The sequence below is a fragment of the Roseococcus sp. YIM B11640 genome (assembly GCF_049727625.1).
Classification (GTDB): Bacteria; Pseudomonadota; Alphaproteobacteria; order Acetobacterales; family Acetobacteraceae; genus Roseococcus.
This window is the reverse complement of the sequence record NZ_JBBJOZ010000004.1, coordinates 55,613-280,179: the sequence shown is the minus strand read 5'-3', so window position 1 is coordinate 280,179 and position 224,567 is coordinate 55,613. Positions and strand designations below refer to the sequence as shown.

The 224,567-nt window shown below is 67.2% G+C and carries 221 protein-coding genes and 3 tRNA genes (2 of these 224 running past the window's edge); 82 read left to right on the top strand and 142 right to left on the bottom strand.

Features of this window, described 5'->3' with window-relative positions; genetic code table 11:
* The 4 genes in view from WJM96_RS17795 to WJM96_RS17780 are tightly spaced (each overlapping or abutting the next) and all read right to left on the bottom strand, a layout consistent with a single transcriptional unit that may run on beyond the window.
* Positions 1-811 carry the 5' portion of a DMT family transporter gene (locus WJM96_RS17795; RefSeq protein ID WP_424813878.1) on the bottom strand. Its footprint begins 92 nt before the window's first position, so only the first 811 of its 903 coding nucleotides appear in the window; the start codon lies at positions 809-811; its stop codon lies off the left edge, out of view.
* Positions 795-1,733: a DMT family transporter gene (locus tag WJM96_RS17790; RefSeq protein ID WP_424813877.1), complete on the bottom strand. Its 939-nt coding sequence runs from the start codon at positions 1,731-1,733 to the stop codon at positions 795-797. The genes WJM96_RS17795 and WJM96_RS17790 overlap by 17 nt, the downstream gene beginning before the upstream one ends.
* On the bottom strand, positions 1,726-2,550 hold the full coding sequence (locus tag WJM96_RS17785; protein ID WP_424813876.1) for an FAS1-like dehydratase domain-containing protein: 825 nt from the start codon (positions 2,548-2,550) through the stop codon (positions 1,726-1,728). Before WJM96_RS17785 ends, WJM96_RS17790 begins: the two co-directional genes overlap by 8 nt.
* Positions 2,547-4,082, bottom strand: coding sequence for a hypothetical protein (locus WJM96_RS17780; RefSeq protein WP_424813875.1), 1,536 nt, complete (start codon positions 4,080-4,082; stop codon positions 2,547-2,549). Before WJM96_RS17780 ends, WJM96_RS17785 begins: the two co-directional genes overlap by 4 nt.
* A 143-nt stretch (positions 4,083-4,225) precedes the next feature.
* Here WJM96_RS17780 and WJM96_RS17775 point away from each other — a divergent pair, with 143 nt between their 5' ends.
* From WJM96_RS17775 to WJM96_RS17765, 3 genes are read left to right on the top strand one after another with little or no spacing between them, the layout of a single operon-like run.
* Positions 4,226-4,969, top strand: a complete 744-nt coding sequence (locus WJM96_RS17775; RefSeq protein ID WP_424813874.1) for a class I SAM-dependent methyltransferase — start codon at positions 4,226-4,228, stop codon at positions 4,967-4,969.
* Positions 4,966-5,925, top strand: a complete 960-nt coding sequence (locus WJM96_RS17770) for a glycosyltransferase family 2 protein (RefSeq protein ID WP_424813873.1) — start codon at positions 4,966-4,968, stop codon at positions 5,923-5,925. The genes WJM96_RS17775 and WJM96_RS17770 overlap by 4 nt, the downstream gene beginning before the upstream one ends.
* Positions 5,922-6,263: a DMT family transporter gene (locus WJM96_RS17765; RefSeq protein WP_424813872.1), complete on the top strand. Its 342-nt coding sequence runs from the start codon at positions 5,922-5,924 to the stop codon at positions 6,261-6,263. Before WJM96_RS17770 ends, WJM96_RS17765 begins: the two co-directional genes overlap by 4 nt.
* 12 nt (positions 6,264-6,275) lie before the next feature.
* Here WJM96_RS17765 and WJM96_RS17760 read toward each other — a convergent pair whose 3' ends face one another.
* Positions 6,276-7,151, bottom strand: a complete 876-nt coding sequence (locus WJM96_RS17760; protein WP_424813871.1) for a tetratricopeptide repeat protein — start codon at positions 7,149-7,151, stop codon at positions 6,276-6,278.
* 260 nt (positions 7,152-7,411) lie between these two features.
* Here WJM96_RS17760 and trpD point away from each other — a divergent pair, with 260 nt between their 5' ends.
* The 4 genes from trpD to glp are packed head-to-tail and all read left to right on the top strand — an operon-like array spanning position 7,412 to position 10,935.
* Positions 7,412-8,425: an anthranilate phosphoribosyltransferase gene (gene trpD / locus WJM96_RS17755; protein WP_424813870.1), complete on the top strand. Its 1,014-nt coding sequence runs from the start codon at positions 7,412-7,414 to the stop codon at positions 8,423-8,425.
* Between the two features lie 19 nt (positions 8,426-8,444).
* Positions 8,445-9,266 carry an indole-3-glycerol phosphate synthase TrpC gene (trpC, locus tag WJM96_RS17750; RefSeq protein ID WP_424813869.1) on the top strand — a complete coding sequence of 274 codons (822 nt, stop codon included), beginning with the start codon at positions 8,445-8,447 and terminating at the stop codon, positions 9,264-9,266.
* Entirely contained in the window at positions 9,263-9,736 is a 474-nt protein-coding gene (moaC, locus tag WJM96_RS17745) for a cyclic pyranopterin monophosphate synthase MoaC (RefSeq protein ID WP_424813868.1), read from the top strand. The genes trpC and moaC overlap by 4 nt, the downstream gene beginning before the upstream one ends.
* The gene (glp, locus tag WJM96_RS17740; protein ID WP_424813867.1) at positions 9,733-10,935 is read left to right on the top strand and encodes a gephyrin-like molybdotransferase Glp; all 1,203 of its coding nucleotides are present in this window, start codon (positions 9,733-9,735) and stop codon (positions 10,933-10,935) included. The genes moaC and glp overlap by 4 nt, the downstream gene beginning before the upstream one ends.
* Before the next feature lie 50 nt (positions 10,936-10,985).
* On the opposite strand, the gene WJM96_RS17735 is transcribed toward glp, so the two are convergent.
* From WJM96_RS17735 to WJM96_RS17675, 13 genes are all read right to left on the bottom strand, one after another.
* A complete protein-coding gene (locus WJM96_RS17735) occupies positions 10,986-12,128 on the bottom strand; it encodes an MFS transporter (protein ID WP_424813866.1) in 1,143 nt (380 codons plus the stop codon).
* Positions 12,125-13,450, bottom strand: coding sequence for an HdeD family acid-resistance protein (locus tag WJM96_RS17730; RefSeq protein WP_424813865.1), 1,326 nt, complete (start codon positions 13,448-13,450; stop codon positions 12,125-12,127). The genes WJM96_RS17735 and WJM96_RS17730 overlap by 4 nt, the downstream gene beginning before the upstream one ends.
* A gap of 93 nt (positions 13,451-13,543) precedes the next feature.
* A complete protein-coding gene (gene alaS / locus WJM96_RS17725; protein ID WP_424813864.1) occupies positions 13,544-16,198 on the bottom strand; it encodes an alanine--tRNA ligase in 2,655 nt (884 codons plus the stop codon).
* Positions 16,199-16,245: 47 nt separating this feature from the next.
* Positions 16,246-16,644 carry an AtzH-like domain-containing protein gene (locus WJM96_RS17720; protein WP_424813863.1) on the bottom strand — a complete coding sequence of 133 codons (399 nt, stop codon included), beginning with the start codon at positions 16,642-16,644 and terminating at the stop codon, positions 16,246-16,248.
* Positions 16,641-17,810, bottom strand: a complete 1,170-nt coding sequence (locus WJM96_RS17715) for an amidase (RefSeq protein WP_424813862.1) — start codon at positions 17,808-17,810, stop codon at positions 16,641-16,643. The genes WJM96_RS17720 and WJM96_RS17715 overlap by 4 nt, the downstream gene beginning before the upstream one ends.
* A 65-nt stretch (positions 17,811-17,875) precedes the next feature.
* Positions 17,876-18,913, bottom strand: a complete 1,038-nt coding sequence (recA, locus tag WJM96_RS17710) for a recombinase RecA (RefSeq protein WP_424813861.1) — start codon at positions 18,911-18,913, stop codon at positions 17,876-17,878.
* A gap of 148 nt (positions 18,914-19,061) precedes the next feature.
* Positions 19,062-20,432 carry an ATP-binding protein gene (locus WJM96_RS17705; protein WP_424813860.1) on the bottom strand — a complete coding sequence of 457 codons (1,371 nt, stop codon included), beginning with the start codon at positions 20,430-20,432 and terminating at the stop codon, positions 19,062-19,064.
* On the bottom strand, positions 20,432-21,487 hold the full coding sequence (locus WJM96_RS17700) for an EscU/YscU/HrcU family type III secretion system export apparatus switch protein (protein WP_424813859.1): 1,056 nt from the start codon (positions 21,485-21,487) through the stop codon (positions 20,432-20,434). The genes WJM96_RS17705 and WJM96_RS17700 overlap by 1 nt, the downstream gene beginning before the upstream one ends.
* 3 nt (positions 21,488-21,490) lie before the next feature.
* Positions 21,491-22,270, bottom strand: a complete 780-nt coding sequence (locus tag WJM96_RS17695) for a flagellar biosynthetic protein FliR (protein ID WP_424813858.1) — start codon at positions 22,268-22,270, stop codon at positions 21,491-21,493.
* Positions 22,270-22,545, bottom strand: coding sequence for a flagellar biosynthetic protein FliQ (locus WJM96_RS17690; RefSeq protein WP_424813857.1), 276 nt, complete (start codon positions 22,543-22,545; stop codon positions 22,270-22,272). Before WJM96_RS17690 ends, WJM96_RS17695 begins: the two co-directional genes overlap by 1 nt.
* A 34-nt stretch (positions 22,546-22,579) precedes the next feature.
* Positions 22,580-22,882, bottom strand: a complete 303-nt coding sequence (locus WJM96_RS17685) for a flagellar hook-basal body complex protein FliE (protein ID WP_424813856.1) — start codon at positions 22,880-22,882, stop codon at positions 22,580-22,582.
* Complete coding sequence (gene flgC, locus WJM96_RS17680) at positions 22,882-23,289, bottom strand: flagellar basal body rod protein FlgC (protein WP_424813855.1); 408 nt, start codon at positions 23,287-23,289, stop codon at positions 22,882-22,884. Before flgC ends, WJM96_RS17685 begins: the two co-directional genes overlap by 1 nt.
* A 15-nt stretch (positions 23,290-23,304) precedes the next feature.
* A complete protein-coding gene (locus WJM96_RS17675) occupies positions 23,305-23,691 on the bottom strand; it encodes a flagellar basal body rod protein FlgB (protein ID WP_424813854.1) in 387 nt (128 codons plus the stop codon).
* A 97-nt stretch (positions 23,692-23,788) separates the two neighbouring features.
* On the opposite strand from WJM96_RS17675, the gene WJM96_RS17670 reads away from it, so the two are divergent.
* From WJM96_RS17670 to fliP, 3 genes are read left to right on the top strand one after another with little or no spacing between them, the layout of a single operon-like run.
* Positions 23,789-24,058: a hypothetical protein gene (locus WJM96_RS17670; RefSeq protein WP_424813853.1), complete on the top strand. Its 270-nt coding sequence runs from the start codon at positions 23,789-23,791 to the stop codon at positions 24,056-24,058.
* A 43-nt stretch (positions 24,059-24,101) separates the two neighbouring features.
* Positions 24,102-24,350, top strand: coding sequence for a hypothetical protein (locus WJM96_RS17665; protein ID WP_424813852.1), 249 nt, complete (start codon positions 24,102-24,104; stop codon positions 24,348-24,350).
* On the top strand, positions 24,347-25,075 hold the full coding sequence (fliP, locus tag WJM96_RS17660) for a flagellar type III secretion system pore protein FliP (RefSeq protein WP_424813851.1): 729 nt from the start codon (positions 24,347-24,349) through the stop codon (positions 25,073-25,075). Before WJM96_RS17665 ends, fliP begins: the two co-directional genes overlap by 4 nt.
* Here the strand turns inward: fliP and WJM96_RS17655 are convergent, their stop codons facing one another.
* Positions 25,076-27,208 carry a ComEC/Rec2 family competence protein gene (locus WJM96_RS17655; protein WP_424813850.1) on the bottom strand — a complete coding sequence of 711 codons (2,133 nt, stop codon included), beginning with the start codon at positions 27,206-27,208 and terminating at the stop codon, positions 25,076-25,078.
* A gap of 60 nt (positions 27,209-27,268) precedes the next feature.
* On the opposite strand from WJM96_RS17655, the gene gltX reads away from it, so the two are divergent.
* From gltX to WJM96_RS17635, 4 genes are all read left to right on the top strand, one after another.
* Positions 27,269-28,684: a glutamate--tRNA ligase gene (gene gltX / locus WJM96_RS17650; RefSeq protein WP_424813849.1), complete on the top strand. Its 1,416-nt coding sequence runs from the start codon at positions 27,269-27,271 to the stop codon at positions 28,682-28,684.
* A gap of 65 nt (positions 28,685-28,749) precedes the next feature.
* Positions 28,750-29,004, top strand: coding sequence for a hypothetical protein (locus WJM96_RS17645; RefSeq protein ID WP_424813848.1), 255 nt, complete (start codon positions 28,750-28,752; stop codon positions 29,002-29,004).
* A 73-nt stretch (positions 29,005-29,077) separates the two neighbouring features.
* On the top strand, positions 29,078-30,430 hold the full coding sequence (locus tag WJM96_RS17640; protein WP_424813847.1) for an NAD(P)H-dependent oxidoreductase: 1,353 nt from the start codon (positions 29,078-29,080) through the stop codon (positions 30,428-30,430).
* A gap of 39 nt (positions 30,431-30,469) precedes the next feature.
* The gene (locus WJM96_RS17635) at positions 30,470-31,255 is read left to right on the top strand and encodes an SDR family NAD(P)-dependent oxidoreductase (RefSeq protein WP_424813846.1); all 786 of its coding nucleotides are present in this window, start codon (positions 30,470-30,472) and stop codon (positions 31,253-31,255) included.
* A 490-nt stretch (positions 31,256-31,745) separates the two neighbouring features.
* Here WJM96_RS17635 and speE read toward each other — a convergent pair whose 3' ends face one another.
* The 9 genes from speE to WJM96_RS17590 form a co-directional block, all read right to left on the bottom strand.
* Positions 31,746-32,612 (bottom strand): polyamine aminopropyltransferase, encoded by an 867-nt coding sequence (speE, locus tag WJM96_RS17630; RefSeq protein WP_424813845.1) that lies wholly within the window; start codon positions 32,610-32,612, stop codon positions 31,746-31,748.
* A gap of 89 nt (positions 32,613-32,701) precedes the next feature.
* A complete protein-coding gene (gene speD, locus WJM96_RS17625) occupies positions 32,702-33,169 on the bottom strand; it encodes an adenosylmethionine decarboxylase (protein WP_424813844.1) in 468 nt (155 codons plus the stop codon).
* Between the two features lie 177 nt (positions 33,170-33,346).
* A complete protein-coding gene (locus tag WJM96_RS17620; protein ID WP_424813843.1) occupies positions 33,347-36,307 on the bottom strand; it encodes a hypothetical protein in 2,961 nt (986 codons plus the stop codon).
* Positions 36,307-36,885: a protein phosphatase CheZ gene (locus WJM96_RS17615; protein WP_424813842.1), complete on the bottom strand. Its 579-nt coding sequence runs from the start codon at positions 36,883-36,885 to the stop codon at positions 36,307-36,309. Before WJM96_RS17615 ends, WJM96_RS17620 begins: the two co-directional genes overlap by 1 nt.
* Positions 36,878-37,258: a chemotaxis response regulator CheY gene (locus WJM96_RS17610; RefSeq protein WP_424813841.1), complete on the bottom strand. Its 381-nt coding sequence runs from the start codon at positions 37,256-37,258 to the stop codon at positions 36,878-36,880. The genes WJM96_RS17615 and WJM96_RS17610 overlap by 8 nt, the downstream gene beginning before the upstream one ends.
* Positions 37,259-37,294: 36 nt before the next feature.
* Positions 37,295-37,915 carry a MotE family protein gene (locus tag WJM96_RS17605; RefSeq protein ID WP_424813840.1) on the bottom strand — a complete coding sequence of 207 codons (621 nt, stop codon included), beginning with the start codon at positions 37,913-37,915 and terminating at the stop codon, positions 37,295-37,297.
* Positions 37,915-38,325: a DUF6468 domain-containing protein gene (locus WJM96_RS17600; protein WP_424813839.1), complete on the bottom strand. Its 411-nt coding sequence runs from the start codon at positions 38,323-38,325 to the stop codon at positions 37,915-37,917. Before WJM96_RS17600 ends, WJM96_RS17605 begins: the two co-directional genes overlap by 1 nt.
* Positions 38,322-39,401, bottom strand: coding sequence for a flagellar motor switch protein FliM (gene fliM, locus WJM96_RS17595; protein WP_424813838.1), 1,080 nt, complete (start codon positions 39,399-39,401; stop codon positions 38,322-38,324). The genes WJM96_RS17600 and fliM overlap by 4 nt, the downstream gene beginning before the upstream one ends.
* Entirely contained in the window at positions 39,398-39,898 is a 501-nt protein-coding gene (locus WJM96_RS17590; protein WP_424813837.1) for a flagellar basal body-associated FliL family protein, read from the bottom strand. Before WJM96_RS17590 ends, fliM begins: the two co-directional genes overlap by 4 nt.
* A 189-nt stretch (positions 39,899-40,087) precedes the next feature.
* On the opposite strand from WJM96_RS17590, the gene flgF reads away from it, so the two are divergent.
* Genes flgF through WJM96_RS17560 form a run of 6 tightly spaced genes read left to right on the top strand, consistent with a single transcriptional unit; the run spans position 40,088 to position 46,156 of the window.
* Positions 40,088-40,825 (top strand): flagellar basal-body rod protein FlgF, encoded by a 738-nt coding sequence (gene flgF, locus WJM96_RS17585; RefSeq protein WP_424813836.1) that lies wholly within the window; start codon positions 40,088-40,090, stop codon positions 40,823-40,825.
* Positions 40,826-40,835: 10 nt separating this feature from the next.
* Positions 40,836-41,621 carry a flagellar basal-body rod protein FlgG gene (gene flgG, locus WJM96_RS17580; RefSeq protein ID WP_424813835.1) on the top strand — a complete coding sequence of 262 codons (786 nt, stop codon included), beginning with the start codon at positions 40,836-40,838 and terminating at the stop codon, positions 41,619-41,621.
* Positions 41,621-42,556, top strand: a complete 936-nt coding sequence (gene flgA, locus WJM96_RS17575; protein ID WP_424813834.1) for a flagellar basal body P-ring formation chaperone FlgA — start codon at positions 41,621-41,623, stop codon at positions 42,554-42,556. Before flgG ends, flgA begins: the two co-directional genes overlap by 1 nt.
* A complete protein-coding gene (gene flgH / locus WJM96_RS17570; RefSeq protein WP_424813833.1) occupies positions 42,553-43,281 on the top strand; it encodes a flagellar basal body L-ring protein FlgH in 729 nt (242 codons plus the stop codon). Before flgA ends, flgH begins: the two co-directional genes overlap by 4 nt.
* 37 nt (positions 43,282-43,318) lie before the next feature.
* Entirely contained in the window at positions 43,319-44,950 is a 1,632-nt protein-coding gene (locus tag WJM96_RS17565; protein ID WP_424813832.1) for a GMC family oxidoreductase, read from the top strand.
* A gap of 6 nt (positions 44,951-44,956) precedes the next feature.
* Entirely contained in the window at positions 44,957-46,156 is a 1,200-nt protein-coding gene (locus WJM96_RS17560; protein ID WP_424813831.1) for an MFS transporter, read from the top strand.
* 7 nt (positions 46,157-46,163) lie between these two features.
* Here WJM96_RS17560 and WJM96_RS17555 read toward each other — a convergent pair whose 3' ends face one another.
* Genes WJM96_RS17555 through WJM96_RS17530 form a run of 6 tightly spaced genes read right to left on the bottom strand, consistent with a single transcriptional unit; the run spans position 46,164 to position 54,298 of the window.
* Positions 46,164-47,753: a Na+/H+ antiporter gene (locus WJM96_RS17555; protein WP_424813830.1), complete on the bottom strand. Its 1,590-nt coding sequence runs from the start codon at positions 47,751-47,753 to the stop codon at positions 46,164-46,166.
* Positions 47,754-47,775: 22 nt separating this feature from the next.
* On the bottom strand, positions 47,776-48,957 hold the full coding sequence (locus tag WJM96_RS17550) for a M20 aminoacylase family protein (protein WP_424813829.1): 1,182 nt from the start codon (positions 48,955-48,957) through the stop codon (positions 47,776-47,778).
* 11 nt (positions 48,958-48,968) lie between these two features.
* Positions 48,969-50,510: a M81 family metallopeptidase gene (locus WJM96_RS17545; protein ID WP_424813828.1), complete on the bottom strand. Its 1,542-nt coding sequence runs from the start codon at positions 50,508-50,510 to the stop codon at positions 48,969-48,971.
* Between the two features lies 1 nt (position 50,511).
* The gene (locus WJM96_RS17540) at positions 50,512-51,756 is read right to left on the bottom strand and encodes a M20 family metallo-hydrolase (RefSeq protein ID WP_424813827.1); all 1,245 of its coding nucleotides are present in this window, start codon (positions 51,754-51,756) and stop codon (positions 50,512-50,514) included.
* On the bottom strand, positions 51,753-53,012 hold the full coding sequence (locus WJM96_RS17535) for a Zn-dependent hydrolase (RefSeq protein WP_424813826.1): 1,260 nt from the start codon (positions 53,010-53,012) through the stop codon (positions 51,753-51,755). Before WJM96_RS17535 ends, WJM96_RS17540 begins: the two co-directional genes overlap by 4 nt.
* The gene (locus WJM96_RS17530; protein ID WP_424813825.1) at positions 53,009-54,298 is read right to left on the bottom strand and encodes an ArgE/DapE family deacylase; all 1,290 of its coding nucleotides are present in this window, start codon (positions 54,296-54,298) and stop codon (positions 53,009-53,011) included. The genes WJM96_RS17535 and WJM96_RS17530 overlap by 4 nt, the downstream gene beginning before the upstream one ends.
* A gap of 66 nt (positions 54,299-54,364) precedes the next feature.
* On the opposite strand from WJM96_RS17530, the gene WJM96_RS17525 reads away from it, so the two are divergent.
* From WJM96_RS17525 to WJM96_RS17505, 5 genes are all read left to right on the top strand, one after another.
* Complete coding sequence (locus tag WJM96_RS17525; protein WP_424813824.1) at positions 54,365-55,387, top strand: histone deacetylase family protein; 1,023 nt, start codon at positions 54,365-54,367, stop codon at positions 55,385-55,387.
* Positions 55,384-56,370, top strand: a complete 987-nt coding sequence (locus tag WJM96_RS17520; protein ID WP_424813823.1) for a dipeptidase — start codon at positions 55,384-55,386, stop codon at positions 56,368-56,370. The genes WJM96_RS17525 and WJM96_RS17520 overlap by 4 nt, the downstream gene beginning before the upstream one ends.
* A gap of 57 nt (positions 56,371-56,427) precedes the next feature.
* Positions 56,428-57,387 carry a tripartite tricarboxylate transporter substrate binding protein gene (locus tag WJM96_RS17515; RefSeq protein ID WP_424813822.1) on the top strand — a complete coding sequence of 320 codons (960 nt, stop codon included), beginning with the start codon at positions 56,428-56,430 and terminating at the stop codon, positions 57,385-57,387.
* 100 nt (positions 57,388-57,487) lie between these two features.
* A complete protein-coding gene (locus WJM96_RS17510; RefSeq protein ID WP_424813821.1) occupies positions 57,488-57,796 on the top strand; it encodes a hypothetical protein in 309 nt (102 codons plus the stop codon).
* A gap of 12 nt (positions 57,797-57,808) precedes the next feature.
* On the top strand, positions 57,809-58,111 hold the full coding sequence (locus WJM96_RS17505; protein ID WP_424813820.1) for a hypothetical protein: 303 nt from the start codon (positions 57,809-57,811) through the stop codon (positions 58,109-58,111).
* Between the two features lie 10 nt (positions 58,112-58,121).
* Here the strand turns inward: WJM96_RS17505 and ggt are convergent, their stop codons facing one another.
* From ggt to minC, 6 genes are all read right to left on the bottom strand, one after another.
* On the bottom strand, positions 58,122-59,807 hold the full coding sequence (gene ggt / locus WJM96_RS17500; RefSeq protein ID WP_424813819.1) for a gamma-glutamyltransferase: 1,686 nt from the start codon (positions 59,805-59,807) through the stop codon (positions 58,122-58,124).
* A gap of 36 nt (positions 59,808-59,843) precedes the next feature.
* A complete protein-coding gene (locus WJM96_RS17495) occupies positions 59,844-61,367 on the bottom strand; it encodes a YifB family Mg chelatase-like AAA ATPase (protein ID WP_424813818.1) in 1,524 nt (507 codons plus the stop codon).
* Between the two features lie 92 nt (positions 61,368-61,459).
* The gene (locus WJM96_RS17490; RefSeq protein WP_424813817.1) at positions 61,460-62,500 is read right to left on the bottom strand and encodes a serine hydrolase domain-containing protein; all 1,041 of its coding nucleotides are present in this window, start codon (positions 62,498-62,500) and stop codon (positions 61,460-61,462) included.
* A gap of 35 nt (positions 62,501-62,535) precedes the next feature.
* Positions 62,536-62,817, bottom strand: coding sequence for a cell division topological specificity factor MinE (gene minE, locus WJM96_RS17485; RefSeq protein WP_424813816.1), 282 nt, complete (start codon positions 62,815-62,817; stop codon positions 62,536-62,538).
* Positions 62,814-63,635, bottom strand: a complete 822-nt coding sequence (minD, locus tag WJM96_RS17480) for a septum site-determining protein MinD (RefSeq protein ID WP_424813815.1) — start codon at positions 63,633-63,635, stop codon at positions 62,814-62,816. The genes minE and minD overlap by 4 nt, the downstream gene beginning before the upstream one ends.
* 28 nt (positions 63,636-63,663) lie before the next feature.
* The gene (gene minC, locus WJM96_RS17475) at positions 63,664-64,422 is read right to left on the bottom strand and encodes a septum site-determining protein MinC (RefSeq protein WP_424813814.1); all 759 of its coding nucleotides are present in this window, start codon (positions 64,420-64,422) and stop codon (positions 63,664-63,666) included.
* A gap of 181 nt (positions 64,423-64,603) precedes the next feature.
* Between minC and WJM96_RS17470 the strand changes: the two genes are divergently transcribed.
* From WJM96_RS17470 to atzF, 9 genes are all read left to right on the top strand, one after another.
* A complete protein-coding gene (locus tag WJM96_RS17470) occupies positions 64,604-65,038 on the top strand; it encodes an acyl-CoA thioesterase (protein ID WP_424813813.1) in 435 nt (144 codons plus the stop codon).
* Positions 65,039-65,040: 2 nt separating this feature from the next.
* Positions 65,041-66,837 (top strand): heavy metal translocating P-type ATPase, encoded by a 1,797-nt coding sequence (locus WJM96_RS17465; protein ID WP_424813812.1) that lies wholly within the window; start codon positions 65,041-65,043, stop codon positions 66,835-66,837.
* A 16-nt stretch (positions 66,838-66,853) separates the two neighbouring features.
* Positions 66,854-67,810 (top strand): D-2-hydroxyacid dehydrogenase family protein, encoded by a 957-nt coding sequence (locus WJM96_RS17460; RefSeq protein ID WP_424813811.1) that lies wholly within the window; start codon positions 66,854-66,856, stop codon positions 67,808-67,810.
* Positions 67,811-67,957: 147 nt separating this feature from the next.
* Positions 67,958-68,905: an ABC transporter substrate-binding protein gene (locus WJM96_RS17455; protein WP_424813810.1), complete on the top strand. Its 948-nt coding sequence runs from the start codon at positions 67,958-67,960 to the stop codon at positions 68,903-68,905.
* A gap of 35 nt (positions 68,906-68,940) precedes the next feature.
* Positions 68,941-69,702, top strand: coding sequence for an ABC transporter permease (locus tag WJM96_RS17450; protein ID WP_424813809.1), 762 nt, complete (start codon positions 68,941-68,943; stop codon positions 69,700-69,702).
* On the top strand, positions 69,692-70,456 hold the full coding sequence (locus tag WJM96_RS17445) for an ABC transporter ATP-binding protein (RefSeq protein ID WP_424813808.1): 765 nt from the start codon (positions 69,692-69,694) through the stop codon (positions 70,454-70,456). The genes WJM96_RS17450 and WJM96_RS17445 overlap by 11 nt, the downstream gene beginning before the upstream one ends.
* Before the next feature lie 77 nt (positions 70,457-70,533).
* Complete coding sequence (locus WJM96_RS17440; RefSeq protein ID WP_424813807.1) at positions 70,534-71,319, top strand: polysaccharide deacetylase family protein; 786 nt, start codon at positions 70,534-70,536, stop codon at positions 71,317-71,319.
* The gene (locus tag WJM96_RS17435; RefSeq protein ID WP_424813806.1) at positions 71,316-72,137 is read left to right on the top strand and encodes an alpha/beta hydrolase; all 822 of its coding nucleotides are present in this window, start codon (positions 71,316-71,318) and stop codon (positions 72,135-72,137) included. The genes WJM96_RS17440 and WJM96_RS17435 overlap by 4 nt, the downstream gene beginning before the upstream one ends.
* Positions 72,134-73,885 (top strand): allophanate hydrolase, encoded by a 1,752-nt coding sequence (gene atzF, locus WJM96_RS17430; RefSeq protein ID WP_424813805.1) that lies wholly within the window; start codon positions 72,134-72,136, stop codon positions 73,883-73,885. The genes WJM96_RS17435 and atzF overlap by 4 nt, the downstream gene beginning before the upstream one ends.
* On the opposite strand, the gene WJM96_RS17425 is transcribed toward atzF, so the two are convergent.
* Both WJM96_RS17425 and WJM96_RS17420 read right to left on the bottom strand, forming a co-directional pair.
* Positions 73,875-75,074: a Zn-dependent hydrolase gene (locus WJM96_RS17425; protein ID WP_424813804.1), complete on the bottom strand. Its 1,200-nt coding sequence runs from the start codon at positions 75,072-75,074 to the stop codon at positions 73,875-73,877. The two genes, atzF and WJM96_RS17425, sit on opposite strands and share 11 nt — an antisense overlap.
* Positions 75,067-76,269, bottom strand: coding sequence for a Zn-dependent hydrolase (locus WJM96_RS17420; RefSeq protein WP_424813803.1), 1,203 nt, complete (start codon positions 76,267-76,269; stop codon positions 75,067-75,069). Before WJM96_RS17420 ends, WJM96_RS17425 begins: the two co-directional genes overlap by 8 nt.
* A gap of 61 nt (positions 76,270-76,330) precedes the next feature.
* Between WJM96_RS17420 and WJM96_RS17415 the strand changes: the two genes are divergently transcribed.
* Positions 76,331-76,720, top strand: a complete 390-nt coding sequence (locus tag WJM96_RS17415; RefSeq protein WP_424813802.1) for a RidA family protein — start codon at positions 76,331-76,333, stop codon at positions 76,718-76,720.
* Positions 76,721-76,753: 33 nt separating this feature from the next.
* On the opposite strand, the gene WJM96_RS17410 is transcribed toward WJM96_RS17415, so the two are convergent.
* The 7 genes from WJM96_RS17410 to htpX all read right to left on the bottom strand — a co-directional run bounded on the left by WJM96_RS17410 (position 76,754) and on the right by htpX (position 85,524).
* On the bottom strand, positions 76,754-77,731 hold the full coding sequence (locus WJM96_RS17410; protein ID WP_424813801.1) for a 3-hydroxyacyl-CoA dehydrogenase family protein: 978 nt from the start codon (positions 77,729-77,731) through the stop codon (positions 76,754-76,756).
* Between the two features lie 52 nt (positions 77,732-77,783).
* Complete coding sequence (locus tag WJM96_RS17405; protein WP_424813800.1) at positions 77,784-79,412, bottom strand: hydantoinase B/oxoprolinase family protein; 1,629 nt, start codon at positions 79,410-79,412, stop codon at positions 77,784-77,786.
* Positions 79,412-81,445 (bottom strand): hydantoinase/oxoprolinase family protein, encoded by a 2,034-nt coding sequence (locus WJM96_RS17400; protein ID WP_424813799.1) that lies wholly within the window; start codon positions 81,443-81,445, stop codon positions 79,412-79,414. Before WJM96_RS17400 ends, WJM96_RS17405 begins: the two co-directional genes overlap by 1 nt.
* An 18-nt stretch (positions 81,446-81,463) precedes the next feature.
* Positions 81,464-82,828: a TRAP transporter large permease gene (locus WJM96_RS17395; protein ID WP_424813798.1), complete on the bottom strand. Its 1,365-nt coding sequence runs from the start codon at positions 82,826-82,828 to the stop codon at positions 81,464-81,466.
* Positions 82,825-83,424 carry a TRAP transporter small permease subunit gene (locus WJM96_RS17390; RefSeq protein WP_424813797.1) on the bottom strand — a complete coding sequence of 200 codons (600 nt, stop codon included), beginning with the start codon at positions 83,422-83,424 and terminating at the stop codon, positions 82,825-82,827. The genes WJM96_RS17395 and WJM96_RS17390 overlap by 4 nt, the downstream gene beginning before the upstream one ends.
* Before the next feature lie 5 nt (positions 83,425-83,429).
* Complete coding sequence (locus WJM96_RS17385; RefSeq protein WP_424813796.1) at positions 83,430-84,494, bottom strand: TRAP transporter substrate-binding protein; 1,065 nt, start codon at positions 84,492-84,494, stop codon at positions 83,430-83,432.
* A gap of 127 nt (positions 84,495-84,621) precedes the next feature.
* On the bottom strand, positions 84,622-85,524 hold the full coding sequence (gene htpX, locus WJM96_RS17380) for a zinc metalloprotease HtpX (protein ID WP_424813795.1): 903 nt from the start codon (positions 85,522-85,524) through the stop codon (positions 84,622-84,624).
* A gap of 36 nt (positions 85,525-85,560) precedes the next feature.
* Here htpX and WJM96_RS17375 point away from each other — a divergent pair, with 36 nt between their 5' ends.
* Together WJM96_RS17375 and WJM96_RS17370 are read left to right on the top strand one after the other, a co-directional pair.
* Complete coding sequence (locus tag WJM96_RS17375; protein ID WP_424813794.1) at positions 85,561-85,749, top strand: DUF1674 domain-containing protein; 189 nt, start codon at positions 85,561-85,563, stop codon at positions 85,747-85,749.
* Between the two features lie 56 nt (positions 85,750-85,805).
* A complete protein-coding gene (locus WJM96_RS17370; RefSeq protein ID WP_424813793.1) occupies positions 85,806-86,702 on the top strand; it encodes an MBL fold metallo-hydrolase in 897 nt (298 codons plus the stop codon).
* A 143-nt stretch (positions 86,703-86,845) separates the two neighbouring features.
* Here the strand turns inward: WJM96_RS17370 and ychF are convergent, their stop codons facing one another.
* The 6 genes from ychF to WJM96_RS17340 all read right to left on the bottom strand — a co-directional run bounded on the left by ychF (position 86,846) and on the right by WJM96_RS17340 (position 91,840).
* The gene (gene ychF, locus WJM96_RS17365; RefSeq protein WP_424813792.1) at positions 86,846-87,940 is read right to left on the bottom strand and encodes a redox-regulated ATPase YchF; all 1,095 of its coding nucleotides are present in this window, start codon (positions 87,938-87,940) and stop codon (positions 86,846-86,848) included.
* Between the two features lie 13 nt (positions 87,941-87,953).
* Complete coding sequence (locus WJM96_RS17360; RefSeq protein ID WP_424813791.1) at positions 87,954-88,403, bottom strand: hypothetical protein; 450 nt, start codon at positions 88,401-88,403, stop codon at positions 87,954-87,956.
* Positions 88,400-88,975, bottom strand: coding sequence for an aminoacyl-tRNA hydrolase (gene pth / locus WJM96_RS17355; protein WP_424813790.1), 576 nt, complete (start codon positions 88,973-88,975; stop codon positions 88,400-88,402). Before pth ends, WJM96_RS17360 begins: the two co-directional genes overlap by 4 nt.
* A gap of 9 nt (positions 88,976-88,984) precedes the next feature.
* Positions 88,985-89,656, bottom strand: a complete 672-nt coding sequence (locus WJM96_RS17350; RefSeq protein ID WP_424813789.1) for a 50S ribosomal protein L25/general stress protein Ctc — start codon at positions 89,654-89,656, stop codon at positions 88,985-88,987.
* Positions 89,657-89,780: 124 nt separating this feature from the next.
* Positions 89,781-90,674, bottom strand: coding sequence for a hydroxymethylglutaryl-CoA lyase (locus WJM96_RS17345; protein ID WP_424813788.1), 894 nt, complete (start codon positions 90,672-90,674; stop codon positions 89,781-89,783).
* Positions 90,671-91,840 carry a CaiB/BaiF CoA transferase family protein gene (locus WJM96_RS17340; protein ID WP_424813787.1) on the bottom strand — a complete coding sequence of 390 codons (1,170 nt, stop codon included), beginning with the start codon at positions 91,838-91,840 and terminating at the stop codon, positions 90,671-90,673. Before WJM96_RS17340 ends, WJM96_RS17345 begins: the two co-directional genes overlap by 4 nt.
* Before the next feature lie 300 nt (positions 91,841-92,140).
* On the opposite strand from WJM96_RS17340, the gene WJM96_RS17335 reads away from it, so the two are divergent.
* The 3 genes from WJM96_RS17335 to WJM96_RS17325 are packed head-to-tail and all read left to right on the top strand — an operon-like array spanning position 92,141 to position 95,158.
* Positions 92,141-93,505 (top strand): amidase, encoded by a 1,365-nt coding sequence (locus tag WJM96_RS17335; RefSeq protein ID WP_424813786.1) that lies wholly within the window; start codon positions 92,141-92,143, stop codon positions 93,503-93,505.
* Positions 93,498-94,142, top strand: a complete 645-nt coding sequence (locus WJM96_RS17330) for a hypothetical protein (RefSeq protein WP_424813785.1) — start codon at positions 93,498-93,500, stop codon at positions 94,140-94,142. Before WJM96_RS17335 ends, WJM96_RS17330 begins: the two co-directional genes overlap by 8 nt.
* A 53-nt stretch (positions 94,143-94,195) precedes the next feature.
* Positions 94,196-95,158 carry a Bug family tripartite tricarboxylate transporter substrate binding protein gene (locus tag WJM96_RS17325; RefSeq protein ID WP_424813784.1) on the top strand — a complete coding sequence of 321 codons (963 nt, stop codon included), beginning with the start codon at positions 94,196-94,198 and terminating at the stop codon, positions 95,156-95,158.
* A gap of 19 nt (positions 95,159-95,177) precedes the next feature.
* Here the strand turns inward: WJM96_RS17325 and WJM96_RS17320 are convergent, their stop codons facing one another.
* The 12 genes from WJM96_RS17320 to thrS all read right to left on the bottom strand — a co-directional run bounded on the left by WJM96_RS17320 (position 95,178) and on the right by thrS (position 105,953).
* Positions 95,178-96,212: an alpha/beta fold hydrolase gene (locus tag WJM96_RS17320; protein ID WP_424813783.1), complete on the bottom strand. Its 1,035-nt coding sequence runs from the start codon at positions 96,210-96,212 to the stop codon at positions 95,178-95,180.
* Positions 96,213-96,396: 184 nt separating this feature from the next.
* Positions 96,397-96,472 (bottom strand) — tRNA-Arg (locus tag WJM96_RS17315).
* Between the two features lie 79 nt (positions 96,473-96,551).
* The gene (gene leuB, locus WJM96_RS17310; protein ID WP_424813782.1) at positions 96,552-97,664 is read right to left on the bottom strand and encodes a 3-isopropylmalate dehydrogenase; all 1,113 of its coding nucleotides are present in this window, start codon (positions 97,662-97,664) and stop codon (positions 96,552-96,554) included.
* A gap of 10 nt (positions 97,665-97,674) precedes the next feature.
* A complete protein-coding gene (leuD, locus tag WJM96_RS17305) occupies positions 97,675-98,286 on the bottom strand; it encodes a 3-isopropylmalate dehydratase small subunit (protein ID WP_424813781.1) in 612 nt (203 codons plus the stop codon).
* A 1-nt stretch (position 98,287) separates the two neighbouring features.
* Complete coding sequence (leuC, locus tag WJM96_RS17300) at positions 98,288-99,724, bottom strand: 3-isopropylmalate dehydratase large subunit (RefSeq protein WP_424813780.1); 1,437 nt, start codon at positions 99,722-99,724, stop codon at positions 98,288-98,290.
* Between the two features lie 60 nt (positions 99,725-99,784).
* Positions 99,785-100,183: a 50S ribosomal protein L19 gene (gene rplS, locus WJM96_RS17295; RefSeq protein WP_424813779.1), complete on the bottom strand. Its 399-nt coding sequence runs from the start codon at positions 100,181-100,183 to the stop codon at positions 99,785-99,787.
* Between the two features lie 25 nt (positions 100,184-100,208).
* Positions 100,209-100,922, bottom strand: coding sequence for a tRNA (guanosine(37)-N1)-methyltransferase TrmD (gene trmD / locus WJM96_RS17290; protein ID WP_424813778.1), 714 nt, complete (start codon positions 100,920-100,922; stop codon positions 100,209-100,211).
* Positions 100,919-101,428, bottom strand: a complete 510-nt coding sequence (rimM, locus tag WJM96_RS17285) for a ribosome maturation factor RimM (protein WP_424813777.1) — start codon at positions 101,426-101,428, stop codon at positions 100,919-100,921. The genes trmD and rimM overlap by 4 nt, the downstream gene beginning before the upstream one ends.
* A 27-nt stretch (positions 101,429-101,455) precedes the next feature.
* Positions 101,456-101,788: a 30S ribosomal protein S16 gene (gene rpsP / locus WJM96_RS17280; protein WP_424813776.1), complete on the bottom strand. Its 333-nt coding sequence runs from the start codon at positions 101,786-101,788 to the stop codon at positions 101,456-101,458.
* A gap of 52 nt (positions 101,789-101,840) precedes the next feature.
* Positions 101,841-103,214, bottom strand: a complete 1,374-nt coding sequence (gene ffh / locus WJM96_RS17275; RefSeq protein WP_424813775.1) for a signal recognition particle protein — start codon at positions 103,212-103,214, stop codon at positions 101,841-101,843.
* A gap of 187 nt (positions 103,215-103,401) precedes the next feature.
* Positions 103,402-103,926 (bottom strand): translation initiation factor IF-3, encoded by a 525-nt coding sequence (infC, locus tag WJM96_RS17270; RefSeq protein WP_424813774.1) that lies wholly within the window; start codon positions 103,924-103,926, stop codon positions 103,402-103,404.
* A gap of 80 nt (positions 103,927-104,006) precedes the next feature.
* Positions 104,007-105,953 carry a threonine--tRNA ligase gene (gene thrS, locus WJM96_RS17265; protein WP_424813773.1) on the bottom strand — a complete coding sequence of 649 codons (1,947 nt, stop codon included), beginning with the start codon at positions 105,951-105,953 and terminating at the stop codon, positions 104,007-104,009.
* Positions 105,954-106,066: 113 nt separating this feature from the next.
* Here thrS and WJM96_RS17260 point away from each other — a divergent pair, with 113 nt between their 5' ends.
* Positions 106,067-106,885 carry an NYN domain-containing protein gene (locus tag WJM96_RS17260; protein WP_424813772.1) on the top strand — a complete coding sequence of 273 codons (819 nt, stop codon included), beginning with the start codon at positions 106,067-106,069 and terminating at the stop codon, positions 106,883-106,885.
* Here the strand turns inward: WJM96_RS17260 and WJM96_RS17255 are convergent.
* Positions 106,867-107,781, bottom strand: a complete 915-nt coding sequence (locus WJM96_RS17255) for a glycosyltransferase family 9 protein (RefSeq protein WP_424813771.1) — start codon at positions 107,779-107,781, stop codon at positions 106,867-106,869. The two genes, WJM96_RS17260 and WJM96_RS17255, sit on opposite strands and share 19 nt — an antisense overlap.
* Positions 107,778-108,884 carry a glycosyltransferase family 4 protein gene (locus WJM96_RS17250; protein WP_424813770.1) on the bottom strand — a complete coding sequence of 369 codons (1,107 nt, stop codon included), beginning with the start codon at positions 108,882-108,884 and terminating at the stop codon, positions 107,778-107,780. Before WJM96_RS17250 ends, WJM96_RS17255 begins: the two co-directional genes overlap by 4 nt.
* Positions 108,885-108,907: 23 nt before the next feature.
* On the opposite strand from WJM96_RS17250, the gene WJM96_RS17245 reads away from it, so the two are divergent.
* Positions 108,908-109,693, top strand: coding sequence for an alpha/beta hydrolase (locus tag WJM96_RS17245; protein ID WP_424813769.1), 786 nt, complete (start codon positions 108,908-108,910; stop codon positions 109,691-109,693).
* Here WJM96_RS17245 and WJM96_RS17240 read toward each other — a convergent pair.
* Entirely contained in the window at positions 109,646-110,515 is an 870-nt protein-coding gene (locus tag WJM96_RS17240; protein ID WP_424813768.1) for an SDR family oxidoreductase, read from the bottom strand. The two genes, WJM96_RS17245 and WJM96_RS17240, sit on opposite strands and share 48 nt — an antisense overlap.
* A gap of 171 nt (positions 110,516-110,686) precedes the next feature.
* On the opposite strand from WJM96_RS17240, the gene lexA reads away from it, so the two are divergent.
* A complete protein-coding gene (lexA, locus tag WJM96_RS17235; RefSeq protein WP_424813767.1) occupies positions 110,687-111,382 on the top strand; it encodes a transcriptional repressor LexA in 696 nt (231 codons plus the stop codon).
* A 10-nt stretch (positions 111,383-111,392) separates the two neighbouring features.
* On the opposite strand, the gene WJM96_RS17230 is transcribed toward lexA, so the two are convergent.
* Both WJM96_RS17230 and WJM96_RS17225 read right to left on the bottom strand, forming a co-directional pair.
* Positions 111,393-112,259, bottom strand: coding sequence for an N-formylglutamate amidohydrolase (locus WJM96_RS17230; protein WP_424813766.1), 867 nt, complete (start codon positions 112,257-112,259; stop codon positions 111,393-111,395).
* A 35-nt stretch (positions 112,260-112,294) separates the two neighbouring features.
* A complete protein-coding gene (locus tag WJM96_RS17225; protein WP_424813765.1) occupies positions 112,295-113,260 on the bottom strand; it encodes an isocitrate lyase/PEP mutase family protein in 966 nt (321 codons plus the stop codon).
* A 75-nt stretch (positions 113,261-113,335) separates the two neighbouring features.
* On the opposite strand from WJM96_RS17225, the gene WJM96_RS17220 reads away from it, so the two are divergent.
* Positions 113,336-114,142, top strand: coding sequence for a DUF169 domain-containing protein (locus WJM96_RS17220; protein WP_424813764.1), 807 nt, complete (start codon positions 113,336-113,338; stop codon positions 114,140-114,142).
* 3 nt (positions 114,143-114,145) lie between these two features.
* Here the strand turns inward: WJM96_RS17220 and WJM96_RS17215 are convergent.
* The 3 genes from WJM96_RS17215 to WJM96_RS17205 form a co-directional block, all read right to left on the bottom strand.
* Positions 114,146-114,222: transfer RNA gene (locus WJM96_RS17215), tRNA-Arg, on the bottom strand.
* A gap of 8 nt (positions 114,223-114,230) precedes the next feature.
* Positions 114,231-114,554 (bottom strand): NADH dehydrogenase ubiquinone Fe-S protein 4, encoded by a 324-nt coding sequence (locus WJM96_RS17210; protein ID WP_424813763.1) that lies wholly within the window; start codon positions 114,552-114,554, stop codon positions 114,231-114,233.
* Positions 114,555-114,835: 281 nt separating this feature from the next.
* Entirely contained in the window at positions 114,836-115,912 is a 1,077-nt protein-coding gene (locus tag WJM96_RS17205) for an isocitrate/isopropylmalate dehydrogenase family protein (protein WP_424813762.1), read from the bottom strand.
* A 78-nt stretch (positions 115,913-115,990) separates the two neighbouring features.
* Between WJM96_RS17205 and WJM96_RS17200 the strand changes: the two genes are divergently transcribed.
* Positions 115,991-116,962, top strand: a complete 972-nt coding sequence (locus WJM96_RS17200; RefSeq protein WP_424813761.1) for a Bug family tripartite tricarboxylate transporter substrate binding protein — start codon at positions 115,991-115,993, stop codon at positions 116,960-116,962.
* 2 nt (positions 116,963-116,964) lie between these two features.
* On the opposite strand, the gene gloA is transcribed toward WJM96_RS17200, so the two are convergent.
* The 16 genes from gloA to phnN all read right to left on the bottom strand — a co-directional run bounded on the left by gloA (position 116,965) and on the right by phnN (position 131,554).
* Positions 116,965-117,360, bottom strand: coding sequence for a lactoylglutathione lyase (gloA, locus tag WJM96_RS17195; protein WP_424813760.1), 396 nt, complete (start codon positions 117,358-117,360; stop codon positions 116,965-116,967).
* Positions 117,361-117,390: 30 nt separating this feature from the next.
* The gene (locus tag WJM96_RS17190) at positions 117,391-118,218 is read right to left on the bottom strand and encodes an LpxI family protein (protein ID WP_424813759.1); all 828 of its coding nucleotides are present in this window, start codon (positions 118,216-118,218) and stop codon (positions 117,391-117,393) included.
* Complete coding sequence (gene lpxA, locus WJM96_RS17185) at positions 118,215-119,060, bottom strand: acyl-ACP--UDP-N-acetylglucosamine O-acyltransferase (protein WP_424814037.1); 846 nt, start codon at positions 119,058-119,060, stop codon at positions 118,215-118,217. The genes WJM96_RS17190 and lpxA overlap by 4 nt, the downstream gene beginning before the upstream one ends.
* A gap of 5 nt (positions 119,061-119,065) precedes the next feature.
* Entirely contained in the window at positions 119,066-119,536 is a 471-nt protein-coding gene (gene fabZ / locus WJM96_RS17180; protein WP_424813758.1) for a 3-hydroxyacyl-ACP dehydratase FabZ, read from the bottom strand.
* Positions 119,537-119,541: 5 nt separating this feature from the next.
* The gene (gene lpxD / locus WJM96_RS17175) at positions 119,542-120,585 is read right to left on the bottom strand and encodes a UDP-3-O-(3-hydroxymyristoyl)glucosamine N-acyltransferase (protein WP_424813757.1); all 1,044 of its coding nucleotides are present in this window, start codon (positions 120,583-120,585) and stop codon (positions 119,542-119,544) included.
* Between the two features lie 28 nt (positions 120,586-120,613).
* Positions 120,614-121,405 carry an OmpH family outer membrane protein gene (locus WJM96_RS17170; protein ID WP_424813756.1) on the bottom strand — a complete coding sequence of 264 codons (792 nt, stop codon included), beginning with the start codon at positions 121,403-121,405 and terminating at the stop codon, positions 120,614-120,616.
* 42 nt (positions 121,406-121,447) lie between these two features.
* A complete protein-coding gene (bamA, locus tag WJM96_RS17165; protein WP_424813755.1) occupies positions 121,448-123,646 on the bottom strand; it encodes an outer membrane protein assembly factor BamA in 2,199 nt (732 codons plus the stop codon).
* Between the two features lie 218 nt (positions 123,647-123,864).
* The gene (gene rseP / locus WJM96_RS17160) at positions 123,865-124,980 is read right to left on the bottom strand and encodes an RIP metalloprotease RseP (RefSeq protein WP_424813754.1); all 1,116 of its coding nucleotides are present in this window, start codon (positions 124,978-124,980) and stop codon (positions 123,865-123,867) included.
* A 13-nt stretch (positions 124,981-124,993) separates the two neighbouring features.
* Positions 124,994-126,169 (bottom strand): 1-deoxy-D-xylulose-5-phosphate reductoisomerase, encoded by a 1,176-nt coding sequence (gene dxr / locus WJM96_RS17155; protein ID WP_424813753.1) that lies wholly within the window; start codon positions 126,167-126,169, stop codon positions 124,994-124,996.
* A gap of 5 nt (positions 126,170-126,174) precedes the next feature.
* Complete coding sequence (locus WJM96_RS17150) at positions 126,175-126,990, bottom strand: phosphatidate cytidylyltransferase (RefSeq protein WP_424813752.1); 816 nt, start codon at positions 126,988-126,990, stop codon at positions 126,175-126,177.
* Positions 126,991-127,731: a polyprenyl diphosphate synthase gene (gene uppS, locus WJM96_RS17145; RefSeq protein WP_424813751.1), complete on the bottom strand. Its 741-nt coding sequence runs from the start codon at positions 127,729-127,731 to the stop codon at positions 126,991-126,993.
* A complete protein-coding gene (gene frr, locus WJM96_RS17140) occupies positions 127,731-128,306 on the bottom strand; it encodes a ribosome recycling factor (protein ID WP_424813750.1) in 576 nt (191 codons plus the stop codon). Before frr ends, uppS begins: the two co-directional genes overlap by 1 nt.
* Before the next feature lie 16 nt (positions 128,307-128,322).
* The gene (gene pyrH / locus WJM96_RS17135; protein WP_424813749.1) at positions 128,323-129,048 is read right to left on the bottom strand and encodes a UMP kinase; all 726 of its coding nucleotides are present in this window, start codon (positions 129,046-129,048) and stop codon (positions 128,323-128,325) included.
* Positions 129,049-129,119: 71 nt separating this feature from the next.
* On the bottom strand, positions 129,120-130,031 hold the full coding sequence (tsf, locus tag WJM96_RS17130; RefSeq protein WP_424813748.1) for a translation elongation factor Ts: 912 nt from the start codon (positions 130,029-130,031) through the stop codon (positions 129,120-129,122).
* 38 nt (positions 130,032-130,069) lie between these two features.
* A complete protein-coding gene (rpsB, locus tag WJM96_RS17125) occupies positions 130,070-130,855 on the bottom strand; it encodes a 30S ribosomal protein S2 (protein ID WP_424813747.1) in 786 nt (261 codons plus the stop codon).
* A gap of 138 nt (positions 130,856-130,993) precedes the next feature.
* On the bottom strand, positions 130,994-131,554 hold the full coding sequence (gene phnN, locus WJM96_RS17120; RefSeq protein ID WP_424813746.1) for a phosphonate metabolism protein/1,5-bisphosphokinase (PRPP-forming) PhnN: 561 nt from the start codon (positions 131,552-131,554) through the stop codon (positions 130,994-130,996).
* A 62-nt stretch (positions 131,555-131,616) separates the two neighbouring features.
* Between phnN and WJM96_RS17115 the strand changes: the two genes are divergently transcribed.
* Complete coding sequence (locus tag WJM96_RS17115) at positions 131,617-133,404, top strand: gamma-glutamyltransferase family protein (RefSeq protein WP_424813745.1); 1,788 nt, start codon at positions 131,617-131,619, stop codon at positions 133,402-133,404.
* Between the two features lie 50 nt (positions 133,405-133,454).
* Here WJM96_RS17115 and WJM96_RS17110 read toward each other — a convergent pair whose 3' ends face one another.
* A complete protein-coding gene (locus WJM96_RS17110) occupies positions 133,455-134,216 on the bottom strand; it encodes an SDR family oxidoreductase (RefSeq protein ID WP_424813744.1) in 762 nt (253 codons plus the stop codon).
* A gap of 122 nt (positions 134,217-134,338) precedes the next feature.
* Here WJM96_RS17110 and WJM96_RS17105 point away from each other — a divergent pair, with 122 nt between their 5' ends.
* Positions 134,339-135,382 (top strand): C-terminal binding protein, encoded by a 1,044-nt coding sequence (locus tag WJM96_RS17105; protein ID WP_424813743.1) that lies wholly within the window; start codon positions 134,339-134,341, stop codon positions 135,380-135,382.
* 44 nt (positions 135,383-135,426) lie between these two features.
* Here WJM96_RS17105 and WJM96_RS17100 read toward each other — a convergent pair whose 3' ends face one another.
* Positions 135,427-136,788 carry a formimidoylglutamate deiminase gene (locus WJM96_RS17100; RefSeq protein WP_424813742.1) on the bottom strand — a complete coding sequence of 454 codons (1,362 nt, stop codon included), beginning with the start codon at positions 136,786-136,788 and terminating at the stop codon, positions 135,427-135,429.
* 104 nt (positions 136,789-136,892) lie between these two features.
* Between WJM96_RS17100 and hutH the strand changes: the two genes are divergently transcribed.
* From hutH to WJM96_RS17085, 3 genes are read left to right on the top strand one after another with little or no spacing between them, the layout of a single operon-like run.
* Positions 136,893-138,398 carry a histidine ammonia-lyase gene (hutH, locus tag WJM96_RS17095; protein WP_424813741.1) on the top strand — a complete coding sequence of 502 codons (1,506 nt, stop codon included), beginning with the start codon at positions 136,893-136,895 and terminating at the stop codon, positions 138,396-138,398.
* Positions 138,395-139,594: an imidazolonepropionase gene (gene hutI, locus WJM96_RS17090; protein ID WP_424813740.1), complete on the top strand. Its 1,200-nt coding sequence runs from the start codon at positions 138,395-138,397 to the stop codon at positions 139,592-139,594. Before hutH ends, hutI begins: the two co-directional genes overlap by 4 nt.
* A complete protein-coding gene (locus WJM96_RS17085; protein WP_424813739.1) occupies positions 139,591-140,004 on the top strand; it encodes a PaaI family thioesterase in 414 nt (137 codons plus the stop codon). The genes hutI and WJM96_RS17085 overlap by 4 nt, the downstream gene beginning before the upstream one ends.
* A 103-nt stretch (positions 140,005-140,107) precedes the next feature.
* Here the strand turns inward: WJM96_RS17085 and WJM96_RS17080 are convergent, their stop codons facing one another.
* The 4 genes from WJM96_RS17080 to WJM96_RS17065 form a co-directional block, all read right to left on the bottom strand.
* Positions 140,108-140,980: a DMT family transporter gene (locus tag WJM96_RS17080; RefSeq protein WP_424813738.1), complete on the bottom strand. Its 873-nt coding sequence runs from the start codon at positions 140,978-140,980 to the stop codon at positions 140,108-140,110.
* A gap of 88 nt (positions 140,981-141,068) precedes the next feature.
* Positions 141,069-141,566, bottom strand: coding sequence for a cysteine dioxygenase (locus WJM96_RS17075; protein WP_424814036.1), 498 nt, complete (start codon positions 141,564-141,566; stop codon positions 141,069-141,071).
* Positions 141,567-141,568: 2 nt separating this feature from the next.
* Complete coding sequence (locus tag WJM96_RS17070; RefSeq protein ID WP_424813737.1) at positions 141,569-142,252, bottom strand: GntR family transcriptional regulator; 684 nt, start codon at positions 142,250-142,252, stop codon at positions 141,569-141,571.
* A gap of 102 nt (positions 142,253-142,354) precedes the next feature.
* Positions 142,355-143,335, bottom strand: a complete 981-nt coding sequence (locus WJM96_RS17065) for a Bug family tripartite tricarboxylate transporter substrate binding protein (protein ID WP_424813736.1) — start codon at positions 143,333-143,335, stop codon at positions 142,355-142,357.
* 62 nt (positions 143,336-143,397) lie between these two features.
* Between WJM96_RS17065 and WJM96_RS17060 the strand changes: the two genes are divergently transcribed.
* Entirely contained in the window at positions 143,398-144,123 is a 726-nt protein-coding gene (locus tag WJM96_RS17060) for an aspartate/glutamate racemase family protein (protein ID WP_424813735.1), read from the top strand.
* Between the two features lie 379 nt (positions 144,124-144,502).
* On the opposite strand, the gene WJM96_RS17055 is transcribed toward WJM96_RS17060, so the two are convergent.
* The 15 genes from WJM96_RS17055 to WJM96_RS16985 form a co-directional block, all read right to left on the bottom strand.
* Positions 144,503-145,246, bottom strand: coding sequence for a cold-shock protein (locus WJM96_RS17055; protein WP_424813734.1), 744 nt, complete (start codon positions 145,244-145,246; stop codon positions 144,503-144,505).
* Between the two features lie 97 nt (positions 145,247-145,343).
* Positions 145,344-146,612: an NAD(P)/FAD-dependent oxidoreductase gene (locus tag WJM96_RS17050; protein WP_424813733.1), complete on the bottom strand. Its 1,269-nt coding sequence runs from the start codon at positions 146,610-146,612 to the stop codon at positions 145,344-145,346.
* On the bottom strand, positions 146,609-147,004 hold the full coding sequence (hpxZ, locus tag WJM96_RS17045) for an oxalurate catabolism protein HpxZ (RefSeq protein ID WP_424813732.1): 396 nt from the start codon (positions 147,002-147,004) through the stop codon (positions 146,609-146,611). Before hpxZ ends, WJM96_RS17050 begins: the two co-directional genes overlap by 4 nt.
* A gap of 433 nt (positions 147,005-147,437) precedes the next feature.
* A complete protein-coding gene (locus WJM96_RS17040) occupies positions 147,438-148,232 on the bottom strand; it encodes an FAD binding domain-containing protein (protein WP_424813731.1) in 795 nt (264 codons plus the stop codon).
* A 13-nt stretch (positions 148,233-148,245) separates the two neighbouring features.
* A complete protein-coding gene (locus WJM96_RS17035; protein WP_424813730.1) occupies positions 148,246-150,615 on the bottom strand; it encodes a xanthine dehydrogenase family protein molybdopterin-binding subunit in 2,370 nt (789 codons plus the stop codon).
* 108 nt (positions 150,616-150,723) lie between these two features.
* Positions 150,724-151,227, bottom strand: a complete 504-nt coding sequence (locus WJM96_RS17030; protein ID WP_424813729.1) for a (2Fe-2S)-binding protein — start codon at positions 151,225-151,227, stop codon at positions 150,724-150,726.
* A 69-nt stretch (positions 151,228-151,296) separates the two neighbouring features.
* Positions 151,297-151,602 carry a hypothetical protein gene (locus WJM96_RS17025; protein WP_424813728.1) on the bottom strand — a complete coding sequence of 102 codons (306 nt, stop codon included), beginning with the start codon at positions 151,600-151,602 and terminating at the stop codon, positions 151,297-151,299.
* A gap of 9 nt (positions 151,603-151,611) precedes the next feature.
* The gene (locus WJM96_RS17020; protein ID WP_424813727.1) at positions 151,612-152,664 is read right to left on the bottom strand and encodes an ABC transporter ATP-binding protein; all 1,053 of its coding nucleotides are present in this window, start codon (positions 152,662-152,664) and stop codon (positions 151,612-151,614) included.
* A 31-nt stretch (positions 152,665-152,695) separates the two neighbouring features.
* A complete protein-coding gene (locus WJM96_RS17015; protein WP_424813726.1) occupies positions 152,696-153,712 on the bottom strand; it encodes an ABC transporter ATP-binding protein in 1,017 nt (338 codons plus the stop codon).
* Positions 153,712-154,638, bottom strand: coding sequence for an ABC transporter permease (locus tag WJM96_RS17010; protein WP_424813725.1), 927 nt, complete (start codon positions 154,636-154,638; stop codon positions 153,712-153,714). Before WJM96_RS17010 ends, WJM96_RS17015 begins: the two co-directional genes overlap by 1 nt.
* A complete protein-coding gene (locus WJM96_RS17005) occupies positions 154,635-155,576 on the bottom strand; it encodes an ABC transporter permease (RefSeq protein ID WP_424813724.1) in 942 nt (313 codons plus the stop codon). Before WJM96_RS17005 ends, WJM96_RS17010 begins: the two co-directional genes overlap by 4 nt.
* Before the next feature lie 23 nt (positions 155,577-155,599).
* Positions 155,600-157,192: an ABC transporter substrate-binding protein gene (locus tag WJM96_RS17000; RefSeq protein WP_424814035.1), complete on the bottom strand. Its 1,593-nt coding sequence runs from the start codon at positions 157,190-157,192 to the stop codon at positions 155,600-155,602.
* Positions 157,193-157,330: 138 nt separating this feature from the next.
* Entirely contained in the window at positions 157,331-158,914 is a 1,584-nt protein-coding gene (locus WJM96_RS16995; RefSeq protein ID WP_424813723.1) for an ABC transporter substrate-binding protein, read from the bottom strand.
* Between the two features lie 5 nt (positions 158,915-158,919).
* Complete coding sequence (locus WJM96_RS16990; RefSeq protein WP_424813722.1) at positions 158,920-160,500, bottom strand: ABC transporter substrate-binding protein; 1,581 nt, start codon at positions 160,498-160,500, stop codon at positions 158,920-158,922.
* Positions 160,501-160,513: 13 nt separating this feature from the next.
* The gene (locus WJM96_RS16985; RefSeq protein WP_424813721.1) at positions 160,514-162,094 is read right to left on the bottom strand and encodes an ABC transporter substrate-binding protein; all 1,581 of its coding nucleotides are present in this window, start codon (positions 162,092-162,094) and stop codon (positions 160,514-160,516) included.
* Between the two features lie 184 nt (positions 162,095-162,278).
* Between WJM96_RS16985 and WJM96_RS16980 the strand changes: the two genes are divergently transcribed.
* Both WJM96_RS16980 and WJM96_RS16975 read left to right on the top strand, forming a co-directional pair.
* Positions 162,279-163,226, top strand: coding sequence for a Bug family tripartite tricarboxylate transporter substrate binding protein (locus WJM96_RS16980; RefSeq protein ID WP_424813720.1), 948 nt, complete (start codon positions 162,279-162,281; stop codon positions 163,224-163,226).
* A gap of 53 nt (positions 163,227-163,279) precedes the next feature.
* Positions 163,280-163,354 (top strand) — tRNA-Val (locus tag WJM96_RS16975).
* Positions 163,355-163,408: 54 nt separating this feature from the next.
* Here WJM96_RS16975 and WJM96_RS16970 read toward each other — a convergent pair.
* The 6 genes from WJM96_RS16970 to WJM96_RS16945 form a co-directional block, all read right to left on the bottom strand.
* Positions 163,409-164,818: a TRAP transporter large permease gene (locus WJM96_RS16970; protein WP_424813719.1), complete on the bottom strand. Its 1,410-nt coding sequence runs from the start codon at positions 164,816-164,818 to the stop codon at positions 163,409-163,411.
* A 10-nt stretch (positions 164,819-164,828) separates the two neighbouring features.
* Complete coding sequence (locus WJM96_RS16965) at positions 164,829-165,380, bottom strand: TRAP transporter small permease subunit (RefSeq protein ID WP_424813718.1); 552 nt, start codon at positions 165,378-165,380, stop codon at positions 164,829-164,831.
* Positions 165,381-165,395: 15 nt separating this feature from the next.
* Complete coding sequence (locus tag WJM96_RS16960) at positions 165,396-166,499, bottom strand: TRAP transporter substrate-binding protein (RefSeq protein WP_424813717.1); 1,104 nt, start codon at positions 166,497-166,499, stop codon at positions 165,396-165,398.
* 93 nt (positions 166,500-166,592) lie between these two features.
* Positions 166,593-167,132, bottom strand: a complete 540-nt coding sequence (moaB, locus tag WJM96_RS16955) for a molybdenum cofactor biosynthesis protein B (protein ID WP_424813716.1) — start codon at positions 167,130-167,132, stop codon at positions 166,593-166,595.
* Positions 167,133-167,166: 34 nt separating this feature from the next.
* Positions 167,167-168,744, bottom strand: a complete 1,578-nt coding sequence (locus WJM96_RS16950; RefSeq protein WP_424813715.1) for a transglycosylase SLT domain-containing protein — start codon at positions 168,742-168,744, stop codon at positions 167,167-167,169.
* A 330-nt stretch (positions 168,745-169,074) separates the two neighbouring features.
* The gene (locus WJM96_RS16945; protein WP_424813714.1) at positions 169,075-169,797 is read right to left on the bottom strand and encodes a uracil-DNA glycosylase; all 723 of its coding nucleotides are present in this window, start codon (positions 169,795-169,797) and stop codon (positions 169,075-169,077) included.
* 146 nt (positions 169,798-169,943) lie between these two features.
* Between WJM96_RS16945 and WJM96_RS16940 the strand changes: the two genes are divergently transcribed.
* The 5 genes from WJM96_RS16940 to WJM96_RS16920 all read left to right on the top strand — a co-directional run bounded on the left by WJM96_RS16940 (position 169,944) and on the right by WJM96_RS16920 (position 174,723).
* A complete protein-coding gene (locus WJM96_RS16940; RefSeq protein ID WP_424813713.1) occupies positions 169,944-171,572 on the top strand; it encodes a 4Fe-4S dicluster domain-containing protein in 1,629 nt (542 codons plus the stop codon).
* 65 nt (positions 171,573-171,637) lie between these two features.
* The gene (locus WJM96_RS16935; RefSeq protein WP_424813712.1) at positions 171,638-172,021 is read left to right on the top strand and encodes a DoxX family protein; all 384 of its coding nucleotides are present in this window, start codon (positions 171,638-171,640) and stop codon (positions 172,019-172,021) included.
* Positions 172,018-172,626 carry a glutathione S-transferase family protein gene (locus tag WJM96_RS16930; protein ID WP_424813711.1) on the top strand — a complete coding sequence of 203 codons (609 nt, stop codon included), beginning with the start codon at positions 172,018-172,020 and terminating at the stop codon, positions 172,624-172,626. The genes WJM96_RS16935 and WJM96_RS16930 overlap by 4 nt, the downstream gene beginning before the upstream one ends.
* Entirely contained in the window at positions 172,623-173,243 is a 621-nt protein-coding gene (locus WJM96_RS16925; RefSeq protein ID WP_424813710.1) for a class II aldolase/adducin family protein, read from the top strand. Before WJM96_RS16930 ends, WJM96_RS16925 begins: the two co-directional genes overlap by 4 nt.
* Positions 173,244-173,337: 94 nt before the next feature.
* Complete coding sequence (locus WJM96_RS16920) at positions 173,338-174,723, top strand: amidohydrolase (protein ID WP_424813709.1); 1,386 nt, start codon at positions 173,338-173,340, stop codon at positions 174,721-174,723.
* 9 nt (positions 174,724-174,732) lie between these two features.
* Here the strand turns inward: WJM96_RS16920 and WJM96_RS16915 are convergent, their stop codons facing one another.
* Both WJM96_RS16915 and WJM96_RS16910 read right to left on the bottom strand, forming a co-directional pair.
* Positions 174,733-175,818, bottom strand: coding sequence for an alpha-hydroxy acid oxidase (locus WJM96_RS16915; protein ID WP_424813708.1), 1,086 nt, complete (start codon positions 175,816-175,818; stop codon positions 174,733-174,735).
* Between the two features lie 107 nt (positions 175,819-175,925).
* Positions 175,926-176,369, bottom strand: a complete 444-nt coding sequence (locus WJM96_RS16910) for a peptidoglycan-binding domain-containing protein (RefSeq protein WP_424813707.1) — start codon at positions 176,367-176,369, stop codon at positions 175,926-175,928.
* A gap of 88 nt (positions 176,370-176,457) precedes the next feature.
* Here WJM96_RS16910 and WJM96_RS16905 point away from each other — a divergent pair, with 88 nt between their 5' ends.
* A complete protein-coding gene (locus tag WJM96_RS16905) occupies positions 176,458-177,318 on the top strand; it encodes an isocitrate lyase/PEP mutase family protein (protein WP_424813706.1) in 861 nt (286 codons plus the stop codon).
* Position 177,319: 1 nt separating this feature from the next.
* On the opposite strand, the gene WJM96_RS16900 is transcribed toward WJM96_RS16905, so the two are convergent.
* On the bottom strand, positions 177,320-178,366 hold the full coding sequence (locus WJM96_RS16900) for a hydroxyacid dehydrogenase (protein ID WP_424813705.1): 1,047 nt from the start codon (positions 178,364-178,366) through the stop codon (positions 177,320-177,322).
* Positions 178,367-178,488: 122 nt separating this feature from the next.
* Here WJM96_RS16900 and WJM96_RS16895 point away from each other — a divergent pair, with 122 nt between their 5' ends.
* Positions 178,489-179,202 carry a PIG-L deacetylase family protein gene (locus WJM96_RS16895; RefSeq protein ID WP_424813704.1) on the top strand — a complete coding sequence of 238 codons (714 nt, stop codon included), beginning with the start codon at positions 178,489-178,491 and terminating at the stop codon, positions 179,200-179,202.
* Here WJM96_RS16895 and WJM96_RS16890 read toward each other — a convergent pair.
* Positions 179,199-180,635 (bottom strand): amidase, encoded by a 1,437-nt coding sequence (locus WJM96_RS16890; protein WP_424813703.1) that lies wholly within the window; start codon positions 180,633-180,635, stop codon positions 179,199-179,201. The two genes, WJM96_RS16895 and WJM96_RS16890, sit on opposite strands and share 4 nt — an antisense overlap.
* A 160-nt stretch (positions 180,636-180,795) precedes the next feature.
* Here WJM96_RS16890 and WJM96_RS16885 point away from each other — a divergent pair, with 160 nt between their 5' ends.
* The 4 genes from WJM96_RS16885 to WJM96_RS16870 all read left to right on the top strand — a co-directional run bounded on the left by WJM96_RS16885 (position 180,796) and on the right by WJM96_RS16870 (position 187,663).
* The gene (locus tag WJM96_RS16885) at positions 180,796-181,791 is read left to right on the top strand and encodes a Bug family tripartite tricarboxylate transporter substrate binding protein (protein WP_424813702.1); all 996 of its coding nucleotides are present in this window, start codon (positions 180,796-180,798) and stop codon (positions 181,789-181,791) included.
* A gap of 10 nt (positions 181,792-181,801) precedes the next feature.
* Positions 181,802-182,737, top strand: a complete 936-nt coding sequence (locus WJM96_RS16880; RefSeq protein WP_424813701.1) for a LysR family transcriptional regulator — start codon at positions 181,802-181,804, stop codon at positions 182,735-182,737.
* A gap of 290 nt (positions 182,738-183,027) precedes the next feature.
* Positions 183,028-185,175 (top strand): EAL domain-containing response regulator, encoded by a 2,148-nt coding sequence (locus WJM96_RS16875; RefSeq protein WP_424813700.1) that lies wholly within the window; start codon positions 183,028-183,030, stop codon positions 185,173-185,175.
* Positions 185,176-185,203: 28 nt separating this feature from the next.
* On the top strand, positions 185,204-187,663 hold the full coding sequence (locus WJM96_RS16870) for an ATP-binding protein (RefSeq protein ID WP_424813699.1): 2,460 nt from the start codon (positions 185,204-185,206) through the stop codon (positions 187,661-187,663).
* 28 nt (positions 187,664-187,691) lie between these two features.
* Here the strand turns inward: WJM96_RS16870 and WJM96_RS16865 are convergent, their stop codons facing one another.
* Complete coding sequence (locus WJM96_RS16865) at positions 187,692-188,633, bottom strand: crotonase/enoyl-CoA hydratase family protein (protein WP_424813698.1); 942 nt, start codon at positions 188,631-188,633, stop codon at positions 187,692-187,694.
* A gap of 232 nt (positions 188,634-188,865) precedes the next feature.
* Here WJM96_RS16865 and WJM96_RS16860 point away from each other — a divergent pair, with 232 nt between their 5' ends.
* The 7 genes from WJM96_RS16860 (at position 188,866) to WJM96_RS16830 (ending at position 198,587) form a co-directional block, all read left to right on the top strand.
* Positions 188,866-189,882, top strand: a complete 1,017-nt coding sequence (locus WJM96_RS16860) for an SMP-30/gluconolactonase/LRE family protein (protein ID WP_424813697.1) — start codon at positions 188,866-188,868, stop codon at positions 189,880-189,882.
* A 99-nt stretch (positions 189,883-189,981) separates the two neighbouring features.
* Positions 189,982-190,938, top strand: a complete 957-nt coding sequence (locus WJM96_RS16855) for a Bug family tripartite tricarboxylate transporter substrate binding protein (RefSeq protein ID WP_424813696.1) — start codon at positions 189,982-189,984, stop codon at positions 190,936-190,938.
* Between the two features lie 164 nt (positions 190,939-191,102).
* Entirely contained in the window at positions 191,103-191,846 is a 744-nt protein-coding gene (locus WJM96_RS16850; RefSeq protein ID WP_424813695.1) for an enoyl-CoA hydratase/isomerase family protein, read from the top strand.
* 73 nt (positions 191,847-191,919) lie between these two features.
* Entirely contained in the window at positions 191,920-192,672 is a 753-nt protein-coding gene (locus tag WJM96_RS16845; protein ID WP_424813694.1) for an SH3 domain-containing protein, read from the top strand.
* 134 nt (positions 192,673-192,806) lie between these two features.
* Complete coding sequence (locus WJM96_RS16840) at positions 192,807-195,914, top strand: response regulator (RefSeq protein ID WP_424813693.1); 3,108 nt, start codon at positions 192,807-192,809, stop codon at positions 195,912-195,914.
* A complete protein-coding gene (locus tag WJM96_RS16835) occupies positions 195,911-196,780 on the top strand; it encodes a CheR family methyltransferase (RefSeq protein WP_424813692.1) in 870 nt (289 codons plus the stop codon). Before WJM96_RS16840 ends, WJM96_RS16835 begins: the two co-directional genes overlap by 4 nt.
* A complete protein-coding gene (locus WJM96_RS16830) occupies positions 196,770-198,587 on the top strand; it encodes a response regulator (protein ID WP_424813691.1) in 1,818 nt (605 codons plus the stop codon). Before WJM96_RS16835 ends, WJM96_RS16830 begins: the two co-directional genes overlap by 11 nt.
* A 49-nt stretch (positions 198,588-198,636) precedes the next feature.
* Here the strand turns inward: WJM96_RS16830 and WJM96_RS16825 are convergent, their stop codons facing one another.
* A complete protein-coding gene (locus WJM96_RS16825) occupies positions 198,637-199,254 on the bottom strand; it encodes an SH3 domain-containing protein (RefSeq protein WP_424813690.1) in 618 nt (205 codons plus the stop codon).
* Between the two features lie 79 nt (positions 199,255-199,333).
* On the opposite strand from WJM96_RS16825, the gene WJM96_RS16820 reads away from it, so the two are divergent.
* From WJM96_RS16820 to dmeF, 3 genes are read left to right on the top strand one after another with little or no spacing between them, the layout of a single operon-like run.
* Entirely contained in the window at positions 199,334-199,882 is a 549-nt protein-coding gene (locus WJM96_RS16820; protein ID WP_424813689.1) for a hypothetical protein, read from the top strand.
* Between the two features lie 11 nt (positions 199,883-199,893).
* Complete coding sequence (locus WJM96_RS16815; protein WP_424813688.1) at positions 199,894-200,169, top strand: metal/formaldehyde-sensitive transcriptional repressor; 276 nt, start codon at positions 199,894-199,896, stop codon at positions 200,167-200,169.
* Between the two features lie 11 nt (positions 200,170-200,180).
* Positions 200,181-201,068: a CDF family Co(II)/Ni(II) efflux transporter DmeF gene (gene dmeF, locus WJM96_RS16810; RefSeq protein WP_424813687.1), complete on the top strand. Its 888-nt coding sequence runs from the start codon at positions 200,181-200,183 to the stop codon at positions 201,066-201,068.
* Between the two features lie 4 nt (positions 201,069-201,072).
* Here the strand turns inward: dmeF and WJM96_RS16805 are convergent, their stop codons facing one another.
* From WJM96_RS16805 to WJM96_RS16795, 3 genes are read right to left on the bottom strand one after another with little or no spacing between them, the layout of a single operon-like run.
* Positions 201,073-201,396, bottom strand: a complete 324-nt coding sequence (locus WJM96_RS16805; RefSeq protein ID WP_424813686.1) for a hypothetical protein — start codon at positions 201,394-201,396, stop codon at positions 201,073-201,075.
* Between the two features lie 43 nt (positions 201,397-201,439).
* Positions 201,440-202,432, bottom strand: a complete 993-nt coding sequence (locus tag WJM96_RS16800; RefSeq protein ID WP_424813685.1) for a helix-turn-helix domain-containing protein — start codon at positions 202,430-202,432, stop codon at positions 201,440-201,442.
* Positions 202,433-202,490: 58 nt separating this feature from the next.
* Positions 202,491-203,201 carry a glutathione S-transferase gene (locus tag WJM96_RS16795; protein ID WP_424813684.1) on the bottom strand — a complete coding sequence of 237 codons (711 nt, stop codon included), beginning with the start codon at positions 203,199-203,201 and terminating at the stop codon, positions 202,491-202,493.
* Positions 203,202-203,281: 80 nt separating this feature from the next.
* On the opposite strand from WJM96_RS16795, the gene WJM96_RS16790 reads away from it, so the two are divergent.
* Entirely contained in the window at positions 203,282-204,517 is a 1,236-nt protein-coding gene (locus tag WJM96_RS16790; RefSeq protein WP_424813683.1) for a polyhydroxyalkanoate depolymerase, read from the top strand.
* 1 nt (position 204,518) lies between these two features.
* Here the strand turns inward: WJM96_RS16790 and WJM96_RS16785 are convergent, their stop codons facing one another.
* The 6 genes from WJM96_RS16785 to pdxY form a co-directional block, all read right to left on the bottom strand.
* Positions 204,519-205,727 (bottom strand): multidrug effflux MFS transporter, encoded by a 1,209-nt coding sequence (locus tag WJM96_RS16785; protein WP_424813682.1) that lies wholly within the window; start codon positions 205,725-205,727, stop codon positions 204,519-204,521.
* A complete protein-coding gene (locus WJM96_RS16780; protein WP_424813681.1) occupies positions 205,724-206,602 on the bottom strand; it encodes an efflux RND transporter periplasmic adaptor subunit in 879 nt (292 codons plus the stop codon). Before WJM96_RS16780 ends, WJM96_RS16785 begins: the two co-directional genes overlap by 4 nt.
* Positions 206,602-206,808, bottom strand: coding sequence for a DUF1656 domain-containing protein (locus tag WJM96_RS16775; protein WP_424813680.1), 207 nt, complete (start codon positions 206,806-206,808; stop codon positions 206,602-206,604). The genes WJM96_RS16780 and WJM96_RS16775 overlap by 1 nt, the downstream gene beginning before the upstream one ends.
* A gap of 9 nt (positions 206,809-206,817) precedes the next feature.
* Entirely contained in the window at positions 206,818-208,839 is a 2,022-nt protein-coding gene (locus WJM96_RS16770; protein WP_424813679.1) for an FUSC family protein, read from the bottom strand.
* Positions 208,836-209,294 carry a MarR family winged helix-turn-helix transcriptional regulator gene (locus WJM96_RS16765; protein ID WP_424813678.1) on the bottom strand — a complete coding sequence of 153 codons (459 nt, stop codon included), beginning with the start codon at positions 209,292-209,294 and terminating at the stop codon, positions 208,836-208,838. The genes WJM96_RS16770 and WJM96_RS16765 overlap by 4 nt, the downstream gene beginning before the upstream one ends.
* 78 nt (positions 209,295-209,372) lie before the next feature.
* Positions 209,373-210,221, bottom strand: a complete 849-nt coding sequence (gene pdxY / locus WJM96_RS16760) for a pyridoxal kinase PdxY (RefSeq protein ID WP_424813677.1) — start codon at positions 210,219-210,221, stop codon at positions 209,373-209,375.
* A 111-nt stretch (positions 210,222-210,332) separates the two neighbouring features.
* Here pdxY and WJM96_RS16755 point away from each other — a divergent pair, with 111 nt between their 5' ends.
* From WJM96_RS16755 to WJM96_RS16745, 3 genes are all read left to right on the top strand, one after another.
* Complete coding sequence (locus tag WJM96_RS16755) at positions 210,333-211,205, top strand: GGDEF domain-containing protein (RefSeq protein ID WP_424813676.1); 873 nt, start codon at positions 210,333-210,335, stop codon at positions 211,203-211,205.
* Between the two features lie 86 nt (positions 211,206-211,291).
* Positions 211,292-212,236, top strand: a complete 945-nt coding sequence (locus WJM96_RS16750) for a Bug family tripartite tricarboxylate transporter substrate binding protein (protein WP_424813675.1) — start codon at positions 211,292-211,294, stop codon at positions 212,234-212,236.
* Positions 212,237-212,884, top strand: coding sequence for an extensin family protein (locus WJM96_RS16745; protein WP_424813674.1), 648 nt, complete (start codon positions 212,237-212,239; stop codon positions 212,882-212,884).
* Here WJM96_RS16745 and WJM96_RS16740 read toward each other — a convergent pair.
* Both WJM96_RS16740 and WJM96_RS16735 read right to left on the bottom strand, forming a co-directional pair.
* Positions 212,881-214,017, bottom strand: coding sequence for a CaiB/BaiF CoA transferase family protein (locus WJM96_RS16740; protein ID WP_424813673.1), 1,137 nt, complete (start codon positions 214,015-214,017; stop codon positions 212,881-212,883). The genes WJM96_RS16745 and WJM96_RS16740 overlap by 4 nt on opposite strands.
* Before the next feature lie 10 nt (positions 214,018-214,027).
* Positions 214,028-215,005: a Bug family tripartite tricarboxylate transporter substrate binding protein gene (locus tag WJM96_RS16735; protein WP_424813672.1), complete on the bottom strand. Its 978-nt coding sequence runs from the start codon at positions 215,003-215,005 to the stop codon at positions 214,028-214,030.
* A gap of 105 nt (positions 215,006-215,110) precedes the next feature.
* Between WJM96_RS16735 and WJM96_RS16730 the strand changes: the two genes are divergently transcribed.
* The gene (locus tag WJM96_RS16730; RefSeq protein ID WP_424813671.1) at positions 215,111-215,452 is read left to right on the top strand and encodes a Rid family hydrolase; all 342 of its coding nucleotides are present in this window, start codon (positions 215,111-215,113) and stop codon (positions 215,450-215,452) included.
* Between the two features lie 28 nt (positions 215,453-215,480).
* Here WJM96_RS16730 and WJM96_RS16725 read toward each other — a convergent pair whose 3' ends face one another.
* The 3 genes from WJM96_RS16725 to WJM96_RS16715 form a co-directional block, all read right to left on the bottom strand.
* Positions 215,481-216,317 (bottom strand): DUF305 domain-containing protein, encoded by an 837-nt coding sequence (locus tag WJM96_RS16725; protein ID WP_424813670.1) that lies wholly within the window; start codon positions 216,315-216,317, stop codon positions 215,481-215,483.
* Positions 216,318-216,401: 84 nt separating this feature from the next.
* Positions 216,402-217,568 carry an acyl-CoA dehydrogenase family protein gene (locus WJM96_RS16720; RefSeq protein ID WP_424813669.1) on the bottom strand — a complete coding sequence of 389 codons (1,167 nt, stop codon included), beginning with the start codon at positions 217,566-217,568 and terminating at the stop codon, positions 216,402-216,404.
* Positions 217,569-217,659: 91 nt separating this feature from the next.
* The gene (locus WJM96_RS16715; RefSeq protein ID WP_424813668.1) at positions 217,660-218,604 is read right to left on the bottom strand and encodes a LysR family transcriptional regulator; all 945 of its coding nucleotides are present in this window, start codon (positions 218,602-218,604) and stop codon (positions 217,660-217,662) included.
* Between the two features lie 97 nt (positions 218,605-218,701).
* Between WJM96_RS16715 and WJM96_RS16710 the strand changes: the two genes are divergently transcribed.
* The 3 genes from WJM96_RS16710 (at position 218,702) to WJM96_RS16700 (ending at position 220,670) form a co-directional block, all read left to right on the top strand.
* Positions 218,702-219,232 carry a thiamine pyrophosphate-binding protein gene (locus WJM96_RS16710; protein ID WP_424813667.1) on the top strand — a complete coding sequence of 177 codons (531 nt, stop codon included), beginning with the start codon at positions 218,702-218,704 and terminating at the stop codon, positions 219,230-219,232.
* On the top strand, positions 219,229-219,816 hold the full coding sequence (locus WJM96_RS16705) for a thiamine pyrophosphate-dependent enzyme (protein WP_424813666.1): 588 nt from the start codon (positions 219,229-219,231) through the stop codon (positions 219,814-219,816). Before WJM96_RS16710 ends, WJM96_RS16705 begins: the two co-directional genes overlap by 4 nt.
* Positions 219,817-219,878: 62 nt before the next feature.
* Entirely contained in the window at positions 219,879-220,670 is a 792-nt protein-coding gene (locus tag WJM96_RS16700; protein ID WP_424813665.1) for an alpha/beta fold hydrolase, read from the top strand.
* Positions 220,671-220,688: 18 nt separating this feature from the next.
* On the opposite strand, the gene WJM96_RS16695 is transcribed toward WJM96_RS16700, so the two are convergent.
* The 4 genes from WJM96_RS16695 to WJM96_RS16680 form a co-directional block, all read right to left on the bottom strand.
* Positions 220,689-222,506, bottom strand: coding sequence for a tetratricopeptide repeat protein (locus tag WJM96_RS16695; protein WP_424813664.1), 1,818 nt, complete (start codon positions 222,504-222,506; stop codon positions 220,689-220,691).
* A 78-nt stretch (positions 222,507-222,584) separates the two neighbouring features.
* On the bottom strand, positions 222,585-223,550 hold the full coding sequence (locus tag WJM96_RS16690) for a Bug family tripartite tricarboxylate transporter substrate binding protein (protein ID WP_424813663.1): 966 nt from the start codon (positions 223,548-223,550) through the stop codon (positions 222,585-222,587).
* A 94-nt stretch (positions 223,551-223,644) separates the two neighbouring features.
* Positions 223,645-224,091: a host attachment protein gene (locus WJM96_RS16685; protein ID WP_424813662.1), complete on the bottom strand. Its 447-nt coding sequence runs from the start codon at positions 224,089-224,091 to the stop codon at positions 223,645-223,647.
* 52 nt (positions 224,092-224,143) lie between these two features.
* Positions 224,144-224,567: the 3' portion of an ABC transporter substrate-binding protein gene (locus WJM96_RS16680; protein ID WP_424813661.1), read on the bottom strand. It continues 1,142 nt past the right edge of the window; only the last 424 of its 1,566 coding nucleotides appear in the window; the start codon falls outside the window, past its right edge — the gene reads right to left on this strand; the stop codon is at positions 224,144-224,146.

Below are 224,567 nucleotides of genomic sequence, written 5' to 3'. Positions count from 1 at the left end.
TCGCCATCCCCGGCCGCTCGCCAAAGAAGATCCAGCCCAGGATCACCGCCCAGAGGATGCCCGTGTAGGAATAGGCGCCCAGCGAGGAGACCTGCGCGCTGGCATAGGCTTCCGTCAGCATCACCTGCGCGATGCCGCCCACTGCGCCGATGGCGATGAGGATCAGGAATTCCTCCCATCCCGGCGTCACCCAGACGAAGGGCAGCGTCAGCGCCGTGAGCCCCGTCGTCAGAAGGGATTGCCAGATGACGATGGTGGTGGAGCGCTCGGTGGCCGAGAGGTTGCGCACCAGCAGCGTGCTGGTCGCGGAGAAGACGCCGTGGATGGTCGCGAAGCCCATGCCGATGGCGATCCAGGGATCGATATGCCCCCCGAAGGCCCCCTGCCCCAGCGCGATCACCAGCACGCCGAGGAAGCCCACGCCCACCGCGCTGAAGCGGTGAATGCCGACCTTCTCGCCCAGGAAAGGGATCGCCAGCAGCGTCGCGAAGATGGGCGTGGTGTAGGTGAGCGCGGTCTGCTCCGCGAAAGGCAGCACGGTCAGCGAGAAGAAGGAGCAGGCCATGGCCGTCGCGCCCGTCGCGGCGCGCAGGAGGTGCCCGCCGAAGCGCTGCGTCGCAAGCTGCGGATTACCCAAGCGGAACACGATGGCGAGCACCACCGGCATGGCCAGCAGGCTGCGGAAGAACATGATCTCGAAGAAGGGGATCCGATCGCCGACCTGCTTGATCAGCGCCCCCATGATGGTGAACAGCGCGGTGGCGGCCAGCATGAGCAGCGCGCCCCGCCGCGCATCATGCCTGAGCGGCACGGCGAGCCCTTTCCTCGGCGCGGCGCACGCGCTCCCGATGCAGGTTGTAGATGCCGGCCGCGATGACGATCGCGGCACCGCCCAGCGTGCTCCAGGCCGGAACCTCGCCGAAGACGACATAGCCGAGCACGAGGCCCCAGAGCAGCGGCGTGTACTCCAGCGGCGCCAGGGTCGCCACGCTGGCCAGCGCATAACCGCGCGAGAAGAGCATGTGCGCGATGGCGTTGGAGGCGCCGAAGAAGCAGAGCAGCAGGAACATCGAGAAGGACGGGACCAGGTCCGGCTGTCCCGAGGGCGGCCAGAGCGCGCTGACGGGCAAGGCCATGAGGCCGAAGGGGAGATGCATCAGCATCAGCCAGAAGGCGATGGCCTGGGGCGTGTCCGTATCGGCAAGGGTGCGGGTCCAGATCCGGCTCACCGCCATGCCGCAGACGGCGACCAGCAGCAGCACCGTGTCCCAGCGCCAGAGGTCGCCGCCCGGCTGCAGCATCACCATCACGCCGAGGAAGCCCACGCCGCAGGAGGTCCAGCGGCGCCAGCCCACGCGCTCGCCCAGCATGGGAATGGCCAGCAGTGTCATCAGCACGGGCGAGAAGGCCGCGATGGCATAGGAATCCGCGAGCCCGTAACCCGACATCCAGACGATGTACCAGAGCACCGCCACCGCGCAGTGCAGCGCCGAGCGCCCCAGCAGGAGCTTCGTGTTGCGCGGCCGGATGCCACGCCCGCGCGTCATGAGGACGATCGCGATACTGCCCGCCAGGCCGCGCCAGATCAGGGCACCGGACACGCCGATCACCGGCAGGGCGTACTTCACCGCGACATCGGCGAGCGTGATGATGACGAAGCCGAGAGCGGCGATCATGAGGCCGCGAACCGCCGCCTCGCCGCTCGTGGCGCGTCCTAGCTGGGCTTCAGGCAAGAACCGCGTCCACGCTCATGCAGGTGGCGCCCGTATGGTCGCGGGTCTCGGCGCTCGCCTTGCGGCCCTCCACGCGCGCCAGCACGCTCAGTGCGTTGCCTGCGAAGCAGGGGCGGCGGCCACGGAAGGCGAAGCTCTCCAGCCGCATGCCGGGAGCCGCGTCGAGGATCGTCTGCGCCAGCAGCGTCGCCTGCAGCGGCCCATGGACCACCAGGCCGGGATAGCCCTCCTCGCCGGTCGCATAGGGCTGGTCGTAGTGGATGCGGTGGCCATTGCCGGTCAGCGCCGAATAGCGGAACAGCATCACCGGGTCGGGCGTGAGGTCGAGGCGCTGGGTCTCGCCGAAGGCGGGCGCGGCCTCCCCCGCACGGACAGCGGCACCCTCCGCGCCCCGGTAGACGATGTCCTGCTCCTCCGTCACGGCGAGGCCGGCGGGACCTGCGACCTCGTGCCGCACGGTCACGAAGACCAGCCTGCCCGAGCCGCCGGACTTCTCCGAGACCGCCGTGATGGTGGAGATGCGGGACACCGTGTCCCCCACGCGCAGGGGATTCGCCGCGAAGCCGAGGCGCCCGCCCGCCCACATGCGGCGCGGCAGGTCGTCCACCGGCGGCAGGAAGCCGCCGCGCTTCGGGTGGCCGTCCACCCCGATGCCCGAGGGCATGCGCCAGTCCTGGAACAGCATCCAGTGCCAGAGGGGCGGCACGTCGCGCTCCGGCGCCGGGCGCCCCAGCGTCGCGGCCAGCCCCTCCACGAGACGCGCGTCGAGGCGATCCTGCCGGGTCTCGGTGCGGCCGACATAGTCCTCGTAGCTCATGGGTCCCCCCGTTCGAAAATGCGGTAGCTGGCGAAGTCGGAAATGAGACGATAACGCTGGAGCGTGGCGGCAAAGGCGGCATCGCGGCTGAAATAGGCGAGGTGATCCCAGTCGGCGCCGCAATATGGGATGGCGGTGTGCTGGGCCACCAGCAGGGCTTCGGGCGGGCTCTCCGTGAAGTCCCGGATGGTGCGGTCCCACATCAGGCGCTCGCCGGGTCCCATCGCCTCTGGCTCGCGATAGCGCGCGCCTCCCGGCAGGCATTCCTGGTTGGCGCCCTCGATCAGCCAGGTGTTGAGCGTCGTCAGGGTCGAAAGAGCGCCGGCATAATTGATGGCGGGAAAGACCGGATGGATGTCGGGCGACAGCACCAGCACGCGCCCATGCCGCGCCGCCCGTTCCAGCATGCGCTCAAGCGCGTGCGGCCAGGACTGGCGGTAGTTGGCCTCGCGCCAGGGCGCTTCGGGGTTCAGCATGCCGAGCAGGCCCAGCAACCCCGCGCCGATGGCCGCGAAGCCCGGCGCCGCCCGCGCCGCCCTGCCCGCCGGCAGCGCCGCGTCGAGCCAGCGCGCGGCGAGCTGCACGGCGAGCAGCCCGCCCAGCAGCCGGACCGGCATGGCATGGTAGGACCAGGCCCGCCCCTGGATGAGCGCGGCGAGAAGCGCACCCAGCCCGGCCAGCGCCAGCACGGGCGCCAGCCCACCCGGGCGGCGCAGCGCCAGTACCGCGCAGGGCACGAAGAGCAGCGCCGCCGGCGTCAGCCACTCGTTCAGCAGCAGCGCCCGGAAGCCGAGGTGGCTGTGGTAGTATTCGAGGGCCAGCGGCAGGGTGAAGCCGGGATAGTCGGGAAAACTGCCGAAGATCAGCCCGAGATAGCCGAGCCAGACCGCGGCCATGACCCAGGGCACCGGGTCGCGGAACGCCGCGAGGCCCCGCCGGCACAGCACATAGAGCTCCACCAGCGCGGGTAGGATCAGGAAATGCGGTTTCAGCGCGAAGCCCACCGCGGCCAGCAGCGCGGCCGCAAGGCTCGTCGCCCGCGAGGCCGACACGCCTTCCGCACGGCGGGCCGCGAGGACCAGGTAGGGTAGCGCCGCCGCCAGCATCAGGTGCTCGCGCTGGGCGAAGTCGTAGCCTGCGGTCAGCAGGATCAGCGGCAGGCCGAAATCCAGCGCCCGGCGCTCCATCGCGCCCTCGGCCAGGCCACGCCGGAGAGGCAGCGCCGCCACCGCCGACATGAGGCAGAGCGCCAGGACGCAGCCGATCAGCACCGGGATGGGGGGCAGCCGGAGCATGTCGGCCAGGGCGATGACGCCGCGCGTCAGCATGAAGACCAGAGGCGGGTTCATGTCGATGAGGTCGCGGTACAGCGCCTCACCGTTCCGCCACCGCATCGAGAAATCGAGCACGGCCGCGACGTCGTGGTTCAGGGGAGGCGAGACCACCGTGAGCAGGAAGACCGCCGCCGGCAGAAGGGTCAGCACCGCCAGCAGCGCCCGGGGGGCGTTGGCGCTCTGCTCGGGCGGTGTCATGGAATCAGGCCGTGCTCTCTTCGCCGGCACTTTCGCCGCACCGGCTCGATATGCAATGCCATTGCGGCACTTTCCGGGCGGTTTGCCCTGCTTCGGACGCAAGGATGGCTTGCGGTTGCCGCCATGGACGGCGACAAGGCCCCGTGGACGCCGCCGAATACGATCTGATGGATGCGGTCGAGGACCGGATGTGGTGGTACCGCGCCCTGCATGGCCATGCCCTGCGCGCGCTGGCGCCCCTGCCCGCCGACGCGCGCGTGCTCGATGCCGGCTGCGGCACCGGCGGCTTCCTCGCGCGGTTGCGGGCCGCAAGGCCGCAAGCGCGCCTGACCGGCCTCGAATATGCCTGGCCCGCCGCCCGCCGCGCCGCCGCCAAGACCGGTGCGCCCATCGCCTGCGGCAGCGTCAATCTCCTGCCCTTCGCGGCTGGCAGCTTCGACGCCGTCACCAGCCTCGACGTCCTTTCCCATGCCGGTGTCGAGCCGGCCGAGGCGCTGGCCGAGTTCCATCGTGTCCTGGCCCCTGGCGGCCTGCTGGTGCTGAACCTGCCGGGGCATGAATGGCTGAAGTCGGCTCACGATATCCGCGTCCACAACACCCGCCGCTTCGAGCGAGCTGGCGCGGCCTCCATGCTGGAAGGCGCGGGCTTCCGCCCCGCCCGGCCCCGGCATTGGAACAGCCTGCTGCTGCCCCTCATGCTGCTGCAGCGGAAGGTCCTGGCGCGCGGCGACGACGCGGCCTCGGACGTGACGGACTATCCCGCCTGGCTCGACGCCAGCCTCTTCACCATCTGCCGGCTTGAGGCGGCCTTGCTGCGGACGGGGCTGAGCTTCCCCGTCGGCGGCTCGCTGCTCGCCACCGCCATTCGCCCCGGAAACCCCCCATGAAGATCGAAGATCATCCCGTCGGCCTGTCCATCGTCGTGCCCGTCTACCGCGGCGCCGCCACGGTCGGACGCCTGGTGGAGGCCCTCTCGGCGCTCAAGCCCGCCGGCGGCATCGAGATCATCCTGGTGAACGACGGCAGCCCGGACGACAGCGGCGACGTCTGCCGCCGCCTGGCCGAGACGGCGACGGTGCCCCTCACCTATGTCGAGCACGCGCGCAACTTCGGCGAGCACAACGCGGTGATGACGGGCCTTCGCCACGCGCGCGGCGCCTATGTCATCAACATGGACGACGACCTGCAGAACCCGCCCGAGGAGGTCGTGCGCCTCTACGACCATGCGCGGCTGGGCGGCTGGGACGTGGTCTACACCCGCTACGCCAAGAAGGAGCACGAGGGCTGGCGCAACCTCGGCAGCCGCTTCGCCAACAAGGTGGCTGACAGCCTGCTCGACAAGCCGCGCGGCCTCTACCTCTCCTCCTTCCGCTGCATGAGCGCGATGGTGGTGCGCGAGGTCGCGAAGTATTCCGGCCCCTACCCTTATATCGACGGCCTCATCATGCAGGTGACGCAGCGCATCACCTCGATCGAGGTCGCGCACTACGCCCGTGCCGAGGGCCGATCCAACTACAACATGCGGCGGCTGGTGCGGCTGTGGCTGAACCTGGCCACCAATTTCTCGGTCGCGCCGCTGCGGCTCGCGATCTATGCGGGCATTGCCATGGGCTCGCTGGGCTTCCTGCTCGCTGTCTTCGTCATCCTGGAAGCGATCTTCCGCGAGACCCCCTCCGGCTGGGCCTCCAGCATGACGCTCATGCTGCTCATCGCCGGCGTGCAGTTCCTGATCCTCGGCGTGCTGGGCGAGTATGTCGGCCGCGCTTTCCTCTCGGCCAACGGCAAGCCCCAGGGCGTGGTGCGCGAGGTCATCGGCCCGGCCCAGAAGGTGACGCAGGAATGATGATCCACTGGGTCGCGCTGGCCGCCGCCATCTGTTCCTCGCTGGTAGGGCAGGTGCTGCTCAAGGCCGGCGCCGAATCGCTGAACGGCGTGGGCTTCATCGAGCAGATGCTACGCTGGCAGACGCTGCTCGGCCTCTGCTTCTACGGCACTGGCGCGATGCTCTACATCGCGGCGCTGCGGAAGATCCCGATGAGCGTCGCCCTGCCCTGCACCGCCGCGAGCTACGTGGTGATCGCCCTCATCGGCTGGTGGTTCTTCGGCGAGGCGCTGGGCACGCAGAAGGTCGCGGCCATCAGCCTGATCGCGCTCGGCGTGGTGGTGCTGGCGAGCGCCTGAGCCGCCGGGCGGCTAGCGGCGCTGCGGCCCCATCTCGCTGAGCTCCAGGTTCTGCTGGGCGAGGTCCGCGGCCATGCTGTCGGGCGCAAGCTCGATGGCCCGGCGCCAGTCCTGCCGGGCATTGGCGACATCGCCCTTGAGCTGGCGGATGATCCCGCGTTCCAGCAGCCCTTCCACATTGTCGGGCGCCAGCGTCAGGGCGCGATCCACGGCCTGCATGGCCTGGTCGGCCCGATCCAGTCGGCGCAGGGCCGCAGCGCGCAGCACCCAGGCCTCGGCTCGCTCCGGCTCGATGGCGATGGCCGCGTCCAGATCCTGCAGCGCCTCGGTGAAGCGGCGCAGCGCCGCCAGGACCACGGACCGGTCCACCAGCAGCTCGGGATCCTCGGGCGAAAGGGTCAGCGCAATGGTCGCCGCCCCATAGGCCCGGTTGGCGTCGCCCGCCATCATCCAGGCCTGAGCGGCTTGGCCAAAGACGGCGGCACGGGCCACCGCGCCAGCCCGCGTGCCATTGCCCAACCGCTCCAGCCGCTCGGCCGCGCGCTCCGGCTCGCCCAGCCCGATCGAGGCGAGCGCGATGCAGTGCCGCGCGCCATCGCCGCCGCCCGTCGCGTCCCAGGCCTGGGCGAAGCGCATCGCCTCCTCGGGATCGTTGCGGAGGAGTTGCAGGCAGCGGTCGTAATCCGGCCCATCCGCGATGCGCGGCATCTCCGGCGGCAGGGGAAGCGCATCCGCCGGAGGGGATGGCGCAGCGGGCGTCAGGGTCGGCACGCCGCCCTGCAGGGCGGTTTCGACCCGGCCGCCCGGCGGGGCCAGCAGATACCATCCGGCCGCCGCGACGAGGGCGGCGGAACCGAGAGCGAGGGAGGCGATGCTGCTTTTGCGCACGCCGCGATCCTAAATCACTTGGCCCAGGACTGGCATCTGCGATGACACGTCCAGGGCGGGGGGCGGACATGCGATCATCAAGGGTGCCTTAGAGCAAAGCCCGCCGGCGCGATATCGGGCAGCGGAGGAATTTGCACAGAAGAATGAAGGGTGTAGCCGCCAAAGCGCAGCCGCGCGGAAGGCGCCCCGGCGGCGGCCGGGCTGTACGAGGCCGCCAAAGCCGTTTACCCGCGATGGGAGAAGCTCCAGAAACCGGCATCATGAACGGCCTCAAGCCCACCCTGGCCCGCCTGGCGGCGGGAGAAACCCTCGCCGAAAGCGAGGCCGAATCGGCCTTCGGCATCATCATGGCCGGCGAGGCGACGCCCGCGCAGATCGCCGGCATGCTCATGGCCATGCGCGTGCGGGGTGAGACGGTTGCGGAAATGACCGGGGCTGTCCGCGCCATGCGCGCCCGCATGATCCCCGTCGAGGTGCCCGGCGGGGCGGTCGATATCGTGGGAACGGGCGGCGATGCCTCGGGCAGCCTCAACATCTCGACCGCCTCGGCCATGGTCGTGGCCGGCGCGGGCGTGCCGGTGGCCAAGCACGGCAACCGCGCCCTCTCCTCCCGCTCGGGCGCCGCGGATGCATTGTCGGCGCTGGGCATCAACCTCGATATCCCGCTGGAGCGCCTGCCCGAGACCCTGCGGGAGGTGGGCATGGTCTTCCTGCTCGCCACCCGGCACCACGCCGCGCTCCGCCACGCCGGCGGCGCCCGGGTGGAGCTTGGCACGCGGACGATCTTCAACCTGCTCGGCCCCTTGGCCAATCCGGGGCGCGTGAAGTTCCAGATGACGGGCGCTTTTTCGGCAGACTGGCTGCAGCCCATGGCCGAGACGCTGGGCCGCCTGGGCACCGAGCGCGCCTGGCTGGTTCATGGCCAGGGCATGGACGAACTGGCCATCTCGGGCCCCTCCGAAGTGGTCGAGCTGTCGGGTGGCCGCACCCGCCGCTTCAACGTGACGCCAGAGGATGCGGGCCTACCCGTCCATCCGATCGAAGCCATCAAGGGCGGGGAACCCGCGGAAAACGCCGTGGCGCTGGTGGAATTGCTGGAAGGCAAGCCGGGGGCCTATCGCGACATGGTGCGGCTGAATGCCGGGGCTGCCCTGCTGGTCGCCGGACGCGTGGCCACTCTCCGCGAGGGTGCCGCCCTCGCGGCCGAGAGCATTGACACCGGCCGCGCTCTGGATGTTCTAAATCGCCTGCGCCGCGTGACGAACGCGGCCTGAAACACCATATGTCCGCATCATGAACATCGAAGTCACTTCCAACACGGCCTTCTCCGACACGCTCGCGCGGATTCTGCGCGACAAGCGGGGCGAGGTGGAGGCCGGGAAGGCCGCTATCCCCCTCGCAGAGATGGAGAAGCGCGCGCTCGACCAGCCCGCGCCGCGCGACTTCATGGGCGGGCTGTGCCGCGCCATCGGCGAGGGCCGCACGGGCCTGATCGCGGAGATCAAGCGCGCCTCGCCCTCCGGCGGCCTGATCCGCGAGCCCTTTGCGCCGGCCGAGCTGGCCCGCGCCTATGAGAGCGCCGGGGCCTCCTGCCTCTCCGTGCTGACGGACGGCAAATACTTCCAGGGCAATGCCGACCACCTGCGCGCCGCGCGCGCCGCCTGCCGCCTGCCGGTGCTGCGGAAGGACTTCATGATCGACCCCTGGCAGGTCTTCGAGGCCCGCGCGATGGGCGCCGATGCCGTGCTGCTCATCATGGCCGCGCTCTCCGACGCCGATGCCCAGGCCCTGGAAGATGTCGCACGCAGCCTCGACATGGCCGTTCTGGCAGAGGTGCACGACGCCCGTGAGATGGAACGTGCCCTCGGCCTGCAGACGCGGCTGATCGGCGTGAACAACCGCAACCTGAAGACCCTCGAGACTGACCTGTCCATCAGCGAGGAGCTGGTGCCCCTGGTCCCGGCGGACCGCATCCCCGTGGCTGAAAGCGGGCTGCGCAACCCTGGCGACGTGGCGCGCATGGCCCGCGTCGGCGCGCATTGCATCCTCGTCGGCGAGCATCTGATGCGCCAGCCCGACGTCGCGGCGGCGACCCGCGCGCTCCTCGGGACGTGACGCTCACCCATTTCGACGAAGCCGGACGGGCAGCCATGGTCGACGTGGCCGCCAAGCCCGAGACCGAGCGCCGCGCGGTCGCGCGGGCGCGGGTTGTCATGGAGCCGGCGACCCTGGCCCTCATCGCGGAGGGCCGTGCGGGCAAGGGCGATGTCCTGGGCGTGGCCCGCCTCGCCGGCATCATGGCCGCGAAGCGCACCTCCGACCTCATCCCCCTCTGCCATCCGCTGATGTTGACCAAGGTCTCCGTGGACCTCCGCATCGCCGAGCCGGACGCGGTCGAGATCGAGGCAGAGGTCCGCGTCACCGGCCGCACGGGTGTCGAGATGGAGGCGCTGACGGCGGCCTCTGTCGCCGCGCTCACGGTCTACGACATGGTGAAGGCGGTGGATCGCGGCATGCGGATCGAGGATCTGCGCCTCGTCCTCAAGGAAGGCGGCAAGTCCGGCCGCTTCGAGGCGCCGGCGTGATTTCGGTCGGCGAAGCGCGCGGCCGTATCCTCGCGGGCCTGGCGCCGACCGGGCCCGAGACCGTCCCTCTCGCCGCCGGCTGGAACCGGGTGCTGGCGCGGCCCGTGATCGCGCGTCTGACGCAGCCCCCCGCCGACGTCTCCGCCATGGATGGCTACGCCGTGCGGGCGGCCGATGCGGTGGAAGGCAACATCCTGCGCCTCTCCGGCGCCTCGCCCGCCGGCAAGCCCTTCTCGGGCGAGGTCGGCCCCGGCGAGGCGGTGCGCATCTTCACCGGGGGGTTCGTGCCGCCGGGCGCCGACACCATCCTCATCCAGGAAAACGCCGAGGCGCTGGCCGAGGGCGTGCGCGTGACCGAAGGCGTGGCCGAGGGCCGCCACATCCGCCGCCGCGGCCTGGACTTCGCCGAGGGCGGCGAATTGCTGCCGGCGGGCCGCCGCCTCACGGCGCGCGACGTCGGCCTGGCGGCGGCGGGAAACCATCCCTGGCTCATCGTCCACCGCCGCCCGCGCATCGGCATCCTGGCGACAGGCGACGAGATCGCGCTACCCGGCGAGGCCCTTCCCGCCGGCGGCATCGTCAGCTCCAACGCGCACGCGCTGGCGGCCATGGTGGCCTCGGCCGGTGGCGAGGCGGGGATCCTCCCCATCGCGCCGGACGATCCGGCGGCGATCGCCTCGCTGGCGGGCAGCGGCGGCTACGACCTGCTGGTCACGACAGGCGGCGCGAGCGTGGGCGAGCACGACCTGGTGCAGAAGGCTCTCGGCCGCGACGGCTTCGTGCTGGATTTCTGGCAGATCGCCATGCGGCCGGGAAAGCCGCTCATCTGGGGCCGGCTGGGCTCGACGCCCGTCCTCGGGCTGCCGGGCAATCCGGTCTCGGCGCTGGTCTGCGCGGTGATCTTCCTGCTGCCCGCGCTCGCGCGGATGCAGGGACTGGCCGATACAGCGCCGCCCGTGGAATCCGCCATTGCCGGCGCGGAATTACCCGCCAACGACAAGCGGGCGGACCATCTGCGCGCCACCCTCGCCCGTGACGATGGGGGCCGCTGGGTGGCGACGCCGAACGCCCGGCAGGACAGCTCCATGCTGGGCGTCCTGGCCCGTGCCGATGCCCTTATCCTGCGCGCCCCTTTCGCGCCCGCCGTGCCGAAGGGCGAAGCGGTCGAGGTCATCCGGCTCCAGGCGCTGGGCGTCTAGGGCACGCCGCGTCCTCTAGGGCTCCATCAACCCATCTGACGCGATCTGCTCTAGCTCGCATCACCGCGGCGCGAGGCCAGCATGAAGACGCAGAACGCCGCGCAGGCAAGCGCGGCGAAGATGGGCAGGCCGTGGGTCGCCATCCCCATCGCGAAACCCGCCAGCGTCGGCCCCAGCAGCGCGCCCACGCCCCAGGCGAGACCCATCACGGCATAGATGCCGACCAGGTCCGTGCCCTTGAAGCGGCTGCCCACCAGCGTGAGCATGATGGTGTAGATGCCCACGAAGGCTCCGCCCCAGATAAAGAGCGTGGCATAGGCCGCGACCGGGCTGCCCAGGACGAAGGGCCAGGCCAGCGCACCCGCCGCCGAAACCACCGCGAGACCCAGCACCAGCCGCCGCCGGTCCATGCGGTCGCCCAGCCAGCCGATGGGGAGTTGCAGCAGGATCGCGCCCACCATGAGCGCGGTGATGAGCCGGGGCGACTCCGCCTCGGTCCAGCCCGCGCCCATGGCGTAGAGCGCGAGGAAGGACATACCGGCCGTCTCGATCGCGGCATTCAGCACTGTCGCCGCGATGGCGATGGGCGCGAGGCGCAGGTAATGGATCGGCCCGGCCTTGGGCTCCTCGCCGAAATGCGGCGCGGCTACGCGCGGGCTGGCCACGAGAGGCACGGCGCAGAGCACCAGCAGCGCGCCCACGATGTAGGATATCGCGCCCTCCGACCCCGTCACCGAGAGGATCAGCGGCCCCGCCGCGAAGCCCACGGAAAGCGAGGCGGTATAGGTCGCCATGGCCCGCGCCCGGCTCTCCTCGGAGGAGAGATGGTTGATCCAGGTTTCGGACAGCACGAAGAGCGTCTCGGCCGCGCAGCCCAGCAGCAGGCGCAGCGGGAACCAGAGCCAGACCAGCGGCATGGCCGGAAACAGCGCCACCACCACGGCCGAGAGCAGCAGCGCCGTCACCACCATGCGCCGGGCGCCGAAGCGTGCGACGAGGCGCGGCAGCAGCGGCGCGGTCAGCAGCACGCCCACTGCATGCATCGCGGCGTTGAGGCCGATGGCGGTCTCGCCCAGGCCCCGCTCGGCGAGGTCGAGCGCGATGAGCGGGGCGGTGAGGCTGTAGGTCAGGCCGAAGATGGCCGCGACGGCGATGACGGCCGCGCGGGCCAGCAGGGGTGCCGAGCCGCTCATGCCTCGGCCTCCCGGTTGCGGCTGGCGCGCCAGCGGCGCCAGGCTTCGCCCAGGCGCTCGACCCATCGGAGCGGCGGCGGCTCCACCACCCGGCGCAGCGCGCGGGCGTAGTCGTAGGCCAGCATGGGCGTCCAGGTCAGCGTCTCGGCCCGGCGCCGAAGCACGGCGGCCACCCAGAGGTCCGGATTCAGCAGAAGGCTCGGCAGACGGCGCCACAGCGGCCCCTTGCCGCCCATCCCCTCCAGCGCCGCGTCCAGCGCCACGGCGACGGCGACCGAGCAGTTGCGGCGGGTGAAGTTGTAGGTGTTGTCCAGCCTATAGATACCCCAATGCGTCAGCAGCCGCGCCGCGTTGAAGCGGCGGAAGCTGATATGGGCATCGGCGGGGAACCAGGTGTCCACCTCATACTGGTAGCTGTCGAGAAAGCGTCCGGGCACGTCGTTCTCCGCCGTGGCGCGTAGGGAGTTGAGGAATCCGGTCGCGGGGCGCTCCACCTCGTCGGCCGGGTAATGGCTGATGTACATGTGCGGCGCGAAGTCGAGCACGGCATGGCCGCTCGATATCTTCCCGTGCTTGTCCACAGCCGCGATGTAGCGGTCCACGACCGGCCGTCGCGTTGCGATCTCGGCGGAACCCGTGGGCGTCCAGATCCGCACCACCATGGGCTCGACAGGCCCCTCGGCGCCGATGGCCCCGGCCTTGGCCTTGTCGATATGGGTGTACCAGCCCGGCGGGCCGAAGCCCGGGATGGAGAGGATGGAACCATCAGCCGGCAGGCGCCGGAGCGCGAGCGCGATCCGCATCACGGTCGCGCCGTTCAGCGCCAGCAGCAGCGCGATGCTGAAGGGCACCGTCTGGCGGTAGCTGATGGGCCAGTTGCCGATGGCCATGGCCGCGAAACCCAGCTCCACCAGCCCGAAGAAGATGGCGAGCCGCCAGCGCGGATAGCGCAGCACCCAGGCGCCGGCCATGCGCAGCAGCCCGTCCAGCAGGAAGGCCAGGCCGAAGAGCAGGCTGTTGGCGATCTGGTTGTCCCAGGGGAAGTCGATGATGAGCAGGCCCAGAACCAGCATTCCGAAGGCCCGCGCCAGCACCATGCGGTTGAAGCGCGCCTGCCGGCTGAGCATGCCGAACATGCCCGCCGCGCCGCTCAGCACCAGGATATAGCCGAAGGTGTAGGTGGCCACGACGTTCACGCCGTCGCTCGAGTCGATGAAGATCAGGAGCGCGAGGAGGCAGGCAGCCGCCCCCAGCCCCATCAGCACGCCCCAGCGGCGGCGCAGCGCAGGCGCGCCGGTCAGCAGAAGGGCCAGCCGGATCATGTCAGCAGCGTCTCCCGTCGCGCAGCGCCACGGGGCGCCCGGCCCCCGGCGTTCACGACCACGAACACCGGAGCGGACAAGAAGCTGCCTCCTTTAGCCCGCCATGGCCAGGGCCGAGCGCACGGCTGCGAGCGCATCTTCCACCTTGTCGCCTTCGGGCCCACCGGCCTGGGCCATCTCCGGCCGGCCGCCGCCGCCCTTGCCGCCCACCGCCGCCGCTGCCGCGCGCACCAGCGCCACCGCATCGGCCCGGCCTTTCGCGACCTCTCCAACGCCTACGACGATGCTCGCCTTGCCCTCGGCCGAGGAAACGAGACCGACCACGTCGGCCGAGCCGCCCTTCAGGATGGCTTCGGCCAGGCCCTTGAGTTCCTTGCCCGGCATGTCGCCCATGTCGCGCAGTGCGACGCGCAGGCCGGAGACGGTCTCGACCTCCGAGGCGGCGCCGCCGGTCGCGAGCTTCTTGCGCGTCTCGGATAGGTCGCGCTCGAGCTTGCGGCGCTCCTCGACCATGGCGGCGATGCGAGCGGGCAGGTCGGCGGGGCTGACTTTCAGCGCCGCCGCGGCCTCGCGCAGCAGGCGGCTCTCGGCCTCCATCGCCGCATAGGCGGCCTCGCCCGTCACGGCCTCGATTCGGCGGACGCCGGCGCTCACCGCGCCCTCGCCCACGAGCCGGAACATGCCGATATCGCCCGTGCGCTTCACATGCGTGCCGCCGCAGAGCTCGATGGAGTAGTTGCCCTTGCGGTCCACGGCGGCCGCGTCATGGCCCATGGAGACCACGCGGACCTCCTCGCCGTACTTCTCGCCGAAGAGCGCCATCGCGCCCTCGCCCACAGCGGCGTCCGGCGTCATGAGGCGCGTCGTGACCTCGGCATTCTCGCGGATGCGGGCGTTCACCTCGGCCTCGACCCAGGCCAGGTCCTCGGCGGCGATCGGGGTGGGCTGGCTGACGTCGAAGCGCAGGCGCTCGGGCGCGACCAGCGAGCCCTTCTGGGCGACATGCGTGCCCAGGCGGCGCCGCAGCGCCTCGTGCAGCAGATGCGTCGCGGAGTGGTGCGCGCGGATGGCGCCGCGGCGGGCGTGGTCCACCTCGGCGATCACCGACTGGCCGACCTCGACATCGCCCTTCTCGACCGTGCCGAGATGCACGAAGAGGTCGCCCAGCTTCTTCTGCGTGTCGCGGATGCGGATCACAGCGTCGCCCACGCGGATCACGCCGGCATCGCCGACCTGGCCGCCGCTCTCGCCGTAGAAGGGCGTCTGGTTGAGGATCACGGCGACGTCGCGGCCCTGGGCCACGCTGTTCACCGAGGCGCCATTGGCCACGATGGCCGTGATGGCGCCCTCGGCCGTCTCGGTCGAGTAGCCGAGGAACTCGGTGGCGCCGAGCCTCTCCTTCAGGTCGAACCAGAGCGTCTCGGTCGCGGCCTCGCCGGAGCCGGCCCAGGCGGCGCGGGCACGCTTCTTCTGCTCGGCCATGGCGGCGTCGAAGCCGGCCACGTCCACCGCGCGGCCCTCGGCGCGCAACGCGTCCTGCGTCAGGTCCAGCGGGAACCCGTAGGTGTCGTAGAGGCGGAAGGCGACGTCGCCGGGGAGCGGCTGGCCCTCGCCGAGCTTGGCCTTCTCAGCCTCCAGCAGGCCGAGGCCGCGGTCCAGCAGCGTGCGGAACCGGTTCTCCTCCAGGCGGAAGGTTTCGGTGATGAGGTTCGCCGCACGCGACAGTTCCGGATAGGCGGCCGCCATCTGCCGCTCCAGCACCGGGAAGAGGCGATGCAGCAGCGGGTCCTGGGCGCCCATCATGTGGGCGTGGCGCATGGCGCGGCGCAGGATGCGGCGCAGCACGTAGCCGCGGCCTTCGTTGGAGGGAAGCACCCCGTCGGCGATCAGGAAGGAGCCCGCGCGCAGGTGGTCGGCCACCACGCGGTGCGAGGCGCGGAACGGCCCGTCCGGATCCTGCCCGGTGATCTGCGCCGATTCCAGGATGATCGCGCGGAAGGTGTCGGTGTCGTAGTTGTCGTGCTTGCCCTGAAGGATCGCCGCGAAGCGCTCCAGCCCCATGCCCGTGTCGATCGAGGGGCGGGGCAGCGGGTTGCGCGTCCCGGCCGGCTCCTCGAGGAACTGCATGAAGACGAGGTTCCAGATCTCGATGAAGCGGTCGCCGTCCTCATCGGGGCTGCCGGGGGGGCCGCCAGGGATCTTGTCGCCGTGGTCGTAGAAGATCTCCGAGCACGGGCCGCAGGGGCCGGTATCGCCCATCCGCCAGAAATTGTCGGAGGTTGCGATGCGGATGATCCTGCTGTCGGGCAGGCCCGCGATCTTGCGCCAAAGGGAGGCCGCCTCCTCGTCCTCTGAGAAGACGGTGACGAGCAGCTTCTCCTTGGGCAGCGCGAAATCCTTGGTGAGCAGCTCCCAGGCGTGGGTGATCGCCTGCTCCTTGAAATAGTCGCCGAAGGAGAAGTTCCCTAGCATCTCGAAGAAGGTATGGTGCCGGGCCGTGTAGCCGACATTATCCAGGTCGTTGTGCTTGCCGCCGGCGCGCACGCACTTCTGGGCGGTCGTCGCGGTGGAATAGTCGCGCCGCTCCTGCCCGGTGAAGACGTTCTTGAACTGCACCATGCCCGAATTGGCGAACATGAGCGTCGGGTCGTTGCGCGGGACGAGCGGGCTGCTCTCCACGATCCGGTGGCCGTTACGCGCGAAATAGCCCAGGAAGGTCGCGCGGATGTCGTTGCTGCTGCTGCTCATGGGCGCCACGCTTAGCCTGCCGGCCGGACGGCCTCAAGTTGGCCCGTTCAGTAGGCCGGGGCCTGCTCCGTCACCGAGACATGGGCCGAGACGACCTTCCAGCCGAGCTCCGGGAAGCGCACCCAGGTCTGGGACTGCCGGGCCAGGGCATCGCCCCTCCCCCGCATCTTGAAGATGAGGTTCACGGTGGCGTAGTCGCGGCCCAGGGTCAGGATGTCCAGGCGCACGCGCTCCAGCTTGATGCCCGGTCCGGGCGGGCGGCGGACGCGGTGGGCGTGGATCTCGTCGAAGCCGAAGCCGTTCTCGTGCAAGGCGAGCCGGATGGTGAGGGGGGAGTTCCAGAAGGTGTCGTCCAGGACCTCGACATCCTTGTCGATCAAGGCCTGTTCGTAGCGCTCGAACTTCTGCCGGACCTCCTCGACGATCTCGGGGATGTTGGGGGTCATGCGAGCTTCTCCAGAGCCAGGGCGGTACGGACCAGGAGCGTGTCGGCGCCCCGGGCCGCGAGGATCGAAAGTCCCACCGGGCGGCTGCCGACGGTGGCGCCGGGCAGGTTCACCTGCGGATGCCCAGCCAGCCCGCCATGGGCGCAGAGGCAGAGGATCTGGTCCCGCAACGGCGTGAGCACGCCAAGCGGCAGGCCCGTCTCGGGCGCGGGAAAGGGCGTGGTGGGCATGGCGAGGATGGTGCCGGGCTGCAGCAGGTGGCGCAGCCGCCCCCTCACCTCGCGGCGCATGAGCTCGGCCCAGCCGCGCTCGGCCTCGGGCGTCATGGCACCCATCACCAAGCCCTTGGCGACGCTGAAGGCAAAGCGCGGATTGTCGCGCTCAACCCAGGGGCGGAAAGTCTCCCAGGCCTCGACCGGCTGCAGGGTGCGCTGGGCGCGGCCCCAGACGGAGAGGCCAGGCGGGGCCATCACCACCTCCTCGGCGCCGGGGACCAGGCGCTTCAGCCGCTCGACCATCGGGGCCAGGGCTTCGGCCGTCGCGGGTTCTGCGAAGCCGAAGGCGTCGGTCGCGATGAGGAGGCGGGTGGGAAGGCCCTCCCCGGCCGGTTCGGAGAGCAGCACCTCGGACACGCGGGCGAAGGTGGCGGCGTCGCGCGCGAACCAGCCCGTGGTGTCGGAAGTCGGCGCCTGGGGCAGCATCCCCGTCAGGTCGAGCCGCCCATGGGTGGGGCGGATGCCGTAGAGGCCGCAGAAGCTGGAGGGCACCCGCACCGAGCCGCCGGTATCGGTGCCCAGCGCCGTGTCGCAGAGCCCCTGCGCCACCGCGCTGGCCGAGCCGGAGGAGGACCCGCCCGGCACATGGCCGGGGGCGGCAGGGTTGAAGGGCGTGCCCTCGAAGGCGTTCTCGCCGAGGATGCCGAGCGAGACCTCGTCGGTGATGGTCTTGCCGATCAAGGTCGCGCCGGCATCAAGCAGCGCCTGCACCGCCCAGGCGTGGCGTGTGGGCAGGGGATTCTGCCGGGCCCAATCCGGATTGCCGCCGCCGGTGGGATGACCGGCGACGTCGAAAAGGTCCTTCGCCGCGAAGGTCATCCCGGCGAGGGGACCGCGTTCCCGGCCCACTACATGCACCGAGGTTCCGGGAACGAAGGGCGATGAGGACAAGGCGGGGCTCCGGCGCGAATCAGGCCGACAGCTTGGCGCGGACCGGAACCCCTGGCGAGATGCGCCTAGTCCTCGTCGCCCTCGGAATCGCCCTCGGCCGTCGCGAGCATGCCGTTGGCCACGGCCGTGCCCTGACCGCGGATGCGCTTCTCGATACTGTCGGCCATGGCGGGGTTGTCGCGCAGGAACTGCTTGGCGTTCTCGCGCCCCTGGCCGATGCGCTGGCCGTCGCAGCTGAACCAGGCGCCGGACTTCTCGACCACCCCGGCCTTCACGCCGAGGTCGATGAGCTCACCGACCTTCGAGATGCCCTCACCATACATGATGTCGAACTCGACCTGCCGGAACGGCGGGGCCATCTTGTTCTTCACCACCTTCACACGGGTCTGGTTGCCGACCACGTCCTCGCGCTCCTTGATGGCGCCGATGCGGCGGATCTCCATGCGGACCGAGGAGTAGAACTTCAGCGCGTTGCCGCCCGTGGTCGTCTCCGGGTTGCCGAACATGACGCCGATCTTGAGGCGGATCTGGTTCAGGAAGATCAGCAGGCAGTTGGAGCGGCTGACGGTGCCCGTTAGCTTGCGCAGCGCCTGGGACATGAGGCGGGCATGCAGGCCGACATGGGTGTCGCCCATCTCGCCCTCCAGCTCGGCCTTGGGGACCAGCGCGGCCACGCTGTCCACCACCAGCACGTCGATCGCGCCCGAGCGCACCAGCGTGTCCGCGATCTCCAGTGCCTGCTCGCCGCCGTCCGGCTGGCTGATCAGCAGGTTCTCGACATCCACGCCGAGCTTGCGGGCATAGCCCGGGTCCAGCGCGTGCTCGGCGTCGATGAAGGCGCAGGTGCCGCCGGACTTCTGGGCCTCGGCGATCGCATGCAGCGCCAGGGTCGTCTTGCCCGAGGATTCCGGACCATAAACCTCGATGATGCGGCCCTTGGGCAGGCCACCGATGCCGAGCGCGAGATCCAGTCCCAGCGAGCCGGTGGAGATGACCTCGACCCCCTCCATGGCGCTCTTGGAGCCCATGCGCATGATCGAGCCCTTGCCGAAGGCCCGCTCGATCTGACTGAGCGCCGCGTCGAGCGCCTTACCCTTATCCATACGGGATCATCCCTCCACAACCCTGGGCAGCATCAGCCGCCCCGATGCACGCTGATATCCAGGCTGTCGCCTCCCCGGAAGCGCTAACGAGGACGGCGCAACGATGTTCTATTTATGTTCTCTTAAGCGATTCGGTGCAAGAGGTTCCTCAAGCGCCTCCCATCGCCGCGAGAACGGCCGCCCGCAACTCCGCCGGCGTATAGGGCTTCGACGCGAAAGCCAGGTTTTCCGCCGCGAGATCGGCACCCACCGTCGATGCGGCATAGCCCGAGAGCAGCAGCACCGGCAGGCCGGGCATCACGGCGCGCGCCGCGCGGGCCAGCGCGAGCCCGTCCATGCCCGGTAATGCGACATCTGTGGCGAGCAGCGCCGGCCGGAATCCGGCCTCGATTCGCTCCAGCGCCTCCTCGCCATCCGCGGCCGTCTCGACCGGGATCCCGGCCTGCTTCAGCCCCAGGCCCGCAACGCGCAACAACGCCGGCTCGTCATCCACCAGGAGCACCGTCCCGAACCCCATGGCCGGCGTGGGAGCGGGCCGCGGCGCTTCCTCCGGCCCCTCATCGCGCGGCATCAGGATGCGAAAGGTCGCGCCCTGTCCGGGAAGGCTCTCGACCTCGATATGCCCGCCGGACTGCCCCACGATCCCCTGCACGGTCGCGAGGCCCAGGCCCGTCCCGCCCTTCTCGATCCGCGAACTGACGAAAGGCTCGAAGATGCGCGGCAGGATTTCCGGCGGAATGCCGGGTCCTTCGTCGGTGACCTCCACCAGGGCGTAGCGGCCCGGGCGCGGCGTCGCGCCCTCCAGCACCAGGCGGCGGCCGGTCACGAAGCGCAGCCGTCCTTGCCCGCCCATCGCATCCCGCGCATTGACGGCGAGGTTCATCAGCACCTGGTCCCATTGGCCGGGATCGACGCGGATGCGGCGCGAGGGCTCCTCCAGCGCGAGCTCGATCCGCACGCCATTGCCCAGCAGGCGCGCCAGCAGCGGCGCCAGCGCGCGGATAGACGCGTTGAGGTCGATGGAGCGAGGCGCCATCACCTGCTGGCGCGCGAAGGCCAGCAATTGCCGGACGAGATCCCGCCCGCGCAGCGCCGCGCTCTCGATGATGTCCACCTCTTCCTCGGCCGCCGGAATGCCGCGCAGGGCAGCGGCCGCGCCCAGCACGGCGCCCAGGAGATTGTTGAAGTCATGCGCGACGCCGCCCGCGAGCCGGCCCAGCATCTCGAGCCGCGACGTCTCCTCCGGCGGCTCCAGCAGAAGCAGAACGCCCTCCGCCGCGCGCAGCGCGCGGAAGCGGCCCAGCGCGCTTGCCGCGAGAGCCTCGGCTTCGCCGCCCCTTATGGCGGCGATCGCGCCGGAAGCCTCGGGCATCAACAGCGCGGCATCGTCACCCGCGCGCAGCAGCACCGCGCCGCCGATCCGCGCCCGCAGCCCGCCATTGGCGGCGATCAGCCGCCCCTGGGCATCGAGCAGCGCGGCCGGTTGCGGCAAGGCCGCGATCAACGCCTCGGGCCCCATCAGGCGCGCCCGCGCAGGCGCATGACATGGGCGATGATCTTGGCCACCGCCTCCCAATGCATGGCGGGGATCTCGTCCTCCAGTTCCAGCTTGTAGAGGGCCCGGGCCAGCGGCGGGTCGGGCACGATGGGCACGCCGGCCTCCCGCGCCACCTCGCGAATCCGCGCCGCCATCGCATCCGCCCCCTTGGCCACCAGCTTCGGCGCAGCCGATTGCCCGGCTTCATAGGACAAGGCAACCGCGTAGTGCGTCGGGTTGGTCACGACCACGGTCGCCTTGGGCACCGCCGCCATCATGCGCCCGCGGCTCATGGCCTGGCGAAGCTGGCGCATGCGGCCCTTGATGGCCGGGTCGCCTTCGCTCTCCTTGTGCTCCTCCTTCATCTCCTCGCGCGTCATGCGCAATTGCTCGAGATGGCGGAATCGCACCAGCAGCAGGTCCGCGAGGGCCAGTACCGTATAGCCTGCAAGCGCCGCCGCGATGAGGCGGATCGCGCCACGCCCGGCAGCGCCGAGCACCTCGCCCGCCGGAAGATCGAGCATGGTGCCCAGCGCCGGCAGGTCCGAGGCCACGAAGGCGAAGGCACCGGAGACCATCGCGAGCTTGAGCAGCGTGCGCAGGAATTCAATGCCCGATTCCGCGCTGAACAGCCTCCCGAACCCCGCCATGGGCGAGATCTTTCCGAGGTCCGGGACGAGACGACTCACCGAGATCGCGCCGCGCGTCTGCGCCAGCGTCGCGGCGACGGCACCCAGCACGGCCGCGCCCGCCACCGGCAGCACGAGCCATAGCAGGAGATCGAGCCATTCCCGCGCGGCCTGCCCCGGCGACATCTCATGGCTGCGCGAGAAGGCCCCGCGCATCGCTGCGCCCATCTGCGCCACTTGCCCCGGCAGCAGCAGCGCCGCGCAGGCCAGTGTGGCGAGCAGTGTCGCAAGCGCCACGGCCTCGCGCGAGAGGGCGACATGTCCCTGTTCCCGCGCGCGGTCGATGCGCTTCTGGGAGGCTTCTAACTGGCGTTCGGCATCGTCATCCTCGCGCTCCTCCTCCGCCATGGCTCAGCTTCCCGGAAGCGAGGCGAAGCCCTGGGACATGGTGGTCCCCCAGGCCGCGAGGAGGCGCGGCAGCAACATGGTCAGCAGCAGGAGCCCGCCCACGATCTGCACCGGCGCGGCGAGCAGGAAGATCTGCGATTGGGGCGCGAGGCGGGCGGCAAGGCCAAGCGCGGCGTTCAGCATCAGGCCCGCCAGCACGAGCGGCGCCGCAAGCCGGAGGGCGATCGCGAGGCTCGCCGCCGCCACGCGCGTCATCTCCTCCGCCGCGAAGCCTGCCGGCAGGCCGCTGCCGGGGGGCAGCACCGCATAGCTCCCGGCCAGGGCGCGCAAGGGGAGCTCGTAGAGGCCAGTCGCCAGGACCAGCGTCGCCGCCGCCAGCGAGAAGAGCCGCGACAGCGCCGTGGCCGCCGCGCCCAGCACCATGTCCCCCTGCAGGGGCGAGGACAGGCCGATCATCAGCGACGCCACCTGCCCAGCCTGCGCGAGAGCCAGCGCCAGCACGCGCGCCAGCAGCCCGATCCAGAGCCCGCACAGCACCTCGGCTACCACCACCAGCAGCAGATCGGACACCTGGGCGGGCTGCGGGGGCAGGCTGGGCGAGAGCGCCGGCAGAAGCGCCAGCACCATGGCCCCGGCGAGCGCGAGCCGGATCGTCGCCGGTACCTCCGCCTCGCCCAGCCCCGGCAGCAGCATCACCGCCGCGCCCAGGCGGGAGAGCAGCAGGACGGCGTGGAAGGCCATCGCCGGCAGCGCGGCCAGGAGGGCTGCGTCAGCCTCGCCCATCAGTTCAGGCCGCCCACGGCGATGACCTGGTCGAACAGCCGCCCGGCCCAGCCGCGCAGCACGCCGGCCATGAAGGGGCCGGTCAGCACCAGCAGTCCTCCGATGGCGGCGAGCTTGGGCAGGAAGGCGAGCGTCGCCTCCTGGATCTGCGTCAGCGCCTGGAGCAGCGAGACGACAAGGCCGATGACCAGCACGAGCAGCAAGGGCGGCCCGGCCAGCTGCGCGCAGACCCAGAGCGCTTCGCGCATCGCCATGACGATGGGTTCTTCGACCATGCGTCCCGCCTCCTGCGGGCCCGCGCGCGGGTGCCTAGATCGGCATCCGCATCACGTCCTGATAGGCGGAGATCACGCGGTCCCGCACCGCCGTCGCCGTCTGCAGCGCAAGCTCCGCGCGCGAGACGGCCAGCACGACATCCGTGACGCTCCCCTGCCCGGCCAGGGCCGCGCTGGAGGCCGTGTCAGCGCTTCGCCCCATGTCGATGGCACCCTGCACGGCCCGGCTCAGCGTCTCGCCGAAGCCAGCTCCTTCGGAGACGGCCTCGGCCGCGCCCTGCACAGCGCGATAGGCGGCACTGGCGGCCTGTGCGGCACCGAGAATGGGGACGGCCATCAGCGCAGCGTCTCGATGGCGCGCAGCAGCATGCCGCGTGTCGTCTCCAGCACGGCGAGGTTGGCGGAGTAGCTTCGGTTCGCCTCGCGCATGTCCATGTTCTCGATCATACTGTCCACGTTGGGGCGGCGCACATAGCCGCGCGCATCGGCGGCGGGGTGGCCCGGCTCATAGGTCTCGGGGAAATCGCGCTGGTCGGTTCCGAGGCGCGCGACGCGCACCGTCTCCGCGCCCAGCTCGCGATCCAGGCGGCTCGCGAAGGTGACGGTCTTGCGGCGATAGGGTTCGGCGCCCGGCGACTGGCCCGTGCTGTCGCGGTTGGCGATGTTCTCCGCCACCACGCGCAGCCGCGTGGATTGCGCGGACATGCCCGCCGCCGAGATCGAGAGCGCGCGATCGAGATCCAAGACGATGACTCCTGATCAGGGGCGGCCAAGGGCCGTGCGGAACAAGCCGAGATACTTGCGGTGCAGGCCGAGCGCGAGGGCATGCGCCTGGTCGGTCTCCGCGATGCGCAGCGCCTCGTCATCGAGCGAGACGGCGTTGCCGCCGCGCGCGCGCTCGGCCAATGCGCGGTCCTGCACCGCCAGCGGACCCTGGCCAGCCTGTAGATGCAGCGGGCTCGTCGCGGCCATCGCCCTTGCCGGTGTCCGGCGCGCGAGCATTTCCGCGAAGGGCACGGCATCGGAGGGGCGATAATTCGGCGTGTCCGCGTTCGCGACATTCTGCGCGAGGATGCGCTGCCGGGCGTCGAGCCAGGAGAGGCGGCGCTCCGCGAGCGCGATCGGCGTATTGCCAGAGAGGTCCATGCGCCGCATTCCGCCGCGCACCGGGTTAAGGAAGCGTGAAGCGCAAACCGTGCTGCGCTTGAGGCTTCGTTAACCTCCAGCGTCGCAGGATGTCGCCATGACGACCACCGCGATCGCCCCGCCGCAGAGCTTCGAAGTCGCCGCCACAATGGCGGCGATCGAAAGCCTGCACGGCACGGTCGCGATGGCGCGTGCGCTGGTGATGACCGGACGGGAGATCGACCTCCAGGGCCTCGACCAGGAAGCCGCGCGGCTTTGCGCCGCCGTGGCCTGCCTGCCCGGGGATTCCGGCGAAGTCCTGCTCGGTCCGCTCATCGGCCTCGCGCATCAGATCGAGCTCTTGTCGAGCTGCATGTCGCAACCCTGACCCCCCAAAATCGCCCCCCGACGGCGCCGGCAGGAGGCCGCGCATGTCCCTCGATCCCTCGACCCTCACACAATCCCTCGCGGCCCTCGCGCTGGTGCTGGCGCTCGCCCTTGGCGCGGCCCGGCTCGTGCGGCGGCATCGCGGGCTGGGCCCTGCGGGCCAGCGGCTCGCCCTGCGCGCGGCCTGCGCGGTGGACACGCGCCGACGCCTTGTGATCATCGCGTGCGACGGACGGGAGGGTCTGCTCCTCACCGGTCCCTCCGGCGACCAGTTCCTGGGCTGGCTGCCATGAGGCGCCTCCTCCTTGTCACCCTGTTCCTGCTGATGGCGGATGCCGCGACGGCGCAATCCGTCTCCATCGACCTCGGCGCGCAGGGCGGTGCGGGCGCGACCTCACGCCTTGTGCAGCTCACGGCGCTCATCGGGATGCTCTCGCTCGCGCCCTCGCTGCTCATCATGGCCACCGCCTTCACGCGCATCGTGATCGTGCTCTCGCTCCTGCGCTCGGCCATCGGCGCGCAGGGCGTGCCGCCGAACCCGGTGCTGATCGGCCTCGCGCTCTTCCTCTCCTTCTTCGTCATGCAGCCGGTGTTGGAGGAGGCGTGGCGCCTGGGCGTCGTGCCGCTCAACGAGGGGCGTCTCGGCGAGATGGAGGGGCTCTCGGCGATGGCGGAACCCTTCCGCCGCTTCATGGCCGCCAATGTACGCGAGAGCGACCTCGCCCTCTTCCTCGACCTCGCGAAGCAGCCCGCCGCCGCGCCGGATCAGGCGTCCTGGCGCGGACTGATGCCGGCGTTTCTCGTCAGTGAGATGAAGCGCGCCTTCGAGATCGGCTTCCTGCTCTTCCTGCCCTTTGTGGTGATCGACATGGTGGTGGCCTCCATCCTGATGTCGCTCGGCATGATGATGCTGCCGCCCTCGATGGTGGCGCTGCCCTTCAAGCTCATCTTCTTCGTGCTGGTGGATGGCTGGGCGCTCGTCTCGTCCAGCCTTGTCCAGGGCTTCGCCTCGCCCTGACTATTCAGCCGGCGCCGCAGGCTCGGTGCTGCGGGAGCGCGGGAGGGGGCGGGGCGGAACCCAGGGCCGCTCGCCGCGCCAGGCGCGGTCGGAGAGGACGCGCGGGCCCTCCGCCTCCAACCAGACGCCATGCGCGCCGTCCCGCCAGACGGAAAAGCGATCCACCACCTGGCTGCCCGAGCAGCGCGCGCGCACCGGCTCGGGCGAGAGGATGACCGGCGCCAGGCCGCAGGGGTTTTCCACGCCAGCGCCGCGCAACAGCGCCACGAGCGGAGCGCCATCCGGGCCAAGGAGAACGCAGGAAGCTGCGGTGCAGCGGATGCGCCCGCCGGCCGCCTCGCCGTCATGCGGCAGGCGCTGCGCCTCGGCCTCGCCCCAGCCCCGCAGCCAGCTCTCGGCCGTGAAGCGGGAGGCTCCGCTCAGACGCTCCAGAAAAATCTGCTCTCCCACTCGGAACGCGAAGAGGCGGCCATCGCCCGAAGCCAGTGCGGCGGGCAGTGTCGCGGCCTGCCAGCTCAGCAGGCCCGCACCGATGGCCGCCAGCCCCCCAAACCGCCAGCCGCCACGCCAGAGGCAAAGCCAGCACAGGCCGAAGCCCAGCAAGGCCAGCCCCCAGCCGGGCATCGGTGCCAAGGCCAGCGCCGCGCCGGGCCAGGAGGCGACGGAATCCGCCACCGCCAGCACACCCCGGATGCCCCAGCCCATCGCCTCCAGCGGCCAGCCCTCGAGGCCGAACGGCATCAGCAGCATGGCCAGCATCCCGGCCGGCATGACCAGGAAGGAGGTCAGCGGGACCGCCAGGGCATTGGCCGCCACGCCGTAGAGCTGCAGCCGCCCGAAATGGTGCAGGCCGAAGGGCGTCGTCGCGAGCCCCGCGATCACGGAGGTCGCGAGCGTGCCCAGCACCACCAGCCCCGCCCGCGCCCACCAGGGCCGTGCCGCCGCGCCGCGCAGCAGCCAGGGCCGCGCGGCCTCGAAACCCGCGATCAGCGCCATCACCGCCGCGAAGCTCATCTGGAAGGAGGGGCCGAGGATGGCCGCCGGCTTCCAGGCCAGAACCACGATCGCCGCGAAGGCGAGCACGCGTGGGCTCAACGCGCGCCGCCCCACGATGATCGCCAGCGTCACCAGCGCGGCCATGAAGAAGCTTCGCAGCATGGGCACCTGGCTGCCGGTCAGCAGCGTGTAGAAGCCGCCCGCCGCCAGCGCCGCCACCGCCGACTGCGGCCGCGTGCCCCAGCGCAGCGCGAAGCCCGGCCAAAGGGCGAGGACCGCACGCACCGCGAAGAAGGCCGCCCCCATCACGATGACGATGTGCAGCCCCGAGACGGAAAGCAGATGCGCCAGACCCGAATCGCGCATCGCGTCCAGCGCCGCCGGCGGGATGGCGCTCTGCCCGCCTGTCAGGAGGGCGGCGGCGATGGCGCCTGGCGCGCCGGGCAATGCCGCCGCCACCCGCGCCTCGATGGCCGCCCGCATCGCGGCGAGCGGCGGCGCCGTGCCGGCCTCCTTCAGCACTTCCAGCGGGCCGAGCGCGAAGCCGGAGCCGCCATGGCCCTCGAAGAAGGCCGCGCGCTGAAAATCCCAGGCCCCCGGATAGGCCGGTGCGGAGGGTCCCCGGACCAGCGCGCGGATCGAGACGCGCGCTCCCGGCGCGGGCCGTGCCGGGTCCTGCGCGCGAAGGCGCACGCGGATGCCCCGGGCCAGCGGCGGCATGTCCGGCGCCCAGCGCACATCTGTCAGCGTCAGGCGGATGCCGCCGGGCAGCAGGTCCGTCTCCGCCACGCGCCCTGTCAGCACCACGGCCTGACGGGGCGGGTCCACCGGCGGCGGCGCCCATTCCGCCTGCCAGGACACGATCGCGAAGCCGAGACCGGCCGCCGCGGCCAGTCCCAGTGCCCAGGCGCCCAGCACGGATCTTCCGCGCAGCGCCAGCGCTGCCGGCAAGGGCAGCAGAGCGAGCCACCGCCACCACGCCGCCGGCTCCTCGCCGGGCAGGAAGTAGAGAAGGATGCCCGCGCCCATCGCGACCGGCAGCCAGAGCGCCAGCCGCCCATGCTCAGCCGCCAGCCGGCCGGCGAGGCCGAGGCGCAGCCCCGCCGGCCATACCTGCGGTTGAACGATCGAGGACATCGGCAACCAGACGTGCCCCACCTCTCAACGCCGCACAAGCATATGTGCTAAAAGGACAGCATGACCGTTCGCACCCGCTTCGCCCCCTCGCCCACGGGCTACCTGCACATCGGCGGCGCCCGCACCGCGCTGTTCAACTACCTCTATGCCCGCCACACCGGCGGCGCCTACCTGCTGCGCATCGAGGACACCGACCGCGCCCGCAGCACCGAGGCCGCGGTGAAGCAAATCCTGGACAGCCTCGCCTGGCTCGGGCTCTCGCCCGACGAGGAGCCGGTCTTCCAGACCAGCCGGGAATCCCGCCATGCCGAGGTCGCGCGCGAGCTGCTGGCCATGGGCAAGGCCTACCGCGCCTACGAGACCCCCGAGGAGCTCGTCGCCATGCGCGAGCGCGCGATGGCCGAGAAGCGCCCGCCCCGCTACGACGGCACCTGGCGCGACCGCGAGCCCGGCCCCGAGCAGGAGGGCAAGCCCTACGCCATCCGCCTCAAGGTCCCGCAGACCGGCACGACGGTCATCGAGGACCAGGTCCAGGGCAAGGTCGAGGTCCAGAACTCCGAGCTGGACGACATGATCATCCTGCGCTCCGACGGCACGCCGACTTACCTGCACGCCGTCGTGGTGGACGACCACGACATGGGCATCACCCACGTCATCCGTGGTGACGACCACCTGACCAACACCTTCCGGCAGTGCCAGATCTTCGACGCCATGGGCTGGGAGCGGCCGGTCTTCGCGCATATCCCGCTGATCCACGGCGCGGACGGCGCCAAGCTCTCCAAGCGCCACGGCGCGGTCTCGGTCATCGATTTCCGCGAGCAGGGCATGCTGCCGGAAGCCGTGTGCAACTACCTGCTGCGCCTGGGCTGGGGCCATGGCGACGAGGAGGTGATCTCGAGGGAGCGCGCCATCGAGCTCTTCGACATCCGCGACGTGGGCCGCGCGGCCTCGCGCATGGATGAGAAGAAGCTGCAGAACCTGAACGGCGTCTATCTCCGCCAGGCCGACCCCGAGGCACTGCTGCCCGAGGTGCTGCACCGCCTGACCGCCGCCGGCGAGGGCTTCGGCACCGACAAGATCGCCCGCCTCAAGCTGCTGCTGCCCGCCCTGCAGGAGCGCGCGAAGAACCTCGTGGAGTTGGCGCAGAGCGCCGCCTTCATCATGGCCGACGGCACGCCGGCCCCGGACGAGAAGGCCGCCGCCATCCTGACGCCGGAGGCGCAGGAGCGCCTCGCCGACCTCGCGGAATTCCTCTCGGGCGCGCCGTGGGAGAAGGCGGATCTGGAGCAGTGGCTCCGCGACTATGCCGATGTGAAGCAGATCAAGCTGAAGGACGTGGCGCAGCCGCTGCGCGTGGCACTGACCGGCAGCACGACGAGCCCGCCGATCGACGCCACGCTCTACGCGCTCGGCCGTGACGAGGCTCTGGCGCGCATCCTGACAGCGGCGGGTGTCGAGTTGCCTCCGACGGTCTAGGATTTAATTCTTGATCGTCGCCTTACTATCTTACTATCTTACCGGGCTCGTGAAGGAGCCCGGTCATGTCCCGCCTCGTTGCCAAGCTGACCTCGAAGAACCAGCTCACTCTGCCGAAATGGCTGGTGGATGAGCTGGACGAACCCAGCCACTTCCAGATCCAGTTCGTCCGCAGCCGGCGTGCGCTGATCCTCTGGCCGGGTCGCGTCGTCTCGCTGGAGGAGCAGGCCGAGAAGGCAGGCATCCCGGCCCGGGTTCTGCGGATGGCCCGGAAGCTCGTCGAGGAAGAGAAGGCGGCGCGGTCCGCCAGTCCATCTTAGGACATTTTTCTCACATCTACCGCGCCTCGGTCAAGCGCGGCTTTAATGGGGACAAGACTAAGGAAACGTCCCCATGAATCTCTCCCGCCTCCTCGCCGCGCGCGCCGCTGCGGGCCGCCCCGTCACCGTCGGCGTCATCGGCGCGGGGAAATTCGGCTCCATGTTCCTGGCCATGGCGGCCCGCTCGCCGGGCATCCATGTCGCCGTCATCGCCGACCTCTCCCCGCCCCGCGCACGGGAAAACCTGACGCGCATCGGCTGGACGCCCGAGCAATCCGCCGCGCCCTCGCTCGACGCTGCGCTCGCGACCCGCGCCACCTTCGTCACCGAGGATTCGGCCGCCGTGAACGACCCGCGCATCGAGGTGGTGGTCGAGAGCACGGGCAATCCGGCGGCCGGCATCCGGCACGCGCTCGCGGCCATCGCCGCGCGCCAGCACATCGTCATGGTGAATGTGGAGGCCGACGTGCTGGCGGGCCCGCTGCTGGCCGCCCGCGCGGCCGAGGCGGGCGTGGTCTACTCCATGGCCTATGGCGATCAGCCGGCCCTCGTCTGCGAGATGGTGGACACGATCCGCGCCATGGGCCTGCCGGTGATCGCCGCCGGCAAGGGCACGAAATACCTGCCGGCGTTCCACGAATCGACGCCCGCGACGGTCTGGGGCTTCTACGGCCTGACGCCCGAGCAGGCGGCGGCCGGCGGCATGAACCCGCAGATGTTCAACTCCTTCCTCGACGGCACCAAGAGCAGCATCGAGATGGCGGCCATCGCCAATGCCACCGGCCTGCTGCCGCCGGTGGACGGGCTCGCCTTCCCGCCCTGCGGCGTGCAGGACCTGCCGCATGTCTTCCGGCCGCGCGCCGAGGGCGGGCACCTGGCGCGCAAGGGCGTGGTGGAGGTGATCTCCTCGCTGGAGCGCGATTCGCGACCCGTAGCCGGCGATTTGCGCTGGGGGGTCTACGCGGTCTTCGAGGGCGAGACGGAATATGTGCGCCGATGCTTCTCGGAGTACGGCGTGCATACCGATTCGACCGGCCGATACGCTGCGCTCTGGCGGCCGTATCACCTGATCGGGCTGGAGCTCGGCGTGTCGGTGGCCTCGGCGGCGCTGCGGCGGGAGCCCACCGGGTGCTCGGGGGCCTGGCGCGGCGACGTCGCCTCCACTGCCAAGCGCGACCTTCGCGCGGGCGAGATCCTGGATGGCGAGGGTGGCGCCATGGTCTGGGGCAAGTGCATCCCGGCGTCGCGGAGCCTGGCCGAGAACGCTCTGCCCATCGGCCTCGCGCATGGGGTGAAGCTGCTGCGGGATGTGAAGCGCGGCGAGATGCTGCGGCAGTCGGATGTGGCGCTGGATATGACGCTGGATGCGGTGCGGCTGCGCGGGGAGATGGAGGCAGCGGCTCGCCCCCTTTTGGCGGCGGAGTAGCGCGTCTAGGGTTTCCCCAACGCATCCGGAGGAACACCCTTGCAGAATCTCTTCGACCTGACCGGCAAGGTCGCCATCGTCACCGGCGGCAGCCGTGGCATCGGCCGCGCCATTTGCGAGCGGCTGGCCCAGCACGGCGCCAAGGTCGTCGTCTCCTCGCGCAAGCTCGATGCCTGCCAGGAAGTCGTGGACGGCATCACCAAGGCCGGCGGCACGGCCATGGCCATCGCCTGCAACATCGGCCGCAAGCCCGAGCTCCAGGCGCTGGTGGACCAGACCGCCGCGGCCTACGGCCCGGTGGACATCCTGGTCTGCAACGCGGCGGTGAATCCCTATTTCGGCCCGTCGCAGGACATTCCGGACGAATCCTACGACCGGATCATGAATTCCAACGTGCGTTCCAACCTCTGGCTCTGCCAAATGGCGATCCCCAGCATGGCGAAGCGGGGCGGCGGCTCGGTCATCATCGTGAGCTCGATCGGCGGCTTCCGGGGCTCGCCGCGCCTGGGCATCTACGGCGTCTCCAAGGCGGCGGACATGCAGCTGGCCCGGGCGCTCGCGGTGGAATGGGGTCCGAGCAACGTGCGCGTGAACGCGATCGCGCCCGGCCTGGTGAAGACGGACTTCGCCCGCGCCCTGTGGGAAGACCCCGTGAACCTGAAGAAGCGCACGCGCGACACGCCGCTGCTGCGCATCGGCGAGCCGGACGAGATCGCGGGCGCTGCCGTGTTCCTGGCCAGCGCGGCATCGGGCTTCATGACGGGGCAAAGCATGGTGATCGACGGCGGCGTGCTGGCCGGCCCGCCCCTGGTCGAGGAAGACTAGGCTTCACCTCCGACCGCCACCGGCGACGTGAGCGAACCTCATGTTCAGGCGAGGCCCGTCCGCATCGCCCCTCCTCATGGAGGGGCCACCCGGAGCGAGCGGCCCTCGGGCCGCGCCTTCCGGTGGCGGGACCGGCCCGCCCCTCGGGGCGCACCGGACAGGGAACCTCGCCGCAAACACGCGCGCGCGGCGGCGGTCGGAGAAACCGGATTTCAGAAGTTCGTTACCGGCCGCCGCCGGCCCTGACGTGAACGGGCGCTAGGAGCATCTGGTTCGCCGCGCCGGCGATGTCGCCGTCGCGGACCAAACGCCAAGCCCAGGCGAGATCTGGCCGCATCGCCCCTCGCCGAGGGGACTCCCGTCGGGAACGGCCCGCAGGCCGCACCCGCCGGTGACGGGACCGGCGCGCCAGGGATGGTCGCGCCGGACAGGGATCTCGCCGCCAACACGCGCAGGAGCGCAGCGGCAGCCGGAAAATCGACCCTCGGCCTCAGGCCGGGGGAAGGTTCTCGGAGATGTAGGGCGGCAGCTGGAAGCAGCCCACATGGATCTCCGGCGTCCAGTACCGGGTCTGGCCCAGGATGCCCGCGGCCTCGGCCCGCTTGCGGATCTCCTCGACCGACGCGCTGTACAGGCCCTTGGCCTTGGCGGCCCAGCCGAGCGTCATGTAGCCGCCCACATAGGTGGGGACGGCAGCCACATAGGCCCAGATGTCCGGGAAGAACTTGCCCCGGCGCAGGGAGGTTTCGCGCAGCTCGTCGGCCTGCATGAAGGGCACGCCGCACTGGTTCACGATCAGCCCGTTCTCCGAGAGGAGGCGGGCCGCGTTCTGGTAGAACTCGTCGGTGAAGAGCACCTCGCCCACGCCGATGGGGTCCGTGCTGTCCACGATCACCACGTCGAAGGAGCCGGCCGGCGCCTTGCGGACATAGTCGATGCCGTCGCCCACGATCACCTCGGCACGCGGGTCGTTCCAGGCGTCGCCGGCGATGCCGGGCAGGAACTCCTTGGCGAGCCGGATCACCTCGCCGTCGATCTCGACCATCACGGCCTTCTCGACATTGCGGTGCTGCAGCACGCGGCGGAGCACGCCGCCGTCGCCGGCACCGATGATCAGCACGCGCTTGGCCGCGCCATGCGCCAGTAGGGGCACGTGGGTCAGCATTTCCTGGTAGACGAACTCGTCGCGCTCGGTGATCTGGACCACGCCGTCGAGCAGCATCACCCGGCCATGCAGGTGGCTCTCGAAGATCATGATGTCCTGGAAGTCGCTCTTCACGCGCGCGAGTTCCCGCTTCACCAGGAAGCGCTGGCCCCATTCGGCGTAGAGGGTCTCGTTCACCCAGGAGTCGGTCATGGTCTCACCTCATCGGAAGGCGGGGGTCAGAAAGAAGAAGGGGCCGGACGTTGCCGCCCGGCCCCGTTCGAATCTAGCTCGGATCGATGTCAGCCGATCAGGCCGCGCTTGTGCTCGGCGAGCTGCACGCGCTCCGGCAGGAAGCCGCGCTTCAGCACCGGGATCGCCTTGTATGGGTCGCAATCGCCACAGACGAAGATGTCCAGGGCCGCGTAATCCCGCTCCGGCCAGGTGTGGATCGACACGTGGCTCTCGGCCAGCACCAGCACGCCCGACACCCCGCCATTGGGCGAGAAGTGGTGGAAGTGCCCGTGCAGGATCGTCGCACCCGTCGCGATCGCGCCCTCGCGCAGCACCGCATCGATGTGGCCGGGGTCGTCCAGGTTGGTGGCACCCCAGAGGTCGATGATCAGGTGCGTGCCGGCATAGCGGACGCCGTTGCGCTCGACGAAATAATCCTTCTGCTCAACCGCACCGTTGTCAGCCGAAGCATGAGTCGTCTGGGCGTCGCTCGGAAGAACGTCCGAGTTCATCCCCAGTCGGACGAGAGAGTCCATATCGGGTTCCCTTTCCCACCAGCAGATGACCAGGTGTATCGGCTGTGCGGCCACGGCGGCCGTCGGTTCGATCAGGTCAGCGGCGGGGGATATGGGGCAAGGGGGCCGGGGGGTCAAATGAAATTGGGCTTTTTCGCCCGTAAAAATCGCGGACCTCCCCCCCACCCCGCGCAAGACTCATCCTGCCCCGCGCGAGACGGTCCGCAATGGCTCCAGAACTTGGGGCGCGGCCCGGAACAACTCCAGTTCTCGTGCCAAGCGTGGGAGGTCCGCGAGGCCCCGCACCGGATCGGCGCTCAACGCGTCGAAGCCCCGCGCGAGCGCCGGCACCGTGATCCGTGAGCCGTAACGCGCCCGATGGGCCGCGAGACCCGCTTCGTCGCCCGCCATGGCGAGGATGGCCGCGAGGCTGACTGCGCTGCGTTGCTGGGCGTCGGCAAGCTCCCCCTCGGCCGGGACCGATGCCGCCAGATGGCGCGCGAGAACGGAGGCAGCCCCGGCGTAGTTGCGCTCTTCCAGCAGGAGTTCGGCCAGCGCCTGGTCGCCTGCAGGGCCCATCGCGCGAAGGGCCTCCGCCGCGAGTTCGCGATGGCCGCGCCGCGCCTCTGCCCGGGCGGCGAGAAGGCTCCGGCGCTCGACCAGCGGCAGCGGCAGGCGGGGTGCGGAGCTGGCGGCCAGGGCCGAAAGAGCGCCCTCCGCATCCCGTTCGCCCAGACGCAGCTCGGCAAGCCGCGCGCCGAGGCCCGCCCGCATGGCCCCTGGGGCGAGTCGTTCCATCGCGCGCCCCAGCAATGCCGAAGCGCGATCGACCAGATCCAGGCCGGCCAGGCCTTCCGACACCACGATCAGCGCCTCTTCTCCCGCACGGCCCTCGGGCAGCAGGTCGGGATGCGCATCGTAGAGGGCGGCGGCGCCCAGCGGTGGTTCGCTGCGGAGCGAGGCGAGGAAGGCGTCCTGGATAGGGCCGCGCAGGGCGGGGGCCCGTTCCGGGAACAGCGCCTCCGTCTCGCGCAGCAGGGCGAGGGCGGAACGCGCCTCTCCGGCCTCGCGCCGCAGGGCCGCGATGCGCTCGCGCGCGTCGATCTCTGGCGCGCCGCCGCGCCAGGCGAAAAGCGTCTGCTCCAGTTCCCGGGCGGCGCCCGAGGCATCCAGCCGGCCCGAGGCCAGCTTGAGTTCCGTGGCCCGGCGCAGCGCGCGTGCACGCATCAGCCTGTCCCGGCCCGAGGCGGCGGCCTCGTATAGCTCGATGGCGCGGGCCGGATTCCCTTCCGCCTCGGCGACCAGGGCCTGCGCCAGCGCAAAGGCAGGGTCGTCGCGCGTGCCGTCCATCAGGCGCCGGGCCGCGGCGGCCTCCCCGCCCTCGGCCAAGGCCTCCGCCGCAGCGGGCAGAAGCCGCCGGCGCAGCCCTTCCGGATAGGCGAGGAGGAGCGGCAGAGTGGCGATGAAACCCGGCGCCGCCACTGCCGGCTCTCCGCGCATGGCGGCACGCGCGGCGTGCCAGAGCCGCAATTCGTCGGAGGCCGGAAGCCCGGCGTCGAGGCCCCTGCCCTCCACCGTGCGCCCGGCCAGAAGCCCGGCCATCCCGTTCAGAACGTCCAGCCGCGGATCGCGCGCGGCCCGCGGGTTCTCCTGCAGCGCGAGGCGCAGCATCGCCTGCGCCTCCTGGGGCAGGCCGAGGGCGAGGAGGCTCTGCGCCGCGGCCAGCCGTGCCCCGGATCGGAGCTGCGGCGCGGCGGCGGCGATCTCGGCCTGTTGCGCGCGCAGGCGCTCGAGCAGCGCGGCCACCGGGAGCGACGGGAAATCGAAGCTTCGGCTCATGCTGGAAAGAATGGGCGCCGTGGCCAGCGCCGCATCCGCGACGGCAACCGTACCGCCTTCGATTCCCACCCAGAAGCGGTCCGGCGCCGAGCGCAGCCCGAGATGATCGGCGCGCGCCAGCACGGCGACGCCGAGAAAGGTTTCGAGCAGGTCGAACTCCGCAAGGCCGCGGGAAACCGCCTGCCGCGCATCGCCGCCCGAAACCGTGCCGACCATGAGGGGCAGGCCGGAGAGCGGATCCTCCAGCGTCACGACGCGCGAGGGGCGGGCGAGGAGCAGTGCCGCGCGCTCCGCCTCGAACTCCAGCCGGACGGGCGTGCCACCGCCACGCGGCGCCTCGGCAGTGAGCAGCCATTCGCCGTCGTCGCGGCGCAGGCTGAGCGCGCGCCCTTCCCGCAAGGGCCAGGTGATGATGGCAGCCGAGGGCACGGAACGCGCCTCGATCCCCACAAAGTCGGGATGGCGGGCGATGGGGCCGAACTCGATACGGCGATCCGTCTCGATCACCAGAAGCGCGAGGTCGCCCCGCCGCAGCACCGCCACCCCGGCGCCGATCGGCAGAGCGAAGCGAAGGACAGGCCCCTGCCCCGGCAACTCCGTGATTCGCGGGCGCAAGGGCAATGGGCCTACGGGCTCCGGCAAGGCAAGGCTGGCGGCGACAGGCACGGGCGGCGGCGCGGCCGGCGCCGGGGCCAGAAGCGGACGCGGGCCGGACACGCGCTCGGCCACCGGCGCCGCGGAAGTGGCGGGCGGCACCTCCGCAGCCACGGGTTGCGGCGCTGCGACGGGCTGCAAGCGCGGCAGATCGGCCACGATCACGCGCGGTGGCTCCGCCGGGACCGTCACGAGTGCCTGCGGCGGCGCGGCCACGATGATCTCCGGCGACGGCGGCGCGGGAAGAGGCAGGGGAAGCGGCTCGGGCCGTTGCACCTGCCGTTGCGGCGGAGGCGCCGCGGGCGCGGGCACCGCGGAGCCTTCGGCCGGGTCCATGAGATCCAACGCGACCTTCGGGCCATTGCGAAAGTGGCGCATCCGCGTGCCGGGGCGCAGCACCAGCTCCAAGCCGCCCTCTGCGCGGTTCACGGCGATCACGTTGCGCGGCAGCCGGCGCGCACCCGCCAGGTCGACCGCCTCCGCACGCGGAAAGCGCAGCAGCACGCGCTCGCCTTGTTGCTGCGCCTCGTAGCGCGGCGGTGCGGTCCAGTCGAAGACGATGCGGCCGAAGCCCGGATGATCGCCGGTGCGAACGCCCACGCGCTCCTGCGCCGAGACGGGTGCGGCCAGCAGCCATGACGCGATGACCCAGCCGGCGCGGCGCATCAGTCGAAGCTCGCCAGCAGCTTGTCGATATCCGCCTGGCTGGTGCCCGAGCCGGGAAGCTGCGGACCATTGGCCAGGGCGCGCCCTTCTGTCACCGGCGGCTCCGGGACCGGAGGCGGCAACTCGCCGTCACCGAAGCGCGCGATGACGGTGGCGACGCGGCTTTCGATGGCCTTGAGCGCCGAGACCACCTTGCCGATGCGCTGGCCCGTGATGTCCTGGAAGCTGCACGCCTCGTAGATGCGCGTGACGGCGGCGGCGAGCGCCTCGGCCTCGGAGGCGGGGACGCGCTTCTGCATGGCCTCCAGGCCCTCGCAGACGTCCAGGATCTCGTTGGTCGCGTTGGCCGTGTGCTCGACCACCGCGTCCAGCTCGTCCGTGGCGCGCGGGATGTGGCTGTCGTTGATGTCGTCCACGCGCAGCGCCGCGATCTCGCTCTTCGCGCGCTGCACCTCGCGGCCCAGCGCCTCCAGCTCCGACAGCAGCACGGCCTCGGTCGAGGTCATGTCGCCGGAGAGGCTGCCCAGCACCTCGCGCACCGCGCGCTCGATGAGGGCGGGGTTTCCGGCGTCATGCATGGACCAGCACCTTCTCGATCTTCTCGCGCAGCGTCTCGGCGTTGAAGGGCTTCACGATGTAGTTGGAGACCCCAGCCTGCTTCGCGGCCACCACGTTCTCCGTCTTGCTCTCGGCGGTGATCATGATGAAGGGCAAGTGCTTGAGCCGCGCATCGGCGCGCACCTCCTTCAACAGGTCGAGGCCCGTCATCGGCTCCATGTTCCAGTCGCTGATGACCAGGCCGAAATTGCCCGCGCGCAGCTTGGCCAGCGCCTCCGCCCCGTCCGTCGCTTCCTCGACATTGTCGAATTCCAGCTGCTTGAGCAGGTTGCGGATGATCCGCAGCATCGTCTTGTAGTCGTCGACGATGAGGACGTTCATGTTCTTGTCCATGGTCGGGCTGCGCTCCTTTTCGCGGCGGGGTGGGGATCAGTCGACCGGGCGGGCGCGATGGCGCGCGAGCTCGGAAGTCAGGATGCGGGCGCGCTCGGGGCGCATGGCAGCGAGCACCGGCGCGGCTTTCGCCTCGCGCATGCGGTCCACGACCTGGAGCAGCACGGGCATGTCGAGATCGTCGAAGATCGCCGCGGCGTCGCGCGGGCGCATGCCCTCGTAGAGGCGCACGAGTTGGCGCCAGCCCTGCTCCCCGCGCTCGTCGCGCTGGCGGGCCTCGGCCTCCAGCCGGGTTTGAAGGACCTTCAGCTCCTCCAGCCGGGCGGCGAGGCGGCGCTCCATCGCCTCGGCCATCATCTCGCGCTCAGCCATCGCGGTGGCGCGGGCTTCGAGCTCGGCACGGCGGGCGCGCAGCGATTCCAGGACAGCGCGCTCCGCCACGACATCGGGCGCGGGATAGGCGGGAGAAATGGGCGTGCTCGGGTTGGGGGTGCCGGAACTGGCCTGGGCCGGAGGCGGCGCGGCGGCGGGCGGCGTCGCACTGGCTTGCGCCGTCATGGGCAGGAGGCGGGGCGGCAGGCGGAAGAAGGGCTCGATCTTCACCCCCAGCAGCGCGAGCATGCCGAGCAGGGCGAGCGGCAGAAGGCGAGGCCGCATCAGCGCAGGCCCAGGGCGCGAATGAGCTCGCGTTCCGCCTCGCTGCGCGGCTGCGGCGCGCCGGGCGCGGCAGCCGAGGCCAGAGGCCTCGCCGCCTGGACCCCTGCCTCGAGCCTGTCGGCCAGCTTCTCGGCCCGCTCCAGCAGGTAGCGCAAATCATCGCGGATCGCCTCTGCGGCCGTGATGCGTTCCGACACCTCGCGCCCCGCGCCCTCCGTGCCGGCACGCAGGCGTTGCAACGCGCCCTCCGCCTGGCGCGAGGCATCGGCCAGGCCATGGGCGCCCTGCTCCAGCGCCACGCGATCGGCCCTCAGCGCCCGCAGCATGCGGTCCAGCCGCCAAGCCACGGGCAGCGTCACGGCCAGCAGGCCGATGACAGCCAGCTGAATGCCCCATTCCAGCGCGGTCACGACATCAGCTCCGCAACCAGGGCGCGCGTGACCGGGCGCAGCTGGTTAGAGATGCGGACCGCCTGCCGGTTCTCCATCCTTCCGTACTCGCCCTCGAAGAGCCGCACCTGGCCGCATTGCAGCCGCACGGGCGCGCCCGGCGCGGCGTTGAGCGTGATGCGGTCCCCGGGCTTCAGCGCCAGCACCGAAGAAAGCGGCATTGCCTGCTCGTCCAGCACGACGTCGAGCGAGATGTCCGTATGGCGCAGCTGTTCGGCGAGGTGGGTTTCCCAGATGCTGTCGCGGCCGAACTTCTCGCCCATGAATTGCTGCAGCAGCAACTCGCGCACCGGCTCCAGCGTCGCATAGGGCAGCAGCAACTCCAGCTTGCCGCCGCGATCCTCCATATCGATGCGCAGCCGCGTCAGCACGCAGGCATTGGACATGCGCGAGATGGCGGCGAAGCGGGGGTTCACCTCCAGCCGCTCGAAGGCGAACTCGACCTCCGTGATGGGGGCGAAGGCATCGCCCAGATCCTTGAGCACGACGCCGATCAGGCGCTCGACCAGCGTGCGCTCAATGGTGGTGTAGGGCCGCCCTTCGATCCGCATGGCCGCCGTGCCGCGCCGCCCGCCCAGCAGCACGTCCACGACCGAGTAGATCATGGAGCTGTCGACCACGATCAGCCCGAAATTGTCCCACTCCTCCACCTTGAAGACGGCCAGCATGGCGGGCAGCGGAACGCTGTTCAGGTAGTCGCCAAAGCGCTGGCTCGCGATGCTGTCGATCGAGACCTCGACATTGTCGGAAGTGAAGTTGCGCAGGGTGGTCGAGAGGATGCGCACCAGCCGGTCGAAGATGATCTCCAGCATCGGCAGGCGCTCGTAGGAGACGAGGCCCGAATGGATTATCCGCTCCACGCCGGTCTTGCCGGCGGCGCCGCTGCCGTCATCCGTCTCGAAGCCCAGAAGACTGTCGATCTCGGCCTGGTTCAGCACGCGCATGGCATCTGGCGCCGGGGCGGCCGGGGCGCTCGCTTCCTCGTCCAGCGCCGCGCCCCAGGCAGCGGCGAGGTCGTCATCCTCCTCCGCGCTCATTGCACGAGGATCTCCGTGAAGAGCACGTCGGTGACGCGGGCTGGGGCCACGACGATATTGGCGCGGGCGATCAGCTCCTCCCGCAAGCGGTGCGTGCCGGCGCTGCCGCGCAGCTCCTCGGGCCGCATCTCGCGCAGATAGGTGGTGAAGAGGTCCACGAGGCGGGGCATGGAGGCCTGGAGCGCCGCCGCGTCAGGCGCTGCCGAAACCTCCATCTGGCTCTTGAGGCGAATGAAGCTGCGCCGGCCGGGCGCGTTCAGGTTGGCGGTAATATCCGGGATCGTCACGAAGACGGGCTGGCGCGGCGCGGACTGAACTTCGGCCTGCACCGCCGGCGGTGGCTGCATCCCGAGCAGTGCGGGCAGGATGCCGCCGAACCACAGGCCCGCCCCGGCACCACCCAGCACCAGGGGCACCGCGAGCAGGATCAGCCGCTTCTTCTTGCTGCGTTTGGCGTCCGCGCCACCGGGCGCGCCGCCGGATGCCTCCGATGCCATGCACCTCACCCTTCTGGTTTCCGGTGCAATGTCGGACGACGGGGTTAACGAAGGCTTGCAACGGCGCGAATTGCCGCCACCCGGCATTCATTGCCGCCGGGCACCGGCATTCCCTGCCGCTTTCGCCCGCCCGGGGCTGGCACGCCGCTTGCCCCTGCCCTCGTGCAGGACGCCCCTGACGGAGCAAGCATGGACAGCCCGGGTTACATCATCCTCTCCCGCCTCTCGGCGCAGATGCGCGCGAGCAGCGTGGCGGCGAACAATCTCGCCAATGCGGAGACGCCGGGCTTCCGGGCCAGCCGGCCCGTCTTCTCCGAGCTCGTCACGCGCCAGAACGGCGTGGGCGCGCAGGGGCGCAACGCCGCCTATTCCTGGGACCGCGCGACCTGGCGGGACCTGACGCCCGGTCCCATCACCACGACGGGGAACCCGCTGGATGTCGCGATCCAGGGCAGCGGCTACTTCGCCATCGAGACGCCGGGCGGCGAGCGCTACACGCGCGCCGGGCGCTTCACGATCTCGGCGGAAGGGCGGCTCGTGGACCAGCAGGGAAATGCCGTGCTGAACGTGAATTCCCAGCCCATCGCCATCGCCGCCGGCGACGCGCGGATCGAGATCCGCGGCGACGGCACCATTCGCAGCGAGAACGGCGTCATCGGCCAGCTGCGCATCGTCCGCTTCGAGGACGAGCAGGATCTGCGCGCCGAGGGCGACCGCCTTTTCGACGCCGGGGGCCAGGAGGCCGAGGCCGTGGCCCGCCCCAGCCTCGTGCAGGGCGCCGTCGAGGGCAGCAACGTCCGCTCCGTCACGGAGATGACGCGCATGATGGCGGAGCTCCGCGAATTCCAGATCGCCTCCCAGTTCCTGGACCATGAGGGCGAGCGCCAGCAGAGCGCCATCGATCGCCTGCTTCGCCGCCGCAGCTGAGGATCACGCCATGCGCTCACTTCACATCGCCGCCACGGGCATGCTCGCCCAGCAGACCAATGTCGAGGTGATCTCGAACAACCTCGCGAACATGAGCACGACGGGCTTCAAGCGCCGCCGCGCCGAGTTCCAGGACCTGATCTACCAGAACCTGCGCCGCGTCGGCTCGCAGAGTAGCGACACGGGCAGCGTGCTGCCCTCCGGCGCGCAGCTTGGCCTCGGCGTGCGGACGGCCGCGATCTACCGCGTGGCGGAACAGGGCAACCTGCAGCAGACCGAGAACCGCTTCGACATCGCGATCCGCGGCAACGGCTATTTCCAGATCCAGCTTCCCTCCGGCGAGACAGCCTATACGCGGGACGGTACCTTCGCGCTGAGCCCGGAGGGCGTGATCGTGACGGCGGAAGGCTTCGTGGTGCAGCCCGGCATCACCATTCCCGCCGCCGCGCGCGACGTGACCATCAATGCCAGCGGCGAGGTGCTGGCGAGCCTGGACGGCCAGATCGCGCCGCAGAATGTGGGGCAGATTCAGACCGCCATCTTCGCCAACGAAGGCGGGCTGGAGGCGATCGGCGACAACCTCTTCCTGGCCACGCCGGGCTCCGGCCAGGCGCAGATCGCGGCCCCGGGCCAGCCGGGGCACGGCGCCGTCTCGCAGGGCTTCGTGGAAGGCAGCAACGTGAACACGGTGCAGGAGATCACGGCCCTCATCACCGCCCAGCGGGCCTATGAGATGAACAGCCGCGTCATCACCGCCTCCGACTCCATGCTCGAGACGCTGACGAGGCTGCGCTGATGCTGCGCCGCTCCCTTCTCGCCCTCGGCGCGCTGGCCGCCGCGCCCGCCCGCGCCGCCGAGCCCGCCCTGCTGCGACCGCATGTGCTGCTGGACGGCGAGACGCTGCGCCTCTCCGACCTCTTCGAGAATGCGCCCGACATCGCGCTCGCCCCCGCGCCGGCGCCGGGGCGCCGCATGGTACTGGAGGCCGCGAACCTCTGGAATCTCTCGCGCCGCCACAACCTCGGCTGGCGGCCGCTGACACCGCATGACCGCGCGGTGGTGGAGCGCGCCGGCCGTCAGGTGCCGCGCCAGGACATCGAGGCCGCCCTGCGCGAGGAGCTGGCGCGCCAGGGCATCGACCCCGAGATGGAGGTGGAGCTGCCGGGCTTCGTGCCGCCCATGATCCCTGCGGCTTCCTGGTTCCAGGTGGCGGCCGAGGCGGTAACGGTGGAGCAGCCGAGCCTCCGCTTCCAGGCCACGCTCGTCGTGCTGGCGGATGGCATGGGCGCGCAGCGCATGCGGCTGGCAGGGCGTGCCTCGCCCACCGTGCCCGTCGTCGTCGCCACGCGGCGGCTGGCGCTGGGCGAGGTGCTGGGCCCTGCCGATGTCCGGCTGACCCGCCTGCGCGCGGAACGCGTGCGGCCGGGCCAGGCCCAGCAGGCCGAGCAGGTGGTGGGGCAGGAATTGCGGCGCCCGATGGCGGCCGACCAGGCCTTCGCACTCGTCGATCTCGGCCCGCCCTCCATCGTGGGCAAGAACGCGCTGGTGACGCTGCTGCTGGACGCACCGGGCATCACCCTCACCGCCCAGGGCCGCGCGCTGGAGGCTGCCGCGCGCGGCGCGACCGTGCCGGTCATGAACCTCGCGAGCCGCAGCATCGTGGAAGGAGTGGCCATCGCACCGGGACGCGTGCGGGTGGCGATGGGCGCCGTTCCGGTGGCCGGCCGATGAGGGCCGCGCTGCTCCTGCTGCTCGCGCTCTCGGCCTGTGGGCAGGCGGAAAGGCTCTCGCGCGTGGGCCGCGCACCCGATATGTCGCCGGTCACGAACCCCACGGAGGACCCACGCTGGCGGCCCGTGACCATGCCCATGCCTGCCCCGCAGGAGGCGCCGCCGCTCAACAACTCGCTCTGGCGGCCCGGCAGCAGCACCTTTCTGCGCGACCAGCGCGCCGCCCAGGTGGGCGACCTGCTGACCATCCTTGTCTCCATCCAGGACACGGCGCAGCTCCAGAACCGCACCCAGCGCAGCCGCAACGGGACCGAGGCCATGGGCGTGCCCAACATGTTCGGCCTGGAGACCCAGGCGGGCCGCCTGCTGCCGCGCGGCGCCAACCCCGCCGCCCTCATCAACACCAACGGCACGGGCGCCAGCGATGGCAACGGCACGGTGAACCGGCAGGAGCAAGTGACGCTGCGCCTCGCCGCCACCGTCTCGCAGGCGCTGCCGAACGGGAACATGGTCGTCATGGGCCGGCAGGAAGTGCGCGTGAATAACGAGTTGCGCGAGCTTGCCGTCCAGGGCGTGGTCCGGCCCCAGGATATCGCGAGCGACAACACGATCCGCCACGACAGGCTGGCCGAGGCCCGCATCTCCTATGGCGGGCGGGGCTCGCTCTCGGATCTGCAGCAGCCGCGGCTGGGCCAGCAGCTCATCGACATCTTGTCGCCCTTCTGATCGGCGCTACCCTGGGTGAATCGGGGGAGACGCACAGATGGACGAATTCGATTATGTCATCGTGGGATGCGGCGCGGCCGGATCCCTGCTGGCGGCCCGCCTCAGCGAGGACCCCGCCGTCAGCGTCTGCGTGCTGGAAGCGGGCCCGAAGGACCGCAACCCCTTCATCCACATCCCCGCCGGCTTCATCAAGACACTGAAGGACCCCGCCGTCACCTGGCAGTTCAGCACTGAGCCGACCGAGCGCACGGGAGGCCGGCGGATCGCGACGGTCCAGGGGCGCACGCTGGGCGGCGGCTCCTCGGTGAACGGCATGATCTACAATCGCGGCCAGCCCGGCGACCTCGACCATTGGGCCCAGCTCGGCAACCGCAACTGGGGCTACGCCGACAGCCTTCCCTACTACCGCCGCACGGAAAAGCGCATCGGCTTCGGCGACGACGCCAAGCGGGGCCGCACCCAGGGCATTCCGGTCACGGACATGGACTGGATCCATCCTCTATCGGAGGCCTTCATCGCCGGCTGCGTCGGCATGGGGATTCCGCGCAACCCGGACTACAACAGCGGCGACCAGGCGGGCGTGGGCTATTTCCAGCGCGCGATCCTGAAAGGCAAGCGCGTCAGCGCCTATCGCGCCTTCCTTCACGACGCTCTGAGCCGGCCGAATCTCTCGCTGCGGACGAATGCGCGGGCCAGCACGGTGGTGCTGGAGGGCAAGAAGGCCGTCGGCGTGCGCTACATCTCAGAGCGCGGCGGCGCCGCCACCGAGGTGCGCGCGCGGCGCGAGGTCATACTTTCCGGCGGTACCGCCAATACCGCACGGCTGCTCCAGGTCTCGGGGATCGGGCCGTCCTGGATCGCGCAGAAGCTCGGCATCGAGGTCAAGCACGAGCTCGCCGGCGTGGGCGAGAATTTCCGCGACCACTATGCCAGCCGCTTCGTGATGCGCGCCAAGACCGGCGTCGAGACGCTGAACGAGCTCTCGCGCGGCCTGAAGCTCGGCAACCAGATCCTGCGCTGGGGCACGGGGCGGGACAGCATCCTGGCCACCGCGCCCTCCCACGTGCATGTCTTTTGGAAGAGCTTCGAGGGGCTCGACCAGCCGGACCTGCAATGCGTCTTCACGCCGGGCTCCTATAAGGAGGGCATGGTCTATGTGCTGGACGACTATGCCGGCATGACCGCGGGCGCCTGGCAGCACCGGCCCGAAAGCAAGGGCTGGGTCCGCGCCCGCAGCACCGATGTCTTCGAGGACCCGGAGCTGCAGCCCAACTACCTCTCCGACGAAATGGACCGCCGCGTGCATATCGGCGGCATGCGCCTGCTGCGCCGGATGCTCTCGACGCCCGAGCTGGCGCCCTTCGTGGACACGGAGACCCTGCCCGGCCGGGACGTCCAGACCGACGACGAGCTGCTGCACTTCGCCTTCAAGAACGGCAGCACGACCTACCACCTGATCGGCACGGCGAAGATGGGCCCCGCGACCGACCCGATGGCCGTCGTGGACGACCGGCTGCGCGTGCATGGGCTCCAGAGCCTGCGCGTGGTGGACGCCTCGATCATGCCGTCCATGACCAGCGCCAACACCTATGCGACGACGCTGATGATCGCGGAGAAAGCGAGCGACTTCATCCGCGGTCGGGAGCTGGAGTCGGCGGCCGCGGCGTAGCACGCCGTGGTCGGCCCTCGCTTCACGACGGCGGTGGTCGCGGCCCAGGTGCTGGCGCAGATCGGCACCTTCACCCTCCCGGCCCTACTGCCCGGCTTCATCATGCGATGGTCCCTCTCGGGTGCCGAGGCGGGCTGGCTGATCGGGGCCTTCTTCGCGGCCTACGTCGCAGCAGTGCCAGTGCTTGTCGCGTTGACGGACCGGGTTCCGGCACGGCGCATCTATATGCTGGGCACCGGGCTGACGGCGCTCTCGCATCTCGGCTTCGTGCTGATCGCGGATGGCTTCTGGAGCGCGCTCGTGCTGCGCCTCATAGCCGGGGCCGGCTGGGCCGGTTGCTACATGCCCGGTCTGAAGGTGCTGGCCGACCGGCTCGAAGGTGCGGAACAGGCGCGCGCCGTCGGATTGCACGCCGCCGGCGTGGGTGTGGCGGGCGCCGCCTCCTTCGCGGTGGCTGGCGCCCTCGATGTCCTGGCCGGGCCGGCCGCGGCGTTTATCTTCGGCGCGGTGGCGGCCATGATGGCCTTCGCGATCGGCGCGATGGCCATGCCCCGCCAGGCGCCTGAGACCGCGGCCGGGCGTTCTCCGGCCGCGCTGCTCGACTTCCGGCCCGTGCTGCGCAACCGCGCGGCCATGGCCTGGATCGCCGGCTACACGGTCCATACCTGGGAGCTTGCGGCGCTGCGGGCCTGGGGCGTGACTTTTCTCGCCTTCGTCATCGCCCGGCACGGCGCGTCATCCTGGTTGCCGGGCCCGAGCGCGATCTTCACCGCGGCGGGCCTTCTGGGCATCGCCGTTTCGCTGACCGGAAACGAGGTGGCGCAGCGCTTCGGGCGGATGCGGGTGGTCACCGTGGCCACGGGGACGGCCGCGGTCCTCGCCCTGGTCACCGGTGGCTCCGCGCTCGTTTCGGCCCCGCTAGCGGCGCTTTGCGTGCTCACCTGGAATGCCGCGATCTACCTCGACAGCTCCGCCCTGACAGCCGGCACGGTGCAGGCAGCGGAGAAGGAGCGGCGAGGCGCCACCATGGGGCTGCACAGCATGTGCGGCTACGCGGGCGGGTTCCTAGGGCCGATCATCGTCGGCGTCGCGCTGGATTTCGCCGGGCCCGACAACGCCGTGGGATGGGCCCTGGCCTTCGGACATCTGGCGCCGGTGACGCTCGCGGGGCTCTGGCTGGTGCGGCGCCTCGGCGGCGGCCGCTGAGCACCGTTCAGTTCGCGGCCGCGATGGCCCCCAGCTCCTCCAGGTCGAGATCGTGCTCCAGCTCATGGAGCGTCTCGTCGTCGATCTCGCCCGCGCGGTGCAGCCGCACCAGCTCTGCCCTGCCGGCCGCGATGGCGGCGCGGACCACGGCGTAGTGGGCCTGGAGGTTTGGCGCCATCTCGGTCTCTCGGCCGACATAACGCTCGGAAATCGCGGCACGGCGCTGATAGGTGTTGAGCAGCTGCGGATGGATAAGCTGGCCCTCGACGTCATAGGCCATCCGCTCGACCACCTTCAGCTGCGCCTGCCCGATGGCGCATTCAGCATCGGACATCGTCATGCGCGGCCGGGCGTCGGCATGATCGGAAACGCCCAGCCAGCGGATGACGAGGCCGAGGGTGGTGCCTTGCACCAGCACCGTCACCAGGATGACCGCGAAAGCTGTCACCATCATGAAGTCGCGGCCCGGCATCGCCTCCGGCAAGCTCAGCGCCACCGCCAGCGTGACCACGCCCCGCATGCCCGCCCAGCCGATCACCGTCGAGGCGCGGGGCCCGAGCGGCGACTTGTCCGTGAGACCGGTGCGCTTGGCCGCGAGGATCACCGCATCCGAGGCGAAGAGCCAGACGAAGCGGGCCAGGGTCATGGCGAGGATGATCATCCCGGCCGGCCAGGCCATCTGGTTCCAGACCACCTCCCACCCCCCGACGCGCTCCAGCACGCCGCGCAAGGAGAAGCCGATCAGGATGAAGACCGCCGCCTCCATCAGGAAGACCATCACGTCCCAGAAGGAAGAGCCGCGGATGCGCCGGCTCGCGTTCAGCACGACGTGCTGGTACCAGCCCGCGACCAGCCCCGCCGTCACGGTCGCGATGACGCCCGAGACGTGGACCATCTCCGCGGAGAGATAGGCCGTCCAGCAGATCAGGACGGAGCTCGCGATCACGAGATCGTCCTCGTCGAGGCGCCGGACCAGCAGCATCCAGATGCCCGCCACGGCGGCGCCGACCACCGCGCCGCCCAGGGCCAGGATCGCGAAGCTCGCCGCGGCCTCGCCGGCGGAGAAGGCCCCCGTCAGCGTCGCGGCGACGGCGAAGCGGAAGAGCACCAGGCCCGTCGCGTCGTTCAGCAGGCTCTCGCCTTCGAGCAGCGTCATCACGCGGCGCGGCAGCCGCACGCTTTGCAGCACCGCGCGCGCCGAGACCGCATCGGGCGGCGAGACGATGGCCCCCAGCGCCACGCAAGCCCACCAGGGAAGCTGCGGCAGCAGGAGATGCGCGGCGAAGGCCACGACCAGCGTCGTGAAGATCACGGCGCCGACGGCCAGGGAGAGGATGCCGATGAGATGCCGGCGGAAGGGCGCGATGGCCGTCATCCACGCGCCGTCCATCAGCAAGGGCGGCAAGAAGATGACCAGGACCAGTTCGGGGTCGATGGAGACAGCCGGCATGCCCGGCAGGAGCGCCATGGCCGACCCGCCGGCGAGGAGAGCGACGGCCGGCGGCAGCATCAGCCGGCGCGCCACATAGTGCAGCACGATGATCGCCAGGAACATGGCGATCACCAGTTCAAAGATCTCCGCGCCGTGGCCGTGCATGCTGTGTTCCTCGCTCCGGCGCCTACCGCGCCGCGAGTTCCTTCTGAACGATGGAGACGAAGCAGCTGGCGCCGATCGGCAGCAGGTCGTCGTTGAAATCGTAGCGGCCGTTATGCACCGGGACGGCATGGCTGCCATCCGCACCCGCCTGGCCGAGCAGCAGGAAGGCGCCGCCCGGCGAGGCGTTCAGCATGTAGGAGAAGTCCTCGCCTGCGGTCAGGGAGGGCAGGTCGTCCTTGATCCCCTCCGGGCCTACGATGGCGGCCGCGGCCTCGCTGGCCAGGCTCGACTGGTCCGGCGTGTTGATGGTGGGCGGGTAGGAACGGCGGTAGTCGAGCTCCAGCTCCAGCCCGTGGGCCGCGGCCGTGCCGCGCACCATGTCCTGGAACAGGTCGTCCATCTGTTTGCGATTCTCGGGCGTCAGCGTGCGGATGGTGCCGCGCATCTCCACCTCCTCGGGCAGGACGATGTCCGAGGTTCCGGCATGGAACTGGCCGATGCTGAGGACCGCCGTGCTGTGCGGGTTCATCCGGCGGCTGACCAGGGATTGCAGCGCGCTGTAGAGCTGGGTGGCGCCGGGCAGCGGGTCTAGACCACGATGCGGCTCGGCCGCGTGGCTGCTGCGGCCTTTCAGCTTCACCGAGAAATAGTCCACGGCAGCGAGCACCGTGCCAGGCCGGATCGCGACCACGCCCAGCGGCAGCTGCGGCAGGTTGTGGATGCCGTAGACCGCGTCGCAGGGGAAACGCTGGAACAGCCCGTCCTCCACCATGGCGAGGGCGCCCGTCAGCCCCTCCTCCGCTGGCTGGAAGATGAAGTGGACGGTGCCCGAGAAGTCCCGTGTCGCGGCCAGGTGCTTCGCGGTGCCGAGCAGCATGGTCGTGTGCCCGTCATGCCCGCAGGCGTGCATGCGGCCCGCATTCTGGCTGCGATGGGCGAACTCGTTCAGCTCCGGCATGGGCAGCGCGTCCATATCGGCGCGCAGGCCGATGCTGCGGTTGCCCGGATGCTTGCCGCGCAGGACGCCCACCACGCCGGTCTTGCCGAGGCCCCGGTGCACCTCGATGCCCCAGGATTCCAGCTTCTCGGCAACGATGCCGCTGGTCCGGACCTCCTCGAACCCGATCTCGGGATGGGCGTGGAAATCGCGGCGCCAATCCGTCATTTCGGGCTTCAGCGCGGCGATGGCATCGAGGATGGGCATGGCGGTCTCCTTCAGTCGATGCGGCTCTGGGTCCCCGGGCCGGGGCGGCGGTACTCTCGCATGCCGAAACGGCGGTTGTCGCCGGGGCGCAGCCGCATGTCCTGCCGCAGAGCGGTGAAGGGGAGCGTTGCCGGGTCGGCCACCACGGGGCCCGGGGCGGCGGCGACCAGGACCTTCTCCGCGATAGGCTGGAAATGCGCGCGGAAATGCACGCTCGACTTCACGGCCAGGATCTTCTGCTCCGTCGGCTCGATGCCGATGTGCTGGAACATCGACTGGTCGTGCGCCTGCATCTTGCGGCTGACGATGACGACGCGCACGCCGCCGATACGCAGCAGCGCCGAGGGGCCGAGATCGGCCGGGTTTCCCTTCCCCATCGGGCCGGTCAGCGTGAACTTGCCGTCGCCCAGGCGCTCGACGACGCCGGTCACTTCCAGGGGCGCGCCATCGCTCTTGCCGCCGAGGGCGATCGTCACGGTGGCGCCTTCGCCCGCCGCGTGGCAGGCGAGCGCAGCCTCGGCATCGTTCATCGGTGCGATGACGGCGCCCTGCGCGTCCTGGCGGATCAGCTCGGCCAGCAGACCGGTCGTGTCGCCATGGCCGCCGCCGCCCGGATTATCCTGCGTATCGGCGATCACCACCGGCTTGCCGGCGTTGGAGGCGATGCGGATGGCCTCGCCCACCGCTTCCGGCGCTTCCTGTACACCGCCGACGAAGGCGCTCTCCAGCCCCGCGATGTGCTTGGCCAGGCCGTCCGCGGCCTCGGCCGCTGCCTCCTTCGTCTCGGCATAGGCGGCGATGGCCTGGCCGCAGCCGGGGAAATCCGCATAGGGAAAGCCGAAGCAATAGGCGAGCTCGACAGCGCCCTTCTCCAGCTCCAGCCGCTTGGCCATCACGCCCGCCATGGGCTCGACCATCGTGCACTGGCTGGTGATGGGAATGAGGAAGTCGAGCTCGCGGAACTCCATTGCCCAAGGCTTGCGGCGCGCGATGCGCTGAAGCAGCAGCGCCATCGCGCGACGGCCCACGGCCAGCATGTCGACATGCGGATAGGTGCGGTAGGGCACGATGACATCGGCGAGCTCAGCCATATGCCGCGTCATGTTGGCATGCGGGTCGAGCGTGATGGAGAGCGGCATGTCCTTGCCCACCACGGCGCGGACGCGCCGCATCAGCTCGCCTTCCGCATCGGGGAAATCCTCGCTGACCATGGCGCCATGCAGGTCGAGGAAGACGCCGTCGAGCGGGCCGTCCTCGATGGCCTTGGAGAGTTCGGCCACGATCATGGCGCTGATCCGCTCGAAGGCCTCGCGCGTCACCGGGCCGGCGGGCTGGGCGAAGCACCAGGTGAGCGGGGCAACGCTCGCCCCGTTCGCCTCCGCCTCGGCAATGGCGCCGGCGGCGCAGACGGAGGTGCCCTTCAGCCGGGCCAGCATCTCGGGCGCGCGCAGAAGCGGCGGGAGGCCGCCAGGCTGGAGGAAGTTCTCCCAGCGCGTGGGTACGGGGGCGAAGGAGTGGCTTTCATGCAGGAAGCCGGCGACGGCGATACGCATCCTATTGTTCCTCGGAATTCGCTGTGGCGATGACGGCATCGGCCAGCACGCGCAGTCCCTTCTCCGCCCATTCGCGGGAGATGGACTCGCTGGGGTGGTGGCTGATCCCACCATGGCAGGGGATGAAGAGCATGACGGCGGGCATACGGGCCGCCGCGTGATAGGCATCGTGGCCGGCGCCGGAGAGCATGTCGCGATGGCTCGCGCCATGGCGGTCCGCCGCCTCGCGCAGCCGGCCCGCAAGCGCCTCGTCGAAGACGACGGCCGGGAAGGACCAATAGGGCTCGCGCTTCACCTCCACCTGCCGGCGGAGCGCGATGCCAGTCATGGCGGCATCCGCCTCCGAGAGCAGCCTGGCCAGCACCTCGTCCGCCGGGTGGCGGTATTCGAAGGCGAAGCGCGCCCCGCCGGGGACGACGCCATCCGCGCCGGGGTCGGCCATGAAACGGCAGACGGTCATGCGGCCTTCGGGCGCGATGCGGTAGAGGATGGCCTCGCCGGCGGCGATCATCTCCGCCGCGGCAAGGACGGCGTCCCGCCGCATCTCCATGGGCGTGGTGCCGGCATGGCTCGTCTCGCCGGTGACAGTGACGAGCGCGCGCTCGGTGGCGTAGCCGCCGGTGACGATGCCAAGGTCATAGCCCTCGGCCTCCAGCACGGGACCCTGCTCGATATGGGCCTCGAAATAGGCGACGGCATCCTGGAGAGCGGTGGGCTCGGCCGCGCCGTCCCAGCCCGTGGCCTTCAGCGCATCGCCGTAACGCTCGCCATCGTCGAGCGCCCGCCGGTCCAGCACCTCGGCCTCGGAGAGCACGCCCATGGCGCCGGCGGCGCCGATCATGGAAGGGCTGAAGCGGCATCCCTCCTCGCTCGTCCAGTTCACCAGGATGATGGGCGCCTCGGTGACGAGGCCGCTCTCATGCAGCGCATGCAGGATCTCGAGCCCCGCCAGCACGCCATAGGGGCCGTCGAACTTGCCGCCGCTGGGCTGGGTGTCGAGATGGCTGCCGACCAGCACGGGCTTGCGGCCCGGGTCCCGCCCTTCCCGCCGCAGCGCCATGTTGCCCAGGCGATCCACGGTAACGGCCAGCCCGATCTCCTCGCCCCAGCGCTTCAGCAGGGCACGCGCCTCGCCGTCCAGCGCGGACAGCGCCGGGCGGTTGTTGCCGCCGCCCGGGATGGGGCCGATCTTCGCCAACTCCATCAGCCGGTCCCACAGACGGTCCGGGGAAAGCGGCAGGTTCACGGCTTGACGAGACCCGCGGTGGCGAGCGCCGCATCGGCCAGCACCTGCAGGCCCGCAGTCGCCCATTCCGGCGTGATGCTCTCGGCCTCGTTGTGGCTGAGCCCGCCATGGCAGGGGCAGAAGACCATCACCGTCGGCACCTTGCGGGCCATGTAGACCGCGTCGTGGCCGATGCCGGTCGGAATGTCGCGCCACTTCAACCCGCGCGCCGTCGCGCCATCGCGGGCGCGCTGGACAAGATCAGGATCGAAGCGCGTGTTCGGCGAGTGCCAGAAGTTGGTAACCGTGATCTTCACGCCGCGCGCGCTCGCCAACTCCTCCGCCTTCGCCTTCAGCTTGGCCTCCATCGAGGCCAGGCAGTCCGGATCGCCGTGACGCATGTCGATGGTGAAGAAAACGCGGCTGGGCGCGATGTTCCGGCTGGAGGGATAGATGTCGACCACGCCCACAGTGCCGCGCCCCGGCTCGCCGGCGGGCGAGACGGTCGTAAGCGCGATCTCTTCCACGGCCGCGATCAGCGGCGCCGCCGCCATCATCGCATCGCGCCGCCCGGCCATGGGGGAGCCGCCATGGGCTTCCTCGCCCTCCAGCACCACCTCGAACCAGCTCTGGCCGAGCGCATGGGTGACGATGCCGACGTCGAAGCCCTCGTCCTCCAGGATCTTGCCCTGCTCGATGTGCAGCTCGAGGTAGTGGCCGACCTTCTGCAGATCGGCGGGATCGGCCGTGCCCTGCCAGCCGATGCGCTTCAGCTCCTCGCCGAAGACGGCGCCGTCGAAAGAGGTCTTCGCCAGCACCTCCGCCTCGCTGAAGATGCCCATGGCCGCGCCACTGCCCATCATGGGGGGCGAGAAGCGCGCGCCCTCCTCATTCGTCCAGTTGATGAGCAGCATAGGCGCCTCGGTCTCGGCGCCGGCCTCGTGCAGCGCGCGCATGATCTCGAGGCCCGCGAGCACGCCCAGCACGCCATCGTACTTCCCACCCGTCGGCTGGGTGTCGAGATGGCTGCCGATGGCCACCGGCGGCAGCGACGGGTTCCGTCCCTCGCGGCGGAAGACCATGTTGCCGAGGCGGTCCACGCTCAGCGTCAGGCCGGCCGCCTCGCCCCACTTCTGGAACAGCGCGCGGCCTTCCGCATCGACATCCGTCAGCGTCTGCCTGTTGCAGCCGCCCTTGGGCGTTCCGCCGATCTTCGCCATCTCCATCAGGCTGTCCCAGAGGCGGGCTCCCGACAGAGGCAGGTTGGTCTGGCTCATGCGCTCTCCACTCCACACCACGTTGCCATGCTCAGCGCGATGGTGCGCGTGACGTTGTGGATGCTTTCGATCGCCACGCTCTCGTCGATGCCGTGCACCTCCTGCGCGTCCGGCCCGAAGACGAAGGCCGGCGTGTCCTGGTAGAGCTTGAAGTGGCGCGCATCCGTCAGGCCCAGGATCGACACGCCCGGCAGTTCCGCACCCGTCGCCTCGGCGTAGCTGCGGCGGACGGTCATCGCGATCGGATCATCGGTGGAGAGCGTGCAGGCATCCGCCATGAAGCCCTTGAACTCCAGCTTCACCTGCGTGCCGCGCAGCCGCTCGTCGCTGGCCGCTTTCGCCACCAGCGCTTCGATATCCGCGCGAACCTGGCTCGCCGGATAGCCGAGCATCACGCCGACACGCATGCCGATGCGGCAGCGCGTGGCGACGGAGCTATTCCACTCTCCCCCCTCGATCGTGCCGAAATTCACGTTGATCGGGTGGTTGTGACCGTGGAAGGCGGCATGGACGTTCTCGGCGCGGTTGCGCTCAGCCTCGTAGTCCTTGAACGCGCCGGCGATGATGTTCGCCGCCTCGATGGCGTTGATGCCGGCCTGCATGCGGCTGACATGCGCCGGCCGGCCGCTGACCGTGACCCAGGCCCAGACCACGCCGACCTCGGCCGTGTAGAAGCCGTCCCGGCCCGGGCCGGATTCGGGGATGATGACGCCGTCGGCCTTCGGGAGGGCCAGCATGGTCGCCAGCGCACCATTGCCCGTGCATTCCTCCTCGATCACGGCCTGGAGCTGCACCTCCGCCGCCGGTTGCAGCCCCGCGCGCTTCAGGGCGAGGAAGGCCATGTTGTAGGCGATGACGCCCGCCTTCATGTCCCCTGCCCCACGGCCATAGACCCGGCCGTCGCGGATGGTCGGCTCATAGGGCGGCGTCTCCCACATGTCGGCCGCGCCCTCGGGCACCACGTCGATATGGCCCTGCAGGACCAGGCTGCGGCCCTTCGTGGTCTTCGGACGATGAATGGCGGCGACGTTGTCGCGCCCTTCGTAGGAGATCAGCGGCAGCGAGAAGCCGGGATGATCCTTGAGCTTCTCCGGCACGGTGGGCACGCGGAAGGGCGAGAGGCCGAGATGGCGATAGATCCGCTCCATCTCGTGAAGGGCCGAGGCCTCGTTGCCAAGGGTGGATGGGCAGCGAACCAGGCGGAAGAGCCAGTCCAGCGTCTCCTCGCGCAGCGAATCAGCGGCCTCGAGGATGGCGCGGCGCGCGCCGGGATCAAGCGATGTCATGCGCCGCAGCATGGCCAGCGGCCGGCGTGGTTGTCCAGGCCGCCCCGGCGCGCTTCACTGTCACCCATGAAGGCGTTCCACCACCCCGACGAGGCGCAGCACGCGCCGCAATTCTTCCTGATGCGCGGAACCGTGCGCGCCAACTTCGAGGTACCGGCGCGCGCCGCCTCGCTGCGCGCGGGACTGGATGCGCTGGGCCTCAAGCCCGAGGAAACCAAGCCCGCCCCCCGCGAGGCGCTGCTCAAGATCCACACGCCCGAATACCTGGACTTCCTCGAACACGCCCACGCCGAATGGGCCGCCATGCCCGAGGCCGGGGCCGAGATCGTCCCCAATATCCACCCGACGCCGGAAATGCTGGCCCAGTCCTCGCGCCCGGCCGGGCATGTGATCTCGCGCGCCGGGGCCCATACGGCGGACGCCGCCTGCCCCATTGGGGCTGGCACTTGGCAGGCCTCGATCGGCGCGGCGGGCTGCGCGCTGGCGGCCGCCGATGTGGCGGCAAAGGGCGGCATGGCCTATGCGCTCTGCCGCCCGCCTGGCCATCACGCCTATGCAGGGCGCGCCGGCGGCCATTGCTACATCAACAACAGCGCGCTCGCCGCTCAGCGCCTGCGCGACGCGGGGGCTCAGCGCGTCGCGGTGCTCGACATCGACAGCCACCATGGGAACGGCACGCAGGGCATCTTCTGGGACCGCCCGGATGTGCTGACCGTCTCCATCCATGGCGACCCCTCGCGCTACTACCCCTGGTATGTCGGCTTCGCCGAGGAAAAGGGCGCGGCCAACCTCAACCTGCCGCAGCCCTTCGGCACGAGCGACGAGGGCTGGCTCGCGGCGCTCGACACGGCCATCGCGGCGATCCGCCAATTCAAACCCGACGCGCTGGTGGTTCCGCTCGGCTTCGATGCCAGCGAGTTCGAGCCGCTGGCCGCACTGAAGGTGACGGAGGAGGGCTTCAAGCGGGCGGGCCACGCCATCGGACGACTGAAGCTACCCACCGCCATCTGTCAGGAGGGCGGTTACAACGTGGACCTGCTCGGCACGCTGCTCCAGCGCTTCCTCACCGGCTTCGGAGAGGCGCGATGAAGCCTCTCGTCCTCGACACCCATATCGACATCCGCTGGCCTGAGACGCCGGACTGGCGGGCCGATACCAAGCAATGCGTGGACCTGCCCAAGATGGTCGCCGGCGGGATGAGCGCCGCGGTCTTCATCGCCTATGTCGGCCAGGGCCAGCGCGACCTCGCGGGCCACGCCGCCGCAGCGCAGCGCGCCGAGGCCATGCTGCGCCACATCCGCGCGCGTCCCGAAGGCGCCCAGGCGCGCTTCTGCGCCACGCCGGATGAGGTGGAGGCCGCCTTCGCCCAGGGCGTCCCGGCGGTGCTGTCGGCCGTCGAGAACGGCTATGCCATGGGTACCGACCTCGGCCGCATTGCCTTGTGGCGAAAGCTCGGGGCCATCTACCTCACACTGACGCATGACGGGCACAACGCGCTCGCCGACAGCGCGCGGCCGCGCAAGAACCTGGGCGACGCCGAAAGCGAGCACGGCGGCCTCTCGGCCCTCGGCCGAACAGCCGTCGCGGAAATGAACCGCGCCGGCCTGATGATCGACTGCGCGCATGTCTCGAAGCCGGGCATGATGCAGGCGGCGGAGCTCTCCCGCGTGCCGATCGCCGTGACGCACACGGCCTGCGCCGCGCTCTGCCAGCATCCCCGCAACCTCGATGACGAGCAGCTCGACATGATCCGGCGCGTCGGCGGTGTCGCGCAGATTACGGCCGTCGCCTCCTTCCTGAAGTCACCGGGCGCCAATGGCGTCTCGCAGGCAACCGTCGCCGACCTCGTGGATCACGTCGATCATGCGGTGCGCCGCATCGGCCTCGATCACGTGGGCATTTCCTCCGACTTCGATGGCGGCGGCGCGGTCCTCGGCTGGGCGAATGCCGCAGAGACGCCGAACATCACGGCCGAGCTGGTTCGCCGGGGGTACGGCGAGCGGGAGATCGGCCTGCTCTGGTCCGGCAACTTCCTTCGCGTCTGGCGCCAGGTGCTCCGCGGCGCCGGCTGAGGCGCTGGACCGACGGCACCCCAGCCCCCAGATTGTCGGCAACTGGAGGAAATGCCGATGATCCGCACCCTGTCCCGCCTCGTGGCGGCCTTGCTGCTCGCCTTGCCGCTGGCCGCGAATGCGGCCTGGCCGGAGCGCCCCGTGCGCGTCGTCATCACCTGGGCGCCCGGCGGCACGACGGATTTCGTCGCCCGCCTCTACGCGCAGCAGCTCGGCGCCGCGCTCGGCCAGTCCTTCGTGGTGGAGAACCGAACCGGAGGCAGCGGCGCCATCGGTTGGAACCAGGTCGTGCAGGCGCGGCCCGACGGCTACACGCTTCTCATCACCGACAATTCCATCGTGACGGTGCCGCCGATCCTGCCCGATCTCGGCTTCGATATGCGCACGGCGATGGAGCCAGTCGCGGAGCTGGTGGACTACCCGACCGTCTTCACCGTTCCCGCTTCCCTGCCTGTCCGGAATCTCGCCGAGTTCGTGGCCCTGGCGCGCGCGCAGCCCGGCGCGCTGAACTACGGCTCGATGGGCATTGGCTCGACCATGCATCTCTACATGGAGGTGTTCCAGGATCTGGCTGGCATCCAGCTGACGCACGTGCCTTATCGCGGTGCCGGGCCGGCGTTCCTGGATACGGTGGCGGGACGCATCCAGCTCGTCCTCGCCGCGCCGGCCACCATGATCTCGGGCATGCAGGCCGGGCAGGTGCGAGCCATCGCGGTGGGCACGCCGGGCGGCGAGATCGCGGCTTTCCCCGGCGTGCAGACGACGCGCGAGGCCGGCTACGACTTCGCGATGACCTATTGGTACGGGCTGCTGGGCCCGCGCGGCCTGGATCCGGCCGCCGCCAACCGCCTGCGCGAGGCCGTGACACAGGTGAATGCCACCCCGGCTGTTCGAGAGCGTTTCGCCTCGCAGGGCGCCGCGCCCATGACGGGCGACGGCGAAGCGCTGCGACGCCGGATCGATGCCGAGCTCACGACGTGGACGCGCCTCATCGCAGAGAAGAACATCCGGCCCTGAGGCTCGCGGCGGCGCGACCGACGCGACAATCGGCCTCGGTCCGCGCGAAGCTCCTGGGACGGTAGCCGCGCAATCTGCCGCGAGCAGAAGGCACGCGCAGATGACACGCTTCCGTATCCTCTTCGTATTCGATGCGCTCGTGGCGCTATTCGTGCTGCAGCAATGCCTGCAGTTGGCGCCTGATCTCGGGCCGCGGCACTACTATGACGCCTGGCCCCTCATGCTGACGCAGCTCGCCGTGCTTGGCGTGTTTGGTGGCGCGCTAGTGGGCGCGCTCTTGCTGAAGGAGAGAGGCCGCAACGGCCTCGCGAGCCTCGTCCTTCTCATCCCCGCGGTTCCAACGCTGATCGTGCTCCTGCTTCTCATATTCGTCGCCGCCCTGTTCTCGATGGGTGGCGCGCATCACTAGGAGGCGAGCGATATGACGGCCTTTCGGACCCTGTTCGCGGTGGATGTAGTGATCGCCTGCTTCGCGCTCTGGCAATGCCATGCCATCGCAACGTCGCCTGTGCTGGCCGAGACGGGGCAGAGCTATTGGCCCGTCGTAGCGCCGCTGCTCATCGTGGTGTCGCTGGGCATCCTGGTGCTCGGCGGTGCCGCGCTCCTTCATGGCCAGGGTCACACGGGTGTCGCCACGGTTCTGCTGCTGGTGCCCGCCGTTCCGACGCTCATCGCTGGCGCCATGTTCCTCGCCCTAATGGTGATGTTCTACCTGCACCAGTGAGGCAGGCGATTCAGTCGCCGAGCGCGACGCCTTCCCGGCGTGGATCGGCGGCACCGATCAGCCGCAGGGACTGGCCGTCACGCTGGACCCGAATGATCCCGGTGCCGGAATTCATCTCGCGCGTCTCGACCGGCGCGCCACGGCCGATCAGTGTCGCGGCGACACTTGCCGCGGCCGTGCCCTGCTCCAACTCGATCTGCGCGTTAAGCGCCCCTGCATGCGGAAGCGCGGCGGCGGCCTGGGGATCCAGGCCCCAATCCAGGGTGGCGACGATGGATTGCACCACGTAGCCGATGATGCGCGCCCCCCCGGCCGAGCCGGTGACGAGCTCTACCTCTCCATCGCGGAAGGCGATGACGGGCGACATGGAGGATCGCGGCCGCTTGCCGCCGCTGACCCGGTTCGCCACCGGCCGCCCCTCCACTTCCGGTAAAAAGGAGAAGTCGGTCAGCTGATTGTTCAGCACAAAGCCTCGCACCATTAGATGCGCGCCGAAGGGCCCCTCAACCGTCGTCGTCATCGAAAGCGCCCGCCCCGCCGCGTCGATGACGGCGATATGAGATGTGCCGTTCTCGGGCTGGTCGGGCTGGCTCGCGAGGGGGGGACCATATCGGCGGGGATTGCCGGCGCGTGGCGCGGTCATGGCCCGGTCCAGCGAGATTGCCTGCGCGCGCTGGGTCACATAGGCAGGGTCCAGCAAGCCCGGAACCGGAACAGCGACGAAGCCGGGGTCGGCCATGTATCGATTGCGATCGGCGAAGGCGAGGCGCCCGGCTTCACCAAGAAGCATCGCGGCGTCGGCACCTGCCGGATCCAGCACGTCCAGGTCGAAATGACCCAGCAGGGCGAGGATCTGGAGCACCACAGGCCCGCCGGAAGGCGCTGGCGGGGCGCAAACGACGTTGATGCGATAGGGCATGCAGACGGCGGCCACCTGACGCGGCTCGTACCCCGCCAGATCATCGGCCGTCATTAGCCCGGGATTGGCGTGACGGCGAATGGCATTGACGATATCCGTGGCGATGGGTCCGCGATGCAGCGCGTCGGCCCCTTGGTCGGCAATGGCACGCAGCGTTTCGGCGAGGGCGGGATTCCGGAGCGTGGCTCCTTCCGGAAGCGGCTCGCCCTCCGGCGTGAAGAAGGCAGCCCGTGCGCCGGGATCCGCGCGCAGCGGCACGGCATGAAGGGCGATGCTGCGCGCCAACCGGGGGGATACGGGGAAGCCCTCCTCGGCCAGGCGGATAGCGGGCGCAAAGAGGGCCGCCCAGGCAAGCTGGCCATGTGCGCGGTGTGCGGCCTCCAGCATGCGCATTACGCCGGGCACGCCGACGGAACGCCCGCCCATCGCGGCCTCCGCAAAAGGCATCGGCCGCCGGTCCCGCAGGAAGAGGTCGGGCTGGGCCGCGGCGGGCGCCGTCTCGCGGCCATCCCATCCGGACAGATCGCGCGACGCGGGATTCCAATGGAGCATGAACGCACCGCCGCCGATACCCGACGCCTGTGGTTCTACCAGGGTCAGGACCGCCTGCACGGCAACTGCGGCATCGATGGCGCCACCGCCGGCACGCAGGATGGCGAGCCCTGCCTCGGCCGCCAGGGGATGCGGCGCCACCACCATCTGCCGCTGGGCCGGCTCCGGCTGAGCCCAGGCCAGAATGGGGACCAGCAGCATCGAGACGAAGAGGGGCGCGCGCATCACGCGCAAGGGCTTAGCCCGGAAAAGCCGCGCCCGTCACGCGGCGCGGCGCAGTCCCCGCCGGCCCCGATAGCTCAGGGCCTCGGCGAGATGGGAGCGAGAGACGCCCTCCGCGCCCTCGAGGTCGGCGATCGTACGGGAGAGCCGGATCGTGCGGACGAAGCCGCGCGCGGAAAGGGCGAGCCGATCCGCGGCCTGCTCGAGGAGCTGGCGTGCCGCCTCGTCTAGCCGGGCTGTGGCTTCCAGGATCGGGCCGTCGGCCGCCGCATTGTGGCGCGGCCCGTCCTCGCCATAGCGCTGGCGCTGACGCTCCCGGGCCGCGCGCACGCGCGCCGCAATGCGGGAGGTGGCTTCTCCGGATGGGGCGCGGGCAAGCTCCGAGGGAGGAACCGCCTGGACCTCCACGGTGATGTCCATCCGATCGAGCAGCGGGCCACTCAGACGGTCGGAATATTCTTCCCCGCAGCGTGGGGCCCGCCCGCATTCGCGTCCAGTCTGGCCCAGATGCCCGCATCGGCAAGGGTTCATCGCTGCGATGCATTGAAAGCGTGCCGGATAGGTGACGTGAGCGTTGGCCCGCGCGATGACGGCCCGGCCGGTTTCCATCGGCTGCCGCAAAGCTTCGAGCGCCGGCCGGGGAAATTCCGGCCATTCGTCGAGAAACAGAACGCCGTTGTGCGCCAGACTGATCTCGCCGGGCCGGGCGCGCCCGCCGCCGCCGATCAGCGCGGCCTGACTCGCGGAATGGTGGGGCTCCCGGAAAGGAGGACGTGTCAGAAGGCGCCCGTCGCGAAGCAAGCCGGCGATGGAATGCACCATCGAGAGCTCCAGGGCCTCGGCGGGGGTCAATGGAGGCAGCAAGCCGGGCAGCCGCGCCGCCAGCATGGACTTTCCCGCCCCAGGCGGGCCGATCATGAGCAAATTATGCCCACCCGCGGCGGCGATCTCCAGCGCGCGCTTGGCAGTCTCCTGCCCCTTCACTTCGGAAAGGCACGGTCCGCGCCAGTCCTCCGCCTGCAGCGGCGGCGGAGCGGGCGGCGTCATGACCTGCACGCCGCGGAAGTGGTTGAGCAGGGCCGGGAGGTCGGCCGGCGCCAACACCTCGCCGCGACCGGCCCAGGCCGCCTCGGCGCCCTGGGCCGCAGGGCAGATGAGCCCCAAGCCTGCCGTCGAGGCTCCGAGTGCGGCGGGGAGCACACCGGCGACCGGAAGGATCGAGCCGTCCAGCGAGAGCTCGCCCAACGCGGCGAAGCCGGAGAGGCATTCGCGCGGAATCACCTCCATCGCGCTCAGCAGGGCCAGCGCAATGGGGAGGTCATAGTGGCTCCCCTCCTTCGCAAGATCGGCCGGGGCGAGGTTGACCAGAACGCGCTTGGCCGGCAGTGCCAAGCCGAGGCCGGTCAGCGCCGCCCGCACGCGTTCCCGGCTTTCCGCCACCGCCTTGTCGGCAAGGCCGACGACCTGGAAAGATGGAAGGCCGGGTGCAAGCTGCACTTGCACCTCCACGGGCACAGCTTGAATGCCCGCGAAGGCAAAGGTGGCAAGGCGCGCGAGGCTCATCGCAACCTTGGTCCCATTCGCAACGCCAGGTTGCAACGGTTCCACCTATGATATTGTTGCCGCGGCATCGGACTACGCCTGCAAACGCGGCATCACTCAGCCAGCGCTGCCCGCACGAGACGCATGAACTCGTCGAGATGCGCGCCGTCGAGCCAGCGCGACACCGCGACGATCCCCTCCGCGGGCTCCATCCACGTCGTCGCGCCGCCCGCGCCTGAGAAGCACACCGCGCCCTCGCTCGCGCTCGGCCATTTCGTGCGGCCGGTGTTGAGCCAGAAGAGAAAACCGTAATGCGGGTTCAGCGCGCAGGGCGTGCGGCACAGGTCGAGCCACTCCTTGCGAATGATCTCTCGCCCCTGCCATTGCCCGTCCGCCGCGACGAGCAGGCCTACCTTGGCCTGGTCCTCGGCATTGATGATGAGGCCGCCGCCCCAATGGCCGCCGCCGGAAACGCTCTCGATGACCTTGCCGTCGATCTCGACGCCCGAGGTGCGGTACCCGCGCCAGGTCCAGCCATCGCTTGTGCCGATGGGCTTCATGATGCGCTCGGCCCAGATCTCGGGCAGAGGACGGCGGAAAAGGTGGAGCAGCGCGAGCGCCAGCGCGTTCACCCGAACGTCGTTGTATTCCCAGTACTGGCCAGGCGGCTGCAGCGGGCGCGTGCTGCGCTTCTTGCCCTGCCCTTCCACGCCGAGCGAACGGCCGCGGTCGATAAGGTCGCTCTTGCCCCAGAGCGTGCCTTCCCATTCCGAGGTGTTGGTCAACAGATGCTTCCAGGTGATCGCGCCGTTATGCGCGCCCTCGAAAGCCGGATCCTTCACCGTCGCGGAGACAGGGGCGTCGATGTCCTTCAGCAGCCCATCGCGCCAGGCGAGGCCGGCCAGAATGGCGAGGTAGCTCTTGGCCACGCTGAAGGTCATGTCCGCGCGGGTCGGATCGCCCCATTCGGCGACGCGCTTGCCGTGCCAGTAGATCGCGCCGTTCGGGCCGCCGCGCGGCGCGGTCGGGCCGATCACCTCATTGTCGGGGGGCGGCTCGAAGAAGCCGGATTCCAGATGGGCGAGAATGTCGCGAGGCCAGGGGGTCTCGTGCGCGGCCGCGAAATCCGTGGCCGCCTTCAATGCCGGTGTCATGTGCTTACCTTGGACGTTCAGTCAGTCGGAGTGGGTTAGGCCGCGCGGCCGCCAAGCCCCGCGGGGCCAGGGAGCTCTATATCGATGGCGAGCGTCGAGAAGTCGCCGCCGCGCTCCAGGTTCACGTGAACCTTGTCGGCGTCGATCTTCACGTAGCGGGCCACGACCTCCACCAGCTCCTTCTGGAGCTTGGGGAGGAAGTCCTCCTTGGTGCGGCTCACCCGCTCATGGCTGATGATGACCTGCAGGCGATCCTTGGCCAGGTTGGCCGTCCCCTCGGTCTCACGCTGCTTGCGGAAAAAATTCAGCCAGCTCATGCAGCCCTCCCGCCGAAGAGGCGCCCGAAGAGGCCCTTCTTCTTCTCGACTTCGATGAACCGATGCGGCTTTTCCTCACCAAGGAAACGCGCCACCGCATCCGCATAGGCCTGCCCCGCCTGGCTCTCGGCATCCATGATTACCGGGTTGCCGGCATTGGACGCCTTGAGAACGCTCTCGCTCTCCGGGATCACACCGAGCAGCGGGATCGCCAGGATATCCAGCACGTCCTCCAGCTTCAGCATCTCGCCACGCTCGACGCGGGCGGCGTCGTAGCGCGTGAGGAGCAGGTGCTGCTTCACCGGATCTTTCTTCTCCTCGGCCCGGCGGGACTTGGACTGCAGCACGCCCAGGATGCGGTCGCTGTCGCGGACCGAGCTCACTTCCGGGTTGGTGACGACGATCGCCTGATCGGCGAAGTAGAGCGCCAGCAGCGCGCCTTTCTCAATGCCGGCGGGGCTGTCGCAGAGGATGTAGTCATACTCCTTGGACAGCTCGTCGATGATGGTCTGCACGCCCTCCTTCGTCAGCGCGTCCTTGTCGCGTGTCTGCGAGGCCGGGAGGATGTAGAGACCCTCGACGCGCTTGTCCTTGATCAGCGCCTGAGAAAGCTTCGCCTCTCCCTGGATGACATTGACGATGTCGAAGACCACCCGCCGCTCGACACCCATGATGAGGTCGAGGTTGCGCAGGCCGACGTCGAAGTCGATGACCACTGTCTTCTTGCCCCGCTGAGCGAGGCCGGTGGCGATGGCGGCAGAGCTGGTGGTCTTGCCTACCCCTCCCTTGCCCGACGTGACGACGATCACCTGCGCCATGGTTGCTTCCTTCGTGCTTGCTGAGGGTTCAGACCAGGGGGTCGAACCGCAATTGCTCGCCATCGAGGCGCACCTGCACCCCGCGGCCGATGGGCGTGGAGGAAAGCCCCTCACGCACTGCGTAGAAGCCGGAGATCGCGACGAGCTCCGGGTCGAAATTCTGGGCGAAGATGCGCGCTTCCGCATCCTCCGAAGCGCCTGCGACCGCGCGGCCGCGCAGGGCGCCGTAAATGTGGATGTTGCCGTCCGCGATCACCTCGGAACCCGCGTTGACGGAGCCCACGATGATCAGGTCGCTGCCCTGGGCATAGACGCGCTGCCCGGCGCGAACATTCTGGGTGACGAGCATGCTGCGCGGCATGGCCGGGCGGGATGGCTCCGGCGGAGGCGCTGCCGGCGTGATCACGACGGGGGGCGCGCCGACGGGAGATGGCGCCTCGACCTCGGTCTCCCTTTGCCCGGCCGGCCGGAGGGTGGGCAGGCCGGCACCGGCCGCGGCGGCGCGCAGAGGCTGGCTGCCGCCCACCACGCCGATCGGCAGGATCTCCAGGGCGCGCAGGCCCTGCACCAGGGCCGGGAAGTCAACCTGCTCGCCGCCGAGATCGTCCAGGCCGATGGCGATGGGGGCAAAGCGCAGAAAGCCAGGGGCGCGGCGGAACTGATCTCCCAGCGCGGGCAACACCGCCTGGACGTCACCGGTGAGCAGGCGCAGCGTGAGCAGACTGTAGTTGCTCGCGCGCAGGCGGAAGGCTTCGGGGGGCGAGGCGGGCCTCGCGGCGACGGTCATGGGCAGGTCATGGCCTTTGGGTAGTGATCCCTGATTGCAGGCGAAGAAGCCTTGATAGCCGTCCCGGAGCGCACAGCGAAGCCCCAACCTGGGCCTGCCGATGGAAATGCACCCGAATCAGGTCCATGCTGGCGGGCATGTCCCAGAATCGTCGCCTTTCGGAAGCCTCGGAGCGCCCGGCGTGAGGACGCCGCCCGGCCGGCGGGCCGATTACCGCTGGTTCCTGCCAATGGCCACGCGCTGGATGGATAACGACATCTATGGCCATATGAACAATGTCCAGCATTACAGCTTCTTCGATACGGTGGTCGCCCGATTCCTTCTGGCCCATGGCGTTCTGGACCTTGCCTCCAGCCAGGAGGTCGGCCTTGTGGTCGAGACGGGGTGCCGATACCACGCACCGGTCGCCTTTCCCGATCTTCTGACAGGCGCCCTCCGGGTAAGCCGGCTCGGCACGTCCTCCATCACCTACGGCCTGGCGCTCTTCCGCAACGACGACGATGAGGCCGCGGCCGAAGGCCATTTCACCCATGTCTACGTAAAAAGGGCCGAGCAATCGCGGACCGTGCCCCTCCCGGATGCTCTCCGGGCCGCGGCCGAAGCCCTGGCGGCCTGAACTTGCCGGTCGATCGACGCGCGCTACTGGCCCTGCCGTTGCTGGGCTTGGCGGCCGGGCTGCTGGCCGCCGGGAGCGGTGCCGACAGCTCCATCTACTATGCCCTGGGAACTCTGCCGGTTCTGGCTGTGTTGCTGGTCGAGATGGTCCGCAGCCTTCGCGCGGGCATTCTGGGCCTCGACGCCATCGCGGCCCTAGCTATGGCCGCCGGCCTGGCCTTGGGGGAACCGCTGGCCGCCAACATCGTCGGCCTGATGTATGCTCTTGGGCAATTCCTGGAAGACTATGCCCATCGCCGCGCTGGCGCGGAGATGACGGCGCTCATGGCCCGCCAACCTCGCAGCGTGATGAGACACGAGGCCTGCGGCCTCGTGGAAATTCCCATCGAGAGTGTCGCCAGCGGCGACCTGCTGCTCATCCCGCGCGGCGCCATCCTGCCTGTCGACGGGACGCTGGCCTCTGATCTGGCTGTCCTGGACACAGCGGCGCTGACGGGAGAGCCGATGCCGGTCCGCTATCGACACGGCGAAACGCTGCTCTCCGGTTGCGGCAATGCAGGAGAAACCTTCGATCTGCGGGCGACCACGGATGCACGCGCCAGCACCTATGCGCGGATCATGGACATTGTTCGAGACGCAGCGGAGAGCCGAGCGCCCATGTCGCGGCTCGCCGATCGCTGGTCGCTCGTCTTTCTGGTCATCACCTTGGTCCTGGCCGGTGGCGCCTGGATCGTGACGGGTGAGGCGCGCCGGGCACTGGCCGTCCTGGTGATCGCCACGCCCTGCCCCCTGATTCTGGCCGTACCGGTCGCATTGCTGGCCGGCCTTTCGCGGGCTGCGAAGCTGGGGCTCCTGGTCAAATCGGCGGCTGTTCTGGAAAGCCTCGCGCGCATTCGCGTGCTGGTGACGGACAAGACCGGCACGCTGACCCTCGGCTCTCCCGCCATCTCGGAAATCGCTGGGGACGCGGAAGCCTTGCGCATGGGCGCGTCGCTGGACCAGGCCACGCAGCATCCTGTGGCGCGGGCGTTGGTGGCCGCGGCGCGTGAGCGCGGCCTGGTCTTGGCGACGCCAGAAGACGTTCGTGAGGTTCCGGGCGAAGGACTGGAGGGCCGTGTCGGCGGGCGGCAGGTCGCGGTCGGTGGGGCGCGCTGGATTGCCGAGCTTGCCGGAGCGGAGCCCCCCTCCTTGCCCGCCCATGACATTCCGCCTGGATCCATCCGATGCGCCATTGCGCTCGATGGCAAGCCTGCCGCCACCCTGCTCTTGCATGACCCGCCTCGCTCGGAAGCTCGGGAGGTGGTCGATGCCCTGCGAAGGGGGGGCGTGGAACGCATCGTCCTGGCCTCGGGCGACGCGCTGGAGCCGGTGGAAGCCATGGCACGGCACATCGGCGCCGATGCGGCACACGCTCGCCAGACACCGGCCAGCAAGGTCGTGCTGGTCGAAAGCGAACGTCAAAATGGACCAGTTCTGATGCTGGGCGATGGTCTGAACGATGCGCCCGCCCTGGCCAGCGCCGATGTGGGCCTGGCCGTCGGGACGCGTGGAGCCGCCGCCGCCCAGGCCGCGGATGCCGTCCTCCTCGCCGATAACCTCAGGCCGCTGGTGGCGGCTCATCGAGCTGCCCGGCACGCGCGGGACATCGCGCTGCAAAGCGCCTTGGCGGGGATCGGCCTCTCGGCCATCGGAATGCTGGCCGCGGCCTTTGGGTACCTCGCACCCGTGGAGGGAGCTCTCCTGCAGCAGGGCATTGACGCAGCGGTCGTTCTCAATGCCCTTCGCGCGCTCAAGGATTAAGATCGGAGGAGTCCAAGTGCCAAAGGTCCAACGCCTAGCCATTCTCGATGACTATCAGGACGTCACTCTCAAGCTCGGCCCCTGGGATCGGCTGCCTGGGATCGAGAAGACGGTCTTTCGCGATACCCTCGCGGACCAGGAGGCCCTGATCCGGCGCCTGCTGCCCTTCGACGCCATCCTCGCCATGCGGGAACGCACACCCTTCGACCGCGCGCTGATCGAACGCCTGCCGAACCTCAAGCTTCTGATCACCACCGGGGAGCGCAACAGAGGCATCGACGCGGCCGCCTGCGCCGAAAGAGGCGTGACCTTCTGCGGAACACCGAGCTTCGGCGCGCCCACGGTGGAGATCACATGGGGCCTCATCCTCTCGCTGGCTCGCCGCTTGATGACCGAAGCCGCCTCGCTGCGTGCCGGCGCGTGGCAGTCTGGCCTGGGTACGACGCTAGAGGGCAAGACGCTGGGCGTCGTAGGCCTGGGCAAGTTGGGAAGCAAGGTTGCCAGGGTGGGCCAGGCGCTCGGGATGAAGGTCATCGCCTGGAGTACGAATCTCACGGATGAAAGGGCCGCCGCGGAAGGTGCAGTTCGGGTCGACAAGTCCACGCTCTTCGCCGAGGCGGACGTGGTGACCCTGCATCTCATCCTCTCCGATCGATCCCGAGGAATTGTAGGCTCCGATGATCTCGCCCGCATGAAGCCGAGCGCCTTTTTGGTGAACACCTCGCGCGGACCGCTGGTGGACCAGGCAGCCCTGATCGCCGCCCTCAAAGAAGGGCGGATCGCTGGCGCAGGCATCGATGTCTTCGACATCGAGCCGGTACCTGCCGGCCACCCCCTGCTGTCAGCCCCGAACACGGTCCTGACACCGCACCTCGGCTATTCCACCGAGGAGAACTACCGGGCCTACTTCAACGGCGCGGTTGAGGTGATCGAAGCCTATCAGGCTGGAACCCCCATTCGCGTCATCTCCTGACGCTATTTTCATCACCATTGGGCGCCCCGCCCAATGGTGATGCAGCTGCGTGATTGGCGGCCCCGCTTGGGCCTCGCCGAACCCTTGTCTGGCCAAGCCGTCCGTCGAAAAAGACGAGACGCGACCGAACAATGGGAGACGCAGACCATGAGCCTCGACCGCCGTACGCTTCTCGCCGCCTCCACGGGCGTGCTGGCCACCCCCGCGATCGTCGCGGCCCAGGGCACGCGCGTGAAGATGGGAGCTCTGCGCCTCATCCACTCGATCACGCCCTTCTTCTATGACCGCTTCATGCCCGAGGGCATGACGATCGAGGTCATTCCGTTCGAGAGCCCGACGGAGGGCAAGAATGCCGTCGTTACCCGCTCGGTGGATTTCGGTGCCTTCGGCGTGGCAGCCGGCATCCTGGGCGCGGCGGCTCGGGAGCCCGTGACCGTCATCGGTTCCTGCTGCGACAAGGGGATGGCTATCGTCGCGCGCAAGGACGGCCCCATCAACACGCTGACCGACCTGCGCGGCAAGCGCGTCGGCATCTGGCCGGGCTCCACGCAGGAGGTGTTCGTTCGCGAGCGCCTGCGGATGGAAGGGATGACGATCCGAGACATCACCAGCGTGCGCGTCAGCTTCAGCGAGATGCACGCGGCCCTCGCCCGCGGCGACATCGATGCCTATGTCGGCGCGGAGCCAGGCCCCGGCATCAGCCAAGTGACCGGCATCGGCAAGGTGGTGGAGTTCCCCTATTCGACCGCCATGGGCACGCTCAACATGATCTTCGCGACGCATTACGAGACGGTGCAGCGCAATCCGCAGCTCTGCCAGGCCATGATGGGTGTCCATAAGCGCGCGTCCATCTTTGCCTCTCAGAACAAGGCAGCGGCGATCGAGATGGCGGTGCAGCGGCTCGGCATGCAACGCCCGGCCCTTGAGATCAGCATCGAAAACGTCGACCTGAATTGGCATATGACGCCACAGATGATCGAGCGCAGCCGCACCTATGCCCAGCACATGCTGGAACTGCAGCAGATCCGCACCGTGCCGGACTTCAACCTTTTCTTCAACACGCGCTTCTCCGACGAGGCGGCGCGCGGCGCTTGAGTATTGCGGCCTCCCGGTTTGGGGCGCGCAACGCCGTGCTGGCGCTTCTCGCGCCAGTACTGTTTCTCGCGTTCTGGCACTTCACCACGGCGGGACAGCCCTTCAGCCTGATCCCGCCACCGCTGGAGGTGGGCAAGCAGCTTTGGGATCTCGCCTTCGGCGGGATTTGGGACGACCTGTACTCCCGCACCTTGCTGGAGCATGCAGTTGCCAGTGTCAGCCGCGTCTATGGCGGCTTCCTGTTTGCCGCCGCCTTCGCGCTTCCGCTCGGTATGCTGATTGGGCGGGTCGATCTGGTCCGCGCCGCGCTGGACCCCACACTTCAGCTACTCCGGCCTATCCCTGTGACTGCCTGGCTACCGCTGGCCATGATTGTCTTCGGCATCGGCCCCCGTTCGGCGTTTTTCCTCGTCTTTCTGGGCGCCTTCTATCCGATCCTGGTGAACACGATCTTCGGCGTCCGGAACGTGGAGCCGAGGCTGTTCGAGGCGGCGGTCATGCTGGGCGTCAGCCCCTCGGCCTTGTTCTGGAAGGTGGTCCTCCCGGCGTCCCTACCTTCGATCTTCACGGGGCTACGGCTGGGCCTCGGCTTCGCCTGGGTGGTGATTGTCGTGGGCGAGATGACCGGGGTTCAGACGGGGCTCGGCGCCATCATCATGGAAGCGAGGCAGCTTTCGCGAACCGAGATCGTGATCAGCGGCATGATCGTGATCGGGATCCTCGGCTTCGTCTCGGACTACCTGGTGCAGCTCCTCGGCAAGCGCCTCCTTCGCTGGAGTCCTCAGCATGGCGGGTGAGCCGCTCAACATCCTGGACATCACCCATGTCACGAAGCGCTTCGACTTCCAGGGCCAACAGATCGTGGCCTTGCAGGATGCATCGCTTTCCATCCGCAAGGGCGAATTCGTATGCCTGATCGGCCCCTCGGGCTGCGGCAAGTCCACTCTATTGCGGATGATCGGCGGGTTTGAAACGCCGAGCGAAGGGCGGCTGGCGATGTGGGACACCTCCATCGTCCGGCCCGGACCAGAGAGGGGGATGGTATTCCAGGATTACGGCCTTTTCCCTTGGCTGACGGTTGCCAGGAACGTCGGTTTTGGCCCTGCCGCGCGGGGCCGCCCCGCCGGTGAAGTTGCTGAGACGACCAAACGCTTCGTCGACATGGTCGGCCTCACACGCTTTGCCGACGCCTATCCGCACCAGCTCTCGGGCGGCATGAAACAGCGTGTCGCGATCGCCCGCGTCCTGGCCAACGAGGCCGAGGTTGTCCTGATGGACGAGCCCTTCGGGGCGCTGGACGCGATGACGCGCGACAATCTTCAGCAGGAACTGTTGGAGATCTGGGAGCGCACGAAGCTCACCGTCATCTTCGTGACTCACGCCATCGAAGAAGCCATCCTGCTCGCCGACCGGATCGTCGTGATGTCGCCGGGGCCGGGCCGCATCGTGGCCGACGAACGCGTGGAACTTGCGCGCCCGCGTGACCCAACGGATCCCGACTTTAATGCGCTGCGGCGCCACTTCTCCGGCATGCTAGGACACCACCATTGAAGCCGGTAGATCGGATCGACTATGCGCGGCCGTCGGATCGAACGCCGCGTCCGGGACCAAACGGCGCGAAGGTCCTCGTGTTCTTCGTCGTCAACATTGAAGAATGGGATATCGAGCGGCCCATGCCGCGCCAGGTGCTGCCCGCGCCGACCAACGCCCCGGTCCTACCGGACCTCGCGAACTGGGCCTGGCACGAATACGGCATGCGCGTGGGCTTCTGGCGGATCCTGAAGATGTGCGAGGCTGAAGGCATCCGCCCGACGCTCTCCATCAACGCGAACGTCTGCAACTCATATCCGACAGTGGCCGGCGCCGCGCGCGATGCGGGCTGGGAGTTCATGGGCCACGGATTCCGCCAGATTCCCACGCACCAGATCACCGATCAGCGCGAGATGATCCGCGATACGGTGGAAACCATCGCCCGCTTCACCGGCGAGCGACCGGTCGGCTGGCTCGGCCCCGGCCTGACCCAGACTCTGGAGACCACAGATCTCCTGGCCGAGAACGGCATCCGCTATTGTGCTGACTATGTGATCGACGACGTGCCCACGGCGATCCGGACAGCGCACGGGCCCATCTGGTCCATGCCCTACTCCGTCGAGCTCAACGATATCCCCATGATGATGGTCCAACATCACCGGGCCGACGAGTTACGCGACCGGACACTGGCGCAGCTCGATCGGCTCCTGGCGGAGGCATCGGAGGAAGGCTGCAAAGTCATGGGCCTCGCGGTGCATCCCTACATCTCCGGGGTGCCGCACCGCATCGGCGTGTTGGAGGCTACACTGCGCGCGATTGCCAGCCGGCCCGGCGCGGTGTTCGCTCAGGGGCGCGAAATTCTGGAATGGTGGGAAAAGGTATGACCCTTGGTTGGGCAGCGCTGACGCAGCGCGAGCGGGATCTGGCATACAACAACAACGAGGCTGTCCCCGACGCGAGCAGCCTTATCGAGGAGCGCAACGTCGCGTCGGCGGCCATCCGGCCGAGCTTCGCGAAGACGCTGGAGCTCCCTTATGGCGAGAGCCAGCGCGAGCAGTGGGATCTCTATCCAGGCAAGGATCCTGCGGCGCCCACGCTGGCGTTCATCCACGGTGGGTATTGGCAACGCAACCGGCGGGAGGACTTCGCGTCCATCGCCGAGGGTGCGCTCGCGATGGGTTGGAATGTCGCGCTCTGCGGTTACAGCCTGTGCCCGGAAGTCACGCTGACGAAGATCGCCTACCAGATCCACGCCGCGCTCGACTGGCTTTCCGCCCGCGGTGCGGAGCACGGGCTGGCCGGTCCCATCGTGCTCACGGGCTGGAGCGCCGGCGGGCACCTCACCGCGCTGGGCGCGGAGCATCCTGCGGTCACCGCCGCAATCCCCATTTCGGGCATCTTCGAGCTCGGCCCGATCCGCGACACCTATCTGAATGCCGCACTAAAGTTGACGGATGAGGAGATCGTCGAGCTTTCGCCCATGCGGCGGCCGGTGGTGAACAAGCCGATGGCGATCGTCTATGGTGCGGCGGAGCTTCCCGAGCTTTGTCGGCAGTCCCGCGATTTTCACGCTCTCCGCGCTGCAGCCCAGGCTCCCGGCCCGCTCGTGCCGATTCCGGGTGCCGATCACTTCCGCATCCTCGATGCCCTGCGCCGCCCCGGCGGTGCGATGCTCCGCGTCGCGGCGGACCTCCTGCTTTGACACCGCCCGCCTCCTTCACGCTCGAAACGCTGGCCAACTACTTCGCGGGCGGAGGAACGGCGGTAGAGGTGGCGAAGGAAGCGATCGCGCGGATCGACGCCTATGGCGACCCCGCCCTATTCATCACCCAAGTCCCCTCCGACGAAATACTGTCCCGGGCCGCGGCCCTGCCCGAAGGCCCGCTCCATGGCGTGCCCTTTGTCGTCAAGGACAATATCGACGTCGCCGGACTGCCGACGACGTCGGCTTGCCCTGCTTACCGCTACACGCCCGGCGCGGACTCGCCGGCCGTGGCGCGGTTGATCGCGGCCGGCGCCCTATTGCTGGGCAAGGTAAACCTCGACCAGTTTGCGGCAGGACTGAACGGGACGCGCAGCCCCTTTGGCACTCCGCGCAACGCCATACGCGCCGATCTGATCCCCGGAGGTTCTTCGAGCGGATCCGCGACCGCAGTTGCTGCCGGGATCGCCGCCTTCAGCCTGGGCACAGACACCGCCGGGTCGGGACGCGTGCCGGCTGCCGCGCAGAACCTCGTCGGGCTGAAACCCAGCCTCGGATTGATCCCCACGCGCGGATCCGTACCAGCCTGCCGCTCGCTCGACTGCATCTCCATCTTCGCCCGCACCGTCGCCGACGCAAGCGCGGTGCTGGCGGTCGCAGCTGGTCCTGATGAAAGCGACCCCTACAGCCGCGCCGCGCCCAGAACTTGGCGCACCGTGGAGGCCGCGCCACCAGCCCTGCGCCTCCTCGTTCCCCAGGATGCACAGTTGATCTTCGACACGGCCGATGACGCCGATCTTTTCGCGGGAGCCGTAGACCGCGCGGAAGCCATGGGCGCCACGATCACGCGGACCGACATCTCTGCATTCATCGATGTTGCCAAACGACTCTATGATGGCGCCTGGGTGGCCGAGAGAACTTCCGCCGTCCGCCGACTGATCATGGAGCAACCCGACTCGCTGCATCCGATCACGCGCAGCATTCTGGAAAGCGGCTTCGAGCGACGCACGGTGGATGCCTTCGACGACTTCCACGCCGTCGCCGAAGCTCGGCTTCTGGCAAATCACCTTTTCGCCCATCACGACGGGCTTTTGCTGCCCACCTGCCCTGGCGTGCCGACAGTGCAGGCTCTGCTCCAGGCGCCCGTCCCCGCGAACAGCCGGTTGGGTATCTACACGAATTTCGTCAATCTCTGCGATCTCGCCGCACTCGCCATACCGGCGGGTTTCCGGCCCGATGGCGCCCCCTTCGGCGTGACCATCGTGGGCCCAGCCTTCAGTGATGGCCGGCTGGCCGGAATTGGCGCGGCCATGCACCATGCGGCTGGTCTCGGCGCACCCGCACCCCCGGCACCAGCCGTTCTCGCCTCCGACGAAATCGCCCTGTTCTGCATCGGCGCGCATATGTCGGGCCTGCCGCTCAACGGTCAGGTCAGGGGCTTCGGCGGACGCTTCCTCCATGCGGCGGCCACGGCACCCAACTATCGGCTATTCGATCTAGGCAATCGCCCCGGGATGATACGCGCTGCATCGGGCGGGGCCAGCATCCTCGGCGAAGTCTGGGCGATTCCGGCGGCCGCGATCGGCCCCTTCCTCGAGGCCATTCCCTCGCCTCTCGGTTTCAGCCGTGTCACCCTGTCCGACAACACGACTGTCCTCGGCTTCCTCGCCGAAAGCGAGGGCGTCGCCACCGCACCGGAGATCACCTCGCGGGGCGGCTGGCGAGCCCATCTCGCAGCTAAGAGCTGAGATAATCCTCCGCCGCATCCGCCAGGATGCGGATAGCGAGGACCAGATCCTCTTCCCTCGTGTCCTCGCTCCAATGATGGCTGACGCCACCGATCGAGGGCGTGAAGAGCATGGCCATCGGCATAATCCGGGCGACATGCTGTGCGTCGTGGATGGCACCACTGGGCATCGATTGCCATTGGCCGTTGGCATGCTTGGCCGCCGCTTTCTCGAGCGCACCACGCATGGCGGGAGCACTGATGGCCGCTGCCGAGCGGCTGATCTGCTCCACCATGACGGCACAGCGGTCACGCCGATCCACCTCACGTACGATGGCCTTGAGGCATTCTCCCATTCGGTCGAGTACGGTCTCGTCGACATCGCGGAACTGGAAGATCATTTCCGCTCTGCCGGGGATGACATGCGGCGAATTAGGTTCGATCGCGAGGCGGCCGCAGGTCCACACGCTGCGCTCGCCCGCGACCATCGGGAAGCGTCCGTCAATCAGGCTCAGCACACGCATCGCGGCCACGGTGGCATCTTGGCGCTCAGCCATGGTGGTTCCGCCCGTATGGTCCTGCTTGCCGACACAAACGATGCGCCAGATGGACACGCCCACAATGCCGCTGACGACTCCGCTGCGCAGCCCGGCATTCTCAAGTTGCGTACCTTGCTCGATGTGCAGCTCGAAGAAGCCCTTGTAGCGGGCCGGATCCAGTCGTGCCCGTGCGATGCCTTCAAGACCGGCCTCCCGCAACGCGTCGCGGAGCGGCTGTCCTGTCTGCACGTGCTTCGCGGCATCCAGCTCTGCCTCGTCCACCGCGCCGATCAGGCTCCGGCTGCCCAGAAAGCTACCGAAATGGGCCTCCTCATCTGCGAAGGCGACGACCTCGACAGGCAGTCCCGCGCGAGCGAGCGCCAGCCCCGCCACCACGCCAAGCGCGCCGTCCAGCCATCCCGCCTCGTTCTGCGTCTCGATGTGGCTACCGACGAGCAGGCGAGGTCCCTCGCCTTTCCGAAGACCGATCACATTGCCGAGACCATCCATGCTCGGCTCGAGACCGACCTCCGCCATGCGGGCCATGAGCCAGCGCCGGCTTTCCATATCCTGCGGCGTGTAGGTCGGCCGATGAACACCGGTCTTGAACTCGCCGATCTTCCGAAGATCATGCAAGTCGGCGAGGAAGCGAGCCGTGTCGATCTCAGCCACGCAGAAAAGCCTCAGCTGCATCGGCGAGAATCCTGATGTTCAACGCCAGGTCCTCCTCCTTCGTGTCTTCGGCCCAGTGATGGCTGATGCCGTTGATGGACGGCGTGAACAGCATCGCTGCCGGCATGACCCGTGCCATGTACTGCGCATCGTGGCCGGCGCCGCTCGGCATCTTCTGCCATTGACCATTGGCGTGCTGGGTTGCCGCCTGGGCAAGCGCCGACTGCATCGCCGCATCACACGGCGCCGGCTTGCTCCGGCTCATGACCTCGACGGTGGACACGGTGCGCTCGGTGCGGTTCATCTCCTGCACGACCGAGCGCAAGCACGCCTCGAGGCGCTCCAGCACCGGAATATCGATATCGCGGAATTGGAACAGCACCTCGGCGCGTCCGGGAATGATCGAGGGAGCACCCGGATCAAGCGCGATGCGCCCACAGGTCCAAACGGTGCGCTCACCACAGATCATCGGGAATTCGCGATCGATACGCGCCAGCATCCGAACGGCCGTCAGCCCCGCATCCTTCCGCTCAGCCATCGTAGTGCCGCCGGCGTGATCCTGCATGCCTTCGATGACGATACGGAACTGCCAGATGGCGACAATGCCCGTCACAACACCGGAACGCAGGTTCTGGGACTCCAATTGAGTACCCTGCTCGATATGCATCTCGAAGAACCCCTTATATCGGCTGGGGTCGAGCCGTAGCCGCGGCTTTCCTTCCAACCCAGCATCCTTCAGGGCTTCACGCAGCGGCTTGCCGTGATAGCGGTTGGAAAGCCCGTCGATTTCCGCCTCGTCCAACAGTCCGATCAGCGACCGGCTGCCGATAAAGCTGCCGTAGTGTCCCTCCTCATCCGCAAAGGCGACGACGTCGACGGGAAGCCCCGCACGTGCGAGCGCAATTCCCGAAACGACACCGAGTGCACCGTCGAGCCAGCCAGCCTGGTTCTGTGTCTCGATATGGCTTCCTACCAGCAGATGGGGACCGGGCCCTGGATGCTTTCCAAAGACGTTGCCGATGCCGTCGATGGAGGGCTCCAGACCGCACTCCCGCATGCGATCCATCAGCCACTCGCGGCTCTGCATATCTTCTGGTGAGAAGGTCGGTCGATGCACGCCGGTCTTGTACTCGCCGATCCTCCTGAGCTCATTGAGGTCCTTCAGGAATCGGTCGGTGTCCACCTGTGCCATCATGCAGCCCTTTCACGAAAGCCGCAGAATAGGCCAGGATTCGGCACCTGCAAGGAGCACCAGCATGCCCGATATCACTCGTTATGCGACACCCGAGGGCGGACGGTCCTTCCCTCCGTTCTCGATGGCCGTGCGCCACGGCAAGACATTGTACATCTCGGGGCTCGGTCCGCTCGATATACACGGGAATATCGCGCGAGGTGATTTCAGCGCGCAGTTCAGCCAGGTGATTCGGAATCTAGAAGCAGTTTTGGCCGAGGCAGGCGTCGATATGACACACATTCTCAAGACGAGCGTTCTGCTGACTCGCGCGACGGATGTCGCCGAGATGAACAAGCTCTACGCATCGGCCTTTCCCAAGGACAACCTTCCCGCACGGACGACGAGCATAGTCTCCGCACTACCGGTGCCGGACTTCTTGCTGGAGATCGAAGCTGTGGCGGCGCTCGAGTAAGTCAGGCCACTTTCAACGGCCCGGTATCGCGGATCATGGATCATTGGCCTTCACGTCGAAGCCAGCCATGAAGCCGATGCCGCGCAGAGCCTGCTTCAGCTGAATGAGCCGCCGGTCACGCTCCTCGAAGAGCTCGGCCGGCGGCTTTCCGCCCCAATCGTAATAGCCCTTTCCGTCAAAGACCCCCGCCTCTCCTTTGGCGACGAGCGCATCCATGCTCGAACTGGTTCCAGGAGCCGGCGGGACATAGGTTCCGTTCTTAAAAGCGTGCTGCAACATGCGCAGGCCCGTGAAATCCGCCTTCGCCATGACCCCGATGATCTGGAGGCGCAAACCGATACCATGGATGACCGCCGCATCAATCTCCTGAGCGGTCGCATATCCATTGTCGATCAGATACTGAACTTCGGCCTGAACCGCAGCTTGGATCCGATTTGCCACATAACCGGAGATGAACTTCCGCATCACGATGGGCACCTTGCCCATCGCCTCGACGACGGATTTCACTTCCTGCAGGACGGCCTCATCCGTTTCCGCGTTAGGGACCAGATCAACCAAGTCCACCAGGTAGGGCGGCGTATACCAATGGGCGATTAGCGCCCGTTTCAGCCGACCCCGGGGCATCAGCGGAAAGACGTCAAGATAGCTGGTATTGCTCGCCCAGATAGAGCCGGCGGGCGCGCAGGCATCCAGGCGGCGATAAAGTTCCGTCTTGGCCTCAGGATTCTCGACGATCGCCTCGACGATCAACTCCGCGCCATCCACGCATTCCTCCAGCGTGGCATGGCGGGTACAGGCCTGCGCGAGTTGCGCGCTGCCCCAACCTCTGGGGGCCTCCCCTACCTCCTCTAGGGTGGCAAGGGCCTTCTCCATAAGACCTTGCGCCCGATCAAGTACGGCAGGCGTGGAGTCAGTGAGACGGACGCGGTGCCCGCCCATGGCAAAAACCAGAGCCAATGCGTGGCCCATGGTCCCCGCGCCAAGCACCGCGACACGCAATTGCTTCGCCATCTTCACCCCTCCCGTTCTTGAATGGGAGGGTGCGGCGCGAAGGCCGTTCCGGTCAATGACCGCCGAGGTAGCCCATGGCTTGGTCGCGAGCTACGGCGGCCGATGACCGCTCGCTTTCCGGGCCGAAGCCTCCGCCTCCGGAAGTCTCCAGCCGGACCACATCGCCCTTCTGAAGCGGAAGGTTGTCGGATTTCGGCGGAATAGGCGTCTCTATGCCATCGCGGCGAAGGACCAGCGCGCCCACCGCCGCCGGCCCGCCGCCGGCGAGACCATAGGGAGCATGATCGAAGCGATCCATGTTCGAGGTAAAGAAGCAGCGAGGGCTGTCGATCCGCCATTCACGCACCAAGCCAAGCCCGCCACGGAAACGTCCGGCCCCACCGCTGCCATCGCGCAACCCATAGCGCATGATCGTCAACGGGAGCTGCGCTTCGATCATCTCGATGGGGATGTTGCTATTGTTATGCATGCCGCTCGCGAAGGCATTCACGCCATCCTTGCTCGGATGCGCTCCTGAACCGCCGATTTCAATTTCCACGAGCACCTCGCGCGTCTCGGCGACCGTCTGGAACGTCGTGACATAGCTGTTGCCGTAGTAGGCTGCCGGAATCAGGTCGGGAACGGCCTGGTGCAAGGCGCCATTCATGGCGTTGAGCAAGCGGTGAGTCACCGCGACGCGATGTGCGACGGGGGCCGGATGTGCCGCATTCACGACCAGCCCCTCAGGGGCGATGACGCTGATCGGCCGATAACAGCCAGCGCTCATATGCAGCGAGGAGTCCGCGCAGCACATGAGCGCGAACATGACGGCCGCGTTCGTGCTTGCAAGTGTCGCATTGGTTGGCCCTGCCACCTGCGGGTCACATCCGGAAAGATCTACCGAGGCCTCGTCCCCGCTGATGGTAAGCGAGACATGAAGACGAATGGGCTTGCCGAGATCGATTCCGTCATCGTCAAGGAAATCGGTGAATTCGTAGGTACCGTCCGGCATACGCGCGATGGCCGCGCGCATGCCGAGTTCGCTCATGTCGAGAATGCGGGCGCCGGCCTCGATCATCGCCTCTGCGCCAAAGCGGGCCGCCAGCCGCAGGAGAGCGCCTGCGCCCACGTCTAGGCTGGCAAGCTGCGAAGACAGGTCGCCCAGCAGAAGGTCGGGCTTGCGGACATTCTGGCGAATCATGGACCAGACGCCCTGATTGAGCACACCCTTGTCGAGGATCTTCAGCGGTGGAATGCGAAGGCCTTCCTGGAAGATCTCCGTCGCCTTGGCTGCATAACTGCCGGCAGCCAACCCGCCCACGTCGATATGGTGGCAAAGAGTACCGACGAATGCGATGCGCCGACCCTCGTAGAAAACAGGCTTGTACGCGATGATGTCGGGCAGATGCTGCCCCCCGCAATACGGGTCGTTCGTGATCACCACGTCCCCCGCGTTCCAATGCTCGCTCGGAACGAAATTGGCGAGAATCTCGCGTAACGCGTGGCTCATCGAGTTGAGATGACCGGGAATGCGCGCCGACTGCGCCAAATTCCAACCATCGGCGTCGAAGACGGCGGTCGAATAATCCAGGAGCTCGCGCACTATGGTGCTGCGACTGGTGCGCCAGACCGTGACGTCCATCTCCGCCGCCGCAGCATTGAAGGCGTTTCGAATCACCTCGATCTCGATGGGGCCCAGCATCACGCGATCCTCCTGGCGATAAGCGCCCCTTCCGGGTCCAGCTTGGCTTCCCACCCCGCGGAAATCACATGCGTCGCAAAGGCCTCCTCCACAATGGCCGGCCCGGATACGACATCTTCGGTATGGAGCGTCTCGCGCCTCCAGACGGGCCACAGATTCGCCTGGCCACCATGCGACACAAGCCGTGATCCAGGCGTCGCGCGTTCCTCGACAACCCCGCCGGATGTCTCAGCGGGCTGGGGGAGCCGGCCGATCGCCGCCATACGCAATGTCACAATCTCCACGGGCTCGTTCTCTGCCGCATAGGAGAACCGGGCGCGATGCGATGCATGGAAGCGTGACAGTAGCGCTTCGATATCCGGTGCCTCTGGCCAGGGAACCAGAAGTTCGAAGGCCTGGCCGTGATAACGAAGGTCCGCGGATATCTCCATGGCGCGCTGATCCTCGGGGACGCCATCCAACATCAGGCGTGAGGTGGCTTCGTTCGCCAGCGCCGCGATGGCGGCCTCGATCTCCGACATGGCGGACCTCTCGGCCCGCAGCAAGCGCGACCTCGCGAGGTCCTGAACCAACTCCGAGAACAGAATTCCATAGGCGGAAAGCGTGCCGGGCTCGCGGGGAAAAACGACTTCGCCGATGCCGAGTTCGTCGGCGACCTCCGTGGCGTGCAGACCACCTGCACCGCCGAACGACAGCAGGGCAAACTCCCTGGGATCGAGTCCCTTCTCGAAGAGCGAAAGGCGAACGGCGGAGGCGAGTTGCACATTGGTCACGCGAAGCACACCCTCAGCCGCGGCTTCCGCGCCAAGACCGAGGGGCCTGCCGACGTAGTCCTCCATCGATTTCCTTGCCGACGACACGTCGAGGCGCATGGCGCCGCCCAGGAAGAACTCAGGGTCAAGACGTCCGAGAACCGCGTTGGCGTCCGTCACCGTCGGCAGGGTGCCGCCCCGGCCATAGCAGACCGGACCGGGCCGAGCCCCCGCACTTCGCGGTCCGACGCTCAGGCGGCCCGAGGAGTCCACAGCGGCAATCGATCCGCCGCCCGCGCCGATGGTCCGCATCTCCACCATCGGCAGTCGCACAGGCAATCGATCGACCTCACCCTGCGTCACGAGACCGATTCTGTGGCCTTGCACAACGCTGACGTCGAAGCTGGTGCCTCCCATGTCCACGGCCACCAGGTTCGGCCTTCCCAGCCTGCGCGACAGGCGTTCTGCCGCCAGGGCGCCGCCCGATGGTCCAGAGAGCAGTAGGCGCGCGGGCTGCGCCGCCGCACGTGCGAGGCTGCACATGCCCCCATTGGACTGAACCAGGAAGATGCGCGGGGAGAAACCGCCCTCGCCAAGTCGGGCCTCGAGCCTGGCCAGGTAATTCTGAACCACGGGCATCAGCACGGCATTCAACACAGTGGTCGAGAGCCGTTCGTACTCTCGGATCTCGGGGCTGATGTCAGAGGAGATCCCCACGGGCACGTCTGGAAGGGCCGCTCGCACCGCATCGCGCAAGGCGATTTCATGCGACGGGTTGGCGTAGGCGTGAAGAAGTCCGATTGCCACAGCCTCCGGCCGCGCAGCCTTGATGCGCTCCAAGACTGGCGCGATGCCGCAGAGCGGTATCTCGACACTGCCGTCTGCGCGCATTCGCTCTTCGACCCCGAAACGCCTATCGCGGTCGATCAGGCAGGGGAATGGCTCGGGGGCCAAGCCGTAGAGATCTCGCCGCACATGACGGGTGATCTCGAGAACATCCTCGAAGCCCGACGTCGTCAGCAACACGCCGCGCGCGAGTTGCCTCTCCAGGACCGCATTGGTCGCGATCGTCGTGCCGTGCAGGAGCAAGCCGACGTCGCCAAGCGCAAACCCGAAGCGATCCGCAGCCTCGCGCACACCGTTGAGCAGACCTTCAGATGGATCGCCCGGCGTTGTCGGGGTCTTCCATGCGACGACCCGGCCGTGGCGCTCGTCAAGAATCTGGAGATCCGTGAAGGTTCCGCCGATGTCGACGGCGATGCGGACTGGACGCTGTTGCATGGTTCGAAGATCCGAAGTTCAGCCCATCACGCGGGGCAGCCAGAGAGCGATCTCGGGAAAAATCAGCAGGAGAATCACGGCGCCGAGATAGGCCATGAGAAAAGGCATCACGCCCACGAAGACATCCGTGATCGGACCTCCCTTGGGCCGCATGCCTTGCAGGACGTACATCACAGTCCCATCCGGCGGGCTGATCTGCGCGATCTCGACCAGCATCGTGACCACGACGCCAAACCAGATGGGATCGTAACCAAGCGCCACCACGACAGGGAAAATCACAGGCACCGTGGTGATAATCATGGAGAAGCCCTCCATGAAGGTGCCAAGCGCGAAGTAGAGGCCGATGATGCACAGCATGATCGCCCAAGGCGGGAGCGGCAGGTCGGCGATCAGCGCCGCCAATGCCTGAGGTACGTTGATCGTCGTCAGGATGTAATTGAGTAGATAGGCGCCGAAGATAATCAGGCCGAGAAGCGCTGTGTTTCGAGCCGTCGCTTCAGCCGATGCCTGCAACAGACGGAAAGTCAGCTTACGCTCGATCAACGCAAAGAACATCGAGCCCGTGACGCCGAGGGCCGCCGCCTCGGTCGGCGTCGCCCATCCCGCATAGATGGATCCCAGCACGAGCAGTATCAGCAGCAGGGTAGGCACGAGATCTACCAGCGCCCGAAGCTTCACGGTGAGCGGCAGCGCCGGCGGCTTGTCCATCCTGTGACGCAGCCCATGCCCGGCAATGAGCAGCAGGAACAATCCCGTCACGAGGATTGAGGGTACCAAAGCGGCGATGTAGAGCGCCCCAACGGATGTCTCGGTGATGAGGCCATAGATGATGAAGGTAATCCCGGGCGGGATCAGATTGCCCAACGCGCCGCCGGCAGCCAACGACCCCAGCACCCAGCGCTGATTGTAGGAGGAGCCCTGGAAGAAGGGCAGCGCGACTGACCCCATCGTGGCAGCCGTCGCGACACTCGAACCGCTGATGGCACTGAAAATGGCGCAGCTAACGATATTCGTGTGGAGCAAACCGCCTGGCAGCCGGTTCAGCCACACGTTGAGAGCGCGATAAAGCCGATCGCTCAAGCCAGCCCGCAAGAGAATTTCACCCATCAGCAGGAACAGCGGAACGGCAACCAACACGAAATTGGACGACGGCCCCCAAAGCGTCTGGCCAGCGAAGAGCCACCACGGCCGATCGCTGAACATAAAGCCCGTCAGGAAGGCCAGGACTCCCAGCACCGCCGCGATGTAAACGCCCGAGCCGAAGAAGACGACGAAGACGCCGATCAGCATGAGGATCTCGGCGACGGGCAAAGCCTGGGCGCCTGAGGCCGCAGCGAAAACGACAACCCCGAGCAGGCCAAGAAGGAAGGCGATAGCGATCAAGGGGCGCCCTCGCGCGCCATGGCTACGGCTTCAAGTGCCTCTTCTGCCTCATCGTCGATCGTGCGGGAGCCCAACAACCGGTCGAGTTGCGCGCCCTTGCCGGTCAGAAGAGCAAGCACGCTCTCTAGAAGCAGGACCAACGTCATGACGAGGAACGCGACCAATCCAGCCAGCCAAATTCCCTGCGGTACCACCAACGGGATATGAAGAGCGGAGTTATCGTGGGCATCGAACAGCGCGCTCTCGTCATAGAGTTGCCATCCAGCCCACGCGACAAAGGCCGCGAACACGGTCAACAGGCAAAGTGAGAAGAGGTGCAGCGGCGCCCGCCAGACGAGCGGCAAGCGGGTCACCAGCACATCGACGCGGATATGTGCGCGGCACGCAAGCGTGTGCGCCAGAGCCCAGGCAATGCCGCAAGCAAGCATGTATCCGGTGATCTCAACGGTCGCCGCCGAGGAAACGCCAAAGACGTTGCGCCCCACGATGTCGCCCGTGATGAAAAGAGCGCACATCACGTAGTTCCAACCGGCGACCCAGGCCATGACGGCCGCCAGCGCCGAGACGCCGCGGCGCAGCAGCGTGGCGGCGGGCAACACAATTAACCGCCGAACCTAACGCCCGAGAGAGGCGCGATGGTCTGGTTGTAGATCTCGCCGCAACGCGCTCCACAGCGACGGACAAAGCCAGGCAGCACCACCTGCTCGAAGATCCGGCGCGTCTCGGCCTTGTCAGCGTCACTCGCTTTCACCTCCGTCATGGGGCGCGCTGCGAGAGTATGGATGCGGCAGGCATCTCGATTGCCAATGGCGCAATCGATCCCGTCGCGCGTCGCCGCTGCGCCGAGTTCCCATTGAGCATCGCTCACCTCGCGGAAAGCGGTCTCGATCAACGCCCTTACAGGCGGCTCGAGGCGATTGAACCAGTTCAGGTTGACGATGTACGCAGCGACCGCCCAACTGACCGGCAGATCACTGATATGGGTCGAGACTTCGGGCCAGCGAGCGGCAACGCCCGAACCCGAACCGGTGATGGCGCAGTCGACCACACCACGCTCCAGGGCCGAGTAGACTTCCGGGAAGCCGATTGAGGTGGGCTGGGCCCCGAGCGCCGTATAGAAATCGACTAGGCTGTTGCCGAAAGTCCGAATACGGCGACCACGAAGATCGGATAGCGACGTGAAGGGCGCCCGGCAGAAAAGCACCTGCGCCGGGAACGGATACATCGCCATGATGCGCACACCGAAACGTTCCAAGTCACGATTTGCCACCGGCGTCATCGCATCAGCGATACGGCGTGCAAGCGCGATGTCCGGCGCGAGGCCGGAGAGGTCGACACCGTCCAGGATGGGCACATCACCGGAAAGGGTCGACAGCGTGCCCGCACCGATCTCCGCCTGGCCGGCGCGAACGAGGCGCACGATCTCGTTGCCCGCGAGATTTCGCTCCGCATGGCTGGCAAGAGTTACCTCGATCCGCCCACCGCTACGCTCGCGAAGCCCATCGCGCAGGATCCGCTGATCGACACGGACAAACTGCGGCTGCGTAGGCAGCGGCTGGGTCACCGCCGTGATGGGAATACGAGGACCAGGGGGAATACTTTGCGCCAGGACGGGGGACGCGAAGGCGACGATAGCCAGAAGCGAGGCCAGGCCAGTGCGAAACATGCAACCTCCTGCGGATCGAGCAGGTGGGGAGCATGGCATGGCTTACGAGTTGCGCCAGCCCACCGTCGTAATCACCCGCCGGGTTGGCCAGTAGGGTTTGCTTCGCGGTGCAGCAAAGCGGGCGCCGTCATGCCCAAGGGTTACGCTTCCCCGGCTTCACCCATACTGAGCTGGAACTCGCTCCACCCGGCAGCCTCGACATTGCCATCAGTCTGGAAATTCGTTCCTCGGTGGGCGGATGGGTCGCGAAGAGATTATCGAGCCGGAAGCCGGAAAGCGGATTGATAATGAACATGTGCGCACTCGCCGGATGGGCCTCGGCTGTCTGGTTGACGTGACCGATTTTGCCGCGCTCCAGTTTAGCGAGCCCACTCGCCAGCCAAGTCGGATCACCACAAATTTGCGCGCCTTCGGCATCCGCCTCGAACTCACGTGCTCGGCTGATCGCCATCTGGACCATCATGGCGGCGAGGGGGCCCACCACCAGCATCAGCAGCACCCCGACAATGCCAAGGGGATTCCCCCGCCCTTCCCGGTCCCGTGGCGCAAGCAATCCGCCGAACTGAGCGAGGAACCCGATGGCGCCGGCCAGAGTGGCCGTCACGGCCATGATCAGCGTATCGCGATGCTTGATGTGGGCGAGTTCGTGGGCCACGACACCCGCGACCTCCTGCTCGTTCATGAGATCCAGAAGGCCGGTGTTGACCGCGACCGCGCCATGCTCAGGGCTACGCCCGGTGGCGAAAGCATTGGGCTGGTCTTCATGGATCACGTAGAGCGCAGGCATCGGCACACCCGCGCGCTGTGCCAGCCCCTCGACCATGCGATAGAGTTGCGGAGCCTCGGCGGCCGTCACCGGCTGCGCATTGTGCATACGCAATACGGCAGCGTCGCTTCCCCACCAGGCGTAGAGATTCATGGCACCCGCCAAAGCCAGCGCGATCACGGCGCCATTGCCACCTCCCAGCATGTAGCCGATCCCCATGAACAGGGCGGTCAGCGCTGCGAGAAGAATGAAGGTCCTGACCATCTTCCGAAATGCTCCATCTCGCCCCAAATCTGGGGCATGACCGAAGAAGAAAAGCCCCCCGTCCCGGCCCCAGGTGGCGAACCGCGCTCGGCGCCACCACTTACCAAGATCGAACGCCCCAAGCACCCGCCAGCTGCTCAGGAAGGCGAGCATGGCGGCCCGACCGGCCCCGAGCCCACCCGGTACAATGACTGGGAACGAAAAGGCCGAGTCAGCGATTTCTGATGGGACAGTGGGACAGGCGCGCTAACATCCATCCCTGACGCTTGAAGGACAGACAGATGGGTCCGCACATCCAGGCCTTCTTCGACCAGCCCACGAACACTATCACCTATCTGCTCGGCGATCCCGGCACCAAGGACGCCGCGGTGATCGATCCCGTTCTGGATTGGGATCATAAGGCGGGCACCGCCGACATCCGTTCGGCGGAAGCCCTGTTGGCGGCCGCCGAAGCGGGAGGGTGGCGCATCGCGCACATCCTTGAGACCCATGCACATGCCGACCACCTTTCGGCCGCGCCCTTTATCAAGGCGCGAACGGGGGCGCCGATTGGCATCGGCGCACGCATCACCGAGGTGCAGCGTATCTTTCGCCCGGTTTTCAATCTGCAAGGGATGGCACCCGATGGGGCCGATTTCGATTTACTCTTTGAGGATGGATCGCGCTTTCGGGTAGGCCACCTGGAGGTCGAGGTCATGCACCTGCCAGGCCACACCCCGGCATGCGTCGGCTATCATGTCCGGACGGGGAATGAGGCGTCAGCCGACGTTTTCGTCGGCGATACGCTCTTCATGCATGACTATGGGACAGCGCGCTGCGATTTTCCCGGGGGTGACGCGCGGACCCTTTATCGGTCCATTCAGCGGCTTCTCGCTCTACCCCCGGAAACACGGCTTTGGATGTGCCACGACTACAAGGCTCCCGGCCGCGACCAGTTTGCCTGGCAAAGCACGGTGGCTGAGCAGCGGGCGAGCAACCCTCATGTCAAGGACGGCAAGACGGAAGAGGAGTTCGTCGCCTTCCGAACTCAGCGAGACACGACCCTGGCGGCACCTGCCTTGCTCCTGCCGTCGATCCAGGTGAATGTCCGCGCCGGTCGCTTCCCGGCCGCCGAAAGCAACGGCGTCCGGTATCTGAAAGTGCCCGTTACCGCGACGGCGGCGGCCATCCTGGACTAGACGCGATCGGTCGAGGCGCTTGGGCGATATCGGCGTGCCCAGGCGAGATGGGCCGACGCGTCAAATTGATGCTCATAACCCATCAGAATAGACCGCGTTCCGGCACGTCGAAGAGCCTGTGGAGGAAGGCGGCGATCGCCACCTCACACGTTGAAGCGGAAGAGCATCACGTCGCCGTCCCGGACGATGTAGGATTTGCCCTCGACGCGCATCTTGCCCGCTTCCTTGGCCCCCTGCTCGCCATTGAAGGCGACGTAGTCCTCGTAGCCGATGGTCTCGGCCGCAATGAAGCCACGCTCGAAGTCGCCGTGGATCACGCCGGCCGCCTGAGGTGCCGTCATGCCACGGGTAATGGTCCAGGCACGGGTTTCCTTGGGCCCCACCGTGAAATAGGTGATCAGGCCGAGCAAATCGTAGCCCGCGCGAATAACGCGATCGAGGCCGCTATCCTCGAGGCCCAGCGTCTCGAGGAATTCCGCACGCTCGTCCTCCGCCATCTGGGCAATTTCGGCCTCGATGGCGGCACTGACGATGACGGCGCGCGCTCCTTCCTTCTTGGCGAACTCCGAGACGCGCGCACTGAACTCATTGCCAGTGGCTGCCGAGCCTTCATCGACGTTGCACACATAGAGAACCGGCTTCGACGTCATGAGGCCAAGACGGGAAGCGGCGGCCTCCTCACCCTTCGGAATCGCGGTCCGAGCTGGGCGGCCGGCCTGCAGCGCTGGCAAAATCGCCTCGATGAGAGCGAGTTGCGCAGCCGCCTCCTTGTCGTTGCCACGCGCCTTCTTCTGCAGCGCAGGCACGCGCTTCTCCAGGCTATCGAGGTCCGCGAGCATAAGTTCGGTTTCGACAGTCTCGGCGTCGCGCAGCGGGTCCACCACGCCATCGACATGGGTGATATCGCCGTCCTCGAAGCAACGCAGGACGTGGACGATGGCGTCCACCTCCCTGATGTTGCCCAGGAACTGGTTGCCGAGACCTTCCCCTTTGGACGCGCCTCGAACCAGGCCGGCGATATCCACGAATTCAAGGCTCGTCGGCACGATCTTCACGCTTTTGCCGATGGCTGCGAGCCTAGCGAGACGTGGATCAGGAACAGCCACTCGGCCTACGTTGGGCTCGATGGTGCAAAAGGGATAGTTCGCCGCCTGCGCAGCGACCGTCTGGGTCAGCGCGTTGAAAAGCGTCGACTTGCCGACGTTGGGCAAGCCGACGATGCCGCAATTGAAACCCATTTCGATATCCGTTTCAGGCCGCCAGCGCGGCCGCCAGTTCCTGCACACGAATGGCCGCAGCGATGCGCGCGGACGCATCGTCTGTCGGCAAAGAAAGTGCGGCAGCCCGCAGCGAAGGCACGAGAACCTGCGGAGGCAGACCCGCACGCTTCGTGGCGATCGCAAGGGCCGCCGATAGTTCGGAGACGGTCCCGCCGGGTGCCAGGATTTCAGCGGCTTCTAGCAGCAAGGCTGCTCGGCTTGCAGCTTCGGCGGCAGCCCCGGCGATGGACTTCAGGCGCCGGATATCGCTGACTGGCCCTGGGTCCGTCGCGGTCGGAAGCGTGCTCCGCAGGGCACCAGCCGCCTGGGCCTCCACGGCCGCGAATTGCCGCAAGGCCTGGGCGATAGCGGCCGCTGCGTTCAGGAGATCCTCGGGACCAGGACCTCCGAAAAACTCTTCCACAACCACCGGCTCGCTCATGTCTTCTCCTGCATCAGCAGTGCGATACGGGTCATGAACTCCTCCGGCCGGCCCTGCGCAAGAACGGCCGCTCCGTCCGCCAGGGCGTCCAGGAGCGTCTCAACCCAGATGTCGGCCTTGGCGAAATTACCGAGTACGTGGCCAGTGACACGATCCTTGTGGCCTGGATGACCAATGCCCAACCGAACACGCCAAAAATCTGGTGTGGCGAGCGCGCGCTGCATGTCGCGGAGGCCATTATGTCCGGCAGCACCGCCACCCTTCTTAACTCGGACCTTGCCGGCCGCGAGGTCGAGTTCGTCATGCCAAGCGCAAATGTCGCCGGCGGAAATCTTGTGAAAGGCAGCGGCCGCTTGCACGGCGTCACCGCTAGCATTCATGAAAGTCATGGGCTTGAGCAGAAGGATCTTCTGCCCTCCGAGGCTGCCGTCAGCAACCTCGCCTTTAAATTTTTGCCGCCACGGCGAGAAGCCGTGGCGGCGAGCAATGGCGTCGAGCGCCATGAAGCCGATGTTGTGCCGCTGCCTAGCATGTTCCGTCCCGGGGTTCCCGAGACCTACCCAGAGCAGCACGACGCGACCTTACTTCTTCTTCGCAGGCGCCTTGGCAGGAGCGGCGGCGGCGTTCTTCTGCTTCGTCGCCTCCGGGGCAGCAGGCGCGGCGCCCGCAGCCGCGTCATCCACCACCGTCGGCGCCGCGAGCGTGGCCACCACGAAGTCGCGACCCACGATCACCGGCTTCGCACCAGCATGGTCCTTCACGGCGGACCAGCGCAGGCTGTCGCCGATCTTGGCTTCGCTGAGGTCGATCTCGAACTTCTCCGGCACCGCATCAGGGTCCGCCAGGACCTCGAGCTCACGCCGCACCAGATTGAGAACGCCGCCAGCCTTGATTCCGGGGCAGGTATCTTCGTGCAGGAAGGCGACGGGCACCTTGACGCGGATGCGCGCGCCGGGAGCCAGGCGCTGGAAGTCTACATGCAGCGGACGGTCGGTGACGGGGTCAAACTGCACGTCGCGCAGCAGCGCGCGCTCGGTGAGACCATCCTTGATCGCCACCTCGTAAAGATGCGACTGCCAGCCGCCCTTCTGCAGTTCCTTCATGATGTCGCGGGGGTCGAAGGCGACCAGAGTCGCGTCCTTCTTCGCACCGTAGACAACGCCGGGGACAAGCCCCTCTCGCCGGGTCGCGCGCGCCGCCCCCTTACCGGCACGCCCGCGCGCCGCAGCTTCGATCCGGATGGTTTGGACCATGCCACTCGCTCCTATTCGGGTGTGTTCGCTTCCGCACATGCGTCAGCAGGCGACCTCCAGGGGTGTCGCCGTGGGGCGCTTCTACGGGATCAGCGGAGGCTCGCCAACCCCCGAAAGCTATATGTCAGGCCGCCGCGCGCGCAGCCGGCACGCCCCTGACCCGCCCGCCGGGCAGGGCTCCAGGCACGGAAGCCGCTTGGTCGGCCGCGGCCAGCAGCCGCTTCCAGTCGAGACCTGTCTCGACCCCCATACGGCGGAACATCCAGACCGCGTCTTCCATAGCGGTGTTCCCCGTCGCACCTGGAGCATAGGGACAGCCCCCGATTCCGCCGGAACCGGCGTCGAAAACACGGCATCCTGCTTCCCACGCGGCGGCGATATTGGCGAGGCCCATCCCATAAGTGTCGTGGCCATGGAAGGCAAAGCGCGATCCCCAACGGCTGATGGCCTCGCGCATGAGACGCGCCACCTGGTCAGGGCCCGCGTTGCCGGTCGTATCGCACAGCGCGATTTCCATCCGGGGATTCAGAGACTGGATACGCTCGACGAATTCAAGCGCCGCGCTCTCGGGAACAACGCCCTCGAACGGACAGTGAAACGTGCAGGACAGGTTGAAGCGGATCTTCATGCTGTCGGGCGTGTCCCGCACGATCGACGCCAGATCGGCAAAACTCTCCTCTCGGGTACGATTGAGGTTGGCCTTGTTGTGCCCCTCGGTCAGCGACATGAAGAGGCCGAGCCGGTCGACACCCGCCTCAAGCGCGGTGTCGAACCCACGTCGGTTGGGCACCAGGACGGTGCATTCCAGCCCATCCAGCTGCTTAGCGGCCTCGAGGACCTCTCGGGTGTCGGCCATCTGCGGGATGGCACGCGGGCTCACGAAACTGCCTACTTCCATCCGCCGCATGCCCGCGGCGTGCAGAGCCCTGACCAAGGCGATCTTCTGTTCCGTCGGCACGAAGCCCTGGATGGGCTGCAGTCCGTCGCGGGGACTGACCTCGGACAGCGTGACCTTCATCGGGCTTCTCCCAGCAATTCACCAAATACATGCTCGTTGTCGGCCCCTGCCGCCCGGCCCGTCCAGCGCACCATGTCGGCGGGGGCGACACCATCCAGGCGGAAAGGCGGCGCGGGATGCAGGACCGGGCCGATCAGGGGATCCCGGACCTCCAGCACCATGTCGCGATCCCGGAAATGCGGATCCGAGGCACAGTCCGCGATGTCGTAAAGGCGGGAGCAGGGCACCTCGGCGGCCTCTAGCGCAGCCTCTGCCGCCACGGCGGGCAAGGACTTTGTCCATGCAGCGATGGCGGCGTCGAGTTCCGCGGCGTGGGCACAGCGCCCGCCATTGGTCGCCATCCGGGGATCCTCGGCGAGCTCAGGTCGCCCGATCTTCTCCATCAACCTCTTGAAAATGAAGTCAGAGTTCCCGGCGATGCAGAGCCACTTTCCATCGGCACAGGGGTAGGTGTTGGTCGGAGCCGCCGTCGGAATAGCAGCACCCGCCGGCTGGCGCACCCAGCCGAACAACCCGAATTCGGGCAGCATCCCCTCCGTCAGGCTGAAGACGCTGCTCACGAGATCCAGATCCAAAGTCCGCCCCGCCTTCTGCTGCGAGCGATCGCGTCCCCAGCAGGCCGAAACGAGGGCGAGCGCCGCGTACATGCCGGCCAGATCATCACTGATCGAAACGCCGCAGCGCGGTGGCGGAAACTCGTTTTGCCCGGGATTGGCCGTGAGGTGCCGCAGGCCACCCATCGCCTCACCAATGGCACCGAAGGCAGGCTTGTCCCTATACGGACCGTCCTGCCCATAGCCACTGATACGCGCGATCACGAGTGCCGGGTTGTCCGCCCGCAGCACCTCGGGGCCGAGCCCGATGCGTTCGATATAGCCAGGGCGGAAATTCTCGACCATGGCGTCTGCTCGCGCGCAGAGCGCCCTGACACGCCGCTTGCCCTCTTCGCTTTTCAGATCGAGCGTGACCGACAGCTTGTTGCGGCCATGCACGCTGAACCAGACGGAATGCCCATCCTTCTGCGCGCCCCAACCGCGGAACGGGTCGCCGCCAGGTGGCTCCACCTTGATAACCTCGGCACCCAGATCCGCCAGCAGCCGGGTACAATATGGGGCCGCGATGTAGTGGCCCAGTTCCACAACCTTGAGACCCTGCAAGGGTAGCATGCTTCTTCCCCGTCGATGCTCTGGGGATAGCGAAAACCGGCGCGATGAGGAACCGCCCCCAGGCTTTCCTGCCCTCAACGCTTACGTCAATCTTCCATTCCACCTTGAAAGCCGGCCCATGGACGATCCCTCATCTCAAGCTCTGATCAAGGCCGCTCGGCTTGAAGAGACAGCCCGGCGCTTTCCAGACGATGTGAGCGACGCCCTCGCCAATGTAGCGAGATATCGTGTGCAGCTGCCCCGTACCAGCGACCCGGCATTGGAGCCGACACCCGCCTTCATTCCCCGAGAAATCCGCCGATGAGCGCGCCGCATGAGCTCACGCTCGCAGAAGCCAGCGGGCTGATCGCCGCCCGTAAGCTCTCACCCGTCGAACTACTGGAAGACTGCATCTCCCGGATCGAGGCTCTCGATCCCAGGATCAACGCCTTCGTGAGGCAGACCAGCGAGGAAGCGCGCATCGCCGCGAAGGAAGCCGAGACAGAAATTGCGCGAACGGGTCCCCGCAGCCCCTTGCATGGCATCCCGGTAGGCATCAAGGACATCATCGACCTCGCGGGCCATCCAACGACCTGCCACTCCCGCCTCCGCCTGGACCATCATGCCGAACGTGATGCGGCCGTGGTCGCTCGCCTCCGCAAGGCGGGCGCCGTCTTTCCAGGCAAGCTGGCCACACACGAATTCGCCATTGGCGGCCCGGCCTTCGACCTCCCCTTCCCGCCTGCCCGCAATCCCTGGAATCCGGCTCATCACCCTGGCGGCTCGTCATCTGGCTCGGGAGCGGCCATCGCGGCCCGAATGATTCCGGCTGCCCTCGGCACGGATACCGGCGGAAGCGTCCGCCATCCTGCATCGCATTGCGGCATCGTCGGCCTGAAACCGACATATGAACTGGTGCCGCGCGAAGGGGTTTTTCCGCTCGCCTTTTCGCTGGACCACGTTGGTCCCCTGACTCGAACGACGCGCGATGCGGCCTTGATGATGAACATCATGGCCGCCGGCCGCGAGGACTACACACGCCATCTGAACGACGGTCTCCGCGGGCTGCGAATTGGCTTCGTGCGGCACTTTCATGAAAGGGACCAGCCTGCCCACCCGGAGATGGCGGCGGCGATCGAAGCCGCATCCGCTCTCATGGAGAACGAAGGTGCCACTGTCTCCAATCTCATTCTGCCTCCGTTGGGCGAATTCTCAAGCGTCAACCGCGTCATTCTCGTCGCGGAGGCCGCGGTCGTGCACGAGGACTGGTTGCGCAACCGGCCGGAGGACTACGCCGGCGTGACTCGCCGCCGGCTCCTACCGGGGCTTTTCCTTCCGGCTGTGGACCTGATGCATGCCGCTCGCCATCGCACTCGACTGATCGCGGCCGTGGAGAATGCATTTCGCGATGTCGATCTGCTATTGACCGCAAGCAGCATGGACCCCGCTGCCTTGATCGACGACATCGCGGAAGTCGAGCGTACCTATCCCCGCCAAGCGCGGACGCCCTTCAATGTCACTGGTCACCCCGCTGTCACCCTGATGGCAGGCCTCTCCTCAGGCGGCCTGCCCCTGTCCATTCAGCTGGTGGCTCCTCTATTCGCCGAGGCCCTGCTGCTTCGCGCCGCGCATGGCTTCGAGCGTGCCGCTCCCTGGAAGGACATGGCGCCGCCCCTCCATGGCTGATTCGTGGATACCGACCGGTTGCGTTGTCGTGGCTGGCCTGAAAAGCGAGGCGGCGTTGCTGCCGAAGGGATGCCGCGTTGCCATCTCGGGTGGCGACCCCGAACGCCTCGAAGTTTTGCTGGCGAGCCTACCGGACGACGTGACCCATGTCTTGTCATTCGGTGTTGCCGGCGGCCTCGATCCCTGCACCCGATCCGGCGACATTTTCGTCGCCACATCCTTGGCGACAGCGACAGGCCGCTTCACCTGCGACGCGCCATGGCGGAAAGCGATCGCGCTTCGTACAGGCGCCAAGCCGGCGATCCTGGCCGCTAGCGATACTCTTTTGCAGTCCGCTTCCCAGAAGGCGGCACTTCATCTGGCGAGCAGCGCGGCCGCGGTGGATATGGAAAGTGGAGTGGCTGCGCGCTTCGCCGCGAAGCGCGGGGCTGAGTTTGCCGTCCTTCGCGCGGTCGCCGATGGGCCGAACGAAACCCTGCCGAGTGTCGCAGCTGTGGGCCTGCATCCCGACGGTTCGCCAGCGCCATTGCGCGTTATGGCAGCGCTTGCACGACGCCCTTGGGAACTGCCCTCCCTCCTGCGCCTAGCGCGAGCAAGCGCAAAGGCTCACGCCGCGCTAAAGGTAGCTTTATCCTGAGCTTGTCGCATCTGTGGGCCTCCCTTATTGCCAGGACCAAACAGGAGGAAATTATGCATCGCCGCGCCATTCTGGCTGCTGCCGCCTCGTCGGTCGCGCTTCCTGCGATCGCTCAGGATTGGCCCCTCGCCCCGATCCGAGGCATCGTCCCTTTTGCAGCAGGCAGCGCGACCGATATCGTCGCGCGGCTGTTCGCGGAGCGAATGCGCGAAGTGCTGGGCCAGCCGGTGGTCGTCGAGAATCGGGCCGGGGCATCTGGTCTGATCGGAGCGGAGGCTGTGGCCCGTTCGACACCCGACGGCATGACCGTGCTCTTCGGAACGAATTCAACGAATGCTGCAGCCAACGCCCTTTTTCGCCGCGTACCATTCGATATGGAGCGAGACTTCGCGCCGGTCTCGTTGCTGGCGTCGGTACCGCTGCTCGTGGCGGTTTCGGCCACTAGCCGCCTCCAGTCGCTGAACGATTTGATAGCCGCCGCGCGAGGTCAGCCAGAAGGCATCAGCTACGCATCTGCCTCGGCTTCTCAACGCGTTGCGACGGAGATGCTCGCCTCCATGGCCGGAGTTCGACTGCTGCACGTGCCCTATCGTTCGTCTCCGCTTGCCGTACAGGATCTTGTGGCCGGGCGTGTGGACCTTTTCGTCGCGGATCAGGCCGTCATCCTGCCAGCGGCGCAGAGCGGTCAACTACGGGTCCTGGCCGCGACTACCAAGGCTCGGTCGCCTCAGCTGCCCGACGTTCCCACCGTCGCCGAAGCCGCCAATCTTCCCGAATACGAGCTTTTTGCCTGGTTCGTTCTGGCAGTCCCTGCGGCCACCCCAGCGCCCATCATCGCCCGCCTGAACTCCGCGGTACAACGTGCGGCATCCAATCCCGAGTTGCGGCAACGGCTGGGCGATACGCTAGGGATGGCCGTCACCCCCTCAACGTCTGAAGAGGCGGCGATCTTCGTGCGTCGAGAGACGGCGAAATGGACAAGCGCGATCCGGGCTGCCGGGATCGAACCCGAATAGGCTCCCGCCGCGTTCGCCGTCAGTTTCCCGCCAGCCACTGGCCTCCCAGTCGGTCCGCGCCCGAGGGCAAGGGCATGGCGGGGTCCCGGGTGAAAGCCAGGATGTCCCGAACGGCAATGTCACGACGACGATCTAGGAGAAGGAGATGCCTTCCCTCAGGATACCGCGCCACTCGGAACGGTTGTCCCTGCGGCACCGTTCGCAATGCTGTTCGGAGCGGGCGTTCCTCCGCCACCGGGTCCCGGGCGCCGATCATAACGAGCGTCGGAGCGGTGCAGCAATTTGCCAGTCGTGGCATGGTGGTCTGCATCATCTGCAACATACCCCAGACCGTATCTACTCGCGCATCCTGCTCGGCGTCGGGGTCGGCATAGAGTCGCTCCAATGCGTCGTCATTGTCGGTCGGAATCATGGTGGGCGAACGACCGGGTACCGCCAGGCCAGGGAAACTGCGAAGTGCGAGATGGAAGGACGCCGCCGTAGCCGGGCCCATGTCGGCTAAGGTCCAAAGCCCTGGGGAAAGAAGAAGCCACCCGTCCACGCGCGGGGCGCCGGGGTCGCCCGCGAATCGGTCCTGTAGAATGAAAGCCGTATTCGCTCCCATGCTTTCACCCAGGACGAAAAGCGGAATGCCCGGGTTTTCCTCCCGAACCAGCCGGATCATGGCTTCCGCGTCGGCTGTCAGCGCGGCCTCGCCCGGCCAGATGCCGCGCCTCCGGTTCCGCCCGTGGTTGCGCTGATCATAGGTAATTACCCGGAGGCCGTCCGCGGTGAACTCCCCGATCACTTCCCGCAGGAAACCGGTCGCGTGATTGTTCATCCCATGCAAGCCCAGCACCACGGCACGAGGCGGCCCCTCCGGCTCCGCACGCGCCACCCGAAAGGCCTGGTCGTCTGCCGTATGGAAAGTGGCAGCGGACAAAGCGGGGGCTCTGACAGATGGTCCCGCGCCCACCACGGCCGGCGCGCAGGCCGTGAGTAGCGCAGCAAAAAGGACGGCGGACCAGGACCCGCCCGCTCTGAAAGGGAGCCGGAATCGGCCGTGCTTCGGCATGCAGGGCACTATCTGGCTAGCCACAGCACCAACGAGCGACAGCTTGGCACGGGGCCACCCAAGTCTCCTGACATGCCGGTCTCATCTCCAACGCAGGAATGTTGGATGAACTCAGCCAAGCTCGAATGGCGAAATTACGGCTATGATCAATGGAGCCAGACCGCATAAATGTATCTGGAGATCATGGCGCGCCCGGGAAGATTCGAACTCCCAACCCCCAGATCCGTAGTCTGGTGCTCTATCCATTGAGCTACGGGCGCTTGCCGTGGGACGGGGAATTACCGCTGTGAGGCGCGCGACGCAACCCCCCTGACCCATGCAATATTCGCTGGCTGCCGCTCAGCCAGCGAGCTTGTCGAGCTCGCGGATAATGCTTTCGCCCATCACCGAGGTGCTGATTCGCGCCATGCCGGGCTGCATGATGTCGGCCGTGCGCATTCCGCCCGCCAGGACGCGCTCCACTGCCTGCTCGATAAGGCGCGCATCCTCTTCCATGCCGAAGGACCAGCGCAGCAGCATCGCGAAAGACAGGATTTGCGCGCTGGGGTTGGCCGTCCCCGTGCCGGCGATGTCAGGTGCCGAACCGTGGATCGGCTCGTAGAGGGCATAGCGCCGCCCGTCGGGCCCCACCGCCCCCAGCGTCGCTGAAGGAAGCATGCCGAGAGAACCTGTCAGCGCGGCCGCCAGATCGCTCAACACATCGCCGAAGAGGTTGGAGGCCAGGATGACGTCGAACTGCTTGGGGCGAGAGCACAGCTGCATCGCCGCATTGTCGGCATACATGTGCTCAAGCTGGACGTCGGGGAATTCGGCCTTGTGAACCTCACTAACCACGGCGCGCCAGAGACGGCCGGACTGCATGACGTTCGCTTTCTCGGTGCTGGTCACCTTGTTGCGGCGCTTGCGGGCCAGGTCGAACGCCACACGGGCCACACGGGCGATCTCATCCTCTGAGTAGACTTCGGTATCGATGCCCACGCGCTTGCCATTCGCATCCGCGTGAACGCCGCGCGGCTCACCGAAATAGATTCCGCCGGTGCTCTCGCGGACAATCATGATGTCGAGGCCACGCACCACGTCCGGCTTGAGAGAGGAAGCCTCCACAAGCGGGTCGAGCACGACGGCGGGACGCAGATTGGCAAAGAGGCCAAGTTCCTTCCGCAGTCGCAGAATGCCGAGCTCCGGGCGCTTGTCGAAGGCCAAGCTGTCCCACTTCGGCCCGCCGACACTTCCGAAAAGGACCGCGTCGGCCGCGCGAGCGGCAGCAACAGTCTTGTCCGAGCAGGGGGTACCTTCCGCGTCGATAGCGGCGCCACCGACGAGACCTTCCTCGATCTCGAAACGAGCCCGGCGGCGATGATCCATCCAGTCGATGACGCGGCGGACCTCGTTCATCACCTCCGGCCCGATGCCGTCACCCGGTAGAACCAGCAGCTTCTTGTTCGCAGTCATTTGAAATCCTTCAGGCGTAGAGCCAGGGCTGGGCCGCACGCTGGCGGGCCTCGAAGCTGTCGATCGCGGGCTTGTGCTGCAGGGTCTGCCCGATGTCATCCAGACCGTTGAGCAAGCAGTGACGACGGAACGGATCAATCTCGAACGAAATCTCTTCCCCGTTCGGACGAACGACGACGGAGCGTTCAAGGTCGACGGTGATGCGCGCGTTCTCGCCCATGCGGGCGTCGTCCATCAGCTTCTCGCAAATCTCGCGCGGAAGCTTGATGGGCAGCACACCGTTCTTGAAGCTGTTATTATAGAAGATATCCGCGAAGTCCGGCGCGATGATGCAGCGGATGCCGAAATCCAGAAGCGCCCAGGGCGCATGCTCGCGCGAGCTGCCGCAGCCGAAATTCTCAAAGGCGATGAGGATTTCGGACTTGCGATACTTCGGCTGATTCAGGACGAAATCAGGCTTTTCGGAGCCATCCTCCTCGTAACGCATATTCGCGAAGAGATGCTTGCCGAGCCCTGTCCGCTGGATGGTCTTGAGAAAGCGCGCAGGGATGATTTTGTCGGTATCGATATTCGCCGCCGGCAGCGGGGCCGCGACACCGGTCAGGGTCGTGAAGGGCGTCATGTCAAATGCTCCCTGCTGGCTGCCAATCGCGAACGTCAGTGAGGTGGCCCGCCACGGCGGCCGCAGCCGCCATGGCCGGAGAAACCAGGTGCGTGCGCCCGCCCGGTCCCTGCCGTCCCTCGAAATTCCGGTTGGAAGTGCTGGCGCAGCGCTGGCCGGGCGTCAGCTTGTCCGGATTCATGCCCAGGCACATCGAGCAGCCGGCCTCCCGCCACTCAAAGCCAGCATCCTGGAAGATGCGATCCAGGCCCTCATCCTCGGCCTGAGCCTTCACGAGGCCCGAGCCAGGAACAACCATCGCACGCACGCCCTCAGCCACATGCCGGCCCTTGGCGATAGCCGCGGCGGCACGCATGTCCTCGATCCGGCTGTTGGTGCAGCTGCCGATGAAGACGACATCGACCTTCAGCTCCGTCAGCTTCTGGCCAGGCGTCAGGCCCATATACTCCACCATGCGCTGGAGCTGCTCGCGGCGCGACTCGTCGGCCACATCGGCGGGGTTGGGCACTGAGGCGGTGATGGGCGCGACATCCTCGGGGCTCGTACCCCAGCTGACCATCGGGACGATGTCTTCGGCGCGGAGATGAACCTCCTTGTCGAAATGTGCACCCGGATCTGTCGGAAGCTGGGACCACCAGGCGACCGCCCGGTCGAAATCCACACCCTTCGGAGCATGCGGCCGCCCCTTCACATAGTCGAAAGTCGTCTGGTCGGGGGCGACCATGCCGGCCCGCGCTCCGGCCTCGATGCTCATGTTGCAAACCGTCATACGACCGGCCATGTCGAGCGCCCGGATGGCCTCGCCGGCATACTCGATCACGTGCCCAGTGCCGCCCGCAGTTCCGATCTTGCCGATGATGGCGAGTACGATGTCCTTGGCCGTGCAGCCCACGGGCAGCTGTCCGTCGACCGTCACGCGCATGTTCTTCGCGGGCTTCTGCAGCAGCGTCTGAGTCGCCAGGACGTGTTCGACCTCGCTGGTGCCAATTCCGAAAGCCAGTGCACCCATCGCACCATGGGTCGACGTATGGCTGTCACCGCAGACGATCGTCATGCCAGGAAGGGAAAGCCCCTGCTCCGGCCCGATGACGTGGACAATGCCCTGCCGCGCATCAAGCAGCGGGATGTAGGGCACGCCGAACTCGACCACGTTGTGCTCGAGCGTCTCGACCTGCAGTCGGCTCTCGGGGTCAAGGATGCCAGTGCGCCGGCTGCTGTCGGTCGCGATGTTGTGGTCGACCACGGCGATGGTGGCGTCGGGACGATGAACCGGACGCCCTGCGGCGCGAAGCCCTTCGAAGGCTTGAGGGCTGGTCACCTCATGGACGAGGTGGCGGTCGATATAAAGAAGGGCCGTGCCATCGGCGAGGGTTTCGACGACGTGCTGATCCCAGATCTTGTCGAACAGGGTGCGCGGCTTTCCGGCGCTCATTAGCATTTCCCCCAGGGGTATAGATGAAAAAGGCCGCGCCCTGCGGCGCGGCCTTGTTAGTGGACCTCAGTCCGCACTCTCTTCCTTCGCCGGAGCCGGAGAGCGCAGCCCCAGCTTCTCGGCGATGCGGGCCGACTTACCTGTGCGGCCGCGCAGGTAGTACAGCTTCGCGCGACGCACCTTACCGCGGCGCACGACGGAGATGTCAGCGATCGCCGGAGAATGCAGCGGGAAAACGCGCTCCACGCCCTCACCATAGGAAAGCTTGCGCACCGTGAAGTTGCTGTGCAGCCCACGGTTGGAGCGCGCGATCACCACGCCCTCATAGGCCTGGGTGCGGATGCGCTCGCCCTCGACCACCTTCACCATGACACGCACGGTGTCACCCGGCGCAAACTCAGGCACGGGACGGGCGGCGACGAGGCGGGCCTTCTGGTCGGCGTCGAATTGCTGCAACAGGTTCATCGATCTAGTCCTTTCGAAATGAGCTTTAGGATGCGGCGCTACCGCCGGCAACCTGCATTCTGGTCCATAGGTCTGGCCGCCGCTCGCGCGTCACGGCCTCTGATTCCTGGCGCCGCCAGCGCGCCACCTCGGCGTGGTGGCCTGAGAGCAGGACAGGCGGCACCGCACGGCCCTGCCATTCGGCCGGCCGCGTGTACTGGGCATATTCAAGCAAGCCGGCGCTGTGGCTCTCTTCGACGGCACTTTCCGGGGCGCCCATGACGCCAGGCAGAAGGCGCACGCAAGCATCCAGAAGGATCATCGCCCCGAGTTCGCCGCCGGAGAGCACGTAGTCGCCCACGCTCACCTCCAGCATTTGCCGTGCCTCGATGACCCGCTGATCCACACCTTCGTAGCGCCCGCAGAGGAGCACCACGCCCGGCCCTGCAGCCAAGTCGCGCACCAGGGACTGATCCAGCAGGCGCCCGCGGGGCGTTAGGTAGATCAACGGGCGCTCGTCATTCTTCGCCAAGGTGGCCGAGATGGCGGCGTCGATCACATCCGGCCGCATCACCATCCCGGCGCCGCCGCCGAAAGGCGTATCATCCACCGTGCGGTGCCGATCCGTGGCGAAGACACGGATATCTTGGGCCTGGCAGCCCCAGATGCCCTCACGCAGCGCACGTCCAGCCAGGGAGGTGCCGAGCGGCCCCGGAAACATCTCCGGGAAGAGCGTGAGGATCGTGGCGGACCAGCTCACGCCGCACCCTCCCCTTCCACGACGACCTCTTCGGGCAGCAGGACAACGATCCGGCGCGCGGTCAGATCGACTTCCGGCACCACGGCCCGGGTAAAGGGCACCAGACGCTCGGGTGGCCCCCGGAGAGTCAGGAATACGCCCGCGCCGTAGTCCTCAACGCCAGTGACCACTCCCAGAGACCTGCCTGCCGGGTCGAAAGCGGAAAGGCCTTCGAGATCGGCCAGGTAGAACTCCTCCGGGTCCGAGGGAGGCGGCAAGGCATCTCGTGCAACATAGAGGCGCGTCCCCGTCAGGCGGGAGGCCGCATCACGGTCCGAGACACCCTCGATCCGCATGAGGTCCGGCGCGAGCATCTCGACAGAGAAGCTGCGCGTTCCCGTCTCATCGGTCAGAAGGCCGTAGGCGACGAGGTCTTCCGGCGTAGCCGTGAAGCTGCGGACGCGCATCAGGCCCCGCACACCGTGCGGCCTCCCGATTTCGCCCAGCAGGATCTTCCCGGCCGTCATGCGTTTCAGACTTTCGCGTCAGCCCGTTCAGCCGGCCGCGGCAGCGGCGCGTTCCTGCGCCTTCTTCTTCGGCGCGGACTGCTTCGGCTGCTCACGGAACTCGGGCATGGCAATGATGCCGGCGCGGCCCAGGAACTTCGCCACGCGCTCGGTCGCCAGGGCGCCCTTGCCGATCCACTCCTTGATCTTCTCGTCCTGCAGGCGGACGCGATCCTCATGCTCGGCCGGCAGCATCGGGTTGTAGCTGCCCAGCTTCTCGATGAAGCGCCCGTCGCGAGGCGAGCGGCTGTCGGCCACCACGATATGGTAGTAGGGACGCTTCTTGGCGCCAGCGCGGGCGAGGCGAATCTTAAGGCCCATCGGAATTACTCTCCTGAGTTAATAAGCGAAAAATCGTGGGGGAGGCGGCCCATCAGAACGGCCTCCGGCCTTGCGGGAGAAGCGAGGCGAATCCGCCGCGCATCAGTCCCTTCTGACCCATCTTGGTCATGCGCTTCATCATGTCGCGCATGTCCTCGAATTGCTTGAGCAGCCGATTCACGTCCTGCACGGAGACACCCGAACCGGCCGCGATGCGTCGCTTCCGCGACGCCTTGATAAGCTCTGGCGCGCGACGCTCGCGCACCGTCATGCTGCTGATGATGGCGGCCTGACGCTTCAGGATCGACTGATCGATATTGGCATCGCCGAGCTGCTGCTTGATCTTCTGCGCACCCGGCAACATGCCCATGATACCCGACAGGCTGCCCATCTTGCCGATCTGCTTCAGCTGGCTGGCATAGTCCTCGAGGCTAAACTGCCCTTTCTGCATGCGAGCAGCGAGCTTTTCAGCCTCCGCCTGATCGATCGTCTCCGCCGCGCGCTCGACCAGCGACACGATGTCGCCCATGCCCAGAATGCGATTGGCGATACGATCCGGGTGGAAATCCTCGAGCGCATCAAGCTTCTCGCCGGCACCGAGCAACTTGATCGGCGCCCCGGTCACCGCCCGCATGGAAAGAGCTGCACCGCCACGCGCATCGCCATCGACGCGCGTCATAACAATGCCGGAGATGCCCATGCGCTCGTTGAACGCACGCGCAGTGTTGACCGCATCCTGGCCGGTCATCGCGTCGACGACCAGAAGGGTCTCGTGGGGCTGGACCGCCGCCTTTACCTCGGCGACCTCGGCCATCAAGGCCTCGTCGATCGAGAGGCGCCCCGCCGTATCCAGGATCACGACATCGAAGAGCTCGCGCCGCGCAACATCCATGGCGCGCGCCGCGATCTGCAGCGGCGCCTGCCCCTGGACGATCGGCAGGCCCGTGACCTCGGCACGCTCGGCGAGCTGCGCGAGCTGCAACTGCGCGGCCGGCCGATGGACGTCGAGGCTTGCGAGAAGAACCTTCTTCCTGTCGCGGGCACGCAGGCGCTGAGCGATCTTGCCGGAAGTCGTGGTCTTACCCGAGCCCTGGAGGCCGACCATGAGGATCGGCACCGGCGCGGGCGCGTTCAGATCAAGTCCCCGCGCCCCCTCGTCACCGCCGCCCAGCGCCTCGACCAACGCGTCATGGACGATTTTGACGACCTGCTGGCCAGGCTGGATCGAACGGATGACTTCCTGCCCGACGGCCCGTTCACGCACCTTCTCCACGATGCTCTTGACGACCGGAAGGGCGACATCGGCCTCAAGAAGCGCGACCCGAACCTCGCGCAGCGCATCGGACACGTCTGCCTCGGACAGCGCGCCGCGACCGCGCAACCGGTCGAATACTCCTTGAAGCCTGTTACCCAGCGCCTCGAACACGAAAGGGCCACCCCAAACAAAAATGCGCCGCTGCGCGAAACTCGCGGAGCGACGGGGATCCCGCCCAATGCGGGACCCATACCGGATAAGCCGGCAGAAACGCGCGCTTAAGCGCGAAGCCCGGGAAAGTCAACACGCAGGCGGCGAGCTGGCCCCGGATTCTCGCAGAAGAGCGGGCGGGGCGCCGTTATTTCGGCGCCAGCACCATGATCATCTGCCGGTTCTCGAGCCGCGGCATCTGCTCGACCTTCACAAGCTCTGTGAGCTCGTTCCGAATCCGCTCCAGCAATTTAACGCCGAGTTCCTGATGGGCCATTTCGCGGCCACGGAAACGCAAAGTGACCTTCACCTTGTCACCCTCACCAATGAAGCTCTTAGCCTGCTTCATCTTCACTTCATAATCGTGGTCATCAATATTGGGACGAACTTTGATTTCCTTAATCTCAACGACTTTCTGCTTCTTCCGAGCCTCATTAGCCTTCTTCTGCTGCTCGTACTTGAATTTGCCATAGTCGGTGATTTTGCAAACAGGCGGAACCGCATTCGGGCTGATCTCGAGCAGATCGAGGCCAGCCTGATACGCCTTGTACAGCGCGTCACGGATACTCAGGACGCCGAGCATTTCGCCGGACTCGTCAATAAGCCTCACCTGCGGAACGCGAATCTCCTCGTTCACGCGCGGCCCCTCACGCGACGGGGGCGAAGGGGGCATTGGACCTCGTGCTATTGTCGTCTCCTATCTCAGTTCCGGCGAAATATTGGTGTGGTCATGCGTTTATGGAACGGGCCGAGTCAAGCTGCAACCGCATCCTTGAGATCGGGTGGAGTGGCCTCTCGCGCAAGAAGGGCGATCGCCTCCTCCAGCGGCAGGAGTTCCTGCTCCCGGCCGGGCAGCCGGCGCAACATAACCTGGCCAAGTTCTGCCTCACGGCGCCCCAGCACAGCTAATATCGGCACCCTCGCGTCGATATGATCCACGACCTTCCGATTGATCTTCTCGTTCCGGAGGTCGACCGCCACCCGGAGCCCCGCCTTCCTCAGCGCCTCCGCGGTTGCCTGTGCCTGAGGGATGGCATCATCGACGATGGTCGCCACAACAACCTGAACTGGCGCCAGCCAGAGCGGGAAGCGACCCGCATACTGCTCGATGAGGATGCCCAGGAACCGCTCGAAGCTGCCCAGGATCGCCCGGTGCAGCATGACGGGCCGCTTTCGCGTCCCATCCTCCGCCACGTACAGGGCGTCCAACCGCTCCGGGAGCACGAAGTCCACCTGGAGCGTGCCGCATTGCCAGTCACGGCCGATCGCGTCGCGCAATACGAATTCGAGCTTGGGGCCGTAGAATGCCCCCTCGCCGGGGTTGAGCTCATATACGACACCCGCGATACGGCACGCCTCCTTGAGGGCGCCCTCTGCCCTGTCCCAGGTGGCGTCGTCGCCGGCACGCACCTCCGGCCGATCGCTGAATTTGACGCGAAAATCCGAAAACCCCAGGTCGCGATAGATGCTCGAGAGCAGCGCAACGAAGCGCACGGTCTCGTCGGCGATCTGGTGCTCCTCGCAAAAAATATGTGCATCGTCCTGAGTGAACGCCCGCACCCGCATGATCCCGTGCAGCGCCCCGGATGGCTCGAAGCGATGACAGGCGCCGAACTCGGCCATGCGCAGCGGAAGCTCGCGATAGCTGCGAATGCCCTGGTTGAAGATCTGCACATGGCAGGGGCAGTTCATGGGCTTCAGGGCATAGACTCGGTCCGCCTCATCCTTGTCCTCGACCTTCGCCAGGAACATGGCGTGCCGGAACTTCTCCCAGTGACCCGACGCCTCCCAAAGGCGGCGATCCACCAGTTGCGGCGTCTTCACCTCTTGGTAGTCGGCATTGTCCAACCGGCGGCGCATATAGTCTTCGACTGTTCGATAGAGCTTCCAGCCCTTGGGATGCCAGAAGATGCTGCCGGTGGCCTCTTCCTGGATGTGGAAGAGCTCCATTTCCTTGCCGATACGGCGATGGTCGCGCTTCTCGGCCTCCTCCACCATATGGAGATATGCATCCAGCTCCTTCTGATCGCGCCAGGCCGTGCCGTAGATCCGCGACAACACGGGATTCTCCGGCTTACCGCGCCAGTACGCGCCCGCGACCTTCGTTAGCTTGAACGCAGTTCCGATATCGGCCGTGCTGCGCATGTGAGGGCCACGGCAGAGATCGACCCAGTCACCCTGAGAATAAAGGCTGATCGTCTCGCTTGCCGGCAAATCCCGGATCAGCTCAACTTTGAATCGCTCCCCCTTCTTCGTGAAAAGATCGATGGCCTCTTCACGGCTGACCACGCTGCGCTTGAACGCGGCGGCGCGACCGATGATCTCGCGCATCTTGGCCTCGATGGCGCCGAAGTCCTCCGGCGTGAAGGGCTCGTTGCGATGAAAGTCGTAGTAGAAGCCGTTCTCGATTGACGGACCGATAGTGACCTGCGTCCCGGGAAACAACTCCTGGACGGCTTCGGCCAGCACATGCGCGGCATCATGGCGGATGAGCTCCAGCGCCTCGGGGTCCTTCCGGGTCACGAAACGCAACGCGGCATCGGAGCCGATGGACTCCGAAAGATCCATCAGCCTACCGTCAACGCTCATGGCCAGAGCGGCCTTCGCGAGCCCCGGCCCGATCGACGCGGCCACGTCCGTGCCGGTCACCGCGCCGTCGAACTGGCGGATGGATCCGTCGGGAAGGGTAATAGCGGGCATAAGGCTCTCTAAATGGCGTGACGTTGCAGTGAACGGCGGACCATGAGGAGGCCGCCCCCAGCGGTCAAGGGGCGCCGCATTGCACGCGGACATGGCTCACGGCACAATCCGGCATGGCCCCCCTGCCCGAGCTACGCTCCGCGATCTTCCTTGACTTCGACAACGTGGTGTCCGGCCTGCGCGAGGGCGCGGGCCCTGATGTTGCGCTTCGCTTCGCGCAACAGCCGGAGGCATGGCTGGACCGGCTCTTGCAGGACCGTCCGAGGCGCGCCCTTATCCGTCGTTGCTACCTCAATCCGGCAGGCGTCCTCGATGATGAAGAGGGATCACGCTTTCGCTACGCGGAGTTCCGTTGGGCTTTTATGGCTGCCGGCTTCGAGGTGATCGACTGTCCGCGGCTGACCCGCTTGAAGAATGCTGCGGACCTCCGGATCGCCCTGGATGCCATGGAGGCCATGCTTTCGAGCCCGGGCCTCGATGAATTTACTCTGCTTTCGACGGATTCCGATTTCGTGCCGCTCCTGCTCCGGCTCCGTGCCGCCGATCGTCGCACGCGGCTGGTAGCCCATCCGGAGGTCGGCCGCATTGTCCGCGCGGCATCGGACGAAGTGATTGGGCTGGATACCCTGGCCAGCTGGCTAGGCTGGGTGCCAGCGCCGCAGCCTGGCGCTTCCTTTGGGGCCGAGGGTCGAGCAGACGTGCTAGGCGTGGTGCGAGACATCATGTCCGAAGCCCAAGACCCGGTGCATGTCCCACATCTCGGCCAGGTGGTACGGAACCGCACAGGGCAGACATTGCGCGGTAGCGACTTCGCCGGATACGGCTCACTCGACGGGCTACTGACCGCGGCGGGCGGCTTCATTCGCCGTGACGGTCCGGGCGGTGGCCATGTGCTGCGGCCTGAGTGGGCCGATCAATCCCCGAGTGCCTGAAGGACCTCATCGACGGAGAGTTCTCCAATCGGAATATGCCGTAAGAAACGGGCATGGGCTCCACGCGGGGCACAAAGCTTTGGATCGCTCTCCCCGCCGAAGATTGCGAGCGTCGGACATCCTGCCGCAGCGGCCAGATGTGTTGGCCCGCTGTCGTTGCCGATCGCCCAACGCGCCCTGCGGGCAATGGCCCCAAGCTGAAGCAGGCTTGTCCGCCCGGTCAGATCGATCGCGCGGGGGGACCGGGCCTGAATCTGCTCCGCGAGCGTCTTCTCGGAAGATACCCCGCAGATAACAGCAGGGAGGGGAATCCGCGCGGCCAATTCACCGAAGCGCTCAGCCGGCCACCGCTTGCCTGGTCGCAACGGCGATGCCCCCGGCAGGATTAGCGCGAATTCTGCCGGCAAATTCAGGCTCTGGAGATCGGCATCGAGCCAGGCGAGGTCAGGCTCGGGAAAGGAAGTGATTCCGGCCGCCCGCAGTTGGCCTTCCTGCCGTTCGACCGTGTGCAACTGATCGCGTAACGGATCGGCATCGGGATGAGAGGCCCCCCGCGCGATGCCGGACCACTCGGCTCCGGCCCCCACAAAGAACCGGTAACGGGAAGAACGTCGCGACGTCTGCAGATCGTAGACGCGCGCGAACGCCGCGTGCCGCAACCGCCTTGCCAATCCCCAAAGACCCCGCGGATCCAGCCATGAAGGTCTGCCGTCCGACCAGACGTGGTCGAACCAGGGGCTCGCCTTTGCCAAGCCAGCAAAGGGCGGCGTTGTCAGCAGAGTGATTTCGGCTGCAGGGTGATGCGCCCGTATTGCCGCAAATGGCCGAAATGCCTGCACAAAATCACCGAGTGCAGCCAACTTGATAACCAGGATCCGCTCGGGCGCCCTAGTCATAGCAATTCCCGATAGACGGCCACCGTGGCGGCCTGCATGGCCTGCATCGTCGGAACCTGCCGCCGCGCGGCCTCTCCGATCTCGCGGCGTCGCTCCGGTGAAAGAGCCAGAACCTCCGAAATAGCCGCAGCGAGTTCGTCGGGATGGTCCGGGGGCACAAGCCAGCCGGTGATGCCCTCCTGCACCGTCTCGCGCGGACCGCCGAGATTCGCCGCGATCACCGGGCGGGCCATGGCCTGCGCCTCGATGACCGTTCGTCCGAAAGCCTCGGGCTCGATGCTGGTGTGAATCACCACATCGGCCGCCAGCATCGCCGCCGGCACGTCGACGACGTGGCCGGCGAAAACCACCCGGTCGGCAACACCTAGGTGCACGGCCAAAGCCTGCAACTCGGCGGCATAGGCCTCACGGCCCTTCAAGTCGCCGGCCAGCACGGCAGTGACGCCAGGCAACCTCGGCAGCGCCTTAAGAAGTACGGCATGCCCCTTCCACCTGGTCATCCGTGCGGGAAGGAGGACAACGGGCTGCTGCCCGATCGCCCAGCCACTTCTCAGAGCGGTCACACGCTCCAACGACACCAGGGCCGGATCGAAGCGCCGCGGATCGACGCCCCGAAGGATCACGCGGATGGCCCGCTCGCCATAGATCCGGCGGATATGGGCGGCGATGTGCTGGCTGATCGCGATCACGCGATCGCCCCGGGCCATCACGGAATTATAGAGCCGCTTGCCGGGCCAGCCCTCGCCATAGGTTCCGTGATAGGTCGTGACAAATCGCACGCCGGCACGCCGGGCCGCGAACCAGGCCGACCACGCCGGCGCCCGCGACCGCGCATGAACGATCCGAACCCCCTCATCCTCGATGATCCGACGCAGCCTCCGGGCATTGCGCCAGATCCGCCAGGGCGACTTGGATCGAAGCGGCAGGGCGATATGACGGCAGTTCAGCGCCTCCAATTCGGGAACGAGCCGCCCGCCAGCGGACGCCACAATCGATCGAAAGCCCGCGTCCCGTATCGCTTCGGCGATCTCCAAGGTCCCGCGCTCGACCCCGCCGGAATCCAGCTCGGGGAGAACCTGAAGAATGGCAGGTGGCGGTGGCATCGGACGCGTTGCTATCCCCGCCCATGGACGAGGGCAACCTGCCATGCCATGCCGGCGTCATGCAGGAGCGTCAGAACACCCTGGGCGAGAGGCCGCTCGCTTATCGCCAGATTGATGGAACGGGGATAGGTGTCGTCTTTCTCGGCGGCTTTAATAGCGACATGACCGGAAGCAAGGCCAGCTTCCTCGCTGAATGGTGCAGCAAGCGGGGGCGCGCCTATCTGCGGTTCGACTATAGCGGCCACGGAGCCTCGGGCGGACGTTTCGAGGACGGCACCATAGGTTCGTGGCTGGCCGACGCCGAGCTCGCGCTGACACAGCTCACCCAAGGGCCGCAAATTCTGGTCGGCTCGTCCATGGGAGGTTGGATCTCGCTGCTGCTGGCGCTGCGGCATCCGGAAAGAGTTGCGGGGCTCATCGGCCTCGCACCCGCACCCGATTTTACCGAGGAACTAATGTGGGCAAGTTTTCCGCCCGCCATCCGTGAGGAGATCATGGAAAGGGGTCAATGGCTGCGTCCAAGCGCCTATGGCCCTCCCTATCCCATTACTCGTGCGCTGATCGAAGATGGGAGATCGCACCTGCTGCTCGGGGCACCCATCGCGATTCACGCTCCGGTAAGGCTCCTTCATGGTCAAGCGGATCCTGACGTCCCTTGGGAGTACAGCCTCCGTATCGCGGATCGGCTCGAAGGGCGTGATGTAGAAGTCACCCTCGTGAAGGATGGGGATCATCGCCTCTCAACGCCCGAGAACCTGGCACTACTCGGCCGGACCCTGGGTGCGCTCCTCGGCGAGGATGGCACGTAGCCCCTCCCTAAAACTGGGATAGGCCCATTCGAGGCAGAGCTCAGCCTTCGTCATGCGGTTGCTGACGCGGCGATTTTCGCTCCAGAAGCTGCGCCCCATCTCACTCATGCCTTGCCAAGCCTGCTCGAAGGGAATGTCGGGTGGTGGCTCCATACCGAGCAGCCTCGCCGCCTCAAGCGTCACATCGCGTGGCTCGGCCGGCTCATCGTCCACCAGATGGAGGATCCGCCGCCGAGCCCCGAGGCGGGCCATGGCTGACAACACCGCCCGGGCGATGTCATCGCGGTGAATTCGCCCGAAGGCATGATGAGGCCGACGAATGGAGCGTGCCCTGCCGGCGCGCAATTCATCAAACGCACTTCTTCCTGGACCATAGATACCGGCTGTCCGGAAGACGTCGAGTGGCCGCCGGTCAGCTATCGCATTCCACTGTTGCTCGGCCAGAACTCGTCGCCGGCTTCGCTCCTGACCGGGTCGGGTTTCCGTCGCTTCATCCACCCATTTCCCCGCGCGATCACCATAAACGCCCGTGGTCGAGAGATACCCGATCCATCGCAGGTTTCCGGAGCGGATCGAAGCACCATGAACGCTTAGCACAGGGTCGCCATCCTCACCGGGTGGCACGGAGGCCAGAAGGTGCGTCGCGCGCGCGTAGGGAGCGGGATCGTCAAAACTCGCCCACTCAACATTCGGAGGAACTTTCCGCTTATCGTAGTTCCGCGAAGATCCAATAACTTCGATGCCCCTCATGGCCGCAAGGCGGGCGATTGCGAAGCCCGAAAAGCCAAGGCCAGCGATCAATAGGGTTACGTTCTCCCGCATCGGATCCCCTGCATTTCTCACGTCCGATCCACCGACGCCAAGCCGAGCACGTCCGCGGAATTGGGTTGACCGATTCCGGAGAACCTTCCTAGAACAAATCTGACGTTTCCGGTTTGTTCGCTCCATCTGTGGGGAATCGAACCTCCCGGATTTGGGAGAAGGTTGACGGCGATGCTCACGCGCAAACAGCATGAATTGCTTATGTTCATAAATCAACACCTTGAACAAACAGGATTTTCACCATCCTTCGACGAAATGAAGGCGGCGCTCGACTTGAAGTCGAAATCCGGCATTCATCGCCTTATTACTGCGCTCGAGGATCGTGGATTTTTGCGCCGCCGCGCCCACCGGGCCCGTGCCTTGGAAGTGGTGAGGCTACCGGGCAGCATCGTACCGCCGCGTCAGGATCATGAGGCCGATGAAGCCGCTACGCGGAATGTCGTTCAGGCCCGCTTTGGACGCGTGCCAAAAGCAGATAAGCCGAATTCGATCAGTTTGCCCCTATTCGGCCGCATCGCCGCTGGCAGTCCGATCGAGGCGTTGCGCGACCAAGGGCAAACTGTCGATGTCCCCATGCATATGCTTGCTGGGGGCGAACACTACGCCCTTGAAGTGGCCGGCGATTCCATGATTGAGGCAGGTATTCTGGATGGCGACACGGTTGTTATCCGTCGCGGCGATGCGGCGGAGAATGGGGATATCGTGGTGGCCCTGGTGGACTCGAACGAAGTCACCCTGAAGAGGCTGCGTCGGCGGGGCAATTCCGTCGCGCTCGAGCCCGCAAACCGAAACCATGAAATACGCATTTTTGGTCCGGACCGCGTCCAGGTGCAGGGGCGACTGGTAGGCCTGCTTCGATCGTATTGATGGGGCGGTATTACGACCTTGCGGTTAGGCCGATCCAGTCCTCTTCAGCCAGACCGCGAAGCAGAGCGGTAAGATCCGTCTGCACCTTGGAAAAGCCGTGGCTTTTTTGAATCCGTTGCTCGTCCATATAGAGCGGCCGAGCAATCTCCATTTGAATCACATGCACGCCCTCTCGGGGGCGGCCGTAATGGCGAGTGATGTACCCGCCCGCATACGGGTCGTTCCGACGCACGCGATATCCGGCTCGCTGAAGGCCAAGTTCAAAATATCGCGTGACGCGCGGCGCGCAGGTCGTCCCGTGCACGTCACCCAGCACGAAATCAGGAGGATCCAGGGCTTGAGCGGGATGGGCCGGCATGGAATGGCAGTCCACGAGCAGGCAGAACCCGAAGTTTGCTTTCGTTTCGGCTATCAGGGACGAAAGCGCGGCATGATACGGCTCCCAGCAGGACCGAACGCGGCGCTCCGCCTCCCAAAAGGACAGCCGGTGCCTATAGATGGCCTCACCCGTCGCGACAACGCGCGCAATGGTTCCGAGGCCCGCCCCGACGCGGGGGCTCGCGCTGTTCACCCAGCTGGGGAGCGGGGTGTCGAACATCCCGGGGTCGAGTTCCCAGGGCTCGCGATTGGCATCGCACCAAGCGCGCGGGAACCGCGCAGCCAGGAGTGGGGCGCCGAATCTCGGCGCTGCTGAGAAAAGCTCGTCGACGAAAGCGTCCTCGCTCCGACGGATCGAAACTGAATCGAGGCGCGTGGACGCAAGGAATTCGCCCGGATAGTCCCGGCCGGAGTGCGGCGAAGCGAAGACAAGCGGCAGGGTCTGCCGCGGCGGGCGGATCAGATCATAAGGGATCGAGTGTGTAGCTTGGTCATCCATGAACGATGTGAGTAGGCCATGGCCCGCGCCCAATGTCACTCCGCCGCTGCATTCGGTAGGTGGCCCAGGCCGGACTCGTATTTCGCCTGCGTCTCGGCAGGTAGGTACCGGGCCTCCAATGCACGGATCTGTCCGAAACCCGCAAAATCATGCAGGTTCCCGAGGGCGTGTCGGCGAAAGCGCTCATCCATTCTTAGTTCAGCCAACGGTCCCTCCGACCGGAGTTCCGCAGCTAGATCAGCCATCGCCATGATCGACTGACGGAGCAATGCACCGGGAAGTATGCACAGTCTTATGCCAAGATCAGACATCTGCTCGGCGGAAAGGCGAGGAGAAATGCCGGTCATATTGTAAAATATCGGCCCTTGGACCTCCGTGGTGATCCGTCGAACTTCTTCGACACTGGCTGGCCCTTCGACAAAGGCGAGATCAGCGCCTGCATTCAGAAATGCGTTAGCGCGCCAGATGGCCTCCTCCAGCGAACCTCCATGGGCACCCCGGGCATCGGTGCGAGCGATCAAAACAAAGCTCGGATCCAAAGCTTTTCGCGTCTCGCTAGCAGCATGAACCTTCGCTACCGCTTCGGCTCGCCCAATCACCTCACGTCCAGCGACATGCCCACAGCGTTTGGGGGCGACCTGATCTTCCAAATGAATTCCGGCCACCCCAGCGCGGATGAACTCCTCGACACAGCGGATCGTATTAATGGCGTTGCCATGCCCGGTGTCGGCATCGGCGATGACCGGTACCCGAACTGCCGATGCAATCGCCTTCGCGTTTGAGGCCATTTCCGTGAGCGTAGCTAGCCCTGCGTCGGGGAGGCCCAGCATTCCGAGAGAAGTACCGTAACCCGACATATAAACGGCCTCAAAGCCAGCATTCTCGAGGATACGGGCCGAAAGCGCATTGTAGCAGCCAGGCACAATCAGGGGGCGATGCTTCGCTATTAGAGCCCGCAATCTTTCGCCAGGGCGACCGGCTTCTGCTTGACCGAGCCGCATCCCTTATCCTCCTTCGACGCTTCCGCCTTCTCGGGCTTCATGCGAGCCTAGCTTCAATCACAAGGAGGACACACCATGGCCGACGGATCAAGTGAGGCACTAGGCCCTACGGGAGCTGAGCTAGCAGAACTGGCCAACGCGCTGTCCGACCTATTACGGTTGCGAACCCTTCCATTCGGCATGAAACTTTTCCGCGACGCTGCCAGCATGGCGGCCGTACCGGGGCTCCGCTATCCGCCTAAGGGCAAGCGCTTCTCGACCTGCCAGCTGGTTACCCAGTCACGGCTTGCGGGGTTTACCTTGGCAATCACCCACGAAAATGTTCCCGAGTTCAGCAATTGTGGCGGCGTTATCGGTTTGAACGAACCTTCCGACCTCTATCTCTCTGGCCGTAAGATGGACGGCGTATGGTTCGAGAATCGGGAAGCCGCGGCAGCCCACCAAGCCCAAATGCCTCGCGTGACACCTGAGTATCACGGTCTGGTGGTTTCGCCCTTACGCAGTGGGCGGCTCGACCCTCCGGATGTCTGCCTTTTCTATGGAAATCCGGCGCAGATGATCCTGTTTATCAACGGCTTGCAATGGCGCAACTACAGGCGCTACGACTTTTCCATTACGGGAGAGAGTGCCTGCGCGGATAGCTGGGGCCGGGCTCTACGCGACCGAACGGTTTGTCTCTCGCTGCCCTGCTACGCGGAGCGCCGATATGGCGGCGTAGCGGACGACGAGATGCTAATGGCTTGCCCGCCCGCCGATTTCCTGCGGGCTGTCGAGGGGCTGCGCGGCCTTTCGAAGGCCGGGCTGCGGTACCCCATTATGCCATATGGCCCGCAAGCCGACCCGGCGGCTGGAATGGAGAAGAGCTACGCCGGCAAGGCGTAGCTCTGGCGCGCCCTGGTGGATTCGAACCACCGGCCTGAAGCTTAGAAGGCTCCTGCTCTATCCAACTGAGCTAAGGGCGCGAACTCCGTCAGTGAGTCCAGTTCTCCCCTCGATTTGTACGGAAATTATCCGCATAGACCTTGGGCTTAATGGGCTTGGAACTTGGCGGAATCTCCAGGTCAAAGGAAATCCCACGAGCCTTGGCGTAGGCTATGGCCGCTTCAGCCGTCGGGAACCGAAGCCGAAGTTGGTTGCGCGTTTGGCCCGACCCGGGCCAACCGGTCAGCGGATCGATCCGCAGCCTCTCGGAGGGCGAATATTCCAATACCCACTCGTGCGTATTAGCTCGACCTGACTGCATCGCCGAACGAGGCGGGCGATGAATGCGGGCTTGGGATTTCAATGCACTCATTCAGCAAACTCCAAAACGGCTTACGCCCGCTGCTCTCACTAGGACGTGACCCAGGGCTTCGGCAAGACAGGCATATCGCAGATGATCGTGCTGCCCGCCGTCAACGATGCTTCGGTCTGCCGCTCCGGACCGGCCACACCAGAAGGGCTGCGGCGGTGGTTGGTTGTCCCCAGGCCAGGGCAACACCGCTCTAGATTTGAAGGAGCCCATCGCGACCTGCTGTTGATGGTGCCACTCGATCTCAGGATCGACGTTCTTCTAGACCATATTGGTGCCAGACATCACGGAAGCGCGTTGAGGATCGCCTTTGTCGCCTCCAGGGTTCCCGCACTACCGCCGATATCTGCTGTCCGCAGGCCTTCCCGGAAAGCCTTGTCCACAGCACCGCGGACTTCTTCCGCAGCGTCTGACAGCTTTTGGCCCGCGCCACGCGTCGCTAGCCAGTCCAACATCATCGCGGCCGATAGGATTGTTGCGGTGGGGTTCGCCTTTCCCTGTCCGGCGATGTCCGGGGCGGTACCATGGCTCGGCTGGAACACGCCATGCTCTTCGCCGAGATCGGCAGAGGGGGCGAAACCCATGCCGCCAATCAGGCCGGCCGCGAGGTCCGAGAGGATATCGCCGAACATGTTTTCGGTCGGCAGGATATCAAAGTCCCAAGGTCGTCGAATGAGGTCCAGGGCCATCGCGTCCACATAAGCCGCATCATGCTTTACATCCGGGTAGGCGCCGGCGACCTCACCGAAAACTTCCCGCAGCCAGGCAAACGCGCGAAAGACGTTCGCCTTGTCCACCAGCGTGACTCGCCCAGGCCGCGCCAGGCGGGCAGAACGCTCGCGCGCAAGATCAAAAGACATCCGGGCCAAACGCAACGATGTCGGACGCGTCATCCGCAGCGTCTCTTCGGCCAAGTCGCGCGTAACCACGCCGCGATCCTTGGAATAGAACAGCCCCTCAGTACTCTCGCGCAAGATCACAAAGTCGATCGTCGCCGCACGTGAATCTCCCAACGGCGACGGAACACCCGGAATGGCACGAATTGGCCGTACGCCTCCGAACAGATCAAGCCGTTGGCGAAGAGTGATCTGGGGCGCAAGCTCCGTTCCATCGGCATGTCGAATTCCGGGCCAGCCCATGGCACCCAGCAGGATCGCGTCTGCGGATCGAGAACGCTCGAAGGTTTCATCGGAGAGATCTGTCCCGGTCTCGCGATAGGCGAAGGCGCCGGCTCGGAGCGATGTCAGACTCAAACCCAGGCTATGGCGCATATCGACTCGCCGCAGCACCTCGAGTGCTGCGGCAGTCACCTCGGGTCCGATGCCGTCGCCGGGGAGCACGGCTATGTCGATACTGTTCATCGGCTTGCGTTTCCTGATTTTCTTCCGTCAAGCTATCGCGCGATAGGGAAGGCACAAAGCCATCCCCGGGAGGAATGCATGTCAATCACGCGCCGGGGCATCCTCGCTTCGCCCGCTTTGCTGCCGCTGGCTGCAGCGGCCCAGCATGCATGGCCTGATCGACCGGTACGCATCATCGTGCCCTTCCCGCCCGGCCAGGCAGCGGACATCTTCACGCGACTGGTCGCTGACCAGTTATCTCAACGGTGGCCGCAAAGGGTGGTGGTGGAGAATCGCGGCGGTGGGGCAGGCGCGCCAGCCTTGGAAGCAGGTGCGAGGGCCGCGCCCGATGGCTATACACTGACCGCCGGCACTTCAGGCACGCTGGGCGTCAATCCATCTGTTCTGCCACGCCTGCCTTACGATGCCGAACGGGACTTTGCCGCGATCAGCAATGTGGCAATGGTGCCGCTCCTTCTCGTGGTGCATCCCGACTTCCCCCCTCGGACCATTCAAGGATTGGCGGCATCCGTCCGCGCCAGGCCAGGCGAGATCAACATCGCGTCCGCCGGCCCTGCGACAAGTCAGCATCTCGCCATCGAGCTTCTGCAGATGCGGACCGGCCTGCGCTTCAATATCGTTCACTATAGAGGCTCAGGGCCGGCTATGGCCGATCTCGTCGCGGGGACCGTGCCGCTCATGATGGACAGCGTCGCGAGTTCCCTGCCTCAAATCCAGGCGGGCCGTATCAAGCCGCTCGCAGTCGCTCAGGGTCGGCGCCTGCCGCAGCTTCCTGACGTGCCGACCATCGCGGAAACGCTCTCGCCCGGCTACGAGGCAGCTGGCTGGACCGGCCTGGTCGCGCCCGCCGCGACCCCGGTGGATATCGTGCGGCGGGTATCTGCTGACGTGCAGGAAATACTTCGGGACCGCGCGATGGAAGACCGAATCCTGTTGATGGGCGCCATCGCCGATCCCGGAACGCCGGAGCAGTTCGCCAGCTTTATCCGCAGCGAAATTGCAAAATGGCGGGAAGTCGCCCAGGCGGCGAACGTCCGCCTGGAGGGGTAGGCTTACTTCCGCTGGATGAGCTCGATCTTGTAGCCATCCGGATCTTCAATGAAAGCGATGAGCGTCGTACCAAACTTCACCGGCCCGGGCTCACGCGTGATCTTCACCCCTTCGCTGCGCATCTTTTCGCAAGTGGCGTAGATGTCGGGAACGCCGATCGCCAAATGGCCGAAGGCGCCGCCCATATCATACGCGTCAACGCCGTAATTATATGTCAACTCGAGAACGGTTTCCGTGCTTTCATCGCCGTATCCCAGGAAAACAAGGGTATACTTGCCATCAGGCACATCGTTTCGACGCAGCTCCTTCATACCGAGATGAGTCGAATAGAAATTTACGCTGCGATCAATGTTACCGACCCGCAGCATCGTGTGCAGATATCGAAAGCTACCGCTCATTAAACGCCTCCTCCGTGCTGATGTAAAAAATCAAGGCCCAAATTTCGCTGGGTCCACAGCAATAAGAAAGAGCCCGGCTTGGTGTGCGGCATCAAGCATGGCTTGACGTTCGGTCAGAATGGTTCGACCGGCTTCGACAGCTATCCCACGCAATCCTGCCTGCGCCGCCTCCGTTACCGTGATAGGGCCAACGACCGGCGCATCTACCCTCATCTCCTGACCAGTCTTGGCGAGTTTCACCAGGACACCACCGGGTCCGTCGCGGCGGAGTTCGCCAGCACGTGCCAGCAGCGCATCGGTCCCCTCCACCGCCTCAATTCCCAGTACCATCCCTTGCTGGACGACGACCGCCTGCCCGATATCCATCGCGGCTAGGGACTGGAGTACCTGAATTCCTCGCGCGATATCGCTGCGCGCCGTCGTGTCGGGCTCTGGACCAGACAGCAGCCCCGGCTCTGAGAAACTCTCCTGCAGCAAAGATTGAGGAGATACGACTTCGAACCCCTCGTCACCCAGGACTTGAACGACAGCGCGGAATAGCGCGTCATCGCCGGAGAAGATCGCGACACCAACCCGGGCCATTGCCTTCGCCATCCAGGCGTCCGGCACCAGCGACAACATCGATGGCCGCTTCACCTTGCCCGCGAGCGCTACATGGGTAACGCTCTCAGACCTCAGCAGATGAATGATCGCGCCTCCAGCTCCGATGCGTTCCACCGCGTGAGGATAGGCCGCGAAGCCAGCCGGATCGCAGAAGCCTTTAAGGCAAACAACAAAAATCTTGTGACCGGCTCGGGCTGCGGCCTCGGCGACCCGGCCCGGGAAGGGCCCACCACCGGCGACCAAGCCGAGCTTCACGCGTCGTCGTCCTCGCCGTTCGGTTCCATACTCATACGGCCGGGACGAATGAGCTCGCGCCTCCGGTCGCTGGCCCGCATAAAGGTGAGAACCTCCGTGACCAGTTCGTCACCGGCAAATCGTTCCTCCGCGAGGGTGAGCCGCTCCGCGAATGTGCCCGGATCTCGGAAAAGCAGCCTGTAGGCAGCGCGAAGCGCGTGGAGATTCTCTCTCGAGAAGCCCCGGCGACGAAGTCCTACAACGTTAAGGCCCACCAAGCGAGCGGGAAGGCCAAAAACATTGCCGAATGGCGGAACGTCGTTCGTGACACCCGCGAGCCCACCCACCATCGCCTGGCGGCCAACACGGACCATTTGGTGGACGGCGGATCCACCGCCCAGGAAGCACTGATCCCCGAGCTGAACATGCCCGCCCAGCATCACATTGTTGGCAAGAATGACCCTGTCGCCAACCCGGCAATCGTGGCCGACATGGCTACACGCCATCAGGAGGCAATCCGCCCCCACGCGGGTCATGCCTGAACCACCGACGCTGCCGCGATGAACGGTCACGTGCTCACGCAAGTAAGTCCGCGGCCCGACCTCCACGCCGGTCGGCTCGCCTTGGTACTTCAGATCCTGCGGAGGCAAGCCGATGGACGCGTACGCCGAGAGCCGGCTTTCGGCCCCGATCCGCGTTATGCCCTCGATCACCACATGCGAGACGAGTTCGACCCCCTCTTCGAGCACCACCGAAGGTCCGATTACGCAGAATGGTCCGATCCGGCAGCCCGATCCGATTTGGGCTCCGGGCTCAATGACGGCGGACGGGTGTATCGTTGCAGTTCCGGCAATTCGGTCCACGTTACTCACCTGTCCCGAATCATCGCTGCATAGGTGGCCTCGGCTACGACCTGGCCATCAACCTTCGCCTGAGCGGCGAACTTCCAGACGTTCGTACGTCTCTGCAGCTTGGTCACATGGACGTGTATCTGGTCTCCCGGCACGACGGGGCGGCGGAACTTCGCGCCCTCGACCGACATAAAATAGACCAGCTTGCCCTGCGCACCTTCACCCAGCGTCGCAACGACCAATACCGCGGCGGTCTGAGCCATACTCTCGACGATGAGCACACCGGGCATGACCGGCTCACTCGGGAAATGGCCCTGAAAGAAACTCTCGTTGATCGTGACGTTCTTCACGCCGGTCGCGGAGTGATCGAGCACCATGTCGATGACGCGGTCGATCAAAAGGAACGGATACCGGTGCGGAATGGCGCCCATGATCTGGGCGATCCCATAAGTGTCCATCACAGCCTTGGGTGGTGATGCCTGATCCATGGCTTTCACTCCGCCTCACGCTTCTTGACGAGCCGAGACTCAGCCGTCAGCTTTTTTAACACTTGCAAGCTCCTGAAGGCTTCGCGAGCGGGCAACGCGGGCGTTCCGAAAACCTCCATTCCCGGAGGGACGTCTGATATCACGCCGGCTTGGGCCGCAATCCGCGCCTTGCTACCGACGGAAATGTGGCCGGTAAAGCCCGCCTGACCGCCAGCAGTGACAAAATCCCCCAGGATCGTCGACCCAGAAATACCCACCTGGGAAACGAGAATGCACCCGCGCCCCGTCCGCACATTATGCCCTATCTGGACGAGGTTATCGAGACGCGTCCCGGAACCAAGTACGGTATTGCCCAGGGCGCCGCGGTCGACGCAGCTATTCGCCCCAATCTCGACGCCCTCACCCAATTCTACCAGGCCCAGTTGGGGCGAGGTTTCGAACTTCCCCGTCGGAGTCGGAACGAACCCGAACCCCGCTTGGCCCACCCGTGCCCCAGGATGAAGAATAACACCTGCAGCACATATGGCGTGAGAGATCGATGCATGCGCATGGAGGACGCAGCCATCCCCCAGAACGACTCCGCGCCCCACCATCGCAAAAGGCCCGATGCGGCAGCGTTCTCCAAGAACGACCCCGGGCGATATCACGGCAAACGGCCCGATCTCGCAATCCGCCCCGATCACCGCGTCGTCGGCGACGACCGCGCTCGGGTGCACCGAATTAGTTGCCGCTTCCTCGGGATGAAAGCGGAGTGCCAAGCGCGCAAACGCCAGCGCCGCCAGCGGTGCAACCACAGCTATCGCGGATTCAGGCACCAGCGGCTGCATCCGGTCGGATACGATGACCGCGCCCGCCCGGGTCGCGCGGAGAGCGCTCGCGTATCGCGGAGACTCGCAGAAACTCACTTCATCTTTTGTGGCGGCGTCCAGCGACGACACGCCGACGAATTCCCGATCGAGCTCCCGAGCAGCTGAGCCGCCCGTGATGCTGAGAATCTCGGAGAGTGCTAGCGGCCCCGCATACTCGAAGAATCGGGTGTCAGCCGACATGCGGGGCCTTTCGCGTCGAGACTACTGATCAGTTACGGCGCGGCGCCTGCGCGGGGGATGCCGCCGCCGGAGCAGGCGCGCCCCCGCGCGGCGTCGTCGGCGCACCGGCCGCAGCTGGCGGCGTCGGTGGCTGGGATCCATCGCTCTCGGCCGGAATGTTCACCTGCCGCAACGTGCGATTGAATTGCTGCGACACTTCTTCCGTCAGGTCGAAGGCGGGCTCGTTCATGATGACGAGGGGGCGCGGAAGCACGATGTTGACGTTGCGGCTGTTCGCCACCTGCCGGACAACAAGAGCCAGTGCCTCCTCGATCTGCACGAGCGACTGCTGCGCCGCCTGTTCAATCGCCTGGCTTCGGTTGCGGAAAATCCGCTGGCTATCCGTGATCCGGTCCTGCAGTTCACGCTCCCGCGTCCGAATCTGCTCTGGATTCATCTGGGACCGCTGCGTCGCCAGGGCCTGTTGGGCATCGCGCCAGCTGTTCTGCTCGCGCTGCAAATCATCGTTGAGGCGGGTGCGCCTGCGCTCGATTTCCTCGCGGACCTGATTGAAAGCGGCAGACACCCGCTGAACCTCGGGCACGTCGACGATGCCGATGACTGCTGCCGGCGGCGGCTGCCCTGGAGGCAGGGCAGGCGGACGCTGTGCTTGACCAGGCCGCTGCTGCGGAGCCGGGGCCTGCTGCGGCGGGCGCTGCTGCTGACTTTGCGCGGGCGGCCGCTGACCGCCCCCCTGCCCCTGACCCGGGACAAACCATTCCTGGCCTTGCCGCTGCTGAGCGAAAGCCAAGCCGGGCGCGATGCCCAGCAAAAGGGCCATCGAAAGTCGAAACGATATCATGGCGTCTACCTGTCCCTGCGCTCAGAAGCGCGTACCGAAGCCGAAGCGGAAAACCTGCGTCTCGTCGTAGTTCTGCTTCACGACAGCGCGGGCCACGTCGATGTTGATAAGACCGAACGGGCTTCTCCAGGAAATACCCACGCCGGCGCCCACGCGCGGCGCTGACGTATCACCGATGCCGGGGCCAGACACGGTCTGCCACAATGCGCCGACATCGACGAAAGCTCGGCCAATCAGACCGATCTCAGACGGGACGGGCAACGGAAAGCGCATTTCCGTGGTCTGGGTCCACATCAGGCGGCCACCGAGCGCATCCCGGGTGTTCAGATCGCGCGGACCAGCGCCCGCCAAGGCAAAGCCTCGAAGATTTTCGCCGCCAAGGAAGAAGCGGTCCACGATGCGGTCTGGCTTGTTCGCAAACGAGGAAAGGATGCCCGCGCTGCCGAAAAAGGTCAGCACATAATCGGGGTCGCCGAAGACCCGCTCAAACGGCAGGAACAGCGCCCCATCGAGACGGGCCCGCACATAGGCCACGTCGCCCCCGAGACCCGCAAGATCGGTGCCGAGACGAAGCAGATAACCGCGCCGAGGCTCGATCAGGTTGTCTCGCGTGTCATAGGCCAGGGTCTGGCTGATCTGGCTCAGCAGCGTGCTACCAGCCTGCTCCGTAATGTAGCGAGAGGCGCCAGCCTGGATGTTGTAAACATCGCGGTCAACGAGGCTATAGGACCAGGACTGCCGCAGCCGCTCGTTGAACTCATAACCGGCACGCAACGCGAAGCCAGCGCGGCGCTCACTATATTGAGAGATCGTCTGCAGATTGCGCTGAACGTAGAAAATATCAGCGCCGACCGCGAGGTTGCGATCCAGGAACGACGGATCCGTGAACGAGATGTCGACCTGGCTCCGACGCTGGGCGAGGGTGGTGTTCAACCTGGCATCGATACCGGTACCTGAGAGATTGCGCTCACGAAGACCAAAATCCGCCAGGAAGCCGGCATCCGTGGAATAGCCGCCACCGACGCTCACTTCACCAGTCGCGCGCTCCGTAATTTGCGTGGTGAGAATCGTGCGATCGGGTGCCGAGCCGGGGGAATTCGTGATCTGCACATCGCTGAAGTAGCCGAGATTCCGGATACGCTCGCGCGAGCGCCGCACCTGTGCGGCGTTAAAGGCGTCTCCTTCCGCCACACGGAACTCGCGCCGGATCACCCGATCCTGCGTGCGGGTATTTCCGTTGATGTCGATGCGCTCGATGTAGATTCGGGGCGCCTCGTTGATGGCGAAAGTGATGTTGATGCGCTTGTTTTCGGTGTCACGAACGATGCGCGGCTGAACATCCACGAAGGGAAACCCGCGCAGGTTTGCGGCGTCGGCCAGGGCCTGCGCACTTCGCTCGACAGCATCACCGTCATACCAATCGCCCGAGGATATCTCGAGATAACGGCGGATCTCGTTGACGTTCAGGCTTGGAAATGCGGACGAAATCTCGATCGTCCCGAACGTGTAGCGTGGGCCCTCGTCGATATTATAAGTCAGAAAGAAGCCACTGCGATCGGGCGCCAGCTCTGCGGTCGCGGCACCAATCTGCACATCCGGGTAACCGGTGCGCAGATAGTACCGACGGAGCAACTCCCGGTCGAAATTCAGGCGATCTGGGTCGAACGTGTCGGAGGACGAGAGGATACGATAGAATGCCTCCTCTTTCGTCGAGACCACCTCGCGGAGTCGGGAGTCGCTGTACGCTCGATTGCCCACGAAATTGATGCGCGCGACAAGCGCGGCATCGCCCTCCTGGATCTCGAAGACGATATCGACGCGGTTCTGATCGAGCTCGATCAGCTTCGGCTCCACACGGGCGGCAAAGCGCCCGCGGCGCGCGTAAAGGTCAAGAATGCGCTGCCGGTCAGCTTGTACGAGCTGGGACGTGTAGACAGATCGCGAACGAAGCTGAACCTCGTTCCGCAGCACGTCATCGGAGATGCGGCGGTTGCCTTCGAACGCAACGCGGTTGACCAAGGGATTCTCGACAATGTCGACGATGAGTCGCGATCCGTCGCGCGCGATGCGAACGTCGCGAAACAACCCGGTAGCGAACAAGCTGCGAATTGACCGATCGGCGCGATCGGAATCATAGGCATCCCCGGGCTGCAGCAGCATGTAGCTCCGGATGGTGTCCGCCTCGATCCGCTGGTTCCCGCGAATATCGATCGTTGTCACCACGCCGCCGGGCCCCTCGGAAGCCCGGGACGGCTGAGTCCGCTGGCGCGGCTGTGCCTCAGCCCACTGAGGGGCGAGGGTGGCGAGGCCAGCCAGGGTCAGCAGAAGGGCGCGTAGCGAATTTGCCAAGGAAGAACCCATTTGTTTGCGTCGGGCCGGAGCCGGCCGGACAATAGCCTCGCCGCCGCGGCGCCGCCACCCCGGCTTCCGCCTCTCCTTCAACCGACCAGCCCTGCAACCCATCGGCCAATACCGCCATGGGCGATATCATTCCATGTTGCAAACAGAAATAGGCAGACGAGCAACGCGAATCCGGCACGAAAGCCGAACTCAAGGGCCCGAGGCGGAAGTGGCCGCCCCCTCACAGCTTCAAATGCGTAAAACAGCAGATGTCCGCCATCCAAGAGGGGAATGGGGAAGAGGTTTAGCAGCGCTAGGCTAACAGAAAGAAGTGCCATCAAGTTCACAAGCGGAACAATTCCTAGTGTCGCGGCCTCTCCCGATACTTCCGCGATTCGAATGGGCCCCCCGAGCTCGCGAGCGCTGCGTGTCCCTGTCAGCATTTCGCCGATACCCGCCAGCGTCGCCCAGGTAACCTCGGCCGTTTGGGCCGTGCCTGCCCATAGGGCTGCAACCGGATTCAATCGCTCGAAGTTCGCCTGTCCTCCCTGGACGCCGAGAACGCCAACCGGTTGTGCCTCGGTCCCAGGCCGGACCGCCGGCACGACTCGCAGATCGACCTCCCGTCCCTCGCGTTCGACGCGGACTGCTACTTCTGTTCCCGGCCGCGGTTGAATGTATCGTTGAACCTGATCGAACCGGCTCACCCGTTGTCCATCCAGCGAGACGATGATGTCGCCGGGCAGCATGCCGGCCACCTCTGCAGGCGATCCAGCCGAAACCACTGAGATGGAGGTCAACCCCCGCGGAACGCCGACGGTCGCGTAGAGTCCCGCGAAGAGAACCGCGGCCAGAATAAAATTAGCAACTGGTCCGGCGGCAACTACGATCGCCCTGTCGAGGACGCTCTTATTATGGAATGTCCACCCAGCGCGCTCGTCGACACGCTCAGATTCGGGTGTCTCCTCGTACGGCGCCTGGCCATGCAGTTTCACATAGCCGCCGAGCGGTATCCAGGCGACTCGCCAACGAGTGCCGCGGCGGTCCTCCCAAGAGACGATCGGCCGGCCGAAACCAATGCTGAAAGCATCGACATGGATGCGCCGCCAGCGGGCTGCGAGGTAGTGCCCGAGCTCGTGGAAAAAAATCAGCACACCCAGTACGACCAGGAAAGCCAGCAGGGTCCGCACCGCATCAGGGAGGAAATCGAGCACGAGCAGAGCTCCGTCAGGCGGCGGCGCGGCGCGCGGCTATACGCGAAGCCTCACGCCGGGCCACTAAATCGAGGTCGAGGACAGAGGCAAGATCTGACACGGGCTGACTTCCCATGGAAATCAGAGTTTCCTCCACCACAGAGGCAATGTCGAGGAAACCGAGACTGCGACTTAAGAAGAGGCCGACGGCCACCTCGTTCGCCGCGTTGAGCACACAAGGCGCGCCCCCTTCGGAGTTGAGCGCCTCACGCGCCAATCTCAACGCCGGGAACCGATGTTCGTCCGGTGGTGAAAAATCTAGGCGCCCAAGCTTTGTCAGATCCAAACGCTCCACGTTCGCCGGCATGCGACGCGGCCATGCGAGGCAACTTGCAATGGGCGTCCGCATATCTGGCGTGCCGAGTTGGGCGAGCAACGACCCGTCCGCATATTGAACGAGGCCGTGCACCGCGGACTGCGGATGGACAAGCACCTCAAGCTGCTCGGAACTGACTGGAAACAGCCTGGCTGCTTCGATCAATTCGAGCCCCTTGTTGAACATCGTGGCGCTATCGACGCTGATCTTCGCGCCCATCGACCAAACCGGATGGCGGACAGCCTGTTCCGGCGTTGCCGCGCTCATCTGCGAGATGGACCATTCGCGAAAGGGACCCCCGGAGGCCGTCAGGATGATCTTCTCGATAGCCGCGGGGTCCCGCGCGTCCAGAACCTGAAAGACGGCATTGTGTTCGGAATCGACGGGAAGCAAAGTCGCGCCATTCGCCCGCGCCATGTCCATGACGATTCCGCCGGCGCAAACGAGACTTTCCTTGTTCGCCAAAGCGAGCGTTCCGCCGCGTTGCAGGGCGGCAAGCGTGCTGCGAAGGCCCACGGCGCCGACAATAGCTGCCATGGTCCAGTCCGCCGGCCTAGCCGCCGCCTCAACTACCGCTTCCGCGCCAGCGGCCGTCTCGATGCCGGTTCCCACTAGAGCTGCCCGCAGCTCGGGCAAAGCCCTCTCATCCGCAACCACGGCCAGTCGCGCCCCATGTCGCCGGGCTTGTGCGGCAAGAGTGAGTGCGTCCTTGCCGGCAACAAGAGCCTCCACGAGGAACTCCCCAGGCGCAGCGTCAGCCAACAGCGCAAGGGTACTGCGCCCGACCGACCCGGTGCTCCCCAGTACGGAGACGCTGCGCGGTGAAGATTTCAACAACCCTACCTCCAAAGAAGCATAGTGGCACCGTTCGCGGCGCCGACCAGCGCCGCCATCGGGGCCGCTGCCAACAGCCCGTCCAGGCGGTCCAGAACTCCCCCATGGCCTGGAATCAAGCCTGACGAATCCTTCACCCCGAACCGGCGCTTCATCCAGCTTTCGAATATATCGCCAGCCTGCGTGGCAACGCCAAGAATGGCGGCGACCAAAATAGCCCAGCCAAAAGAGCCCCAAGAGCCTGTCAGCATCGTAGCCACAAGTCCCACCAGCGATGCGCCCACAAGCCCGCCCATTGCACCCGACCAAGTCTTGTTGGGCGAAATGGCTGGCGCGAGTTTGGGTCCACCGAAAGCCCGGCCGATCACGTAAGCCGAGATATCCGACGACCAAACAATGGCCAGAAGGAAGATGATATTGGCTCGCCCGACGTCAGGATCACCGCGGAGGAAGATCAGAGCGACGCCGGCAGCGCCGAGATAGGCGGCCCCGAAGGCCAACCACGCCCACCGGTCAGATCCGTAAGAGCGACCCGCTAAAGCGATTAACACCGCACCGCCCAGCGCCAACGCCAGTCCCTCAGCGGGCCAACCAGCCAAGGCGCAGACCAAGGACGCGAGGGCAATCGTGAGCATCAGCATTCCCGGCAAACGGGCAATCGTGCTGCCGCAAAGGCGAGCCCATTCCCACGCCATTGCCAGGAGGGAAAGGCCGAGCAACCCTGCCCACCAGACGCCTCCCACCCAGACGCAAATCAGGGACAAGGGCCCCAGAAGCGCCGCCGTCAGAGCGCGCTTCCGCAGATCTCCCCAATTGCCCATTCAGCCGATGCGGGCGCCAAAACGCCGCTCCCTAACGGCATAGTCTGCCAAGGCGGCATTGAAATCCGTGACACCGAAATCCGGCCAAAGGACCGGAAGGAAGGTCAGTTCAGCGTAAGCGGCCTGCCAAAGGAGGAAATTGGATAGACGTCGTTCGCCCGAGGTCCGGATAATGAGGTCGGGATCCGGCATTCCCGCCGTAAACAATCGCGATTCGAAAGCCGTCGCGTCCAGTTCCTCCGGGTTTAGCTCCCCCTTCGCAGCTGCCGCTGCAACCGACTTCGCGGCCGCCACAATCTCCGCTCGGGCCCCATAGGACAGGGCGACAGTGAGGTTGAGGCGCAAGCCTCCCGCGGTGCGCTGTTCGGCTGCGTCAATTGCCTTGAGAGTTTCATCTCCGAAGCGACCACGGTCGCCGATCACGCGAAGCCGAACCCCTTCGCGGCTAAGTTGATTGACCTCCGCGCGCAGATAGTGCCGCAGAAGAGCCGTGAGTTCCTGAACCTCGTCAGCCGGGCGAGCCCAGTTCTCGGAAGAGAACGCGAAAAGGGTAAGCCAGGAGACACCGGCTCCGATCGCAGCCTCGATGGTACGGCGCGCCGCATCGGCGCCCGCCCGGTGGCCCAGGGCCACGGGAAGACTACGAGCCTGCGCCCATCGACGATTGCCATCCATGATGATGGCAACATGACGAGGAGGCTCGCCAACCGCTCCTGGCTGCAGGGCTGGAAAGGCCGACATCAGACGGTCTTGATGTCCTTTTCCTTCTCAGCAAGCAAGACGTCGATCTTCTTCACATAGTCGTCCGTGAGCTTCTGAACTTCATCAGACCAACGCTTCGCGTCGTCCTCGCCGATTTCGGACTTTTTCTTCCAGCTCTGCACCTGCTCCATCCCGTCTCGACGCACACCCCGGATGGCAACCTTTGCCCCCTCGGAGTACTTCGCGGCGGTCTTCGCCAGTTCATTCCGGCGCTGCTCTGTCAGGGGCGGCAGCATAACGCGAATGGTCTGGCCCTCGGATTGCGGATTGAGGCCAAGCCCAGAGTCGCGAATCGCGATCTCTACCGCCTTCACCACGGAGCGGTCCCAAACCTGGACCTGCAACATGGAGGGCCCAGCCACCGAGACATTGCCGACCTGGCTCAGCGGCTGATTGCTGCCATAAGCCTCGACGCGTATCGGCTCGAGCAAGGACGGACTTGCTCGTCCAGTCCGCAAGCCATTGAATTCCTTCCTGAGCGTCTCAAGCGCACCGTCCATACGGCGGACGAGATCGGCCTTCAGGGTCTTATTGTCGGGGGGCGCGGCAGGCATGACATAAGCCTCGCTATCAGGGGGCGTCGGTCACGGTGGTGAAGCGGCCCTCGCCACGTATCACAGCCGTGAAGGCCCCAGGTTCATGGATGTTGAAGACGATAATGGGCAAATGATTCTCGCGCGCAACCGAGATGGCCGCAGCGTCCATCACCGCCAGATCGCGAGAGAGCATTTCGAGGTAGCTGAGCGTCGTATACCGCTCGGCATCAGGATTCTTTCGAGGGTCCGCAGCGTAGACACCATCGACCTGCGTGCCCTTGAGAAGAGCATCGCAGCCCATCTCAGCGGCCCTGAGCGCAGCAGCGGTATCGGTCGTGAAGAAGGGGTTCCCCGTGCCGGCCCCGAAAATCACCACCCTTCCCTTCTCCATATGGCGCATGGCGCGCCGACGGATGTAGGGCTCGCAGATGGAGCTCATCTCGATCGCGGACTGCACCCGCGTCTGAACGCCGATCTTCTCCAGAGCCGACTGCATCGCCAACGCATTCATCACGGTCGCTAGCATGCCCATGTAGTCGGCCTGCGCACGGTCCATGCCGGTGGCCGCGCCCGCAATACCGCGGAAGATATTACCCCCACCGATCACGATGGCGACCTCAACGCCCAAGGCGACCACGCCCGCGACATCCTGCGCGATCGCTTTCAGGGTCGCTACATCAAGCCCATAAGAGCGCTCGCCCATCAGGGCTTCGCCAGAGACCTTCAGAAGCACGCGCTTGTAGCGAGGCGATTCGCTCATCGGGAGGTCCGGCTTGTTCGAGGGGTTCGTCGAGTGGAGCGGCGGATGCCGCTCCACGTTCTTCTATCGAGTCAGGAGACGCCAGAAGCCGCGGCAACCTCGGCCGCAAAGTCCGAAGCCTGCTTCTCGATGCCCTCACCCAGATGGAAACGGGCGAAGCCCTTCAGCTCTAGCCCGGCCTTGGCCACGACAGCCTTAACCCGGCTTTCGCCATCGTGCACCCAGACCTGCTCGAGGAGGACCACTTCCTCGTAGTACTTACGGATTCGGCCCTCAACCATCTTCTGGATCACCGCCTCAGGCTTGCCGGAGGCCATTGCCTGCTCCGTCAGCACGGCCTTCTCCCGCTCAAGAGCGGACGGCTCCACTGCGGAGACGTCCAGCGCCTCGGGGCGGGTCGCGGCCACATGCATGCCGATCTGGCGACCGAGCGTCTCCATCACCGGCTCCTCGCCCTCGCCCTCGAGGGCGACCAGAACGCCGATCTTGCCGAGGCCCGGCTTCACAGCGTTATGGATGTAGGTCGCGACAGCGCCCTTCTCCACCCGGAAGACCTTGGCGCGGCGGAGCGACATATTCTCGCCGATCGTGGCGATCATCTTGGTCAGCTCTTCCTGGGTGCTGTGCGTCGTTCCCGGGAAGGTCGCAGCCTTCAGCTTCTCCAGATCGTCGCCCACCGAAAGTGCCAGGCCAGCCACCTCGGAGACAAAGTTCTGGAAGGCCTCGTTGCGCGCAACGAAGTCCGTCTCGGCATTGACCTCGACCATCGAGGCGACGCCGGGGCCGGAGGCAACGCCCACCAGACCCTCGGCGGCCACCCGGCCGGACTTCTTCGCCGCCGCAGAAAGACCCTTCTTGCGGAGCCAGTCGATCGCCGCCTCCACATCGCCGGCGGTCTCCACCAGCGCCTTCTTGCAGTCCATCATGCCGGCACCCGTCGCTTCGCGCAGGTCCCGCACCATGGCGGCCGTCACTTCAGCCATTGCTCGTGCTCCTTAAGATATGGCGCTCGAATATCAGATCAGGCCTGGGCCGCCGGAGCCTCTTCCGCCGCCGGCTCAAGCGCTTCCTCAGCCACCGGCTCGGCCAACGCGCCGACGTCGCGACCCGAAGCCTGCAGCTCCGCGGAGATGCCGTCGAACACGGCAGCCGCGACGAGGTCGCAGTAGAGATTGATGGCGCGGATCGCGTCGTCGTTGCCCGGGATCGGGAACGTAACGCCCGAGGGATCGGAGTTGCTGTCCACGACGGCCACCACGGGAATACCCAGCGTGTTGGCCTCCTGGATCGCCAGCTTCTCCTTCACCACGTCGATGACGAAAATCATGTCCGGAAGGCCGCCCATCTCACGGATGCCGCCCAGCGCGCGGTCTAGCTTATCGCGCTCGCGGGTCAGCATCAGCACTTCCTTCTTGGTCAGGCCCTGGATGTCGCCCTGCAGACGCGCGTCCATCTCCTTGAGGCGCTTGATGGAACCCGTGATGGTCTTCCAGTTGGTCAGCATGCCGCCGAGCCAGCGATGATTCACATAGTACTGGCCGCAGCGGGTTGCCGCCTCAGCCACATACTCGGCCGCCGCCTTCTTGGTGCCCACGAAGAGGACGCGGCCACCACCGGCCACAGTGTCGCGGACGGCGCGAAGCGCGCGCTCCAGCATCGGGACGGTCTGCTGCAGGTCGAGGATGTGGACCTGGTTGCGGACGCCGAAGATGTAGGGCGCCATGCGGGGGTTCCAGCGGCGCGTGTGGTGGCCAAAATGCACACCGGCCTCGAGCAGCTGGCGCAGGGAAACGTCGGGCATCGCCATGGGCGAAAACTCCTTCCAAATCAGTCCGGTTGAGCCTCCGCGGCGCAAACCCCGGCATCAGCCGAGACCGGACCCTGCCAAATCGGAAGGGGGCGCCGCGTGTGGATTACCGGCGGGCCCTCCCGCCGGCTGGCGTCGCTATGACCGAAAAGCCTCATCGACGCAAGATGAGGCGGCCGCTTCCAGCACCGCCCTGAGTCGCACCGCGCCCTCCGAAATCGTTGTATCGTTCTGAATCGTCACGATATCCAGCCCGGAGGGAAGGCTCATCTCACGCTCAAGCCTCCCAGCAATCTGCTCCTCGGTTTCGCGGCCGCGCCGGCGCAGCCGTTCGGCCAGAACCCCAACAGGCGCGGTGACCTGCACAACCCGAAGCCGACGAATCGCGGCAGCCTCGTGCAGAACCGAACGCGACACGCTGATTACGACGAGTTTCTCGGCAGGAGCCTCGTTTCGCCGAATTCCGTAGCGGAGCCCATGCGCTGCCCATTGCAGGATGAAGCGCCCTTCTGAAGAAAGCGCTTCGAACTCAGCGCCGGTGACAGCCTCATGCTCCTCGCCTCCGGCGTCGGCCGGCCGAGTGATGGTCCGTCGCGCGAAATGGAAGCGGGCATCCCCCGCCACTTCGGCCCTCACCTCATTCAACAGACTGTCTTTGCCCGCGCCCGACGGGCCAGCCAGAGCCACCCAGATCATCATCCCTCCGGATTGACCCCGTTCCCCATTCTTGCCCAGATCGCGCCCTCTATGAAAGGCGCCCGATGTTCACCACCCGCCCTGAGATCGCAGGAACCTTCGGGGCTGTCGCCTCGACCCATTGGCTTGCGAGCCAGGTCGGCATGGCGGTGCTGGAGAGGGGCGGCAATGCCTTCGACGCCGCGGCGGCAGCTGGCTTCACCCTCCAGGTCGTGGAGCCGCATCTGAATGGCCCCGGCGGGGACTGCCCGATCATCCTGCATGACGCGAAGCTGGGGCAGCAACGTGTCATCTGCGGTCAGGGCCCGGCACCGGCCGGCCTGACCGTCGATCTCATCCAGTCGAAGCTCGGGCTCGACATGATGCCCGGCACCGGCTTCCTGGCCGCTCCCATTCCCGGCGCCTTCGACGCCTGGGCCTCGATGCTGTTCCACCACGGTACCTGGCGGCTGCGGGATGTGCTGGCCTTCGCGATCTCCTATGCGCGCCATGGCGCTCACATGGTGCCCCGGATTGCCCAGACTGTCGCAAGCGTCCGGCCGCTGTTCGAGACGGAGTGGACGTCTTCCGCCGCGATCTGGCTCCGAAACGGCGGGCCTCAGCCCGGGCAGCTCTACGCCAACCCCGTCCTGGCCGACACCTATGAGCGCGTGCTTCGCGAAGCCGAGGCCCCGGGCCGCAATCGAGAGGCCGAGATCCAGGCGGCCCGCGATGCCTGGTATTCGGGCTTCGTCGCAGAGGCTATCGAACGCTTCGGCCGCGTCCCGGCCATGGACACCTCAGGCGAACGTCACGCCGGCGCCCTGACAGCCCAGGACATGGCCAACTGGCGAGCCGGCATCGAGAAGCCGCTGGCCTACGACTTCATGGGAACCACAGTCCTGAAATGCGGCCCCTGGAGCCAAGGGCCCGCCATGCTGCAGACCTTGGCGCTGCTGTCGGGCTTCGATATCGCGGCGATGGATCCAGTGGGCGATGCGTTCGTCCACCACGTCGCCGAATCCATGAAGCTCGCCTTCGCAGATAGAGAGGCCTTCTACGGAGACCCCGACTTCACCGACGTTCCGATAGAAACGCTGCTCTCGAAGGCATACACCGACGCGCGTAGGGCGCTGATCTCGCATGATGCGTCGTTGGAATTCCGGCCGGGGAACCCGGACGGATTGCCGGCCAGGGGTGTAGACTACGCCGCTGCCATCGAACGGGCGGAGGCGATGGCGATGGCCGCCGGTACGGGCGAACCGACGGTGTCTCGCCTGGGCGCGTCGGGTGGCGACACCTGCCATGTGGACGTCATCGATCGGCACGGCAATTTCGTGAGCGCCACTCCGTCGGCCGGATGGCTGCAGTCTTCGCCCGCCATTCCCGAACTGGGTTTCTGCCTAGGCACACGCTGCCAGATGTTCTGGCTGGACGAGAGCCTGCCCAATGGCCTCAAGCCCGGTAAGCGCCCGAGGACCACGCTTTCGCCTTCCATGGTGCTTCGCGATGGCCAGCCCTGGCTGAGCTTCGGAACACCAGGCGGCGAGCAGCAGGACCAGTGGCAGCCCATCATGCTGACACGCATGCTGGCCCACGGCTTCAACATCCAGGAGGCCATCGACCTGCCCTCCTTCCATTCCGAGCACTGGGTCAGCAGCTTCTGGCCCCGTGGCGCAAAGCCCGGGAAGCTGGTGCTGGAGGGACGCTTCGCGGCGGAAGTCCTCTCCGCTCTCCGCGCGCGTGGCCACAAGGCCGAAATGGGTGGCGACTGGAGCGAAGGCCGCCTCACGGGCGCCCGCCGTGAAGGCGATGGCCAGATCTTCGCCGGCGCCAATCCGCGCGGTATGCAGGGCTACGCGGTGGGGCGCTGAGTCTTCCCCTCAGGCGCCAAGCATTTGCTTGGCGCCTGAGGGATGGCTTGTCAGAGCTTACGCTGCTGCTGCGCAAGGTAGCTTCTGTTACGCGTGGGCGTGATCAGTACCTCGTTGATGCAGACATGCGCCGGCATCGTCGCGATAAACGCTACCAAAGCCCCGCAATCCTCCGGCTGGACCATCTCGGAAAGCTCCTTGTCGCTGAGCTTGTTCGGCCGCTTGTCGAGAATGGGCGTCCTCACCTCACCGGGGCACATGACGCAGGAGCGTATGCCGCTGCCACACTCCTCCATGTTGAGGCTGTGGCTCATCGCGACGACCGCATGCTTCGCCGCCGTATAGCCCGCTCCAGAGAGCGGGCTCACGAAGCGCCCGGCCATTGAGGCCGTGTGGATCATCAGTCCCCCGCCCTTCGCCCGCATGAGGGGAAGTGCCGCCATCGCACAGTAGAAGGCAGAAAAGAGGTTGCCGTTGACCAGCTCCTGCACGCCCTCCGGCTTGAGATCGCGCCAGGTTCGCTGCTGGATGTTGACGCCGGCATTGTTGACCAGGGTGTCGAGCCGGCCAAGCTTTTCACCGATGAAGTCGGCGACCTTCTGAACCGCAGCCGGCTTTGTGAGATCGGCCGCCTTCACGTGCGCGACGCCACCGATCGCTTTGACCTCGGCGGCCACCTTCTCGAGCTTTTCCTTGGTTCGCCCCGTCAAAACGACGGCCGCCCCTTCCTTCGCCAGCGCGATTGCCGCCGCCTCGCCGATGCCGCTCCCCGCGCCCGTGATCCAGGCGACCTGACCGGATAGCTTGCCCATCGCAATCCCTCCCCTTTTGCGCCGTGAAGCCTAGATAGGTCCGCGCCACGTGCAAGAGCCCGGCTTGCCGCCCTGGCGCGAGCATGCTTCGCTCGCAGGAAGAAGATTGGGAGAGAAACGCCATGGCGAAGTTCCGCATTGTCACCCCCGCAGGGGCCAGCTTCACCGTCGCCGGAGGCGGATACGACCTCGAGATGGAGGCCCTGCAGGGTATGGATGCGGAGATGGTGGAGGCACCGACCGACACCGCGGGCTTCATCGCCGCCGCCAAGGATGCGGACGCGATCTACGCCAAAGGAATCCCGATCACGGCCGAGATCATCGAGGCGCTGAAGAACGTAAAGGTCATCACGCTCGGCAGCGTCGGGGTGGATAGCGTGGATGTTAAGGCCGCGACCCGCGCCGGTATCCCGGTGACCAACGTGCCCGATACCTTCATCGAGGAGGTCGCCGATCACGCCATGACGCTGCTGCTCTCGACCTTCCGCCGCGTGATCGAGCAGGACAAGATGGTGCGCGAGCATCGCTGGAAGGAAGGCCGGCCGGCGCTGCTCAAGATCCCTCGGCTTATGGGCCAGACGCTGGGTCTCATCAGCTTCGGCCGCGTGGCTCGAGCGGTGGCCAAGCGAGCCGCCCCCTTCGGACTGCGCGTCGTGGCCTATGATCCTTTCCTCGACGAGACACAGATCAGCGAGCATGGCGTGATGCCCGTCTCGCTGAGCGAACTCCTCAGCATGTCGGACTTCGTGTCGATGCACGCCCCGGCCCGGCCGGAATGCCATCACATGCTGCGCGAGGAGCACTTCAAGCTGATGAAGAAGAGCGCGATCTTCATCAACACCGGTCGCGGGCCCACCGTGGATGAATCCGGGCTCATCAAGGCGCTGAGTGAGGGTTGGTTCGCATATGCCGGCCTCGATGTGCTGGAGGTCGAGCCTCCGTCGCACAACAATCCGCTGCTCAGCATGGATAACGTGATCCTCTCCGCCCACACGGCCTCGGCCTCGGCGCGTTTCGACGAAGCGCGGAAGCGTCGCGTGGGTAGCGAGCTAGCGCTCGTGCTGTCGGGCAAATGGCCGATGAGCTGCGTGAACCCGGCCGTTCTCCAAAACACCAAGCTGCAGCGTTGGCAGCCCGTGGGCCTCGGCCGGGGCCCGAATAGCTAGACCCCGGTTGGGAGGGCCTGCCCCCTCCCGCGTCCAACGACGAATCAGGCGCCAAGCTTTCGCATGACGGTTGCAAAGCCTTCGCGGATCGTACCCTCGCGAATGTGGCGCCCGGACTCCACGACCACTACGCCGCCGACTGCGACGCTACGTGACATGCGGTCGGCGGGCCCGAATGCCCAGGCGTCCAACAGGCCGTCGCCCTCGCGGCCCACAAGGGTTGGATGCTCGTCGTCCAGCTCAACCAGATCACAACGCTTGCCGACCGCGATGGCACCCATAGCAACGCCGCAAGCCTGCGCCCCGCCTTCCAGCGCGCGCTCCAGCAGCCCACGCCCGGGATGCGGCCGCTCCGTGTCCGTCGCCACACTCCGAAGCTCCAGCGCCAAGCGCTGGCTGGTCTCGAGCTGGCGGATCTCGGCGGCAGGATCGGTACCGACATGACTGTCGGTGCCGAGACCGAGTATTCCCCCGGCCGCGAGATAGGCCGGCAAAGGAAAGATGCCATCACCCAACGAGGCTTCGGTGCTCGGACACAAGCCAGCTACCGCGCCGGTCGCGGCCAACTCGCGCGTCTCGGCCTCACTCATGTGCGTGGCATGGATGAGCACCCAGCGGCGGTCGAGGGGGCAGTTACGCAGCAGCCACTCGACAGGGCGGAGGCCCGTGGCGTGCAGGCACTCCTGGACCTCCTTCTCTTGCTCGGCAGCATGAATGTGGATGGGCGCGTCGAACTCGGCCATCGCCTCCAGCATCGCGGGGGTCACGGCGCGTAGGCTGTGTGGCGCCACGCCCCATGCGGCATTGCGCTGGCGACCGGCGGTAGCACGCACACGGTTCACAATTTCCTGAAAGCCATCCAGATCGTTCAGGAACCGCCGCTGCCCTTCATGCGGCGGGGCACCGAAGATACCGCCATGGCGGTAGAGGCTCGGCAGCATGGTGATGCCGATGCCCGCGGCCTCGGCTGCCGCGAAAAGGCGCTGCGCCATCTCCGAACGATCAACGTAGGGCGAGCCGTCGGGCGCATGGTGAAGGTAGTGAAATTCTGCGACGTGGGTGAACCCGCGCGTCAGGCATTCGGCATAAACCATCGCGCCGATTGCCTGCGCATCCTCCGGCGAGATCGTCAGCGCAAAGCGGTACATTGTCTCGCGCCAGGACCAGAAGCTGTCGCGGCCAGCGGGGCTCCGCCGCTCGGCTCCGCCTGCCATGGCCCGCTGGAAGGCATGGCTATGCAGGTTACCGACACCAGGAATCACATGGCCACGCAGGAAGTGTGCCGGTCCGCCCCGCGGAGCGCCCGGCGTAACGTCAGTGATGAGCCCGGCCTCATCACTGGCGATCCGGACGTCGCGCCGCCAACCCTCGGGCAGTAGAGCGTGAGCGGCGAGAAATTCAGGCATGGAGGCTTCCTGCACGACGGTGGCGTGAAAACATCGCGTTGCGCCCCCGGCCAGGCAACCCCGCCCCGATGACAGGGCAGGCACCGCCCCCTTATCCTCGCTCGATGACAGAGATCATTCCCGCGGGGCAGGCCCGCCTCGCCCAGATCCGCGCCGTCAGAGACGGAAGACCGCTCGCTCTGGCCGATGGCTGGAAGGCCGATGTCGCCGACGGGCTCGCCACACTACAGAAGGCCCTGGCGAGCGGGGAGCCGCTGTATGGCGTGAACACGGGCTTCGGAAAGCTGGCCTCTACCCGCATCCCGGCCGAGGACCTAGCCACTTTGCAGATCAACCTGCTGCGGAGCCACGCAGCGGGGACCGGCACGCCATTGCCACGCCCCGTGGTGAGATTGGCATTGGCGCTGAAGGCACTGTCTCTGGCGCGCGGGGCCTCGGGTGTGCGGCCGGAAATCGTGGAGACCCTGCTCGCACTGCTGGCCGCGGATATGCTGCCAGACGTACCCTCCCAGGGTTCGGTCGGCGCGTCGGGTGACTTGGCGCCTCTCGCCCATCTTTCGCTGGTGCTGGTGGGCGAGGGCTCGGCCACTGACGGCGAAGGAACGAGCCGCGACGGCAAAGCGGCGCTGGCCGCTATTGGCCGCGAGCCCGTGACGCTCGGCCCCAAGGAGGGCCTGGCGCTATTGAACGGCACCCAGGTTTCGACTGCCCTGGCCATTGATGGCCTGTTCCGTTCGCAAGACCTGCTGCGTGCCTCGCTGCTGACGGGTGCGATGAGCGTCGACGCCGCCCGGGGCTCCGACACGCCCTTTGATCCGCGCATCCACGCGCTTCGGGGCCAGCCTGGCCAGATTCGTGCTGCTGAGGCGCTGCGGGCACTACTGGCCGGCAGCGCGATTCGGGAAAGCCACCGCCATGGCGATGTGCGTGTTCAGGATCCCTATTGCCTGCGCTGCCAACCGCAGGTTGCCGGCGCCTGCCTTGATCTCATCGAGCAGGCAGGCGCCACGCTGGAGCGTGAGGCCAATGCGGTCACCGACAATCCGCTGCTGGTCGCGGGCGGCGAGCTGCTCTCAGGCGGCAACTTCCACGCTGAGCCAGTGGCATTTGCGGCCGATACGCTCGCCATCGCTGTCGCCGAAATCGGTGCGATCGCCGAGCGCCGGATCGCCCTGCTAACCGACCCGGTACTCTCGGGCCTGCCGGCATTTCTGGTGAACACGGGCGGCCTGAATTCCGGCTTCATGATCGCGCAGGTGACGGCCGCGGCGCTCGCCAGCGAGAACAAGTCGCTAGCCCATCCACGCAGCGTGGACAGCATGCCGACCTCCGCAAACCAAGAGGACCATGTCTCCATGGCGACCGGGGCCGGGTTGCGGCTTCGGCCCATGCTCGACAATCTCGAAGGAATACTCGCCATTGAGTGGCTGGCGGCCGCGCAAGGTATTGACTTCCATCGCCCCCTGACGACCTCGCCGCCACTCGAGGCTGCGTTTGCCGCGCTACGCATGGAGGTGGCGCCTTGGAACCAGGACCGCCTGATGGCGCCCGACATCGCAGCCGCCCGTGCACTGCTGCCCAGCCTCGCTGACCAGGTGAAGCTCCCGTGAGCTTCGACCATGTCTGGCTGAACGCCCATCTAGCCACCATGCGTGACGGCACCCTGGGCCTCGTCGAGGATGGCGCCATCGCTGCGAAGGATGGGCTGATCGCCTATGCCGGGCCGCGCACCAGCCTGCCCGACCATGATGCGCCAACCACCGATTGTGGCGGTGCATGGATCCTACCCGGCCTGATCGATTGCCACACGCATATGGTCTTCGGCGGCAATCGCGCTGGCGAGTTCGAAGCCAGGCTGGCAGGCGCCTCGTACGAGGAGATCGCTCGCCAAGGCGGCGGCATTCTCTCCACCATGCGGGCGACTCGCATGGCATCGGAGGAAGCGTTGGTCGCCGCCGCCCTGCCCCGCCTCGACGGGCTGCTCCGCGAGGGTGTGACAACGGTCGAAGTGAAATCCGGCTACGGGCTGGAGTTGGGTGCCGAGCTGCGCCAGCTTCGCGCTGCCCGCGCCCTGGGCAAGGCACGGCGCGTGAGTGTGGCGACGAGCCTCCTCGCCGCCCACGCCACCCCTCCGGAATACGCTGGGCGCCGGAGCGAATACGCGAAACATGTCGCTGAGGTTATCGTACCTGCCGCTGCTGCCCAAGGCTTGGCAGACGCCGTTGATGCCTTCTGTGAGAATATTGCCTTCACCCCGGAGGAAACGGCGATGGTTTTCGAGGCTGCCCAGGGCCTCGGCTTGCCCGTGAAGCTTCATGCCGATCAGCTTAGCGATGGCGGCGGCGCGGCGCTCGCCGCCCGCTTCGGTGCGCTATCCGCTGATCATCTGGAGCGCTCCAATGCCAAGGCCATCGCAGCAATGGCGCAAGCCGGCACGGTGGCCGTGCTTCTCCCCGGGGCGACGCTCACGCTGCGGGAAAGCCAGTTTCCCGACATCGCCGCCATGCGGAGATGCGGCTGCCGCATGGCCCTATCCACTGACATGAATCCCGGGTCGTCGCCGGCACTTTCCTTGCTTCTGATGCTCAACCTCGGCTGCACGCTGTTCCGGCTGACGGTCGCCGAGGCATTGCTGGGCGTCACGAAGCACGCTGCCTCGGCCCTGGGTTTCAAGGATCGCGGTGAGTTGGCGGAAGGAATGCGCTGCGACTTGGCGCTTTACGCGGTGAGCCGCCCCGCTGAACTTTGCTATTGGCTGGGTGGCAACCCGTGCATCGGCCGCGTGGTCGCCGGAGCCGCCGCATGAGTCCGGCGGAGATCGAGGCTATCATTTACGCGGGCGTACCCCTCAGCGCCGAATGGGGTGTTCGCGTTCTGGACGCTTCGCCAGGCTTCGCGCGGCTCGAGCTGCCTCCAAGCCGCCGGGTGCTGCGGCCAGGCAACACGATCTCGGGTCCTGCCATCATGGGCCTTGCGGATGTCGCCATGTGGGCCGCGTTGCTGGCGGCCACAGGAGGCAGGGACGAAAGTTTGACGACAGCGATGAACGTGAACTTCCTCCGTGCCTGCGGTCCAGGGCCGATTATCGCGACCGCCCGCGTCCTCAAGGGCAGCGGTCGCACGGTCTTCGGTGAAGTGCTGGTGACACGCGTGGGAAGCGAGGATGTTGCCGCGCACATCACGACCAGCTGGGTCAGAAGTAAGCCGAAGACTTAACCGATGACCGCGCGCAGCGTGCATCGGTCATAGAGCTGCGCGCGTTGTCCGAAGGGCTTCCTGCACCTCCCGGGTCGATAGCGCGAGCGCCCGTCCATCGCGCTCAGCCGACGCGGCGGCCCGTGAAGAGCACCGCCGCCAGCATCGCGCCTGTGCAGAGCGCGGCCCCGAGCGCCTTCACCGGCCCGATATGCTCACCCACCACGACAGCCGAGAGGATAAGTCCCGTTACCGGCACCAGCACGGAGAGCGTAGCGGCGCGCGTGGCGCCCAGCATCTCCACGCTGCGCGCGAAGAGGAGCATCGAGATGCTGCCCAGCAGCACCCCCTGCGCCACCAGCATCCAGGCGATGAGCCCTATCGGTAGCGCGAAGAAGGCATCGGCGCGCAACAGCACGAAGGGCGGAAAGATGAAGGGCAGCGAGACCAGCGTCACCGCCGCTGCCGCCGGGATGGCGGAGACCTGCCAGCGCCGCAACAGCACCGTGAAGACCGCCCAAGTACCGCCGGCCGCCATCAGCAGCAGGTCGCCGCGCCAGGCGCCCGGATGCTGGCCCAGCCCGTCCCAACCGATGATCAGAACGCCGGCCAGCATGGTCGCCAGCGCCGCAAGGCGTCCGCGTGTCGGCCGCTCTGCGAGCAGCCACCAGGCAAGAAATGCGCCGAAGATGGGGGAGACCATGGGTGCGATGGTCGAGCCATGCGTCGCCGGCGCGAAACGCAGCGCCGAGACGAACAACACGAGATTCCCGGCGCCAGCGAAGAGGAAGAGCACGAAGATGCGTCGCCAGCCCAGCCGCCGCATCTCCTCACGGTGGCGCCAGACGAGCGGCAGCAGCAGCAACGAGGCCGGGACGTAGCGACAGAAGAGGATATCGAGGACGTGGAAACCCTGGCCCACCAAGGCCAGCCGCGCCACCACCGCATGCCCGCCCCAGATCACGGAGGCGAGGGCGCCGAGGAGAAGGCCCAACAACAGGCGAGGATTGAGATTCAACACGGCGCTGGCATCGCCGTGTCAGGGTGGCAGTCCAGCCCCTCGCGTCAACCCAGGGCAGCGAAGGTTACGCCAGCACCTCGTTCACGCCATCGGCGAATTCGGAGAAGGGAACGCCATAGACATGGATCGAGACCGCCACCTCGGCCGAGCAATTGGCGATGCGGTGGATGAGCTCAGGCGAAGCCGGACCGTGGCTGGTGGCGCCTCGCCGACGCAGATGCGCGGTCGCGGGCTCCGGCACCTCGCCGGGTGTAAAGAAATGCTCGGTCAGAACGCCACGATGGACGCCGAGCGCGCACCATGTGCGATGCGCGTGGACAGGCGACATCTGGCCCGGGCGCCATACCAGCGCGACGACCGCATAGCCCTCGCCCTCGCCCAGCAGGTGGCGGATGTAGCGATCCGGACAGCAGGGATAGTCCTTGCCCGAAAGCAGCATCGGATCGTCCAGATGTGGCTGGATGGCGGCGGCCACTGCTTTCGGGCGCTCCTCCAACGACACCCGGGCAGCGACCCGGATGTCCGCGAGCAGCGCGTCGATGCGCGTCAGCGGGGCGATCATGTTCACAGCACGGTCCTCGCATCCGGGGCGGTGAGCGCAGCCAGCACCATCTGGCGGCTGGCCGAAACCTGTTCATGCATGATGCGCGCGGCATCCTCGGCACGGCCGAGGGCCAGTGCCTCCACCAGCACGTGATGCTCGTGCGCCATCTCGCCCGTACGGTCGCGAGGGCGGAGGCCGAGGACGAGCATGCGTGTACTTTCGTCCAGCAGGCGGGCAAGCTGGCGCGCCAGACGCGCGTTGCCAGCGAGCTCGGCGATCGCGACGTGGAAGGCCTTGTTGGCTTCGAGGAACCGCATCGCGCTATCCTCGTCGGAACAGTCGTAACCCTCGGCGCAGACAGCATCGAGCCTGGCGAGGATCTCTGCATCCACCCGGCCTGCCGCGCGGCGCGCCGCCTCGGGCTCCAGCATCAGGCGGAGGTCGAAGACCTCGTGGATGTCGCGGATCGTGACGAGGCTGACCATCCAGCCGCGCCGGGGAACGGCAGTGACCAACCCTTCTTCCGCTAGTCGTGCCAGAGCAGCCCTGACCGGCGCCTTGCCGAGCTCCAGATGCTGGGCAACGGCGGCCTCGGACACGGTTTCGCCGGGCGCGAGCCTGGCGGCAAGTATGTCCCGCCGCAGTTCGGCCACGGCGCGCTCGGTCAGGGAAGGCGGAGCTTCCAGGGCTGTCAAAAGCGACATTTGGCTGCGCTGATCCCTGACATGTCAGAGCAGTTCTACTGCTGCAGGACGTACTTCTGCAACAGGGAAAATGAGGCCGGACAGCGCCGGCCTAATAGCCAATCAGTCCACCGCCGCCCCGGAACGGCGCACAATCTCGCCCCAGGCGGCGACGTCGCGCCGCTGGATGTCAGCGAATTCGGCCGGCGTATAAACCGGCGGCAGCGAGATCCCCTGGTTTTCGGTTAGCCACTTGCTGAACTCCGCGTCGCGCAGGACGCTGGTCACCGCCGAGGAAATCTTCTCCAGGACCGGCGCAGGCAAATGGGCGGGGCCAAACAGCCCATACCACGTCGTGCTGACGAAGCCCGGCAGGTTGCAGGCCTCGGCCACCGTCGGCACGTCCGGCAGGACCGCCAGTCGCTGAGCCGTGGTGACGGCAAGCCCCCTCACCTGCCCTTGGCGCATCGCGCCCATGGCAGGTCCGGACTGGTTCAGGAAGAAGTCTACGTCACCCGCGAGCAGCGCAGTCTGTGCGCCCGGCTGGCCGCGATAAGGCACGTGCGTCACGTCAATATTCGCGGCCATCGAAAACTGCGCGCCGGCCAAGTGCGTCGAGGCGCCATTGCCAGTGGATGCATAGTTGAGCCGGCCCGGATTGGCGCGGGCAGCCGCCAGCAGCGCCGAGCAATCGGTGAACTGCGGCCGCTTCTCGGGTGAGACGGTGAGGATGTTGGGCACGTCGCCTAGGTGGGAGATAGGCGTGAAGTCGCGGATCACGTCGAAAGGCAGCGTGCGATAGAGCGTCGCATTGATGGCGTGCGTGCCAGCCGTGCCGAAATAGAGCGTGTAGCCATCAGGCCGCGACTTCGCGACGAAATCCGAGCCGATATTGCCGCCGGCGCCGGTGCGGTTGTCCGCAAGGATGGTGACGCCCAGAGCCTTGCCCAGCGGCTCAGCCATCCGGCGGACATATATGTCGATGCCCGAGCCGTTTGGAAAGCCGCTGTAGATGGTGATCGGCCGGTTGGGAAACGGCCCGTCCTGGGCAACAGCGATGGCCGGCGCCGCAAGTGGCAGGGCGAGGAACGAACGGCGAAGCATGGGCGGGTTCTCCAAAGCCTGGGTTGGGCGCAATCTAGGTGCGTGCATCTCTGAGGGAAATCATGGCCGGTCACATCGCGCGCGGCGGCAAGTCCGTATATGGCGCGCCGCTCGGCATTCTCATGCTCGAGGCCCGTTTTCCGCGCATCCTGGGCGATATGGGGAATGGGGAGACCTGGCCCTTCCCGGTCCTGTTCCGGGTGGTAAGGGGAGCCTCCCCAAGCCGTGTGGTCGAGCAGGGCGCGGCGGGGCTGCTGGATGCCTTCGTCGACGCGGCGCGCGACCTCGTGGATCTGGGAGCTGAGGCCATCACCACCAATTGCGGCTTCCTGTCACTCTTCCAGGCGGAACTCGCGTCGGCCGTCAAGGTGCCGGTCGCGACCTCGTCCATGATGCAGGTGCCCTGGGTGCAGGCGACGCTACCGCCCGGCAAGCGAGTGGGGATCGTGACGGTGAACGGCGCAGGTCTCAGCGCCCAGCACCTGGAGGGCGCCGGCGTGCCGGTGGATACGCCCGTCGAGGGCACCGAAGGCGGACGCGAATTTTTCCAGGTACTTATCCGTGGCGCCAAGCAGGATATGAATGTGGAACTCGCGCGGCAGGACATCCTGGATGCCGGCGCACGGCTGCTGAAGCGGCATCCGGATGTCGGGGCCATCGTACTGGAATGCACGAACATGCCGCCCTACGCGGCAGATCTGGCCGCCGAGACGGGCCTGCCGGTCTACGACATCTATTCGATGATTTGCTGGTTCCAGGCCGGGTTGAGGCCACGCCGCTGGTCGTAGGCTTTACTTACGCGGCGCGGCGCGCGAGCCGTCGAGATATATGTTCGGAACGATGCTGGGCCAGGGAGTGATGGGCTCGGCAGGCCGGCAATCTGGGCGCAGCGCTCCGCAGTCCCAGCGATAGCCCTCTGGTCGACCGCTCAGTGACCCGGGGGGTTCGTGACGGCAGCGGCAAAGCCGCCCATCGAAGCAGGCCGTCATTCCCTCGCGCAGGCTATTGCAGACGGGAACTTGCGCGACCGCGGCGGCTGGCACGGCGAAGAACAGCAGGACCAGGGCGGCGCGCATTCCAGCAAACTGCAGGAGCAGAGGTAAACAAACAAAAAAGGCCCCAGACGTCTCCGTCCGGGGCCCTGCATTTCGCTTTGAAGCGAAATGCTTACTTCATGCCAACAGCCTGGCGGCCACGCTGGCCGTCACGCACGTCGAGCGAAACCTTCTCGCCCTGCTGCAGGTCGGTACGACCAGCGCGGGTGAGGACGGACGAGTGCAGGAATACATCCTGGCCACCGTCTTCCGGCGTCACGAAGCCGAAGCCACGCACCTGATCGAACCACTTCACGGTGCCGTTCAGCGGATAGACGGGGCCGGTGCCCTCATCGAAATTGCGGCGCGGCGGACGATCGCCAAAGCCACCGCCGCGCGGACCGCCGAAGCCACCGCCGGGAGCGCCGAAATCGCGGCGGGGAGGACGATCGCCGAAGCCGCCGCCAGGACCACCGAAGTCGCGCCGGGGAGGACGATCACCGAAGCCGCCGCCAGGACCACCGAAGTCGCGCCGGGGAGGACGATCACCGAAACCACCGCCAGGACCACCGAAGTCACGCCGGGGAGGACGATCACCGAAACCACCGCGAGCGCCACCGCCACCGGGGCCGCGCTTCAACTCGGTGATTCGCGTGACAAGGCGGCGCCCCTGGCGGTCGGAGCCGATCTCGCACACGAGGACATCGTCGGTGTCAGGCTGGTCGATACCCGCGTCGGTTAGAGCGGATGCGTGGAAGAACACGTCCTGCCCATCAGGCCCGAGCACGAAGCCAAAGCCCTTGCGGCCGTTGTACCACTTGACCTTGGCCTCGATCAGGCCGGTGTCACCGCCCGAAGGCGAATAATCGTCAGACACGTCTTTCTTCAATCCACGCTAGTGTTCTCGGCCGAACGGGATGCTGGCCGAGTACGCGAACCATGGCACCCCTCGAAGAAGAATGCACGTGAAAACATCAGTAGAACCGGCGAGGCGAATAAGGCTCCGCAGAAATAGGCGCCCTAGTTCCCGCGATCAGAGCCACAGCGAGCTCCGCACTACGGGGCGCAGCCACCAAACCAACGTGCCCATGACCAAAACAATGAAGAATGTCAGTTGTTTGTGAAGCTGGACCGATGCAAGGAAGCCCGTCCGGCATGGATGGCCGGTGCCCCATCCAGACCTTGATCCTTTCGGAAGCAATTTCTCGAGGCAGGCCCGGGAAGCTGCGAAGGAGATGGTCCCTCAGAATATCCGCCCGTTTCCAATTGGGTGCGGCTGCGAGTCCAGCGATCTCCACCTGGCCCGCCACGCGCAGGCCCTGCTCTGTCATTGTGATGCTCATTTTGCCGTCTGACGGCATCAGAGGCATCTTTGGCGCAGCCTCGGGATGGGCGATCACCGCGTGATAGCCGCGCTCCGTCTCCAGCGGCAGGTCATCACCTGCCTCACGCGCCAGGGCCTTGGAATAGGCGCCCGCCGCGATGACCGCCCGGCCCGCCGGGACCTCGCCTTGGTCCGTATGGACTGCCTTGAGGCGCCTGCCCTCGACCCGGAATCCGGAGGCCCTTGCCGTCACCCGTCGCATGCCGTTCGCCTCGGCGAGCGCCACCAGGGCAGCGACATAGGCGCCGGGATCGCGGCAATGCCCGCCCTCCTCCACCAGGATGCCAAAGGTGTAGCGCCGATCGAGGTCCGGCTCGCGTTGGCGGAGTTCGTCCTCACTTATCTCGATCCACCTCACGCCGGTCTGGGCACGGACGCGCCAGGCGAGCGCCTCGGCCTCGAAGGCCGCGCGATCGGGAAAGATGTAGAGGAGGCCGCGACGCTCGATCAGATGGCCAACCCCCGCTTCCTCGGCCAGCGCGGCGTGCAGGGCAGGCGCACCGGCGACCAGTGCCCGCAGCGCGTGGCCCGTCTTGAGCACCTTCTCCTCGGTCGAACCCGCGCGCAGGTATTGCAGCAGCCAGGGCCAGACCTTGGGAAAATAGCTCCAACGAATGGCGAGCGGCCCGAGCGGATCGCTCAGGAACTTCGGCACCTTCTTCCAAAGGCCCGGCACCGCCGGCGGCACGGTGCTGGAGGGGCTGAGCCAGCAGCCATTGCCGTAGCTCGCCGCCTGCTCGCCACCGGGCGCCGCGGGCTCGATCATCGTCACCTCGAAGCCCGCGCGCTGGGCATGGATGGCGACACAGGCACCCACGACGCCGCCGCCGATGACGACGAGTTGGTTATCCGCGCTCATTGCCGCCCCGGATCCTGGCTCGCCAGAAGCGACACGTGGGCCGAGACTACCCGCCAGCCGGTCTCAGGCAGGCGCACCATGATCTTCGTCTCCCGTCCGATCAGGCCGGTGCCGACACGCTCGTACTCCAGATGCGTGCATGCGAAGTCCCTGCCGAAGCTCGTGATATGGACCTTGCGCTGCACCCGCTGCGCGTAGGCCTTCACGCTATTGCGGAAAGCACGGATTGCGTCGATCCCGTAGAGGATCTCGGTGACGCCGAAACGGACCGTGCGCGGGTCAGCCCAGAAGATGCTGTCCAGCACCTCCGTCCTGTTGTTCATGAGCGCGTCCTCGTAGCGGTCGAAGACGGCGCGGGCTTCGGCGATGACGCCGGGATCGTCGAGTTCCATGGGGCGATGCTTGCCACGGATTCGCAGCGAGACAAGCACCGCATCGTGCGATTCCTGGCCTTGGCTCTGCTCATACTTACCCCGTCCGGCAGGCGCCCAGCCCGCCGGCCGTGCGGAGGGCCAGCGCATCCTGGCCCCAGACCATCGGCGAGGCCCAGGCCGGGCGGGTCCAGATACTGGCCATCACCAACGGCGTGCTGGTCCACTGCGGCTAGGATTGGCAGCGCAACTTTCAGCGCCTAGCCCCGCAACAGCGCGCAGTGGGGCGTAGCGAGGCCGCGATGCAACGTATCGCCATCTGGCACCGCTATTGGCAGGGAATGGCGCAGCGCATTGCACCCGAGGACCAAGCGGAATGCACGCGCAGGATGCGTACCAACCTCGGCATGCAAGCGGAGGCGGCGCTGCGTGCCTCCTCCAGATGGCGATGGCTTTAGCCGGCGGCCGCGACCGCTCGCTTGGCCATCACGCTTACGAGATGGGCGCGATATTCGGCGCTGCCATGGATATCGCCGTTCAGGCCATCGGCGTCCTGCTTGATGCCGGCCACGGCCTCGGGCGACCACGACGAAGCCAACGCCGCCTCCATCTCCGCCTGGCGAAACACGCAGGGGCCTGCGCCATTGATCGCGACCCGGATGCCCTGCGGCCCCTTGGAGACGAAGGCACCGGCCATGACATAGCGGCTCGCCGGGTTGCGCATCTTGGCATAGCCCGCCTTCTCGGGGATCGGGAACTTGATCGCGACCAGCAGCTCATCCGGCTCCAGCGCCGTGGTGAACATTCCCAGGAAGAACTCGTCGGCCGGGATCTCGCGCTTGCTTGTCACGACCGTCGCGCCGAGCCCCAGCACCGCCGCCGGGTAGTCCGCTGCCGGATCGTTGTTCGCAACCGAACCGCCGAGCGTGCCGCGATTGCGGACCTGCGTATCGCCGATATTGGAAGCCATCTGTGCCAGCGCGGGAATCGCGGCCTTCACCTCGGCGCTGTTCGCGACCTCGACATGCTTGGTCAGGGCGCCGATCACAATGGTGTTCCCCTCGCGCTTCACCCCCTTCATCTCCGCGATGCCGGTGAGGTCCACGACGGTCGTCGGCTTGTTCAGGCGGTGCTTCAGAGCCGGCAGCAGGGTCTGGCCACCGGAGATGGTCTTCGCGTCGGGGTCCGCCGCCAGGAGCTTCACGGCATCCGCGACGGAGGAAGGCTTGGTGTAGTTGAAGTCGTACATGGCTGAGGCTCCCTCAGTGCGTGCTGCCGTGAATGATGGACCAGATTTTCGGCGCTGTCGCGGGCATCTCGATATGCGTCACGCCATAGTCGCGCAGCGCATCCACGACGGCGTTGATGACGGCCGGCGGCGAGCCAATGGCCCCCACCTCCCCGCAGCCCTTCACGCCCAGTGGATTATGCGTGCAGAGGGTGCTGTGGGTCGCGACGCTAACGGGCGCGAGGTCGTCAGCGCGCGGCATGGTGTAGTCCATCATGGAGGCGCTGATGAGTTGGCCCGCGCCGTCATAGACGCAATTCTCCATGAGAGCCTGGCCCACGCCCTGCGCGACGCCGCCTTGAACCTGCCCCTCTACGATCATCGGGTTGATGACGCGGCCGACGTCATCAACCGCGGTGAAGTTGATGAGCGTGACCTTCCCCGTCTCCTTCTCGATCTCCACCTCGGCGATGTGGCAGCCGCCGGGATAGGTGAAGTTCTTCGGGTCGTAGAAGGCCGTTTCCTCCAGGCCGGGTTCGATCTCGTCGATCGGGTAGTTATGCGGGACGTAGGCCGCGAGGCTGATCTCGGCCAACGCCTTGGACTTGTCGGTGCCTGCGACCCTGAAGGTGCCGCGCTCGAACTCGATGTCGTCCACGCTGGCTTCCATCAGGTGAGCTGCGATTCGCTTGCCCTTGGCGATGATCTTGTCCATCGCCTTGTCCATGGCCGAGCCACCGACCGCCAACGATCGGCTGCCATAGGTGCCCATGCCGAAGGGCACCTTGGCCGTGTCGCCATGCACCACATCCACCTGCGCGACAGAGACACCGAGTTTATCGGCCACCAGCTGCGCGAAGGTTGTCTCGTGACCCTGCCCATGGCTGTGAGCGCCGGTCAGCACGGTGACGCTGCCCGTCGGATGCACGCGGATCGTGCCGACCTCATAGAGACCCGCCCGCGCGCCCAGCGAGCCGACCACGGCGGATGGCGCGATGCCGCAGGCCTCAAGGTATGTGGAGATGCCAATACCGCGCAGCCGGCCCCGCGCCGCCGCCTCCGTTCGCCGTGCTTCGAAGCCCGCCCAGGCAGATGTCTCCAGCGCCTGGCTCAGCGTCGAGAAGTAGTCCCCGCTGTCATATTGCAGGGCGACCGGCGTCTGGTAGGGGAAGGCGTCTGTGGCGATGAAGTTCTTCTTCCTCAGCTCCACCCGGTCAAAGCCACATTGCTTGGCCGCGACGTCCACAAGACGTTCGAGGAGATAGGTCGCCTCCGGGCGGCCGGCGCCGCGATAGGCGTCCACCGGCACGGTGTGGGTGAAGACCGCCTTCACCTCTGCGTAGATCACGGGCGTGGAGTAAACGCCGGCTAGCAGCGTCGCATACAGATAGGTCGGCACGCAGGGTGCGAAGGTCGAGAGATAAGCCCCCATATTGGCCTGGGTCGCGACGTGCAGCGCCAGGAACTTGCCGTCCTTATCGAGGGCAAGCTCCGCGCGCGTCACATGGTCACGACCATGAGCGTCGGACATGAAGGATTCCGTACGGTCGGCCGTCCATTTTACCGCCCTGCCCAGCTTCGCCGCGGCCCAGGTGACAATGGCCTCCTCCGCGTAATGGTAGATCTTGCTGCCGAAGCCGCCGCCCACATCGGGCGCCACCACGCGCAGCTTGCTCTCGGGAATCTGCAGCACGAAGGCGCCCATCAGCAGGCGGATGACGTGCGGATTCTGGCTGGTGGTGTAGAGTGTGTGCTCTCCGGTCGTGGTGTCGTAGTCGCCGACCGCGCTGCGCGGTTCCATGGCATTGGGGACGAGACGGTTGTTTGTCGTCTCGAAGACCACGCGATGCGCGGCATGGGCGAAGGCTGCGTCCACCGCCGCCTTGTCGCCGATATGCCAGTCATAGCAGAGGTTGCCGGCAATATCGTCGTGCACCAGCGGCGCACCCGCTTCGAGACCGGCCGTCGTGGCGGTGACCGCCGGGAGCGCCTGATAGTCGACCTGAATGGCCTCGGCCGCATCGCGCGCTTGGGAACGGGTTTCAGCCACCACCACCGCGACAGGGTCGCCCACATGGCGCACCTTGCCCTCGGCGAGGACCGGATGCTTCGGCTCGGCCATGGGCGAGCCGTCCTTGCTATGGATCTGCCAGCCGCAGGGTAATCCGCCGATACCCGCGAGGTCCGCGCTGGTATAAATGGCCAGCACGCCCGGCATCCCCGCCGCAGCAGATGTATCCACCGCGCCGATGCGCGCATGAGCATGCGGGCTGCGAAGAATCCAGGCATAGGCTTGGCCGGGCCGGTTGATGTCGTCGGTGTATTGGCCCCGGCCCGAAAGGAACCGTAGATCTTCCTTGCGCTTCACGCTGGCACCGATGCCTTCGAACGCCGCCACGTTCATAGCTACCTCCCTGTCCCGCGACTTGGTGTCGCTTGTCTATGTACGGGGATCCGGCGAGCATCCGCCGGATGCAGTAGTAGCGGGCCCAAGGGTTGGGCCCGGCCGCCCTTACTGGGCGGCGGCCGCAATGGTCTCCCGCTTACCGTGCATCACGTCCTGCGCGGCGGCGATGGCCTTCACGATGTTATGGTAGCCGGTGCAGCGGCAGAGATTGCCCTCCAGCCCCTCGCGGATCTCGGCCTCCGACAGGCCCTCGGGATGCTTCTGCACCAGGTCCACGGCGGACATCACCATGCCCGGTGTGCAGAACCCGCACTGTAAGGCGTGGTACTCGCGGAAGGCTTCCTGCATCGGGTGCAGCGTTCCATCGGTCTTCGCCAAGCCCTCGATGGTCGTGACAGAACTTCCCTCACACATCACCGCCAGGGTGGTGCAGGACTTCACGCTGTTGCCGTCGATATGAACGACACATGCACCACACTGGCTGGTATCGCAGCCCACGTGAGTTCCGGTCAGGCGCAGTTTCTCACGTAGCAGCTCTACCAGGAGCGTGCGGCCCTCGACTTCGACCGTGTGCGATTTCCCGTTCACGCTCAGCGTCACCTGCGGCATCGCGCGATCTCCCTGTGTGTTGGCGTCTCAGCTTCCAAGAGTCGTATCTGCCGGGCTCCTCGTCAAGCGTTACGAGGGCGGCAGATCATGCTCCAGAGTAAGGCGGCGGCCTCGCGTCAGCAGTGCCAATAGGCCGAGGACGACGAAGCCGAGCGGCCATATCGTCCAAATGCCGGCCGCCAAAAGCGCGCCGAACATCCCTGCCCCCATCGCCACGTCCGGGTCCTCGGAGGCGATATAGGGCAGGACGACTGCGCAGTTCGAGGCGGACAGGACCAGCATCAACAGGTTGAAGCCGATGAAGGCCCAGTAGCAAATCCGCCCGAAGAGGCTACGCGGCGCTCTGGCGACAAAGGTGACGCGCCTGCCGGACACAGCGAGACCTCAGGCCGTTCCGAGGCTGGCGTCGGTCCGGAAGGCCGTCGGCGTGGCACGGTTGAGCAGCGGGTTCTGCGCCGCCGGCAGATCGTGCAGGTGGCAGGCCGCGAAATGCCCATGGCCGTCGTCCCGCAACTGCGGCTCCTCGGACCGGCACCGGTCGAAGGCATAGGGGCAGCGCGTATGAAATCGGCAGCCCGGCGGGGGCTTGATCGGGCTCGGCACATCGCCCTTGAGCACGATACGCTCCCGCGCCGCACCAGGCTCCGGCACCGGCACGGCGGAGAGCAACGCTTCCGTGTAGGGATGGCGAGGACCGCCGAAGAGCGCGCGACGCTCCGCGACCTCCACGATCTTGCCGAGATACATCACGGCAACGCGATGCGTCATGTGCTCGACGATGGCCAGATCATGGCTGATGAAGAGCATGGCCAGACCAAGCTCCTGCTGGAGATCCTGCAGGAGGTTCACGATCTGCGCCTTCACCGAGACATCCAAGGCCGATACGGCCTCGTCGCAGACGATCACGTCAGGCTCTGCCGCCAGCGCCCGCGCAATGCAGATACGCTGCCGCTGACCACCGGAGAATTCATGCGGCCATCGGTTCACGGCATCGCGCGGCAGCCTAACCTTGTCCATGAGCTGGCCGATACGCTCTTCCAGATCCTTGCTGTCCTTCGCAAGCCCGAAATTCTTGATCGGCTCGGCCAGGATGTCGCGCACCTTCATGCGAGGGTTGAGCGAAGAAAACGGATCCTGGAACACGACCTGGATCTGCCGACGGATCGGCCGGAGCGAACCCGTCGGCATGTCGTCGATCCGCTTGCCGTTCAATACGACCTGGCCCGCCGTGAGCGAGAAAAGCCGTAGCACCGACTTGCCGACCGTGGACTTCCCGCAACCGCTCTCCCCCACCAACGACAAGGTCTCGCCCTTGTCGATATGGAAGGATACGCCGTCGACCGCATACACATAACCAACGGTCCCACCGAGCAGGCCGCCACGAATGGGAAAATGCTTCTTGAGGTCAGCGACCTCGAGGATACGCTCGCCGCTCATCGGCCGCTCCGGATCATTTCAGCAGAAGTCCTCATGCCGCCACCGCGCCCCCAACCGAACCCTCAATGGTGGCGTAGTGGCATGCGGCGATATGGTTGGGCGCCTTCTCCTGCAACGCAGGAGCCACGGCACGGCAGAGGTCGGTAACCTTCGGGCAACGCGTCGCGAAGACGCAGCCTGGGATCTTCTGCTTGAGGCTCGGCACCAGACCCGGGATCTCGGTCAGCCGGCTCGTCTCACCGGTAAGCGAGGAGCCGAGCTTAGGCACAGAGCCAAGCAGGCCCTGCGTGTAAGGATGCTTCGGGTTGCGGAAGAGCTCGACGACCGGCGCCTCCTCGACCTTGCGTCCGGCATACATGACCACCACGCGTTCGGCGACCTCGGCCACTACGCCGAGATCGTGGGTGATGATCACGATGGCCGCACCAACGCTGTTCTTGAGGTCGCGCATCAGATCCAGGATCTGTGCCTGGATGGTGACGTCGAGCGCAGTGGTCGGCTCATCCGCGATCAGCAGCTTCGGATTGCAGGCTAGCGCGATGGCGATCATCACTCGCTGCCGCATGCCGCCCGAGAGCTGATGCGGATACTCGCGCACCCGACGTCCCGGCTCAGGAATGCCTACAAGGCGCAGCATCTCGACCGCGCGCTCCTCGGCCTGCTGCTTCGACATGCCCTGGTGCAGTCGCAGGGTCTCGCCGATCTGTCGCCCGTTGGTGAGCACCGGATTCAGCGATGTCATCGGCTCCTGGAAGATCATGCTGATCTCGTTGCCGCGGATCTGCCGCATCTCCTTGTCGGAGAGCTTGAGCAAGTCACGGCCCTGGAAACGGATGGCTCCAGCCATCTTGCCCGGAGGCTCGGGAATGAGCCGCAGGATGGACATGGCAGTGACGGACTTGCCGCAACCGCTCTCCCCCACGATGGCCAGCGTCTCGCCCGATCGCACATGGAACGATACGCCGTCCACGGCGCGGTTCACGCCATCCATGGTGCGGAAGTGCGTCTGGAGGTTATCCACCTCCAGCAGGATTTGCCGGTTGTCCATCACAGCCTCTTCGCCAGACGGGGATCGATCGCGTCGCGTAGGCCGTCACCCAAAAGGTTGACCGCAAGCACGGTGATCGAGAGGAACACCGCCGGGAAGAAGACGATGTAGGGCTTCACCTGCCAGAGCGCGCGGCCCTCAGCCATGATGTTGCCCCAGGAGGGGATGATCGGCGGCGTACCCGCACCGATGAAGGAGAGAATGGCCTCGGTGATCATCGCCGCTGCGCAGATATAGGTCGCCTGGACCGTGAGCGGCGCCAGGGTGTTAGGCAGAATGTGCTTGAAAATAATCACGATGGTCCGAGTGCCTGACGCGACCGCCGCCTCCACATAGGGCTGCTCTCGCAGGCTCAGCACCACGCCACGCACGAGGCGCGAGACGCGCGGGATCTCCGCAATCGTGATAGCGAGGATGACGTTCTGTACCGAACCCCGCGTCAGGGCCATCAGGGCGATGGCGAGCAGGATCGACGGAATGCTCATCATGCCGTCCATGATGCGCATGATGATGCTGTCGGCTATGCGATTGAAGCCGGAGAGCAGCCCGATGGTAAGACCGATAATCGACGCGCAGATCGCGACCGAAGCGCCGACCAGCAGCGAAACGCGCGAACCGTAAAGCACACGGGAATAGACATCGCGCCCCAGCATGTCGGTGCCAAACCAGTACATGGCTGAGGGTTCGCGGGTACGCCGTGCCGGCGCCAGAGCCGTCGGGTCCACCGTCCAGAAGTAGGGCGCGAAAACCGCGATCGCCAGCATCATCAGCAGCAGGCCGCCGCCGATCGCAATCGTTGGGTAGCGGCGAAGGAAGCCGATGAAGCCGCGCTTGGGTTTGACGTTGGACAGGATATCGGGCTGCGTCGCGGCGACGGCGAGGCCCGGCGGGATCTCGATCCCCGGAGGGAGGGTTGCTGCGCTCAATACCGGATCCTCGGATCAAAGAGGGTGTAGCTGAGGTCAATCAACAGATTCACCAGCACGTAGACGAAGCTGAAGAGCAGAATCACGCCCTGGATTACGGGGTAGTCGCGGCGCAGAATGGCATCCACCGTGAGGCGGCCGAGGCCGGGAATCGCAAAGACGCTCTCCGTCACCACCGCGCCGCCGATCAGGAGGGCGACGCCGATACCCACCACGGTCACGATCGGAACAGCTGCATTCTTCAGAGCGTGCAGGAACAAGATACTGCGCTGGCCCGCGCCCTTGGCGCGCGCAGTGCGGATGTAGTCCTGGCTCAACACTTCGAGCATGGTCGCCCGGGTGATGCGGGCGATCAGAGCGATATACACGCCCCCCAGCGCGATGGCCGGCAGGATCAGGTTCTCGATCCAGGGAAAGAAGCCGTTGGAGAAGGAGGTGTAGCCCTGCACCGGCAGCCAATCGAGCTCCAGCGCGAAGATATAGGCGAGAAGATAACCCACCACGAACACCGGCACCGAGAAGCCGAGCACGGCGAAGGCCATCACCGCACGATCGATGAGCGTGCCCTGTTTCCAGGCCGCGACGACACCCATGGGTATCGCGATGGAAATCGCGAGCAGCAGCGTCACAACCATGAGAGAGAGCGTCGGCTCCACGCGCTGCGCAATCATGGTGCTGACAGGCAGGTTGGTGAAGATCGATGTCCCGAGATCACCGTTCAGGATGTCCCAGGCCCAACTGCCGAAGCGGACGAGGTAAGGCCGATCTAGACCGAGCGAAGCGCGGATGCGCTCCACATCGGCCGGTGTCGCCTGATCCCCTGCGATGACCGCCGCCGGATCGCCCGGCGAGAGGTACAGCAGAGAGAAGACGAAGAGAGCGACGATCGCCATCACTGGGATCGTCGCGAGGATACGTCGGATGATGTATGCCCACATGGTACGCTCTTAAACCAGCACGGTCACGATTTGGAAACACCCCAGAAGAAGGGCAGCGGCCCTTTGACCACGCCCGAGACATTGCGGCGCCAGGCCTGATAGCCAAGGAAAAATCCCGTCGGCGCGTAAACGACGTTCTCGATCGCCTCGCTATTGATCTTATCGAGCGCCGCCTTCTCCGCCGTGGCATTCGGCGCCTCGAACCAGTCGCGCACGCCCTGTTCGACGGACGGAACATCGGGCCAGCCGAACCACGCGTCCTGTCCGTTGGCGCGCACGGCGTTGTAAGCGGCAGGGTTCACGCAATCCGCGCCCGCATGCCAAGTGTGGAACATGCTCCAGCCGCCCTGGTTCGGCGGATTCTTCATGGCACGGCGCTGCCCGGTGGTGCCCCAGTCGGTCGCGACGAAATCGACGTTCATCCCCATCCGCTTCAGCAGATCGGCCGTCACGTCGCCCATTGCCTTGGTGATAGGCTGGTCCTGCGCCACCACGCAAATCACTGGCTCGTTGCGATAGCCGCCTTCCTGCAGCAGTCGCTTCGCAAGGTCGAGGTTGCGGGGTCCTTTCAGGATGTCGCCGCCAGCCTCGGTGTAGCCAGGCGTTCCGGGCGTGAAGAAGCCAGGCAGCGCCTTCCAGAGATTGGCGTCGTCGCCCACCAGGGCACGCATATAGTCTTCCTGGCTCATCGCCGCGAGGACGGCCTGGCGCACCTTCTTCGAGTTGAAGGGTGGGTGCAGGTGGTTCATGCGGAACGAGCCGATATTGCCCAGCGGGTCGGCGATATCGACCATGATGTTGCGGTTGCGCCGCAGGATTGGGATGAGGTCCGTGATGGGGTTCTCCCACCAATCCACTTCCCCGTTCTGGATGGCTGCGGAGGCCGTGGCCGGGTCCGGCATCACCACCCATTCCAGGCGGTCGACCATGATGCGCTTACCGCCGGCGAGCCAGCTCGCGGGCTCGTTGCGCGGGACGTACTGGTCGAATTTTTGAAAGATCGCCTTGGCGCCCGGAACCCACTCATTGCGCACGAAGCGCATGGGGCCGGAGCCCACATATTCTGTGATCTGGGTGAAGGGGTCCGTGCGCGCGATGCGCTCCGGCATGATGAAGCAAATAGGCGTGTTGGTCTTGCCCAGTGCATAGATCAGCTTTGGATACGGCGACTTCAGCACCCAACGGAAGGTCCTGTCGTCAACCGCCACCAGCTCTTGCTGGATGGCGCGGATCATCTGGCCCATCGGGTCGCGCGGCATCCAGCGCGTGATCGAGGCCACGACGTCCTTGGACAGCACAGGCTCACCATCGTGGAACCGCAAGCCCTCGCGCAGCTTGAAAGTCCAGGTGAGGCCATCCTGCGAGGTGGTATGCCCCTCGCACATCTGCGGCCGAGGCTCGAGCTTATCGTTCACGCCATAGAGCGTGTCCCAAACCGCGGCGGACGCATTTCGGACGACGTACTGCGTGCCCCAGATGGGATCGAAATTGGCCAGGTTCGCCTGGGGCACGAAGCGCAGCGTGCGCGCATTCGCACCTTGGCTCAGGGCCGGCCCCGCAAGACCGGTCGTCGCAGCAGCGGCGACGCCCGCCTGCAGAAAGCTTCTACGCTTCATTCCGAAAGTCTCCCGCTTTTTATCCCGGCCTGCCGCCGTGTTGGGCGAAGCCTGCACCACCGTTGGGCAACGCGCCAGCACTACCGCGCTGCACAACGGCCTCTGGCGGGTGCTTTGCACGCGCCGTGCCAAAAGCGGTCAGGCCCGCCGGACCCCCCAGAACAGGGACGATCCGCCCTTGACCACTCCGGTGATGCTCCGCCGCCAGGCCTGCGGCGGCCTGACCAGGCCCAGCGGAATGAACGGGACCTCCTGCCAAGCCGCGCGCTGGATCTCCTGCGCCACCTGAAGGGCCGCCGCCTGATCAGGCGCATCGAACCATTGCTCGCGCAATTCCTCGAGCCGCGGCATGGTCGGCCAGCCAGACCATGCCTGGGCACCGTTTCCGCGGAGCGGCTGGTGGCTGCCCGGGACGGAGACGTCGAGCCCTTCCCAGGTCGTGCAGAAGGCGCTCCAGCCCCCCTGCTCCACCGCGTTCCGGTTGGTGCGGCGCTGGATCTGCGTGCCCCAGTCCATGGCGGGAAAATCGACGTTGAACCCGATCCGCCGCAACAAATCCGCCGCGACTTCCGAAAGGTTCTGGAGGACGGGAAGGTCTGTTGCCGACATCATCACGATGCGCTGCCCGGCATAGGAGCTGGCGCGGAGCGCAGCCCGGGCCGCCTCGAGGCTGCGAGCACCTGAAACGACCTCTAGCCCGGCGTCATTCGCCAGTGGCGTTCCGGGTGTGAAGACGCCCGCGGGAACCACGGACAGCGCCGGATCGGTCCCGATCGCCGCGTCCATGAAGGCGCGCTGATCCACCGCAGGCAGCAGGGCGCGGCGCACCGCCACGTCATCAAACGGTGGATGCAGGAAGTTGAAGCGCAGCACACCCAGGTTGCCGGCTGGGTTCACCACGTCGATCACAATCTCGCGATTGCGGCGCAGCAGGGGCAGAAGGTCCGGCAGCGGCGTCTCCCACCAATCGGCCTCGTTGTTCTGCAGCGCGGCACCAGCGGTCGCGGGGTCCGGCATGATGCGCCATTCGACGCGATCCAGATGAACCTGCTTGGCGCCGGCCAGGAAGTCCGTTGGCTCGGCGCGCGGCGTGTAGCCCGCAAAGCGTTCGTAGACCGCCACATCGCCGGGACGGAACAGGTCCTGCCGGAACCGGAACGGGCCGCTACCCGTCGCGTCGGTGATCTGCGTGAACGGATCGGTCCGAGCCACACGCTCGGGCATGATGGCGCAGATATTCGCAGAGGGCTTGCCCAGTGCCCAGGCGAGTCCAGGCCAGGGCTTCTTCAGCCGGATGCGGATGGTCCGGTCATCCGGCGCGGCCACCTCTTCCGCCAGGGCCGCGAGCCGGCTGCCCAGGATGTCGCGCTTTGACCAGCGCAGGATGGACGCGACGCAGTCCCGCGCGCGCACGGGCTCATTGTCGTGGAAGCGCAGGCCTTCGCGAAGCTTGATGGTCCAGGTCAGGCCACTGTCGGTGATCTCATGGCCCTCGGCCATCTGCGGCCGCACCTGGTAGTCGGCGCCCAACCCGTAGAGGAGGTCATAGACCATCAGCCCATGGTTGCGGACCACGACCGCCGTGCTCCAGACCGGATCGATGCTGGCGAGGTTGGCCTGCGGGATGAACCGCAGGGTTCGCACCGCTTGGCCCTGGGCAAGCGCCGGCGCGCCGAGCAGCGACGCCGCGCCGCCCAACGCTGCCCTTCGCGAGAGCTCCATGGTCCTTACCCTTTGCTGATGTTCCAGAAGACGGTAGCCGGCGCGCGGAACACGCCCTGCACATTCCGGCGCCACACGCTCGGCTGCCAGTAGTAGCCGAGCGGGAGGTAGGACATGACCTCCATGGCGCGGCGGTTGAGCTGCTCGGCAATCTGCCGGCTCTGCGCCGGGTTCTCTGCATCGATCCAGGCCCCGCGCAGCCGCTCAATCTCGGCGTCGTCAGGCCAGCCGAACCAGGCATTGGCGCCGTTTGCGCGCAGGAAGAGGTGAAAGACCGGCATGGTCAGGGACTGGCCGGAGGAGGTGGTGTGGATCACGCTCCAGCCACCGCGCTCCACCGGCTCCTTGCTGGCCCGCCGCTGAATAAGCGTGCCCCAGTCGGCCGAAATAAGCTCGAGATTCATGCCCAGGCGCTGCAGCAGGTCCGCCGTGACCATCGAGAGCGCGTTGATCTGCGGATAATCGCCCGGGGCGATGAGCACGACCTTCTCGTCGCGATAGCCGGCCTCGCGCAGCGCCGCACGTGCGCGCTCCACATTGCGGATCTTCAGGATATCGCTGCCCGCCTCGTTCGCGAGCGGCGTTCCGCAGGTGAAGACGCCCTCGCAGACGCCCCAGCCGCGCGGATCGGTGCCCGCAACGGCGGTGAGGTAGTCCCGCTGGTCCACCGCCATGGCGACAGCGCGGCGGATCGCGGGATTGTTGAAGGGCGGCTGCAGCGTGTTGAAGCGGGCGACGCCATAGGTGCCGTCCAGCAGCCTCTGCTCCACCACCAGGTCACGCGAGCGGCGCATCATCCCGAGCAGGTCGTGCAGCGGGTACTCCCAATAGTCCTGTTCGCCCTGCGTCATGGCGCTGGCGCTGGTCGCGGGGTCTGTGATGACCGTCCACTCCACGCGATCGATGCGGGGCGCGCGGCCACCGGCGAGGCCATCCACCGCTTCCTGCCGCGGAACGTAGCCGTCGTGCTTCGCCCAGACCGCCCTCTGCCCTGGGTTCCACTCATTCGCGACAAAGCGGAAGGGGCCGCTGCCCACCGCCTCGCGAATCTGGGTGAAGGCATCGGTGTTCGCGATGCGCTCAGGCATGACGAAGCAGGGAAACTGCGTCTGCCCCAGCGCCTGGACCAGCAGCGGCACCGGCCTGTGCAGGCGGAAGCGAAACCGCCGGTCATCCAGCGCTTCGATCTCCGCCACATTGGGCTGCAGCACCTGCATGAACGGATCACGCCGCGCCCAGCGCTTGATCGAGGCCACCGCATCCTTGGCGAGCACGCGCTCGCCATCATGGAAGACGAGGCCCGGCCGCAAGGTGAAGGTCCAGGTCAGCTTGTCGTCGGAGACGGTCCAGCTCTCGGCCATCTGCGGCTTGATCTCGCCCTGGCTGTCCTGGGCGCAGATCTGGTCGAAGACGAGGAAGGCGTGGTTGCGGGTGACCACGGCGGTCGTCCAGACCGGATCGAGGCTCGTCAGGTTCGCCTGCGGAATGACGCGCAGCGAGCGTGCCGCCCCGCCCTGCGCGCCCACCACGCGCGGCGCGGCGACACCCGCCGCCGTCGCCGCCAACATGCTCCGACGTTGAATCATGGTTGTACCCTCCTCAGACGCGCCGGATGCCCCAGAACAAGGCCAGGCCCGAGACGCGGTCCTGGAGGTTCGACCGAAGCGCGGTCAACGACTTGTAGGCGCCGACCGGGATGTAGGGCAGCTCGTCCAGCGCCACCGTCTGCATTTCGCGCGCGATGGACTTCTCGGCGTCGAGGTTCGGCGCATCGAACCAGGAGTCGCGCAGCTCCTCCAGGCGCGGAATGTTGGGCCAGCCGAACCAGGCGCCATCGCCATTGCCGCGCAGCGGGAAATGGGCCGCCGGGTTCACGAAGTCGAAGGACGAGAAGGAGGTGAAGAGCATGCTCCAGCCCCCCCGCTCCACCGGCTCACGCGAGGTGCGGCGCTGTACGGTCGTGCCCCAGTCGGTCAGCACGATATCGGCATTGAGGCCCAGGCGCCGGACGAGATCCGCGCCCACCTGCGTCATGGCCGAAGGCGCAAGGATGTCCGTCGGACCGATCAGCCGCATGGGCTGGTTGGTGTAGCCGGCGGCGCGCAGCAGCTCCTTGGCGCGGTCGATGCTTCGCGGGCCGTTCAGTACCGACATGCCCACATCGTTCGCAAGCGGCGTGCCCGGGGTGAAAATCCCGCAATTGGCGACATAGTTCTGCGGCTCGTCACCCACCACAGCAGCCATGAAGTCGGCCTGGGTGATGGCGGGCAGCAACGCCTGCCGCAGCTTCTTGTCGTTGAACGGCGGATGCAAATGGTTGAAGCGCAGGATGCCCGTCAACGGCAGCGGATCGATGGCCTCGATCTTGACCTGCCGGTTGCGCTTCAGAAGCTGCTGGATTTCCGGCGGCGGCTGCTCGTACCAGTCGATCTCGCCCGTCTGCAGCGCGGCCGCCGAGGTCGCTGCGTCGACGATGATGTTCCACTCGACGCGGTCGAAATGCACGACCTTCGGTCCCGCCGTAAGGCTTGTTGTGCCGTTAGGCACGGGCACGTAATCGCCAAACTTCGTATAGACGACCCGGCTACCGGAATTGAACTCGTCCGCCTTGAAGACGAACGGCCCGCTGCCGATCGCCTCACGCACCTGCTGGAAGGGGTCGGTCTTGGCCAGGCGCTCCGGCATCACGAAGGCCGGGCTATTGGAGACCTGGGCGAGCGCCGAGAAGAGTAACGGGAACGGCCGCTTGAGGCGGAAGCGCAGGCGCTTGTCGTCCACCACCTCCACCGCGTCCGTCACGGTGGCGAGCTTCTGGCCCATCGGGTTGCGGCGCATCCAACGCGTGAGGCTCGGCACCACGTCACTGGCGCGCACCGGCTCGCCATCATGGAACTTGAGGCCATCGCGCAGCGTGATGGTGATGAGCTTTCCCTCATCCTCCACCACATGGCCCGCTGCCATCTGCGGCGAGATCTCGAAATTCGCATTCACGCCGTACAGCGTGTCGTAGATCATGTGCCCGTGGTTGCGGGTGATGTTGGCCGTGGTCCAGATCGGATCGAGGCTCGTGAGGTTGGCCTGCGGGACCATCTTCAGCACACGATTCTGCGCGGGCTGCGCGAGCGCGGGGCCCGCCAGCGTCGCCGCGGCCGCGCCGGCGAAAAGGTCGCGTCGTTTCATGGTGCAGGTCCCCTTCAATCAAGCGGCGCAAGTTGCTCGTGGGGGCCGCAGCCGGTCAAGCCGATAACGGCAGCGAGGATAAATCGAAACGCAGCCGCGATATATGCCTTTCGCCATCGCCATGCTGGACAGGAAGGGCTCCCCGGGTTCTGCTGCAGAAAAATACAACCGGGGATGGAAAGCCATGCAACGCCGGACCCTGCTGGCCGCACCTTTGTTCGCACCTGCAGTGCTTCATGCGCAGTCCCTGCAGGAGCGCCCGGTGCGGCTCATCGTGCCCTACTCCGCCGGGGGGGTGGCGGACACGGTCGCGCGCATCCTTCAGCCGCGCCTGACCGAGGAACTCGGCCAGCCGCTGATCGTGGAAAACCGGACCGGCGCCGCGGGCGCCATCGGCGCCGGCTATGTTGCGCAGGCGGCACCGGACGGGCACACGCTGCTGCTTGAGGGCGCAACCTCGATCACCGGGCCGCTGGCGAACCGCTCACTGCCCTTCGACTACGGCGCCATGCCCATCGTCGGGCAGATCACGGCCGCACCCTACGTGTTGGGCATCCGCGCGGGCTTCCCCGGCGAGGATCTCCGCGCCTTCCTGGCGGAGGCGCACCGGCGCCCGGGCGAGGTTACCTTCGGCACGCCAGGCATCGCCCATATCGGCCACCTGATGGGCGAGCTTCTTCAGCAGCTCAGCGGCGTCCGGCTGGAGCACGTGCCTTTCCGTGGGGGAGCGGACGCGGCGCGGGAGGTGACGGGCGGACGCATCGACGCCTGCATCATCAGCGAGAGCAGCTTCAACCCTGTCATGAGGGCCGAGCGCGGACGGCCCATAGGCGTTACGGGTGGTGCCCGCCGCCCCAACCTGCCCGAGGTTCCCGCCATTGGCGAAGTAGTGCCGGGGTATGAGCTCGCGACCTGGATGATGATCTTCTCGCCGCCCGGCACACCCATGCCGTTGCGGCAACGGCTGTCACGCGGATTCGCCGCCGCGGTGACCGACCCCGCCCTGCGCGAGCGGATCGACCAGAGCGGCAACGATCCCGCCAGCAAGGGGCCAGAGGAGGCCACGGCCTATTGGCGCAGCGAGCGCGAAAAGCTGACCGCGCTGATGAGGCGGGCAGGCCTCGCAGGATAGTTGCGAGGGTGGGGTTGTGGCGCGAACCGGGTTTCGCTAATGGAGCGCCCATCGGGCACGTAGCTCAGCGGGAGAGCACCACCTTGACACGGTGGGGGTCACAGGTTCAATCCCTGTCGTGCCCACCACGGCCCTTCGCCGTGGACCTAATACCCTGACAATCCAACAAATTCGTCGCCGCCTCAGAAGGTCGGTGGCGCATCCTCGTCCGCGCCCATGTCGGGCATCGGGACCTCGATCCGCACGCTGGCGGGGTCCACGCCCGGCCCCTTCTGGATCCAGTAAGTGACGCTCTGCGGCCAGAAGATCACGACGGCGACCAGGATCAACTGCAGAAACACCCAGGGAATTGCACCCCAGTAGATATCACTGGACCGGACCTCCTTCGGCGCGATGCCACGCAGATAAAAGAGCGCAAAGCCGAAGGGCGGATGCATGAAGCTCGTCTGCATGTTCACGCAAAGGAGCACGCCAAACCAAACCAGATCGATTCCGAGCTTGGCCGCGACCGGTGCCAGCAGGGGGATCACGATAAAGGCGATCTCGAAGAAATCGAGGAAGAAGGCCAAGAAGAAGATGAAAACATTAACGAAGATCAGAAAGCCCGTCTGACCCGCCGGGATGTGGGAGAGCAGATGCTCGATCCAGAGCCCGCCATCCACGCCCTGGAACACCAGGCTGAATACCGTCGATCCGACCAGGATAAAAATCACCATGGCGGTGATCCGCATCGTGCTTTCCATGGCCTGGTAGAGAAGCCTCCAGGAAAAGCGGCGGTTGATGATCGCCAGCACGATGGCGCCGACGGCACCCATGGCCCCCGCTTCGGTCGGGGTGGCGAGGCCGAGGAAAATGGTGCCCAGCACCAGGAAGATCAGGACGATGGAGGGCACCATGCCGCGCGCCACGCGCCAGATCAGAGACCAGCCTCGCTGCGTTAGCGCTTCGTCCGGCAGGGGCGGCACCTTGTTCGGCGCGAAGATCGAGACGCCGGCGATGAAACCCAGGAACAGCAAGATCTGCAGGATCGAGGGCCCGATGGCACCCGCGTACATATCGCCGACAGAGCGCCCCAGCTGGTCGCCCAGGATAATCAGCACCAGCGAGGGCGGAATGACCTGGGTGATGGTGCCCGAGGCCGCGATCACGCCCGTCGCGATGCGCATGTCATAGCCATAGCGCATCATGATGGGCAGGGAGATCATGCCCATGGCGATGACGCTTGCGGCGACCGTGCCAGTGATGGCGCCCAGTACAGCGCCGACCAGGATCACGGCATAGGCCAAACCGCCCGGGATCTTGCCGAAGAGCTGCCCGGTCCCTTCCAGCAGGTCCTCCGCCAGTCCGCAGCGCTCCAGAATCGCCCCCATGAGCGTGAAGAAGGGGATGGAGAGCAGCAGGTCGTTCGACATGATGCCGAAGATCCGCAGCGGCAGGTTCCCGAGGTAAGCTGTGGTGAAGAAGCCGAGCTCGATCGACAGGAAGCCGAAGAAAAGACCCACGGCGGCAAGGCTGAAGGCGACCGGAAAGCCGACCAGCAGGAAGACCACCAGCCCGCCGAACATCAGCGGCGGCATGAGTTCGAGGTTCATGCGCCGTGTCCTATTGTTCGGGCCTTGCGTATTCGGCGACCAGTTCGACTTCCTCGGCGCCCGCGCCGCACAAGGCCGCGACGCGCTTGATCAACTCCGACACGCCCTGCAGGAAGATGAGGGCAAAGCCGACGGGCAGGATAAGCTTGACGGGCCAGCGCAGGAGACCGCCGGCGTTCGACGACGTCTCATGCCGAAGCAGACTGTCCAGGAAGAAGGGCCACGTCATCCAGGCCAATAGGGCCATCGCCGGGCCCAGGAAGAAGATCAACCCTCCGACATCCACCCAGAGCCGGGCGCGCGGCGAGAGGTTTCCGTAGACCAGGTCCACCCGCACATGCTCGTTTCTGTGCAGGGTATAGGCGGCCCCCAGCATCACGATCACCGTGAAGAGATACCACTGCACCTCCAGCCAGGCATTGGAGCTGTAGGAAAGGAGATAGCGGACCCCCGCATTCCCCGCGCTGACCAGACAAGAGATCAGCACGGCCCAGACGGCCAGCCGACTGACCATCCGGTTCAACACGTCGATCGCATGACTGACGCCGAGGAGTCCGCCCATATCCCGCCTCCCGGCTCAGCGCCGCTGCTGCTCCTGGGCCTGCATCAGATAATTGAAGCTATCGAAGGTATTCTCCGCGACCCGGAACCAGGGAAGCGTCTGCTCGCGGAAAGCCTTCTGGTGCTCGTAGATCTTCTTGAACAAGGGGTTGGACGCCGAAGTCTCATCGTAGAGCTCGTTGGCCGCACGGTAGCAGGCTTCGAGTACCGGCCGTGGGAAAGGCCGGAGCTGGGTACCGGCACCGATCAGCCGGCGCAGCGCCTGCGGGTTCACCACGTCATACTTCGCGATGGTCTCGATGGTCGCGTCGCGGCAGGCGCTCTCCAAGGCTTCCTTGTAGAGTTGCGGCAGTGCGTCGAACTTCTGCTTGTTGCTGTAGAACGAAAGGTTGAGGCCACCTTCCCACCAGCCGGGGTAGTAGTAGTAGGGCGCGACGCGGTTGAAGCCGAGCTTCTCGTCGTCATAGGGGCCAACCCATTCCGCCGCATCGATCGTGCCGCGCTCCAGCGCCGGATAGATGTCGCCGCCCGCGATCTGTTGGGGCACGACGCCAAGCTTGGCGAGCACATTGCCGGCGAATCCGCCGACCCGGAACTTCAGGCCGCGCAGGTCCTCCGGCGTGCGGATCTCCCGCCGGAACCAGCCGCCCATCTGCGCACCGGTGTTGCCGGCAGGCATGGAGACGATGTTCATCGGATCGAAGAATTCGCGCAAAATCTGCCGACCGCCGCCGTGCTCCATCCAGGCGTTGAGCTGACGGAAGTTGAAGCCGAAGGGCCAGGTGGCGTCGAAGGTGAAGGTCGGATCCTTACCGACGAAGTAGTAGGAGGCGGTATGGCCGCAATCCACCGTGCCGCCCGTCACCGCATTCGCGACCTCCAGGGCGGGAACCAACTCCCCAGCACCGAAGACCCGGATCTGGAACTTGTTGTCGGTCAGGGCAGCGACGCGCTTTGCAACATGCTCGCCGGCGCCGAAGATCGTATCGAGGGATTTGGGGAAGGAGGATGCGCAGCGCCAGCGCACTTCCGGCATGCTCTGCGCCACGGCTGGGGCTGCGAGCGCCACCGCACCAAGGGCACCCACGGCTGATCCAGCCACCATATTTCGACGGTTCATGGAGGTTTCCTTAGAGTTCCGTTCCACCTAAAGGTGGAATCATTACGCTTTCCTCCATACGCCATGAAATTTCGTCGCGTAAGGTCCCCTGCCCTATTTTGCCGACAAGTGCTCGCGGAGCCGTGGCATCAATTCTACGAGGTTGCACGGCCGGAAGCGCGCATCCAGTTGCCAGACCAGGATATCGTCCCACGCGTCCTTGCAGGCGCCCGTACTGCCGGGCAGCGCGAACAGATAGGTCCCGCCGGCGACACCGCCCAAGGCCCGCGACTGGATCGTCGAAGTGCCGATCTTCTGGTAGCTGAGCATCCGGAAGAGCTCACCGAAACCGGTAATCTCCTTCTCCAGCACCCGGCCGAAGGCCTCCGGCGTCACATCACGGCCCGTGATGCCCGTACCCCCGGTCGTGATGACGCAATCCACCTCCGGATCATCAATCCAGGTGAGCAGCTTCACCTCAATGAGGGCCGCGTCGTCCCTGCATATTTCTCGCGCCACGCACCGATGGCCGGCGGCCTCGATTCGGGACACCAGGGTTTCCCCGGAACGGTCGGAGACCAGATCACGCGTGTCGCTCACCGTCAGGACGGCGATGTTGACGGGAACGAAGGCGCGTTCGGGATCGATGGGCATGGGCGCTCCTGGCGGCCGATGGGGCCGCCCGGTACTAGTTGGCGCGGGCGGGCCTCTGCCGCAACATCGCCGTCACCTCTTCCGTGTTGGGAAAGGAGGGGAAATTGCCGCCGGCGATCTGGTCGAGCGAGGGCGTCGCCAGGCCCAGCCGGTTGGCGTAGATCCAGCTGAACGTCAGCACACGGCTGACGAAGGCCCGTGTCTCGTTGATCGGAATGCTCTCGATGAAGAGCAGCGGGTCGGCCCTATGCCGGGTGGAAGGCAGCCAGCGGGACAGGTTGCCGGGCCCGGCATTGTAGGCGGCCAGGACCCGGATCAGGTCACCCCGCACCACCTCGTGCCGGACGAGGTACTGGATGTAGCGCTGGCCGATCTCAAGGCTGAAACCCGGATCATGCAAGCGATCCGCGCCCTCGCCACGAAGCGATGGGTCATTGGCCACGTAGCTCGCGGTCGCAGGCATGATCTGGAGGATACCCCGAGCGCCAGAGCGGCTGTTCACCGCCGAGGGGTCGAAGCGGCTTTCCTGCAAGGCCAGCGCGTAGAGCAGCGACGGGTCCATGCGATAGCCGCCATTGGGCATCAGGACCGGCAGCGGGAAGCGCGCGTTGTCCCGCGGGCGCCCGTCATCGCCTTGCGCCAGAACCGCAACCTGCTGGGCCAGCGCCGTCAGACCCGCCTGCTGAGCGACGCTCAAAATTCCCTGGACAATCTGGGTGTTGTTCCGGGTGCGGCGCAGGAGGAGGCGGAGCTCCGCTTCCGCGCGCGCCTTCTGACCAACCTGAAGCAGCGCCAGCGCCCGCCAGCCACCGGCCGTTTCCGCGACCTGCTGGGCGTGGGATTCATTCGCCACGTCACGCTCCCACACCAGGCCGGGCGGCAGGCCCAAACTGCGGCGCGCGATCATGCCATAGAAGGTGCGCGGCTCTTGGGCGGCTTGGAGCATCCAAGGCACATATTGATGAGGCCGGCGAGCGCGCACGGCCGAGCGCGCGGTCCAGAAGGCGGCGGCGGCGCGCAGGGTCGGCGGGGCCTTGTCGTTGCGCGCGGCCCGCTCGAAGGCGGCCTGCGCCGTCTCGAACTGCTCCGCGCCCCAGGCGGCGAGCCCCGCCTGGTAGGCCGCAAAGGCATTATGCGGCGCCGCCCGCATCGCCTCCTGCGCCAGCTGCAACGCATCGGCGTCGCGGCCCAGGCGAAAGAGCGTCTGAGACATCTCGGCCTTGAGCTGGGCGAGATAGGCAGCCGTCAGACCCCGCCGGCCCGCGATCAGTGCCAGGGCGCCGTCGAGGTTACCCTCGTTCAGCCGCGCCTGGACCTGTCGCTCCAGCCCGCTGTCACGCCGCAGGGGTGGAGCCCCCGGCGAGCGGTCTTCCGGCAACTCGTCGACCATCTGATCGAGGGGGTTGGGTGGCGGTGGGGCGGAAGCGCCGCGGGGCAGTTTCGCCACCAGGGCTTCATGCACCGCCGGCGCATCCGACAGATCGGAGAAATCGCCGAGCCAAGCCTGGAGCTCGTAGACGGTGGCCTCGCCGCGCAGATACCGGTCGGCGAGGAGGTGCCCCATCAGCCGGCGATCATCCAGCCGCTCGGACTCTCGCACGGCGAGAGCCACGTCGCCTTGCGCCTGCGCTTCGAAAGCGCGGCGGAGCCGGCCAGCGTCTGCTGCGGCGAGGGGCTGTGGAAGCCCGGTGTTTCGCGTTCGAGCCCGCGCCGAGGATGACGCGGCCTGTTCGGAGGCCCGCTGAGCGGTGGCCGGAGCAAGTCCGGCGCCGAGAAGGAAAAACCCGGCAAGGAAGCCGGGCAAAAGGCGGGCCATGGGGCAGATCGCTCGCATGACCAGCCACCGGTTAGCCTAGTCCTGCACAGACTGGCAAGCCACGAAATGATGAAGGCCTCCTTAAGGACCGAGCATCACCTCGTCTCTGTAACAGATCGCCCCAATCTAGCCATCATTGATGGCGCGCCGCAGCAGCACGAGATCAGCCCAGGCCTCGCGCTTCGCGATGGGATTGCGCAGCAGATAGGCCGGATGAAGCATCGGCAAAGCATCCATTACTTGTCCGTTTGCCATGGTGACTTGCTGCCACTTGCCACGCAGCCGGGTGATGCCGTCACGCGTCCGGAGGAGCCCCTTGGCCGAGACGGCCCCGGCCAGCACGAGCCGCTTGGGCCGGGCCAGCTCCAGATGGCGCATGAGGAAGGGCATGAAGAGCGCGACCTCCGCATCCGTCGGCGTCCGATTGCCAGGGGGGCGGAACGGCAGAATGTTGGTGATGTAGAGGTTCTCCGACCGGCTCAGGCCGATCGTCGCGAACATCCTGTCGAGCAGTTGGCCGGAAGCCCCGACGAAGGGCTTACCTTGCCGGTCTTCCTCTGCGCCCGGCGCTTCGCCGATGATCATGGTTCCGGCCCCCACGACGCCGTCCGAGAAGACGAGGTTCGTCGCGGTATCCCGCAGCGAGCTTCCGGTGAAGCCGGCCATGGCCTCGCGCAACTCTTCCAGCGAAGAGGCGGCCGCGGCCAGGGAGGCCGCTTCGCCCAGTGTGGGGCTCAGCGCCACGACCGGGCGAGGCGCCGGAACAGACACGGACACCGTGGCTTTCGGCGCGGGATCTGGCAGGCGGCGCGCCACGGGCGCCTCCAGGATCGCCTCGTCCGCGCCCATGGCGACCTGCCAGCTCAGGGCAGCCAGCAGGGCTTCGCTCGGGGTAGGTTCGGCCATGCGTTCTTCTAGCCCTGGTGCGGGTTCCGCGAAACCGCCACCTCGTTTAGTGAATGCCTTCAAGACTAGCGGTGGAAGGGTCCCCTCGGATGAGCGAAGAACGCGAAAGCATGGAATTCGACGTGTTGATCGTGGGGGGTGGCCCTTCCGGTCTCGCGGCGGCTATCCGGTTGAAGCAGCTCTCGCCCGACCTCAGCGTCTGCCTGGTTGAGAAGGGAAGCGAGATCGGCGCCCATACGCTGAGCGGCGCCGTCCTCGAGCCGCGCGCGCTGGACGAACTGCTCCCCGATTGGCGCGAAAGCCCGCCCGACCTCGCGACGCCCGTGATGGACGATCGCTTTATGCTGCTGACGGAGACCAAGGCCTACAAGCTGCCGACACCGCCGCAGATGCACAACCACGGAAACTACGTGGTCAGCCTCGGCAACGTCGCGCGCTGGCTCGGCGCCAAGGCGGAGGAACTTGGGGTCGAGATCTATCCCGGGTTCGCCGCGTCCGAGACCATCATCGAGGATGGCCAGGTGAGGGGCGTGGTGGCCGGCGTCATGGGCATCCTGAAGGACGGCGAGAAGGGCCCGGACTACCAGCCCGGCATGGAGTTGCGCGCCACCTACACGATCTTCGCCGAGGGTTGCCGTGGCAGCCTGACCAAGAAGCTCTTCGAGACCTACAATCTCCGTGCCGACTGCCAGGCCCAGACCTTCGGCATCGGCATCAAGGAACTGTGGGAAATCCCGAAGGAGAAGCACACGCCGGGCCTCACCTGGCACAGCGTCGGCTGGCCGCTGAAGAGCGACACCTATGGCGGTTCCTTCCTCTACATGTTCGGCGAGAACCTGGTGACCATCGGCTTCGTGGTGGGCTTGGATTACCCGAACCCGTGGCTCTCGCCCTTCGATGAGTTCCAGCGCTTCAAGCAGCACCCGGCGGTCCGCCCGATGCTCGAGGGCGGCAAGCGCGTCAGCTATGGGGCGCGTGCGCTGAACGAAGGCGGGTTCCAGTCCATCCCGAAGCTGGTCTTCCCCGGCGGCCTGCTGATCGGCGATACGGCGGGCTTCCTCAACGTGCCGAAGATCAAGGGCACGCATACGGCCATGAAGTCTGGCATGGTGGCGGCGGAGGCCGTCGCGGCGGCCCTCGCGGTCGAGGAACGGCCGCCGGTGCTCGATGCCTACCCCGAGGCGCTGAAGGCGAGCTGGGTGTGGCCGGAGTTGGAAGGCGTGCGGAACATCCGCCCGGGCTTCTCCAAGTTCGGATTCTGGGGCGGCATGGTGAACGCCGCGCTCGACACGTACATCTTCCGCGGCAAGGCGCCCTGGACGATGGCGCATCACACCGACCACGACAGCCTGAAGAAGGCGGCAGAGGCCCCGCGGATCGCCTACCCCAAGCCCGATGGGGTCATCAGCTTCGACCGCCTTTCGTCCGTGTTTCTCTCCAACACCAATCACGAGGAAAACCAGCCCGCGCATCTCGTGTTGCGCGATCCGGGCAAGTGGCTCGGCGAGAACTGGCAAAAGTACGGCAGCCCCGAGAGCCGCTACTGCCCCGCTGGCGTCTATGAGGCCGTGGGCGTGGAGGAAGGCAACCCGCACCTCGTCATCAACGCCCAGAACTGCGTCCACTGCAAAACCTGCGACATCAAGGACCCGGCGCAGAATATCGACTGGTGCACGCCCGAGGGCGGTGGCGGGCCGAACTACCCGGGCGGGATGTAAATCCCGCTCGCCGCGAATCCGGCGGGCGGAATACAGCTCGGAAAGGTCTCAGAAAGGACACCGCCATGAGTCTCGATGCCTGGGCTCCACGCGTGCTCAGCGTGCTGCGCTTCGTCAGCGGCCTCATCTTCCTCCTGCACGGCACGCAGAAGCTGATCGGCATTCCCGCTCGCAGCACGCCCGCGCCTGAACTGCTGTCGCTCCTCGGCCTGGGCGGGCTCATGGAGATCGTGGGCGGCGCGCTCATCATGATCGGCCTGTTCACGCGGCCGGTCGCCTTCCTACTGGCGGGCGAGATGGCCGTCGCCTACTTCATGTTCCACGCGCCCCGGAACATTTTCCCCACGCTCAACGGCGGCGACGCGGCCATCCTCTACTGCTTCATCTTCTTCTACTTCGTCTTCGCGGGCCCGGGCCCCTGGAGCATGGACGCGAAGCGGCGCGGATGATCCGCCTCTACGGCACGCCGAAGAGCCGCACCTTCCGTTGTATTTGGGCCGCCGAGGAAGCCGGCATCCCTTATGAAGTCGTGTCCGTGCCTCTCGGCGCCGCCGTGAAGACGCCGGAGCACCTGCGGCTCAACCCGAACGGCAAGGTGCCGGCGATGGAGGACGGTTCCCTCGTCCTCTTCGAGAGCCTGGCCATCAACCTGCACATTGCCTCCAAGGCCGGCGCGCCGCTCAGCCCCTCCGGCGACGATGCGAGCCGGACCTGGCAATGGACGCTCTGGGCCGCGACCGAGGTCGAGCCCGCCGCCGGGCAGTGGGCCTACAACGCCTATATCCGCCCGCGCGAGGAGCGCGACCCCGGGCAGGCCGCCGCGGGCGCGGCGGGCGTGGCCGCGCGGCTGGATGTGCTGGAGGGGCAGCTGACCGCGCCCTTCCTGCTGGGCGCCGACTTCACCATCGCCGACTGCAACCTGGCCAGCGTGCTCTATGGCGCCTGGTCGAACAGCTTCGACTTCGGTGGGCATCCCAAGGCGAAGGCCTGGCTCGACCGCTGCTTCGAGCGGCCGGCGGCCTTGGCGGCTCGCAAGCTCAGGGACGCGGCGTGATCATCGACTGCGCCCGGCGCCTGGATGCGCTGGGCTTCATGCCCAGCAAGTCCGGCAATGTCTCAGTCCGGACCGAGGGTGGCTTCCGCATCACGCCTTCCGGACTGGCCTATACGGCGCTGACGGAAGGTGACCTCGTGGAGGTCGCGCTGGATGGGCGCGTGCTGGACGGCAACCGGCGCCCTTCCTCGGAATGGCGCCTGCACGCAGCGATCTACGCCGCGCGGCCCGAAGCGAAGGCGCTGGTGCACACGCACAGCCCACGCGCCACGGCCCTCTCCTGCGCGCGGCGTGGGCTGCCACCCTTCCACTACATGATCGCGCTGGCGGGTGGCGACGACATCCCCTGCTCCACCTACGCGACCTTCGGTACGCAGAAACTCGCGGACGCGGCGGCCAGTGCTATCCGGGGTCGCCGTGCCTGCCTGCTCGCCAACCACGGGGTGGTCGCCATCGGCAGCAGCCTCGCCGCCGCCGAGACGCTGGCCCGCGAGGTGGAAAACCTGGCGTCCGAATATCTGGACCTGCTGCAGGCGAGGCTGGAGCCCGTGCTGCTGACACCGGAGGAGATGGTCGCCGTGACGGCCCAGTTCGGCGGCTACGGCAGGCTGACCTGACACCTCGGCCCTAGGCCAGGCGCGTCGCGAGACTCTTTGTTTCTTGCGCCCGATCGATGCCCGCCCCGAGGATCGGATCAGGAGGCCGCCCCAGATGATCTTCCCGCGCCAGCCCGCCCGCCGGTTGACCGCCGATGCGCCCGACCGCGTGTCGCGCCGGGCGTTGCTGGGATGCGGCTGCTGCCTGCTTCCGGCCGGTTTCATCCGGTCCGCCGGCGCGGTCCCCGCCGCACCCTCCTCGGCCCTCCATGCGCGCCTCGACGCGGCGGCGCTGGACGTCGAAGCGCGCATGATCCAGTGGCGTCGCGACATCCACCAGAACCCCGAACTGGGCAATCAGGAATACCGGACCGCGGCACTGGTCGCGGCGCATCTGCGTGGGCTCGGCTACCAGCTGCGCGAGGGCGTCGCGGTCACGGGCATCGTCGCCCATCTGCGTGGAGAGGCCGGGCCCGGCCCGGCGGTCGCACTCCGGGCCGACATGGACGCGCTGCCCGTCCGCGAGGAAGTGGACCTCCCTTTCCGTTCCCGCGCCACGGCCCGCTGGAACGGCGAGGAGGTGCCCGTGATGCATGCCTGCGGTCACGATTGCCATGTCGCGATTCTCATGGCCGTGGCGGAGGTGCTGGCCCGCCACCGGTCGGAGCTGCGCGGCACCTTCAAGCTCATCTTCCAGCCGGCGGAGGAGAACCTCCCCAATGGCGAGGTCGGGGGCGCACGGCGCATGCTGGACGAAGGCGCCTTCGAGGATCCAAAGCCGGACGCCGCCTTCGGCCTGCATGTGACCAGCGCGCTCCGCGCCGGAGAGCTGGGTTGGCGAGCAGGCCCGCTGATGGCGAGCTCCGACGCGGTCCAGATCACGATACATGGCCGGCAGACCCACGGGGCGCTCCCCTGGACCGGCATCGACCCGGTCGTGGTCGGCGCGCAGATCATCACGGCGCTGCAGACCATCCAGAGCCGTCAGGTGGATGTTCGCGAGGCCTCGGTACTTACCATCGGGCAGTTCCATGGGGGAAACCGCAGCAACATCATCCCCGAAAGCGCCTACATGACCGGCACGCTGCGCACCTATGGCGAGCCCCGTCGGCAATTCATGATGCGCCGCACGAAGGAAATCGCGGAAGGCGTGGGCCAGGCGCTGGGCGCCAGCGTCGAGGTCAGCTGGAGCGCGAACGGCTATCCGGCGACGATCAACGACACGCCCCTGGCCGAACGCATGGCCGCGAGTCTCGCGCGGGTCTGCGGCCAAGAGAAGCTCCGCGCGTCGCAACCGTCGCTGAGCTCGGAGGATTTTTCGTTCTTCGCCCGCGCAGTGCCGGGCTTCTTCTTTCACGTCGGCACCACCGACCCGGCGGCGAATGCCCGCTTCGCCGCCCCCAACCACTCACCTCGCTTCCGAGTGGATGAGAGCGGACTGCTCTACGGCCTGCGCGGGATGTTGCACCTGGCCGCCGACTTCACCGGAAGCGGCGGCTAGGCTGGCGCCTCAGTAGCCTTCGCCCAGCAGCGGGAAGGCGCTGTGGACATGCGGCATGGTCACCATCGGCGCGCCGAGATGCACGTGGTTGCGCGTCAGTTGCCCGAAGTTGTTCACGCCCGTGAGGCCCAGTGCCTTGATGGTCTCGTCCTCCAGGATCTCGAAGAGCGTGCGGATGCCCGCCGCGCCATCCGCCGCCAGCCCATAGAGGTAGAGGCGGCCAAGCCCCACCCAGTCGGCGCCGAGCGCGATGGCCTTCACGAGGTCCGTGCCGCGGGTGAAGCTGCCATCCACCATGATCTTCGCTCGGCCGGCCGCGGCCTCCACGATCTCGGGCAGGATATCGAGCGAGCCGCGCCCGCCATCGAGCTGCCGCCCGCCGTGGTTGGAGCAGTAGATCACGTCCACGCCATGCTCGCAGGCGATGGCCGCATCCTCGCCCGTGCCGATGCCCTTCAGGATCAGCGGGATGGAATACTTGTCCTTAAAGCGCTTCACCTCGCGCCAGGAGAGCGCGGCCTGGTGATCCATGCCGGTATTGGCGGCGCGCCAGGTCTTCACGAAGCGCTTGGCGATATCGCGCTCGCGGCGGCTGTAATGGGCCGTGTCCACCGTCATGCAAAAGGCATCGTAGCCGGCCGCGATGGCGCGCTCGACGATCTCGTCCACCCACTCATCGCCGCCACGGACGTAGAGCTGGAAGATCTTGGGGCCCGTGGACGCCTCCGCGCAGGCCTCAAGGCCGGGCTGGCTGACGCTGGAGAGCATGAAGGGAACGCCAAAGGCCCCCGCGCCCTGCGCGACCGTGGCACCGCCGCCCGGCTCGAAGCTCTCGAGCGAGCCCACTGGGGCGCAGAAAACCGGCAGCCGGATCTTGTGGCCGAAGAAATCAACGCTCGGGTCGACCTTCGAGACGTCGTTCAGCACGCGGGGCCGAAGGGCCACCGTGTCGATCGCCATGCGGTTGCGCCGCAGGGTCGTCTCGGTCTCCGTCGCGCCGACGAGGTAGTCCCAGATATTCGGGCTGAGCTTGTTCTTCGCCGCCTTCACGAATTCGTGCAGACACAGGAAGCGGCCTTCATTGTCACTGACCATTCACGTCTCTCCCATTGGTCGCCGCGAGGCTAGAACAGGATGCGCGAGGGGGGAATTCTCCCCCTGTCCGAACCGGAGTCCTCATGATGACTCCCGCGGTCGGAGAGCTAGCTCCCGGCCAGCGCCTGACGCACGGCCAGGCCGAGCCCCGGCGGACAGCCCGGAAGCTTGTCCACATTCGGCCAGGCGGAACGGAATCTGCCCCGGATGCTGAAGTTCAGGTCAACGATGGTGAACCAGTGGGCGCCGTACTTGTAGCCGGTCGCCTTGCTCACCCGACCATCCGGCGTGATGGAGGAGACGGATTGCGCGGCCTTGATGGCATCCAGCGTCGCCTGATCCATTTTCCCGGTAGGGCTGACCTTCTTGAAGGTAGCGGTATGCGCGGCGCCGATGCCCCCCGGATTGTCGCCGATCAGCTTCAGGAAATACTGTACCAGCATGATGTCGTTCGGAGCACCTGCGGGAGCGTTCGCGCCCACGGCAGCATCGACGTTGAAGAAGATCGGCAAGTGGGCATGCGCCGGTTGCGGCGCGAGGATATGGACCATGCGTGTCGCCTCCCCTTCTGGTTTGTTTCCAGAGTGGAAGATCGTGCATGCCGAAGCAAGAATTTAATCCTCTGGAGGGAATCGCCCGTTGAAGACCGTTACCCAACGCCGCCAGGCGGCTCGCGCCGTGCTCGAGGGCCAGGCGTGCATCCATCCCGCCTCGGTCCATGATCCGCTGTCGGCCCGCATCGCCGAGGAGCTGGGCTTCGAGCTCGGCATGTTCGCGGGCTCGACCGCTTCGCTCGCCATCCTGGGCGCGCCCGACCACATCCTGATCACGCTCAGCGAGTTCGCGCAGCAGGCGCGGCGCATCACCCGCGCGGGCAGCATCCCGCTGGTAGTGGATGCCGACCATGGCTACGGCAACGCGCTCAACGTCCAGCGCACGGTGGAGGAGCTGGAGGTCGCGGGCATCGCCGCCATGTCCATCGAGGACACGGAGCTTCCCCGCCCTTTCGGCGCGCCAGACGCCCGGCTGATCAGCATCGAGGAAGGCGTGGGCAAGATGCGTGCCGCGGTGGCCGCGCGGGTCGACCCCAGCCTCTGCATCTTCGCCCGCACGGGCGCGATGAGCGTGACCTCGAAGGAGGACTGCATCGCTCGCATCCGCGCCTACAACGACACCGGGACGGACGGGCTCTTCCTAACGGGCGTCACGACGCGCGAGGAGCTTGATGCGGCGGCCGGAGCCGCGAAGCTTCCGCTCATCCTGGGAACGCTCTCGCCCGCCATTTCCGACCGCGACTACCTGGCTAGCCGCGGTGTGCGGATCGCGCTGCAGGGCCATGCGCCGAGCCAGGCGGCGGCCCAGGCCACCCACGCGACGCTGAAGGCGCTGCGCGAAGGCACCGCGCCCTCCGCGCTGGCGGGCCTGCCGGAGAAGGGCGCCATGGCCCGCTGGACGCGCGAGGCGCCGTACAGCGAGGCCATGAAGCGGTTCCTGGGGTAGGCTACTCGCGAAGCTGCGTGCCGAAGGCGGCCGCGTAGCGCTCCGCGAAGCGTGGCTTCACCTCCGGGTTCACGATGCGCGGCGGCATCCGCCCCGCCGCGATGTCGGAGAAGGCCAGCGCCGCGATCTTGGTGATGTTGGCGCGGCTCTCCTGCGTCACGCCCGCCGTGTGCTGGCTCGCGATCACGGCCGGGTGCTTCAGGAGCGGGTGGTCCACCGGGGGCGGCTCGAGCTCCCACACATCGAGGCCGGCGCTGGCCACCTGACCCGATTGCAGCGCAGCGAGCAGCGCGTCCTCATCATGGATGGAGCCGCGGGCGGTGGTGACGAAGACGACGCCCTTCTTCATGCGGGCGAAGGCCTCCTTGCCGATGATGCCACGCGTCTTGGGCGTCAACGGGCAGTGGAGGGTGATCACGTCGGATTCGGCCAGGAAGGTGTCGAAATCCACCTTCTCGACACCCCTGGCCTTCATCGTCTCCGCATCGAGGAAGGGGTCGCAGGCGATCACACGGCAGCCGAAGCCGAGCCGGCAGATCTCGGCCGTGCGCGTGCCCACATGGCCCGCGCCGAGCATGCCGACGACGCGGCCGCGCAGCTCGCGCCCCATCAGCGTCGCGCGATTCTGCGCGGTGCCGGCCAGCATCGCCGCATGGGCCTCCGGCATCCGTTTGAGGCAGGCGAGCATCATGCCCACGGCGTGTTCAGCCACGCCTTCCGCGTTGCCGCCCGCCTGGTTCACCAGCGCGACGCCGGCCTCGGTGCAAGCTTCCGGATCCAAGGGGTCGTACCCCGCGCCGTAGCTCGCGGCCATGAGAAGGTTGGGCAGCTTGGACAGCAACTCCCGATGCACATGCAGCGGGCGCGGCAGTTCGTCCCGCGAGGCCATCACGTAGTAGCCGTGGCAGGAGGATAGCGTCTGCACAGCCTCGGCGGTGCTGGCCTCCAGCGGGATGTGCACGACTTCGAGATCGGGGTCCTTGGCGCAGGTGTCGAGGAACATCTGGTGCGGAACGAAGCCGTAATAGGCGAGGCGGAACTTGGCCATTGTCGGACGAACACTCCCTTTTCGCCTGCAAACTCGCGCGAAGCGCCTGGCTTGGAAAGGGGGCCGTTGCCGCCGATGACGCCCGCTTCTAGCGTCGCCCCCCGGATCCAAGGGAGTGGAACATGCCGAATGTCCTGGTCGTCACGGCCCATCCGGGCGATTTCGTCTGGCGTGCCGGGGGCGCGATCGCGCTGCATGCGAAGGCGGGCTTCGACGTCCACATCGTCTGCCTGGCCTTCGGCGAGCGCGGCGAAAGCCAGGGCGCCTGGGCGAAGCCGGGCGCGACGCTCGAAGGGGTGAAGGCCGGCCGCAAGGCGGAGGCGGAGGCGGCCGCGCAGGCCCTGGGCGCGACCATCGAATTCTACGATGCCGGCGACTACCCGCTGACGCCCACGCCCGAGATGTTCGACCGGCTGGTGGACACCTACCGCGCCCTGCGCCCCGAATTCGTGCTGACTCATGCGGCGGCGGATCCGTATAACATGGACCACCCCGTCGCGAACCAATTCGCGCAGCACGCCCGGATCGTGGCTCAGGCGGCGGGCCACAAGCCCGGGCCGGACGCAGTCTATCGCGCGCCGCAAGTCTATCTCTTCGAGCCTCACCAGACCGAGATGTGCGGCTTCAAGCCCGACGTGATCTTGAACATCGACAGCGTGTGGGAGGTGAAGCGCCGCGCCTTCGAGTGCCTACCGGCTCAGACGCACCTCTGGAACTATTACGAGCGGGTGGCGCTCAACCGCGGCGTCCAGGGCGGACGCAATGCAGGCCTCAAGATGACCTACGGGGAAGCCTACCAGCGCGTCTTCCCCGAGGTGATGAACGTGCTGCGCTAACCCGCCGGGGGACGGTGCTGCGCCCAGGGCCGCGCCTGCTCCAGCAGCGCGCCGAGGCGCAACACGTCCGTCTCCGCGCCCCAGGCGCCCACGATCTGCACCGCCGTGGGCAGCCCGTCCGCCCCAAAGCCCGAGGGTAGCGAGAGCGCGGGGTGCCCAGTCAGGTTGAAGGGGTACTGGTACGCGGTCCAACCCTGCCTCGTGATACCGCACTTCACGCCATCCACCTCGACCTCGTCATTGGCGGCATCGAACTCCACGGGCAGCGCGGTGCGGCTCGCCGTCGGCGTGACCAGGAAGTCGTAGCGCGCGAGCAGGCCCTGGATGGCGCGGAACAGAGCCGTCCGCTTGAACTGCGCCGTACGAAAATCGGCCAGGGTGAAGTGCGATCCGCGCTCCATGAAGGCGAGCGTCACCGGATCCATCTGGTTCTGCCAGCGCGGCAAGAAAGGCCCGCACGAGGCATGGAAGCCGCCCTGGTAGAGCACCCGGCCCTCGTACTCGATCCAGTCGATCTCCTCGACGATCTCCTCCACCTCCGCGCCCATGGCGGCCCAGGCAGCGAGCGAAGCTTCGAGGTTCGCTTCCACATCTGCGGCCACGCGCGGGTTGTGGCAGCGGCGGAGGAAGCCGATCCGCACGCCGGACAGATCGCTGCCGATGAGGCGCGGCGACAATGCCCGGCGGTCCTCACCCTTGAGCGACCACGGGTCCGCCGGCGCTCCGCCTGTCATGACGGCATGCATCACCGCCGCGTCCGTCACGGTGCGCGCCAAGGGGCCCGCGAAGATGTTGTTGCCGAAAGCGTCGGCCGTCGCCTCATAGGGCACGGTGCCGAGCGTCGGCTTCAGCCCCACGACGCCGCAGCAAGCCGCCGGCCCCCGCACCGAGCCCGCGCCATCCGTGCCGAGCCCGAGTGGCCCAAGCCCCGCCGCCACCGCCGCCGCCGCGCCCCCACTGGAGCCGCCCGAGGTCCGCGCCGTGTTCCAGGGGTTGCGGGTGATGCCGTGCGGCGGGCTGTCGGTCAGGCCCTTGTTGCCGAACTCGGGTGTCGTGGATTTGCCGATGATGATGGCGCCTGCCGCACGCAGCCGTTCCACCAGCACGTCGTCGCGCTCGGCCGGCGGGGCATCCGCAAAGATCGCCGAGCCCTTGCGGGTGGGCACGCCCTTCACGTCCAGCAGATCCTTGATGTGGACCGGCACGCCGTGCAATGGCCCCAGCTTCTCCCCTGCCCGCACCGCGGCGTCGGCGGCCTTCGCCTCGCGGCGCGCATCGTCGGCCAGCACCTCCACGAAGGTGTTCAGCCGCGGCTGCTCGCGCGCGATGGCGCCCAGCACGGCCTCGACGTATTTGAGCGCCGAAAGCCGGCCTTGGCGGATCATCGCGGCGGCGCGGGTGGCGGGGGTGAAGAGCAGGTCCTGTTCGTTCATCTCGGCTTTCCTGGATCGCGGCCGAGAGTGCGAGCTGGAAAGCCTCCGCACAAGCGAGCAGCCCCCCTGTATTTTTCTCCATGAACAGGCCAGACTTCGGCCAACCAGGGAGGCATCGCCCCAGCGCGGCGCAAGAACCAACTCGAAGAGCGAGGCAGCAATGACGTTCAACTGGATCAGGCAGGGTGCGCGCCTGGCGGCTCTGGCAGCCGGCATCATGGGCTTCGGCGCATCGGCGCAGGAATTCCCGCAGCCGGGCCGTCCACTCATGTTCGTCTCGGGCTTCCCGGCGGGCACGGCCAACGACATCTACGGGCGCCTGGTGCAGGAGCGCATTCAGCGCGAACTCGGCGTGCCCATGGTCATCGACATCCGCGCCGGCGCCTCGGGCAATATCGGCATGGAATACGCCGCCCGCGCCGCGCCGGACGGCCATACCATCCTGATCGCGACCTCGGCCATGATGGCGATCAATCCCGCCGTCTTCCCCCGCATGCCGATCGACACGCAGACCGACCTCGTGCCGATCATGACGCTTTTCGATGCGCCGAACTTCATGACGGTGAGCACGGAGAAGCGCCCGAACTTCACCACCTGCCAGGCCGTGATCGACGAGGCCCGCCGCCGCCCTGGCCAGCTCAATTACGCCAGCACGGGCAATGGCGCTTCCACGCACCTCGCCGGCGCGCAGTTCGCCTCGGTTCTAGGGCTGAACCTCGTTCACGTGCCCTACCGCGGCGGGCCCTTCGCCATGACGGCCCTCTACCAGGGCGACGTGGACGTCTTCTTCTACCAGACCGGACCCGTGGTGGAGTTCTACCGCCAGGGCCGCGTGCGGTTGCTCGCCGTGACCTCGGCCCAGCGCGTGGCTGCCGTGCCGGAGATCCCGACGGTGGCTGAGGCGTGCAACCTGCCGGGCTTCGACAGCACCACCTGGTATGGGCTGATGGCCCCGGCGCGCACGCCGCCCGCCATCCTGCAGCGCCTCACGGAGGTATTTACCCGCGTCGCCAACGAGCCCGAGATTCGCGACCGCGTGGAGGCGATGGGCTTCACCCCCAACGTCCAGCCGCCGGAGGTGACGCGCGAACGCCTGGCCCGCGACATCCTCACCTGGCGCGGCGTGGTCGAGCGCACTGGCGCGCGGGCGGAGTAGCCCGCACGCCGTGGACCTCCGCCAACTGCAGATCTTCCGCCGGATCGTCGAGGAGGGCAGCTTCTCCCGCGCGGCCGCCGCCCTCGGCATCACCCAGCCCGCACTCAGCCGGCAGGTGCGCGCGCTGGAGGAGGAGCTGGGCATGCCGCTGCTCTACCGTCACGGACGCGGCGTGGTTCCCACCGTCGAGGGGCAGCGCTTCGCGGCCTCGCTTGGCCCCGTGCTGGAGGAGTTGGCTCGCATCCGGGATGAGGCCATGTCCGCGCGCGGCGTCGCGCGGGGCCGGCTGCGCCTCGCCATGCCGCCCTCGGTCGCGGCGGCCATGGCGCCGCCGCTGTGGCGGCACCTGCGGGCGCACATGCCCGAGGTCGAACTGCATCTGATGGATGGCTTCACCGGCACGCTCCACGAATGGCTGGCGCGCGGTGAGGTGGACATCGCGGTTCTCAACACCTCGCGCAGCAGCCCCACGGTGCAGACCGAGCCGTTCTTCGATGCGCATCTCTTCCTGATCCATCGCCCCGGGGACCCGCAGGTCCTTCCGCTGCTGACGCCCGAGGGCGAGATCACGCTTTCCGACGCCGCTAAGCTTCCGCTGCTGCTGCCGGGGCGGCACCACGGTGCGCGGCGCGAAATCGAGGCCGCGCTCACCGTCTCGGGCCTCGCGGCACCACATGTCGAGGACGTGGATTCGCTCGCAGGCCTGATGAGCCTCATCGCGGAGGGCTTCGGCTCCACGCTGCTCGCACGGGATGCGGTGGCGGCGGAAGTCGGCGCAGGACTGCTCGCGGCGGCAAAAGTGCGCGAGCCGGTGCTGCTTCATCGCTTCGTCCTCGCCACCTCGTCCGAACGGCCGGTGACGCCCGCCGCCCGCGCCGTGATCCGCTTCCTGCAGGAGGAGGCGGGACGGCGCATCACAGCGGGTAGCCTGGCCGGAAGTCTCTGACGCCGGCAATGCGCGCGCGAATGTCGGATCACGCCGGGCAGCGACCGGACGGCTCCCCTCCACGCCTTGCTGCTGATATGGGATATCATGCCGCGTGACGAAGGAGCAGGCTCCGAGCCCGCGGCCGCATTGCCCTGGAATGGCCACGCAATCGCCTTGGATGAGAAGCGATTTCCCGGCAACATGCGAAGAATATTTTGAATCTAGATTGAGGACGATCCGCGTTTGCTTATCGCCGCCACCATTTCCCAGAACGGGAAGACCTTCATTTCCCCGAATGCGGACGCCTAATGTCGCAGATCGTCATCCTGGACGACCGCGGCAGCAACCGGAAGATTCTCACTCAGCTCGCCATGTCCGTCGAGCCGGGCGCCGAAGTCGTAAGCTTCGGCAACCCGTTGTTGGCCCTGAGCTGGATGGACGGCAACCGGCCCGATCTGGTCATCACCGATTATCGCATGCCCCATCTGGACGGCGCCGAAGTCTCGGCGCGCGTCCGCGCGAAGGCGACCGGGGCCGACGTCCCCATCATCGTCGTCACTGCCTATAACGACCCCGTCTTCCGCCTGCGCGCGCTCGAGGCCGGCGCGACGGATTTCCTGATCTCGCCGCTCGACCATCTCGAATTCCGGACGCGCGTGCGCAACCTGCTCGCGCTGCGACGCCATCAACTGGAACTCCGGCGCCTGGCGCAGGATCTTCAGCGTGACCTCGAGGCCTCCGAGCGGTCCAGGCACGCGCTGATGCGCGAGAGCCGGGAGTCCCTTGCGCAGCTCATCGACACCGTGCCGGCGATGATCAGCGCGGCCGACCGCGAAGGGAAGCTGGTCTTCGTCAATGCGCGCCAAGCCGCCCTCGTCGGCGCAAGCCCCGCCGAACTGGTGGGGCACGACGTCAGGCGCATCCTGGGTGCGGAGCGCGCGCAGCGAAGCCTCGACGCCGATGCCGAGGTCTTCGCCCACGGCCTCACCATTCCGGGCTTCGAAGAGGAAGTCGTCCATCCCCCCAACGCTCCACGGACCTTCTTCACCACCAAGGCCCCGCTGCGGGACGGCGACGACCGGTTGATCGCCGTGCTCACGACCTCGATCGACATCACCGATCGCAAGCGCGCGGAGGAGCGGCTGGCCTACCTCGCGCGGCACGATACGCTGACCGGCCTCCCGAACCGCTATCTGCTGAGCGAGCGCCTGCGCGAGCACGCCCCCGGGCAGCACGGATCACGCCCCTTCGCCCTGCACTTCCTCAACCTCGACCGGTTCAAGGCCGTCAACGAGGCCCTGGGTCGCCAGGGAGGCGATCGGCTGCTGCGGGACGTCGGGGCCCGCCTCTCGCAGATGGTCGGCGAAGGCAGCATGGTGGCCCGCCTAGGGGCCGACGAGTTCGCTATCCTGCAATCGGGGGTCGATACCGCGCAGGAGGCCGCGCAGCTCGCGCTCCGCGCTATTCAGGCGATCGGCCAGACCTTTACTGTTCTCGGCCGGGAGGTCTCCGTTTCGGTCAGCATCGGGATCACGATGCACCCGCCAGATTCGGGCACAGGTGATGACTTGCTGCGAAATGCCGACCTGGCCATGCATCGCGCGAAATCCGACGGCCGCAGCCGCTACAGCTTCTTCGACGCCGACATGGACCATGCCGCGCGCGAGGCCCAGCAGATCGAGGCCGACCTTCGCGGCGTGCTGGAGCGCGGCGAGCTCGAACTTTATTGGCAACCGCAACTCTGCCTTGCGGCCGGCCGGATCGTGGGTGCCGAGGCGCTGCTGCGCTGGCGCCACCCCACGCGCGGCCTGCTCTCTCCGGCGAGCTTTCTTGCCGCCGTGGAGGACACCGGCCTCATCACTCCCATCACGGGATGGGTGCTCCGCGAAGCCTGCCGGCAGGGCTCATCCTGGGCGGCACGGCAGGACGGGGGCGTCCGGGTCTCAGTCAACATCTCGCCGTCGCTCTTCCGGAAGGCCGATGTCCCCGAGATGGTCGCCGCCGCGCTGGCCGAGACCGGCCTGCCAGCCGGGCTTCTCGACGTGGAGATCACGGAGCGGGTGCCGCTGGACGCGGTGGCGGGCGTCGCCGACAGCCTGGCCCGCATCCGCGAGTTGGGCTGCCTGATCTCCATCGACGATTTCGGGATGGGCTTCGCCTCGCTCGACTACATCAAGCGGCTGCCGGCCCAGCGGCTGAAGATCGATCGCGCCTTCGTCTCGCATCTCCCGGCGGGGCGGGTGGACGCCGCCATCATTGCCGGCGTCGTCTCGATGGGCCGCAGCCTGGGCCTCCGCGTGGTCGCCGAAGGTGTCGAAACGGCCGAGCAGTTCGAGGCTGTGCGCGAGTTGGGCTGCGACGAGATCCAGGGCTACTTCCTGAGCGAGCCCGTGCCGCCCGCCGCGCTGGAGGCGCTGCTGCCAAGGGTGCTACTGTCACCTATCCAAGCCCCCTAGCCGGGCAGCTCGACACAGGGAGAAGCGGATGCCGAGCGCCGTGAGCCGGCTGCGGGAGCGTCTTGGCGTCCTCCGCGGCCGCCCGGACACCGAGCACGAGATGAGCTTCAACAGGCTCGCCTTCGCGCTCCTGATCACGATCTTCCTGCTGCTGGAGGATGCGCCCTGGCACACGCTGGAGGTCGTGGCGGTCTATTGGATCGTGGCTCTCGGGCTATTCCTCCACATCCTTGCGCGCCCCGCCATCAACAACCCCCGCCGCGTCGTGGCGCTGACGCTCGATGCGGCCATCCTGTCCTACGAGCTTTACGCGGGCGGCGAGAAAACCTCGGTCCTCGCATCGCTGTATTTGTGGATCATCCTCGGGAACGGCTTCCGCTTCGGCCTGCCCTGGCTGCACGCCTCTCAGCTGGCCAGCGTGGTCGGCTTCTCCGTGATGGTCTGGCACACCCCGTTCTGGCACGACCAGATCCACCTCTCCGCCGGCTTCATCCTCGGCCTTCTCGCGATCCCGACCTATTCCGCGACGCTGATCCGCAAGCTTTCGGCCGCCAAAGCGCAGGCTGAGGCCGCGAACCAGGCCAAGACCATGTTCCTGGCGAGCGTGAGCCACGAATTGCGGACACCGCTCAACGCCATCATCGGCATGGGCGGCCTGCTCCAGCAATCGGAGCTGGACGGCGAGCAGCGGGAGATGGCGCGCACGGTGGCCGACGCGGGGGCGAGCCTGCTCGGCCTCATCGACAGCATCCTGGACTTCTCGCGCATCGAGGCCGGCCGGCTCCCGGTGCAGCAGAAGCCCTTCGAAGTGGCCCGGTTGCTGGACGAGACGACGCGCATCCTCGGCCGGGAGGCCTTGGAGAAGGGGCTCCGCCTCAGTTTCCACGTCACGCCCCGCACGCCCCCGGTGCTCGTGGGCGACGCCATGCTGCTGCGCGACGTCCTGCAGAATCTGACCGGCAATGCCCTGAAATTCACCAGTTCCGGCAGCGTGACCATCGCGCTGGACGCCATGCCGCGGGAAAGCGGGCTCCTCCTGCGCCTAGAGGTGACCGATACCGGCATCGGCATCGCGGCCGAGGCGCAGGAAAGAATCTTCGAAGCCTTCTCGCAGGCCGATGGCAGCATCATCAATCGCTTCGGCGGAACCGGCCTCGGCCTCGCGATCGCGCGGCGGACTGTCGAACTCATGGGCGGTCGCATCGGCGTGGAGAGCGTCGAGGGCGCGGGCAGCACCTTCTGGTGCGAGCTCCCGATGGAGGCTCCTTCGGGCGCGACCGCCGAAGCCCGGGCGGCCGAAGCCGTGCTTCTCGCCAGCGACGCCGTCACCCGGGCCGTGGCCTGGGAGCGCGAAGGGCTGACGCTTCTGCCGGCAGCGTCGCTGGCCGAGGCCGTCACGGCACTGGAGGGCCTACCGGCCGGCGCGCCCCGCATCCTCTTGGCCGCGCCCGACACCCTTCCCATGGCGCCGGCCGCGCTGGCCCAGGCCCTCGAGGCGCTGGATCCCAGCGGCCGTTGGCGCAGCATCATGCTCGGCCATGTCGGCGGACCGGGCCTGCCGCCGCTGCCGCTGCGTCGCGCCTTCATCTCCCTCCTGCCGGGCGACGCGAAGACCGAAACGGTCGCGGCCGGCCTGCGCCTCGCCGCGGGTCCGCCCATAGAGGCGGAGGAGGCGAAGCTCGAACCCAGCCGCAAACTGTCCATCCTGGTCGTGGACGACAATCGCGTGAACCTCCGCGTGGCGGCCAAGATCCTGGAATCGGTGGGCCACGTCCCGAGCTTTGCTGCGGATGGCGAGGAGGCACTGGATGCGCTGGATCAGCAGAAATTCGATCTGGTCCTCATGGACCTCAACATGCCGCGCATGGACGGGATCGAGGCGGCGAAGCTCTATCAGATGCAGGCCATGGGCGGTCCCCGCATCCCCTGGATCGCGCTGACCGCCGATGCGACGGACGAGGCACGCCAGCGCTGCGCCGAGGCCGGATTCGCGGGCTGCCTGGTGAAGCCGCTCACCCCGGCCGCCTTGCTGGGCGCGATCGAAGCGTTGCCCATGGCAGAAGCCCCCGCACCGCCCACGGGCGTTGCGGCAATCGCGAGCCATCCCCGGTTCCGCGCAACGGGCCAGGTTCTCGTGGATCAACGCGCCCTGGACGACCTCGAAGCCCTCGGCGGCGCCGAATTCATGCGCGAAGTGGTGGAGGATTTCCTGGAGGACGCCGACGCGACGCTGGCCGAGATCGAACGTGCTGTCGTCGCCGGCGATTCCGCCGGGTTCCGGGCCAAGGCTCATGCGCTGCACAGCGCGGGCGCGAATGTCGGCGCCAGGGCTCTCTGCGAGGTCTGCGCTCTGTGCCGCGGCGTGGGGCCGGAGCAGCTGCAGGATCAGGGCATGGCCATCCTGGATCGGCTGGCCATCGAGCTCGGTCGGGCAAAGCCGCTTCTGCGGCGTGATGCGGGGAAGGGATCGGGACGCCAGCAAAGCTGAGCCGGCGCCCGATCCATCCTGCCTCGCATCATTCGGCCGCCATCTGCGGGACCGGCAGCGTTTCCGCCTGAACACGCCGGCCCTGCGCCTGGGTGAGCCGCAGCATCTTGCGAAGGTCCATCTCGGTCACGCCGAGCGCCGTCTCGGCCCAGATGTCGACCACCTCCTTCAGCTCGGCGAGCGTGACCGGGTTCACGCGTTGCCGGACGCGCAGCAGCGCGCGCTGGGCGTTGTGCTTGCGCGTGCCGGCATCGATGTAGTCGCGCACGGCAGCCTCGCCCTGGCCAGGCTCGGCGAGCACGTTGACGATACCCATCCGGTGCAATTCTTCCGCCGTGTAGATGCGCCCGGACATGATCATCTTCTCCGCCTCCACCTGGCCGAGACGGCGCGAAAGGAAGGAATAGGCGCCCATGCCGGGGAAAAGGTTGAAGAGGATTTCCGGGAGGCCGAACTTCGCCTGGCGCTCCGCGACAATCACGTCGAAGGCGAGCGCGCATTCGAAGCCGCCGCCCAGGGCATCGCCCTGCACGAGCGCGATCGTCACCACCGGCGCCTGGAAAGCCTCCGCATTGCCGTGAATGGCTTCAACGCAGACATGACCGTAGCGGCGCAGGGCGGGGAGATCCCGGGCGCGGATCTTCTCGGCGAAGAGAGCCAGGTCTCCGCCGAGGTTGAAGATCCCCGGCAGACGGCTGCCCATGACGTAGTAGCGCAGTGGGGAGCCGTGCTGGGCAATGCGCGCGGGACTCAGGGCGTCGCGCAGCATGGCCTGCTGGGCCAGGATGTCGGCCAGGAGGTCCGGCGTGAAGCACGGCTTCTCGCCCGGGTTCATATAGGCCCAGAAGCTCGCCGAATCCTCCTCGAACCGGGTTGCCAGGGTGCCGAAGCGGGAATGAGTCAGCATGTCTGCCGGATGCGACAGGGAGGTGGTGGCAGCGCTTTGCTCATGGAGGGAGAGGTGGGTCATCGCATGCTCCTGGTTGGATATCGGGGATATTCGGCGGCCAGGGGGGTAGCCGCGCGGGAATATTAACCACGAAACATGTCGCGTGATGGTTGCACCTTACAAAATTAACTCGCCCAAAAGTTATTTATTCCTTCGACTGCAATCGATTGTTTCGGCCCTCGCCAGATGGAGGACGGAGCCTGTAGCCTCGGCGTCGGCCGCGCTCGCGGTCCAAAACAATCGGAGGAATCCCATGGACGCCTATCGTCGCGGCCTGTTCTCGGCCGCCGGGGCTGTGCTCGCCCTGCCCGGCCTCCTCTCCACAGCCCGGAGCCAGAACGTGGAACGATATCCTGACGCCAACGTGCGGGTGCTCGACCCGTCCTTCAATCGATACCGCCTTCTCCTGGCTGCCGTGGAACAGCTCTGGACCGGCGCGCGCTGGAGCGAGGGGCCGGTCTGGTTCGGCGAGCATCGCACCGTCGTATGGTCGGATATCCCGAGCAACCGGATGATGCGCTGGTCCGAGGAGACTGGGCAGGTCGATATCTTCCGCGGCCCGTCCAACAACGCCAACGGCAACACGCGCGATCGCCAGGGCCGCCTCATCACCTGCGAGCACCTGACCCGCCGCGTGACGCGAACCGAGTACGACGGCAGCATCACCGTCATCGCCGATCGGTTCGAGGGCAAGCGCCTGAACAGCCCGAACGACGTGGTCGTGAAGTCCGACGGCAGTATCTGGTTCACCGATCCGCCCTTCGGCATCCTCGGCTACTACGAGGGCGAGATGGCGCAGCCGGAGCTACCGACCAACATCTATCGCGTTGACGGCCAGACGGGCGCCATCAGCGTCGCCTCCAGCGATATCGGGCGGCCCAACGGCCTTGCCTTCTCACCCGACGAGTCCAAGCTCTACGTCGTCGAGGCGGCGGCCACGCCACGCGTGATCCGCGTCTTCGATGTGGATGGCGCCAGCGGCCGGCTCTCCAACAACCGCATCTTCGTCCAGTGCCGCGACGGCGAGACGCCGGACGGGTTCCGCGTGGATGTCGACGGCAATCTTTGGTGCGGCTGGGGCATGGGTTCGCCGGAGCTGGACGGCGTGCGCATCTTCAACAAGGACGCCGCCCCCATCGGCCACATCCACCTGCCCGAGCGCTGTGCGAACCTCTGCTTCGGCGGCAAGCATCGCAACCGGCTTTTCATGGCCGCGAGCAAGTCGCTCTACTCGCTCTACGTCAACACGCAGGGCGCCCCAGGGGGCTGACCGCCCCGGCCGGCGACGGCCCAACATGAGCTTGGGCCGTCCGCCTATCTCTGCCAGCATGCGATCCAACCCCGGCGAACCGGGGAGTGGAGACGCCCGATGCCGATCACACGCCGCAGCGCCATGACGCTGCCCTCTCTGCTGGCCGCGCCGGCCCTGGCTCAGCCCACGCGCCCCATCCGTATGCTGATGGGATTCCCGCCGGGCGGTCCCACCGATTTCGTCGGCCGACTGACCGCCAATGGCCTGCAGGACCAGATCGGCCAGACGATCGTCTTCGAGAACCGGCCGGGTGCGAATTCCGTCCTCGCGGCCGAGGCCGTGGCCCGGGCCGCGGCTGACGGACACACGCTGCTCTTCGCCTCCAACTCGCTGGCCATGAATGCCAGCGCCTATGCGCGCCTGCCCTACGACCCGACCACGAGCTTCGCGCCCATCGCCATGGTGGCGACCTCGCCCAACGTGCTCTGGTGCGGCACGTCGCAGCCCTGGCATAGCCTCGACCAGCTCGTCGCCGCGGCGAAGGCGCAGCCGGGCACGCTCGGCTATGCCAGCACGGGCAATGGCGGCAATGGGCATTTCGGCGGCGAGACGCTGCGCCAGGCGCTCGGCATCGACATCTCCCATATCCCTTATCGCGGCACGGCGCCCGCCTTGCTGGACGTGATCGCCGGCCGGGTCCCGCTCATGATGCAGACGATGGTCGGCGCCATCGGACCCTATCGCGAGAACCAGCTGCGCCCGCTTGTCGTCTTCGGCCCGAACCGGGCGCCGGAACTGCCGGATGTGCCCACGCTGAAGGAGCTCGGCCACGAGGTTCCGGATTCCGGCGTGTGGTTCGGCGTGCTGGCGCCGGCCGGCACGCCACCGCCCTTCGTGATGCGCGTATCCCACGCGCTCCAGGCCATGCTCGAGAAGCCCGAAAGCCGCGCGCAGCTCGCGAGCCAGGCCTCGGTCCCTGCCTATCTGGGACCCGATGATTTCGCGGCCCGCATCCGCACCGACGTCACGAACTGGGCGGATGTCGCGCGCCGCGCCGGCATACGGCCGGAGTAGCGGGCGCTACCCCGGGGCCTCCGCCGCGCGGAGCGTCATCTCCTATGCGTCCCATCCTCGTCCAGCGGGCAAGCATGGCCCGCCAGGTTCGTGCAAGGCGCCGGGGCTTGCGGCGCCGCCATTCCTGTTCTTTGGACGAGGAAACTACCCAGGGAACGCACAGCATGACCGCACCCGCCCCGATCCGGACCGAACGCGACGGCGACGTCGCCACCCTCACGCTCGATCGCCCCGAACGCGGCAATGCGCTGGGGCAGGAGATCGTCGACGCACTGTCTGAGGCCTTCGACGCCGCCCTCGCCACCGGTGCCCGGATGATCGTTCTGCGGGGCAGCGGCAAGCACTTCTGTACGGGCCTCGACCTCAGCGACCTCGATACCCTCTCGGATGGCGACCTGGCGCTGCGGATCCTGCGGATCGAACTGCTCCTTCAGAAGGTGCATGCGGCGCCGGTCACCACCGTCGCCATCGGCCAGGGGCGCATCTTTGGCGCCGGGGCTGACCTCTTCGCGGCGTGCGACCATCGCGTCACTCTGCCCGGCGCGCGCTTCAGCTTCCCGGGCGCCGCCTTCGGCCTGGTGCTGGGCACGGCCAGGCTGGGCGCCCTGGTGGGCGAGGCACGCGCCCGGGCAATCCTGCTCTCGGGCGCCGCCGTGGACGCCGAGGCTGCGCTCGCGCTCGGCCTCGCCACGGAGATCACTGGCGAGGAGGAGCTGGGCGCCTCCATCGCGCCAAAGACGGCCGCCGCCACCCGCCTGGAAGCAATCACCGTGGCGGCTCTACACGCACGCACGCGGCGTGCGGATGATGATGGCGACCTCGCCGCCCTTGCCCGTTCCGTCGCGCGCCCGGGGCTCGTGCAACGCGTGCGGGAGTATCGGGAAAGGCAGATCGCGCAGCGCGCTTGAAAATACATGCGATGGACTGTTAGGTCTTGCATATCTCATGAAACCACCGCCCTGACAGGGCGTTGGGGGCGACATGAAGACCTTGCTCCTTCGACTCACGGTCCTGACGCTGGCATCGGCCGCGCTTGCGGCCTGTGACGACGGGGCCGCATCCTCTGCCAACGCGGCGCGCCCGGGCGCCATGGATGCGAGGCAGCATGCCGCGCGTGCCGCGGCGGATGCCTCCTTGAAATCCCGGCTGCGGCGCCCGGAGCTGCTGCAGCAGCGTGGCGTGCAGGTCTTCACCCAGGCGCTGCCCGATACGCTCGCGGTTTGCGGGCGGTCGCGTGCCGCCGAGGGGTCGGGCGAAGCCTTCATTCCCTACGTCGCGGTGGTCGCTTTCGATGGAAGCGATGCACCGCGTGTCACGAGCTTCACGCTGGGTGCTACGAACAACGAGGCATCGCGTGTCTTCGTGGAGATGGTCGATCGCTGCTTCGAGGGCGGCGGTCCGGCCACGGCGCGCACCATGGCTCGCGCCTACCCGCCCCTGCCGACCGGCAACGTCCTTGCCGATGCGGCCCGGGAAGCCGCCCCGCCGGTGGAAACCACGGCGGAGGCCACTCCCGCGACGCCTCGTGCGCCTCATGGAATGGTGACGGTAAGCGCCCGCAGCGCGGCCAATATCCGCAGCAGCACGCAAGGTGGCCAGGTGGTCAGGACTGTCCCGCGGTCCAGTACACTTGAAGTGCTGGGCGAAGCGCCCGGCGGATGGTTCCAGGTCGGCGAGGGCGGCCAGGCCTATGGCTGGGTTCACAGTTCCGTGCTGGAGACCGCCAGCCGGTGATTCCGGCGCGGTGAAACATTCGTCTCACGGCGCATACATGCCGTGACAATTGCACGAAAAATGCTATCGCAAGACATCGGGGCCCCGCCTCGACTTCCCATTTAGGGAATGTCCCCGGCCCGAGAGAAGCACGGATGAAGCTGGCCTCGCACACTCAGGACGATACTCCGCTTATTGCCTTTATCGCCGTCTCCATCGCGCTGACGTTTCTGGCCGACATTTTCATGCCTCTCGGCATTGCGGTGTGGATCGTCTATCTCTTGCCGGCGGCCTTCGCCTACCTCTGCTGGCGTCCCCGCATCACCATCATGATCGCGGCCGCCACCACGATCCTGATCATCCTGGGCTACTTTCTCAGCCCCCCAGGCGGCGATCCGGAGCTGGCGCGAATCAATCGCGGCTTCGGTGTTCTCACAGCCTGGATCATCGGCGTCACCGGCTACTTCTTCATCAAGACGAAGATCGCCGTGCAGCGCCAGGAATGGCTGCAGTCGGCCCAGGTCGGCCTGGCCGCGCGCATCGGCGGCGAGCAACGGATGGACCAGCTGGCCGAAAACATGCTGGGCCAGCTGGCGGAGCAACTCGGCGCTTCGGCCGGGGCGGTGTTCATCCAGAACGGGGACGGCTTTCACCGCTATGCCACCTTCGGCGTCCCGGCGGACGCGCCGATGCCCGAGAAGGTGGAGGCGGGAGACGGCCTCCTGGGCCAGGCGATCCGTGACCGCAAGTGCTACGTGCTGACGGATGTGCCGGAAGGCTATCTTTACTTCGGATCGGGCCTCGGCCGCGGTTCGCCGAAGAGTCTCCTGATCGCCCCCATCATGGCCGATGACCAGGTGAACGGCGTGCTGGAGCTGGGTTTCCAGTTCACCATTGGCGAGCGGAAGGTGGCTCTCCTGGAGCAGGTCTCCCAGGCGATGGGCGTCGCTATTCGTTCGGCGAAGTACCGGGTCCGCTTGCAGGAATTCCTGGAGGAAACCCAGCGTCAGGCCGCCGAGCTTCAGACCCAGAGCGAGGAACTGCGCGCGTCCAACGAAGAACTGGCCGCGCAGACGGACGAGCTGAAGCAATCCCAGACCGAGCTCGAGCGCCAGCAAGCCGCGCTGGAGCGAAGCAATGCCGAACTGGAGGAGCAGGCCCGGCAGCTCGAGATCCAGCGCGACGACCTCGCTCAGACGCAGGCGGCGCTGCAATCCCAGGCCAAGATCCTGGAGCAGGCGAACCAGTACAAATCCGAGTTCGTCGCCAACATGTCCCACGAGCTGCGGACGCCCCTGAACTCCCTGCTCATCCTCGCGCGGCTGCTGGCGGAGAACCGGACCGGGAACCTCAATGCCGAGCAGATCAAGTATGCCCGCACCATCGAGGGATCGGGCAACGACCTGCTGCTGTTGATCAACGACATCCTGGACATCTCCAAGATCGAGGCTGGGCGGCTGGACATGCAGCCCAGCGTGGAACGGATCGCGCCCATCGTGGAGAAGCTGGCGGGCAGCTTCCGTCCCCTCGCCGCGCAGAAGGGCCTCGACTTGCGCGCGGAGATCGCGGCCGATGCGCCCGCCGAGATCGAGAGCGATCTGCAGCGCGTGGAGCAGGTGCTGAAGAACTTCCTTTCCAATGCCGTGAAGTTCACCGAGCGCGGCGAGGTCCGGCTGTCGGTGTCGCGCCGGCCGGACCGTCGCATCGCGTTCACGGTCCGCGATACCGGCATCGGCATTCCCGCAGATCAGCAGGAGGCCATCTTCGAGGCCTTCCGCCAGGCTGACGGAACGATCAGCCGCAAGTACGGCGGCACCGGGCTCGGACTGTCGATTTCGCGGGAGTTGGCGCGCCTGCTCGGCGGGCATATCGAGGTGGAGAGCCGCGCGGGCCAGGGCAGCGCCTTCACGCTGATACTTCCCGAGGTCTTTTCGCCCGCACAGGTGGCGCCGCAGGGTGCCCCGCCGGTGCGGCAGGCTTTCGTCCCTGCCCTGCTGGATGAGCCGCGGCCCGCGCCGGTGCCCACGCCGCGACGCGCCGCCGTCGAGGACGACCGCGAGGCGCTGGAAAACGGCCGGCGCGCCATCCTCGTGGTCGAGGATGACCCCGCCTTCTCGCGTATCCTTTACGATCTGGCGCACGAGCTCGGCTTCCAATGCATCATCGCGCGCACCGCGGACGAGGGCGCCGAGGCCGCGAGGCAATACCTGCCTCACGCCATCATCCTGGACATGGGATTGCCCGATCATTCGGGACTTTCGGTCCTGGACCGCGTGAAGCGCGACGTCCGCACCCGCCACATCCCGGTGCATGTCGTCTCGGTCAGCGATTACACGCAGGCCGCGATGGCCTTCGGGGCGATCAGCTACATGCTGAAGCCGGTGAAGCGGGAACAGCTGGTCGAGGCTTTGCAGAGCCTGGACGATCGCCTCACGGAGCAGGTGCGCCGCATCCTCATCGTGGAGGATAACGAGACGCAGCTCGATAGCCTGCGATCGCTGCTCGGCTCCGATGGCGTGGAGACCTACGGCGCGCGCACCGCCGCCGCCTGCCTGGAGGAGCTGCGCAAGCGCACCTTCGACTGCCTCGTGCTGGATCTCAGCCTGCCGGACGCCTCGGGCTTCGAGGTGCTCGAAAAGCTGAACGCGGATGAGGATTCGAGCTTCCCGCCGGTCATCGTCTATACGGGCCGCGACCTTTCGGCGGAGGAAGAGCTGCGGCTGCGGCGGCACTCCAGGTCCATCATCATCAAGGGAGCGAAGTCCCCCGAACGGCTGCTTGATGAGGTGACGCTCTTCCTGCACCAGGTCGTGGCCGAGCTGCCGGACCAGCAGCAACGCATGCTTGCCCGGTCCATGAACCGCGATGCCGCGATCGAGGGCCGCAATATCCTCGTCGTCGAAGACGACGTGCGGAACGTCTTCGCGCTGACGTCCATCTTCGAGCCGCATGGCGCGACGGTGACCATCGCGCGCAACGGGCTGGAAGCCCTCTCCGCCCTGCGCGCGGCGCGCGAAGGGAAGACCGCGCCGGTGGATATCGTCCTGATGGACGTGATGATGCCGGAGATGGACGGGCTCACCGCCACGCGAGAGATCCGGCGCGAAGCGGAGTGGAAGAGCCTGCCCATCATCGCCCTGACGGCCAAGGCCCGGCCCGAAGACCAGGCGCAATGCCTCGCCGCCGGCGCCAGCGACTACCTCGCCAAGCCGCTGGACGTGGACAAGCTTCTCTCCCTCGTGCGCGTGTGGATGCCGCGGTGAGGGTCTGGACCGCACCGGCCGAACTGCAGGAACTGGAAGCCTCCCTCCTGCTCGAAGCCATCCACCAGCGCTACCATTACGATTTCCGCGGCTACTCCCGCGCCTCGGTCTCGCGGCGGCTGGAGGAAGCGCGTCGCCATTTCAATTGTCGCAACCTCTCCGCGCTGCAGGAACGTGTGCTGCACGACCCCGGCAGCCTTCCTGGTCTCATCGACATCCTGACCATCCAGGTCAGCGAGATGTTCCGGGACCCCGAGTACTTCCGCGAATTGCGCGAGAAGGTGGTGCCCCACCTTCGCACCTATCCTTCGCTCAAGGTCTGGGTGTCCGGCTGCGCCAATGGAGAGGAGCTCTATTCCCTCGCGATCCTCTTCCGGGAGGAAGGACTGGAAAGCCGGACCATCTTCTATGCGACCGATATCAACACCGCCGCGCTCGCCAAGGCGGAGGCGGGCATCTACGACCTCGACCGCATCGCGCTCTTCACCGAGAACCATCGCCGTTCCGGCGGGCGCACATCGCTGTCGGATTATTATTCGGCGGCCTACGGCGCCGCCGCCTTCGACCGCACGCTGCGCGCCCGGACCGTCTTCTCGGAGCACAGCCTGGTCTCCGACGCTGTATTCTCCGAAGCCCATCTCATCTCCTGCCGCAACGTGATGATCTACTTCGACCGTGAGCTACAGGACCGCGCGGCCGGCCTCTTCTCGCAATCGCTCGTCCATGGCGGCTTCCTCGGCCTCGGCGCGCAGGAGACACTTCGCTTCAACCGACATGCAGCCGATTTCGCCGAATTCTCTGCCGACAAGCGTATCTACCGCCGCGTCTCGCCCCTTCCCGCGTTGGGGGGCAGCGATGGCGCCTGAGGCGGTCAAGTTCCTCCTGGTGGACGACCTGGAGGCCAACCTCTTCGCGCTGGAGGAATTGCTTCAGCGCGAGGGCCTGCAGATCTTCAAGGCCAAGTCCGGGCCCGAGGCGCTGGAGCTCCTGCTGGTCCACGACTTCGCGCTCGCGCTGCTCGACGTGCAGATGGAGGGTATGGACGGGTTCGAACTCGCAGAGCTGATGCGCGGGACGGAGCGGACGCGCGCCACGCCGATCATCTTCCTCACCGCCGTCGCGCATGACGAGCGGCGGCATTTCCGCGGCTACGAAGCGGGCGCCGTGGATTTTCTCGCCAAGCCCATCAGCCCCCAGATGCTGCTCAGCAAGACGAGCGTCTTCTTCGAGCTGGCACGGCAGAGGCAAGAGCTGGCCCGCCAGCGCGACGACCTGCGCGACGGCGCCGAGAAACTCAGCGGCGCGCTCGCGCGCCTTCAGGCCCATGCCGACAATTCGCCGCTGGCGGTCATCGAACTGGGGCCTGACTTCCGTATCGCCGAATGGTCGCAGGGGGCCGAGCGCATGCTCGGCTGGTGCCGCAAGGACGTGCTGGGACGGCTGATCGAGGAGATGCCCCTGATCGACGCCGCCGATCGCGATACCTTCGCGCAGATGCGCGCCGAACTGGCGAAGGGCGAGCCACGTGCCATCTGCGCCGCCCGGCTGCATCGCAAGGACGGCAGCATCATCGATTGCGAGTGCTACAGCTCCGCCCTCACCGGCCGGGCCGGAAAGGTCGTCTCCGTTTCGATGCAGCTTCTGGACGTCACGGAACGCAGGCGGGCCGAGGCGACGCAGCAGCTGCTCATCGGCGAGCTCAATCACCGCGTGAAGAACATGCTCGGCACGGTGCAGGCCATCGCCGCGCACACGCTGCACGGCGCCCAGGACCCCGCGGCCTTCGTGACCCGGTTCAATGGGCGTCTCCAGGCGCTCGCCCAGGCCCATTCGGTGCTGAGCGGCCGGACCTGGACGGGCGCCATGCTGCGCGAGTTGATCGAGGCCCAGCTGCAGCTCGGTACGCTCGACCCTGCGCGCCTCCGCCTCGCCGGCCCGGACCTGAGCCTGGAACCGCAACAGGCGCTGATCCTGGGCCTCATCCTGCATGAGCTGACGACCAATGCCCACAAATACGGCGCCCTCTCCACGCCGCAGGGGCAGCTCGAGCTGAACTGGCGGCGCGACGGCGGCACGCTTCGCCTGCGCTGGCGGGAGACCGGCGGGCCCGCGGTCTCCGCGCCTTCCCGAAACGGCTTCGGGACCACGCTCATCGAACAGAGCATGCGCTCCGAGGGCGGCGAGGCGCAGGCTACCTACGCCCCGGACGGCATGATCTGGGACATTTCCCTGCCGCTTCCTCTGCTCGATGGCGAGCAAGCACCCGAAAGCGCGTCCCCACCCGCCCCGGCGGCCCGGGAGGCGGGCCGGGAACTGGCGGGGATGCGGATCCTCATCGTGGAGGACGAGCCCATCATAGCCATGCAGATGGCATTGGTGCTCGAACAGGCCGGAGCGATCATCCAGGGCCAGGCGGGCTCCGTCCGGCAAGCGCTCTCGCTCATCGAGGCGGGATCGCCGGACGCTGCCCTGCTCGACGGGAATCTGCGCGGCGAGGAGGTGAGCGATGTCGCCTCGGCCCTGACCGAGCGGGGCGTCCCCTTCGTCTTCGTCAGCGGCTACGGGCGCGAGAGCCTGCCCCGCGCCTTCGGTTCGGTTCCCCTGCTGAACAAGCCTTTCTCGACCGCGGATCTCGTCGCGGCCGCGCAGCGGCTGCTTCCGGCGCTGAACTAGAGCCCTTCCGCTTCGGCGGGCGAGCCGAAGCGGAAAGGCTGGCGCCGACTCAGTCCCCCCGCAGGACGATATCCGGCACCACGAAGCGTTCCGCGCCATTCACGGTCACGATGGTGCCATCACCCTCACGGCTAGCGACCACCGGCATCCGCTCGGCCGTCGAAACCCGCGAGCCCTGGAACAGGAGCGTGCGCTTGCCCCCGCCAGGGAGCGTTACCTCGACCTGCGCCTGGCCCGCCGAACGGCGCACGCCGAAGGGGCAGGTTCCGGGCTCCCGGCCCGGCAGGCGGCAGGCCAGTTCGCCGGTCGCCTGGAAACGTGAGCCCGCGACGGTCGGGTCCGCTGCGGCCTCGCGGAGGAACCGGCCGGCGGCCCAACCGGCGGGGGCGTCGGCCTCGGGCGGCCCGATGCGGCACCAGCGCGCGCCCGAGCTCTCCTCGCAGCCGAAATTGCGAACGACGGCGCCCTCGTCGAAGCGCAGCACGACCGGGTTGGAATAGCCTGGCCCCGTGCGGACCGTCAGCGTGTCGCCCCTGGACAGCCCGCCCACCTGCCAGCGCGGGGGACCGGCGGCCTCGGAAGGCTTGGGCTCCGCGGGGCCACGGCCTCCGAGGGAAAAAGCGATGCTGTAGTTCGACGCTTCGCCGCGCCTGGCGGCGGCTCGCACCAAAAAAACCTCGGCCACGTAAGTGCCGTCGGCCTGAAGCGTGCCCGTGAAGTCGTTTCCGTCCGAGGCGCCGTTATGAATGCTGGCCCCGCTGCCGGGCGGACGCAGCAGGAAAGTGGCCCTGGAATTGCCCGGCCGGAAGCGAATGGAAAGGGTCTGCCCGGCCTGCGCGGGCAAACGATACTCGACGGACTGGTGGCCCCGGATCCGTCCGTTGAAGCTCGCTGAATGGTTATTGGCTGAGAAGCGGACAGGAACAGTGCTTGCCGGCTCCGCCGCCTGCGCGGCCATGCCGGCCGGCATGACAAGCGCACAAGCGAGCAGGAGCGGACGAAACGAGTTCCACATGGCGACCTCCGTGTCGATTTCCGGAGGGTCAACGTCCGAGAGGGATGGAGGTCGCCCGGCGTCAGCGCAGGCCGAAGAAGGTGAGGACCGCGATGACGACCACGACAAGGCCGACGATGTAGATGATCTGGTTCATGTCAAAGGTTCCTTTTGCCGACCCCACAGCAATGCGCGAGGCCCGCAAAAGGTTTCCCCCGGCTGGAAGGATCAGGACAAAGCAGAAGCTGCCTTCCTGCGGATCCGCTGCCGCGGATTTGATGATCGGCGGCCGATAGGGTAGGAGGGTACCCTATGGCTCACCTGACCTGCCACCGAGACCCCCTTCTCGCGCGCGTCCGCCGCATCGCCGGGCAGGTCGCCGCCCTGGAGAAGGCGATCGCAGGCGACGTGGGTTGCGCGGAAGTGCTTCATCAGGCCGCCGGCGTCCGCGGCGCGATCGCAGGCCTCATGGATGAGCTGATCGAGGATCATTTGCGCGAGCACGTCGCCCGCCCCGGCCTCACCGACGAGGAACGCGCCGCGGCTGCGAAGGAGCTCGCCGCCGTCATCCGCCGGTACGGCAAGTGAGGGAGACTAACTTGTCGCCGGCGGCCCATGACCATGTCTTCCTCGGAAGCCGGCACGACGCGCATGCGCGCCGCACGCTCTGGGTGGTGCTGCTCACCGCGACGATGATGGTGGGCGAGATCGCCGCCGGGCTGCTCACGCAATCCATGGCGCTGCTTGCCGACGGCTTTCACATGGCCACGCACGCTGGCGCCCTGGCAGTCGCCGCGGGCGCCTATGCCTATGCGCGGCGCCATGCCCGCGATCCGCGCTACAGCTTCGGAACCGGCAAGGTGGGCGATCTCGCCGGCTTCGCTTCGGCCCTGGTCCTCGGCTTCGCGGCGATCGGGATCGCCGGGGAATCCGTGATGCGCCTGCTGGAACCGCGCGAGGTGGCCTTCGGCGAGGCGACGGTGGTCGCGGTGCTCGGCCTCGTCGTCAATGTCGTAAGCGCGCTGCTGCTCGGCCACGGGCATCAGCACCACGACCATGACGGTCATCATCACGAGCACGAGCAGGACAACAACCTGCGGTCGGCCTATCTGCACGTGCTGGCGGATGCCCTGACCTCGGTGCTTGCCATCGCGGCGCTGCTGGGCGGGCGTTACCTCGGCTGGGCCTGGCTCGACCCCGCCATGGGTATCGCCGGCGCGGCCGTGATCGCCGTCTGGTCATGGGGGCTGCTGCGCGACACCGCGGCCGTCCTGCTCGACACCTCCGACCCCGCGCTGGAGGCCGAGGTACGCGAGCAGGTCGAGGGTCCCGGCGACACCCGGATCACGGACCTGCACATCTGGCGGCTCGGTCCCGGCGCGCATGCGGCGATCGTCAGCGTCACCGGCGCGGTCGACAACGAGACGGTCCGCGAACGGTTGCGCCCCGTGCACGAACTCGCCCACCTCACCGTGGAGACGCGTTGAGCCTTCAGGGGCAGTTGGTGAAGCGCTGGCTGCCGCTCTGGATGATCCTGCAGCCGACCTCGCGCGGAGAGGGCATGAGCGGCGGCGCCGCATAGATCGGCAACCCCGCGGGATTGCCCGAGCCCGGCGAGCGCCCGGCCTCGATGGCCCTTCTCTCGCCGATCATGGAACGGCAGGTGACATAGCGCTCGCTGCCCGGCTCGAACCCGTAGCCCCGGCACTGGCGATCCTCGGCCGAGGCTTCCTGGGCCGGCGTCGGCGGCTGGCAGGCCCCGAGCGATGTCACAAGCAGCAGGAAAAGGCCGAAGCGCGCGGGATGAACGATCATGACGCCGAGCTTAGGGGAGATCCCCACGGCTCGGAAACGGCCTTCACAGCTGCAGGAGATGCTCGACGAAGCCGCCCCGCGCCCGTCCAGGTGCGGGATGTCCGACCGCGACCGAGGCTGGCGCCCTGACGCGCGCGCCGCCGGGACTCATGCCGAACTCCCGGCGAAAGGCCCGGCTGAAGAGGGAGGGGTCCTCGAAACCATATGTCGCGGCGATCTCTCGGATCGGCCGCGTCTCGTGCGGATCTTCCAGCTGGCGCCGGCAGGCGTGCAGTCGCTCGCGCCTAATGGCGTGCATCACGCCTCCCTCCCCTTCGAGCAGGCGGTAAAGCTGGCTTCGCGAGACACCGGCCATGCCGCAAAGCATTTCCACACCCAGCTCCGGCAATGCGACGTGACGGCGGATGGCGGCCTGCACCCGCGCGAGCCGGACCGAATGAAGATACGGCCCCGCCTCCGCGACAGCATCCGCATCGGGACGCAAGCATCCGCCCAGCATCGCGCGCAGCGCCGAGCCGGCCTGCGTCAGCTCGCTTCCGGACATCTGCGGCAGACTCGCCGCGAGGCCTTGCAGGAAGCTCGCGAGCAGCCTGCCGAAAGGCGCATCAAGCACAAAGCCGCGCGCGGCATCGAAGCCGGCCAGTCGCGGCGCCAGGTCGCGCGGCAGGTAGACGTGAATGCGTTCGTCCGCGGGCCTCAACGCCTGGAACGGGTGCCCCAGGGAGAAGAGAAACGGTATCCTGCCGGGCACCGTATGTTCCGCCTTGTCCGTTGAAACCCGCATCGCCCTGTCCGCGACGCTCAGCACCCAATGATCGACGGGCTGGCGGCTGATCAGCTGCGGCGTCCGACTCACACGAAGCGAGGGCACCCGCGCGATGGCGATGCCCAGGTCGCCCAATTGCCAGAAGCTGTTCTCGGCAGCGAAGCCGTCGCGGTCGGGCTCCTCCGCATCGAAGACGTCGGCAAGCCAGGCGTGCCACGCCTCGAACTGCTGCGCGCGCGGCAAGGTCAGGGTCGAGAAGATATCAGCCAAAAGGCCGTCTCCCTCTGCGGTCTGGTCAGAGCCATACCAGATGGAGAGGCTTATACGCTCAGAATTCAGCGTCCAGTTCGAGCTCCGTGATTTTCGCCTCGGGTTCGAGCTTTGCCGCCTCGCTCCACTCCTGGAACAGGTCCCAGCCTTCGATGGTCTGCGCATAAGCCTCGCAGCCGGGCTCCATCTTCACGTCATAGGTCCGCAGCCGCGTCACCACCGGTGCGTACATCGCGTCCGCCACGCTGGGCCTGGGCCCGAAGAGCCACGGGCCACCCCAGATACGGAGGCAATCCAACCAGAGGTATTGGATCCGCTCGATATCGGCCCTCGCCGCCGACCAGACGGTGAAGCCCGGGACGAAGGCGCGCAAATTCATGGGGAGGGACGAACGGAGAGCATGGAACCCGGCATGCATCTCGCCGCAGATCGAGCGGCAGCGCGCGCGGGCGATGCGGTCCTCAGGGAAAAGGCAGGCATCCGGCCGCAACTCGTTCAGGTACTCGGCGATCCCGAGCGTGTCCCAGATCTCCGCCCCCTCATGCTCCAGGCAGGGGATCAGGATGGAGGAGGAGTTCAGCAGCAGCTCGGCCCGGGTGGCCGGGTCGTCCACCGAGACCGCGTGGACCCGGAAAGGCAAGCCCGACATGCGCGTGATAAGCCATCCCCGCATCGACCAGGAGGAGTAGTTGCGGCTGCTGATCCGCAGAAGGGCTTCCGGGGCCGCCTTCGTCGCGGCGGGTTTCCTCGGAGTCGTCGTGCGCGCCATGCCAGCCCCCATGTCCCCGCCCAGGCTAGACGCGAATTCGCAGTTGCGAAATGCCCGAAGCCGCGCAACATGGCGGCCGGATGATCTACCCCACCCTTCAGACAAGCCAGGATATCCTCTCGCCGATGAGGATGATGGCCCGCCAGATGGGCGGCCTCATAGCGCCGTGGATGCCCGCGCCGGGCGCGCCCCACGACATGCTGTTCGGCGGCCTGAGGGCGTTGCGCGCCAGCCTGGAGGTCTTCGGCCATGCGGGCCTGCTGACGCGCCGCCCGGACTACGGGATCGGCGCCATCCGCGTCGGCAACCGGACGGTCGAGGTGGAGGAAGTCGCTGTCGCCCGCACGCCCTTCGCGAGCCTGCTGCACTTCCGCAAGGACGTCGCCACCCCCCTGCCCCGGGTGCTGGTGGTCGCGCCCATGTCGGGTCATTTCGCGACCCTTCTGCGCGGCACGATCCAGGTGCTGCTGCAGGACCATGACGTCTACATCACCGACTGGCACAACATCCGCGACGTGCCCGCCTCGGCCGGCCGCTTCGGCCTGGACGAGTTCATCGACCATGTGATGCATTTCCAGGAGGCGATCGGCCCCGGCGGCCATGTGCTGGCCGTCTGCCAGCCCGTGGTGGCGGTGCTGGCTGCGGTGGCGCTGATGGCCGAGGATCGCCACCCGGCCTCGCCCCGCAGCATGACGCTGCTGGCCGGCCCCATCGACGCGCGCCAGCATCCGACCGAGGTGAATCGCCTGGCCGAAAGCCGGGATATCGGCTGGTTCAAGAGCAATCTCATCTGCTCGGTCCCCTGGCGCTACCAGGGCGCGGGGCGGCGGGTCTATCCGGGCGCGCTGCAGCTCTCGGCCTTCATGTCGATGAATCTCGGCCGCCACATGAAGGCGCATCACGAGCAGTTCTGGTCACTGTTCGACGGCAACACGGCCAAGTCCGAGCAGCACCGCCGCTTCTACGACGAATATCTCTCGGTAATGGACCTGCCCGCGGAGTTCTTCCTGGAGACGGTGAAGACGGTGTTCCAGGACCATGCCCTGGCGCGCGGCGAGTTGACCTGGCGCGGCCGCCCCGTGCGGCCGGAGGCCATCCGCCGTACGGCGGTGATGGCCGTCGAGGGCGAGAAGGACGACATCTGCGGCATCGGGCAGACCATGGCGGCGCTCGATCTCTGCCGCAGCGTGCCGGTGACGATGCGCCGCTACCATCTCCAGACCGGCGTCGGCCATTACGGCGTCTTCTCGGGCCGCCGGTTTGCCCAGGCGATCTACCCCCGCATTCGCGAGATGATCCAGGCGCACCAGGGCTAAGTCACGCCCGGCCGCGCCCCTGCACCCGAATCGCCACGAAGAAGCAGGCCTGCGCGACCAGGCCGGCCATCGCCAGCACCAGCGCGGCCGACAGCATCGGGTTGGAGCCCAGCCCCGCCAGCGCCGCGCAGGTCGCGCCGACGCCCATCTGGATCGCGCCGTAGACGCCCGAGGCGGAGCCGATCACATGCGGATTCACGCTCAGCGCCTGTGCCATGGCAGTGGGCGAGGCGAAGCCGAGGCCGATGGTGAAGGCGAACATGCAGGCCATCACCAGCACCAGGCTCGCATGTCCCGACAAGGTCGCGGCCAGCATGATCAGCATCGCCACCGCGCTGACGAAGTTGCCGCGCACCATCAGCTTGACCATGGAGAACCGCCCCAGCATCCGGCTCACCAGCGCGCTGCCGAGCCACATGCCGAAGACCAGCATCGCCAGGTAGAAGCCGGTTTCGTGCGGTGGGCGGTGAAGCTCATGCGTGAAGATGAAGGGCGCCGCGGCGATGAAGGCGAAGACGGCGGTGGTGGCGCAGCCGCCGCCGATCGCATAGCCGAGGAAGGCCGGCGAGCGGATCAGCTGCAAGCCGTGATGGAGAAAGGCGCTGCCGTCGCCGGAATCGGAGGGCCGCGTCTCGGGCAGCATGCGCCAAGCCAGGAACAGGTTCACGACGCCGAAGGCGCACATCAGCAGCAGGATGGAGCGCCAGCCCGTGGTCTCGACCAGCAGCGTGCCGATCAGCGGCGCGATGCCGGGACCCACCGTGATCATCAGGTTCATGACCGCCAGCCGCTTGGCCGTTCCTGCCGGCGGCGAGGTGTCGCGCACGACGGTGCGGCCGAGCACGAGCCCCGCGCATCCGCCGAGCGCCTGGAAAAGCCGCGCCGCGATCAGCGCTGCGGGACCCGTGGCGAGGGCCGCGGCCAGCCCCGAGACCGCATAGATCGCGAGCCCCACCATCAGCACCGGGCGGCGCCCGAAGCGGTCGGAAGCCGGCCCGTAGATGAGCTGCCCGAAGGCCAGCCCGTAGATGTAGAGGCTCACCGTCATCTGCATCGTGCCGATGCTGGCGCCCAGGTCCTCGGCCGCCCGCGGCAGGGCCGGCACGAAGATGTGCATGGCCAGCGTGCCGCTGAAGGTGAAGAGCGCGAGCAGCCAGAGCGGGACCGAAATGCGGCCCTCGGGCTCGACCATCTGCACCTGATCCCTCACGGCGTCGCGACCTGGGGCTCGATCTGGACGGTGGCGGTCAGGCCCGCGACGAGGCGCGTGCCGTCCGGAATCTCATCGAGCTCGATACGGACCGGCACGCGCTGCGCGAGGCGCACCCAGGTGAAGGTCGGGTTGATATTGGCGAGAAGCCCGGTGCTGGCCGTGCGTTCGCGGTCCTCGATGGCGGCGGCCACGCCCTGGACATGGCCGCGCAGCCGCACCGACTGCCCCATGAGCTCGATAGCCGCCGGCGCGCCGGCATGGATGCGGGGAAGCTTGGTCTCCTCGAAATACCCCTCCACGCGCAGCGAGTCCGTATCCACCAGCGCCATCACCGCGCGCCCGGCGCTCACATAGTCGCCGGGGCGGAGCATCAGGTTAGTGATGATGCCGTTGGCAGAGGCCCGGACCTCCGAGCGCTCCAGGTTGAGATGCGCGAGCGCGTTGTCGGCCGTCGCCTGGCCCAGCGTGGCCTCCGCCTGCGCCACGCGGGTGCGCGCCTGCTCGGCCGACTGGCGGGAGATGACGTCGCGGATCTGTTCGTAGCGCGTGAGGTCGCGCCGCGCCTGCTCCAGCTCCGCGCGGCGGCCTTCGACCATGGCATCGGACTGGCGGAGCGCGATGCGGAACCGCTCCGGGTCGATGCGGAACAGCACGTCCCCGCGATGCACGCGGGCGTTGTCGGCGACCAGAACCTCGCTCACCAGGCCGGAGACGTCGGGCGCGATGCTGTTCACGTCCGCCCGCACGCGCGCATCGCGCGTCCAGGGCTCGTTCATGTAGTGGTTCCACAGCCCATGGCCGACCAATCCCGCGCCGGCGACGACGCAGAGAGTGACGGCGACGCGCAGGGCGCGCATCAGGGAGGGGCGCATCAGAAGGTACTCCGCAGAAGGGACCAGCCCCCGCCCAGGATCAGGACGTAGAGGCCGACGTTGAACAGCGCACGGTGCCAGACGAAGTCATAGGCACCGATCCGGGCGAGAAGCCGGCTCACGAGGCGCATGGCGCCATAGGCGAGCACCATCACGATCAGGAAGCTCGGGACGAAAACGCCGTAGATATCGATTTCGGGAGGCATGGTTCGCTCCTACACCGCCTCGAGCCGCGGCTGCGGCGCGAGGGGCATGGCGGCGGGACCGGCCGTCTCGGGGTAGAGGCCGCGCCGCAGGCCCGTCAAGGCCTCGGCAGCCGCGATGGCTGCCGGGGTCGCGGGCTGGGCGCCGAGCGCGGCCAGCGCCAGGTCGATGGAAGCGCGCAGGCCGGGACGGGCCGGCAGGCTGCCGCCTTCCGCGCGACGGCGGAAATGGGCGGTCACGCCGTTGAGGACGCGCTCGATGCGGCCCCGTGCGGCCTCGGGCAGCGCCAGCCGCTCGCGCCGCAGGCAGAGCAGCGCGTAGCCCACGCGCATCTCGGCAAGGCTGTCGATCCGCAGGTTGTCGTTTGCCGCGAGCCGCGGCGCCAGTTGCGCCAGCCGGTCCAGCGCACGGGAGAGATGCGTCTGGTCTGTCGCGTCGCGCTGTCCGGCGGCGAGGGCCGACAGTTCCTCCCAACCGGCACGGGCCAGGCGGCGCGCGGCGAGCCCGGCGCCGAAGGGCCGTACGACCGAGGTCCAGACCATCGCGAAGGCGATGCCCGCCAGCACGCCGATGCCCCCATTCACATAAGCGGCGAGATCGGCCGAATACCGGTTCTGCAGGGCCAGCGAGCCGGTGCCGTTGGCCGCCAGCAGCATCGTCGCCAGCATGAATTGCGGGCGCGAGGACAGCAGGCCGATGAGCAGCATCGGCGGCGCCAGCACCAGCGCCAGCAGCTCGAATTCGCGAATGCCCGGCAGGATACCGAAGAGGTAGATCCCGGCCCCCACCAGGCTGATCGCCGTCCATTGGAACATGGCCTTGAGCGGCGGCATCGGCTGGTCCATCGCGCCGAAGAAGCAGCAGGCAACGGCAGTGATGGCCATGAGCGAGGCGCCGCCCGCCCAGCCGCTCCAGATCCACACCAGGCCGGAGAGGAAGGTGGCGGCGGCGGCGGAGGCGCAGGCGAAGAAGATCATCGCATGGTCGTGGTGCCGCTCCCGCGAGAGCAACGCGGGTCGGCGGTAGCCGGCCGGCTGCGGCCCGCCTGCGATGGCATGGCGCTGGGCCACGGCGTCGTCCCAGGTCTCGACGAGCAGCGCGAGGCGCCGGGTCAGCCCGCGGCGCACCAGCCCGTGCCACGGCAGCGCGGGCGCCCCCTCCAACGCGGCGATCTCCGCCAGGAGCGTATCCGCGCCGCCGGGCGCCGCGGCGGTCATCCAGTCGGCGATACGCTCCGTCAGCCCGGTCACCTGCGGCGGGAGGGTGCCGTCCTCGAGGCGGAGCGCGTGCATGCGGTCCGCGATGGTGGAAATGATGGGCAGCAGGTAGAGCAGCCGCGCCCTGAGCTCGCGCGCATGCACGGCCATTCCGTGCGCCTCCGCATCAAAGGACAGCTGCACAATGAGGGCGTCGAGCGCCGCGATATCGGCCGCCATGCGCTGGCGGGCCAGCGGCGTGGTGGGCGATGCGCCGTCGCCGCGGAGGATTTCGCGCGCCCAATCGCCCGCGTCGCGCAGCAGAGCCCCCGCGCGCGCCGCGACCACGGGGCCGATGCTGACCGGGAAGACGACGGCGCCGACCACGCTGGCGCAAATAATGCCGATAATGATCTCCTGGCTGCGGGCGATGGCGACATCGAAGATGGTCCCGGGCGCGCCGATGGCCGGAAGCGCGATCAGCGGCAGGGTGTAGCCCGCCAGCATGAAGAGGTAGCTGCGCGGCGTGCGGTCGAGCAGCGCGAGGTAGAGCAGCGCGCCGACCCAGATCGAGATGGCGGCCACCAGCAATTCCGGCGCGTTCACCAGCACGGGCACCAGCAGTACCGCGCCGGCCGCGCCGATCAGTGTGCCGCCCATGCGGAAGACGGCCTTTGAGGTGGTAGCGCCGGTCAGCGGGTTCATCACCACATAGACCGTCGTCATCGCCCAGTAGGGGTTGGTGAGGTCGAGCGCGAGCGCCAGGAACAGGGCCAGCATCGCGGCCGAGAACGCCTTGGCGGAGAAAATCCAGTCGCGCAGCGTGGGCCAGATCATGCCGTGACGGCCTCCGGCGCGCGGCGGGCATGGTCGGCGGACATGGCGTCGAAGATCCGCTGGGCGGCCGCGATCTCCTCGTCCGAAATGCCCGCGAAAATTCGTTCCCGAAGATCCGTGAGGACCATTTCGATGCGCGCGGCCATGGCCTCGCCCTCGGGCGTCAGCCAGATGGTCTTGGCGCGGCGGTCGTCCGGATCCTCGCGCCGCTCGATCAGGCCAGCGGCACCGAGCTGGTCCAGCAGGCGAACGAGGGACGGCCCTTCGATCCCGATATGTCCCGCCAGGGTGACCTGGCGCACGCCGCCGCCCAGCCGGCTCACCCAGATAAGGGGCGCGGCGCGGGCATCGGAGATGCCGTGGGCGGCCATGGCCTCCTGCGCGAGGCGGCGCCAGTTGCGGCTCGCCTGGAGAAGGTTGGCGGTCAGAAGGTGGCGGAGGGGTGGCTGGGTCACGCCCTCCATATAGATCGCCCTATTAGTTAGTTTGCTACCTATTTACATGAAATCGCGTTAATTCGCTGCAGCGCAGCATCAGCAGGGCTCGGCGGCGAAGCGGTGGGTGGGGTTCACGAATTCCTCCTGCGCGGCAACGGTCAGGATCTCGCGGGACCCCGCCTCGGCGGTCCGGCGCAGGAGCCCGTAGACCGACGAACTGGCGGCAGCCAGCGCTTCCGCCACATCCCCGCTCCGCAGGCGATGGAACAGGAAGAGAGCGGCGATCGCGTCCCCCGCCCCATTGATCTGCAAGGGCAGCATCGGGGTGGTGACTCGGAAGAAGCGTCCGCCTTCCGCGGCCAGCAGCCCCATCCGGTCGGCCGGCATGTCGGGGAGCGCCAGGCTTGTCAGTAGCACGCAGCGCGGCCCCATCGCCTGGAGCGCAGATACGGCTTCCTTCGCCTCGCCGAGGTTCGTGACCTTGCGGCCAGTCAGCCACTCCAGCTCGAAGCGGTTGGGGGTGGCGATATCGGCCATGGGGATGGCCCGGTCGCGCAGGAATTCCGGAATGCCGGGGCGGACATAGATGCCCCGGTCGTCGTCCCCCAGCACCGGGTCGCAACACCAGAGCGCCTGGGGGTTGGCCGCCTTCACCCGCGCCACGGCATCCAGGATCGCCTCGCCGATCCCGGCATCGCCCATATAGCCGGAGAGCAAGGCGTCGCAGCGCGGCAGGACCCCACGCTCCTCGATGCCCTGCACGCAGTCCCGCACCAGGTCGGCGCCGAAGACCTGCCCGCGCCAGGCGCCGTAGCCGGTGTGGTTGCTGAACTGGACCGTGTTGATGGCCCACACCTCTGCCCCCAGCCGCTGCAGTGGGAACATGGCAGAGGCGTTGCCCACATGCCCGTAGGAGACCCAGGACTGGATGGAGAGGATGTTCATCGCCCCCCAGGGATAAGCCGCCCCCCGGCCGCGCCGCAATCAGGCTTGCCGCGCTTCCGTCCCGGTGCGAGCCTCGCCTGCAGGTCACCAGCGTCGCCCGGAGCGCATCGCTTGAACTTGGCTGATTCGCTCTTCCTGCTGACGCGCCTGGCAACCCTGGCGCTCTGCCTCGCCGCGATCCGCCAGTGCATCAAGGGCGCCCGCGATGATCGCCGCCACCCGGCGCGGCGGCTCCGCCTCGTCTTGGCGGCGGCGATGATGACGTCGATCGGCGGCCTCGCCATCTGGTCGGCGTTTCATGAGGTCAGCGAACGAGCCGAACTCCCTATTGCGGTCCTGGATTGGGCGTGGGCGATTTGCGACCTCAGCGCGCCGGCCTTCTTCCTGCTGGCCCTCAGGGCCTTTCGCGAGCGCGACGAGTTGGAGCGCCAACTGGCTCAGGCCGCGGAGCACGACCCCCTGACCGGCCTGCCCAACCGTGCCGGCCTCGCCGCCACCGCGCTTCCGGCGCTCGCGCAATGCTTCGCGCGCGGTGAGCCCGCCTCGCTGGCCTTGCTGGATATCGACCGCTTCAAGAGCGTGAACGACAACTGGGGCCACCCCGCCGGCGACGCCGTCCTGCGCCATGCGGCGGCGGTCATGGAAAAGTCCCGGCGGCAACAGGATATCGTGGCGCGTATCGGGGGCGAGGAGTTCCTTGTCATCCTGATCGGCGTCCACACCGCCGAGGCGCGCCCCATCGTCGAGCGCATCCGCGAAGCGATCCGCCAGGACGTGCCGCATCCGGGAGGCGATGGATATGCGGTGACCGTCTCCGCCGGCATCGCGCGGATCCATGCTCCGCACAATGAGGCCGTGGCCAACGCCGGGCGTGCGGCCGACGCCGCGCTCTACGAAGCCAAGGCGCAGGGTCGCGACCGCGCCATTCTCGCGCCCGACGATTTCGTGGCACCTCTGGACACTCCTGTCGCGGCGCCGCGTTGATTCCGGTGGCCGTGCCCCTTGCGCGGCTTCTAGGCTGACGGCTCTTCGGGAGATCGTGGATGGCGCATCGAAACGGATGGACAATCTTGCTGCTGGCGGCCGCCCTGCTGGCGCCGCTTGGCGCGAGCGGGCAAAGCTGGCCCGAACGGCCCGTGCGGATGATCGTCCCCTTCCCGCCCGGCGGCGGAACCGAGGCCATCGGCCGCCTCGTCGCGCAGCACTACCAGGAGGTCTTTGGCCAGCCCTTCGTCGTGGAAAGCCGCTCCGGCGCCTCGGGCTTACTGGGGACTGAGATGACGGCGCGCGCGGCGCCCGATGGCTACACCATCTCCATGACCGCCAGCGGCCCGCTCACCATCCTGCCGCAGATGATGCAGGCGGGGTACGATCCGGTCCGCAGCTTTGAGCATGTCTATCTGCCCTCGATCACGCCGCTGCTGATGGTGATGCCCAACAACCGCGCGCCGAACAGCATCGCGGAGTTCGTCCCCTGGGCGCAGGCGCGGCGGGGGCAGATCAACTACTGCTCCATCGGCGTCGCCTCGCCATCGCATCTTTCGGCCGAGATGTTCGCCCGCGCGACGGGCGTGGAAATGACTCATGTGCCGCATCGCGGCTCAGGCCCGGCTTTGCTGGACGTCATTGCCGGTCATTGCGATGTGCTCTTCGACAGCATGACCTCCTCCTCCGCGCATGTCAGGGCGGGGCGGCTCAAGGCGCTCGGCGTCTCGACGCGCGAGCGGCTGGCCTCCTGGCCCGAGATGCCGACTATCGCGGAGCAGGGCGTAGCCGGCTACGTCACGCAGACCTGGTCGGCCATCGTCGCGCCCGCGGGCACGCCCGCCGCCATCGTCGCGCGCCTGAACGAGGAAGGCCGCCGCTTCTCCGCCGGGCAGCGCGAGCGCGAGCGCACGATTGCCCAGGGCGGCCTGCCGGTGGACCTCTCGCCCACGCAGTTCCGAGAGTTCCTGCAGACCGAGATCGCCGCCTGGGGTGAGGTGATCCGCGCGGGGAACATCAAGGTCGACTGAATGCCCCGCCTCTCCTGGCTGGTGGCGCTCGCCGGCATCGCAGGCCTGTGCTGGTTCGCGCTTCGCATGCTGCCGCCGGAATGGGACCCGCGCGCGCCGCTGGACCTGACGGCCACGCCCAACCTCGTCACCTCCTTCAAGCTCGCCCGCGTGCGACGCGACCCGGCCTTCTGCCGCGCGGCCTTCGAGGCCTCGCGCATCCCGGTGACGCGCGTGCCCGACCGCGCCTCGGAGGTGGGCTGCGAGATCGGGAACGCGATGCGGCTGCCCAGCGCGCTGCGCGTCTCGCCCTCGACGCCCATCGTGACCTGTCCGGTCGCGGCGGCCTGGGTGCTGTATGAACGGAACGTGCTGCTGCCCGCCGGGATCACGGGCGTGGCGCATCTCGGCACCCATGCCTGCCGCAACGTGAACCACGCGGCAAGCGGCCGCCGCAGCCAGCACGCGACGGCCAATGCGATCGACATCGCGGGCTTCACGCGCGCCGGCGGTGAATGGCGCGTGGCACGGGATTGGGACCAGCCGGGCCTACGCGCGCTGCGCGACGGCGCCTGCCGGTCCTTCAACGCGGTGCTGAGCCCAGACTACAACGCCGCGCATCGCGACCACCTCCACCTCGACATGGGGCGGGCGCGCATCTGCCGCTAGGCGGTCACGGCCTCGGCGAACTCCGCGCGCACCTTGTCCGTATGCTCGCCCAGCGCGGGCACCGGGCCGTAGGAACGGGGGCCATCGCTGAAGCGCGCCGCAGGCGCCGCGACCGCAACCCGCCCCTTCTCCGTCTGCACCTCGACACGGCGCAGCGCCTTGTGCTGCGACAGGCCGTGGACGTTGTTCACGAAGCCGTAGGCGGTGTTCGCTTTCGCCAGGCGCGCGACGCATTCCTCGCGGCTGAGCGCGGCGAAGACCCCGGCGATATGCGCGTCCACCATCGGACGATTAGCCACGCGCTCCACATTGCGGCGATAGCCCTCGCGCTCGGTCAGCGATGGGTCCTGCATGAAATGCGTCGCGAACTGCGCCCATTCGCGCTCGTTCTGGATGGAGATGAGCACCAGCGAACCATCGGCGATCGCGAAGGCGCCATAAGGGCAGAGCGAGGGATGCGCGAGGCCGATGCGCTGCGGCTCCTTCCCCGTGCCTTCGAAGTAGAGCAGCGGCACGTTCATCCAATCCGCCATGCCGTCGAAGAGGCTGACGCCGATGCCCTTTCCCTTGCCGGTGATGCCGCGCTCGATCAGCGCCTCCAGCACCGCCGCATGCGCGTTCATGCCGCAGGCGATGTCGCAGGCCGAGACACCGACGCGGCCCGGGCCTTCCGGCCGGCCGGTGACGGAGGCGAGCCCGCTCTCGGCCTGGACCAGCAGGTCATAGGCCTTCATCCCGGCATACTCGCCCTCCTCGCCATAACCGCTGATATCCACGGTGATCAGGCGCGGATGCTTCGCGCGCAGCTCGGCGGCGCCGAAGCCCGCGCGGCCCATGGCCCCGGGTGCGAGGTTCTGGATGAAGACGTCCGCCTTGGAGAGAAGGTTCGCCAGCAGCGCCTTGTCGGCCGGCGACTTGATGTCCAGGCAGATGCTCTCCTTGCCGCGGTTCAGCCAGACGAAATAGGTCGCCATGCCGTTGCAGGCCGCATCGTAGCCGCGGGCGAAGTCGCCCTCCGCGCGCTCGATCTTGATCACGCGCGCGCCGGCATCGGCGAGTTTCATGGAGCAGAGCGGCGCTGCCACCGCCTGCTCCATCGCGACGACGAGAAGACCCGAGAGAGGCTTGTTCATAGTGTCCTGACTATCCTTCCTTTTCGATTCCGGCAGCGGCGAGGATGCGGCCCCAGCGCTCGCCCTCCGTGCGGATGAGCTCGGCCGCTGCTTCCGGCCCGCGCTCGGCGCCCCGGGGCGCGATGGCGGAATAGGTGGCGAAGCGCTGCTTCAGCGTCTCGTCCTCCAGCGCGAAACTCACGGCATCCGACAGCGCGAGGATCGCCTCGCGCGGGGTGCCGCGCGGCGCGGCCAGCAGGTTCCAGACCAGCAGGTCCAGCGTGGGCATGCCGGCCTCGGCCGCCGTCGGAACGTCGGGGATCTGCGCGAGGCGCTGCGTGCCGGTCACGGCCAGCGCCCGCGCGCCGCCCTGCGTGGCAGGGATGGCCGTGATGGCCTGGTCGACCACCACGTCCAGCACGCCCGCATGCAGGTCGTTGATGGCCGGGCCGCCGCCGCGATAGGGGATGAGATCCCCTGCCCCGCCGAGCGCCTGCACGGTCATGACGCCGCCCAGATGCAACGTGGTTCCCACGCCCGAGCTGCCGACGGTGAGCCGTCCGTTTCGCGCGCGTTCGCGCAGCTGCGCGATGCTGGTGATGCCCGATTGCCGGCTGACCAGCAGCACCATGGGATTCGTGCCGATCAGCCCCACCGGGCTGAAATCCTGCACCGGGTCATAGGTCAGCCGCTTGAAGAGGTGCGGGTTGAGCGCGAAGACGCCGATATGCCCGACGAGAAGGGTATGCCCGTCCGGCGCGCTGCGCGCGACGCGGGCGGCGGCGACCTGGCCCGAGCCGCCCGCCATGTTCTCGACCACCACCGATTGCCCGAGCTTCGCCGTCATCGGCCCGGCGATCAGCCGGCCCATCACGTCGGTGGCGCCGCCGGCGGCGAAGGGGATGAGCAGCGTCACGGTGCGGCTCGGCGACCAGGACTGCGCGATGGCCGGCGCCGCCAGCGACATGGAGCCAGCGGCGATCAGCGCGCGGCGTGAAATTACCTGCATGGATGTCTCCCCGGTTTGTTTTGGGAGAGCATGGCATCCGGCGCCGCTTCTGGCCAAGCAGCAGAGTTTCGCGGAGGATCGTTCCTTCACTCCGAAGAGGACGCCATGATCCAGCGCATTCCCGGCTCCGTCGCCACGCGCAGCCGCGCCGTAATTCACAACGGAACCGTCACGACCGTCACCACCTCGCCCGACAAGTCGGACTCCATGTACGAGCAGGTGAAGGGCGCGCTCGCCAACCTCGACAAGAACCTCGCCGATGCGGGCACGTCGAAGGCGAAGATCCTGACGGCGATCTGCTACTGCGCCGACATGTCCCGCAAGCCCGAGCTCAACAAGGCCTGGGACGAGTGGGTGGACATGTCCAACATCCCGATGCGGGCCGTCATCGGCGTGCAGCTCGAGGGCAAGGACCTCATCGAGATCGTCTGCACCGCGGTGGTGTGAGGGCGCCCGGGGGCGCCCCCTCCCCGAGTCAATGGTGATGCTGGTGCTCATGCTCTCCCGGGGGCATGGGCTGAGGCGCCGGGGCGCGGCGGGGCGCCCGTCGCGGCGCGGCGCGCGGCGCCTCGGGCTCGGCGGCCGGCGCCGCCACCGGCATGGCATGGGCGCCGTGGTGGCCCATCCCCTCCATCCCATGGACCATCGAGGGATCCACCTGGATGGCCGAGGCATCGCCCGCGTAGGCCTGCACCACCTTGGCCATCAGCGCGATCTCCTGCGTCTGGTCCGTGATGATGTCCACGTTCATGAGGCCCAGGAAGCCGTTCCGCGCGGCGGGGTCCGCGTGATAGGCGCGGGCCATCGCAACCGCCGCCTCGTGATGGATCGCCATCGCCTTGGCGTAGAGCACGTCGCGCTCCGAGACCGGTCCTATGGCGTCGCTGGCACCGGACGGCACCGGGGCGCGGATGAAGCGCTGCGCCTGCGTCAGCCCCTCTGTCGCGACCGGCTGCAGCACGATCCCGAAGGGCAGGTGCATCGGCGCCGCGTCGAGATTGGCGCGCACCTGGTCCAGCACGCCGATCTCGAAGCTCTGGTTCACCACGATGGCCCGGGCCAGCGCCTGGAGCAGCGGGCTGCGGCGGCCCGGGTCGGCCAGATACTCGCGGCTCATGCTCAGCGCGCCGGCGTGGTGCGGGCGCATGCCGTCCACATAGTCGCGGTCGACCTTCTGCGCCGCCTCCGAGCGCAGCGCGTACCAGGTGCTGGTGATCGTGGCGTCGCCTGGCTGGAGCGCGTCCTCGATCGCGGCCATGGCCGGGCTGGCGGCGAGCAGGGCGGCGGTGGCGAGCAGGACGGTACGGGACATGCGGGCAACTCCTTTCCGGGCCGCCGAAATGGCGGCACCGGCAGGGTTGGGGCCTGACCCTATGGGAAGGTCAAGCGCCCTCTCTCAGTAGCTGCGCGGCATGCCGAGGACATGCTCGCCGATGAAGCTGAGGATCAGGTTCGTGCTGATGGGCGCCACCTGGTAGAGTCGCGCCTCGCGGAACTTGCGCTCCACGTCGTATTCCTCGGCGAAGCCGAAGCCGCCATGGGTCTGCACGCACGCCTCGCCCGCCGCCCAGGCCGCGTCCGCCGCGAGCATCTTGGAGGTGTTGGCCTCCTCGCCGCAGGGCAGGCCGGCCTCGAACTTCTCCAGCCCCTTGTGCAGCAGCGCCTCGGCGGCGCGCATCTGGGCGTAGGCCTTGGCGATGGGGAACTGCACGCCCTGGTTCTGGCCGATGGGCCGGCCGAAGAGCACGCGCTCCTTTGCGTAGGCGACCGACTTCTGCGTGAACCACTTGGCGTCGCCGATGCTCTCCGAGGCGATGAGCAGGCGCTCGGCGTTCATGCCGTCCAGGATGTAGCGGAAGCCCTTGCCCTCGACGCCCACGAGGTTCTCGGCCGCAACCTCCATGTTGTCGAAGAACACTTCGCAGGAATTGTGATTCATCATCGTGCGGATGGGCCGGATGGTCAGGCCGTTGCCCAGCGCGGCACGCATGTCGACGATGAAGGTCGAAAGACCCTCCGTCTTCTTCGCCACCTGATCCTTCGGCGTGGTGCGGGCCAGCAGGAGCATGAGATCCGAGTGCTCGGCACGGCTGGTCCAGATCTTCTGGCCGTTCACGATGTACTTGTCGCCCTGCTTCACCGCCGTGGTGCGCAGATTGGTGGTGTCCGTGCCGCTGGTGGGCTCGGTGACGCCGAAGGCCTGCAGGCGGAGCGAGCCGTCGGCGATGCCGGGCAGGTAGCGCTCCTTCTGCGCGGGCGAGCCGTGCTTCAGGATCGTGCCCATGATGTACATCTGCGCGTGGCAGGCGGCGCCGTTGCAGCCCTCGGCATGGATGGTCTCGAGGATCGCGGAGGCCGCCGAGAGGCCGAGGCCCGCGCCGCCGAACTCCTCGGGGATGAGCGCGCCGAGGTAGCCGGCCTCGGTCAGCGCCGTCACGAACTCGGTGGGATAGCCGCGGCGCGCGTCGAGCTCGCGCCAGTACTCCCCTGGGAAGCGGGCGCAGAGCTTGCGCACCTCCTCGCGGATCTCGGCATGCGGGAGCGGGTTGGTGACGGCGTCCATGGGGAACCTTTTCGTGACACGGGCAGGCGATGGTCGCGCGGGAACCTGCTCCCCGTCGACCATCGTGGAAAATACAATTCCGGCCTTTCACCTATGCCGGATTTATATGGGCGCCCAGGAGCTGGCCTTCCCAGATCCCTTCGCGGACCATGGAAGCGACCTCCTGCCGCAGCACCTGCTCGAAGCGCCGCACGGCATTGGAAGCCTGGCGCCCCAGCGGCTGCGCCACGACCAGCTTGCGCGAGAGGCTCGGCTCGATGATCGGCGCGGCCCCCAGCAGCCCGGCTGCGACCTCGTCATGGACCGAGGCGGGCGGGAGGATGGTGGAACCCAGGCCGCGCTGGACCAGCCCCTTCAGCACCTGGAGCGCATCGGCCTCCACCGCGATCTGCAGGGCGATGCCATGGGCGCGGGCCTCGCGCTCGATGAGGCGGCGCAACCCGTGCTGGGGCCCGGGCAGCACCAGCTTCTCCCGCGCCGCCTCGGCGAAGGGAATGGCGTGGTGCGGCGCCGGCGAGGCGCCGCCCGGGGTGACGAGGCAGAGGCTTTCCACCAGCAGCGGCGAGAGGCGCATGCTGGCATTGGCCTCGGTCCCGTAGACCACCGCGATATCCACCTCCCCGGCATGAAGCCAGTCGAGCAGGTAGCCGCTGAAGGCCGGGACGGCGCGCAGCGTGACCTCCGGGTACTGCGCCATGAAGCGCTCGATGAGGCGGGTGGCGAGAATGTCGCCGACCGTCGGCGGCATGCCGAAGACCACGCGGCCGCGCACGGCCCCGGCCTCCTGGTTGAGGTCGGCCCGGGTCTCCTCGAGCTGGCGGAGGATGTTGCCCGCCCGGGCCCGAAGGAGCTCGCCAGCCGCCGTCAGCGCCATGCCCCGGCCATGCCGGTCGAAGAGCGAGACCTTCAACTCCTCCTCCAGCATGCGGATCTGCCGGCTCAGCGCGGGCTGAGCGATCCGAAGCCGGTCCGACGCCTTGCTGAGGCTGCCGAGGTCCGCGACCTGGATGAAGGTGTTGAGCTGCCGAAGGTCCATGTCGCCATCCAATTCCGGCATATCTTTTCAATCAAGCTTGTATTTCTGGCAATCCTCAGTGGCGCCTAGCTTCCGGGCCGGACAAGCCGAGGAACCCATGGATATCGCCCAAACCACCCTTCCCTGGCGGGAGGAGGTCTTTGCCGTGCTCAAGAGCGCGGGCGTGAAGCACGTCGCCTATGTGCCCGATGCCGGGCATTCCACCGCGATCCGCCTCGCCGAGGCCGACCCGGACATCAGCGCGGTGGTGCTGACGACCGAGGAGGAAGGCGTTGGCTACCTCGCTGGCGCCTGGCTCGGCGGCGAGCGCGGGGCGCTGCTCATGCAATCGAGCGGCGTGGGGAATTGCATCAACACGCTGGCCTTGCCCGCCGTCGCGCGCCTGCCCCTGCTGATGGTTGTGACCATGCGCGGCGACTGGGCGGAGTTCAACAATTGGCAGAACCCGATGGGCCAGGCGACCGAGGCGGCGCTGAAGCTCATGGGCGTGATGGTCTGGCGCGCCGACCGTCCCGAGGATGTGGGCCCGCTCCTGCGCGGCGCCGCCACCATGGCCTTCGAGGGCGACGCCGCCTGCGCGGTGCTGCTCGGCCAGAGGCTCATCGGTGAGAAGGAGTGGCTGAAGTGAGCGCGGGCGGACATCTCGACCGGCGGCAGGCGGTCGCCGAGCTCCTGAAGGATCGCGGCGACCTGCTGGTGGTGACGGGCCTCGGCTCGCCCTCCTACGACGTGATGGCGGCGGGCGACGACGACAGGAACTACTATCTCTGGGCCGCCATGGGCAGCGCGGCGATGGTCGGGCTCGGCCTCGCCGCGGCCCAGCCGGAGCGGCCGGTGCTGGTGATCACCGGCGATGGCGAGCAGCTGATGGGGCTCGGCGCGCTCGCCACCATCGCGCTGCGGCGCCCGCGCAACCTCTCGATCGTGGTGCTGGACAACGGGCATTTCGGCGAGACGGGAATGCAGCCGAGCCATGCGGGACAGGGAATCGAGCTCGCCTCGGTCGCGGCCGCCTGCGGCTTCCCGGTGACGGAGACCATCACCGAGGAAGCAGGCATCGCGGCGCTACGCGGGCGGATCCATGCCCGCGAGGGGCTCAGCTTCGCCACCGTGAAGATCGCAGCCGTGAACGCGGCCCGTGCCCTGCCGCCTCGCGACGGCGTACAAGTGAAGAACCGCTTCCGCGCGGCGCTGGGCTTCGCCACGGCGTAGGAGGCTGGACGCGGCGGCCCATGCGTCGCAGGCTTCCCGTAACGACAGGGGAGGACTGCCGCATGAACCGCCGCACCGCCATGGCCGGAGGGCTCGCTGCCCCGGCCCTCGCCGCCATGCCCGCCGCCGCGCAGGGCGGCGGCAAGACCTTCGTCCTGCTGCACGGCGCCTGGCACGGCGGCTGGTGCTGGCGCGACGTGGCGGACGGGCTGCGGGCCCAGGGCCACCGCGTGCTCGTCCCGACCCAAACGGGCCTCGGCGAGCGCAAGCACCTCATGTCCCGCGACATCACGCTGGACACCTTCGTCACGGATGTCGTGAACGTGCTGGAGGCGGAGGAACTGCAGGACGTCATCCTCGTCGGCCACAGCTTCGGCGGCAGCGGCATCTCGGGCGCCGCCGACCGTGTCCCCGAACGCATCCGCCACCTGGTCTATCTCGATGCGCTGATGCTGGAGGGCGGGCAGAGCCCGTTCGGCATGCTGCCGCCCGATGTGGTGGAGGCGCGCCGGCGGCTGGTGCACGAGCAAGGCGAAGGCACGTTCATCCCGGCCCCGCCGCCCAGCGCCTTCGGCATCGCCGAGAGCCATCCCGGTACCGGATGGGTGCGCCGCCGGCTCACCCCCCATCCGGTGGGCACCTATGAAAGCCAGCTGACGCTGCGCAACCCGGTCGGGAACGGGCGGCCGCGGACCTATATCCATTGCACGAACCCGAACTACGCGGCGCTCGAAGCCTCGCGCCAATGGGTGAGGCGGCAGCAGGGCTGGAACTGGATGGAGATCGCGACGGGGCACGACGCCATGGTCACGGCCGCGCCGGAGCTGACGCGGATGCTGGCGGCGATCGGGTGATCCGCGGGGGAACGCCCTTCAACCCGTCGCGTCCGCGCTGACTTTCGCGCGGACGCTTTCGTAGAAGCGCTGGTTGCCGACATTGCCTGGCGCGGCCTTCATGGCCTGCTCCGCGTGCGGAAGTGCCTCGGCATGCCGGTCGAGCTTGACCAGGGCCGTGGCGTAGCTCCGATGCAACCGAGGATCGAGGGGGGAGAGAGCGAGGGCTTGGCGAAAGCTCTCGGCAGCATCCTCGTGGCGTTCAAGGCGCATCTCCGCATCGCCTTGCAGGCGCCACTCGCCCTGGGCGATGGCCTTTCGTTCGTGTAATGGCTTCAAGGCCTTGATAACATCCTCGAAGCGCTCGAGCTTGAAAAGCGCCTTCGCCAGGCGCGGGGCAACCCGCAAAGGCTCGAGACCCGCTTGGAGAGCTTCCGCCCAAATCTCTGCGGCGCGGTTCCAATCGCCCTCGCGTTCGGCGCGTGTCGCTTCGCCAAATGCCGCGACAAATCCCTCCAACTCGATGGCGGGCTTCTGGCTGCGATAGTGAGCGGCACGACCCGGCTCACCGAGAATCTCGAACACCCGCCCCAATTCCTCCATCGCAGGCGAGGCAACAGCTACCATCAGGGCGGCTTCACAGGCTGCCGACACGGCACGCTCTCGAAGGCCTGCATGATGCAGGAGCACAGCCGACGCCAAAAGAAGCGCCAACGACGGCCCCACGTGCGAAACGGCCCGGGCTTTGGCCTGGAAGGCTGCGGCCCAGGTTTCGATGTTGCCTTCGGCGCGCATCAAGGGCACCGCGGCATCGAGATCGGCCATCAGAGTAGCCTGCGCGAAGTAGGTTGGCTCCTGCAGGAGCAAGTCAAACAGCGCGAGGCCCTCTGGCGCATGACCGTCCCGTACACACTGCAGCATCATGGCACGCAGGCACACACGGTCCACGATCGGCTGCTCATCCAGAAGTGTACGGGCAAGGAAATGCAGGTCATGGAAGCGACCTTCGGCAAGCGCATGTTCCGCCTCACGCAATCGCTGCTTGCGCTGCGTATCCTTTGGATCGTCCAGAAAGCGCCGGATCATCCAAAGCGGCACCGGCCGACGCCGCCGCGTTGCGACATAGATAAGGCGCTGCAGCTGGGCGCCGGGCTTCCGGCGTCTGTGGATCTCGCTCTGGAAGGCCGCCACGTCGAAATCCGGTTGCATGACCTCGCGTACCAGGCGGGAACCAAGACCGATCCTGACCAGGAACTGCAGCACGGCATGGCCGACAAAGGGGACCGTCAACTGCTGCACAGGCCGCAGTGCCTCAATCACCCTCATATGAGCCATGTCTGTCGGGTTGCGCGGATCGATCACCACGATCAACTGGGCCTCACGGTCCAGTCGGCCGGCGATATCATCATGGATGAACCCGTACTCGGCACTGACGCGCCCCCAGGCTTCCGTATAGCGTTGGTCCTCGGGCGGCCTCCCCTCGCCCACGACGGCCTGCGGAGCACAGACCAGAATGGTATCCGGCCGCAGCGCGCCTGACGTGATAAGCGCGCCATAGCCGCCCATGCTAGCTCCGTAGAGCAGAACCCTCGGGAATTCCCTAGTTACCTCCTGGATCCGATCCAGGGCTTCAGGGAGGTCCGGGTACTGGAACCAGTCATAGCCCGCCCCACCCACAGCGATACAGTTGATGCGCAGCCGCTTGGCCATCCGCAGCATGGAGGCCTCACGCGGCAGATTCATCGGCGCGAATTCGACACAGATCGGCGCTGACCGGTCGAAGATCAGCGCACTCACCTGCAGCCGGGGAGAGGAGTAGAGCTCCCGATAGTCCGTGATCAGGTTCTCGTTCGACATCCCGCCGCCCACGCTGTTCAGCGCCGATCCTGGCGGCCCAAACTCGCAGGTGCAACAAGTGCCTCTGTCGGGGCGAGGCTAGTCCGCCTGCACCTGATTCTCTGTCACCACCTTGCCCCAGATGGCAATCTGGCGGTCCAGGAAAGCCTTCAGCTCGTCCGGTCCCGCCAGAGCCAGTCGCGCCTGCTGCGTCTCCGTCATGGTCCGGGCCACGCGCTCCTCGCGGAAGCTCTCGCGCAGGGCCTCGGCCATGCGCTGCTTCATGGCTTCAGGCGTGCCGTGCGGCGCGAAGACGCCCCACCAGGCCTCGGCCTCCAGGCCAGGGAAGCCGCTTTCCGCCGCCGTCGGCACGTCGCGCAGGGCGGGCAGGCGCTCCGGGCCGAACTGCACCACCGGGCGCAGGTTCCCGGCCGAAATCTGCGGGGCCACTAGGGCCGCGCTGCCGATCATCATCTCGATATGGCCGGCCACGGTGTCATTCACGGCGAGCCCGCCGCCGCGATACGGCAGGTGCGCCATTCGCACGCCGGCCCGCGCGCCCAGCAGCACCATCGTCAGATGGCCGAGCGTCCCATTGCCCGTGCTGCCATAGTTGATCGTATCCGGCCGCGCCCGGGCCGCATTCACGATGTCGGCCAGCGTGCGGTACGGCTTGTCCGGCCGAACGGCGATGACATAGGGCGCACCGCCGATCAGCAGCACGGGGTCGAGGTCACCCGTCAGGTTGAAGGGCAGGCTCGGGAGCAACGCGGGAAGCGTCGCGTGGCTGTCGAAGGTCAGCAGCCAGGTATTCCCGTCGGGCCGCGCCTGCGCGACGGCCGCCGTTCCCAGCGAGCCCGCGGCACCGGAACGGTTCTCGACCACCACCGGGACGCCGAGCCGCTGCGTCAGGCCGGGTGTCGCCAGCCGCGCCACGGCGTCCGTGGAACCGCCCGCCGCGAAAGGCACGACGATGCGGATGGAGCCCGAGGGCCAGCTCTGCGCGGCAGCGAGTGCGGGCGCGGCAAGCGGTGCTGCGACAAGGGCGCGGCGCGAGATCTTCATTCGTCGTTTCCTCCAGGCAGGCCGCGGCGGCGGGCGCCGCAACCTTCTGCAGGAAAGCTAACGCATCCTTGGACGGGGCGAAAACCCGTGCGGGTCAGACCGCCAGCAAGTGCTTCTCGATCTGATCCAGCGGCATGCCGGTGAGGTCCTTGTTGATCTCGCCCTGCAGGATCTGGCGCACGTGCGGCGAGAGCTTCTCCCGCAGCACGCCGAGCGCGCGCGGCGGGGCGGCGAGGATCAGGTGCTTCACGCCCTCCTGCCTCACCAGCCGGTCCAGCGCCGCCGCCGTACGGCCGAGGAAATCGGCCTCGGCCTGGTCGTGCAGATCCGTCTCCTCCGTCGCGCTGCGCGCCGTGCCGTTGGAGGCGTGGACACGTCCGGGCCGGTCCGTCCCGAGCTCGCGCGTCGGCGGCGCGGGTTCCTCGAAGACATCGACCCTTCTGAGGCTCGGCGTGATCGCGTCACCCTCGTTTCGCAGCATCAGCGCCTTCGCGCCATCGCAGACGAGAACCCAGGCATCGCTCGGAAGCCGCAGCGGCATGTCCACCTCCTGTCTTGTTCTTTGCCAGAGGTGGTGTCCGCTGCGGCCGCAGTCAACGCTCGGGGCGCACCCCCATGGCCACGGTACGCTCATCCATCCGCGGCTCGTGCGAAAGCCCGCGCCGCAGCGCCCAGGTATTGGTCAGCTGAACGAGCTGGATCATCGGCACCTCCTCCGCGTAGCGCGCCGTGAGCTGCCGCCAGAGCGCGTCCCGCGCCTCGTCATCCATGGTGGAGGATGCGCGCGCCGTCAGCTCGTCAAACTCAGCGCTGGAGAAACGGGCGTTATTGTTGGCCCCAGTCAACTTCTGCCGGTCATGCGTCGAGACGATGTTGACCAGGTAGTTCGACGCCTCGCCGGTCGAGCTGCCCCAGGCGCCGATCTGCATCGCGAACTCGACGCGCGCGCGCCGCGGCACGAAGGCCGTCCACGGCATGGCCTCCACCTGCACCCGGACACCGATGCGCGTCCACATC

Coding starts and splice junctions, on each gene's coding strand:
- minD (WP_424813815.1), bottom strand. CDS start 63,635: ATGGCGCAGGTGATCGTCGTCACGTCGGGCAAGGGAGGGGTAGGCAAG.
- WJM96_RS17370 (WP_424813793.1), top strand. CDS start 85,806: ATGGGTCCGCACATCCAGGCCTTCTTCGACCAGCCCACGAACACTATC.
- trpD (WP_424813870.1), top strand. CDS start 7,412: ATGAACGGCCTCAAGCCCACCCTGGCCCGCCTGGCGGCGGGAGAAACC.
- WJM96_RS17245 (WP_424813769.1), top strand. CDS start 108,908: ATGGACGAGGGCAACCTGCCATGCCATGCCGGCGTCATGCAGGAGCGT.
- WJM96_RS17050 (WP_424813733.1), bottom strand. CDS start 146,612: ATGAGCGCGGATAACCAACTCGTCGTCATCGGCGGCGGCGTCGTGGGT.
- WJM96_RS16820 (WP_424813689.1), top strand. CDS start 199,334: ATGCTGGCCCCGCTGCCGGGCGGACGCAGCAGGAAAGTGGCCCTGGAA.
- ggt (WP_424813819.1), bottom strand. CDS start 59,807: ATGCGCGCGCCCCTCTTCGTCTCGATGCTGCTGGTCCCCATTCTGGCC.
- gltX (WP_424813849.1), top strand. CDS start 27,269: ATGACCGTTCGCACCCGCTTCGCCCCCTCGCCCACGGGCTACCTGCAC.
- minE (WP_424813816.1), bottom strand. CDS start 62,817: ATGAGCTGGCTGAATTTTTTCCGCAAGCAGCGTGAGACCGAGGGGACG.
- WJM96_RS16895 (WP_424813704.1), top strand. CDS start 178,489: ATGCCGAATGTCCTGGTCGTCACGGCCCATCCGGGCGATTTCGTCTGG.
- WJM96_RS16935 (WP_424813712.1), top strand. CDS start 171,638: ATGAGTCTCGATGCCTGGGCTCCACGCGTGCTCAGCGTGCTGCGCTTC.
- rpsB (WP_424813747.1), bottom strand. CDS start 130,855: ATGGCGATGCCCGACGTTTCCCTGCGCCAGCTGCTCGAGGCCGGTGTG.
- WJM96_RS17785 (WP_424813876.1), bottom strand. CDS start 2,550: ATGAGCTACGAGGACTATGTCGGCCGCACCGAGACCCGGCAGGATCGC.
- hutH (WP_424813741.1), top strand. CDS start 136,893: ATGACAGAGATCATTCCCGCGGGGCAGGCCCGCCTCGCCCAGATCCGC.
- WJM96_RS17040 (WP_424813731.1), bottom strand. CDS start 148,232: ATGTACGACTTCAACTACACCAAGCCTTCCTCCGTCGCGGATGCCGTG.
- WJM96_RS17735 (WP_424813866.1), bottom strand. CDS start 12,128: ATGAGCGGCTCGGCACCCCTGCTGGCCCGCGCGGCCGTCATCGCCGTC.
- WJM96_RS17330 (WP_424813785.1), top strand. CDS start 93,498: ATGGCTGATTCGTGGATACCGACCGGTTGCGTTGTCGTGGCTGGCCTG.
- WJM96_RS16710 (WP_424813667.1), top strand. CDS start 218,702: ATGGATATCGCCCAAACCACCCTTCCCTGGCGGGAGGAGGTCTTTGCC.
- WJM96_RS17035 (WP_424813730.1), bottom strand. CDS start 150,615: ATGAACGTGGCGGCGTTCGAAGGCATCGGTGCCAGCGTGAAGCGCAAG.
- fliM (WP_424813838.1), bottom strand. CDS start 39,401: ATGAGCGCGGAGGAGGATGACGACCTCGCCGCTGCCTGGGGCGCGGCG.
- WJM96_RS16900 (WP_424813705.1), bottom strand. CDS start 178,366: ATGGCCAAGTTCCGCCTCGCCTATTACGGCTTCGTTCCGCACCAGATG.
- WJM96_RS16700 (WP_424813665.1), top strand. CDS start 219,879: ATGAACCGCCGCACCGCCATGGCCGGAGGGCTCGCTGCCCCGGCCCTC.
- WJM96_RS17070 (WP_424813737.1), bottom strand. CDS start 142,252: ATGTCGCTTTTGACAGCCCTGGAAGCTCCGCCTTCCCTGACCGAGCGC.
- WJM96_RS17520 (WP_424813823.1), top strand. CDS start 55,384: ATGAAGCCTCTCGTCCTCGACACCCATATCGACATCCGCTGGCCTGAG.
- WJM96_RS17645 (WP_424813848.1), top strand. CDS start 28,750: ATGTCCCGCCTCGTTGCCAAGCTGACCTCGAAGAACCAGCTCACTCTG.
- WJM96_RS17020 (WP_424813727.1), bottom strand. CDS start 152,664: ATGAGCGGCGAGCGTATCCTCGAGGTCGCTGACCTCAAGAAGCATTTT.
- WJM96_RS17030 (WP_424813729.1), bottom strand. CDS start 151,227: ATGCCGCAGGTGACGCTGAGCGTGAACGGGAAATCGCACACGGTCGAA.
- WJM96_RS16960 (WP_424813717.1), bottom strand. CDS start 166,499: ATGAACCGTCGAAATATGGTGGCTGGATCAGCCGTGGGTGCCCTTGGT.
- WJM96_RS17225 (WP_424813765.1), bottom strand. CDS start 113,260: ATGCGGCTCGGTCAAGCAGAAGCCGGTCGCCCTGGCGAAAGATTGCGG.
- WJM96_RS17565 (WP_424813832.1), top strand. CDS start 43,319: ATGGACGAATTCGATTATGTCATCGTGGGATGCGGCGCGGCCGGATCC.
- WJM96_RS16745 (WP_424813674.1), top strand. CDS start 212,237: ATGCCCCGCCTCTCCTGGCTGGTGGCGCTCGCCGGCATCGCAGGCCTG.
- WJM96_RS17730 (WP_424813865.1), bottom strand. CDS start 13,450: ATGATCCGGCTGGCCCTTCTGCTGACCGGCGCGCCTGCGCTGCGCCGC.
- infC (WP_424813774.1), bottom strand. CDS start 103,926: ATGCCCCCTTCGCCCCCGTCGCGTGAGGGGCCGCGCGTGAACGAGGAG.
- trpC (WP_424813869.1), top strand. CDS start 8,445: ATGAACATCGAAGTCACTTCCAACACGGCCTTCTCCGACACGCTCGCG.
- htpX (WP_424813795.1), bottom strand. CDS start 85,524: ATGGTCAGGACCTTCATTCTTCTCGCAGCGCTGACCGCCCTGTTCATG.
- leuC (WP_424813780.1), bottom strand. CDS start 99,724: ATGCTAATGAGCGCCGGAAAGCCGCGCACCCTGTTCGACAAGATCTGG.
- WJM96_RS16740 (WP_424813673.1), bottom strand. CDS start 214,017: ATGAACAAGCCTCTCTCGGGTCTTCTCGTCGTCGCGATGGAGCAGGCG.
- WJM96_RS16860 (WP_424813697.1), top strand. CDS start 188,866: ATGGACGCCTATCGTCGCGGCCTGTTCTCGGCCGCCGGGGCTGTGCTC.
- WJM96_RS16930 (WP_424813711.1), top strand. CDS start 172,018: ATGATCCGCCTCTACGGCACGCCGAAGAGCCGCACCTTCCGTTGTATT.
- tsf (WP_424813748.1), bottom strand. CDS start 130,031: ATGGCTGAAGTGACGGCCGCCATGGTGCGGGACCTGCGCGAAGCGACG.
- WJM96_RS17015 (WP_424813726.1), bottom strand. CDS start 153,712: ATGGACAACCGGCAAATCCTGCTGGAGGTGGATAACCTCCAGACGCAC.
- WJM96_RS17385 (WP_424813796.1), bottom strand. CDS start 84,494: ATGTTTCGCACTGGCCTGGCCTCGCTTCTGGCTATCGTCGCCTTCGCG.
- minC (WP_424813814.1), bottom strand. CDS start 64,422: ATGACCGTCGCCGCGAGGCCCGCCTCGCCCCCCGAAGCCTTCCGCCTG.
- WJM96_RS16850 (WP_424813695.1), top strand. CDS start 191,103: ATGACCGCACCCGCCCCGATCCGGACCGAACGCGACGGCGACGTCGCC.
- WJM96_RS16815 (WP_424813688.1), top strand. CDS start 199,894: ATGGCTCACCTGACCTGCCACCGAGACCCCCTTCTCGCGCGCGTCCGC.
- WJM96_RS17420 (WP_424813803.1), bottom strand. CDS start 76,269: ATGATGGCACAGGTGGACACCGACCGATTCCTGAAGGACCTCAATGAG.
- WJM96_RS17550 (WP_424813829.1), bottom strand. CDS start 48,957: ATGCCCATCCTCGATGCCATCGCCGCGCTGAAGCCCGAAATGACGGAT.
- WJM96_RS17605 (WP_424813840.1), bottom strand. CDS start 37,915: ATGCGGCCTCGCCTTCTGCCGCTCGCCCTGCTCGGCATGCTCGCGCTG.
- WJM96_RS17720 (WP_424813863.1), bottom strand. CDS start 16,644: ATGACCCCCAACATCCCCGAGATCGTCGAGGAGGTCCGGCAGAAGTTC.
- WJM96_RS17530 (WP_424813825.1), bottom strand. CDS start 54,298: ATGACATCGCTTGATCCCGGCGCGCGCCGCGCCATCCTCGAGGCCGCT.
- WJM96_RS17210 (WP_424813763.1), bottom strand. CDS start 114,554: ATGAGTGCATTGAAATCCCAAGCCCGCATTCATCGCCCGCCTCGTTCG.
- thrS (WP_424813773.1), bottom strand. CDS start 105,953: ATGCCCGCTATTACCCTTCCCGACGGATCCATCCGCCAGTTCGACGGC.
- WJM96_RS17200 (WP_424813761.1), top strand. CDS start 115,991: ATGTCAATCACGCGCCGGGGCATCCTCGCTTCGCCCGCTTTGCTGCCG.
- WJM96_RS16995 (WP_424813723.1), bottom strand. CDS start 158,914: ATGGAGCTCTCGCGAAGGGCAGCGTTGGGCGGCGCGGCGTCGCTGCTC.
- WJM96_RS16735 (WP_424813672.1), bottom strand. CDS start 215,005: ATGCAGGTAATTTCACGCCGCGCGCTGATCGCCGCTGGCTCCATGTCG.
- WJM96_RS16940 (WP_424813713.1), top strand. CDS start 169,944: ATGAGCGAAGAACGCGAAAGCATGGAATTCGACGTGTTGATCGTGGGG.
- WJM96_RS16855 (WP_424813696.1), top strand. CDS start 189,982: ATGCCGATCACACGCCGCAGCGCCATGACGCTGCCCTCTCTGCTGGCC.
- WJM96_RS16890 (WP_424813703.1), bottom strand. CDS start 180,635: ATGAACGAACAGGACCTGCTCTTCACCCCCGCCACCCGCGCCGCCGCG.
- leuD (WP_424813781.1), bottom strand. CDS start 98,286: ATGACGCCCTTCACGACCCTGACCGGTGTCGCGGCCCCGCTGCCGGCG.
- WJM96_RS17525 (WP_424813824.1), top strand. CDS start 54,365: ATGAAGGCGTTCCACCACCCCGACGAGGCGCAGCACGCGCCGCAATTC.
- WJM96_RS16985 (WP_424813721.1), bottom strand. CDS start 162,094: ATGAAACGACGCGACCTTTTCGCCGGCGCGGCCGCGGCGACGCTGGCG.
- lexA (WP_424813767.1), top strand. CDS start 110,687: ATGCTCACGCGCAAACAGCATGAATTGCTTATGTTCATAAATCAACAC.
- rplS (WP_424813779.1), bottom strand. CDS start 100,183: ATGAACCTGTTGCAGCAATTCGACGCCGACCAGAAGGCCCGCCTCGTC.
- WJM96_RS17590 (WP_424813837.1), bottom strand. CDS start 39,898: ATGGCATCGGAGGCATCCGGCGGCGCGCCCGGTGGCGCGGACGCCAAA.
- WJM96_RS17655 (WP_424813850.1), bottom strand. CDS start 27,208: ATGTCCTCGATCGTTCAACCGCAGGTATGGCCGGCGGGGCTGCGCCTC.
- WJM96_RS17105 (WP_424813743.1), top strand. CDS start 134,339: ATGGCGAAGTTCCGCATTGTCACCCCCGCAGGGGCCAGCTTCACCGTC.
- WJM96_RS17085 (WP_424813739.1), top strand. CDS start 139,591: ATGAGTCCGGCGGAGATCGAGGCTATCATTTACGCGGGCGTACCCCTC.
- WJM96_RS17640 (WP_424813847.1), top strand. CDS start 29,078: ATGAATCTCTCCCGCCTCCTCGCCGCGCGCGCCGCTGCGGGCCGCCCC.
- WJM96_RS17455 (WP_424813810.1), top strand. CDS start 67,958: ATGAGCCTCGACCGCCGTACGCTTCTCGCCGCCTCCACGGGCGTGCTG.
- WJM96_RS16845 (WP_424813694.1), top strand. CDS start 191,920: ATGAAGACCTTGCTCCTTCGACTCACGGTCCTGACGCTGGCATCGGCC.
- WJM96_RS17545 (WP_424813828.1), bottom strand. CDS start 50,510: ATGCGTATCGCCGTCGCCGGCTTCCTGCATGAAAGCCACTCCTTCGCC.
- WJM96_RS17075 (WP_424814036.1), bottom strand. CDS start 141,566: ATGATCGCCCCGCTGACGCGCATCGACGCGCTGCTCGCGGACATCCGG.
- WJM96_RS16730 (WP_424813671.1), top strand. CDS start 215,111: ATGATCCAGCGCATTCCCGGCTCCGTCGCCACGCGCAGCCGCGCCGTA.
- WJM96_RS17065 (WP_424813736.1), bottom strand. CDS start 143,335: ATGCTTCGCCGTTCGTTCCTCGCCCTGCCACTTGCGGCGCCGGCCATC.
- WJM96_RS17405 (WP_424813800.1), bottom strand. CDS start 79,412: ATGCTGGGCCCCATCGAGATCGAGGTGATTCGAAACGCCTTCAATGCT.
- WJM96_RS17695 (WP_424813858.1), bottom strand. CDS start 22,270: ATGGGCGAGGCTGACGCAGCCCTCCTGGCCGCGCTGCCGGCGATGGCC.
- WJM96_RS16795 (WP_424813684.1), bottom strand. CDS start 203,201: ATGGCGCGCACGACGACTCCGAGGAAACCCGCCGCGACGAAGGCGGCC.
- WJM96_RS16685 (WP_424813662.1), bottom strand. CDS start 224,091: ATGCCGCTGCGGCTTCCGAGCGATGCCTGGGTTCTCGTCTGCGATGGC.
- WJM96_RS17615 (WP_424813842.1), bottom strand. CDS start 36,885: ATGCATGACGCCGGAAACCCCGCCCTCATCGAGCGCGCGGTGCGCGAG.
- WJM96_RS17490 (WP_424813817.1), bottom strand. CDS start 62,500: ATGACACCGGCATTGAAGGCGGCCACGGATTTCGCGGCCGCGCACGAG.
- WJM96_RS16980 (WP_424813720.1), top strand. CDS start 162,279: ATGCAACGCCGGACCCTGCTGGCCGCACCTTTGTTCGCACCTGCAGTG.
- WJM96_RS17435 (WP_424813806.1), top strand. CDS start 71,316: ATGACCCTTGGTTGGGCAGCGCTGACGCAGCGCGAGCGGGATCTGGCA.
- WJM96_RS17780 (WP_424813875.1), bottom strand. CDS start 4,082: ATGACACCGCCCGAGCAGAGCGCCAACGCCCCCCGGGCGCTGCTGGCG.
- WJM96_RS17005 (WP_424813724.1), bottom strand. CDS start 155,576: ATGTGGGCATACATCATCCGACGTATCCTCGCGACGATCCCAGTGATG.
- WJM96_RS16725 (WP_424813670.1), bottom strand. CDS start 216,317: ATGTCCCGTACCGTCCTGCTCGCCACCGCCGCCCTGCTCGCCGCCAGC.
- WJM96_RS17205 (WP_424813762.1), bottom strand. CDS start 115,912: ATGAACAGTATCGACATAGCCGTGCTCCCCGGCGACGGCATCGGACCC.
- WJM96_RS17240 (WP_424813768.1), bottom strand. CDS start 110,515: ATGCGGGAGAACGTAACCCTATTGATCGCTGGCCTTGGCTTTTCGGGC.
- speE (WP_424813845.1), bottom strand. CDS start 32,612: ATGACCGACTCCTGGGTGAACGAGACCCTCTACGCCGAATGGGGCCAG.
- WJM96_RS16770 (WP_424813679.1), bottom strand. CDS start 208,839: ATGATCTGGCCCACGCTGCGCGACTGGATTTTCTCCGCCAAGGCGTTC.
- flgG (WP_424813835.1), top strand. CDS start 40,836: ATGCGCTCACTTCACATCGCCGCCACGGGCATGCTCGCCCAGCAGACC.
- WJM96_RS17665 (WP_424813852.1), top strand. CDS start 24,102: ATGTCCCTCGATCCCTCGACCCTCACACAATCCCTCGCGGCCCTCGCG.
- WJM96_RS17110 (WP_424813744.1), bottom strand. CDS start 134,216: ATGGGCAAGCTATCCGGTCAGGTCGCCTGGATCACGGGCGCGGGGAGC.
- WJM96_RS17220 (WP_424813764.1), top strand. CDS start 113,336: ATGGCCGACGGATCAAGTGAGGCACTAGGCCCTACGGGAGCTGAGCTA.
- WJM96_RS17620 (WP_424813843.1), bottom strand. CDS start 36,307: ATGCGCCGCGCCGGCTGGGTCATCGCGTCATGGCTGCTGGCCGCACCC.
- WJM96_RS17515 (WP_424813822.1), top strand. CDS start 56,428: ATGATCCGCACCCTGTCCCGCCTCGTGGCGGCCTTGCTGCTCGCCTTG.
- WJM96_RS17350 (WP_424813789.1), bottom strand. CDS start 89,656: ATGGTCCAAACCATCCGGATCGAAGCTGCGGCGCGCGGGCGTGCCGGT.
- WJM96_RS17685 (WP_424813856.1), bottom strand. CDS start 22,882: ATGGCCGTCCCCATTCTCGGTGCCGCACAGGCCGCCAGTGCCGCCTAT.
- WJM96_RS17400 (WP_424813799.1), bottom strand. CDS start 81,445: ATGCAACAGCGTCCAGTCCGCATCGCCGTCGACATCGGCGGAACCTTC.
- WJM96_RS17255 (WP_424813771.1), bottom strand. CDS start 107,781: ATGACTAGGGCGCCCGAGCGGATCCTGGTTATCAAGTTGGCTGCACTC.
- WJM96_RS17555 (WP_424813830.1), bottom strand. CDS start 47,753: ATGCACGGCCACGGCGCGGAGATCTTTGAACTGGTGATCGCCATGTTC.
- WJM96_RS17410 (WP_424813801.1), bottom strand. CDS start 77,731: ATGGCGAAGCAATTGCGTGTCGCGGTGCTTGGCGCGGGGACCATGGGC.
- WJM96_RS16840 (WP_424813693.1), top strand. CDS start 192,807: ATGAAGCTGGCCTCGCACACTCAGGACGATACTCCGCTTATTGCCTTT.
- WJM96_RS16965 (WP_424813718.1), bottom strand. CDS start 165,380: ATGGGCGGACTCCTCGGCGTCAGTCATGCGATCGACGTGTTGAACCGG.
- WJM96_RS17320 (WP_424813783.1), bottom strand. CDS start 96,212: ATGCCGAAGCACGGCCGATTCCGGCTCCCTTTCAGAGCGGGCGGGTCC.
- WJM96_RS17230 (WP_424813766.1), bottom strand. CDS start 112,259: ATGGATGACCAAGCTACACACTCGATCCCTTATGATCTGATCCGCCCG.
- WJM96_RS16910 (WP_424813707.1), bottom strand. CDS start 176,369: ATGGTCCATATCCTCGCGCCGCAACCGGCGCATGCCCACTTGCCGATC.
- pdxY (WP_424813677.1), bottom strand. CDS start 210,221: ATGAACATCCTCTCCATCCAGTCCTGGGTCTCCTACGGGCATGTGGGC.
- WJM96_RS17340 (WP_424813787.1), bottom strand. CDS start 91,840: ATGCTACCCTTGCAGGGTCTCAAGGTTGTGGAACTGGGCCACTACATC.
- WJM96_RS16915 (WP_424813708.1), bottom strand. CDS start 175,818: ATGGTCAGTGACAATGAAGGCCGCTTCCTGTGTCTGCACGAATTCGTG.
- WJM96_RS17345 (WP_424813788.1), bottom strand. CDS start 90,674: ATGAAGGTCACGCTGTCCGAGGTCAGTCCCCGCGACGGACTGCAGCCC.
- WJM96_RS17260 (WP_424813772.1), top strand. CDS start 106,067: ATGGCCCCCCTGCCCGAGCTACGCTCCGCGATCTTCCTTGACTTCGAC.
- WJM96_RS16805 (WP_424813686.1), bottom strand. CDS start 201,396: ATGATCGTTCATCCCGCGCGCTTCGGCCTTTTCCTGCTGCTTGTGACA.
- gloA (WP_424813760.1), bottom strand. CDS start 117,360: ATGAGCGGTAGCTTTCGATATCTGCACACGATGCTGCGGGTCGGTAAC.
- flgF (WP_424813836.1), top strand. CDS start 40,088: ATGGACAGCCCGGGTTACATCATCCTCTCCCGCCTCTCGGCGCAGATG.
- WJM96_RS16945 (WP_424813714.1), bottom strand. CDS start 169,797: ATGGGCGCGGACGAGGCGATCCTGGAGGCGCCCGTGGCGCGCCGCCTG.
- WJM96_RS17415 (WP_424813802.1), top strand. CDS start 76,331: ATGCCCGATATCACTCGTTATGCGACACCCGAGGGCGGACGGTCCTTC.
- WJM96_RS16780 (WP_424813681.1), bottom strand. CDS start 206,602: ATGCGCCCCTCCCTGATGCGCGCCCTGCGCGTCGCCGTCACTCTCTGC.
- WJM96_RS17510 (WP_424813821.1), top strand. CDS start 57,488: ATGACACGCTTCCGTATCCTCTTCGTATTCGATGCGCTCGTGGCGCTA.
- WJM96_RS17535 (WP_424813826.1), bottom strand. CDS start 53,012: ATGAGCCAGACCAACCTGCCTCTGTCGGGAGCCCGCCTCTGGGACAGC.
- lpxD (WP_424813757.1), bottom strand. CDS start 120,585: ATGTCGGCTGACACCCGATTCTTCGAGTATGCGGGGCCGCTAGCACTC.
- WJM96_RS16875 (WP_424813700.1), top strand. CDS start 183,028: ATGTCGCAGATCGTCATCCTGGACGACCGCGGCAGCAACCGGAAGATT.
- phnN (WP_424813746.1), bottom strand. CDS start 131,554: ATGATGATCTGGGTGGCTCTGGCTGGCCCGTCGGGCGCGGGCAAAGAC.
- WJM96_RS16870 (WP_424813699.1), top strand. CDS start 185,204: ATGCCGAGCGCCGTGAGCCGGCTGCGGGAGCGTCTTGGCGTCCTCCGC.
- rimM (WP_424813777.1), bottom strand. CDS start 101,428: ATGACGGCCGGGAAGATCCTGCTGGGCGAAATCGGGAGGCCGCACGGT.
- recA (WP_424813861.1), bottom strand. CDS start 18,913: ATGGATAAGGGTAAGGCGCTCGACGCGGCGCTCAGTCAGATCGAGCGG.
- WJM96_RS16715 (WP_424813668.1), bottom strand. CDS start 218,604: ATGGACCTTCGGCAGCTCAACACCTTCATCCAGGTCGCGGACCTCGGC.
- rpsP (WP_424813776.1), bottom strand. CDS start 101,788: ATGGGCCTTAAGATTCGCCTCGCCCGCGCTGGCGCCAAGAAGCGTCCC.
- WJM96_RS17445 (WP_424813808.1), top strand. CDS start 69,692: ATGGCGGGTGAGCCGCTCAACATCCTGGACATCACCCATGTCACGAAG.
- WJM96_RS17505 (WP_424813820.1), top strand. CDS start 57,809: ATGACGGCCTTTCGGACCCTGTTCGCGGTGGATGTAGTGATCGCCTGC.
- speD (WP_424813844.1), bottom strand. CDS start 33,169: ATGGACTCTCTCGTCCGACTGGGGATGAACTCGGACGTTCTTCCGAGC.
- WJM96_RS16720 (WP_424813669.1), bottom strand. CDS start 217,568: ATGGACGCCGTCACCAACCCGCTCCCGCATGCCGAGATCCGCGAGGAG.
- WJM96_RS16790 (WP_424813683.1), top strand. CDS start 203,282: ATGATCTACCCCACCCTTCAGACAAGCCAGGATATCCTCTCGCCGATG.
- frr (WP_424813750.1), bottom strand. CDS start 128,306: ATGCCTGCCGCGCCCCCCGACAATAAGACCCTGAAGGCCGATCTCGTC.
- WJM96_RS17670 (WP_424813853.1), top strand. CDS start 23,789: ATGACGACCACCGCGATCGCCCCGCCGCAGAGCTTCGAAGTCGCCGCC.
- WJM96_RS17765 (WP_424813872.1), top strand. CDS start 5,922: ATGATGATCCACTGGGTCGCGCTGGCCGCCGCCATCTGTTCCTCGCTG.
- WJM96_RS17060 (WP_424813735.1), top strand. CDS start 143,398: ATGGCCGGTCACATCGCGCGCGGCGGCAAGTCCGTATATGGCGCGCCG.
- WJM96_RS17000 (WP_424814035.1), bottom strand. CDS start 157,192: ATGAAGCGTAGAAGCTTTCTGCAGGCGGGCGTCGCCGCTGCTGCGACG.
- WJM96_RS17100 (WP_424813742.1), bottom strand. CDS start 136,788: ATGCCTGAATTTCTCGCCGCTCACGCTCTACTGCCCGAGGGTTGGCGG.
- WJM96_RS17610 (WP_424813841.1), bottom strand. CDS start 37,258: ATGGACAAGAACATGAACGTCCTCATCGTCGACGACTACAAGACGATG.
- WJM96_RS17705 (WP_424813860.1), bottom strand. CDS start 20,432: ATGGGGCCCGAGGCGTTGATCGCGGCCTTGCCGCAACCGGCCGCGCTG.
- WJM96_RS17150 (WP_424813752.1), bottom strand. CDS start 126,990: ATGGGCAATTGGGGAGATCTGCGGAAGCGCGCTCTGACGGCGGCGCTT.
- WJM96_RS16695 (WP_424813664.1), bottom strand. CDS start 222,506: ATGTCGAACGAGAACCTGATCACGGACTATCGGGAGCTCTACTCCTCT.
- fabZ (WP_424813758.1), bottom strand. CDS start 119,536: ATGGATCAGGCATCACCACCCAAGGCTGTGATGGACACTTATGGGATC.
- WJM96_RS17325 (WP_424813784.1), top strand. CDS start 94,196: ATGCATCGCCGCGCCATTCTGGCTGCTGCCGCCTCGTCGGTCGCGCTT.
- WJM96_RS17375 (WP_424813794.1), top strand. CDS start 85,561: ATGACCGAAGAAGAAAAGCCCCCCGTCCCGGCCCCAGGTGGCGAACCG.
- flgH (WP_424813833.1), top strand. CDS start 42,553: ATGAGGGCCGCGCTGCTCCTGCTGCTCGCGCTCTCGGCCTGTGGGCAG.
- WJM96_RS17495 (WP_424813818.1), bottom strand. CDS start 61,367: ATGAGCCTCGCGCGCCTTGCCACCTTTGCCTTCGCGGGCATTCAAGCT.
- WJM96_RS16865 (WP_424813698.1), bottom strand. CDS start 188,633: ATGACCCACCTCTCCCTCCATGAGCAAAGCGCTGCCACCACCTCCCTG.
- WJM96_RS17115 (WP_424813745.1), top strand. CDS start 131,617: ATGTTCACCACCCGCCCTGAGATCGCAGGAACCTTCGGGGCTGTCGCC.
- WJM96_RS17700 (WP_424813859.1), bottom strand. CDS start 21,487: ATGGCGGAGGAGGAGCGCGAGGATGACGATGCCGAACGCCAGTTAGAA.
- WJM96_RS17360 (WP_424813791.1), bottom strand. CDS start 88,403: ATGAGCGAGCCGGTGGTTGTGGAAGAGTTTTTCGGAGGTCCTGGTCCC.
- leuB (WP_424813782.1), bottom strand. CDS start 97,664: ATGACTGCGAACAAGAAGCTGCTGGTTCTACCGGGTGACGGCATCGGG.
- fliP (WP_424813851.1), top strand. CDS start 24,347: ATGAGGCGCCTCCTCCTTGTCACCCTGTTCCTGCTGATGGCGGATGCC.
- WJM96_RS16920 (WP_424813709.1), top strand. CDS start 173,338: ATGATCTTCCCGCGCCAGCCCGCCCGCCGGTTGACCGCCGATGCGCCC.
- WJM96_RS17770 (WP_424813873.1), top strand. CDS start 4,966: ATGAAGATCGAAGATCATCCCGTCGGCCTGTCCATCGTCGTGCCCGTC.
- flgA (WP_424813834.1), top strand. CDS start 41,621: ATGCTGCGCCGCTCCCTTCTCGCCCTCGGCGCGCTGGCCGCCGCGCCC.
- WJM96_RS16690 (WP_424813663.1), bottom strand. CDS start 223,550: ATGAAGATCTCGCGCCGCGCCCTTGTCGCAGCACCGCTTGCCGCGCCC.
- WJM96_RS17250 (WP_424813770.1), bottom strand. CDS start 108,884: ATGCCACCGCCACCTGCCATTCTTCAGGTTCTCCCCGAGCTGGATTCC.
- pyrH (WP_424813749.1), bottom strand. CDS start 129,048: ATGAGCGAATCGCCTCGCTACAAGCGCGTGCTTCTGAAGGTCTCTGGC.
- WJM96_RS17675 (WP_424813854.1), bottom strand. CDS start 23,691: ATGGACCTCTCTGGCAATACGCCGATCGCGCTCGCGGAGCGCCGCCTC.
- uppS (WP_424813751.1), bottom strand. CDS start 127,731: ATGTCGGCCTTTCCAGCCCTGCAGCCAGGAGCGGTTGGCGAGCCTCCT.
- WJM96_RS16885 (WP_424813702.1), top strand. CDS start 180,796: ATGACGTTCAACTGGATCAGGCAGGGTGCGCGCCTGGCGGCTCTGGCA.
- WJM96_RS16970 (WP_424813719.1), bottom strand. CDS start 164,818: ATGAACCTCGAACTCATGCCGCCGCTGATGTTCGGCGGGCTGGTGGTC.
- WJM96_RS16830 (WP_424813691.1), top strand. CDS start 196,770: ATGGCGCCTGAGGCGGTCAAGTTCCTCCTGGTGGACGACCTGGAGGCC.
- ychF (WP_424813792.1), bottom strand. CDS start 87,940: ATGGGTTTCAATTGCGGCATCGTCGGCTTGCCCAACGTCGGCAAGTCG.
- WJM96_RS17170 (WP_424813756.1), bottom strand. CDS start 121,405: ATGGCCCTTTTGCTGGGCATCGCGCCCGGCTTGGCTTTCGCTCAGCAG.
- moaB (WP_424813716.1), bottom strand. CDS start 167,132: ATGCCCATCGATCCCGAACGCGCCTTCGTTCCCGTCAACATCGCCGTC.
- hpxZ (WP_424813732.1), bottom strand. CDS start 147,004: ATGGAACTCGACGATCCCGGCGTCATCGCCGAAGCCCGCGCCGTCTTC.
- WJM96_RS16775 (WP_424813680.1), bottom strand. CDS start 206,808: ATGCCTCCCGAAATCGATATCTACGGCGTTTTCGTCCCGAGCTTCCTG.
- alaS (WP_424813864.1), bottom strand. CDS start 16,198: ATGAGCAGCAGCAGCAACGACATCCGCGCGACCTTCCTGGGCTATTTC.
- WJM96_RS16990 (WP_424813722.1), bottom strand. CDS start 160,500: ATGATTCAACGTCGGAGCATGTTGGCGGCGACGGCGGCGGGTGTCGCC.
- WJM96_RS17690 (WP_424813857.1), bottom strand. CDS start 22,545: ATGGTCGAAGAACCCATCGTCATGGCGATGCGCGAAGCGCTCTGGGTC.
- WJM96_RS17335 (WP_424813786.1), top strand. CDS start 92,141: ATGAGCGCGCCGCATGAGCTCACGCTCGCAGAAGCCAGCGGGCTGATC.